215 protein-coding genes, 1 tRNA gene, 1 other RNA gene, 1 pseudogene and 1 other annotated feature (2 of these 219 cut by a window edge) are annotated in these 230686 nt (G+C 56.3%); of the genes and pseudogenes, 92 read left to right on the top strand and 126 right to left on the bottom strand.

The genetic code is table 11. The annotated features are described in order from the left end of the window. Together BWI76_RS07130 and BWI76_RS07125 are read right to left on the bottom strand one after the other, a co-directional pair. A protein-coding gene (locus BWI76_RS07130) for an MFS transporter (protein ID WP_004137853.1) crosses the window boundary here: on the bottom strand, positions 1-288 show its 5' portion. The gene continues 948 nt to the left of window position 1, outside the view; 288 of the gene's 1236 nt are visible here — the first part of the coding sequence; it begins with the start codon at positions 286-288; its stop codon lies beyond the left edge, outside the window. A 12-nt stretch (positions 289-300) separates the two neighbouring features. After that, entirely contained in the window at positions 301-1125 is an 825-nt protein-coding gene (locus tag BWI76_RS07125; RefSeq protein ID WP_004137854.1) for an MBL fold metallo-hydrolase, read from the bottom strand. A gap of 333 nt (positions 1126-1458) precedes the next feature. Here BWI76_RS07125 and BWI76_RS07120 point away from each other — a divergent pair, with 333 nt between their 5' ends. Then, complete coding sequence (locus BWI76_RS07120; protein ID WP_064371468.1) at positions 1459-3633, top strand: extracellular solute-binding protein; 2175 nt, start codon at positions 1459-1461, stop codon at positions 3631-3633. 115 nt (positions 3634-3748) lie between these two features. On the opposite strand, the gene BWI76_RS07115 is transcribed toward BWI76_RS07120, so the two are convergent. Both BWI76_RS07115 and BWI76_RS07105 read right to left on the bottom strand, forming a co-directional pair. After that, positions 3749-4045 carry a hypothetical protein gene (locus BWI76_RS07115; RefSeq protein WP_074168709.1) on the bottom strand — a complete coding sequence of 99 codons (297 nt, stop codon included), beginning with the start codon at positions 4043-4045 and terminating at the stop codon, positions 3749-3751. A gap of 1042 nt (positions 4046-5087) precedes the next feature. Next, a tRNA-Arg gene (locus tag BWI76_RS07105) sits at positions 5088-5164 on the bottom strand. 340 nt (positions 5165-5504) lie between these two features. Here BWI76_RS07105 and folD point away from each other — a divergent pair. Then, the gene (gene folD / locus BWI76_RS07100; protein WP_004137856.1) at positions 5505-6371 is read left to right on the top strand and encodes a bifunctional methylenetetrahydrofolate dehydrogenase/methenyltetrahydrofolate cyclohydrolase FolD; all 867 of its coding nucleotides are present in this window, start codon (positions 5505-5507) and stop codon (positions 6369-6371) included. Beyond that, positions 6371-6583, top strand: coding sequence for a ribosome-associated protein YbcJ (gene ybcJ, locus BWI76_RS07095; protein WP_004099787.1), 213 nt, complete (start codon positions 6371-6373; stop codon positions 6581-6583). The genes folD and ybcJ overlap by 1 nt, the downstream gene beginning before the upstream one ends. A gap of 137 nt (positions 6584-6720) precedes the next feature. On the opposite strand, the gene cysS is transcribed toward ybcJ, so the two are convergent. Beyond that, positions 6721-8106, bottom strand: coding sequence for a cysteine--tRNA ligase (gene cysS / locus BWI76_RS07090; RefSeq protein ID WP_004137857.1), 1386 nt, complete (start codon positions 8104-8106; stop codon positions 6721-6723). 175 nt (positions 8107-8281) lie between these two features. On the opposite strand from cysS, the gene ppiB reads away from it, so the two are divergent. The 5 genes from ppiB to purK all read left to right on the top strand — a co-directional run bounded on the left by ppiB (position 8282) and on the right by purK (position 11608). Beyond that, positions 8282-8776 (top strand): peptidylprolyl isomerase B, encoded by a 495-nt coding sequence (ppiB, locus tag BWI76_RS07085; RefSeq protein ID WP_004130079.1) that lies wholly within the window; start codon positions 8282-8284, stop codon positions 8774-8776. A 3-nt stretch (positions 8777-8779) separates the two neighbouring features. Then, positions 8780-9502 carry a UDP-2,3-diacylglucosamine diphosphatase gene (lpxH, locus tag BWI76_RS07080; RefSeq protein ID WP_064371469.1) on the top strand — a complete coding sequence of 241 codons (723 nt, stop codon included), beginning with the start codon at positions 8780-8782 and terminating at the stop codon, positions 9500-9502. 106 nt (positions 9503-9608) lie between these two features. After that, the gene (locus tag BWI76_RS07075) at positions 9609-9938 is read left to right on the top strand and encodes a hypothetical protein (protein ID WP_004137860.1); all 330 of its coding nucleotides are present in this window, start codon (positions 9609-9611) and stop codon (positions 9936-9938) included. Positions 9939-10034: 96 nt separating this feature from the next. After that, positions 10035-10544, top strand: a complete 510-nt coding sequence (purE, locus tag BWI76_RS07070; RefSeq protein WP_004137862.1) for a 5-(carboxyamino)imidazole ribonucleotide mutase — start codon at positions 10035-10037, stop codon at positions 10542-10544. Then, positions 10541-11608 carry a 5-(carboxyamino)imidazole ribonucleotide synthase gene (purK, locus tag BWI76_RS07065; protein ID WP_004137864.1) on the top strand — a complete coding sequence of 356 codons (1068 nt, stop codon included), beginning with the start codon at positions 10541-10543 and terminating at the stop codon, positions 11606-11608. Before purE ends, purK begins: the two co-directional genes overlap by 4 nt. Before the next feature lie 220 nt (positions 11609-11828). On the opposite strand, the gene BWI76_RS07060 is transcribed toward purK, so the two are convergent. The 4 genes from BWI76_RS07060 to BWI76_RS07045 are packed head-to-tail and all read right to left on the bottom strand — an operon-like array spanning position 11829 to position 16482. Then, a complete protein-coding gene (locus tag BWI76_RS07060; protein WP_004137866.1) occupies positions 11829-12722 on the bottom strand; it encodes a carbamate kinase in 894 nt (297 codons plus the stop codon). A gap of 9 nt (positions 12723-12731) precedes the next feature. Next, entirely contained in the window at positions 12732-13535 is an 804-nt protein-coding gene (locus BWI76_RS07055) for a DUF2877 domain-containing protein (RefSeq protein WP_004137868.1), read from the bottom strand. A gap of 10 nt (positions 13536-13545) precedes the next feature. Further along, positions 13546-14805 carry a DUF1116 domain-containing protein gene (locus BWI76_RS07050; RefSeq protein WP_004137870.1) on the bottom strand — a complete coding sequence of 420 codons (1260 nt, stop codon included), beginning with the start codon at positions 14803-14805 and terminating at the stop codon, positions 13546-13548. Between the two features lie 9 nt (positions 14806-14814). Beyond that, entirely contained in the window at positions 14815-16482 is a 1668-nt protein-coding gene (locus BWI76_RS07045; RefSeq protein ID WP_004137872.1) for an acyl-CoA synthetase FdrA, read from the bottom strand. Between the two features lie 315 nt (positions 16483-16797). Between BWI76_RS07045 and allD the strand changes: the two genes are divergently transcribed. Genes allD through allE form a run of 3 tightly spaced genes read left to right on the top strand, consistent with a single transcriptional unit; the run spans position 16798 to position 19897 of the window. Then, positions 16798-17847, top strand: a complete 1050-nt coding sequence (gene allD / locus BWI76_RS07040; RefSeq protein WP_004137875.1) for an ureidoglycolate dehydrogenase — start codon at positions 16798-16800, stop codon at positions 17845-17847. A gap of 21 nt (positions 17848-17868) precedes the next feature. Next, the gene (gene allC, locus BWI76_RS07035) at positions 17869-19104 is read left to right on the top strand and encodes an allantoate deiminase (RefSeq protein WP_004137877.1); all 1236 of its coding nucleotides are present in this window, start codon (positions 17869-17871) and stop codon (positions 19102-19104) included. A gap of 10 nt (positions 19105-19114) precedes the next feature. Beyond that, the gene (gene allE / locus BWI76_RS07030) at positions 19115-19897 is read left to right on the top strand and encodes a (S)-ureidoglycine aminohydrolase (RefSeq protein ID WP_004137879.1); all 783 of its coding nucleotides are present in this window, start codon (positions 19115-19117) and stop codon (positions 19895-19897) included. 75 nt (positions 19898-19972) lie between these two features. Here the strand turns inward: allE and glxK are convergent, their stop codons facing one another. The 10 genes from glxK to allA form a co-directional block, all read right to left on the bottom strand. Next, positions 19973-21118: a glycerate 3-kinase gene (gene glxK / locus BWI76_RS07025; protein ID WP_004137881.1), complete on the bottom strand. Its 1146-nt coding sequence runs from the start codon at positions 21116-21118 to the stop codon at positions 19973-19975. An 18-nt stretch (positions 21119-21136) separates the two neighbouring features. Continuing rightward, positions 21137-22447, bottom strand: a complete 1311-nt coding sequence (locus BWI76_RS07020; protein ID WP_004137883.1) for a uracil/xanthine transporter — start codon at positions 22445-22447, stop codon at positions 21137-21139. Positions 22448-22622: 175 nt separating this feature from the next. Then, positions 22623-23984, bottom strand: a complete 1362-nt coding sequence (gene allB, locus BWI76_RS07015) for an allantoinase AllB (RefSeq protein WP_004137886.1) — start codon at positions 23982-23984, stop codon at positions 22623-22625. Between the two features lie 107 nt (positions 23985-24091). After that, positions 24092-25546, bottom strand: a complete 1455-nt coding sequence (locus BWI76_RS07010; protein WP_004137887.1) for an allantoin transporter — start codon at positions 25544-25546, stop codon at positions 24092-24094. A gap of 81 nt (positions 25547-25627) precedes the next feature. Continuing rightward, a complete protein-coding gene (locus tag BWI76_RS07005; protein WP_004137889.1) occupies positions 25628-26881 on the bottom strand; it encodes an MFS transporter in 1254 nt (417 codons plus the stop codon). A gap of 53 nt (positions 26882-26934) precedes the next feature. Further along, positions 26935-27846 (bottom strand): 2-hydroxy-3-oxopropionate reductase, encoded by a 912-nt coding sequence (gene glxR / locus BWI76_RS07000; RefSeq protein WP_374754957.1) that lies wholly within the window; start codon positions 27844-27846, stop codon positions 26935-26937. Positions 27847-27910: 64 nt separating this feature from the next. Continuing rightward, on the bottom strand, positions 27911-28687 hold the full coding sequence (gene hyi / locus BWI76_RS06995) for a hydroxypyruvate isomerase (protein ID WP_004137893.1): 777 nt from the start codon (positions 28685-28687) through the stop codon (positions 27911-27913). Between the two features lie 13 nt (positions 28688-28700). Further along, positions 28701-30482, bottom strand: coding sequence for a glyoxylate carboligase (gene gcl, locus BWI76_RS06990; protein WP_049085207.1), 1782 nt, complete (start codon positions 30480-30482; stop codon positions 28701-28703). 88 nt (positions 30483-30570) lie between these two features. Then, positions 30571-31389: an HTH-type transcriptional repressor AllR gene (gene allR, locus BWI76_RS06985; RefSeq protein WP_064371470.1), complete on the bottom strand. Its 819-nt coding sequence runs from the start codon at positions 31387-31389 to the stop codon at positions 30571-30573. 91 nt (positions 31390-31480) lie between these two features. Further along, complete coding sequence (gene allA, locus BWI76_RS06980; RefSeq protein ID WP_004137898.1) at positions 31481-31963, bottom strand: ureidoglycolate lyase; 483 nt, start codon at positions 31961-31963, stop codon at positions 31481-31483. Between the two features lie 210 nt (positions 31964-32173). Here allA and allS point away from each other — a divergent pair, with 210 nt between their 5' ends. Together allS and mnmH are read left to right on the top strand one after the other, a co-directional pair. Beyond that, positions 32174-33097 carry an HTH-type transcriptional activator AllS gene (gene allS / locus BWI76_RS06975; protein ID WP_004137900.1) on the top strand — a complete coding sequence of 308 codons (924 nt, stop codon included), beginning with the start codon at positions 32174-32176 and terminating at the stop codon, positions 33095-33097. A gap of 87 nt (positions 33098-33184) precedes the next feature. After that, on the top strand, positions 33185-34270 hold the full coding sequence (gene mnmH / locus BWI76_RS06970; RefSeq protein WP_049085243.1) for a tRNA 2-selenouridine(34) synthase MnmH: 1086 nt from the start codon (positions 33185-33187) through the stop codon (positions 34268-34270). Between the two features lie 106 nt (positions 34271-34376). Here the strand turns inward: mnmH and BWI76_RS06965 are convergent, their stop codons facing one another. Beyond that, the gene (locus BWI76_RS06965; protein WP_004130005.1) at positions 34377-35522 is read right to left on the bottom strand and encodes a porin; all 1146 of its coding nucleotides are present in this window, start codon (positions 35520-35522) and stop codon (positions 34377-34379) included. A 209-nt stretch (positions 35523-35731) separates the two neighbouring features. Here BWI76_RS06965 and BWI76_RS06960 point away from each other — a divergent pair, with 209 nt between their 5' ends. Beyond that, complete coding sequence (locus tag BWI76_RS06960; RefSeq protein WP_004137904.1) at positions 35732-36037, top strand: monooxygenase; 306 nt, start codon at positions 35732-35734, stop codon at positions 36035-36037. A 70-nt stretch (positions 36038-36107) separates the two neighbouring features. Here the strand turns inward: BWI76_RS06960 and ybbP are convergent, their stop codons facing one another. Continuing rightward, complete coding sequence (gene ybbP, locus BWI76_RS06955) at positions 36108-38525, bottom strand: putative ABC transporter permease subunit YbbP (protein ID WP_024359005.1); 2418 nt, start codon at positions 38523-38525, stop codon at positions 36108-36110. After that, positions 38522-39208 carry a putative ABC transporter ATP-binding protein YbbA gene (gene ybbA, locus BWI76_RS06950; RefSeq protein ID WP_024359143.1) on the bottom strand — a complete coding sequence of 229 codons (687 nt, stop codon included), beginning with the start codon at positions 39206-39208 and terminating at the stop codon, positions 38522-38524. Before ybbA ends, ybbP begins: the two co-directional genes overlap by 4 nt. On the opposite strand from ybbA, the gene tesA reads away from it, so the two are divergent. From tesA to BWI76_RS06935, 3 genes are all read left to right on the top strand, one after another. After that, entirely contained in the window at positions 39176-39802 is a 627-nt protein-coding gene (tesA, locus tag BWI76_RS06945) for a multifunctional acyl-CoA thioesterase I/protease I/lysophospholipase L1 (RefSeq protein ID WP_098066568.1), read from the top strand. The genes ybbA and tesA overlap by 33 nt on opposite strands. After that, positions 39792-40601 (top strand): SDR family oxidoreductase, encoded by an 810-nt coding sequence (locus tag BWI76_RS06940; RefSeq protein WP_162685301.1) that lies wholly within the window; start codon positions 39792-39794, stop codon positions 40599-40601. The genes tesA and BWI76_RS06940 overlap by 11 nt, the downstream gene beginning before the upstream one ends. Positions 40602-40662: 61 nt before the next feature. Beyond that, complete coding sequence (locus BWI76_RS06935; RefSeq protein WP_004137910.1) at positions 40663-41517, top strand: co-chaperone YbbN; 855 nt, start codon at positions 40663-40665, stop codon at positions 41515-41517. Between the two features lie 96 nt (positions 41518-41613). Here BWI76_RS06935 and fetB read toward each other — a convergent pair whose 3' ends face one another. Together fetB and fetA are read right to left on the bottom strand one after the other, a co-directional pair. Beyond that, positions 41614-42396 (bottom strand): iron efflux ABC transporter permease subunit FetB, encoded by a 783-nt coding sequence (fetB, locus tag BWI76_RS06930; RefSeq protein WP_004129987.1) that lies wholly within the window; start codon positions 42394-42396, stop codon positions 41614-41616. Continuing rightward, entirely contained in the window at positions 42383-43063 is a 681-nt protein-coding gene (gene fetA, locus BWI76_RS06925) for an iron efflux ABC transporter ATP-binding subunit FetA (RefSeq protein WP_064371471.1), read from the bottom strand. Before fetA ends, fetB begins: the two co-directional genes overlap by 14 nt. A 136-nt stretch (positions 43064-43199) precedes the next feature. Between fetA and BWI76_RS06920 the strand changes: the two genes are divergently transcribed. Next, positions 43200-44117, top strand: coding sequence for an SPFH domain-containing protein (locus BWI76_RS06920; RefSeq protein ID WP_024359008.1), 918 nt, complete (start codon positions 43200-43202; stop codon positions 44115-44117). Next, the gene (locus BWI76_RS06915; RefSeq protein WP_049085213.1) at positions 44114-44578 is read left to right on the top strand and encodes an NfeD family protein; all 465 of its coding nucleotides are present in this window, start codon (positions 44114-44116) and stop codon (positions 44576-44578) included. The genes BWI76_RS06920 and BWI76_RS06915 overlap by 4 nt, the downstream gene beginning before the upstream one ends. On the opposite strand, the gene cueR is transcribed toward BWI76_RS06915, so the two are convergent. Then, entirely contained in the window at positions 44575-44985 is a 411-nt protein-coding gene (gene cueR / locus BWI76_RS06910) for a Cu(I)-responsive transcriptional regulator (RefSeq protein ID WP_004129970.1), read from the bottom strand. The genes BWI76_RS06915 and cueR overlap by 4 nt on opposite strands. A 105-nt stretch (positions 44986-45090) precedes the next feature. Here cueR and copA point away from each other — a divergent pair, with 105 nt between their 5' ends. Continuing rightward, complete coding sequence (gene copA, locus BWI76_RS06905; protein WP_064371472.1) at positions 45091-47592, top strand: copper-exporting P-type ATPase CopA; 2502 nt, start codon at positions 45091-45093, stop codon at positions 47590-47592. A 74-nt stretch (positions 47593-47666) separates the two neighbouring features. Here copA and BWI76_RS06900 read toward each other — a convergent pair whose 3' ends face one another. Genes BWI76_RS06900 through BWI76_RS06880 form a run of 5 tightly spaced genes read right to left on the bottom strand, consistent with a single transcriptional unit; the run spans position 47667 to position 53004 of the window. Next, positions 47667-48917, bottom strand: a complete 1251-nt coding sequence (locus tag BWI76_RS06900; RefSeq protein ID WP_004137928.1) for a phospholipase D-like domain-containing protein — start codon at positions 48915-48917, stop codon at positions 47667-47669. Further along, positions 48910-49557: a MotA/TolQ/ExbB proton channel family protein gene (locus tag BWI76_RS06895; RefSeq protein WP_004137930.1), complete on the bottom strand. Its 648-nt coding sequence runs from the start codon at positions 49555-49557 to the stop codon at positions 48910-48912. Before BWI76_RS06895 ends, BWI76_RS06900 begins: the two co-directional genes overlap by 8 nt. Positions 49558-49576: 19 nt before the next feature. Further along, complete coding sequence (locus BWI76_RS06890; RefSeq protein WP_004137932.1) at positions 49577-51817, bottom strand: TonB-dependent receptor family protein; 2241 nt, start codon at positions 51815-51817, stop codon at positions 49577-49579. Between the two features lie 34 nt (positions 51818-51851). Continuing rightward, complete coding sequence (locus tag BWI76_RS06885) at positions 51852-52595, bottom strand: energy transducer TonB (RefSeq protein WP_004137935.1); 744 nt, start codon at positions 52593-52595, stop codon at positions 51852-51854. Position 52596: 1 nt separating this feature from the next. Beyond that, positions 52597-53004: an ExbD/TolR family protein gene (locus tag BWI76_RS06880; RefSeq protein ID WP_004137937.1), complete on the bottom strand. Its 408-nt coding sequence runs from the start codon at positions 53002-53004 to the stop codon at positions 52597-52599. Positions 53005-53326: 322 nt separating this feature from the next. On the opposite strand from BWI76_RS06880, the gene BWI76_RS06875 reads away from it, so the two are divergent. Together BWI76_RS06875 and ybaK are read left to right on the top strand one after the other, a co-directional pair. Continuing rightward, the gene (locus BWI76_RS06875; RefSeq protein ID WP_024359013.1) at positions 53327-54121 is read left to right on the top strand and encodes a TraB/GumN family protein; all 795 of its coding nucleotides are present in this window, start codon (positions 53327-53329) and stop codon (positions 54119-54121) included. A 201-nt stretch (positions 54122-54322) separates the two neighbouring features. After that, positions 54323-54802, top strand: coding sequence for a Cys-tRNA(Pro)/Cys-tRNA(Cys) deacylase YbaK (gene ybaK / locus BWI76_RS06870; RefSeq protein ID WP_049085218.1), 480 nt, complete (start codon positions 54323-54325; stop codon positions 54800-54802). A gap of 115 nt (positions 54803-54917) precedes the next feature. Here ybaK and ushA read toward each other — a convergent pair whose 3' ends face one another. Next, positions 54918-56570, bottom strand: a complete 1653-nt coding sequence (ushA, locus tag BWI76_RS06865) for a bifunctional UDP-sugar hydrolase/5'-nucleotidase UshA (RefSeq protein WP_004137941.1) — start codon at positions 56568-56570, stop codon at positions 54918-54920. A gap of 163 nt (positions 56571-56733) precedes the next feature. Here ushA and BWI76_RS06860 point away from each other — a divergent pair, with 163 nt between their 5' ends. Continuing rightward, entirely contained in the window at positions 56734-57954 is a 1221-nt protein-coding gene (locus BWI76_RS06860) for an MFS transporter (protein WP_024359016.1), read from the top strand. Between the two features lie 233 nt (positions 57955-58187). Continuing rightward, entirely contained in the window at positions 58188-59864 is a 1677-nt protein-coding gene (gene ybaL / locus BWI76_RS06855) for a YbaL family putative K(+) efflux transporter (protein WP_049085221.1), read from the top strand. A 42-nt stretch (positions 59865-59906) separates the two neighbouring features. Here the strand turns inward: ybaL and BWI76_RS06850 are convergent, their stop codons facing one another. The 9 genes from BWI76_RS06850 to BWI76_RS06810 form a co-directional block, all read right to left on the bottom strand. Next, entirely contained in the window at positions 59907-61211 is a 1305-nt protein-coding gene (locus tag BWI76_RS06850) for an inosine/guanosine kinase (RefSeq protein WP_004137947.1), read from the bottom strand. 63 nt (positions 61212-61274) lie between these two features. Further along, the gene (hemH, locus tag BWI76_RS06845) at positions 61275-62237 is read right to left on the bottom strand and encodes a ferrochelatase (protein WP_004137949.1); all 963 of its coding nucleotides are present in this window, start codon (positions 62235-62237) and stop codon (positions 61275-61277) included. Between the two features lie 127 nt (positions 62238-62364). After that, positions 62365-63009 (bottom strand): adenylate kinase, encoded by a 645-nt coding sequence (adk, locus tag BWI76_RS06840; protein WP_004137951.1) that lies wholly within the window; start codon positions 63007-63009, stop codon positions 62365-62367. Between the two features lie 176 nt (positions 63010-63185). Further along, positions 63186-65060: a molecular chaperone HtpG gene (htpG, locus tag BWI76_RS06835; protein ID WP_049088812.1), complete on the bottom strand. Its 1875-nt coding sequence runs from the start codon at positions 65058-65060 to the stop codon at positions 63186-63188. A gap of 111 nt (positions 65061-65171) precedes the next feature. Then, a complete protein-coding gene (recR, locus tag BWI76_RS06830; RefSeq protein ID WP_004129946.1) occupies positions 65172-65777 on the bottom strand; it encodes a recombination mediator RecR in 606 nt (201 codons plus the stop codon). After that, positions 65777-66109 carry a YbaB/EbfC family nucleoid-associated protein gene (locus BWI76_RS06825; protein WP_004129943.1) on the bottom strand — a complete coding sequence of 111 codons (333 nt, stop codon included), beginning with the start codon at positions 66107-66109 and terminating at the stop codon, positions 65777-65779. The genes recR and BWI76_RS06825 overlap by 1 nt, the downstream gene beginning before the upstream one ends. Positions 66110-66166: 57 nt before the next feature. Beyond that, positions 66167-68068, bottom strand: a complete 1902-nt coding sequence (dnaX, locus tag BWI76_RS06820) for a DNA polymerase III subunit gamma/tau (RefSeq protein ID WP_049085227.1) — start codon at positions 68066-68068, stop codon at positions 66167-66169. Further along, positions 66770-66834 (bottom strand) — a sequence feature (DnaX frameshifting element). (Overlaps the previous gene by 65 nt.) Before the next feature lie 91 nt (positions 68069-68159). Next, on the bottom strand, positions 68160-68711 hold the full coding sequence (apt, locus tag BWI76_RS06815; RefSeq protein WP_004136064.1) for an adenine phosphoribosyltransferase: 552 nt from the start codon (positions 68709-68711) through the stop codon (positions 68160-68162). A gap of 150 nt (positions 68712-68861) precedes the next feature. Then, positions 68862-69239, bottom strand: coding sequence for a DUF454 family protein (locus BWI76_RS06810; RefSeq protein ID WP_049088810.1), 378 nt, complete (start codon positions 69237-69239; stop codon positions 68862-68864). A gap of 69 nt (positions 69240-69308) precedes the next feature. Between BWI76_RS06810 and priC the strand changes: the two genes are divergently transcribed. From priC to BWI76_RS06795, 3 genes are all read left to right on the top strand, one after another. After that, the gene (gene priC, locus BWI76_RS06805) at positions 69309-69836 is read left to right on the top strand and encodes a primosomal replication protein N'' (protein WP_004136061.1); all 528 of its coding nucleotides are present in this window, start codon (positions 69309-69311) and stop codon (positions 69834-69836) included. 14 nt (positions 69837-69850) lie between these two features. Next, positions 69851-70024, top strand: coding sequence for a pleiotropic regulatory protein RsmS (rsmS, locus tag BWI76_RS06800; RefSeq protein WP_004136059.1), 174 nt, complete (start codon positions 69851-69853; stop codon positions 70022-70024). A gap of 66 nt (positions 70025-70090) precedes the next feature. Next, positions 70091-70651, top strand: a complete 561-nt coding sequence (locus tag BWI76_RS06795) for an Rpn family recombination-promoting nuclease/putative transposase (RefSeq protein ID WP_064371474.1) — start codon at positions 70091-70093, stop codon at positions 70649-70651. A 36-nt stretch (positions 70652-70687) separates the two neighbouring features. On the opposite strand, the gene mscK is transcribed toward BWI76_RS06795, so the two are convergent. Both mscK and acrR read right to left on the bottom strand, forming a co-directional pair. Beyond that, on the bottom strand, positions 70688-74029 hold the full coding sequence (mscK, locus tag BWI76_RS06790) for a mechanosensitive channel MscK (protein WP_004136058.1): 3342 nt from the start codon (positions 74027-74029) through the stop codon (positions 70688-70690). A 130-nt stretch (positions 74030-74159) separates the two neighbouring features. Continuing rightward, entirely contained in the window at positions 74160-74810 is a 651-nt protein-coding gene (gene acrR, locus BWI76_RS06785; RefSeq protein WP_004136056.1) for a multidrug efflux transporter transcriptional repressor AcrR, read from the bottom strand. Positions 74811-74952: 142 nt separating this feature from the next. Here acrR and acrA point away from each other — a divergent pair, with 142 nt between their 5' ends. The 5 genes from acrA (at position 74953) to maa (ending at position 81131) form a co-directional block, all read left to right on the top strand. Continuing rightward, the gene (gene acrA / locus BWI76_RS06780; protein WP_004136054.1) at positions 74953-76146 is read left to right on the top strand and encodes a multidrug efflux RND transporter periplasmic adaptor subunit AcrA; all 1194 of its coding nucleotides are present in this window, start codon (positions 74953-74955) and stop codon (positions 76144-76146) included. Positions 76147-76168: 22 nt separating this feature from the next. Then, positions 76169-79315 carry a multidrug efflux RND transporter permease subunit AcrB gene (gene acrB, locus BWI76_RS06775; RefSeq protein ID WP_004848339.1) on the top strand — a complete coding sequence of 1049 codons (3147 nt, stop codon included), beginning with the start codon at positions 76169-76171 and terminating at the stop codon, positions 79313-79315. A 468-nt stretch (positions 79316-79783) separates the two neighbouring features. Further along, positions 79784-80158: an Hha toxicity modulator TomB gene (gene tomB / locus BWI76_RS06770; RefSeq protein WP_004129911.1), complete on the top strand. Its 375-nt coding sequence runs from the start codon at positions 79784-79786 to the stop codon at positions 80156-80158. A 26-nt stretch (positions 80159-80184) separates the two neighbouring features. Continuing rightward, the gene (locus BWI76_RS06765) at positions 80185-80403 is read left to right on the top strand and encodes an HHA domain-containing protein (RefSeq protein WP_004099646.1); all 219 of its coding nucleotides are present in this window, start codon (positions 80185-80187) and stop codon (positions 80401-80403) included. A 161-nt stretch (positions 80404-80564) separates the two neighbouring features. Then, the gene (maa, locus tag BWI76_RS06760) at positions 80565-81131 is read left to right on the top strand and encodes a maltose O-acetyltransferase (RefSeq protein WP_004136050.1); all 567 of its coding nucleotides are present in this window, start codon (positions 80565-80567) and stop codon (positions 81129-81131) included. Here the strand turns inward: maa and BWI76_RS28415 are convergent. Continuing rightward, positions 81103-81237 carry a hypothetical protein gene (locus BWI76_RS28415; RefSeq protein WP_223226911.1) on the bottom strand — a complete coding sequence of 45 codons (135 nt, stop codon included), beginning with the start codon at positions 81235-81237 and terminating at the stop codon, positions 81103-81105. The two genes, maa and BWI76_RS28415, sit on opposite strands and share 29 nt — an antisense overlap. Before the next feature lie 20 nt (positions 81238-81257). On the opposite strand from BWI76_RS28415, the gene BWI76_RS06755 reads away from it, so the two are divergent. After that, positions 81258-81728: a YlaC family protein gene (locus tag BWI76_RS06755; RefSeq protein WP_004136048.1), complete on the top strand. Its 471-nt coding sequence runs from the start codon at positions 81258-81260 to the stop codon at positions 81726-81728. Here the strand turns inward: BWI76_RS06755 and BWI76_RS06750 are convergent. Further along, positions 81703-83157, bottom strand: a complete 1455-nt coding sequence (locus tag BWI76_RS06750; RefSeq protein WP_004136046.1) for a PLP-dependent aminotransferase family protein — start codon at positions 83155-83157, stop codon at positions 81703-81705. The genes BWI76_RS06755 and BWI76_RS06750 overlap by 26 nt on opposite strands. Positions 83158-83257: 100 nt before the next feature. Here BWI76_RS06750 and BWI76_RS06745 point away from each other — a divergent pair, with 100 nt between their 5' ends. After that, positions 83258-83956, top strand: coding sequence for a GNAT family N-acetyltransferase (locus BWI76_RS06745; RefSeq protein WP_004136044.1), 699 nt, complete (start codon positions 83258-83260; stop codon positions 83954-83956). On the opposite strand, the gene ykgO is transcribed toward BWI76_RS06745, so the two are convergent. The 3 genes from ykgO to BWI76_RS06730 form a co-directional block, all read right to left on the bottom strand. Then, positions 83953-84093, bottom strand: a complete 141-nt coding sequence (ykgO, locus tag BWI76_RS06740) for a type B 50S ribosomal protein L36 (protein ID WP_003859006.1) — start codon at positions 84091-84093, stop codon at positions 83953-83955. The two genes, BWI76_RS06745 and ykgO, sit on opposite strands and share 4 nt — an antisense overlap. Continuing rightward, positions 84093-84356 (bottom strand): type B 50S ribosomal protein L31, encoded by a 264-nt coding sequence (locus BWI76_RS06735; RefSeq protein ID WP_004129897.1) that lies wholly within the window; start codon positions 84354-84356, stop codon positions 84093-84095. The genes ykgO and BWI76_RS06735 overlap by 1 nt, the downstream gene beginning before the upstream one ends. Before the next feature lie 111 nt (positions 84357-84467). After that, positions 84468-85541: a LacI family DNA-binding transcriptional regulator gene (locus tag BWI76_RS06730; RefSeq protein ID WP_024359025.1), complete on the bottom strand. Its 1074-nt coding sequence runs from the start codon at positions 85539-85541 to the stop codon at positions 84468-84470. A 269-nt stretch (positions 85542-85810) separates the two neighbouring features. Between BWI76_RS06730 and BWI76_RS06725 the strand changes: the two genes are divergently transcribed. Beyond that, positions 85811-87082: a maltoporin gene (locus tag BWI76_RS06725; RefSeq protein ID WP_014228201.1), complete on the top strand. Its 1272-nt coding sequence runs from the start codon at positions 85811-85813 to the stop codon at positions 87080-87082. Between the two features lie 123 nt (positions 87083-87205). On the opposite strand, the gene BWI76_RS06720 is transcribed toward BWI76_RS06725, so the two are convergent. The 6 genes from BWI76_RS06720 to BWI76_RS06695 all read right to left on the bottom strand — a co-directional run bounded on the left by BWI76_RS06720 (position 87206) and on the right by BWI76_RS06695 (position 94340). Further along, on the bottom strand, positions 87206-87520 hold the full coding sequence (locus BWI76_RS06720) for a glucose PTS transporter subunit EIIB (RefSeq protein ID WP_004136039.1): 315 nt from the start codon (positions 87518-87520) through the stop codon (positions 87206-87208). A 65-nt stretch (positions 87521-87585) separates the two neighbouring features. After that, the gene (locus tag BWI76_RS06715; RefSeq protein ID WP_004136037.1) at positions 87586-89643 is read right to left on the bottom strand and encodes a beta-galactosidase; all 2058 of its coding nucleotides are present in this window, start codon (positions 89641-89643) and stop codon (positions 87586-87588) included. A 31-nt stretch (positions 89644-89674) separates the two neighbouring features. After that, the gene (locus tag BWI76_RS06710) at positions 89675-90877 is read right to left on the bottom strand and encodes an arabinogalactan endo-beta-1,4-galactanase (RefSeq protein ID WP_004136035.1); all 1203 of its coding nucleotides are present in this window, start codon (positions 90875-90877) and stop codon (positions 89675-89677) included. Between the two features lie 4 nt (positions 90878-90881). Next, the gene (locus BWI76_RS06705; RefSeq protein WP_004136033.1) at positions 90882-91733 is read right to left on the bottom strand and encodes a sugar ABC transporter permease; all 852 of its coding nucleotides are present in this window, start codon (positions 91731-91733) and stop codon (positions 90882-90884) included. Between the two features lie 10 nt (positions 91734-91743). After that, positions 91744-93051, bottom strand: a complete 1308-nt coding sequence (locus BWI76_RS06700) for a carbohydrate ABC transporter permease (RefSeq protein ID WP_004136032.1) — start codon at positions 93049-93051, stop codon at positions 91744-91746. A gap of 56 nt (positions 93052-93107) precedes the next feature. Next, complete coding sequence (locus BWI76_RS06695; protein ID WP_004136030.1) at positions 93108-94340, bottom strand: maltodextrin ABC transporter substrate-binding protein; 1233 nt, start codon at positions 94338-94340, stop codon at positions 93108-93110. Between the two features lie 353 nt (positions 94341-94693). On the opposite strand from BWI76_RS06695, the gene BWI76_RS06690 reads away from it, so the two are divergent. After that, on the top strand, positions 94694-95803 hold the full coding sequence (locus BWI76_RS06690) for an ABC transporter ATP-binding protein (protein WP_004099610.1): 1110 nt from the start codon (positions 94694-94696) through the stop codon (positions 95801-95803). 243 nt (positions 95804-96046) lie between these two features. After that, positions 96047-97633, top strand: coding sequence for an EAL domain-containing protein (locus BWI76_RS06685; RefSeq protein ID WP_004136026.1), 1587 nt, complete (start codon positions 96047-96049; stop codon positions 97631-97633). A gap of 2 nt (positions 97634-97635) precedes the next feature. Here BWI76_RS06685 and BWI76_RS06680 read toward each other — a convergent pair whose 3' ends face one another. After that, complete coding sequence (locus BWI76_RS06680; RefSeq protein WP_004129869.1) at positions 97636-97908, bottom strand: metal-sensing transcriptional repressor; 273 nt, start codon at positions 97906-97908, stop codon at positions 97636-97638. Between the two features lie 166 nt (positions 97909-98074). Between BWI76_RS06680 and BWI76_RS06675 the strand changes: the two genes are divergently transcribed. Further along, the gene (locus BWI76_RS06675; RefSeq protein ID WP_004136024.1) at positions 98075-98908 is read left to right on the top strand and encodes a nickel/cobalt efflux protein RcnA; all 834 of its coding nucleotides are present in this window, start codon (positions 98075-98077) and stop codon (positions 98906-98908) included. Positions 98909-98954: 46 nt separating this feature from the next. On the opposite strand, the gene BWI76_RS06670 is transcribed toward BWI76_RS06675, so the two are convergent. Next, positions 98955-99308, bottom strand: coding sequence for a DUF1428 domain-containing protein (locus tag BWI76_RS06670; RefSeq protein WP_004136022.1), 354 nt, complete (start codon positions 99306-99308; stop codon positions 98955-98957). 92 nt (positions 99309-99400) lie between these two features. Then, positions 99401-100015, bottom strand: a complete 615-nt coding sequence (locus BWI76_RS06665) for a YczE/YyaS/YitT family protein (RefSeq protein ID WP_004136021.1) — start codon at positions 100013-100015, stop codon at positions 99401-99403. An 87-nt stretch (positions 100016-100102) separates the two neighbouring features. Between BWI76_RS06665 and BWI76_RS06660 the strand changes: the two genes are divergently transcribed. Next, positions 100103-101530 carry a PLP-dependent aminotransferase family protein gene (locus tag BWI76_RS06660; protein ID WP_004136019.1) on the top strand — a complete coding sequence of 476 codons (1428 nt, stop codon included), beginning with the start codon at positions 100103-100105 and terminating at the stop codon, positions 101528-101530. Positions 101531-101663: 133 nt separating this feature from the next. On the opposite strand, the gene BWI76_RS06655 is transcribed toward BWI76_RS06660, so the two are convergent. From BWI76_RS06655 to ffs, 3 genes are all read right to left on the bottom strand, one after another. Further along, the gene (locus BWI76_RS06655; RefSeq protein WP_004129860.1) at positions 101664-101879 is read right to left on the bottom strand and encodes a hypothetical protein; all 216 of its coding nucleotides are present in this window, start codon (positions 101877-101879) and stop codon (positions 101664-101666) included. After that, positions 101876-102133, bottom strand: coding sequence for a hypothetical protein (locus BWI76_RS06650; RefSeq protein WP_004129858.1), 258 nt, complete (start codon positions 102131-102133; stop codon positions 101876-101878). Before BWI76_RS06650 ends, BWI76_RS06655 begins: the two co-directional genes overlap by 4 nt. A 315-nt stretch (positions 102134-102448) precedes the next feature. Further along, positions 102449-102545: signal recognition particle sRNA small type (ffs, locus tag BWI76_RS06645), an RNA gene on the bottom strand. Between the two features lie 249 nt (positions 102546-102794). Between ffs and BWI76_RS06640 the strand changes: the two genes are divergently transcribed. Next, on the top strand, positions 102795-103202 hold the full coding sequence (locus tag BWI76_RS06640) for a hypothetical protein (protein WP_004136017.1): 408 nt from the start codon (positions 102795-102797) through the stop codon (positions 103200-103202). 65 nt (positions 103203-103267) lie between these two features. After that, positions 103268-103579, top strand: a complete 312-nt coding sequence (locus BWI76_RS06635) for an MGMT family protein (RefSeq protein WP_004136015.1) — start codon at positions 103268-103270, stop codon at positions 103577-103579. A gap of 37 nt (positions 103580-103616) precedes the next feature. Here BWI76_RS06635 and BWI76_RS06630 read toward each other — a convergent pair whose 3' ends face one another. After that, on the bottom strand, positions 103617-104126 hold the full coding sequence (locus BWI76_RS06630; protein WP_004129852.1) for a YbaY family lipoprotein: 510 nt from the start codon (positions 104124-104126) through the stop codon (positions 103617-103619). A 220-nt stretch (positions 104127-104346) separates the two neighbouring features. On the opposite strand from BWI76_RS06630, the gene tesB reads away from it, so the two are divergent. Continuing rightward, on the top strand, positions 104347-105222 hold the full coding sequence (gene tesB, locus BWI76_RS06625; RefSeq protein WP_004136012.1) for an acyl-CoA thioesterase II: 876 nt from the start codon (positions 104347-104349) through the stop codon (positions 105220-105222). 14 nt (positions 105223-105236) lie between these two features. Here the strand turns inward: tesB and BWI76_RS06620 are convergent, their stop codons facing one another. After that, positions 105237-106178 carry a LysR substrate-binding domain-containing protein gene (locus tag BWI76_RS06620; RefSeq protein ID WP_004136010.1) on the bottom strand — a complete coding sequence of 314 codons (942 nt, stop codon included), beginning with the start codon at positions 106176-106178 and terminating at the stop codon, positions 105237-105239. Between the two features lie 170 nt (positions 106179-106348). Between BWI76_RS06620 and BWI76_RS06615 the strand changes: the two genes are divergently transcribed. Both BWI76_RS06615 and BWI76_RS06610 read left to right on the top strand, forming a co-directional pair. Continuing rightward, positions 106349-107833, top strand: a complete 1485-nt coding sequence (locus BWI76_RS06615) for a UbiD family decarboxylase (protein ID WP_049099533.1) — start codon at positions 106349-106351, stop codon at positions 107831-107833. Positions 107834-107941: 108 nt separating this feature from the next. Continuing rightward, a complete protein-coding gene (locus BWI76_RS06610) occupies positions 107942-108682 on the top strand; it encodes a DUF554 domain-containing protein (protein WP_004136002.1) in 741 nt (246 codons plus the stop codon). 54 nt (positions 108683-108736) lie between these two features. Here BWI76_RS06610 and amtB read toward each other — a convergent pair whose 3' ends face one another. The 5 genes from amtB to BWI76_RS06580 form a co-directional block, all read right to left on the bottom strand. Then, positions 108737-110023 carry an ammonium transporter AmtB gene (gene amtB / locus BWI76_RS06605; RefSeq protein ID WP_004129846.1) on the bottom strand — a complete coding sequence of 429 codons (1287 nt, stop codon included), beginning with the start codon at positions 110021-110023 and terminating at the stop codon, positions 108737-108739. Between the two features lie 33 nt (positions 110024-110056). Continuing rightward, positions 110057-110395: a P-II family nitrogen regulator gene (gene glnK / locus BWI76_RS06600; RefSeq protein ID WP_004099573.1), complete on the bottom strand. Its 339-nt coding sequence runs from the start codon at positions 110393-110395 to the stop codon at positions 110057-110059. A gap of 243 nt (positions 110396-110638) precedes the next feature. Beyond that, entirely contained in the window at positions 110639-112417 is a 1779-nt protein-coding gene (locus tag BWI76_RS06590; protein WP_004135998.1) for a SmdB family multidrug efflux ABC transporter permease/ATP-binding protein, read from the bottom strand. After that, positions 112410-114182 (bottom strand): SmdA family multidrug ABC transporter permease/ATP-binding protein, encoded by a 1773-nt coding sequence (locus BWI76_RS06585; RefSeq protein ID WP_024359038.1) that lies wholly within the window; start codon positions 114180-114182, stop codon positions 112410-112412. The genes BWI76_RS06590 and BWI76_RS06585 overlap by 8 nt, the downstream gene beginning before the upstream one ends. 42 nt (positions 114183-114224) lie before the next feature. Next, positions 114225-114683 (bottom strand): Lrp/AsnC family transcriptional regulator, encoded by a 459-nt coding sequence (locus tag BWI76_RS06580; protein WP_004135994.1) that lies wholly within the window; start codon positions 114681-114683, stop codon positions 114225-114227. Positions 114684-114798: 115 nt separating this feature from the next. Between BWI76_RS06580 and BWI76_RS06575 the strand changes: the two genes are divergently transcribed. Further along, positions 114799-115851, top strand: coding sequence for a PLP-dependent cysteine synthase family protein (locus BWI76_RS06575; protein WP_049088800.1), 1053 nt, complete (start codon positions 114799-114801; stop codon positions 115849-115851). Positions 115852-115898: 47 nt separating this feature from the next. On the opposite strand, the gene cof is transcribed toward BWI76_RS06575, so the two are convergent. Then, positions 115899-116717, bottom strand: coding sequence for an HMP-PP phosphatase (gene cof, locus BWI76_RS06570; protein WP_004135989.1), 819 nt, complete (start codon positions 116715-116717; stop codon positions 115899-115901). A 126-nt stretch (positions 116718-116843) separates the two neighbouring features. On the opposite strand from cof, the gene BWI76_RS06565 reads away from it, so the two are divergent. Continuing rightward, the gene (locus BWI76_RS06565; protein ID WP_004135987.1) at positions 116844-118544 is read left to right on the top strand and encodes an SgrR family transcriptional regulator; all 1701 of its coding nucleotides are present in this window, start codon (positions 116844-116846) and stop codon (positions 118542-118544) included. Positions 118545-118610: 66 nt separating this feature from the next. After that, positions 118611-119306, top strand: coding sequence for a 7-cyano-7-deazaguanine synthase QueC (gene queC, locus BWI76_RS06560; RefSeq protein WP_004135985.1), 696 nt, complete (start codon positions 118611-118613; stop codon positions 119304-119306). 201 nt (positions 119307-119507) lie between these two features. On the opposite strand, the gene BWI76_RS06555 is transcribed toward queC, so the two are convergent. The 9 genes from BWI76_RS06555 to bolA all read right to left on the bottom strand — a co-directional run bounded on the left by BWI76_RS06555 (position 119508) and on the right by bolA (position 129951). Then, complete coding sequence (locus BWI76_RS06555; RefSeq protein WP_004135982.1) at positions 119508-119909, bottom strand: YbgC/FadM family acyl-CoA thioesterase; 402 nt, start codon at positions 119907-119909, stop codon at positions 119508-119510. Between the two features lie 110 nt (positions 119910-120019). After that, positions 120020-120385 carry a helix-hairpin-helix domain-containing protein gene (locus BWI76_RS06550; protein WP_024359043.1) on the bottom strand — a complete coding sequence of 122 codons (366 nt, stop codon included), beginning with the start codon at positions 120383-120385 and terminating at the stop codon, positions 120020-120022. Positions 120386-120533: 148 nt separating this feature from the next. Then, complete coding sequence (gene ppiD / locus BWI76_RS06545) at positions 120534-122408, bottom strand: peptidylprolyl isomerase (RefSeq protein WP_004135977.1); 1875 nt, start codon at positions 122406-122408, stop codon at positions 120534-120536. A 213-nt stretch (positions 122409-122621) separates the two neighbouring features. Further along, a complete protein-coding gene (gene hupB, locus BWI76_RS06540; protein ID WP_002444653.1) occupies positions 122622-122894 on the bottom strand; it encodes a nucleoid-associated protein HU-beta in 273 nt (90 codons plus the stop codon). Positions 122895-123102: 208 nt separating this feature from the next. Next, positions 123103-125457, bottom strand: a complete 2355-nt coding sequence (gene lon / locus BWI76_RS06535; RefSeq protein WP_004099539.1) for an endopeptidase La — start codon at positions 125455-125457, stop codon at positions 123103-123105. Between the two features lie 183 nt (positions 125458-125640). Next, complete coding sequence (clpX, locus tag BWI76_RS06530; protein WP_004099538.1) at positions 125641-126915, bottom strand: ATP-dependent protease ATP-binding subunit ClpX; 1275 nt, start codon at positions 126913-126915, stop codon at positions 125641-125643. A gap of 132 nt (positions 126916-127047) precedes the next feature. Continuing rightward, complete coding sequence (gene clpP / locus BWI76_RS06525) at positions 127048-127671, bottom strand: ATP-dependent Clp endopeptidase proteolytic subunit ClpP (RefSeq protein ID WP_003021624.1); 624 nt, start codon at positions 127669-127671, stop codon at positions 127048-127050. A gap of 316 nt (positions 127672-127987) precedes the next feature. Continuing rightward, the gene (tig, locus tag BWI76_RS06520; protein ID WP_004129807.1) at positions 127988-129286 is read right to left on the bottom strand and encodes a trigger factor; all 1299 of its coding nucleotides are present in this window, start codon (positions 129284-129286) and stop codon (positions 127988-127990) included. Between the two features lie 347 nt (positions 129287-129633). Beyond that, complete coding sequence (gene bolA, locus BWI76_RS06510; RefSeq protein WP_004133447.1) at positions 129634-129951, bottom strand: transcriptional regulator BolA; 318 nt, start codon at positions 129949-129951, stop codon at positions 129634-129636. Between the two features lie 303 nt (positions 129952-130254). Here bolA and BWI76_RS06505 point away from each other — a divergent pair, with 303 nt between their 5' ends. From BWI76_RS06505 to BWI76_RS06470, 8 genes are all read left to right on the top strand, one after another. Further along, complete coding sequence (locus tag BWI76_RS06505; protein ID WP_004129805.1) at positions 130255-130833, top strand: lipoprotein; 579 nt, start codon at positions 130255-130257, stop codon at positions 130831-130833. A 45-nt stretch (positions 130834-130878) separates the two neighbouring features. Further along, entirely contained in the window at positions 130879-132354 is a 1476-nt protein-coding gene (gene ampG / locus BWI76_RS06500) for a muropeptide MFS transporter AmpG (RefSeq protein ID WP_049088796.1), read from the top strand. Positions 132355-132833: 479 nt separating this feature from the next. After that, a complete protein-coding gene (gene cyoA / locus BWI76_RS06495; protein WP_004129799.1) occupies positions 132834-133781 on the top strand; it encodes a cytochrome o ubiquinol oxidase subunit II in 948 nt (315 codons plus the stop codon). 19 nt (positions 133782-133800) lie between these two features. After that, positions 133801-135792, top strand: a complete 1992-nt coding sequence (gene cyoB, locus BWI76_RS06490; protein ID WP_004133450.1) for a cytochrome o ubiquinol oxidase subunit I — start codon at positions 133801-133803, stop codon at positions 135790-135792. Further along, complete coding sequence (locus BWI76_RS06485) at positions 135782-136393, top strand: cytochrome o ubiquinol oxidase subunit III (RefSeq protein WP_004129790.1); 612 nt, start codon at positions 135782-135784, stop codon at positions 136391-136393. The genes cyoB and BWI76_RS06485 overlap by 11 nt, the downstream gene beginning before the upstream one ends. Next, complete coding sequence (locus BWI76_RS06480; RefSeq protein WP_004099523.1) at positions 136393-136722, top strand: cytochrome o ubiquinol oxidase subunit IV; 330 nt, start codon at positions 136393-136395, stop codon at positions 136720-136722. Before BWI76_RS06485 ends, BWI76_RS06480 begins: the two co-directional genes overlap by 1 nt. An 11-nt stretch (positions 136723-136733) precedes the next feature. Next, a complete protein-coding gene (cyoE, locus tag BWI76_RS06475) occupies positions 136734-137621 on the top strand; it encodes a heme o synthase (RefSeq protein ID WP_004133451.1) in 888 nt (295 codons plus the stop codon). A gap of 295 nt (positions 137622-137916) precedes the next feature. After that, positions 137917-138249: a hypothetical protein gene (locus tag BWI76_RS06470; protein ID WP_004133452.1), complete on the top strand. Its 333-nt coding sequence runs from the start codon at positions 137917-137919 to the stop codon at positions 138247-138249. 45 nt (positions 138250-138294) lie between these two features. On the opposite strand, the gene BWI76_RS06465 is transcribed toward BWI76_RS06470, so the two are convergent. Then, entirely contained in the window at positions 138295-139053 is a 759-nt protein-coding gene (locus BWI76_RS06465) for an IclR family transcriptional regulator C-terminal domain-containing protein (protein WP_004133453.1), read from the bottom strand. A 153-nt stretch (positions 139054-139206) separates the two neighbouring features. Here BWI76_RS06465 and BWI76_RS06460 point away from each other — a divergent pair, with 153 nt between their 5' ends. From BWI76_RS06460 to BWI76_RS06415, 9 genes are all read left to right on the top strand, one after another. Next, complete coding sequence (locus BWI76_RS06460) at positions 139207-140028, top strand: shikimate dehydrogenase family protein (protein ID WP_024359047.1); 822 nt, start codon at positions 139207-139209, stop codon at positions 140026-140028. Next, entirely contained in the window at positions 140025-141701 is a 1677-nt protein-coding gene (locus BWI76_RS06455) for an FAD-dependent oxidoreductase (RefSeq protein WP_049087386.1), read from the top strand. Before BWI76_RS06460 ends, BWI76_RS06455 begins: the two co-directional genes overlap by 4 nt. Before the next feature lie 13 nt (positions 141702-141714). Then, positions 141715-142035, top strand: coding sequence for an NIPSNAP family protein (locus BWI76_RS06450; RefSeq protein ID WP_004133454.1), 321 nt, complete (start codon positions 141715-141717; stop codon positions 142033-142035). Between the two features lie 10 nt (positions 142036-142045). Beyond that, positions 142046-143749 (top strand): FAD-dependent oxidoreductase, encoded by a 1704-nt coding sequence (locus BWI76_RS06445; protein ID WP_004133455.1) that lies wholly within the window; start codon positions 142046-142048, stop codon positions 143747-143749. A 65-nt stretch (positions 143750-143814) separates the two neighbouring features. After that, positions 143815-144633 (top strand): sugar phosphate isomerase/epimerase family protein, encoded by an 819-nt coding sequence (locus BWI76_RS06440; RefSeq protein ID WP_049087384.1) that lies wholly within the window; start codon positions 143815-143817, stop codon positions 144631-144633. Positions 144634-144643: 10 nt separating this feature from the next. Then, positions 144644-146008: an MFS transporter gene (locus tag BWI76_RS06435; RefSeq protein WP_024359051.1), complete on the top strand. Its 1365-nt coding sequence runs from the start codon at positions 144644-144646 to the stop codon at positions 146006-146008. Positions 146009-146415: 407 nt separating this feature from the next. After that, entirely contained in the window at positions 146416-147816 is a 1401-nt protein-coding gene (locus BWI76_RS06425; protein ID WP_004133459.1) for an MFS transporter, read from the top strand. Between the two features lie 92 nt (positions 147817-147908). Next, the gene (locus BWI76_RS06420) at positions 147909-149087 is read left to right on the top strand and encodes a Gfo/Idh/MocA family protein (protein WP_004133460.1); all 1179 of its coding nucleotides are present in this window, start codon (positions 147909-147911) and stop codon (positions 149085-149087) included. A gap of 155 nt (positions 149088-149242) precedes the next feature. After that, the gene (locus BWI76_RS06415; RefSeq protein WP_049087382.1) at positions 149243-150607 is read left to right on the top strand and encodes an MFS transporter; all 1365 of its coding nucleotides are present in this window, start codon (positions 149243-149245) and stop codon (positions 150605-150607) included. Between the two features lie 114 nt (positions 150608-150721). Here BWI76_RS06415 and BWI76_RS06410 read toward each other — a convergent pair whose 3' ends face one another. After that, positions 150722-151213 carry a YajQ family cyclic di-GMP-binding protein gene (locus tag BWI76_RS06410; RefSeq protein WP_004129715.1) on the bottom strand — a complete coding sequence of 164 codons (492 nt, stop codon included), beginning with the start codon at positions 151211-151213 and terminating at the stop codon, positions 150722-150724. A gap of 142 nt (positions 151214-151355) precedes the next feature. On the opposite strand from BWI76_RS06410, the gene panE reads away from it, so the two are divergent. Continuing rightward, a complete protein-coding gene (gene panE, locus BWI76_RS06405; protein ID WP_004133462.1) occupies positions 151356-152267 on the top strand; it encodes a 2-dehydropantoate 2-reductase in 912 nt (303 codons plus the stop codon). After that, positions 152230-152820, top strand: a complete 591-nt coding sequence (yajL, locus tag BWI76_RS06400; protein WP_064371476.1) for a protein deglycase YajL — start codon at positions 152230-152232, stop codon at positions 152818-152820. The genes panE and yajL overlap by 38 nt, the downstream gene beginning before the upstream one ends. A 58-nt stretch (positions 152821-152878) precedes the next feature. Here yajL and thiI read toward each other — a convergent pair whose 3' ends face one another. Beyond that, positions 152879-154327, bottom strand: coding sequence for a tRNA uracil 4-sulfurtransferase ThiI (gene thiI / locus BWI76_RS06395; RefSeq protein WP_004139920.1), 1449 nt, complete (start codon positions 154325-154327; stop codon positions 152879-152881). Positions 154328-154525: 198 nt separating this feature from the next. On the opposite strand from thiI, the gene xseB reads away from it, so the two are divergent. From xseB to BWI76_RS06375, 4 genes are read left to right on the top strand one after another with little or no spacing between them, the layout of a single operon-like run. Then, positions 154526-154768: an exodeoxyribonuclease VII small subunit gene (gene xseB / locus BWI76_RS06390; protein WP_004129702.1), complete on the top strand. Its 243-nt coding sequence runs from the start codon at positions 154526-154528 to the stop codon at positions 154766-154768. Continuing rightward, positions 154769-155668: a (2E,6E)-farnesyl diphosphate synthase gene (gene ispA, locus BWI76_RS06385; protein ID WP_004139922.1), complete on the top strand. Its 900-nt coding sequence runs from the start codon at positions 154769-154771 to the stop codon at positions 155666-155668. A gap of 18 nt (positions 155669-155686) precedes the next feature. Then, entirely contained in the window at positions 155687-157549 is a 1863-nt protein-coding gene (gene dxs / locus BWI76_RS06380; protein WP_024359055.1) for a 1-deoxy-D-xylulose-5-phosphate synthase, read from the top strand. A gap of 60 nt (positions 157550-157609) precedes the next feature. Beyond that, entirely contained in the window at positions 157610-158584 is a 975-nt protein-coding gene (locus BWI76_RS06375; RefSeq protein ID WP_024359056.1) for an aldo/keto reductase, read from the top strand. A gap of 289 nt (positions 158585-158873) precedes the next feature. Here BWI76_RS06375 and pgpA read toward each other — a convergent pair whose 3' ends face one another. The 6 genes from pgpA to nrdR all read right to left on the bottom strand — a co-directional run bounded on the left by pgpA (position 158874) and on the right by nrdR (position 162980). Beyond that, positions 158874-159380, bottom strand: a complete 507-nt coding sequence (gene pgpA / locus BWI76_RS06370) for a phosphatidylglycerophosphatase A (RefSeq protein ID WP_004133926.1) — start codon at positions 159378-159380, stop codon at positions 158874-158876. Beyond that, on the bottom strand, positions 159367-160344 hold the full coding sequence (thiL, locus tag BWI76_RS06365; protein WP_004133927.1) for a thiamine-phosphate kinase: 978 nt from the start codon (positions 160342-160344) through the stop codon (positions 159367-159369). The genes pgpA and thiL overlap by 14 nt, the downstream gene beginning before the upstream one ends. 75 nt (positions 160345-160419) lie before the next feature. Further along, entirely contained in the window at positions 160420-160839 is a 420-nt protein-coding gene (gene nusB / locus BWI76_RS06360; RefSeq protein WP_004099457.1) for a transcription antitermination factor NusB, read from the bottom strand. A gap of 19 nt (positions 160840-160858) precedes the next feature. Then, positions 160859-161329, bottom strand: coding sequence for a 6,7-dimethyl-8-ribityllumazine synthase (gene ribE / locus BWI76_RS06355; protein ID WP_004129690.1), 471 nt, complete (start codon positions 161327-161329; stop codon positions 160859-160861). Positions 161330-161422: 93 nt separating this feature from the next. Next, positions 161423-162526, bottom strand: coding sequence for a bifunctional diaminohydroxyphosphoribosylaminopyrimidine deaminase/5-amino-6-(5-phosphoribosylamino)uracil reductase RibD (gene ribD / locus BWI76_RS06350; protein WP_004133931.1), 1104 nt, complete (start codon positions 162524-162526; stop codon positions 161423-161425). Between the two features lie 4 nt (positions 162527-162530). Next, on the bottom strand, positions 162531-162980 hold the full coding sequence (gene nrdR, locus BWI76_RS06345) for a transcriptional regulator NrdR (protein ID WP_004099449.1): 450 nt from the start codon (positions 162978-162980) through the stop codon (positions 162531-162533). 147 nt (positions 162981-163127) lie between these two features. On the opposite strand from nrdR, the gene BWI76_RS06340 reads away from it, so the two are divergent. After that, entirely contained in the window at positions 163128-163670 is a 543-nt protein-coding gene (locus tag BWI76_RS06340) for a DUF3251 domain-containing protein (protein ID WP_024359060.1), read from the top strand. A gap of 295 nt (positions 163671-163965) precedes the next feature. Further along, positions 163966-164850 carry a nucleoside-specific channel-forming protein Tsx gene (locus tag BWI76_RS06335; protein WP_004133935.1) on the top strand — a complete coding sequence of 295 codons (885 nt, stop codon included), beginning with the start codon at positions 163966-163968 and terminating at the stop codon, positions 164848-164850. Between the two features lie 45 nt (positions 164851-164895). Here BWI76_RS06335 and BWI76_RS06330 read toward each other — a convergent pair whose 3' ends face one another. The 8 genes from BWI76_RS06330 to queA form a co-directional block, all read right to left on the bottom strand. Continuing rightward, entirely contained in the window at positions 164896-165585 is a 690-nt protein-coding gene (locus BWI76_RS06330; protein WP_004129678.1) for a helix-turn-helix transcriptional regulator, read from the bottom strand. 148 nt (positions 165586-165733) lie between these two features. After that, entirely contained in the window at positions 165734-166111 is a 378-nt protein-coding gene (locus BWI76_RS06325; protein ID WP_004133949.1) for a VOC family protein, read from the bottom strand. Positions 166112-166175: 64 nt separating this feature from the next. Continuing rightward, positions 166176-167567 (bottom strand): M24 family metallopeptidase, encoded by a 1392-nt coding sequence (locus tag BWI76_RS06320; protein ID WP_024359061.1) that lies wholly within the window; start codon positions 167565-167567, stop codon positions 166176-166178. 115 nt (positions 167568-167682) lie between these two features. After that, on the bottom strand, positions 167683-168654 hold the full coding sequence (gene secF / locus BWI76_RS06315) for a protein translocase subunit SecF (protein WP_004133953.1): 972 nt from the start codon (positions 168652-168654) through the stop codon (positions 167683-167685). 10 nt (positions 168655-168664) lie between these two features. Then, a complete protein-coding gene (gene secD / locus BWI76_RS06310) occupies positions 168665-170512 on the bottom strand; it encodes a protein translocase subunit SecD (protein ID WP_004133955.1) in 1848 nt (615 codons plus the stop codon). Between the two features lie 27 nt (positions 170513-170539). Further along, positions 170540-170872: a preprotein translocase subunit YajC gene (yajC, locus tag BWI76_RS06305; RefSeq protein WP_004133958.1), complete on the bottom strand. Its 333-nt coding sequence runs from the start codon at positions 170870-170872 to the stop codon at positions 170540-170542. A gap of 22 nt (positions 170873-170894) precedes the next feature. Then, positions 170895-172022, bottom strand: coding sequence for a tRNA guanosine(34) transglycosylase Tgt (gene tgt / locus BWI76_RS06300; RefSeq protein ID WP_004129667.1), 1128 nt, complete (start codon positions 172020-172022; stop codon positions 170895-170897). A gap of 53 nt (positions 172023-172075) precedes the next feature. Beyond that, positions 172076-173146 carry a tRNA preQ1(34) S-adenosylmethionine ribosyltransferase-isomerase QueA gene (queA, locus tag BWI76_RS06295; RefSeq protein WP_024359064.1) on the bottom strand — a complete coding sequence of 357 codons (1071 nt, stop codon included), beginning with the start codon at positions 173144-173146 and terminating at the stop codon, positions 172076-172078. A gap of 91 nt (positions 173147-173237) precedes the next feature. Here queA and acpH point away from each other — a divergent pair, with 91 nt between their 5' ends. Next, positions 173238-173819 (top strand): ACP phosphodiesterase, encoded by a 582-nt coding sequence (gene acpH, locus BWI76_RS06290; protein WP_049088787.1) that lies wholly within the window; start codon positions 173238-173240, stop codon positions 173817-173819. Positions 173820-173989: 170 nt separating this feature from the next. Next, positions 173990-174592, top strand: a complete 603-nt coding sequence (locus BWI76_RS06285) for a peroxiredoxin (RefSeq protein WP_004099418.1) — start codon at positions 173990-173992, stop codon at positions 174590-174592. 47 nt (positions 174593-174639) lie between these two features. Here the strand turns inward: BWI76_RS06285 and BWI76_RS06280 are convergent, their stop codons facing one another. The 5 genes from BWI76_RS06280 to BWI76_RS06260 all read right to left on the bottom strand — a co-directional run bounded on the left by BWI76_RS06280 (position 174640) and on the right by BWI76_RS06260 (position 182022). Next, positions 174640-176034: a DUF3999 domain-containing protein gene (locus tag BWI76_RS06280; RefSeq protein WP_004133962.1), complete on the bottom strand. Its 1395-nt coding sequence runs from the start codon at positions 176032-176034 to the stop codon at positions 174640-174642. Then, positions 176031-178682: a DUF2339 domain-containing protein gene (locus BWI76_RS06275; protein WP_082237543.1), complete on the bottom strand. Its 2652-nt coding sequence runs from the start codon at positions 178680-178682 to the stop codon at positions 176031-176033. The genes BWI76_RS06280 and BWI76_RS06275 overlap by 4 nt, the downstream gene beginning before the upstream one ends. A gap of 123 nt (positions 178683-178805) precedes the next feature. Next, complete coding sequence (locus BWI76_RS06270; protein ID WP_004133963.1) at positions 178806-180674, bottom strand: amidohydrolase; 1869 nt, start codon at positions 180672-180674, stop codon at positions 178806-178808. Positions 180675-180698: 24 nt separating this feature from the next. Continuing rightward, positions 180699-181244 (bottom strand): antibiotic biosynthesis monooxygenase, encoded by a 546-nt coding sequence (locus tag BWI76_RS06265; RefSeq protein ID WP_004133964.1) that lies wholly within the window; start codon positions 181242-181244, stop codon positions 180699-180701. Positions 181245-181380: 136 nt separating this feature from the next. Beyond that, positions 181381-182022: a hydrolase gene (locus BWI76_RS06260; protein ID WP_004133965.1), complete on the bottom strand. Its 642-nt coding sequence runs from the start codon at positions 182020-182022 to the stop codon at positions 181381-181383. A gap of 291 nt (positions 182023-182313) precedes the next feature. On the opposite strand from BWI76_RS06260, the gene BWI76_RS06255 reads away from it, so the two are divergent. Further along, on the top strand, positions 182314-183216 hold the full coding sequence (locus tag BWI76_RS06255; RefSeq protein WP_004133971.1) for a LysR family transcriptional regulator: 903 nt from the start codon (positions 182314-182316) through the stop codon (positions 183214-183216). On the opposite strand, the gene malZ is transcribed toward BWI76_RS06255, so the two are convergent. From malZ to phoB, 5 genes are all read right to left on the bottom strand, one after another. Continuing rightward, the gene (gene malZ, locus BWI76_RS06250; protein ID WP_004133972.1) at positions 183213-185030 is read right to left on the bottom strand and encodes a maltodextrin glucosidase; all 1818 of its coding nucleotides are present in this window, start codon (positions 185028-185030) and stop codon (positions 183213-183215) included. The two genes, BWI76_RS06255 and malZ, sit on opposite strands and share 4 nt — an antisense overlap. A 152-nt stretch (positions 185031-185182) precedes the next feature. After that, complete coding sequence (gene proY, locus BWI76_RS06245) at positions 185183-186553, bottom strand: proline-specific permease ProY (protein WP_004133973.1); 1371 nt, start codon at positions 186551-186553, stop codon at positions 185183-185185. Between the two features lie 123 nt (positions 186554-186676). Continuing rightward, positions 186677-187996 (bottom strand): branched-chain amino acid transporter carrier protein BrnQ, encoded by a 1320-nt coding sequence (brnQ, locus tag BWI76_RS06240; RefSeq protein ID WP_004133974.1) that lies wholly within the window; start codon positions 187994-187996, stop codon positions 186677-186679. 418 nt (positions 187997-188414) lie between these two features. Then, positions 188415-189704 (bottom strand): phosphate regulon sensor histidine kinase PhoR, encoded by a 1290-nt coding sequence (gene phoR, locus BWI76_RS06235; protein ID WP_049087372.1) that lies wholly within the window; start codon positions 189702-189704, stop codon positions 188415-188417. Positions 189705-189725: 21 nt separating this feature from the next. After that, a complete protein-coding gene (gene phoB, locus BWI76_RS06230; RefSeq protein ID WP_004099401.1) occupies positions 189726-190415 on the bottom strand; it encodes a phosphate response regulator transcription factor PhoB in 690 nt (229 codons plus the stop codon). 294 nt (positions 190416-190709) lie between these two features. Between phoB and sbcD the strand changes: the two genes are divergently transcribed. The 3 genes from sbcD to BWI76_RS06215 all read left to right on the top strand — a co-directional run bounded on the left by sbcD (position 190710) and on the right by BWI76_RS06215 (position 195694). Then, on the top strand, positions 190710-191912 hold the full coding sequence (gene sbcD, locus BWI76_RS06225; protein ID WP_049087371.1) for an exonuclease subunit SbcD: 1203 nt from the start codon (positions 190710-190712) through the stop codon (positions 191910-191912). Then, positions 191909-195043: an exonuclease subunit SbcC gene (sbcC, locus tag BWI76_RS06220; RefSeq protein WP_064371478.1), complete on the top strand. Its 3135-nt coding sequence runs from the start codon at positions 191909-191911 to the stop codon at positions 195041-195043. The genes sbcD and sbcC overlap by 4 nt, the downstream gene beginning before the upstream one ends. Before the next feature lie 288 nt (positions 195044-195331). Continuing rightward, complete coding sequence (locus BWI76_RS06215) at positions 195332-195694, top strand: NUDIX hydrolase (RefSeq protein WP_049087369.1); 363 nt, start codon at positions 195332-195334, stop codon at positions 195692-195694. 37 nt (positions 195695-195731) lie between these two features. Here BWI76_RS06215 and mak read toward each other — a convergent pair whose 3' ends face one another. Continuing rightward, positions 195732-196637, bottom strand: coding sequence for a fructokinase (mak, locus tag BWI76_RS06210; RefSeq protein WP_004132468.1), 906 nt, complete (start codon positions 196635-196637; stop codon positions 195732-195734). Positions 196638-196727: 90 nt separating this feature from the next. On the opposite strand from mak, the gene rdgC reads away from it, so the two are divergent. Beyond that, positions 196728-197639, top strand: coding sequence for a recombination-associated protein RdgC (rdgC, locus tag BWI76_RS06205; protein WP_004129627.1), 912 nt, complete (start codon positions 196728-196730; stop codon positions 197637-197639). A gap of 45 nt (positions 197640-197684) precedes the next feature. Here rdgC and ppnP read toward each other — a convergent pair whose 3' ends face one another. The 4 genes from ppnP to aroL form a co-directional block, all read right to left on the bottom strand. Further along, entirely contained in the window at positions 197685-197969 is a 285-nt protein-coding gene (gene ppnP, locus BWI76_RS06200) for a pyrimidine/purine nucleoside phosphorylase (RefSeq protein WP_002890284.1), read from the bottom strand. 87 nt (positions 197970-198056) lie between these two features. Then, a complete protein-coding gene (locus BWI76_RS06195; protein ID WP_165774989.1) occupies positions 198057-198737 on the bottom strand; it encodes an AroM family protein in 681 nt (226 codons plus the stop codon). A 253-nt stretch (positions 198738-198990) separates the two neighbouring features. Further along, on the bottom strand, positions 198991-199182 hold the full coding sequence (locus tag BWI76_RS06190) for a YaiA family protein (RefSeq protein WP_004129622.1): 192 nt from the start codon (positions 199180-199182) through the stop codon (positions 198991-198993). A gap of 71 nt (positions 199183-199253) precedes the next feature. Then, positions 199254-199781 (bottom strand): shikimate kinase AroL, encoded by a 528-nt coding sequence (gene aroL, locus BWI76_RS06185; protein WP_004132474.1) that lies wholly within the window; start codon positions 199779-199781, stop codon positions 199254-199256. Between the two features lie 334 nt (positions 199782-200115). Here aroL and BWI76_RS06180 point away from each other — a divergent pair, with 334 nt between their 5' ends. Continuing rightward, positions 200116-200814: a DUF2076 domain-containing protein gene (locus BWI76_RS06180; protein ID WP_004132475.1), complete on the top strand. Its 699-nt coding sequence runs from the start codon at positions 200116-200118 to the stop codon at positions 200812-200814. Here BWI76_RS06180 and BWI76_RS06175 read toward each other — a convergent pair. Next, complete coding sequence (locus BWI76_RS06175) at positions 200811-201269, bottom strand: YaiI/YqxD family protein (protein ID WP_004132476.1); 459 nt, start codon at positions 201267-201269, stop codon at positions 200811-200813. The two genes, BWI76_RS06180 and BWI76_RS06175, sit on opposite strands and share 4 nt — an antisense overlap. Before the next feature lie 116 nt (positions 201270-201385). Between BWI76_RS06175 and proC the strand changes: the two genes are divergently transcribed. Next, on the top strand, positions 201386-202195 hold the full coding sequence (gene proC / locus BWI76_RS06170; protein ID WP_004132477.1) for a pyrroline-5-carboxylate reductase: 810 nt from the start codon (positions 201386-201388) through the stop codon (positions 202193-202195). Positions 202196-202241: 46 nt separating this feature from the next. On the opposite strand, the gene psiF is transcribed toward proC, so the two are convergent. From psiF to BWI76_RS06130, 8 genes are all read right to left on the bottom strand, one after another. Further along, on the bottom strand, positions 202242-202562 hold the full coding sequence (psiF, locus tag BWI76_RS06165) for a phosphate starvation-inducible protein PsiF (protein ID WP_004132478.1): 321 nt from the start codon (positions 202560-202562) through the stop codon (positions 202242-202244). 90 nt (positions 202563-202652) lie between these two features. Further along, positions 202653-204083, bottom strand: a complete 1431-nt coding sequence (gene phoA / locus BWI76_RS06160) for an alkaline phosphatase (RefSeq protein ID WP_024359074.1) — start codon at positions 204081-204083, stop codon at positions 202653-202655. 88 nt (positions 204084-204171) lie between these two features. Next, positions 204172-204432, bottom strand: coding sequence for an anti-adapter protein IraP (gene iraP, locus BWI76_RS06155; protein WP_004129608.1), 261 nt, complete (start codon positions 204430-204432; stop codon positions 204172-204174). 226 nt (positions 204433-204658) lie between these two features. Continuing rightward, the gene (idnR, locus tag BWI76_RS06150) at positions 204659-205651 is read right to left on the bottom strand and encodes a DNA-binding transcriptional regulator IdnR (protein WP_024359075.1); all 993 of its coding nucleotides are present in this window, start codon (positions 205649-205651) and stop codon (positions 204659-204661) included. 66 nt (positions 205652-205717) lie between these two features. Then, positions 205718-207004 carry an MFS transporter gene (locus BWI76_RS06145; protein ID WP_049087362.1) on the bottom strand — a complete coding sequence of 429 codons (1287 nt, stop codon included), beginning with the start codon at positions 207002-207004 and terminating at the stop codon, positions 205718-205720. A 94-nt stretch (positions 207005-207098) separates the two neighbouring features. Beyond that, positions 207099-207863, bottom strand: coding sequence for a gluconate 5-dehydrogenase (gene idnO, locus BWI76_RS06140; RefSeq protein WP_004132483.1), 765 nt, complete (start codon positions 207861-207863; stop codon positions 207099-207101). Positions 207864-208041: 178 nt separating this feature from the next. Continuing rightward, the gene (locus BWI76_RS06135) at positions 208042-209241 is read right to left on the bottom strand and encodes a multidrug efflux MFS transporter (protein WP_004129587.1); all 1200 of its coding nucleotides are present in this window, start codon (positions 209239-209241) and stop codon (positions 208042-208044) included. 169 nt (positions 209242-209410) lie between these two features. After that, entirely contained in the window at positions 209411-210094 is a 684-nt protein-coding gene (locus BWI76_RS06130) for an extensin family protein (RefSeq protein WP_004132485.1), read from the bottom strand. A gap of 101 nt (positions 210095-210195) precedes the next feature. Here BWI76_RS06130 and ddlA point away from each other — a divergent pair, with 101 nt between their 5' ends. After that, entirely contained in the window at positions 210196-211293 is a 1098-nt protein-coding gene (ddlA, locus tag BWI76_RS06125; RefSeq protein WP_004132487.1) for a D-alanine--D-alanine ligase, read from the top strand. A gap of 151 nt (positions 211294-211444) precedes the next feature. Here the strand turns inward: ddlA and BWI76_RS06120 are convergent, their stop codons facing one another. Further along, a complete protein-coding gene (locus BWI76_RS06120) occupies positions 211445-211648 on the bottom strand; it encodes a DUF2754 family protein (RefSeq protein WP_004132489.1) in 204 nt (67 codons plus the stop codon). A gap of 255 nt (positions 211649-211903) precedes the next feature. Between BWI76_RS06120 and BWI76_RS06115 the strand changes: the two genes are divergently transcribed. After that, positions 211904-212206: a DUF2755 family protein gene (locus BWI76_RS06115; RefSeq protein WP_004129576.1), complete on the top strand. Its 303-nt coding sequence runs from the start codon at positions 211904-211906 to the stop codon at positions 212204-212206. Here the strand turns inward: BWI76_RS06115 and BWI76_RS06110 are convergent. The 3 genes from BWI76_RS06110 to BWI76_RS06100 form a co-directional block, all read right to left on the bottom strand. Continuing rightward, entirely contained in the window at positions 212203-213309 is a 1107-nt protein-coding gene (locus BWI76_RS06110; protein WP_024359080.1) for a DUF1615 domain-containing protein, read from the bottom strand. The two genes, BWI76_RS06115 and BWI76_RS06110, sit on opposite strands and share 4 nt — an antisense overlap. Before the next feature lie 18 nt (positions 213310-213327). Next, complete coding sequence (gene sbmA, locus BWI76_RS06105) at positions 213328-214548, bottom strand: peptide antibiotic transporter SbmA (protein ID WP_004132492.1); 1221 nt, start codon at positions 214546-214548, stop codon at positions 213328-213330. 117 nt (positions 214549-214665) lie between these two features. Beyond that, entirely contained in the window at positions 214666-215178 is a 513-nt protein-coding gene (locus BWI76_RS06100) for an isochorismatase family protein (protein WP_177947701.1), read from the bottom strand. 221 nt (positions 215179-215399) lie between these two features. Here BWI76_RS06100 and ampH point away from each other — a divergent pair, with 221 nt between their 5' ends. Both ampH and hemB read left to right on the top strand, forming a co-directional pair. Next, positions 215400-216560, top strand: coding sequence for a D-alanyl-D-alanine-carboxypeptidase/endopeptidase AmpH (gene ampH, locus BWI76_RS06095; RefSeq protein WP_004132496.1), 1161 nt, complete (start codon positions 215400-215402; stop codon positions 216558-216560). A 106-nt stretch (positions 216561-216666) separates the two neighbouring features. After that, positions 216667-217641: a porphobilinogen synthase gene (gene hemB, locus BWI76_RS06090; RefSeq protein WP_004132498.1), complete on the top strand. Its 975-nt coding sequence runs from the start codon at positions 216667-216669 to the stop codon at positions 217639-217641. 85 nt (positions 217642-217726) lie between these two features. On the opposite strand, the pseudogene BWI76_RS28020 reads toward hemB, so the two are convergent. Further along, positions 217727-217860: pseudogene (locus tag BWI76_RS28020) on the bottom strand (transposase); the annotation flags it as partial. Between the two features lie 185 nt (positions 217861-218045). On the opposite strand from BWI76_RS28020, the gene BWI76_RS06085 reads away from it, so the two are divergent. Then, the gene (locus BWI76_RS06085) at positions 218046-219764 is read left to right on the top strand and encodes a lysophospholipid acyltransferase family protein (RefSeq protein WP_004133711.1); all 1719 of its coding nucleotides are present in this window, start codon (positions 218046-218048) and stop codon (positions 219762-219764) included. Positions 219765-219846: 82 nt separating this feature from the next. On the opposite strand, the gene tauD is transcribed toward BWI76_RS06085, so the two are convergent. Genes tauD through tauA form a run of 4 tightly spaced genes read right to left on the bottom strand, consistent with a single transcriptional unit; the run spans position 219847 to position 223260 of the window. After that, the gene (gene tauD / locus BWI76_RS06080; RefSeq protein WP_004133713.1) at positions 219847-220698 is read right to left on the bottom strand and encodes a taurine dioxygenase; all 852 of its coding nucleotides are present in this window, start codon (positions 220696-220698) and stop codon (positions 219847-219849) included. Beyond that, on the bottom strand, positions 220695-221522 hold the full coding sequence (gene tauC / locus BWI76_RS06075) for a taurine ABC transporter permease TauC (protein WP_004133715.1): 828 nt from the start codon (positions 221520-221522) through the stop codon (positions 220695-220697). Before tauC ends, tauD begins: the two co-directional genes overlap by 4 nt. Next, positions 221519-222286, bottom strand: coding sequence for a taurine ABC transporter ATP-binding subunit (tauB, locus tag BWI76_RS06070; protein ID WP_004133718.1), 768 nt, complete (start codon positions 222284-222286; stop codon positions 221519-221521). The genes tauC and tauB overlap by 4 nt, the downstream gene beginning before the upstream one ends. Positions 222287-222297: 11 nt before the next feature. After that, positions 222298-223260 (bottom strand): taurine ABC transporter substrate-binding protein, encoded by a 963-nt coding sequence (gene tauA, locus BWI76_RS06065; RefSeq protein ID WP_004129543.1) that lies wholly within the window; start codon positions 223258-223260, stop codon positions 222298-222300. Between the two features lie 252 nt (positions 223261-223512). Here tauA and BWI76_RS06060 point away from each other — a divergent pair, with 252 nt between their 5' ends. From BWI76_RS06060 to fbpC, 6 genes are all read left to right on the top strand, one after another. Then, on the top strand, positions 223513-224142 hold the full coding sequence (locus tag BWI76_RS06060) for a response regulator transcription factor (protein WP_004133720.1): 630 nt from the start codon (positions 223513-223515) through the stop codon (positions 224140-224142). Beyond that, complete coding sequence (locus BWI76_RS06055) at positions 224142-225683, top strand: MASE1 domain-containing protein (RefSeq protein WP_064371480.1); 1542 nt, start codon at positions 224142-224144, stop codon at positions 225681-225683. Before BWI76_RS06060 ends, BWI76_RS06055 begins: the two co-directional genes overlap by 1 nt. Before the next feature lie 60 nt (positions 225684-225743). Next, positions 225744-227069, top strand: coding sequence for an MFS transporter family glucose-6-phosphate receptor UhpC (gene uhpC, locus BWI76_RS06050; RefSeq protein ID WP_224232486.1), 1326 nt, complete (start codon positions 225744-225746; stop codon positions 227067-227069). Next, positions 227069-228100 carry an ABC transporter substrate-binding protein gene (locus BWI76_RS06045; RefSeq protein ID WP_004133724.1) on the top strand — a complete coding sequence of 344 codons (1032 nt, stop codon included), beginning with the start codon at positions 227069-227071 and terminating at the stop codon, positions 228098-228100. Before uhpC ends, BWI76_RS06045 begins: the two co-directional genes overlap by 1 nt. A gap of 69 nt (positions 228101-228169) precedes the next feature. Next, positions 228170-230248 (top strand): ABC transporter permease, encoded by a 2079-nt coding sequence (locus BWI76_RS06040; RefSeq protein WP_004133727.1) that lies wholly within the window; start codon positions 228170-228172, stop codon positions 230246-230248. 11 nt (positions 230249-230259) lie between these two features. Then, a protein-coding gene (gene fbpC, locus BWI76_RS06035) for a ferric ABC transporter ATP-binding protein (protein WP_004133729.1) crosses the window boundary here: on the top strand, positions 230260-230686 show its beginning. The gene runs 620 nt beyond the window's last position; only the first 427 of its 1047 coding nucleotides appear in the window; it begins with the start codon at positions 230260-230262; the stop codon falls past the right edge of the window.

Here is a 230686-nt window from a genome sequence, read left to right as displayed (position 1 = left end):
GCCGGTATTTTGTGCTTCAATAAATTGCGGAACAAACAGCAGAACGCCAGCATTGACTAAGTGCAGGATCGCCATGACCTTTTGTGATGCAAAGAAGCGATCGGCCACCATACCAATAAATAACGGTGAAATAATTGTCGCTAATCCGAGCAAGGCATAGGATGAGCCGATTATGGTCGCCATTCCATAGGTACTTAATACCAGCCCCATGGTCATATTCCAGGCGCCCTGCATAAAGTACTGTATGAACATCATAATTAACAGGCGTGGTGTTTTATTAAGGTCCATATTGCATATCCTTTATTGGTTAATGCTCAGGTTAAGCCCGTCCCAGGCGACAAGAATGTTCTCTTTATCACATGCTGCTACTAGCTCATCGTGCAGGAGACCGCCGCTGTGTGAAATATGCGAGACGACAAGTTGACTTGTTTTCTTCAGGCAGCCCAGTTCCGCCAGTCTGTCTCTGGCAGCGAACACCGTTTCCAGACTCATATGGTTATTGGTACGGTTTTCTCCATTAAAGCCGTAGGTACACTCCAGAACGGCCAGATCGATTTTTTTACCTTCCAGCCACTGCCAGGTGAGCTCAGGAAACCAGCCAGAGTCATGACCGTAAAAAATTGACTGGCCCTCTTTTTCGATAAACCAGGTATAACAAAGCTCCCATTTAGCATGGTTAGCCAGCAGCGGAGTTATCCGATAACCACGGGTTTCTACGGTGACAAAGGGCACCAGGCAATGAAAGGCAAAGCGCTCTGCGCTATAGCCCGGCAAAACCTCTGCCGCACCGTTAATCGCACGATCGTTACCAAAGATATTCAGCGGATGGTTAATCTCAAATCCGTAACCCTCCATTCGGCTGAAAAGATCGCCGACGTTGAAATGATCGGGATGAGTATGGGTAAACAGAAGCGACCTGATTTCAGTTGCGTCCATGCCGTCGCGCAGCAGCTGCTGGCTAAATTCCGGCGCGACGTCAATCAACAGTTGATCATCAATAATCGCGGAAGAGTGTGTACGAATGTCTTTTCCCTTACGTATACGGGCTTGCTGACAGTGCTCGCAGCGGCAAAACGGGTTAGGTATCCCTTCAGACGCTGCCGTTCCCAGAAAATGGATCTTCATGATTTCCTCTTATCACTAACAGATTGCTGTTTTTATCATCATAAATGTAATCAAACGTAATTGGAACGTGTCAATTATGGTTCTGCCGTTTAACCGGAACAACAATCTTTTACCCCAGAAGTGATCCCCTTCAAAAACTTACTTAATTTATCTTAAATTTCAATAAATTATCATTTTTACCATATGGTTAATCATCTCAAGCCGGAAAAGATTAATATTCCTAATGTCTATAAATCACACAAATTTATTTTGTAACGTTCAAATAATACCGGCAACGATAGTTTTCAGATGTATGCCGTGCTAGCATCAACATATGAGGGTAAGGATTAAAATATGCCGACAATCAAAGACATAGCAAAGCTAGCCGGTGTATCACACGGCACTGTCTCGAACGTACTTAATGGCAGAGGAAATGTCAGCGTTGAGAAGATTGAAGCGGTTCAACGAGCGGCTAAGGAAGTGGGCTATCAGTTAAATGCGCAGGCGCAATCGTTAAGAGCCAGTAAAAGCCAAGGGGTGGCGCTACTGCTGCCAGACATTAATGCGGAGCAGTATTACCAGCTTTACCGGGGCTTACATCAGGTCTGTCAGCCATCATTAAGCGAACCGCTGGATCTTTACCTGACCAACGATCTGCCCAACCTGGAACTGGAGATTCTGCAAACGCTGGCGGCAAAATCTTACCAGACCATTGTTACCGTCAGCTGCCTGAGCGATAGCCAACCTTATTATGAAATGCTCAAGCTGCCCGCGGAACAGATCCTTTTTGCATACCGGCAACCTACCGGAGCTGACAACTATTTCAGCCTCGATTACGTCACTGCGGGTGAACACCTTGCGAGAAGAGCGCTCGCGCAGCGGCCGGGCCATATCGGTATCTTCTGCGAACCCCTTGAATATGCTCATAGCGCATGTTTTATTCAGGCGATACAGGAGACCTGCCGGACAGTCAGTCCGCAGGCTAAGCTCACCGTGTTATCCTCCCAGGCGGGCGAGTCTAACACCGTAGCGTTTGATTTTTTCCGCGGGGTTCCCCCCGATATTTTCATCACTCAGGATAGTGATAAAACGCGAGCCGTGACGCAGGCAGCCTGGTTTGGTAGCGTGCAGCCCTGTCCGCCGATACTGCAGTTGAGTGATAATCTTCCGGCAGCCTTCGACGGCGTCACAAACTACCAGATGGACTATGGTCGCCTGGGTACCGCCATCGCTTCCCATATTCGCCAGCCTAAAAAACAGGTAACGCATCGAATTCTGACAAATAGCGGATTTTCATTAGATGGCCAATCCGTCCAGCCGCCTGAGACCGAGGCGACGCTGAATATGTTAATTTTGCCCAGCCCCTCAACCGATGCACTGAAAAAGCTGTTACCTCACTTTTATCGTCAGACCTGTATCAAGGTAAATCTTGCGGTTTATCCTTATGATGAAGTGTTTGAAATTCTTTCCCATCTTCATCTGCATCCTTATTACGATCTCCTGCGCATCGATATGGCCTGTTTTCCCTGGTTTGCAGAAAAAGCCTTATTGCCGCTGGAGTCGATTTCCCCTGCGCTGCCGCAGCTGCTGACTCATTTTTCTGACCAGATTCGACAGCACTTCAGCATAGTGAATGGCACCGCGTGGGCCATCCCCTTTGATGCCAGTATGCAGCTTCTGTTTTACCGACGCGATCTCTTTGAAGATGCGACGTTAAAACGGATGTTCTACGAAACGACGGGCAAAGAGTTGACGCTACCCAAAAACTTTGCGCAATTTGATGAGTTAGCGGCTTTCTTCAGTCGCCTGCATCAGCCGGATAACAGGCTGCGCCCGATGGGCACGGCGGTGACCTTAGGCAGCTCAGGGCTTATCGCCACGGAATATCTACTGCGTTACTACGCGCTCGGCGGACGTCTGGTTTGCGAAGGCGAACCGGTTCAACTGGAGACTTCGCTTGCCGCTACGGCGCTTGAACAATACCTGCAACAGCTCTCCGTCGCCGTGAATCTCTCAGGAGAATGGTGGAGTGACGCCGTTAAGCAGTTTGAGCGCGGCAACCTCGCCATGTTGATCATGTATCTCAATTTGTTCAACGACGTCGCGCATAGCCCTATCGCCCCCACTATCGGCTATGCTTCAGTCCCGGGACAGCTTCCACAGTTGGGAGGGGGATCCATTGGGATGTCCCGCTACAGCAAAAAGAAAAAACAGGTTGAGCAGTTCTTCAGCTGGCTTTATTCCGATGAAATTGCGCGTCATCTGGTTCTGCTCGGAGGAAACTGCGCCTGGTCAGGAATTTGTCACGATCAGAACGTCCTGAACCTCTATCCATGGTTTAATTTATTGAATGAAAAGGGCATGGTCGGGATAAGAGAGTCGCAGGGAACGCAGGGTAAGCCCTTCAACCTGCGCCAGGCAGAAATTATTATCGGCCAGGGTGTGACTAACGCGATTAATGGGATTATGGATGTCTCTCAGGCCGTGGAATACATTAACAGGCGAATAAAAAATGAAACCGGCGCCTGAGGCCGGGAAAACGAGCGAGCCTCTGCCCTTTTCTCAGAGTGTCTGCGTGTTGCCAGACTCTCCGAAACCAGGTCCAAGAGCAAAGTAACGTTGCGTTCCCAGCGGGGATAAATATCTATATTTGTTGGGATTGACGCCAGCGTTTAATCATCTCTTGAGTGACTTCTTTCTTATAACAAACTGGCGCATAACCTCCTGCTTTACTCCAGACGCTGCGCCTGCCACAGGAACTGCCGTTTCTCGCCCGATTAAACGGACAAGCGCAAACGCCAGGATAAGAAGCAATAGAAGCCTCAATAATTTGCTGCTTAACTTGATCATCATTTAATTGCGGTGCTTTAGCGGCAGCAGCGCTGGCTATAAAAGCACACAGTAATACTAACACGGCGGTACCGAGTCGTTTAACGGCCATAAAGATTGCTCTCGTGAGAAAGGACAACTCAAATTACCCGGCAGAAGGAAAAAACATATTGATCTTTCTCAATAGTGCCGAATATCTCTGAAAGTATTTTTTTGTAGTGTCACAAGAAATCGTTATGCCTGCCTGCAGGTTGCTCGCAGATCCTTTACACAAAAATGCCATAAGGCCATAAAGGCTCGAATCTTATTCCGTGCTTATTCATTACTTTTAGCTTAAATATATTCGCTGAACGTCATTTTTCGAATCGCGAATCCGAGCTGAAATTTTACGGAAGCTATCTTTCCATTCAGCAGGTAATTTTTCACCTGAGCTATCTTACAAGCCATACTATAAGGAATACGCCCAAGCTTTTCGGCCAGCCAGAAGAGATGATCGCCTATTTTCTCCGTTGGAATAGGGTCTAATACTTCCCGTAGGATGGACTCATCATTGTCATTCCAGGCTATGCCAGCGTTTGGAAAACGTGGCTCGATAACCTTTTCTTTCTTTTCTTCACTCTTTTTAACCGACGAGGATTTTTGTGGAGAAAGTATAGCAACACGTCTTTTATCGCCCCGATGGCGGCAATAGCCCGGACCAAATCAAGGCGTTCTGTGCGTGTTAAAAAATTTTCATCACAAATTAAATTATTCAGCAAATCGATTATATCACTCAGCTCACCTTCAATTATATGATCCGACCCGACATATTGTGTGATTCAATAATGAATATATTAACGCAAATATTTTAAAGTATATCTGCTTATTTTACCAGGTATCTCTCAATCATCGTAAGGCCTACTGCTGTAGCTAATTGATACAATCCGCCGCCATTAATGAGTATGTATTATCTCTCTTTTGGCTCTGCCGTTTCTTTCTTTGGTAGATTGAGGGCTATGAGTCCCTCATCCTCCCAGGAACGAAATGAGCCCTTTAAAGGCTTATGTGCAGCTCTGATTCGGTTAGACCTACGTCAACTTCGATAGGGATAGTAAAAGAAAAACACTAATTCCAGGAAGTAAAAAGGTAAGGAAAGAGGATTCTTAACGAGAAAATGGTACGCCCTACAGGGTTCGAACCTGTGACCTACGGCTTAGAAGGCCGTTGCTCTATCCAGCTGAGCTAAGGGCGCATTGAGAAGCGAGCTTCATGATGTGCAATCGCCGGAATTATACGGTCCACGCCTGATGAGTCAATGTATTTTGCCGCGAAACTGCGCTTGCCCGTGCAGGCTGGCGGCTTATGCCGCAAAAGCAGTATAAAGTTTATCCAACCTTATGTTTCTGCACGTTAACTTTTCTTTGGCTCCCGGGCTCCTTTTTGCGCTATTCGCGGCGCGGTCAGGCCCATTTTTAGGCCACCGCAGCGTCAAAGCAAGATAAAATCTTAAACGAAGACTGACAGCGGGGCTGGCTTCTGACAAAATATCGCCATCCCCCTTTCGTAAAGATACAGATGGAATCCTCTCTCTGATGGCAGCAAAAATTATTGACGGTAAAACGATTGCGCAGCAGGTACGCTCTGAGGTTGCGGAAAAAGTGAAGGCCCGCGTTGCGGCCGGATTTCGTGCTCCAGGGTTAGCCGTCGTGCTGGTCGGCAGCAACCCGGCATCGCAGATTTATGTCGGCAGCAAGCGCAAAGCGTGTGAAGAGGTAGGCTTCGTCTCCCGCTCGTACGATCTCCCGGAAACCACCAGCGAAGCGGAGCTGCTGGAACTTATCGACACGCTGAATGCCGATGAGGCTATTGATGGCATCCTGGTTCAGCTGCCGCTGCCCGCCGGCATTGATAATGTCAAAGTCCTCGAGCGCATTTCGCCGGACAAAGACGTTGACGGCTTCCACCCGTATAACGTGGGTCGTCTGTGCCAGCGCGCACCGCGCCTGCGTCCGTGCACCCCGCGCGGGATTGTCACGCTGCTTGAGCGTTACAATATCGATACCTACGGCCTGAACGCGGTAGTCATTGGCGCTTCTAACATCGTTGGGCGCCCGATGAGCATGGAGCTGCTGCTGGCTGGCTGCACCACCACCGTCACTCACCGTTTTACCAAAAACCTGCGTCATCACGTCGAAAACGCCGACCTGCTGATCGTGGCTGTCGGTAAACCGGGCTTTATTCCGGGCGAATGGATTAAAGAAGGCGCGATCGTGATCGATGTTGGGATTAACCGCCTGGAAAACGGCAAAGTGGTTGGCGATGTGGTCTATGAAGATGCCGCCGCGCGCGCGTCGTACATCACCCCGGTTCCCGGCGGCGTCGGCCCGATGACCGTAGCCACCCTTATTCAGAACACGCTACAGGCGTGCGAAGAGTATCACGATATTCAGGAGGCCTGATGGCGAATTTTTCTTTAGGCAAACACCCGCACGTTGAGCTTTGCGACCTGCTGAAGCTGGAAGGCTGGAGCGAAAGCGGCGCACAGGCGAAAATCGCCATTGCCGACGGTCTGGTCAAAGTCGACGGCGCGGTCGAAACCCGCAAGCGTTGCAAAATCGTCGCCGGTCAAACGGTCAGCTTTGAAGGGCAGAGCGTTACCGTTACCGAGTAAAAAGTTAAGGCGCCGCAACCGGCGCCTTAAATTTATCCCCATCCGGGAATTAGACCCTATGGTCAGCGCCTGATGCACTGGCCTGAGTATGGGCAAAAAAATGCCGGGGATAGCCCCGGCAAAAAGAGAGAATGAGACTATTTCCGGCGCCAGGTGGTACCCTGCGGGCCATCTTCCAGCACAATGCCCATCTCGTTGAGACGGTCACGCGCGGCATCCGCCGCCGCCCAGTCTTTCGCTTTACGCGCGTCCAGACGCTGCTGGATCAAAGACTCGATTTCCGCCACTTCGCCGTCGTCCGCCTGCGCGCCGCTCTGCAGGAAGGCGTCTGGCTCCTGCTCCAGCAGACCCAGCACCGAAGAGAGCTTACGCATATGCGCCGCCATCGCGTTGGCCGCGGCGGCATCTTCGGTTTTCAGGCGGTTAACCTCACGGGCCATATCGAACAGCACCGAATAAGCTTCCGGGGTGTTGAAATCGTCATCCATCGCTTCGATAAAGCGCGCTTCAAACGCCTCGCCGCCGGACGGCTCTGCGGTTTTATCGGTTCCGCGCAGCGCCGTATACAGACGCTCCAGCGCGGAGCGCGCCTGCTTTAAGTTCTCTTCGCTGTAGTTCAGCTGGCTGCGATAGTGGCCGGACATCAGGAAGTAGCGGATGGTCTCCGCGTCATAGAACTTCAGCACGTCGCGCACGGTGAAGAAGTTGCCCAGCGATTTTGACATTTTCTCGCGGTCAACCATTACCATCCCGGAGTGCATCCAGTAATTCACGTACTTGCCGTCATGGGCGCAGGTGGACTGAGCGATTTCGTTTTCATGGTGCGGGAACATCAGATCCGACCCGCCGCCGTGAATATCAAAATGGTTGCCCAGCTGCTTGCAGTTCATCGCGGAGCACTCAATGTGCCAGCCCGGACGGCCCGCGCCCCACGGCGACGGCCAGCTCGGCTCGCCCTCTTTCGACATTTTCCACAGCACAAAGTCCATCGGGTTATGCTTGACGTCGACAACATCAACGCGCGCGCCGGCCTGCAGCTGGTCGAGATCCTGACGCGACAGCTGACCGTAGTTCGGATCGGTCGGTACGTCGAACATCACATCGCCGTTATCGGCGACATATGCGTGGCCTTTGGCGATCAGCTGCTCGGTAATCTCAATGATTTCCGCAATATGGTGGGTAGCGCGCGGCTCCATATCCGGGCGCTGAATATTTAAGGCGTCGAAATCTTTGTGCATCTCGACGATCATACGATCGACCAGCGCCACAAAGCTCTCGCCGTTCTCATTAGCGCGCTTGATGATTTTATCGTCGATGTCGGTAATGTTACTCACGTATTTCAGTTTGTACCCCAGGAAACGCAGGTAGCGCGAAACCACATCGAAGGCAACAAAGGTACGAGCATGGCCAATGTGACAGAGATCGTAAACCGTAATACCACACACGTACATGCCGACTTCCCCGGCATGGATAGGTTTAAATTCCTCTTTCTGGCGCGTCATTGTATTAAAGATTTTTAACATCGAAGATTCCATGTAAACACGTGTGTGGTTGAAAACCGGGTATTCTACCCGTAATTCAAACCCGAATCAGCACACAATGCAAGGTGATCGCATCCTGCGGTTATGCTATAACAGCCCCCTATATCTCACCCGACTCCGGGTGCAGGCACCACAATCATCGGAACAGGATGCAAAAATGGTTACTTTCCACACCAATCATGGCGATATCGTAATCAAGACGTTTGACGACAAAGCGCCGGAAACAGTTAAAAACTTCCTGGACTACTGTCGTGAAGGTTTTTACGACAACACTATTTTCCACCGCGTTATCAACGGCTTCATGATTCAGGGCGGCGGTTTTGAGCCGGGCATGAATCAGAAAACCACCAAATCCCCCATTCAGAACGAAGCGAACAACGGTCTGAAAAACACCCGCGGTACGCTGGCGATGGCCCGTACTCAGGCACCTCACTCCGCGACCGCGCAGTTCTTCATCAACGTCGCCGATAACGACTTCCTGAACTTCTCCGGCGAAAGCCTGCAGGGTTGGGGCTACTGCGTATTCGCAGAAGTGGTTGAAGGTATGGACGTAGTCGACAAGATCAAAGCGGTATCCACCGGCCGCAGCGGCATGCACCAGGATGTGCCGAAAGAAGATGTTGTGATCAAAAGCGTTACCGTCAGCGAATAATTCGTGGCGACGCTTTTTATTGCGGATTTGCATCTGCAAACGGAAGAACCGGCGATTACCGCCGGTTTTCTGCGTTTTTTACACGGGGAAGCCCGCCAGGCGGACGCCCTGTATATCCTCGGCGACCTGTTTGAAGCCTGGATCGGCGATGACGATCCGAACCCGCTGCATCGGCAAATTGCCGCTGCGCTCAACGCGTTAGCCGAGTCTGGCGTCCCCTGCTACTTCCTCCACGGCAACCGCGATTTTCTCGTCGGTCAGCGCTTTGCCCGCGAAAGCGCCATGATCCTGCTGCCGGAAGAAAAGCTTCTCGACCTCTACGGGCGCAAAGTGCTGATTATGCACGGCGATACCCTCTGCACCGACGACGCGGGCTATCTGGCGTTTCGCGCGAAAGTCCACAATCCCTGTATCCAGCGCCTGTTTCTGGCCCTGCCGCTGTTTATTCGCCGCCGTATCGCCGCCAGAATGCGCGCCGACAGCAAAGCGGCCAACAGCAGCAAGTCGATGGAGATTATGGATGTCAATCCGCAGGCGGTGGTTGACGTCATGGAGAAACATCACGTCCAGTGGCTGATTCACGGGCATACGCACCGCCCTGCCGTCCATTCCCTGGAAGCCAACGGCAAAACCGCGTATCGCGTAGTGCTCGGCGCCTGGCACAGCGAAGGTTCCATGGTCAAAGTCACGCCAGAAGACGTCGAGCTGATTCATTTCCCTTTCTGATAGCCTGCAGGCACTATTCCGAAAAATCCCCTCAGGCAACTGAATTGCTGTCTTTCCTTGCTCCCGCCAGGTTAATTTTCCAGCAAACCTCTCTCAAGGAACGAGCATGCAAAAATGGAGTCAGCCCCTGATTTGGGGAATGGTCATCGCCGTCATCGGCCCGATTATGGCCAGCTTTTTTGGTCTGGCGTTTACCTATCTTGGAACGCTGAGCGTAGTCTGGTTCGCCATTTTATTATGGATTCTCTATTTTTACGCGATTTATCTGCTCTGCACACGGCCGCACGATGAGCGCTTTGTGCAGGTATACATGCTGATTATGAGTATTCTTATGCTGCCCTGGGGGCTGGTGCTGATTTTTACCTTTTTCGCCAGCGCGACCGCCGCCCATAACCGCCGCGTTTCATCGAATACCGACGAGACAAAAGTCGGCTAGCCATGCGTACGCAACCGTTTTCCTTGCCGTCAGTTCATGCTATTCTCTGTGGCCTCTAAAGCAGTGTGAAACACACCCACAGGAGTTTTAAGACGCATGTCTTCCCGCAATAATTCGGCGCGTATCGCCATCGTGATGGGGTCCAAAAGCGACTGGGCTACCATGCAGTTTACCGCAGAAATCCTTGATGCCCTGAACGTTCCGTACCATGTCGAAGTGGTCTCCGCCCACCGCACGCCCGATAAACTGTTCAGCTTCGCCGAAGGCGCGCAAGAGAACGGTTATCAGGTGATTATCGCCGGTGCGGGCGGCGCGGCGCATCTGCCGGGTATGATTGCGGCGAAAACCCTGGTGCCGGTGTTAGGCGTGCCGGTTCAGAGCGCAGCGTTAAGCGGCGTTGACAGTCTCTACTCCATCGTCCAGATGCCGCGCGGTATCCCGGTTGGCACGCTGGCGATCGGTAAAGCCGGCGCCGCCAACGCCGCCCTGCTGGCGGCGCAGATCCTCGCCCAGCACGATGCTGAACTCCTCCAGCGCCTCAGCGCCTGGCGTCAGGCGCAGACCGATGAAGTGCTGGATAACCCGGACCCGCGGGGTGCGGCATGAAGCAGGTGTGCGTTCTCGGCAACGGCCAGCTAGGCCGAATGCTGCGTCAGGCCGGTGAGCCGCTGGGTATTGCGGTCTGGCCGGTTGGTCTGGAAGCCGACCCGGAAGCGGTGCCGGTACAGCAAAGCGTGATTACCGCAGAGATTGAACGCTGGCCGGAAACCGCGCTGACCCGCGAGCTGGCGCGTCATTCCGCGTTCGTTAACCGCGACGTCTTCCCGATTATCGCCGACCGTCTGACGCAAAAGCAGCTGTTCGATAAGCTGGCGCTCGCTACCGCGCCGTGGCAGCTTCTGGCGGATAAAAGCGAGTGGCCCGCGGTGTTCGCCCGTCTCGGCGAGCTGGCTATCGTTAAGCGCCGCGTCGGCGGCTACGATGGCCGCGGCCAGTGGCGTTTGCGGGAAAACGAAACCGCGCAGCTACCGGATGATAACTACGGCGAGTGTATCGTCGAGCAGGGGATTAACTTCTCCGATGAAGTGTCGCTGGTCGGCGCTCGCGCCCGGGACGGCAGCACGGTCTTCTATCCGCTGACCCGCAACCTGCATCAGGACGGTATTTTGCGTACCAGCGTCGCTTTCCCACAGGCAAATACGAAGCAGCAGGCGCAGGCAGAGCAAATGCTGACGGCGATCATGAATGAGCTGGGCTACGTTGGCGTAATGGCGATGGAGTGTTTCGTCACCGCCGATGGCCTGCTGATTAACGAACTGGCGCCGCGAGTCCATAATAGCGGCCACTGGACGCAGAACGGCGCGTCGATTAGCCAGTTCGAACTGCATCTGCGGGCGATCACCGATCTCCCCCTGCCGCAGCCGGTGGTAAACAGCCCGTCGGTAATGATCAACCTGATCGGTACCGATCTGAACTATGACTGGCTGAAGCTGCCGCTGGTGCATCTGCACTGGTATGACAAAGAGGTGCGTCCGGGTCGTAAAGTCGGACACCTGAACCTGACCGACAGCGATACCGACCGCCTGAGCGCGACGCTGGAAGCGTTGAAGCCGCTGCTGCCGCCGGAATACGCCAGCGGCATCGTCTGGGCGCAGGCGCAGCTGGCGTAATCCAGCCCCCCATTATCCCGGCTCGCGGCGCGCTGCGCCTTAGCCGGGCTACAAAAACCGCCAGATGCCCGTCTCCTTCTGGAACTTTCTCGGAGGCGGCGCTGCGCACCTGTCCGGGCTACCAGAGAGCACTCCCCCGTAGCCCGCACAAGGCGCCGCCCCCGGGGGAAAAGCGCACGCTATTTTACAGTCTGCGCCGCTGGTAAGTTTCGCCAACGCATCAGGGCTTGATACACGTTCCCGCCAATCCAGCCAGAGTGTCATCAATGCGCGACAGCGCGCCAATCCACGCCCGCTTGCCCCGGCGGCGAACGTAACCGCTGACCGCCGCGATTTTCGGCCCCATCGCGCCATCGTTGCGGGCAAAAGGCGCCAGCGCTTCCGGCGTCGCTTCGCGAATAGGCCGCTGCATCGGGGTGCCCCAGTGCTCATACACCGCATCGGCGTCGGTGAGGATCACCAGGCCATCGGCGTTAATCTGCTCCGCCAATAGCGCAGCCGCGAGGTCTTTATCGATCACCGCTTCCGCGCCGCGCCCGCACTCCAGCACCGGGATCCCCCCGCCGCCGCAGCAGATCACCGCATGACCTTCGCCCAGCAGGCGCTCAATCGACTCGCTCTCCTCAATCCTCACCGGAGTCGGCGAGGGAACCACCCGGCGCAGATATTTGCCGTCACGCTTCATCGTCCAGCCGTATTCGGCTTCAAGCTGCGCCTGTAGCTCAGGTTCGTAAACCGGACCAATAAACTTCTCCGGGGCTGAAAATGCCGGATCGTTCGAGGCTACCGCGATGCGCGTCATCACCGTCGAGACCGGCGGCATCAATGCTTCCTGCGCCAGGCGCTGGGCCAGCATATAGCCAATCATCCCCTGACTCTCCGCCACCAGCACGTCCAGCGGGTAAGGTTCGACATCGCCATAAGCGAGGTTTTGCAGCGACAGCAGGCCCACCTGCGGCCCGTTGCCGTGGACAATCGCCAGCCGGTACTTCTGCGCCAGGCGCGCCAGCGCCGGAACCGCGCTATCAATATTGCGGTACTGATTTTCCACGGTCAGCGCTTCCCCGCGCTGCAATAAAGCGTTGCCGCCGAGGGCAACCACCAGCGTTTTCATGATTTTTCCTTAGATAATGTGTTGCGCCAGCCAGAATCCCAGCAGGGTATCCGCGCCGGAGGTGTGGCCCATCGCCAGCAGGGCTTCGACGGCGGGTTCAATACGTCGTCCGCGCTGAAGCGCGTGAGAAAAATGCAGCAGCGGCGAGGCGAAGCGCCCCGCGCTGGCATAGCGTAAATAATTGACGCTCACCTGGGTCGTCGCCGCGTGCAGATCCCCGGATGTGCGAAAGAAAGCCTGCCCGCCGTGGCGCGACATCCGCCCCGCGCGCCAGGCCGCCAGCATCATGCCGATCAGCATATCGTCCAGGCTCGGCGTCAGGCCCGGCCCCTTGCCCAGCCACAGCCGCCAGTCAACGGCGTTCCCGCGCAGCGCTGAGGCAAAACAGTGGCGTAATTGCCGCAATTCAGGATGCAGTGGTGGATGAACCGCCTGCGACAGCGGCCCGAACAGCCCGGTCTCTTCCGGGCGATCCACCAGCGCTTTCGGTAAGCGAGCGCCAGCGGGCTGATAGCAAGGCCGCAGGGAGCAGCGTCTGCGCGGCGGCGACAGCAAAAGGTCATCAACCTGAATGCCATTTTCGCCCGCCGCAGGCAGAGCGCCCGCCCGCAGCGCCCCATGCAGGCGGATAAAATCGCGATGACGTAATACCCATCCGCCGGGACTGATGCCCTGCCCATGACGATGCAGCGTCAGCAATGCGCCGCCTTCAACATAGAGGTTGATAGTGCGCTGCCAGAGGCCGCCGGTTCGCCACGGCTGGCGATGGTCCGGCGCATCAACGCTGCCTGTCAGCGGACGGATAATCTGCATCGCGCGCTCCTTAGCTTACGCCCAGCTCGTCCGCCAGCGCTTCCAGCGCCAGCTCAAAGCAGGCCAGCGGCGCTCTGACGGTCCCGGCGCCAATCTGGCCGATCCCCGCCTCTTTGTGAGCGATGCCGGTGTTGATCAGCGGCGTAATCCCGGTTTCCACCACCCGGCGAATATCCAGCCCCAGACAGGCGCCCTGGAAATCCCAGCCCGGAATTTGCAGCTGCATATTGCGTTCCAGGAAGATTTCCGCCATCTCCTCGGAAACGGATTTCGCCGCCTCCATCCCGCCCGCGCCGACAAAGCGCGTGACGCCGGGAGCGGCGATCATCGCTGCACCGCCGATGCCGAAGGTTTCGGTAATGGCGCTGTCGCCCATATCCGGGTTGGCCTGATCCTGGGTGAAGCCGGTAAAGAACAGTCCCTGCGGGGTGTTGACCGGCGCGGTAAACCAGCGCTCGCCCAGCCCGCTGACGCGAATACCGAACATATTGCCGTTGCGGGTCATCGCGGTGACGATGCTGCCCGCGCGAATTTGCGCCCCGGAATCCATCGCCGCTTTACAGTAGGCCATCGCCAGGTTGAGGAAGAACTGATCGGTAATGGCGAGGAAATCCATCACCTCGGCAATCTGCTGCTTATCGTGATTAAGTCGCGCCAGATAAGGGGCCAGCGTGCGCATTAGCAGCGCGGAGGTGGCGATATTGCGCTGGTGGAACTCATCGCCCATGGTGATGCCCTGGGCCATCATCGCGGTCAGGTCGATGCCGCGTTCCATCTGTTTCAGCGCCGCGCTGAGGACCGGCATCAGCACATCGCGCATCCAGCGCAGGCGCTGCTGCACGTCTTCACCGTAGGCGCCGAAACGCATCACCTTGCCAATCCCTTCATTCAGGTTGCAATAGGCGCGGTTGCCTTCGGCGATGTTCTCCACCACCAGCATCGGCATATTCGGCGAGGTTATCCCGCCCATCGGGCCAACGGCGTTAACGTGGTGGCAGGGAATAAAGGTAATCTCGCCGCCTTCCAGCATCGCGTGGGCGGTTTTTTCATCCTGCGCCCAGCCTTCGAATAAGCATGCGCCGATACAGGCTCCTTTCATCGGGCCGGTCATCTCCTGCCAGCGCATCGGCGGCCCGGCGTGGAGCAGGGTTTTGTTCTGATTCAGCGCCCCGATTAAAGAACCCGCTGGCTGCACATCCAGCCAGTGCGGACGTGCATTACGAATTCGTTCTATTACTGCGTCATTGGCCTGCGCCACTGATGTAAACATAGAGACCTCTTATTGCAAACGTTCTAATAAACGAGCCAGTTTCTTATTCCCCCCGGCGATCGGCGCCCACTGATAGTGGACAACCGGCGTTCCGGCGGACTGTAAATCGAGCGCGAAGCTGCGCAGACCAGCGTTAATCACCGCCACGCCGTCCAGCAGGCTGGCGCGCGGGGCCAGTTCCGCCATCCGCTGCGGGCTAATCAGCGCGCTGGCGAGCAGCGTGGCTTCAGGAAGGCTATCGACCACCACGATCCCCGCATCTTCGAGGGAAGCAATCTGCCGGGAACGGCACTGCGGGTCGCTTTCGGTGCCGGTCACCGTGGCGATGATATGCAGCGGATGGCGCTCATCTCTCACCGCCCACGCCCGCAGGCAGGCTTCCACCAGCGATTCGGCGGGATCGGCGGTCGCGCCGTAGCCAATCACCACGTCCAGCAGCAGCACGCCGACCTGATTTTCCTCGCCCAGTTCGGCAATCAGTTGGTTGCGCAGGGAGGGGTCGATCATCGGATGCGGGCGGCCAACGGTGTAAAAATCATCGCCGAGATCGACAACCTGATGGCCCTGCGCATTGAGCATCATGCCCTGCGGATGATGAGCGTCAGGGGTGATGTTCAGCCGTTCGGCGAGCAACCCGGCGGATTCCGCGGCCAGCGTGCCGCCGGTGTATAAACCGCGAATTTGCTTGCCCGCGACTGCGCTCAGGGTTTGCTGGTAACGCGCGACGCGCGCCAGCAGGCAGGCCAGGCGCCCGGCCTCATCCAGGGTGCGGGCGAACCAGACGTTTTCATCGCGGGCGGCGGGCGGCGCATAGCCGAGAAACAGCGCCACCACCGGCTTAGCGCTGCGCTTCATGGCGCTAATCACCTTCTGGCGCACCGCCTCGGCGGGCGGCTTCGAGACAAAGGCCAGCACCTGGCTCTGCCCGTCCTGGGTCAGCATTTCCAGCGCCGTTTGCGCGCTGATGCCGCCCACCTCGGCGCTCAGGTCGCGCCCGCCGAGGCCAATCGCATGGCTGATCCCTTCCCCGCCAAGGACGATTTGCGAGACCAGTTCCTGAATACCGGTGCCGGATGCGCCAATCACGCCAATGTTGCCGTCCGGCGTGACGTTGGCGAAAGCCAGCGGGGTTCCGGCAATCATAGCGGTGCCGCAGTCCGGCCCCATCACCAGCAGCCCTTTGTCGCGGGCGCGGGTTTTCAGGGCGATTTCATCTTCCAGCGTGACGTTATCGGAGAAGATCATCACGTTTTTCTCGCTGCTGAGCGCCTGCTGGGCCAGCTCCGCGGCGTACTCTCCGGCAACCGAAATTAAGGCCATATTGGCCTGCGGCAGCTTTTGCGTCGCGCTCTGCCAGCGGCGAACCACGCTAAGGCTCTGACTCTGCCCGCTCCCCTGCGCCAGGGCGGCGAGGGCCTCATCAAGACGGGCGTTAATCATTTCCGCCACCGACGCATCCGCGCCATCGGCGCGAATCGCCACGCAAATATCATTCGGCGTCGCGGTGGTAAAATCGTCGTGCCAGAAGCCGGTGGTTTCCAGCAGCGATTTATTTGCCGGTGTGCCCATCATCACCGAAACATCGTCGACATTTTCTGACTCGCTCAGCTTACGCGAAATAATCATTAAGCTGACTGAATCCTGAAAACAGCCCTTTTTTATAAAGGCATGGATCATAATAACTCCCCAATAATTGCACCCATTGCAATTGAATGAGCATGAATAATCTGCAATCAGGCTAACGAGATAAAATTATCGGCGGCGTGAGCCATATCACATGGAAATTATTACAAGACGCTTTCAAATAAAGCCGAAGGCATTAGCCCGGAATTTTCAATGAATAGATTAACCGGGTCCCTTCTGATAAACCCGCGGTGATTATTAAATAAAATCTAACTAACTATTTTTACCAATGCAGATCACAATTTAAGTTTATTTTCCCCGTATTTTAATCGTCAGTCAGGCTCTACACCGTCGTTAAAAGGAAGACAGATGAAAGTCAGTCGGGAAACACTTCATCAGCTTATTGCCAATAAGCTGAACATAGCAGGGCTTACTCATAATCACGCGGATATTATTGCCGATGTGCTGGTTTATGCCGATGCAAGAGGCATTCATTCGCACGGCGCGGTCCGCGTTGAATATTATGCGGAACGTATTGCAAAAGGCGGAACTAACCGTCAACCCAACTTTACCTTTGAAAAAACAGGTCCCTGCAGCGGCATTTTGCATGCCGATAATGCCGCTGGTCAGGTCGCTGCCAAAATGGGCATGGAGCACGCGATAGAGATTGCCCGGGAAAACGGCGTCGCCGTGGTCGGCATCCGCCGCATGGGGCATAGCGGGGCGATCTCTTATTTCGTTCAGCAGGCGGCCCGCGCCGGATTTATCGGGCTTTCGCTGTGTCAGTCGGATCCGATGGTCGTGCCTTTCGGCGGCGCGGAAATCTATTACGGCACTAACCCGCTGGCCTTCGCCGCGCCCGGCGAGGGCGACGATATCATTACCTTCGATATGGCGACTACCGTGCAGGCCTGGGGGAAAATTCTCGACGCCCGCTCGCGCCATGAAACCATCCCCGATAGCTGGGCGGTGGATAAAAACGGCGCGCCGACCAGCGACCCCTTTGCCGTCCACGCCCTGCTTCCGGCAGCCGGTCCGAAAGGCTACGGCCTGATGATGATGATCGACGTGCTCTCCGGCATTTTGCTCAACCTGCCCTTTGGCCGCCAGGTCAGCTCGATGTACGACAACCTCAGCCAGGGACGCGAGCTGGGTCAGCTGCATATCGTTATCAACCCGGCGTTTTTCTCCTCCAGCGCGTTATTCCGTCAGCATATCAGCGACACCATGCGCGAATTAAACGCCATTGCCCCAGCCCCCGGATTTAACCAGGTTTATTACCCGGGGCAGAACCTGGATATCAATGAGAAAAACAGCGCGGTGGATGGTATCGAAATCGTTGATGAAATTTATGACTATCTGGTTTCGGACGCTTTATATAACCGCTCTTATGAAACCCATTCCCCTTTTGCTCAATAAATTAAAATACAGGAGTTGCGTATGGCTCATTATTTTCGACAGGCAATAGAAGAGACCTTGCCCTGGCTTTCCTCTTTCGGCGCCGACCCGACCGGGGGAATTACCCGCCTGCTCTATTCGCCGGAATGGTTACAGGCGCAGCAGGCGTTTAAACAACGGATGAGCGAAAGCGGGCTGGAAACGCGCTTTGATGAAGTCGGCAACCTTTATGGCCGCCTGCCCGGTACGCGCTTTCCCGACGAAGTTATCCTCAGCGGTTCGCATATTGATAGCGTGGTCAACGGCGGTAATCTTGACGGTCAGTTCGGCGCGCTGGCGGCCTGGCTGGCGGTACGCTGGCTAAAAGAGACCTACGGCGCACCGCTGCGTACCGTCGAAGTGCTGGCGCTGGCCGAGGAAGAAGGCAGCCGCTTCCCTTATGTCTTCTGGGGTAGCAAAAATATCGTCGGCATCGCCAACCCGGCGGACGTGCGCGAGATTAATGACGCCAAAGGCGTGGCGTTTGTCGATGCCATGAAGCAGTGCGGATTCACGCTGCCCGCCGCCCCGCTGGCGCCGCGCCGGGATATTAAAGCCTTCGTCGAGCTGCATATCGAACAGGGCCGGGTGCTGGAAACCAATAAGCAATCCATCGGCGTGGTCAACGCCATCGTCGGACAGCGCCGCTACACCGTCACCCTCACCGGCGAGTCCAATCATGCCGGTACCACACCAATGGGCTACCGCCGCGATACCGTTCATGCGTTTAGCCGCATCTGCTGCGAGTCTATCGCCAAAGCGAAGGCCCACGGCGACCCGCTGGTGCTCACCTTCGGCAAGGTCGATCCGCAGCCGAATACCGTTAACGTGGTGCCGGGTAAAACGGTTTTCACCATGGACTGCCGCCATACCGATGCCCGTGAGTTAACGGCCTTTACGGAAGTGATTGAAGCCGATATGCGGCGGATCTGCCGGGAAATGGAGATTGGCATTGAAATCGACTTGTGGATGGATGAAGCCCCGGTTCTGATGGATAAAACGCTGGTGGCCCGGCTCACCGCGCTTTGTGAGAAAGAGAGGGTGAATTTCCGCGTGATGCACAGCGGCGCGGGCCACGACGCACAAATTTTCGCCCCCTGCTTCCCGACCTGCATGATCTTTATGCCGAGCATTAAGGGCATCAGCCATAACCCGGCGGAAAGCACGCATATCGACGATCTGGCGGAAGGCGTAAAAACGCTGGCCTTAATGTTGCATCAACTGGCCTGGACTGAATAAGGAAAAGATAATGGGTTATTTAAATAATGTGGTTGGCTATCGCGACGATTTACTGGCCAGCCGTTCCATCGTGCGCCACGGCAATTATGCGCTGCTGACGCCGGACGGTCTGGTCAAAAATATTATTCCGGGTTTTACTAATTGCGATGTGACCATTCTGTCAACGCCGAAATTAGGCGCGACCTTTGTGGATTATCTGGTGACGCTGCATGAAAATGGCGGTAATCCGGGCGGTTTCGGCGGCGAAGGGATTGAGACCTTCCTGTATGTGATTGAGGGGGAAATCACCGCCGGGGCGCAAGGCAAAAGCTTCCCGCTAACCAAAGGCGGCTATATTTACTGCCCGCCGGGCGAGAAACTTACCTTCATCAATAACCGCTCAGGCAACAGCCAGCTGTTCCTCTACAAGCGCCGCTATATTGCGGTTGAGAATCACGCCCCTTATCTGGTTACCGGCAACGTCAGCCAGCTGGAGCGAATTCATTATGAAGGAATGGAAGACGTTATCCTGATCGATTTCCTGCCGAAAGAGCTGGGCTTCGATATGAACATGCATATTCTCTCCTTCGAGCCGGGAGCCAGCCACGGTTATATCGAAACCCACGTCCAGGAACACGGTGCCTATATTCTCTCCGGCCAGGGCGTTTATAACCTCGACAACAACTGGGTGCCGGTGAAAAAAGGCGACTATATCTTTATGGGCGCTTATTCACTACAGGCCGGATACGGCGTCGGGCGCGAGGCGTTTAGCTATATTTACTCGAAAGATTGCCATCGCGACGTTGAGATCTGATTGTCACTGATTAAGTTCACTTTTTTGTTTAGCTATGTTGGATTTTGCCACGGTGAAAACCGTGGCATTTTTTATTCAGACGGGGATTTGCTGACCTAATTTTATTGCGCAGGCAATATTACGCGCGCAGGCATAGAGATTCTGCTCGCCGCGATCCAGCACCTCGGCCAGCGGCGCCAGCGCGGGTAAAATACTGAATACCGCATCAATACCGTGCTGATGCACCGCTTCAACGCCGTCGCCCAGCACGCCCGCGATACCGATAACCGGGATGTCGTACTTTTTGGCGATCCGCGCCACGCCGACAGGCGCTTTGCCGCCAACGGTTTGCGAATCCATTCGTCCTTCGCCGGTGATCACCAGGTCCGCATCGCGCAGCGCCTCCTCCAGATGAACCGCTTCCAGCACAATATCGATACCTGATTTCAGCGTAGCGTTAAGGAAAACCCGGGCCGCCGCGCCCATTCCGCCGGCAGCGCCGCCGCCGACCATCGCCGCGACATCCTGACCGGTAGCCGCCAGCATAACCCGAGCGTAGTTTTGTAACCCGCGCTCCAGAACGGCAACCATTTCTATGCAAGCCCCTTTTTGCGGACCAAAAACCGCCGCCGCGCCGCGTTCGCCGAGCAGCGGGTTATCGACGTCGCAGGCCACCTCAATCCGGCAATCGTGAAGGCGCGGATCGAGGTCGCTTAGGTCTATTTTTACCAACCGCTGTAACGCCCCGCCGCCAAGGCCGACGCTCTCGCCGCGCTCATCCAGAAAGCGCGCCCCCAGCGCCTGGGCCATACCCATCCCGCCGTCTACCGTGGCGCTACCGCCAATACCGAGAATAATATGGCGAACCCCGGCGTCCAGCGCATGGCGAATCAGCTCGCCGGTGCCGTAGCTGGTAGCCCGCAGGGGGTTACGCTCCCCGGCGGGAACCAGCATCAGCCCGCTGGCCGCCGCCATCTCAATAAATGCGGTTTGCCCGTCGCCGCTCAGGCCGTAGAAGGCGCCGACAAAATCGCCCATCGGCCCCATGACCGGCAGCATCACCATTTTGCCGTCAGTGGCCTCGACCATCGCCTCAACCGTTCCTTCGCCGCCGTCGGCAATCGGCAGGCAGACGCACTCCGCCTGCGGGAAAATTGAGACAAAGCCCGCTTTTATCGCCTGGGCGCAGCGGCTGGCGCTGACGCTCTCTTTGAAAGAGTCCGGTACAATAATAATTTTCATTGTTGATCCTTTTTGCTGTCATGACTTAATACGATCCCAGGGAATGAGATTTTCCATCACTACCGCCAGCAGCACGCCGATTAATAAGCCGTTGCCTAATAGCGGTCGAATTATCAGGGGTAGCGTCTGGAGATAAACTGGCGGCAGACCCATTAAAAAAATACCGATAAAGAGCGGCAGCGCCAGCCGGTAGATATTTCGCGCGGTGAAGGTAATTTGTTTACTGAACGATAAGCTGGAATATAACAACGGCAGATAAGAGACCAGCATGACCGCGCTGCTAATCGGCAGCGGCAGCGTGGTAAAAAAGTGGGTCAGCGGCGTAAACAGGCCAACTAAAAGACAACACAGGCAGCCGATAATAAACGGCTGGCGCGAGGTTTCTCCGGTTTGGGTTAATAAGCCTATCGACGAAACAAACGGTGAAAACGGCACCACGCTAAGAGGAACCGTTATTAAGGTCATCAGGCCGGAGATAATAAAGCTGCGTCGGTAGCGGCTATTACTGGCGCCCTGTTGGGGATAAAAAACGTCGGTGCCGCGAATGGCGCCGTAGGTATTGGTGATATTCACCAGCCCGGCCAGCAGCGCCGTCAGGATAATGCCTGGGCGTAGTTCTTCGCCGTAGCCGAGCGGAAACCATTGCCAGTGAATCGGCCCGGATGCCGCCGTGGCGGGCGGCGTGCGAAACAGCAGGTACCAGCTCGCCCATCCCGCCAGGGTTCCTGTCAGCAGAGCGTAGCGGGCGATGCCGTCCGGGAGAAAAATAATCATCCCCAGCACCAGGATCATCACCGCCAGCGCGAGGCCAAAGGGCGCCAGTTGAATGGCGGCATTGGCCTGGGTCGAACTAAAGGGCAGCCCGAGCATGCCTTTAAAAAATATGGTCGTCAGCTGCGCACCGAGCAGCAGCATAAAAAAGACCATCACCGTCGGGCTGAAGAGCTTCGCCAGGCGATGACCGATGCCGCTGACGCCAATAATGATGGTCAGAACGGCTGAGAGAAAGATACCCACCGCCAGGCTGGCCGCAATGCTGTCGAACGCGGTGCCGCGCGCGGCTTCGCCGACGGCGACGGTGAGGATGGTGCTCCACCATAGCCCCGTCGGCCCCTCCATAATCGCGCGACGGTGGCCCAGCAGCGCCTGCGCCAGACACGCCAGCCCGGTGGTAATAAAACCGTATTGGGTAAGCGTAATCAGCGCGCTGGCGGGAAGCTGAAAAGCAGATTGTAATGTCGGCGGCACCACCACGGTGTTGCAGAAGATAAAAAAGAACCATTGAAATCCCGCCAGGGTGTTTCGTTGATTTAGCAGCAATACCACCATGATAAAATCCTGACAAAGCGCCTGACGTTGAACTGGCGCTAAACATTGAACGGTGTGGGTTATGCCCCGGATCGCGGCTTGCGCCTTACCCGGGCTACAAAACCCGCGCACGACGTCAGGTTCGTAGCCCGGATAAGGGGTTTACGCCGCAATCCGGGAATGCAACGGTTACCCGTTACTGCTGATGCTTAAGGATAAATTTCCCCTTCGGCGCCTGCGGGAAACCCTGCTCGATGTCATAAATCACCTCGCCGCGCAGGATGGTTTTAGTGATACGCGCGCCAATCTTCCGGCCAACGTACGGGCTGACTTTATGGCGATATTCGAGGTCTTTCGCCTGCAAAACGTAGCTGCTGTTCGGCTGAATAAACACCAGGTCGGCGTCTTTGCCCGGCGCGATGCGCCCCTTGTGCTTGAGGCCGAAAATATCGGCGGCGTTGGTCGCCATCAGGCGGGCGAACTGCGGCAGAGACATACCGCGCTTCTGCACCGCTTCGTCGAACATCACGTCCATGCAGCTTTGCAGACCGGCAATCCCGCCCCAGGCCTGCATGATATTGCCCGCCTTCATTTCCGGCGGACACGGAGAGTGGTCGGAGACCAGGCAGTCTATTTCGCCGTTGAACAGCTTCTCCCACATTCCCTTCTGGTTCTCCGCGTCGCGGATCGGCGGAGAGCACTTCGCCAGGGTGCCAATCGCTTCGAACTGCTCGGTATCCAGCACAAAGTAGTGCGGACAGGATTCGCAGGTGACGTCTTGACCCTCCTGACGCGCGCGGGTCACTTCGGCGACCCCTTCCGGGCTGCTGACGTGGCATACGTGCAGGCGGCAACCGGCGACTTTCGCCAGATAGAGAACGCGGCGGATCGCCTCGACTTCGGTGAAGACCGGACGCGACGCGACATAATCATGCGCCGTCACGCGGCCCTCTCTTTTTGCTTCTTCGCCGAGCTCATCGCAGATCAGCGCATTTTCACAGTGCACCAACACGGTCTGCTTCATTTCGGCCAGCTTTTGCGCGCCTTTGAAAAACTGCCAGTCGTTAACGTCGCGGAAGTCGTTGTCGATCCCGCGATCGCCGCAGGTGGCGACAAAGCATTTGAAGCCCACCACGCCCACTTCATCCAGCTCATGCAGGCGGTCCAGATTATAGGAAACCAGGCCGCCAAGCTGCGCGGCGTCGATGGTTAGCTTGCCCTTCGCGGCATCGAATTTCAGCTCGATGGTTTCGCGGTCGGTGGTCGCCGGGAGCTGGTTCAGCGGCATTTCGATCATCGTGGTGATGCCGCCTTTTGCCGCTGCGCGAGTGCCGGTTTCGTATCCTTCCCAGTGGGTACGCCCCGGCTCAGAGATATGGGTATGCGCATCGACCATCCCCGGCGACACGATCAGGCCCGAAGCATCCATCACCTGCTTCGCTTCGCCCAGGTTTTCACCGATCGCGGCGATTTTGCCGTTAGCAACCGCGATATCCACCTCCCGCGATTCGTTTTCCAGAATAACGGTGCCGTTTTTAATAATTAAATCAAAAGACATATAAAACTCCTTGTATGTGTACAGACGATTAACCCGCCATACTTCTGCTTGTGGCTTTGGGTATTGATGCTTCATCCCTGAAATAAATCTTCCTCTTGATAAGAAAATCAGCTAACAACATCCGGGTGCGAAATATTATTCGGCAGCGCCCGTTTTTTTAGTAAAGCGTATGCGGCAAAAGCGACGATGACGCCGACAAACCACGACACCCGGGAGAATGGTTCGAGCAGCGGAATAAATTTTCCGCCGAGCGATAAAATCACCGCCACGATGGTGACCAGGAATGCGGTAACGTTAAAACCATTATCAAAATACTTATAATCACCCGGCGCGGTATACAGCTCATCAAGATTAATTTGCCCGCGCATGACGACAAAGTAGTGCGCCATCATTACCCCAATAACCGGGCCCAGCATGCCGCCGATAATATCGAGAAAAAGATAAATACTGTCCTGATTCTCCATTAATTTCCATGGGCAGATCAGCAGGCTAATAATACTGGCGATCAGTACGCCGTTTTTATAGGTCAATTTAGTCGGCGCAATTGCCGCGATTTGATAGCCTGCCGGAATAATATTACCGGTGGCGTTGGTGGAGATCGTGGTCATTAATATCACCAGCACCGCAAAGAAAGAAGCAAACAGGCTGTCCCATTTCTGCACGATATCCAGCACGTTCCAGGTATCCATGTCGTAATGGATACTGGCCCCGGCGATAATGCACACCCCGGCCACCGCGAAAAGAATATAAGCCACGACTAAACCAAGGGTTTGCCCAAGCGCCTGATCGCGAAACGAGCGCGCGTTCTGGGTAAAGTCCGAGGCGCTGACAGCCGGCGCCGCCCACACGGCGACCACCGCGTTAATCACCACCAGGAACAGGAAACCGCTATGTTCCGCTTTCTCCACTCCGGTCGGTAGGTAGTCGAGGATCGGGCCAATCCCCACCAGCGAGATAGCCCAGATGGCCATGCCGCCGAACACAACATAGATACAGGGGTTGAGGATCGCGGTGAATTTATTGAGAACTTTTCCGCCGCCGAAACCAATCCCCACATTAATCAGCCAGAAAACCAGAAAGGCGATCAGCCCCGGCAACGACAGTCCCAGCAGCTTAAAATCGCCGCCAAGGGTCAAAAACGCTGGCCACAGTTTGCCTAATAAGATCAGGAATGCCAGCGAACCGGCATAGCATTGCAAACCAAACCACATAATCGCCGCAATACCGCCTCTGAGCAGGCCAGGTAATAATGCCCCACGCACCCCATACGAGGCTCTTAAAATCATAGCGAAGGGTACGCCGTATTTACTTCCGGCAGCGCCATTAAACACCATAACCGCGGCAATAATAAAAGCACTCAATATTATTGCCATCATTATACTGAACGTTGATAGTCCAAGAATAAAAAAACCACCAACCATGACATAATTAGGTACGTTGTGTACGGATCCCATCCATAAGGTAAAATAGTTAAATGTCTTCCAGTTACGCTGCGATTCTATTTTTGGTAATAGATCGTCGCTATAACCTCTGGATTTGTACAGGTCTTGAGCTTGTTCCATAATTCCCTCTTAATACGCATCGGATTACGTTTACAGGTTTAGCTATGTGGAACAACAAATTATTATAATTATTTATATTTATTATACGGGGATTGTCTTTGACTGTATTTTGTTCTTACGCAAGGTAATCAATGCAAACAGTATCGTTCCGGTAATAACTAGCCCGGCAGACATCACAAAACTAATTTCTTTTGACCCAGTCAGATCGGAAATAAAACCGGTGAGCGTCGGGGCAACGACCGCTGAACTCATACCAAAGAAATTAAATAAGCTGAAAGCGCGGCCTAATGTTTTCGCTGATGCCTGCTCGGAGACAAACGAAATAAGAATCGGGTCAACGGCCATTTTGCCCAGCAGTCCGTACAGCACGAGGCTAATCATCAGCATGGTGGTATTCGGCGACAGGACGGTAAACATCAGCATGGCCGCGGCGACAATCTCCAGCCCGAGAATAACTTTGACTTTACTGTCGCGGAATTTATCCGACAGATGGCTAAAGAACAGCGCCCCCGGCACCCCGACAACCGCCACCAGCGCCGAAGCAAAACCAATGGCCCCGCCGTCAAAGCCGCGTTCGGTCTGGAGATAGGAAGGCAGCCAGGTGACGATCAGGTAGTAGCCGTAGCAGGTGCAGAAATAGAGGAAGTAAACGCTGCACAGCAGCGGCGAAAACAGCGGCGCTGACTTCTCTTCGACCGGTGCTGACGCCGTGGCGCTATTTTTATTGACCGCTGCGGCTGGCTCTTTAAGCTTGCGACGAATCACCAGGGTAAACACGCAGAGCATCACCACCAGGATCGCGGCGACAATAAACAACACGTTTTGCCAGGCCATATGCATGCTTTTGACCAGAATGCTTGAGCCAATCAGGCCAATCCCCATCCCGATAGCCGAGCCGCTGTTAATAATGGCGTTCGCCAGCGCCCGACGCTCCTGCGGCACGTTGGCCGAGGAGAGCGAATAGGCGGAGCTGAAGAAGGACGCGCAGCCGGCGCCGGCCAGCAGCGAGCCGATATAAATCAGCGTCAGGTTTCCCGCATTAGCGATGCTTAGCGTGCCGATAATAAACAGCGAGAAACCACACATCAGCATAATTTTCTGCCCCAGTTTATCAACCAGAATACCGCAGGGGATCTGCATTCCGCAGTAGGCAAGAAAATAGAAGCTGGCTATCGCGCCAATTTCAGCGTTACTGACGTTGCCTAAGGACGCCTGAATTTCCGGGTAAATCGGCGTTAATACGGTACGATAAATCCATATTGCCACCCAGCCCAGACTCATTACCACGACTATTTTCTTCCAATAGTCGATACCCGTTTTATTGATAGTATCCATAAATTCACCCGTGAGGTTTAAAAAATACTGCCGGAATCGACAGCATTTTCTCATTACGATATTTTATGATTCGCCATTAATTCCAGCGCCTGAACTAAAGACGAGTGATCTAATTCGCTACCGCCGTTGGCGACGCAGGTATTAAATAGCTCCTGACAGGTTGCCGTATTCGGTAAATTAAGCGCCAGAGCTTTCGCGCTCTGCAATGCCAGATTAAGATCCTTCTGGTGCAGGGAAATTTTAAAGCCGGGATTAAAAGTCCGGTTCAACATTCTTTCGCCATGTACTTCCAGAATACGCGAGGAGGCGAAGCCGCCCATCAGCGCCTGACGAACGCGAGCGGGATCGGCTCCGGCTTTAGACGCGAAAACCAGCGCTTCGGAGACCGCTTCAATATTCAGCGCGACGATAATCTGATTGGCGACTTTACAGGTCTGACCGTCGCCGTTACCGCCGACGAGGGTGATGTTTTTACCCAGGATATCAAACAGCGGCTTCACGCGAGCAAACACGTTTTCGTCACCGCCGACCATAATCGAGAGCGTGCCTTCACGCGCGCCAATTTCGCCGCCGGATACCGGCGCATCGAGATAATCCGCGCCCAAATCCCGCACCTGCTGTGCAAAACGCTTGGTTTCAATCGGCGATATAGAACTCATATCAACGATGGTTTTGCCCTTCAGGGCCGCTTTGGCGCAGCCGTGTTCGCCAAACAACACGTCGGCAACCTGCGGGGTATCCGGGACCATGATAAAAATAATCTCGGACTGCTCCGCGACCTGCTCGGCGGTAGCCAGATGCTGCGCGCCCTGCTTGAGCAGTTCTTCAGCAACCGGACCGATGGTGGTCACGTGCAGCGCGTGGCCCGCTTTGGCAAGTCGGAGCGCCATCGGGGTGCCCATAATACCTAAACCAATAAATCCCAGTTTCATACGTTTCCTCTCAAAATTTCTGTTTCGATTTATTTGGGCAATAGTTATCCCTTCCCCGAAATGGAATAATAAATAGTGCCCAACGATAAATTAAAAATTAGCGGTAGCGATTAAACCATGTCAGGCCCGCTTCGGTGGTAGTCAGCGGTTTATATTCGCAGCCGACCCAGCCGTCATAATTTGACTTGTCGATAAATTTAAAAAGATAATCGTAATTAATTTCTCCGGTTCCCGGCTCTCCGCGCTCCGGGTTGTCGGCAATCTGTAAATGACCAATTCGGTTGGCATAAGTTTGCATCGTATGGGTTAATTCACCCTCCATGCGCTGCATATGATAAATATCGTACTGGATTTTCAGATTATCGCTGCCGACCTCATCAATGAGCGCTAGCGCCTGATGCGTGGTATTCAGATAGAACCCCGGCATATCGAAATAATTAATCGGCTCAATCAGCAGCAGAATCCCCTCCTGGGCCAGCGCGGCGGCGGCAAAACGTAAATTCGCCACCAGCGTGGCGCGAATATGATCTTCGCGATAGCCCACCGGGGTTTTACCGACCAGGCAGTTGATTTTACGATTGCCCAGCGCTTTGGCGTAGCGGACTGCGGCGTCAACGCCCTCGCGGAACTCCGCTTCGCGACCGGGAATACAGGCGATGCCGCGCTCCCCTGCCGCCCAGTCGCCAGCGGGTAAATTATGTAAGGTATGCTCCAGCCGGTTGTCGCTCAGCTTTTGCTTTAATACCTCGGGCGCATAGTCATACGGGAACATAAATTCAACGGCGCGAAAACCGCAGGCCGCCGCTTTATCAAAGCGCTCGAGAAAATCATATTCCTGAAATAACATCGAAAGATTGGCAGAAAAGCGCAACATAGGTTCACCTCATTTATTCATATTTCATAAAGCAGGTTTCGGTTGGCGCATCGATGGCGCTGTCGGCAACGTCTTCGAACTCCATGACGTTATCCAGCTCGCTGCCCATCGAGATATTGGTCACGCGCTCAAGGATCACTTCCACCACCACCGGCACGCGATACTCTTTCATCCACGCTTTCGCCTGTTCAAATGCGGGCGCGATATCTTCAGGTTTAAAGACGCGAATCGCTTTACAGCCGAGACCTTCGGCGACCTTCACGTGATCGACGCCGTAGCCGTTCACTTCGCTGGAGTTGATATTTTCAAACGCCAGCTGGACGCAGTAATCCATATCGAACGCGCGCTGCGACTGACGAATTAAACCCAGATAGGCGTTGTTCACCAGTACGTGGACGTAAGGAATATTGAACTGCGCGCCTACCGCCAGCTCTTCAATCAGGAACTGGAAGTCGAAGTCGCCGGAGATCGCCACCACGTTACGCTCGGGGTCGGCGGCGCAAACGCCCAGCGCGGCGGGCAGCGTCCAGCCCAGCGGCCCCGCCTGGCCGCAGTTGATCCAGTGGCGGTCTTTAAATACGTGCAGCATCTGCGCGGCGGCGATTTGCGACAGACCGATGGTGGTGACGTAGCACACGTCGCGGCCAAAGGCTTTGTTCATCTCTTCATAAACGCGCTGCGGTTTGACCGGCACGTTATCGAAGTGGGTTTTACGCAGCAGCGTGCGTTTGCGCTCCTGACACTCGGCAACCCAGCGCTCGCGGCGAGGCAGGCGGCCCTCTTTTTGCATCTGCTGCGCGATATCCACCAGTTGGGTCAACGCCGCTTTCGCATCGGAGACAATCCCTAAATCCGGGCACAGCACGCGGCCAATCTGCGTCGGTTCGATATCGATATGGATGATTTTGCGGCCTGCGGTGTACTTCTCGACCGAACCGGTATGACGGTTGGCAAAGCGGTTGCCAATACCGAACACAAGGTCGGAGGCCAGCAGCGTGGCGTTGCCGTAGCGGTGCGCGGTTTGTAAGCCGACCATACCGGCCATCAGCTCGTGGTCGTCCGGGATACAGCCCCAGCCCATCAGCGTCGGGATCACCGGCACATGGGTGATTTCGGCAAATTGCTGCAACAGCGCCGCGGCATCGGCGTTAATTACCCCGCCGCCGGCGACTATCACCGGGCGTTCGGCCATCAGCAACATCGCCAGCGCGCGTTCAATCTGCGGGCGCGTGGCAACAGGTTTATACGCCGGGAGCGGCGCATACAGCTCAGGATCAAATTCGATTTCCGCGACCTGGACATCATAAGGCAGGTCGATTAGAACCGGTCCCGGTCTGCCGGAGCGCATCAGATGGAAAGCCTGTTGCAGCACGCCCGGCACCAGCGCCGCTTCGCGCACGGTCACCGCCATCTTAGTGACGGGCTTAGCAATGGACTCTATATCGACCGCCTGGAAATCTTCTTTATGCAGACGCGCGCGCGGCGCCTGGCCGGTGATGCACAAAATAGGAACGGAGTCAGCGGAGGCGGAGTACAGCGCGGTGATCATATCCGTTCCCGCCGGGCCCGATGTTCCCAGGCATACGCCGATATTGCCGGCCGTGGCCCGCGTATAACCTTCCGCCATATGCGACGCGCCTTCCACGTGACGCGCCAGAATATGACGGATCCCGCCGTGCTTGCGCATCGCCGAATAGAACGGGTTAATCGCCGCGCCGGGCACGCCAAATGCGGTGGTAATCCCTTCTTTTTCCAGTACATACATTGCCGCGTCGACGGCTCTCATTTTTGCCATTTTTTACTACCTCGCTATATTGGAAAAATTTTCCAAATTTGAAAAAAGCCAAAAAAGTCCCGCTCCGCAGAGCGGGTCGGTTCGGCTATCAATCAGCCTGGGGTTTGAGTCCCAGCGCGGTGCTGATATTCCTTGCCGTCTCCCTTACCAGCTCTCCCTGGCTGATAAAACGATCCGGGGTTAAGCGGGACGCCGGCCCGGAAATCGAAATCGCCGCGACCACGGACCCCACATCATCGTAAACCGCTGAAGCAATACAGTTTAATCCTGTCACGTGCTCCTCCTGGTCAATGCTGTAGCCGCAGGCTCGCGCTTCATCCAGATTCCGCTGCAGGACCGGCAAATCGACGATCGTCGCCGGCGTAAACCGCTGTAGTCCGGTCTTCACAATGACATCCACCAGCTCTTCCGCCGACAGCGGATACAGCAGCGCTTTCCCGGCGCCTGAAGCATGCAGTGGTAGTCGGCTGCCGAGCGGCGCGCACATCCTCACCATCGACTTGCACTCCTGCTGGCCAATCAGCACCGCTTCGTTGCCGTTGCGAATCGCCACGTTGACGGTCTCGCCCGACATCAGCATCAGCCGGCGCATAAAGGGTCCGCCGACGGATAAAACATCCCGGTTGTGGATGTACGCCGAACCGATATTGAATGCGCCAAGTCCGATGTGCCACCAGCCTAACTGCGCGTCCTGATACACAAAATCCGCGCCTTCCAGCACCTTGAGCAGACGAAAGGTGGTCGACAACGGTAAGTCCAGATTCAGGGAAATATCGCTGATCGACGAGCTGCCGCCGCTCTTTTCAAGGTATTGCAGTATCGCGATCCCTCTCTCCAGCGCCTGGGCGCCTTTTTGCGCGGAAGGCTCCTGCTGGCCCGGCCTTCCCCGCCTTCTCACTTCTGTCATACCTCGATTATCTCCGGCTCAAAACCTGAGCATAAATAGTGTGTAAGCGCCCACATGTTATGCAAGATAATCGATAGCGTCACGTGCAACCTCACGCAAAGCTCAACTCCACGGTCGGGATCTCTACCACATCGCAGTTATCTTTTCCGCCGCGATCGACGGTTAAAAAATCGGTTTCACTCTGCCAGGCAAACAGCGGGTGATGCCAGACGTTACGATGGTAATTGACCCCCTGACGGCCATTGGAGATAAACGCGCGCAGCGTGGTCATGTCCGGTTGATCGCCTCCTGCCGCGACCACCACGACAAAGGCTTCACCGTTCATCGGCACAAACGCCTGGGTGCCCAGCGGATGACGTTCCAGCTCGGTGACCACAATCGGTAGCGCCGCCGGCTGGGCGCGGTTAATGCTGATCAGCGTGCGCTCCTGCTGCAGGGTTTCCACCATCGCCAGATCGTGAAAACGCTGGACTTTGCCATCGTTGATGTGGAAAAAATCCTGTCCTTCCGTTTCGATAACGTCCCCATAGGGGCGGAAGGCTTCGCGCGTCAGCGGCAATACTTCTAGCTTCATTGCATATTCCTTAGTCATTAAAAACCGTTCCCCTCCTCATACCTTGAGGGTAAGAGATGTACCGGTCAATTCATGGCCATCTCAAAGTGGTATCAACTATAAGTTGGAATAATTTTCCAAAACCTGATTTAAGCCACATAATTGAAATGGTTATTATGAAAAAATACTTAAAAATCATGGGGGAATTATTAAATTACGAGGAATGAGGCGATGCTAGACCCCGAAACACTACGTACCTTTGTCAGCGTAGCGGAGAGCGGCAGCTTCTCCAGAGCGGCGGAAAAACTCTATAAAACAACCGCCACTATTAGCTATCGCATCAAATTACTGGAAGATAACACCGGCGTCGCGCTCTTTTCCCGCACCACGCGCAGCGTACTGCTGACCCCGGCCGGGATGCACCTGCTGGCGCAGGCCAGAGAATGGCTTGGCTGGATTGACAGTATGCCCGGAGAGCTACAGCAGATAAACGACGGCGTGGAGCGCCAGGTCAATATTGTAGTAAATAACCTGATGTATGACCCGCAGGCCATCGCCCGGCTGCTGGCCTGGCTCAGCCAACGTTACCCCTTTACGCAGTTTCATTTTTCGCGACAAATTTATATGGGCGTCTGGGATACGCTTCTGCACGATGACTTTTCGCTGGCGATCGGCGTTACCGGCACCGAACCGTTAGGCGAAAATATTGCGGTCACCCCGCTGGGCGAAGTGTCCTGGCTGTTCGTGATGTCGCCGCATCACCCGCTCGGCCAGCAAAGCGATCCGCTATCGGAGGCCCAGCTACGTCGCTATCCTGCGGTCAATATTGAGGACAGCGCCCGGAGATTGACCAAGCGCGTCGCCTGGCGTCTGCCGGGGCAAAAAGAGATTGTGGTTCCCGATATCGAAACTAAAATCGCGGCGCATATCGCCGGCGTCGGTATCGGCTTTTTACCCGAGCCGCTGTGCCAGCCGCTTATCGCTCGCGGTGAGCTGATCGCCCGACAGATCCCGGCGATGCGTCCCCCCTCTCCTCTGAGCCTCGCCTGGCGCAAAGATCATCATGGTAAAGCGGTGCAGGATATCGCCTCGCTGTTCGTCCATTCGGCCCCGGAAATCCAGGGATTCCTGACACTATTCAGCGATACACCGTGAAAAATCAATTCAGCCTACCGCTCACCGCGTACAATAGGAGGATTATCGCGTCGAGCGACGCGTCTGGATGGCTTAACGGTTTAAATGATGCAATTAGTCCCACAGAATATTCGGCAGATCCTCGCCAGCGATACGCCGCTGATTGACGTACGCGCCCCGATTGAATTCAGGCAAAGCGCCATGCCCGCGGCGGTCAACCTGCCGCTGATGAACGACGACGAACGCGCCGCCGTCGGCACCTGCTATAAACGTCAGGGGCCGGAAGCCGCTCTCGCGCTGGGTCATCAGTTGGTCAGCGGCGAGATTCGCGCCAGCCGCCTCGCCGCCTGGAAAGAAGCCTGCGCGCGTTATCCCGAGGGCTACCTGTGCTGCGCCCGCGGCGGCCAGCGTTCGCATATCGTGCAGCAGTGGCTGAATGACGCAGGCGTGGATTACCCGCTGATTACCGGCGGCTATAAAGCGCTGCGCCAGGCGGCTATTCAGCTGACCGAAGAGCTGGTGCAGCGCCCTATCGTGCTGATTGGCGGCTGTACCGGTAACGGTAAAACCCAGCTGGTCTGCGCCCAGCCCGACGGCATCGATCTCGAGGGCCTCGCCCACCATCGCGGCTCTTCATTTGGCCGTACCCTGCAGGAGCAGTATCAGCAGGCAACCTTTGAAAATCATCTTGCCGTGGCGATGCTCAAAAAGTCAGAGCGGCAGACGCGCTGGGTGCTGGAAGATGAGGGGCATATGATCGGCGCCAATCACCTGCCGGAATGTATGCGTATTCGCATGGCGCAGTCGCCGCTGGCGGTAGTGGAAGATCCGTTTGAGATCCGTCTTGAACGGCTGCGCGAGGAGTATTTTACCCGGATGCATCGCGATTTCCTGGCGGCCTACGGCGAAGAGCAAGGCTGGCGGGCATATAGCGAATATCTGCACCACGGCCTGTTCGCTATCCGCCGCCGCCTCGGGTTACAGCGTTTTGCCCAGCTCACTGCCAGGCTTGATGAAGCCCTGCTGGAGCAGCAGCGCAGCGCCAGCACCGAAGCCCACTTCAGCTGGCTGGTTCCCCTGCTGAACGAGTATTACGACCCAATGTACCGCTACCAGCTCGGCAAAAAAGCGGAGAAGATTATTTTTCGCGGCAGCTGGCAGGACGTCGCCGCCTGGCTGGCGCAGGCGCAGTAGTCACATCCTCCCTTGTCCCGGCTTGCGGCGTAAACGCCTTAGCCGGGCTACGGGTCCGCAAACGGCGAGCCCCGGAAGCGCAGCGCCGCCGGGGAAGTGTTTCAGCTTAGAAGTCGTAGCGCAGACGCACCAGGTTCATATCGCCCAGGTTGTCGGTGCTTGACGTGAAGACGTGTTCGTAGTCAACGCGGAAACCGTAATCCAGTTGGAAGCTCACGCCGACGCCGTTATCAATCCGCTGATAGTTGCGGCCGTTCACGTACTGCAGGCGGTCGCCCATAAAGTACGGCTGAATAGATTTCACCGCATACTGACCAATCGGGAATTTATAACCGGCAAAGTACTCAATACCCCAGGCATCGCCCGCGAAGTAGTTATGAACATCGGTTTTTTTGGTGGTCAGGAAGTTCTGATACCAGCCGCCGCCGAAGGAGAAGGTCCAGTTATCCGGCGTCCAGCTTAGGGCGGTACCGACGATATTCTGGTCGTATGATTTGCTGTCTGAACTCGAGGGGTTACGCATATCGGCGCGGGTATAGTTCCACGCGGCACCCCAGGTCAAATCCTTCATAATGTGGTAATCGGCGCCGATGGAGCCACCGCCTTTACGCTTGTAGCGCAGGCCGTTGCCCGGCAGATATTCGCTGTCTTCGAATAAGTAAGAAGCGTAGAGATCGACATCGCCAACGGTTTTCTTGTATTTCAGCATATTGCGTGAGCGATAGGAACCATCGTAGTCACCGTTGATGCCGTTACCCGGCGCCTGGCCTATCATGTCGTAATCCCAGATATCGGTTTTTACCCCGACCACGTCGTAATAAACGCTGTTCTGCTGACCGTAGGTTAACGTCCCCCAGGTATCGCTTTTCAGGCCGGTATAGAGCATACGGCGGCTGGTGTTATTCGCGCCTTCGGCATAGTGGTTATCCCAGTCGAAAAGCGCCGGAATATTGACGCCCAGCTCGTAGTAGCTGATCCAGCTAATATCATCGAACAGATAGTAGTCGGCGGCGAAGCGGAAACGGGTGCCGCCATCGAAACCGTTACGTTTATAAGAGCCTTTGTCTCCGTCGCCGGACATCATATTGAACTGGGGACGGATGCTCCCGCCGACGGTGAAGTTAAGCCGGCTTAACGGATCGCCCGCCTGCGGATCTTGTTTTAAAAGCGTAATTTCCGCCTGGGATGCAAAAGAGGTTAACGCCAGGGCTGCGCCGATCGTTATCGCCAGCGCTTTTATTTTATGTGCCATACTTTTTCCTTGATTAATAAGCAACCTTATATTTGCCAGTTGAATATTAACTGCGATTGAGTATGACGTGTTGTTGAGTTTTTAATGTTTCGTGCGGTTAAAAATCAGTGACTTACCATTTTGTGCCGTTAAAAAAACAGTGGTTATCTTTTCATCGCCATGTCATTAAAATGGTCTATTACCGCGCAAACTTCATCCATGGAGGAACTATGTCGAAAAAACTACTGCAGCTGCACTTTGCCTTTAATGGCCCCTTCGGCAGCGAGATGTCCCGTCAGCTCGTGGAACTGGCCGAGTCTATCAATCAGGAACCGGGGTTTATCTGGAAGATCTGGACGGAAAGCGAAAAGGATCAGGAAGCGGGCGGGATCTATCTTTTTGAGAATGAAGAAACCGCGCTCGCTTATCTCAACAAGCATACCGCACGCCTGAAATCTCTCGGCGTGGATGACGTTATCTGCAAAATCTTCGACGTCAACGAGCCGCTCACCGTCTTGAACCACGGTCATCTGTAATAGCCACTCTCATCCGTACCGGCCCCCCCCGGGTTGCGGCTGACGCCTTACCCGGGCTACATCACTCACGCTATCCCTGACTAAACTGGCGGAACAGCGCCTTCCCTTTCAGCAAACGCAGCCCCAGCCAGCCGCCGCACAGCGACAGCAGTATCGCCCCGCACAGCGGCAGCATCACCCATAGCCGCCAGTCCGGAGACCACGGGAAGTCAAAGATTTTGCTTTGCAGCAGCGCCAGCGCTACCTCTGCGCCAATCGCCGCCACCACGCCTGACACCACGCCCAGCAGGGCGAACTCCGCCCACAGCGTGGTGCGCAGCAGAGACTTACCGGCCCCCAGCGTGCGCCAGACCACCAGTTCCTGATAACGCTGGCGCATCCCGACCTGCACCTGCGCCAACAGCAGCAACACGCCGCAGGCGGTGACCAGAATCACCATCACCTCAAGGGCGCGGCTTACCTGTGTCAGCACCTGGCCAATCTGCTGCAAAATCGCGCCGATATCCAGCAGGCTGACGGTGGGGAATTCGCGGTTGAGCTGCGTTAGCATCCCGTTGCCGTTATCCCAGCGGAAGCTGGTGAGCCAGCTTTGCGGCTGCCCGTCGAGCGCCCCCTGCGGGAAGATAAAGAAGAAGTTTGGCCGCAGGCTCTCCCAGTCAACTTTGCGCACGCTGGACACTTTCGCGCTAAAGTCCTGGGTATCCCCGGTAAACGTCACGCTATCGCCGAGCTTGACGCCCAGCCGCTGCGCCAGCCCCTCTTCAATCGAGACCTCGCCCGCTTTCGGCGGCCAGGTTCCGGCCACCAGCGGATTATGATCAGGCCGCTCGCGGCTCCAGGTGAGGTTAAGCTCGCGGTTCAGGGCTTCATCTTTATTGCCTTCCGTCGCCTGGCCGTTGATTTGCGTCAGGCGGGCGCGCACGATGGGATAGAACTCGGTGGCGCGGGTCTGATGTTCGGCAAGGAAGGTTTTCACCGGCACCACCTGCTCCGGGGCGATGTTGATCAGAAAGTAGTTAGGACTTTCCGGCGGCAGCTGCTGCTGCCAGCGATCGAGCAGATCGCCGCGCAGCACCAGCAGCAGGGCCAGCAGCATAAACGACAGCGAAAAGGCCGCCAGCTGGCTCAGGGTCGACCACGGCTGACGCAGCAGACGATTCACCGCCAGGCGCAGCGGCAGCGCTTTTAACGTCAAACGCTTCAGCAGCCACAGAACGCCCCATCCCGCCAGGCCGCACACCAGCGCCAGCACCACGGCGCCCGCCAGCACCGCCCATAGCAGAGGGCTGCCGCCCATCAGCAGCGCCAGCAGCGCCACCACGACCAAGCACACCACGGGAATATAGAACTTAAGCGGCCAGACATTAGCAACAACATCCTGGCGCAGCACTCGCAGCGGCAGGGTCGCCAGCAGCAGTCGATAGGGTCGCAGCCCGACCAGCAGGGAAATCACCACCATCGCGCCGATCGCCCACAGCCACGGCCAGCCGCTCGCCGCCGGCAACGCCGCCGGGAGCACCGGTTTAAGCATCACCAGCAGAATATTTTCTAGCCCAACGCCCATCGCCCCGCCGGCAACCACCGCCATCGCCAGCAGCATCAGCCACTGGCCGACAATCAGCTTGCGCAGCTGCGCCCGCCCGGCGCCGAGGGTTTTGAGGATCGCCACCAGATCGTAACGGCTGCGGCAGTAATGGCTCATCGCCACCGCCACCGCGGCGACCGCCAGCAGCAGCGTTAACAACGCCGACAGCAGTAAAAACTGCTGCGAGCGTTCCAGCGATTTGCCCAGCGCGCTGTCGTCCTGCTCCAGGCCGATCCAGCGATGTTCCGGCCCCAGCTTCGGCAGCAGCCATTTTTCATAATCCGCCAGCTGCTGCGGGGTTCCGGCGAACTTATAGCGCCAGGAAACGCGGCTGCCTGGCTGTACCGCGCCGGTTTTCGCCACGTCGGCGGTGTTCATCATCAGCCGCGGCGCCATCTGGAAGGGGTTAAAGCCGGCATCCGGCTCCTGAATCACCTCGCCGGCAATGCGCAGCGTAGCGTCGCCGACATCAATAGTGTCGCCGGTTTTCAGATTCAGCAGCGCCATTAATCGCGGCGCCAGCAGCACGGTCCCGGCGTGCGGCTTCAGCCCCGGCGGCTGGGTCTGCAGCTGACCATACAGCGGATAACGCTCGTCAACCGCTTTGACGTCCGCCAGCTGCGGCGTATCGCCGGAAAAGGTCATGGTGGCGAAGCCCAGCTGTTCGCCGACGGTTAAGCCAAGGCGACGCGCTTCGTCAATCCATGCGCCAGGGACTTCGCGTGAGCTGCGCAGCGTGCGGTCGCCAGCCATAAATTCCCGGCTCTGCTGGCTGAGTCCTTTCTCCATGCGGTCGCTTATCGAGCCCAGCGCCAGCACGCAGGCCACCGCCAGGCTTAGCGCCAGCCAGACAATCAGCAGCGACGGCGAGCGCCATTCGCGCCAGAACCAGCGGGCAATCATGCTTCCTCCCGCAGCTGGCCATCTACCAGCCGCAGCCGCCGGTCGCAGCGCGCCGCCAGCAGCGGATCGTGGGTGACGAGGATCAGCGTGGTGCCGTGCTCGCGGTTAAGCGAAAACAGCAGATCGGCAATTTTATCTCCGGTATGACGGTCGAGGTTGCCGGTGGGTTCATCGGCAAACAGCAGCTCCGGGCGGCCGTTAAACGCGCGCGCCAGCGCGACCCGCTGCTGCTCGCCGCCGGAAAGCTGCACCGGCAGGTGATGCAGGCGTTTACCCAGCCCCAGCTGCTCCAGCAGGGCCCGGGCGCTGCCGCGGCTCTGGCTGTCGCTTTCGCCGCGCAGCAGCGCCGGAAGCTCGACGTTTTCCAGCGCATTGAGGGTGGGTATCAGCATAAAGGATTGAAACACAAAGCCGACATGCTTTGCGCGCAGCTTCGCCCGCGCCTCTTCGTCCATCTGATGCAGCGGCTTGCCAAGCAGCGAGACTTCTCCACTGCTGCCGTCGTCCAGCCCGGCCAGGATCGCCAGCAGCGTCGATTTACCGGACCCCGACTCGCCAATCAGGGCGATGGTTTGCCCTTGTTTGACAACCAGCTCAACTCCGGTAAGGATGGACAGCTGATGCTCACCCTGACCGACGGATTTCTTAAGATGATGAACTTCAAGTATGTTTTCCGCTGGCATTTGCCTTTCCTGTTTCTGGTCCTGTTTACCTGCCGCGCGATGGCGGCCGACACGCTGTTGGTTCTCGGCGACAGTCTGAGCGCCGGTTATCGTATGGCGGGCAATACCGCCTGGCCTGCGCTGCTTAACGATAAGTGGCAGACCAAAACGCCGGTGGTGAACGCCAGCATCAGCGGCGATACCTCGCAGCAGGGGCTGGCAAGGCTTCCGGCGCTGCTTAAGCAGCACCAGCCGCGCTGGGTGCTGGTGGAGCTCGGCGGTAACGATGGACTGCGCGGTTTCCCCCCGCAGCAGACGGAGCAGACGCTGCGTACCATTCTTGAGCATATCAAAGCGGCGAATGCCCAGCCGCTGCTGATGCAAATTCGCCTGCCCGCCAACTATGGCCGCCGTTATAATGAAGCCTTTAGCGCAATCTATCCGGCACTGGCCAAAGAGTTTGATATTCCTCTGCTGCCCTTTTTTATGGAAGAGGTTTATCTGAAACCGCAGTGGATGCAGGACGATGGAATTCACCCCAATCGAGACGCCCAGCCGTTTATCGCCGACTGGATGGCGACGCGTTTGGCTCCCTTAGTTAATCATGACTCCTGATAACAGCGAGTCATTCGCAGGTAAAGTTATGCAAAAATCGGTTTTAGTTACAGGATGTTCCAGCGGAATTGGTCTTGAAAGCGCCCTGGATTTAAAGCGCCAGGGCTTTAACGTGCTGGCCGCCTGCCGCAAAGCAGAAGATGTCGCGCGGATGCACGAACTGGGGCTGAGCGGTGTTCTGTTGGATCTTGACGATCCGCAGAGCGTTGAACGCGCCGCCGCCGAGGTGATTGCCCTGACCGATAACCGCCTGTATGGCCTGTTTAACAACGCGGGCTACGGCGTCTACGGCCCGCTGCCGACCATCAGCCGCCAGCAGATGGAGCAGCAGTTTTCCGCCAACTTTTTCGGCGCCCATCAGCTAACGATGCTGCTGCTTCCGGCCATGGAGCCGCACGGTGAGGGGCGTATCGTGATGACCTCATCGGTGATGGGGATCATCTCCAGCCCCGGCCGTGGCGCCTATGCCGCGAGTAAATACGCGCTGGAGGCCTGGTCCGACGCGCTGCGCATGGAGCTGCGCCACAGCGGTATTAAGGTCAGCCTGATTGAGCCGGGCCCCATCCGCACCCGTTTCACCAACAACGTTAACCAGACCCAGGCCGATAAGCCGGTGGAAAACCCCGGCATTGCCGCCCGCTTTACTCTCGGACCGGAAGCCGTGGTGGAAAAAGTGCGCCATGCTTTTGTCAGCGATAAACCGAAGCTGCGCTACCCGGTAACCCTGGTGACGCACGCGGTCGCCCTGCTGAAACGCCTGCTGCCGACCCGCGCGATGGACAAAATTATCCAGGGCTAAGTTGAAGCGCCTGCCGTCGCCCCCATATATCTATACAAGTATCGACTAAAGAGACTCGCTCATGTCCGCACAGAATATTGTCAATATTACCGAAGCTAACCTACACCAGACGCTGCAGCAGTCCGCAGCGACGCCGGTGCTGTTCTATTTCTGGTCCGCGCGCAGCCAACATTGCGAGCAGCTGACGCCGGTGCTGGAGAGCCTGGCCGCCCAGTACAACGGTCTGTTTACCCTTGCTAAGGTTGACTGCGATGCCGAACAAATGCTGGCTTCGCAGTTTGGCTTGCGCGCTATCCCTACGGTTTACCTGTTCCAGAACGGTCAGCCGGTCGACGGCTTCGAAGGCCCGCAGCCGGAAGAAGCGGTGCGCGCGCTGCTGGATAAGTTCCTGCCGCGCGAAGAGGAACTCAAGGCGCAGCAGGCGCTGGCGCTGATGGAGGAAGAGAACTACGCCGAAGCCCTGCCGCTGCTGAAAGACGCCTGGCAGCTGTCGAACCAGGAGAGCCAGATTGGCCTGCTGCTGGCGGAAACGCTGATTGCCCTGCACCGTTCCGATGAAGCGGAAACCGTGCTGAAAGCCGTGCCGCTGCAGGATCAGGATACCCGCTATCAGGGGCTGGTGGCGCAGATCGAGCTGCTGAAAAAAGCCGCCGACACGCCGGAAATTCAGCAGCTGCAGCAGCAGGTAGAGCAGAACCCGCAAGACGCGGCGCTGGCCTCCCAGCTGGCATTACAGCTGCATCAGGTAGGGCGTAACGAAGAGGCGCTGGCGCTGCTGTTCAGCCATCTACAAAAAGATTTAGGCGCCGGAAACGGCGAAGTGCGCAAGATGCTCCAGGAGATCCTCTCCGCGTTGGGCACCGGCGACGCGCTGGCCGCGAAGTACCGCCGCCAGCTCTACTCTCTGCTTTATTAATCGCAAAAAACCCGGCTCGCGCTGCGCGTAGCCGGACTACAGACTGGATGATCTTGTAGCCCGGGTAAGGCGTTTACGCCGCAACCCGGGAAACGCTTACGCCCGTTTTTTCAGCTGCGTCACCACCAGCTGATGGCGAGCGTTAAAGAACTTCAGGTAGGTCAGATACCCGGCGATAATCGTTGACAGACTGGCGGTAGAGAGCAGCATGAACGTCACCATAATCTGATACTTAATCGCTTTTACCGGATCAATCCCGGCGAAAATCAGCCCCGACATCATCCCCGGCAGGCTCACCAACCCTACCGTTTTCGCCGAATCCACCGTCGGGATCAGCGCGGCGCGAATGCTATCGCGGATCAGCCTCGCGGAAGCCATCTTCGGCGTTGCGCCCAGGCTCAGCTTCTCCTGAATCTGCTGCTGCTCGCTGCTAAACCGCTGCCCCATATTGTTGTAGCACAGCCCGACCGCCACCATCGCGTTGCCGGCCACCATCCCGGCGATTGGAATGACCTGCATCGGCACAAAAGCAATCGACCCGGAAAAAACCAGCACCGCCAGGGTTAACCCGGCGCCGGTGGTTATCGCGATAAATGAAGAAACAAAGGCTTTATCGATATATTTGCTGCGTTTTTTCGCATTCCACGCCGCGTTAAAGCAGATAAACAGCACCATCAGCAGCGTCAGCACGGCGTGATTAACGTTAAAGATATATTTCAGCACGTAGCCGACGATGATCAGCTGCACAATCGCCCGGCAGATACTCCAGATAATATCTTTTTCCAGCGCCAGCTTTTCCCGGTAGCTGACCACAATCGCCACCAGCACCAGAACCATGGATAACGCCAGCGACTCGTTGGTAATATTATGCCCGTTCATTTTTTTGCTCCTCCTGCGCTTTGCCGCCGGCAGGCTGGAGCGTAATCACTTCATCCGCATGGGCAATTTCATTGCTATCGTGAGTGACCCACAGAACGGCGATATTTTTTTCGCTCGCATAGCGGTGAATAATCTCATTCACATTTTTTTTATTGCTCTCGTCCAGCGCGCTGGTTATTTCATCGAGCAGCAGCACCTGCGGTAAAAACTGCAGATTGCGAATCAATGAAACGCGCTGCTTTTCCCCGCCAGACAGCTCGTTAATGGATTTTTCCAGCGTATTTTTCGCCAGACCGAAGCGGGCAAGATCGGCCACCAGCGCCTTAGGATCCGGCTGTTTTTGACGGATCTTCCACGGGAAGATCAGGTTGTCATACACCGAATCGCCGAACAGCGCCGGGGTTTGCGCGCAGTAGGAAACCTGCTGGCGATAGGTTTCCGGCGTTAAGTCATTAATATCTTTACCGGCGAAGAAAATGCTCCCCGAGGTGGGGCTTTGCAGCGAAGCGATTATTTTTAATAACGTGCTTTTTCCGCAGCCGGAAGGGCCGGTAATCAGCTTAAATTCCCCTGCTCTGAGCTGAAAATTAATCTCATTAAGGATGGTCACCCCATCGGCCTGAAAACCCACGTTCTCCAGGCGCAAAATAGCGTTACTTTCGGTCATTATTATTCCCAGTTTTTCGACAACGCCTCTAGTTTACTCCACTTTTCTTTCACCCGGATGCGCGGAAAGATATACTCTGGTTAAACGCGCGCCGCTCTTCCGGCGCATCAACAGGCAACAAGACAGGAGGTTTTTGATGCTGATTTTTATCCCCATTCTTATTTTCGTCGCGCTGGTTATCGTCGGAGCGGCGGTAAAAATTGTTCCTCAGGGCTACCAGTGGACGGTAGAGCGCTTTGGCCGCTATACGCAAACGCTGCAGCCGGGTATGAGCCTGGTGGTGCCCTTTATGGATCGTATCGGGCGCAAAATTAATATGATGGAGCAGGTGCTCGATATCCCTTCGCAGGAGGTGATTTCGCGCGATAACGCCAACGTCACCATTGATGCGGTGTGCTTTATTCAGGTCATCGACGCGCCGAAGGCCGCCTATGAAGTCAGCAACCTCGAGCTGGCGATCATCAACCTGACCATGACTAATATTCGTACCGTGCTGGGCTCCATGGAGCTGGACGAAATGCTCTCCCAGCGCGACAGCATCAACACCCGCCTGCTGCATATCGTCGATGAAGCGACCAACCCGTGGGGGATCAAAATTACCCGCGTTGAGATCCGCGATGTGCGTCCGCCAGCGGAGCTTATCGCCTCAATGAACGCCCAGATGAAAGCCGAGCGAACCAAGCGCGCCTATATTCTTGAGGCCGAAGGGATACGTCAGGCGGAAATTTTAAAAGCCGAGGGCGAGAAGCAGTCGCAGATCCTCAAAGCCGAAGGCGAGCGTCAGTCGGCGTTTTTACAGGCAGAGGCGCGCGAACGTTCCGCGGAAGCGGAAGCGCGCGCCACGCAGATGGTCTCATCCGCTATCGCCTCCGGCGACATTCAGGCCATCAACTACTTTGTCGCGCAGAAATATACCGATGCGCTGCAGCAAATTGGCGCGGCCAGCAACAGTAAAGTGGTGCTGATGCCGCTCGACGCCAGCAGCCTGATGGGCTCCATCGCCGGGATCGGCGAGCTGCTTAAAGAAGGCGCCGGCGCGCAGAAAAAATCATGATCGCGCTGATTCTCGCCCACCCGCATATTTTCTGGCTCAGCCTCGGCGGGCTGCTGCTGGCGGCGGAAATGCTCGGCGGCAACGGTTATCTGCTGTGGAGCGGCATTGCCGGCGTCGTAACCGGGCTGCTGGTCTGGATGCTGCCGCTGAGCTGGGAGTGGCAGGGTACGCTGTTTGCCGTCCTGACTCTGCTGGCGGCCTGGCTATGGTCGCGCTGGCTGCGTAACCGCGTTAAGCGCCAGAAGCCGGCGGACGCTCAGCTTAATCAGCGCGGGCAGCAGCTGCTTGGCCGCCGCTTTACGCTGGAAACGGCGCTGGTTAACGGTCGCGGACACGTCCGCGTGGGCGATAGTTCATGGCCGGTCATTGCCGATGAAGACCTCGCGGCGGGCAGCAAGATTGAAGTGGTCGCCGTTGAGGGGATTACCCTGCGGGTCAGGGAGCTCCCCGCCGGGCGTTAAGCCTGCGCTTTGCGGTGACAGCAGCCCGAAAGATTATCGATGATCGGGCAATCCGCGCTGTCATCGCCGGGGCAGGAGTCCGCCAGCGCCAGCAGATGCGCGCGCATCCCCTGCAGCTCGCTGATATGGCGCTCAATGTCCGCCACTTTCTCCAGCGTCCGGCGTTTCACGTCAGCACTGTGCCGCGACGGATCGTTAAACAGAAATATCAGCTCACGGCACTCTTCCAGATTAAACCCCACCTGGCGCGCCTGGCGCAGCAGGGTCAGTTCATCCAGATGCTGCTGGCTGTAGCTGCGGTAGCCATTTTCGCTACGCAGCGGCGGCGTCACCAGCCCCTTCTCTTCGTAAAAACGGATCGCTTTACTGGTTAAACCGGTTTTTTTCGCCACATCGCTAATATTCATCTTTCCCCCTTGACCTTCCCCTTGCTGGAAGGTTTAACCTTGCTAATACTCGATGAAAGAGTGTGTTCGGTCAATCATTAACCGGAAATTATTCAGGAGTTATTTATGTCTAACACTATCGACCTTGCGCTTGATGGCCTCTCCTGCGGCCACTGCGTTAAACGGGTAAAAGAGAGCCTGGAACAGCGTCCCGACGTTGAGCAGGCGGAAGTGACCGTTACCGAAGCTCACGTGACGGGCAGCGCCAGCGCGGAAGCGCTGATTGAGACCATTAAACAGGCCGGATACGGCGCGGAGCTCAGCCACCCAAAGGCTAAACCGCTGGCAGAATCATCAATCCCGCCGGAAGCGCTGACAGCGGCCACCACTGAGCTTCCGGCAGCCCGTGACGAAGATGACAGCCAGCAGCTGTTGATCAACGGCATGAGCTGCGCCAGCTGTGTTTCTCGGGTACAAAACGCGCTTGCGGCGGTACCGGGGGTCTCACAGGCGCGGGTTAACCTGGCGGAACGCACTGCGCTGGTGATGGGCAGCGCGTCCGCCGCAGAATTAGTCCAGGCCGTAGAGAAAGCGGGCTACGGCGCGGAAGCCATCGAAGACGACCTCGAACGCCGCGAGCGTCAGCAGGAAACCGCTGTCGCCACCATGAAGCGCTTCCGCTGGCAGGCGATCGTCGCCCTGCTGGTCGGTATCCCGGTCATGGGCTGGGGGATGATCGGCGACAACATGATGGTCAGCGATGATAACCGCTCCCTGTGGCTGGCTATCGGTGTTGTCACGCTGGCGGTGATGGTGTTTGCCGGTGGCCATTTCTACCGCAGCGCGTGGAAAAGCCTGAAGAACGGCACCGCGACAATGGATACGCTGGTGGCGCTGGGTACCGGCGTCGCCTGGCTCTACTCGATGAGCGTCAATCTGTGGCCGCAGTGGTTTCCGATGGAAGCACGCCACCTCTATTATGAAGCCAGCGCGATGATTATCGGTCTGATTAACCTCGGCCATATGCTGGAAGCCCGCGCGCGCCAGCGCTCTTCGAAAGCGCTGGAAAAACTACTCGATTTAACCCCGCCGTCAGCGCGGGTGGTCACCGACGAAGGCGAAAAAGATCTGCCGCTGGCGGAGGTTCAGGCGGGAATGACCCTGCGTCTGACCACCGGCGATCGCGTACCGGTCGACGGGGTCATTAGCCAGGGCGAAGCCTGGTTCGATGAAGCGATGCTCACCGGCGAACCGGTGCCGCAGCAAAAAGGCGACGGCGACGCCGTTCATGCCGGGACCGTGGTGCAGGACGGCAGCGTGCTGTTTACCGCCAGCGCCGTCGGCAGCCAAACCACGCTGGCGCGCATTATCCGTATGGTGCGCCAGGCGCAGAGCAGTAAACCTGAAATCGGCCAGCTGGCGGACAAAATCTCCGCCGTGTTCGTCCCGGCGGTCGTGGCGATAGCCCTGTTCAGCGCCGCAATCTGGTACTTTTTTGGCCCGGCGCCGCAAATTGTCTACACCCTGGTGATCGCCACCACGGTGCTGATTATCGCCTGTCCGTGCGCCCTGGGGCTGGCGACGCCGATGTCGATTATCTCAGGCGTGGGCCGCGCAGCGGAGTTCGGGGTACTGGTGCGCGACGCCGATGCGCTGCAGCGCGCCAGCACCCTCGATACGCTGGTCTTTGATAAAACCGGTACCCTCACCGAGGGTAAACCGCAGGTGGTGGCGATAAAAACCTTTACCGCTATGGATGAATCCGCCGCTCTGCGCCTGGCGGCGTCTCTGGAGCAAGGCTCCAGTCACCCGCTGGCGCGCGCCATCCTCGACAAAGCCGCAGACCAACGCCTGCCTGCGGTAGATAATTTCCGCACGCTGCGCGGGCTGGGCGTCAGCGGCGAAGCCGAAGGCCACCGTCTGCTGCTCGGTAACCAGGCGCTGCTGAATGAGCACAAGATTGCAACGGCTGAAATAGAAGACGAAATGACCGCCCAGGCGTCACAGGGCGAGACGCCGGTACTGCTGGCGGTGGATGGTCAGGCGGCGGCGCTGTTCGCCATCCGCGATCCGCTGCGCGAAGATAGCGTGGCGGCATTAGCCAGGCTGCACCGCCAGGGCTATCGGCTGGTGATGCTGACCGGAGATAACCCCACCACCGCCAACGCTATCGCCAAAGAGGCGGGCATTGATGAGGTGATTGCCGGAGTGCTGCCGGACGGTAAAGCCGATGTGATTAAACGCCTGCAAAGCCAGGGGCACCAGGTGGCGATGATCGGCGACGGTATCAACGATGCGCCCGCGCTGGCGCAGGCCGATGTGGGCATCGCCATGGGCGGCGGCAGCGATGTCGCCATTGAAACGGCGGCTATCACCCTGATGCGCCATAGCCTGAACGGCGTCGCCGATGCGCTGGAAATCGCTAAGGCCACGCTGCGTAATATGAAGCAGAACCTGCTGGGGGCGTTTGTTTATAACTCGCTGGGCATTCCGATTGCCGCCGGGATCCTGTGGCCGCTGACCGGAACGCTGCTCAACCCGGTGGTAGCAGGCGCGGCCATGGCGCTCTCTTCGATTACCGTCGTGAGCAACGCCAACCGTCTGCTGCGCTTTAAGCCCAAAGCATAAGGCAGCCTCTGACGAGGGCGAAAACAGGTTTCCCCTCTCCCCCTTCGGGAGAGGGGAAGCCTCAGCCGATTTATCTATTCGAACTCACGGCCAGGATGCGGAACCGGATAATCAAAATCGACCTTGATCGGTGCCGCATAGCGGCTATTCCACAGCTGGCTGTAAAGCGCGTCCACGCGCGCGGCCATCGACGCATTATTCAGCACCAGCTCAAGGTTACGTGAGTTATCGAAATAGCCTCCGCTCCAGTTGCTGGTTCCGACCCACGCCGTCGTACCGTCGATGGTCATCAGCTTACTGTGTACCACCCTGGCAAAGGGGATAAACCCTCGGCTGGCGGGAGGTATGGTCACCACTTTTAGCTGAACGTTTGGCACCAGAGAGAGACTCTTCAGCCAGAATACCTCCGGCTTTTTCAGGTTCCAGTTCGCCACCATCAGCTCCACCTGTACGCCGCGGGCCGCCGCGCTGCGCAGGGCGTTATCAATGGGCGCATAAAAGGGCCGGCTCCCCTTTTCTCCCCACGCCAGCGGCGCATAGTCCATCACCTGCACCCGGATCCGCGATTTGGCGCTCGCCAGCAGCTGCGGCAGCGCCACCTGCGAATCAATCACCCCGCTCGGGTTATAATCGCGCGGGCTGGCAACCAGATAATTGCCCTGCGGGGCCGACGCTACCGCCTGCCGCGCCGGCTTCGGTACCGGCTTACTCTCCGCCAGCAGAGCTTGCGCCTGCCAGTCCTGATCGAAAATAGCCTGAATCTGCTGCACCGTTTGCGGATCGCTGATGCGCAGACCGGTCTCCTGGATCTGTTCCAGCGCGCGCCAGTCAAAATTCTGGCTACCGACAAAAGCCTCTTTGCCATCCACCAGCAGATACTTGGCGTGAACAATACCGCCGGTCAGCCGATGGAACGGAATCACCCGCAATTCCAGGTTCGGGATCGCTTTCAGGGCCGTCAGCGTTTCCGGCGTTGAAAGGCCCACGCCCTTCTCCTCCATCAGAAAACGAATTTTTACTCCACGCTCCCCGGCGGCCCGCAGACGTGCCAGAACCCCATCCAGCAGAGAGCCTTTTTCATTCGCCACATAAAACTGCGCCAGATCGATATGGCTGCGCGCCGCATCGAACATCTGCTGCCAGAGTTCGGCGGCATGACGTAAATCATTATCCTGTAAGGTGGTTTCCTGCGGCGCGTTATACACCAGCTCGTAGCCGGGTATAGAGAACGCCGCCCATACCGGCTGGCTTAACAGCATCCAGCTCCCCGCCAGCGCGCTCATCAGGCAGCCTGCCGGCCACCCGCATTGACCATGTTCAGGCATAGCGCTGCGCCTCGTGGCCTTCCCAGCGTTTGCCGCCCTGCTCCGGACGGCTGACCGGGCTGCCGGCGCGGATCAGCAGCACCTTCAGCAGTTCGTTGATTCGCTCCATGCGGCTTTGCAAATAGTTATTGCCCACCAGGCACAGCAGCGCAATCGCAATGCCCAGGCCGGTGGCATACAGGGCGGTCCCCATACCCGCAGAAACCATGCTGGCATCGGAGACGCCGGAGGCGGAAAGGGCCTTAAAGGTATCCATAATACCGAGGATCGTCCCCAGCAGGCCCAGCAGCGGCGCGGCGGTGACAACGGTTTCAAGCATCCACAGCCCACGCGACATCTGCGGTTTGCTGAGCAGATACTGAGCGTCGATCAGATCGCTCATCGCCTCACGGTCTTCCGCCGTCTGCTTTTTCTCCAGCACCGGCAGAATGAGGGTCAGCGGGAGGCTACTGCGGCCGGTCAGCGATTCTGGCAGATCCGACGCGCGACGAACGTCCGGCGTCAGCGCCTTTTCAAAGCGCAAAGCCTGACGCTGGGCCCACGAAAAATAGAGGCCGCGTTCAACCAGTATCACCACGGCGATCGCCAGCGCGGCGTACATAACGTAGAAAATAATATCGTGAATCAGATTGGCATCCATCAGAGTGCCCTCCGGTTAATTAAAAGGTTGCTTCCAGCGAGACGCTAAAGGTGCGCTCTTCGCCAACGTTGTAGTACGGGGTACTGGCCTTCACGCCGTCGTAAGCCGCCGCGTTAAAAGTCGTCGAGCGGACGGAGGTCAGGTACTGTTTATCGAACAGGTTATCGATGCCAAAGCGCAGGGTGGCGCTTTTGACAATCTTTTTATCCACCGGCAGATGCACGCCCGCGGCGACATCAAAGACCGTGCGCCCGCCGATTTTTTCGTCGTTGGTCAAATCGCCGTAGAACGAACTGACGTATTTGCCGCCGAAGCTGCCGTAGTAGAGACCATCGTCATAGCCCAGCGACGCGTTAAGCATGTTTTTCGGTACGTTTGGCACCGTTTTGCCCGCTGTTGGCAGCGGATGTCCGCCGTTGCTCACAATGTCGTCTTTTTGTTCGGAATGGGTGTAGGTATAAGAGGTGTAGTAGTTGAAGTTGTACGGCAGCTTACCGCTCCACTCCAGCTCCAGACCTTTACTCTCCACGCTGCCGATGTTCATCATTTCGTAGTCACCATCCGCATTGGTGGTCGAAATCTGCCGGTCGGTATAGCGCATATAGAAGAGCGTCGCGCTCAGCAGCATATCTTCGCGCTGAAAACGCCAGCCCAGCTCGTGGTTCCAGCTCAGCTCAGGTTTGGTGCTGATCGAATCGCCGACGTTGTAGAGCACGTAGTTGGGTGGCGTACGCATGTTGCGCGTCAGGTTATAGAACAGCTGATTTTCGCTATCCGGCTTATAGCTGATGCTAAAGTTCGGCAGGAATTCATGGTAGGTCGCCTGGCGTTTTTCCGCAGCGCTATACAGGCTGCCTTTATTATCGCCTTTACGTTCTACATACTGATAAGCCAGCCCGCCCACCAGCGTCCAGTCTGGCGTCACGAACCAGCTGTCCTGAAGCCATACTTTGTGCGCAGGAGTCACCGTGTACTGGTTACGCCCCTGTACCGTATTGCCGTTCGCATCTTTAACCTGATCGGAACCACCCGGTTTGCCGGAAACGTTCGCCGGGTTGCCATCGTCCTGAATGCTAATAAACGGCTGGGTCTGCGACTGACGCGCGCGCTCGTACCAGTAGCCAATATCCAGGCTGTGTTCGTCGTTAATATCCCACTTCAATTTCGTGGTAACGCCCGGCCGCCAGGTCTGGGTCCACGAAGGCCGGTAGTAGGTATTGGAAGTCAGGTTGCTGAGATCGTACTGTCCGGCGGTATCAGACGTATTGGACAGCACCGAGGCCGTTTGTCCGGTAAAGCTGCCGCCGTTACCCCAGTAGTAATAGGGCTGAACGGTCAACGCGAGGTTATCGCGCAGCTGTAAGCGCTGGGTAAAAGAGAGGGTGAAGGTTTCAAACGGATTACGGTTCAGCTTGTAATATTTGCTCAGTTGACCTTTGCTGTTGTAGACCGGGGTGGTCGAGTAGTCCTGACGCGGGTCTTCTTCGAACTGCGCTTTACTCAGGGTGTTATAGTTGCTGTTATCCTGACGGTTATACTTCATGATCAGGTTGCTGCTGTTGCCGTTGCCATCCTCGTACAGCGAGTTCATTTCGAACTTATCGGAATAATTACGCCCCTCCCCGCGCCATTTTTTGGCTTCAGTATGCGAGTACGAGAGCCAGTTGCTAAAACCGTTGTACTCCCCGGTCTCCAGACGAGCGAAAGTTTTGCTGAGGTTATGGCTGCCGAGCGTTTGTTTGACGAAGCCGCCAAACTCCTTTGAGGGACGCTTTGTCACAAGGCCAATATTACCGCCGCTGGAACCAATATGCGGGCCGTCAGCCTCGGAAGAGCCTTGGGTGACAAAGATCTGCTCAAGGTTTTCCGCGTCGCCCAGCAGGTTGGGGTAGACAGCATAGTTGCCCGAGTCGTTAATCGGGATGCCGTCCATCGACAGGCCGATCTGATCCGAGTTCATCCCGCGCATGGTGTAGTCGATACCGCTCAGGCCGCTGGCGTCATTGCTGTTGACGTTCATTCCCGGCGTATATTTCAGCATGTCGATAGCGTTGCTGGCGCCGGGGGCTTTTTCCATCGCCTCTTTGGTCAGGGTGGAACGCGCTTTGCCGCTGTCTTCCTGCACCATCAGACCGCCGCCGAGCGATTGCCCCTTAACGTTAATCTCCCCCACGTCGCTGCTTTCCGCCGCCAGCGAGGCCCCCGATAACAGGGCCGACACCACGGCTAACGCAATCCCAGAATAATTAAAGTTTTTCATTTCTTTTCCTGTAAAAACAAATGATTAATTAGGCTTATGGCGCCTGATAATTAAACGTCGCGGTAAATTTTTTGCTGCTTTGTCCGGCAAAAGCCTCTTCAGGGAAGGGCTTCAGCTGGCTGATGCTTTGCAGGGAACTAAGCGCAGCGCGATTGAGCAGCATGTTCGGCGCCCTGCTGGCAATACCGGAAGCCAGCACTCTGCCGCTGCGGTCAACCTCCAGCCAGACCTCCACGTTGCCCTGCGGGCGCTCCAGCGAAGCCTGACGGCCGCTCGGGTAGCGCTTGCGCTGCTCCAGCTCCCGGCGCAGCGCCTGCAGATAGCCGTTTTCCACCGCCTGCGCGTTCGCCTTCGGCGCCGGGGGAGAAGGCGGCGGGGCCGGTTTACTCGCCGGGCGACGAACGGCGGCGGGCTGCGGAGCCGCGATCGCCTGCGGTTTCGGCGCTTTTTCCTTCACAACCGGTTTGGGCCTGGGTTTGGCTTTCGGTTTAACAACCGGTTTGGCCTGGATAATGGGTTCTGGCGCAGAAACGACGGGTTCAGCGACCGCCTCCGGTTCCGGCTCAGGTTGAATTTGCGGCGGTATTTCCGGCTGCGGTTCCGGGACAGGCTCCGGCTGCGGCGGTTCGGGTTCAGCCAGCGACAGTTCCATGACCGTATCGTCGTAATGCGGTTTGACCTGCAGCACTGCCTGCTGGCTGACAAACAGTAAACATCCGGCGACGACAAGGGCGGGTAGCCAGCTAACAACGTGACGTGAGCGATAAAGCAGGTACATATCACTGCTTCCGTGTGGCAATGGAAATGGAGAAGAAACCACCCTGACGCAGGGTATCCATCACGGCGATCAGGCGTTCCACCGCAACCTCTTTATCGCTGTTCACGATAATGGTGGTGGTTTGGTTTTCCTGCTGCTGCTGCTTCAGGGTATTGACCAGCGCATTCAGGGGCAGCGGCTGGCCATCAAGCTGCAGCTGGTCGTCGGCGCCGAGGGTGATAATGGCTTTTTTTTGCGGTTTAAGCTGTTGGGCGCTGCCAGCCGACGGCAGCTGCGTTTTCAAGCCCAGAGCCGGGATCACATTCAGGCTAATCAGGACAAAGAAAACCAGTAGAAACATCATCACATCGATCATCGGGATCAGCTCGATATGGGCTTTATTCTTTTTAGGCTCACTCCAGTTACGCATGTCACTCCCCCCAAAAATTGAAGGGGCCAATATAGAAGCGTTTTGTTTATTTTTTGTTACAGATTTTTTATTTTATTATCACAATCGAGGAATATTTGAGAAAAAAACACCATATCAATTCACGTTATAAATAGTCATACCATTGTTTTTTAAGTGATAATTAATTTCAAAACGCCATTACAGAAATGACAAAAAAGAGAACATCAAATTTTTTTGTTATTTTCGTGACATTGCAAAACGCCTCTTCCGTCGCGCACGTTGAGTCCCCTTGCGCCCCAGCCCCCCGCGCGCTAGCATGGCTTCCTCACACTACGGAGCACGTATGGGCCTGTTAAACCGAATAAAAATGCTGTGGCAAGCCGCCGTCGGCTCGTCTTATTCCTGGCCCGCGCTGGACATCACCCTGCCCGGCGAGCGCTATCTACATCTGGTCGGCAGTATTCATATGGGCACCCGCGACATGTCGCCGCCGCCCGCCAGGTTATTAAAAAAGATCCGCCAGGCCGATGCGCTGATTGTGGAAGCGGATATTAGCGGCAGCGAAACGCCGTTCAGCAACCTCCCCTCCTGTCCGCCGCTAGCGGAACGCCTGAGCCCATCCCAGCTTGCAGAACTGCAAGATCGTGCGGGAGAAATGGGTCTGTCTATCGCGTTGTTCGACAACCAGCCGCTGTGGCAGGTGGCGATGGTATTGCAGGCGACTCAGGCGCAAAAATTAGGGCTAAGAGCAGACTACGGCATTGATTATCAGCTGCTGATGGCAGCGCGCGAGAGCCATATCCGCGTGATGGAGCTGGAGGGCGCCGATAGTCAGATTGCGCTGCTGCGGGATCTGCCCGACGGCGGGCTGGCGCTGCTGGAAGATACCCTCACCCACTGGCGCACGAATGCGCGTCTGCTGCAGGTGATGATCGGCTGGTGGCTGGAACAGCCGCCGTCACAAGGAACAACCTCGCTACCGACCACCTTTAGCCAGTCGCTGTATGACGTGCTGATGCACCAGCGCAACCTCGCCTGGCGCGAAACGCTGCTGGCGCTGCCGCCGGGGCGCTACGTGGTTGCCGTCGGGGCGCTACATTTATACGGGGAAGGGAATCTGCCGGATATGCTGACGTAAAAAAATGGCCAATATTTCTATTGGCCCGTCAAAGAGGAATTTCATCATTATTATTATTCCGGGGTTCGCGCCCCGGATCGTCTGATTGTCGCTCAAAGTGACCATCACTGCCAACACTATTGCGCAAGATGATACTATTTTTTAGACAGCCGTCGGGCGTATGCTTATGTCACATTTAATCGGTTGGTAAGAAGGATAACGATGACTCCCGCCGTAAAATTACTCGAAAAAAACAAAATTAGTTTTCAAATCCACAGCTACGATCACGATCCGCACGAAACCAATTTTGGCGATGAGGTGGTGCGCAAGCTGGGGCTCAACGCCGACCAGGTCTATAAAACGCTGCTGGTCGCCGTTAACGGCGACATGAAGCATCTGGCCGTCGCGGTGACGCCGGTAGCGGGTCAGCTGGATTTGAAAAAGGTGGCGAAAGCCTTAGGCGCGAAGAAAGTGGATATGGCAGACCCGATGGTCGCGCAGCGGGTCACCGGTTATCTGGTGGGCGGTATCAGCCCGCTCGGGCAGAAAAAACGTCTGCCGACGGTGATAGACGCGCCGGCCCAGGAGTTCGCCACCATCTATATTTCCGGCGGCAAACGCGGCCTGGATATTGAGCTGGCGGCCAGCGATCTGGCGAAGATCCTTGCGGCGAAATTCGCCGATATCGCGCGGCGCGATTAATTTACGGATTTTCGTCAGAGGACAATCCCGGAGGCGGCGCTGACGCGCCTTGTCCGGCTATAAAATCCACAACCGCTCAGACCTGTAGCCCCCGCCACCGGGGGCTACTCTGACGTTACTGCCAGCTCACCTCGCCTTTCGGCTCATAGGCTGCCGCGTCGAGCGGTGAGTTTTTCTGGATATACTCTTTCAACACTTCGGCGTCGATAAAGCCGGTATTCACATAGCCGGGCTTAGTATCGATATGCGGGTAGCCGTCGCCGCCGGTGGCGTTAAAGCTCAGGGTCGCCATACGGTAGGTCTTCGCCGGATCGACCGGTTCACCTTTGATGGTCAAATTGTTAAGCTTGCCGTCTTTGGCCACAAAACCGACGTTGGCAAACTGCGGATAGGCGCCGGAGTCGGGTTTCATCTGCGCCACCGCGGTCAGATACTCCGTCACTTCCTTACCGCTCATATCGACATACACCAGCACGTTGCCGAAGGGTTGTACCTTCATCACGTCTTTATAGGTGATATCGCCCGCTTCAATCGAGTCACGTACTCCGCCGCCGCTCATCACCGCGAAATCGGCATTGCTACGCGCCATCTGCGCCGCCAGCAGCAGACGTCCCACATTGGTTTGCACAAAACGCACTTTGCTGCGATCGCCCTCCAGATGCGCGTTCACGCTACCAATTTTCACCTGCAGCTGCGCTTTGCCTTTATTCTGGTACGGCGTCAGCAGAGAGAGCATCTGCGGGCTTTCAGGGATTTGCGGCGTATAGAGCACGCGCTCGCTCTCGCCGTTGTCGTAAGTGACCTTTTTCTTCAGGTTGACCGGGATCAGCTGATAGTGCACCAGCTTCATTTCGCCGTTGCGGAATTCGAAGTCGGCGCGGCCCACGTATTTGCCCCACTCGTGGGCCTGCACGATCCAGATACCGTTCTGCTTGTCCGGCGCGCACGGGCTGCCCGGGACATAATCCACCTGCTTTTTATTCTCCGATGCCATGCATACCGGGTCCTGCGAGTGGCCGCCGACGATCATCGCCAGCGATCCCGCAGGCAGGCTGCGCGCCATCTCAACGTCGCCAGGCGCATTAGAGCCGTGGGCGCCGTTGTCATAATGACCCATATGGGTGGTGGCCAGAATCACATCCGGTTTTTCGTTCTGCTGCAGTTCCTGGATAACCAGTTTGGCCTCTTCCGCCGGCTTTCGGAACTCGATATCGGTAAAGAACTCGGGATTGCCGATTTTAGCCGTATCGTCGGTCGTCAGGCCGATAACCGCAATATTCAGTCCGCCGCGCTTGAACAGCGCCCACGGCTTAAACAGACGCTCGCCGGTGCTTTTCTGGTAAATATTGGCGGAGAGGAAGGGGAACTTCGCCCATTTTTCCTGCTGACGCAGTACGCTAAGGGGATTATCAAACTCGTGATTGCCTACCGCCATCGCATCGTAGCCAATCAGGTTCATCCCGCGAAAATCGGGTTCCGCATCCTGTAAGTCGGATTCCGGCACGCCGGTATTGATATCGCCGCCGGATAACAACAGCACGCTGCCGCCCTCGTCCGCCACCTCTTTGCGGATACCGTCCACCAGCGTTTTTTGTGCCGACAGCCCGTATTCGCCGTAGTCGCTGCGCCAGAAGTGACCATGATGATCGTTCGTATGCAGGATGGTAATTTTATAGGTTTTATCCTGCTCATAAGCCTGCGCTGACAGGCTCCCCAGCGATAACGCGGTAAATAGCGCCAGCGCGACGCCTCGTTTAATAAGGTGCATATTTCTCTCCCTGACAAAGTAACAAGTGCCGAAAGTATAGCGAGATAGCGAATTAGACAAATATGTTTTCAGAATTGCGACTTCCTTCAAACCTTAGCGGCAGGTATGTTAGGCAGATAATAATTCCACCTGCATCCTCTATAAAAAACACTTAAGCGAACCTATGGCAATGAATCAGACCGCACAACCCTTATCCGGCCCTGCTGCTGCGCCGCAAAAAGCACGCACTTCGTTTCGCATTCTCGGGGCCATCAGCCTCTCGCATTTGCTGAACGATATGATCCAATCGCTTATTCTGGCTATCTACCCGCTGCTTCAGGCCGAGTTCTCGCTGACCTTTGTGCAGATTGGGATGATCACCCTCACCTTCCAGCTGGCCTCATCGCTACTGCAGCCGGTTGTCGGCTACCTGACCGACAAACACCCGATGCCGTGGTCGCTGCCAATTGGCATGTGCTTTACCCTGAGCGGTCTGGTGCTGCTGGCGATATCCGGCAGCTTCGGGATGGTTCTGCTCGCTGCCGCGCTGGTCGGGACCGGATCGTCGGTCTTTCATCCGGAGTCTTCTCGCGTGGCGCGCATGGCCTCCGGCGGACGTCATGGCCTGGCGCAGTCGATATTCCAGGTCGGCGGCAACTTCGGCAGCTCGTTAGGTCCGCTGCTTGCGGCCCTGATTATCGCGCCTTACGGCAAAGGGAACGTCGGCTGGTTTGTCCTGGCGGCGCTGCTGGCGATCGTCGTGCTGGCGCAGATCAGCCGCTGGTATGCCGCTCAGCACCGTCTGAACAAAGGTAAACCGAAAGCGGTGGTGGTTAATCCGCTGCCGAAAAATAAAGTCATTCTGGCGGTTAGCATCCTGTTAATGCTCATTTTCTCGAAATATTTCTATATGGCGAGCATCAGTAGCTATTACACCTTTTATCTGATGCAAAAGTTCGGATTGTCGGTACAAAATGCCCAGTTCCACCTATTTGCCTTTCTTTTTGCCGTCGCGGCAGGAACGGTGATTGGCGGGCCTGTTGGTGACAAGATTGGGCGTAAATATGTAATTTGGGGCTCTATCCTTGGCGTAGCGCCGTTTACCCTCGTTTTACCCTATGCATCGCTGGAGTGGACCGGTATTTTGACGGTGATTATTGGTTTTATTCTCGCTTCGGCCTTTTCCGCTATTCTGGTCTATGCCCAGGAGCTGCTCCCGGGGCGGATCGGCATGGTTTCTGGTTTGTTTTTCGGTTTCGCCTTTGGCATGGGCGGCCTTGGAGCCGCGGTGCTGGGGCTTTTAGCTGACCATACCAGTATCGAACTGGTCTATAAAATCTGTGCTTTCCTGCCGCTTCTCGGCATTCTGACGATATTTCTTCCTGATAACCGCCAAAAGTCGTGATTATCCGGCAGCCAAAGTGCAACTTTGGCTGCCGCAATCCCTTACTCCATCGGCATTACCCCGCATAACCTGCTGCCATTTGGCTGTCCGTGCCTTTTTAGGCGTCAATTCCATTTTTCTGCAAAATTCAATAATTATTCATAAACAAAACCACTGAAATTGTCATAAACTATTATTCGGTTTTTTGGTTTTTGTGCCGAAAATGGATCAGCTCACCACTGCAAGGAGACGGAATGCACCACGCAACACCGCTAATCACCACCATTGTCGGCGGCCTTGTGCTCGCCTTTATTCTCGGCATGATTGCCAATAAGCTACGTATTTCTCCTCTGGTGGGATATTTATTAGCGGGCGTGCTGGCCGGACCTTTTACCCCGGGTTTTGTTGCTGATACCAAGCTGGCGCCGGAGCTGGCCGAGCTTGGCGTGATCCTGCTGATGTTCGGCGTGGGTCTGCATTTCTCCTTAAAAGATTTGATGGCGGTCAAGGCCATCGCCATCCCGGGCGCTATCGCCCAGATAGCCGTGGCGACGCTGTTGGGCATGGCGCTCTCTGCCATGCTGGGCTGGTCGTTAATGACCGGCATCGTCTTTGGTTTGTGTCTTTCTACCGCCAGTACCGTGGTGCTGCTGCGCGCGCTGGAAGAACGACAGCTTATTGATAGCCAGCGGGGGCAAATCGCCATCGGCTGGCTGATTGTTGAAGATCTGGTGATGGTGCTGACGCTGGTGCTGCTGCCAGCGGTCGCAGGCATGACGGAGAAAGGCGACGTGGGTCTGGCTTCCCTGGCCCTCGATATGGGCATTACCATTGGTAAAGTCGTCGCCTTTATCGCGATTATGATGCTGGTGGGCCGCCGCCTGGTGCCGTGGATTTTGTCACGCAGCGCGGCAACCGGTTCGCGCGAGCTGTTTACCCTGTCGGTACTGGCGTTAGCGCTCGGCATCGCCTTCGGCGCCGTTGAGCTGTTTGACGTCTCCTTCGCCCTCGGCGCCTTCTTCGCCGGAATGGTGCTCAATGAATCCGAACTCAGCCATCGCGCCGCCCACGATACGCTGCCGCTGCGCGACGCGTTCGCCGTGCTGTTCTTTGTCTCCGTGGGAATGCTGTTTGATCCGATGATCCTGCTTGAGCAGCCGCTGGCGGTGCTCGCGACGCTGGCCATCATTATTTTCGGTAAATCGGCCGCCGCTTTCTTCCTGGTGCGGATGTTTGGCCACTCGCCGCGCACTGCCCTGACCATTGCCGCCAGTCTGGCGCAAATCGGTGAATTCGCCTTTATTCTTGCCGGTCTGGGAATGGCGCTGGATCTGCTGCCGCAGGCCGGGCAGAACCTGGTGCTTGCCGGCGCCATTATCTCCATCATGCTCAACCCGGTCCTGTTTACCCTGCTGGAAAAATACCTCGATAAAACGGAGACGCTGGACGAACAGACGCTGGAAGAAGTGCTGGAAGATGAGAAACAGATCCCCGTTGATATCTGTAACCATGCGCTGCTGGTCGGTTTTGGTCGCGTCGGGAGCCTGCTTGGTGAAAAACTGATGGCTCAGGGGATACCGCTGGTGGTTATCGAAACGTCGCGCACCCGCGTTGACGAACTGCGCGCGCGGGGTATTCGCGCGGTATTAGGCAACGCCGCCAATGAAGAGATTATGAATCTGGCGCATCTGGACTGCGCCCGCTGGCTGCTGCTGACCATTCCTAACGGCTACGAGGCCGGGGAAATCGTCGCTTCCGCGCGAGAAAAATGCCCGAATATCGAGATCATCGCGCGCGCGCATTACGACGATGAGGTGGAATATATTGTTGAACGCGGCGCCAACCAGGTGGTGATGGGTGAACGAGAAATCGCCCGCGCCATGCTTAAGCTGCTTGAAACGCCGCCAGCCGGCGAGCTTATTACCGGTTAATGCTTCGGCCCCGGATGACCGGGGCCAGCTTTATCCGGCCGCTTAACGATCCCAGTAAGCTTCTTCCAGGCTGTCTTCACGCTCCGGCAGGCCGCGGGTCAGACGCGGTGAATGCTGGTTCAGCACCTGATAGCTCACGCGGTTAGCGTATTTACACACCTGCGCCAGCGAGGAATAGGTCAGCCATTTGCATTTGTGCTTGCTGGAGTTCGGCACGTTATTGCGATGATAATTATTAGCGGTGATGTCGTGCAGCAGCGCCGCCAGCGCGCCGTCGCCCGCGCCGTTGGTATTCATGATCTTCTCCGGCCCGCCCATATAGGGTGCGATATGCGAATAAATACGCAGCGGATTTTCGCAATCCTGATGACGCATCGCGCGGCTGAATTCATACTGGTTAAACTCGGCAATCGCGCCCGGCAGCAGCGGATGCTGCGTTTTGCGCTTAGCCTCATCCTCGGTAAAGCTGGCCATATACAGCCCGGCAGGCCCGGCGGTGCACAGCACCAGGTCAACCCATTCCAGCGCCTTGTCGGAAGCCAGCAGCGGATCGGACAGCCCGGTCAGCGCTTCCGCCTCCTCTTCATTCATCGCCAGAATGGAAACGTGCTCTTTGAGGAACGCCTGCCACCACGCCGGATTATCGGCGATGACGTATTTGGTGCCCAGGGTCAGGACCACCGGTACATCGTGCTTTTTCGCATATGCGATGGCCTGCATCGTCGCGTCCGGCATCGGCTCGCCCGGCTTGCAGCGTACGAGATAGGAGGTCAGCACCAGCGCGGAAGCACCGGCGATTACGCTTTCCGGAATGCTTTCCGGGCGGAGCTTATTCATATGGCCGGGGCTGATCGCAAAGGTGCGCTCGCCGGAGTCGCTAATAAGGGTAAAGCAGCGACCAATCGCGCCATCCACCCCTTGCAGATAGTTCAGATCGGTACGGCTGGAGGTGTTGCACAGGTAGCGATAGGCGTAGCCGCCGATTTCAATATTGCTGCACATCACGCCAAGCAGAACCGAGCGGTCATCCGCCAGCACCGAGTAGTTGTGCATGGTGTTTCCGATGGTACCGCCGGCAAACTGATGGGTAATCAGGTCGTTGCGGACCAGTTCCTGGTACAGCGCCTCGGCGACGTCATCTTCAATCACCAGCGAATGCCCGGCGCTCAGGCCGTAGCGTACGATAAACGCCTCATCCACTTTCGCTTCGATATCAACGAGGGTTTGATCGATGCCGACGACCCAGGCGACGTTAGATTCATTATCCGGCTGAATTTGCTGCAGCAGCGGATCGCGAGCATTGACGGGAAAGTAGTGTTTGGATTTGCGTTTACCGGGAAATTTCATAGTGGCGATTTATTGGCAGTGAACAAGCGGGGAATAGTAGCATACTCCCCGCCGCACGCGCGATCAGCGATATTTCGCCGTCAGGTTGACCATCATTTCAATATGCGCGGTGTCCGCATTAAGCGCCGGAATGTACTCATATTGCTGGCCGCCAGCCTCGAGGAAGATTTCCCGATTTTGCACGGCAATCTCCTCCAGCGTCTCCAGGCAATCGGCGGCAAAGCCGGGACAGATAACCTGGATATGCTTCACCCCTTTCTCACCGAGCATTTTCAGCGTTTCGTCGGTATAGGGCGTCAGCCAGGGCTCACGACCAAAGCGCGACTGGAACGTCATCATCACCCGGTCATGCGGCAGACCCAGGGCGGAAACCAGCTCACGGGTGGTATCGCGACAGCGCTGAGGATAGGTATCCCCCTGCTGCGCGTAACGCTGCGGGATCCCATGATAGGAGAGCAGCAGTAAATCCGGCTCGCCGTGCACCGCAAAGGACGCGCGCACGCTGGCGGCCAGCGCGTGAATATAGTCCACGTCATCGGCGTAGTCGCGAATAAAAGAGATTCCGGGGATCGCGCGCTTTTTGGCAAGAATACGCCCCAGCTCATCCCACACCGCCGCCACGGTGGAGCAGGAGTATTGCGGATAGAGCGGTAGCACCACGATGTGATCCACGCCCTGCGCCAGCAGTTCATCGACCGCGCTCTCCAGCGACGGCGAACCATAGCTCATCCCCAGCGCCACCGGCGTATCCGCAAGCCGCGCGGCCAGCGCCTGCCGCTGCTGCTGGCTGTAGACCATCAGCGGCGAGCCTTCTTCCATCCAGATGGACTGATAGAGCTTAGCGACCCTGGGGGCGCGCAGGGGCAGTATCACGCCGCGCAGCAGCGGCCACCACAGTAGACGGGAGGTATCCACCACGCGCTTGTCGCTGAGAAACTGTCGCAGATAGCGCTTTACCGCGTCGGGCGTGGGCGCATCGGGAGTGCCTAAATTGGCTAATAAGATACCTGTTTTCGTCTGATGCATTACCGCCTCTTAACCATTTGAATCGCTGACAATTGTAGCTGAAATGGCGCTAAACGGAACCAATCATAGAAAAAGGTAAAATGAGAGGAGTTCTCACCCCGCCGCTGCGGGATGAGAACTAACGGAATTAACCGAGGATTTTTTCCAGTTCAGCGCGAACGTCGGCCACCGCTTTGGTGCCATCGACTTTCGCGTATTGGGTGTTGCCCGCTTCCGCTTCTTTCTGATAGTAGCCGATCAGCGGAGCCGTCATCTGATGGTATTCAACCAGACGCTTACGCACGGTCTCTTCCTGATCGTCTTTACGGGTGGTCAGCTCTTCGCCGGTCACGTCGTCTTTGCCTTCAACTTTCGGCGGATTAAATTTAATGTGGTAAACGCGTCCGGAAGCTGCGTGAACGCGACGGCCGATAATGCGGTCAACGATCAGTTCGTCAGGAACGTCGAATTCCAGCACGTAATCCACGGCGATGCCCGCTTCTTTCATGGCGTCAGCCTGCGGAATGGTGCGCGGGAAGCCGTCCAGCAGGAAACCGTTGCGGCAATCTTCCTGAGTAATACGCTCTTTAACCAGGGCGATAACCAGTTCGTCGGTGACCAGCTTACCGGCGTCCATAATATCTTTCGCCTGTTTGCCCAGCTCGGAGCCTGACTTCACCGCGGCACGCAGCATGTCGCCGGTGGAGATTTGCGGAATACCGTATTTCTCCATGATGAACTGAGCCTGAGTTCCTTTACCCGCGCCCGGAGCGCCAAGCAGAATAATACGCATTACGAAAATCCCCTCAAAAGTTGATTCAATTTTTCAAAAAACGCTAAACCATACCACCAGAACGCGGATGGCTCAAGGAAGGCGGGGCGGCTGAAACGGTTAATGGTGAGATATTTTACGTATCGTGCGGTTTGATACCCTCTCCCAGCGGGAGAGGGTTAGGGTGAGGGTAAAGATTACGACGCCAGCAGCTGGTTCATACGGCGGATAAACTGGTTTGGATCTTCCAGCGTACCGCGCTCGGCCAGCAGCGCCTGATCGAGCAGCAGCTCAACCCACTCGCCGAACTGCGCATCATCCTGGGTATCCGCCGCGCGTTTTACCAGCGGATGCAGCGGGTTCAGCTCAAAGATGTATTTCACTTCCGGCGCGGCCTGGCCCGCAGCGGCAAACAGTTTCGCCATCTGGGTGCTCATCTCGTCCGCGTCGGTGGTGACGATGGCCGGCGTATCGGTCAGACGATGGGTCAGACGAACCTCTTTCACCCGGTCGCCGAGCAGGGTTTTGGCACGCTCAACGAACGGCTCCAGCGCCTTCTCGGCTTCTTTGGTGGTTTCATCCACTTCGTCCGTCAGCTTATCCAGCGACTCATCGGCTTTCGCCACCGACTGGAACGGCTTGCCGTCGAACTCGGTCAGATAGCTCATCATCCACTCGTCGATGCGATCGGAAAGCAGCAGCACTTCGATGCCTTTCTTACGCAGCAGTTCCAGATGCGGGCTGCTCTTCGCGGCGGCGTAGCTGTCGGCGGTAATATAGTAAATCTTCTCCTGCCCTTCTTTCATGCGGGAGACGTACTCTTCCAGCGACACGGTCTGCGCGGCGGAGTCGGTATGGGTACTGGCGAAGCGCAGCAGTTTGGCGATGGCCTGCTGGTTGGCCTGATCTTCCGCCGGGCCTTCTTTCAGCACGAGGCCAAACTGCTGCCAGAAGGTCTGATATTTTTCCGCGTCGTCTTTCGCCAGTTTCTCCAGCATCTGCAGGGCGCGCTTGCTCAGCGCGGTACGCAGATTGCGGGTGACGCTGCTGTCCTGGAGAATTTCACGCGACACGTTCAGCGGCAGATCGTTGGAGTCGACCAGCCCGCGGACGAAGCGCAGATAGTTGGGCATAAACTGCTCGGCGTCATCCATGATGAAGACGCGCTGCACGTACAGCTTCAGGCCGTGTTTATGATCGCGATTCCACATATCCCACGGCGCCTGCGACGGGATATACAGCAGGCTGGTGTACTCCTGCTTACCTTCAACGCGGTTGTGGCTCCAGGTCAGCGGATCGCTGTAATCGTGGGCAATATGCTTGTAGAACTCGTTGTACTCGTCGTCTTTGATTTCCGACTTATTGCGCGTCCACAGCGCCTGGGCTTTGTTGATTTTCTCCCAGGAGATCACGGTTTCGCCGTCCACTTCTTCGCGTTTTTCAATTTCCACCGGCAGCGCGATGTGATCGGAGTATTTGCTGATGATCGAACGCACGCGCCAGTCGTTGAGGAAATCATCCTCGCCTTCGCGCAGGTGCAGCGTGATCTCGGTACCGCGATCGGCTTTGTTAATGTCGGCAACGGTATATTCGCCTTCGCCAGCGGATTCCCAGAATACGCCGTTTTCGGCGCTGTCGCCCGCCGCGCGGGTACGGACGGTGACTTTATCGGCAACAATAAACGCCGAGTAGAAACCTACGCCGAACTGGCCAATCAGCTGGCTGTCTTTCGCCTGGTCAGAGCCCATGGATTCAAGGAACGCCTTGGTGCCGGACTTGGCGATGGTGCCGAGATGGTCGATGACTTCATCGCGGTTCATACCGATGCCGTTATCGGCGATGGTCAGGGTGCGGTTGTCTTTATCAAATGAAACACGCACGCGCAGTTCGCCGTCGCCTTCGTACAGATCCGGCTGGGACAGCGCGCGGAAGCGCAGCTTGTCGGCCGCATCGGAGGCGTTGGAAATCAGCTCACGCAGGAAAATTTCTTTATTGGAGTAAAGAGAATGGATCATCAGGTGCAGAAGCTGTTTGACCTCTGACTGAAAACCACGAGTTTCTTGTCCTTTCATCTAAATCAACCTCAACAATGCCATTGTTAATGGTAAAAAAACCGTTGAGGGTGAGATGGGGACAGAGGGAGAGGTTTTCAAGCGGAGGCCCCGAAAAGCGCCTCCGTTTGATTAAAAACGAATCTTATGCCGCCCGGCGAGAGAGTGGGACAGCGTTGTGCCGTCAACCATTTCCAGCTCGCCGCCAACCGGAACGCCATGGGCGATACGGCTCGCGTCTACGCCATACTGCGCGCAGAGCTCGGCGATATAATTCGCCGTCGCCTCTCCTTCCACCGTTGGGTTGGTCGCAAGGATCACTTCCTGCATTGATTCGTCACGCAGACGCTGCTCCAGACGATCGAGCCCGATGTCATCCGGCCCAATCCCGTCAAGCGGCGACAGGTGGCCCATCAGCACAAAATAGCGACCGGAAAACTGCCCGGTCTGCTCGATAGCGTAGATATCCGCTGGGCTCTCTACCACGCAAATCTGGCCGTTTTCCTTGCGCCGAGGGTTGCTGCAAATATTGCATACCTCCTGCTCGGTGAAGGTGCGGCAATCGGCGCAGTGGCCGATTTCCGACATCGCGCGCGTGAGCGCCTGCGCCAGGCGCATCCCGCCGCTGCGGTCACGCTGCAGCAGGGTAAACGCCATGCGCTGCGCCGACTTCGGGCCAACGCCCGGCAGGCAGCGCAGTGCTTCCATAAGCTGCGTTAACAGCGGACTGGTCTGCATCAGAACGGCATCTTAAAGCCTGGCGGCAGCTGCATACCGGCGGACACGGACGCCATTTTTTCTTTCTGCGTTTCTTCGATGCGGCGGGCGGCGTCGTTAAACGCGGCGGCCACCAGATCTTCCAGCATGTCTTTGTCGTCTTCCAGCAGGCTCGGGTCGATCTCAACGCGACGGCAGTTGTGCGCGCCGTTGATGGTGACTTTTACCAGCCCAGCGCCGGACTCACCGGTCACTTCCAGACGGGCCACTTCTTCCTGCATCTGCTGCATTTTTTCTTGCATCTGCTGGGCCTGCTTCATCAGGTTACCCAGACCGCCTTTTCCACCAAACATAGGCTTCTCTCTCAGTAAGTCATCGTTAAGGATGCTGACCGCAAGTCAGACTTGCAATCAAATGGGGCGAATACTCTCTTCATCCAGGTCCGCATCGAAGAATCGACGCAGGGTCTGAATGTTATTATCCGCAATAATCGCTTCACGCGCCTGCGCGAGCTTTTCTTCATAAATTGCCTGCCGCCACTCAAGCGGCGTGCGCATCGCGGGATTATCATCTTCCACGATGGTCAATTCAACCGACGTACCGTACAAAATGCCGAGCGCTTCCGCCAGCTTTTGCTGCGCGCCCGCCGAATTCAGGTGACGCTGGCTCGGACGCAGATGCAGACAGACGCGATTGCCCTCCTGCTCTTTCCAGGCGTTAAGGGCCACCTGCTCCACCAGTTTTGGCACCGCGAGCTGGCTGACTTCCGCCGCCCAACTATCGCGTTCGACCGCTTCGACTGCCAGTTTCGCCGCCAGTTCCGGCGTTTTTTCATGCTCCAGCGCTTTTTTCAGCGCCTTCGGCGTCGCCACTTCTTCTTTTACGGTTTCAACAACCGTCGTCGATTTCCAGCGATAGGCTTCTTTTTTCGCCGGGGCTTTTTCCAGCGCAGCCGCAGCCGGACGCGCCTGTACGCGCTCGGTAATCGAACTCAGTCGTTCCAGCGCAGCGTTATTCACCGGCCGCGCGCGGGAAGCGGCTGCCGGTTCACTCTTTTTTGGGGTGGGCGCTCCCTGGCTACGCTGCAGCTGGCTGCGCGCCGCCAGCACCTGGCTGGTGGTCTGCGGCAAATTCGGCGGCGGCGGTGCGGATTCCGGAACGGCCTGCTGGACAGGTGCGGCCTGAATGGCCGGCATCGGCGGCGCCTCCGGTTCCGGTAATGGCATACGCGGATGGAAAGCCAGCGCACGCAGAAGCGTCATTTCGACCCCCATTCGTCTGTCCGGGGCGTACGGGAGCTCTTTACGGCCAATCAGTAGCGTTTGATAGTACAGCTGAACATCGGTTGGCGGCACCGTCCGCGCCAGCTCGCGCATACGCAGCTCAATCGCGGCCATATCCGCGCCCAGCGCCGACGGCGAGAGCTGAACCATCGCAATACGGTGCAGCAGGCTCTGCATCTCCACCAGCAAGGCCTCCCACTCCACGCCGCGGGCGGCAGCCTCATTCACGCCTGCCATGACCCGCTCGCCATCGGCAACCACCAGCGCTTCAATCAGCGATAGCGCCTGATCGTCGTCAAGGGTGCCGAGCATGGCGCTAACGGACTCTGCCGTCAGACGACCGTCGCCGCTGGCAATGGCCTGATCGGTCAGACTTAACGCATCGCGCAGGCTACCGTCCGCCGCGCGCGACAGCAGCTGCAGCGCGCGCGGTTCAAAAGCAATCTGCTCGGCGCCGAGAATATGCTCCAGCTGATGGCGAATCTGTTCGACGTCCAGCGCCTTGAGATGGAACTGCAGGCAGCGGGAAAGAATCGTTACCGGCAGCTTCTGCGGATCGGTCGTCGCCAGCAGAAATTTAACGTGCGCCGGCGGCTCCTCCAGCGTTTTTAACAACGCGTTGAAGCTGTGGCGCGAGAGCATATGAACTTCATCGATCAAATAGACCTTGAAGCGGCCGCGGGCCGGCGCGTACTGGACGTTATCCAGCAGATCGCGGGTATCTTCGACTTTGGTACGCGAGGCGGCATCGATCTCTATCAGATCGACAAAGCGCCCCTGTTCTATTTCACGGCAGTTATCGCAGACGCCGCAAGGCGTGGCGGTGATGCCGGTTTCGCAGTTTAATCCTTTTGCCAACAGGCGCGCGATAGAGGTTTTACCCACGCCGCGGGTGCCGGAAAAAAGATATGCGTGATGAATGCGCCCTAACGACAAGCCGTTCGCCAGTGCGGTCAGCACATGTTCCTGGCCGACGACGTCAGCAAAGGTTTGTGGGCGCCATTTACGGGCTAAGACCTGATAACTCATGGGCTGGCTCTGAAACGCTGGAAGGTGAAATCACGAGGGGTCATGCTATCACAGCCCCGCTCAATCAGCGAGGCTATGTGGCGGGATTTGCTTAGTGGCCCGGGAAAGGGACCAGGCTGTAGCAGTTGATTCCCCGTTTTTCCAGGCGCTGCTCGCCGCCCAGATCGAACAGAGTGATAATAAAGGCCGCGTCATGCACTTCACCGCCCAGACGACGGATGAGCTTCACGGTGGCGTCGATGGTGCCGCCGGTCGCCAGCAGATCGTCAACCACCAGCACCTTATCGCCTGCTTTAATGGCATCAACATGGATTTCCAGCTGATCGGTGCCGTACTCCAGCTCGTAGCTTTCCGCGATGGTTTCACGCGGCAACTTACGCGGCTTACGTACCGGAACAAAGCCTACACCCAGCGCCAGCGCAACCGGTGCGCCAAACAAAAAGCCGCGCGCCTCGGTGCCCACCACTTTGGTAATACCCGCGTCTTTATAACGCTCGGCCAGCAGCTCAATGCTGAGCGCATAGGCCTTCGGGTCTTCCAGCAAGCTGGTGACATCACGGAAAAGGATGCCAGGTTTCGGATAGTCCTGGATGCTTTGGATGCTGTTCTTCAGATATTCAAGCTGCTGTGCTGTTGCGGTCATAAGTTTATGCCTGATTAAAACGGTGTTACTCGCGGACATGCAAAATGGGCCAAGGAAACTTTTGTTTAACCTTTGACCAGGCTTACCCGCGCTCGAAAACGCCAGAATTTACTGGCTGTCAGCGACAATTGCAACCATCATTATTGCGCATCAGTGCTTTTGTTGCTTTGCATCAACCACCGGAATGCGCCACATAAATATCAGCAGACAGGCCAGAACGATCAGCAGCAAGATGCGCACCCAAGTAAGATTAACCAGCCACAGGGAAATAGCAAAGGTCAGTAAAATCATCACCACCGCCCGCGGCTTAGCGCCCGGTGGCATAGCACGGTATTGCTGCCAGTGGCGCAGGTAGCCGCCAAACCATGAGCGGTACAATAGCCACTGGTGAAAGCGCGGCGACGAGCGGGCGAAACACCAGGCGGCAAGCAGGATAAACGGCGTCGTCGGCAGTAGCGGTAAAAAAACGCCCAGCGTTCCCAGCGCCACCGACAGCCAGCCAATGATGATCAAAATAATACGTGGCATAATGCGAATCGTTATCAAGAAGATAACGCTAATGTAGCACAGTTGCTTATCAGGGGATGGAGGAGTTATTTGAAAACCACCCGGCTTTTACATTCGCTGGAAAATCAGCTTGCGGAACTGGCCGCTCAGGTAGCGCCGATGGCGAATCACGCGACCCTCAGCCCGCGTTTCGATCGCCAGCTGTTCCGAACCCGCAGCACGCAGATGCAGGCTTATCTTGATGAAGCCAGAGATCGCTTTACGGAATTAAAACAGGCGGTCGAGCGCCAGCAGCTGGCGCAGGTTGCCTGGCTGGCGGAACGTCTTGTGGCTCAAATCGCCGCGATTAGCCGGGAAACGGCGACCTGGTCATTACGCGCCTGGGATAGCGCGTCGCCGACGCTTACCCGCTGGCAGCGGCGTCGGATACAGCATCAGGAGTATGAACGGCGCCTGCTGGCCATGCGCAACGATCGCCAGAGACAGCTGGCGCAAGCCATCAGCCTTGATGACCAGCAGCGGCTGGCAAAGGAAGTTGAGGCGTATGCCGGACGCCTCGCCCGCTGTCGCGATGCGCTGGAAAAAATTGAAAACAGGCTGGCCCGCTTAACACGCTAACTGGAGGGAGAAGTATGTCGCTGGAAAATGCGCCTGACGAGATCAAGCTGGCGGTCGATTTAATTATGCTGCTTGAGGAAAATAAAGTCCCTGCGCAAACCGTGCTAGCCGCGCTGGAAATTATCCGTCGTGACTATGAAAACAAAGTAAAAAGTGCGGAAGGGGCCTCGCAAAACGCGCCAGAGTAGTCTGTTGCCGAATCGGTGGGGGTGGCAGAGTCATCGCCTGCCCCTTACCACCACGGATAGATGCTCATGGAAAGATTCTCACGTACGCCGCACGATGCCATTTTTCGTCAAATGCTGACCCAGAAAGAGGTCGCTCGCGATTTTTTACAGCTTTACCTTCCCGCGCCGTTTTTAAGTATCTGCGATCTCAATACGCTGCAGCTGGCGTCCGGCAGCTTTATCGAAGAGGACCTGCGATCCAGCGACTCCGACATTCTCTACTCCCTGCAAACGCGGCACGGCGCTGGGTATATCTACGCGCTGATTGAACATCAAAGCTCGCCGGATAAGCTGATGGCTTTTCGCCTGATGCGCTATATGCTGCAGGCGGGATCCACGGAAAAACCCGGGCCACTCATTCGCGAACTGGCGAAGCAGTCGCCCAGGCACAAGGAGCTAATGATGACGATTGCCGAATGGCTGGAAGAGAAAGGTCGTAAAAAAGGTAGAAAAGAAGGAAGGCTGGAGGGGCGTAAAGAAAACTCGCGCAGCATTGCCCTGAAAATGCTCGCCAGCGGGCTGGATCCAAAGATGGTGATGGAGCTGACCGGCCTGAGCCAGGAAGAACTCTCCTCGCTCAGCCCTTAAAACCTGCGGGGCGGCATACCCACCGCCCCATAATGCTTAGCCCATCGTCGGCGAGGCATCGCCGCCTTTATCCCGCTTCACCTCTGTGACTTCATCGCCTTTCTCATTGCGCAGATGAACCTCAAGCTGGTTAAAGGCGATATCAATATTGTTCTCGCGACACAAGCGATCGATAGCGCGGTTAAGCTCATCCACCGCGTAGCTGCGATCGCGAAGTTCACGCACGTACAGGCGCAGTTCATGATCGAGCGTACTGGCGCCGAAGGTGGTAAAGAAGACCGCTGGCGCGGGCTCTTGCATGACTTTCGGATGCTCATGCGCGGCCTGGAGCAGCACTTCTTTAACCTTATCCAGGTCAGAACCATAGGCCACGCCAAGGCGGATGACCACACGGGTGACGGTGTCGGAAAGCGACCAGTTAATTAAGCGTTCCGTCACGAAGGCCTTATTCGGAATAATGACCTCTTTACGGTCAAAATCCGTAATGGTCGTGGCGCGAATGCGGATTTTGCTGACGGTACCGGAGAAGGTACCAATGGTCACCGTATCGCCAATGCGCACCGGGCGCTCAAAGAGAATAATCAGACCGGAAACAAAGTTACCGAAGATCTCCTGTAAGCCAAAACCTAAACCAACCGACAGGGCGGCCGCCAGCCACTGAAGTTTGTCCCACGAAACGCCCAACGAGCCAAATACCGTCATCGCGCCAATAACAATAATGGCGTAATTAAGAATGGTCGTAATCGCATACGACGCCCCCTGGCGCATATTGAGCCTCGATAGCACCAGCACTTCCAGCAGGCCCGGCAGGTTGCGAATCAACGCCCAGGCGACCATCGACGCGACAATCGCGAACAGCAGGCTGCCCATGGTGACGCTTTTCACGGCGCTGACGCCGGCTTCCGTACCGTTGTAATGCCACAGCGTAATACTGTCGAGATAGGCGAAGACGGTGATCAGATCGGACCAAATCGCCCAGAACAGCACGGCAAATAGCGCGATCATCACCAGCATCGTAATACGTAGCGTTTGTTGGTTAACCTGCTCCAGGGCAATGGTCGGTTCTTCCTGGGGTTCGGCTCCTTCTGCCCCCTCTTTAACCAGATGCTGACGACGCGCCAGCGCCCGGCGCCAGGCAATACGCCGGGCGGCCACGCTCAGGCCGCGCAGAACGGTCTGGTAAAGCAGGTTCCACAGCATCACCAGATAAACGGTTTCAATCCAGCGGCCTGCCAGACGCAGCGTGGTGTAGAAGTAGCCGGTTGCCGTCAGCACCATCAGGGCGATGGGCACTATCGATAGCACGGTGACGGTGATAAGGCGCAGGCTGTGGGATTCTTTATCGCGCCAGCTTTCGCGGCACATCGGCAGGACAAGCACCGCGATCAGCAGCAGGTTGAGGAAAATCACGAACTGCCCGAGCACGTCATCCATCAGATGCAGCGGCGACAGTTCCGACATCACGGACCAGAAGTTCAGCGGCAACAGGGCAAGGCTTACGCGGACAATCTGCCGCCGCCAGTGGCTGGTCAACTGCGACGGCATATTAAAGTGGCTCACCGCCACACCGTCTTTTTCCAGCACCTTCCAGCACAGGCCAAACACCAGCCAGAACAGCGCCAGCTTCTTGCTATAGGCCCACAGCAAATCGCTGATATTCAGCTGCATCGTCAGCAGAATCAGACCAATGGCCAGAATCACCAGTACCACAGGCAGCGCGCGGATCAGATCGATCAGAATCGCTTTCGGCGTGTGGAGCTGAGTATCATTGCGCAGCTGCCCCACCTGTGAAGCCAGCTTCGCCTGATACGCTTTCAGCCAGTTAAGGCGCCAGCGAATCAGACCGGCAATCAGCAGCAACGGCAGGCCGGCAAGGAAAGCGATAAATACCGCAGGCCAGGCTTTTTCCCAGTTTACGGTGATTTTCATCGCCTTAAACTGCCCTTTCAGCGCTTCCGGGAAGGATTTAACCCACTCCCAGTCCATAGGACGGTTGCTGTTTACCCAAAAAATCTGCTGCGTCAGAATGGCTTTCAGGTTGGTCGACACGCTCATTAACTGCTGCTGATTGATCTGCAGGTTAATGGCCATCATCAGCTGGTTACCCAGCTGTTTGTTAAACTGATCGAGCAGCTCACGGCGCATATCAACGATTTCGAGAAGCGCGTCATGCACCTCGGGATTCACCTCGCTGCTATGCCCCTCCTCCAGCTTCGCGACGTACGCATCGCTCTGGAACAACGCATCGCGCTGCTGGTTAACCTCAAACTGCTCGAGGCGCAGGTCAGCGATGCGGTTTGTCATGTCGCTCAGCTCCTCCGCAGAGGGCAGCGTTTGCTGCTGCTGATAAAGGATACGCGACAGCAGAAGGCTACCTTTCAGCACGGAGATCTGCTCTTTTATATCACGCTCGGATTGCAAAGCGCGATCGAGCCAGGTCTTCACTTTGATATTGCGCTGAACCAGCTGATTACCATTTTCCGTCGCTGAAATAAGCCTTTCGCTAAGCTGGTGGTTAATATCCAGCTCCTGCTTCACCAGCGGATTGGCTTGAATACGCGCCGTTTCGTCCGGGGACACGGCTTCCTGAGCCGTCTTTTCCGTCAGCGTCAGGCGCTTGCTATTCACCGCTTCCTGCAATAACTGCAGCTGGTGTTCCAGGCGATTGCTGTAGGCGGTGACGTAATCACGCTGCTTTTGCAGGGTATCCTGCAGCACCGTGTTGCCTTCCAGGCTTTTGCGCTGTTGGTCTATCTGCGCATTCAGCAGAGCCTGCTGCGCCAGCAGCAAATTCTGCTGGGTAGGACGCAGCGTCTCCTCGCCCGTCGAGGTGCCGTTCAGACGATTACGGATCTGCTGCAGCTGCTGCGAAGCGGAATACATCGCATTCTGCACGCGTTCCGGCTGCGTCTGTAGAGAAACGAGCTGGCTGTTGTAGGTTGCCAGGTCGTTCTGCGCGTTTTGCAAATCGTCCAGGGTCTGGGAGACACGCGATTCCAGTTGACGTAGCGATAACGTGCTCAGCGTTTTACGCGTCGCCTCATCATCGGGAACATCGCTTAGCGCGTTCAGGCTATCGATAGCCTGATTCATTTTCGCTGGCGCCTGAGTCACCTGCTGACGCAGCTGCGTCGTTTCCGACTTAATGCGTTCAATTTTATCGAGGGTTTCCAGGGTCTGGGTCAGGTCCTGCTGAACCAGCTTGTCCTGCGGGGTCAGATCCTTTTGCTTATTCAGCGTCGCGAGCTGGCTTTGGACCTCAGAACGTTCAGGTAAATCAGCCGCCAGCGCCGGGTTAACGCTAATACAGCCGATAAAAAACATCAGGGTAAGAACAACAGCGGATATGGCGTTTCGCCAACGGATAGTATGCAGCATAGTGTTAACATGAGTGATTGCAAAAGCCGGAGAATACCGGGGATCGTCGCAGCGCGAAGAATAGCACTTCTGTTATCGCGCGAATAGCGGCGGACAGCAGGAAAAATGTCCCTGATGTCCGCAAGGAGACTTAAGCTTCCCGTTCTTCAGAACCGCGTAAGGAGGGGCAAAATTGATACATTTCAAGCAGCGTTTCGACATAAGCCCGCGCCTCTTTGCGCAGATCGAAGGCGTTCGGCGCCAGCAGCCAATTTTCCATTAGGCCAGAAAGGTAGCTGCGCATTAAAATCGCCGCCCGGCGGGTCAATAAATTCGCGGGCAGCATCTTCGCCGCAATGCACTCTTTTAATGTTTGTTCAATACGATCGTAGCTATCAAGGCATAAACTTCGCTGCGCTTCCTGCAGCGTGACCATCTCACCGACGAATTCACATTTATGGAAGATGATTTCCATCATCAGGCGTCGGCGTTCCTCTGTCACCGTTGCTTCAAGGATATACACTAAGATCTCTCTGATAACTGACAGTGGATCGTTGGGGAATTTTGCCCGATACTCAACTTCGAGATCGTTGATGTTGGCTTCAGAAAGTACCCATATTTCATTAAATAAATCTGATTTATTTTTGAAATGCCAATAGATAGCGCCCCTCGTCACACCGGCCTCTTTTGCAATTGCGGCCAGCGAGGTGGATGATACCCCTTGCTGCGAAAACAAACGCAGAGCAACATCCAAAATATGTTGCCGGGTCTCAAGCGCCTGTTGTTTGGTTTTTCGTGCCATAGGTCGATGAGTTTACAGAGGTTACGTTTACATACATTTATGAATGTATGTACCATAGCATGACCATAATAGAAACACAGCAGTGGGTTTGTGGTCGATTGAGCCACTGAACAATTTGAAATTGGACACTCGAGGTTTACATATGAACAAAAACAGAGGGTTAACGCCTCTGGCGGTCGTTCTGATGCTCTCAGGCAGCTTAGCGCTAACAGGATGTGACGACAAACCGGCTCAGCAAGGGGCCCAGCAAATGCCGGAAGTCGGTATTGTGACGCTCAAATCCGCTCCTCTACAAATTACTACCGAACTGCCAGGCCGTACCAGCGCCTATCGCGTTGCGGAAGTTCGTCCTCAGGTCAGTGGCATTATTCTTAAACGTAACTTCACCGAAGGGAGCGATATCCAGGCGGGCGTGTCTCTTTATCAAATCGATCCGGCGACCTATCAGGCCACGTATGAAAGCGCGAAAGGCGATTTAGCCAAAGCGCAGGCAGCGGCAAATATGGATCAGTTAACGGTTAAACGTTATCAGAAACTGTTGGGCACTAAGTACATTAGCCAACAGGATTACGATACTGCCGTGGCGACGGCTCAGCAGAGCAACGCTGCCGTAGTCGCCGCCAAAGCTGCGGTTGAAACTGCGCGCATTAATCTGGCCTACACCAAAGTCACCTCGCCAATCTCCGGCCGCATTGGTAAATCCGCCGTCACGGAAGGCGCTCTGGTGCAAAACGGGCAAACCACCGCGCTGGCGACCGTGCAACAACTGGATCCTATCTACGTTGACGTGACGCAATCGAGTAACGATTTCCTGCGTCTGAAACAAGAGCTGGCCAACGGCAAGCTGCAGCAGGAAAACGGTAAAGCGAAGGTTGAACTGGTCACTAACGACGGTCTGAAATACCCGCAGAACGGTACGCTGGAGTTCTCTGACGTCACCGTTGACCAGACCACCGGTTCTATCACGCTGCGCGCTATTTTCCCGAACCCGGATCACACTCTGCTGCCCGGCATGTTCGTCCGCGCACGTCTGGAAGAAGGGGTAAACCCTGATGCGTTGCTGGTTCCTCAGCAGGGCGTAACCCGCACTCCGCGTGGCGATGCCAGCGCTATGGTTGTCGGCGAAGGTGATAAAGTCGAAGTTCGCCAGATTACCGCCACTCAGGCTATCGGTGATAAATGGCTGGTCACCGAAGGGCTGAAAACGGGCGATCGCGTCATCATAACCGGTCTGCAAAAAGTCAGACCTGGTGTGCAGGTTAAAGCGCAGGAAGTCGTTTCTGACGATAAACAGCAAGCCGCAGGCAACGCTCAGTCAGAACAACCCAAGTCTTAACTTAAACAGGAGCCGTTAAGACATGCCTAATTTCTTTATCGATCGCCCCATATTTGCGTGGGTGATCGCCATTATCATCATGCTGGCTGGGGGGTTGTCGATCCTCAAGTTGCCGATAGCGCAATATCCGACGATTGCGCCGCCGGCAATTTCCATTACAGCCATGTACCCCGGTGCCGATGCTGAAACCGTGCAGAACACCGTGACCCAGGTTATCGAACAGAACATGAACGGTATCGATCACCTGATGTACATGTCTTCTAATGGCGACTCCACCGGTACAGCAACCATTACGCTAACCTTTGAATCCGGTACCGATCCGGATATTGCCCAGGTACAGGTGCAGAACAAGCTGGCGCTGGCGACACCGCTGCTGCCGCAAGAAGTTCAGCAGCAGGGTATCAGCGTTGAAAAGGCATCCAGCAGCTTCCTGATGGTTGTCGGCGTTATCAATACCAACGGCACCATGAATCAGGATGACATTTCTGACTATGTCGCCGCCAACATGAAGGATGCGATTAGCCGTACCAGCGGCGTCGGTGACGTGCAGCTGTTTGGTTCCCAGTACGCCATGCGCATCTGGATGGATCCGAACAAGCTGAATAACTTCCAGCTGACGCCGGTTGACGTTATCAGCGCCCTGAAAGCGCAGAACGCCCAGGTTGCAGCAGGACAGTTAGGCGGTACGCCGCCGGTGAAAGGCCAGCAGCTGAACGCCTCCATCGTGGCGCAGACTCGTTTGACCAATACTGAAGAGTTCGGCAACATTCTGCTGAAGGTTAACCAGGACGGTTCCCAGGTGCGTCTGCGCGATGTCGCGAAGATTGAGCTGGGTGGTGAAAACTATGACGTTATCGCGAAGTTTAACGGTCAGCCCGCCTCTGGTCTGGGTATTAAATTAGCGACCGGCGCGAACGCGCTGGATACCGCCAACGCCATTCGTGCCGAACTGAAGAAAATGGAGCCTTTCTTCCCTTCAGGCCTGAAGATTGTTTATCCGTATGACACCACGCCATTCGTGCAGATCTCCATTCACGAAGTGGTGAAAACGCTGGTTGAAGCAATCATTCTGGTGTTCCTGGTCATGTATCTGTTCCTGCAGAACTTCCGCGCAACGCTGATTCCGACTATCGCCGTGCCGGTCGTATTGCTGGGGACGTTCGCTATCCTCGCGCTGTTCGGCTTCTCGATAAACACGCTCACCATGTTTGGTATGGTGCTCGCCATAGGCCTGCTGGTGGATGACGCCATCGTGGTGGTGGAAAACGTCGAGCGTGTGATGGCCGAAGAAGGGCTACCGCCGAAGGAAGCCACGCGGAAATCAATGGGCCAGATTCAGGGCGCGCTGGTGGGTATCGCGATGGTGCTTTCCGCGGTGTTTATCCCGATGGCCTTCTTCGGCGGTTCTACCGGTGCGATTTACCGTCAGTTCTCGATCACTATCGTTTCCGCGATGGCGCTGTCGGTACTGGTGGCACTCATTCTGACCCCGGCGCTCTGCGCCACGATGCTGAAGCCCATCCAAAAAGGCAGCCATGGCGCAACCACCGGCTTCTTCGGTTGGTTTAACCGCATGTTTGATAAGAGCACGCATCACTACACCGATAGCGTAGGCAACATCCTGCGCAGTACCGGTCGTTATCTGGTGCTGTATCTGATCATCGTTGTCGGCATGGCCTGGCTGTTCGTTCGTCTGCCGAGTTCGTTCCTGCCGGACGAAGACCAGGGCGTATTCCTGAGCATGGCGCAGCTGCCAGCGGGCGCAACTCAGGAGCGTACCCAGAAAGTTCTGGATGAGATGACTGATTACTATCTCACCAAAGAGAAAAACAACGTTGAATCGGTATTCGCCGTTAACGGCTTTGGTTTCGCGGGTCGTGGGCAGAACACCGGCATCGCGTTCGTCTCTCTGAAGGACTGGAGCCAGCGTCCAGGCGAAGAGAACAAAGTTGAAGCGATTACCGGGCGCGCAATGGGCTATTTCTCGCAGATTAAAGACGCAATGGTCTTCGCCTTTAACCTGCCGGCAATTGTTGAACTGGGTACCGCAACGGGCTTCGACTTCCAGCTGATCGACCAGGCAGGATTGGGCCACGAAAAACTGACTCAGGCCCGTAACCAGCTCTTTGGTATGGTCGCGCAGCATCCTGACGTCTTAAGCGGCGTTCGTCCAAACGGCCTGGAAGATACTCCGCAGTTCAAAGTGGATATCGATCAGGAAAAAGCGCAGGCTCTCGGCGTGTCTATCAGCGACATTAACACGACGCTTGGCGCAGCATGGGGTGGGAGCTACGTCAACGACTTCATTGACCGCGGTCGCGTGAAGAAAGTGTATATCATGTCTGAAGCGAAATACCGTATGTTGCCGGAAGATATCGGTAACTGGTACGTACGCGGTAGCGATGGACAGATGGTGCCCTTCTCCGCCTTCTCAACTTCACGCTGGGAATACGGCTCACCGCGTCTGGAGCGTTACAACGGTCTGCCATCGATGGAAATCCTCGGCCAGGCGACACCGGGTAAGAGTACCGGTGAAGCGATGAACCTGATGGAAGAGCTGGCGGGTAAACTGCCTGCGGGCATTGGCTATGACTGGACCGGCATGTCTTACCAGGAACGGTTGTCAGGCAACCAGGCACCTGCGCTGTACGCCATCTCGCTGATTGTCGTCTTCCTGTGTCTGGCTGCGCTGTATGAAAGCTGGTCGATCCCATTCTCGGTAATGCTGGTCGTTCCGCTGGGGGTTGTGGGTGCACTGCTGGCTGCCACCTTCCGCGGATTGACCAACGACGTTTACTTCCAGGTTGGCCTGCTGACCACCATCGGCCTGTCGGCGAAGAACGCGATACTTATCGTTGAATTCGCCAAGGATCTGATGGATAAAGAAGGCAAAGGCCTGATTGAAGCAACGCTGGAAGCCGTTCGTATGCGTCTGCGTCCGATTCTGATGACCTCGCTGGCGTTCATCCTTGGGGTAATGCCGCTGGTTATCAGCTCCGGCGCAGGCTCCGGCGCGCAGAACGCCGTCGGTACTGGCGTAATGGGCGGGATGGTGACCGCGACGGTTCTGGCGATTTTCTTCGTGCCGGTGTTCTTCGTGGTCGTGCGTCGCCGCTTTAGTAAGAAAAATGAGGATATTGAGCACAGCCATCCGGTTGAGCATCATTAATCTCTCTTCACAGGGCCGCATACGCGGCCCTTTTCTTTTCTCTGATTTAAAGCGCACGGATTGTTATTGTTTATTTTATAACCTGAGATATAATATTTAATGATGAGTCGTGGTGCTTATCTCCGTTTTTTCTCTGCGACTTTCCTTCTCGTTTGCCCTAACTCAGAATATTCTCAATCACTGACTTTATGTATGGTTGTCTTCGTATAACGGCAAAACGCAGCGGCTAACTTGATGAAATATAAGGTCAGTGTTCGTTTTTACCGATCGGGGTAACGGCACGATATAATAAAGACCGAGGCATTGAAGATAAATGGACGCTGATAATTGTAATTTTTCGTAATAGCACGATGAAATCTTTTTAAGAGTGGATTATAGTTAAACAGCAAGATTACAATGTATGTGTCAGGTCTGTTAGTCGTGTTCATCCCACAACGGTCGTTTAAACCACTCAAAAGGGGATGCGTTATGGACGAATACTCGCCAAAAAGACATGATATTGCGCAGCTTAAATTTCTCTGCGAAACCCTGTATCATGACTGTCTTGCAAACCTGGAAGAGAGCAACCACGGCTGGGTTAATGACCCGACCTCGGCTGTCAATCTTCAACTTAATGAATTGATCGAGCACATTGCCGCGTTCGCGCTTAATTATAAAATTAAGTATGCTGAGGATAATAAGCTGATTACTCAGATTGACGAATATCTGGATGACACTTTCGTCTTGTTCAGCAACTACGGCATTAACAGTGCGGATCTGCAGAAATGGCGCAAATCTGGCAATCGGTTATTCCGCTGCTTTGTCAACGCCAGTCGGGAAAACCCGGCCAGTCTTTCTTGTTAGTATTATTACAATCAAAAGGTGAATTTATGTCTGATAAAACATTAACCAAAATAGACTATTTGATGCGCTTACGACGCTGTCAGACAATTGATACGCTGGAGCGCGTAATTGAAAAAAATAAATATGAACTTTCCGATAATGAACTGGCGGTATTTTACTCAGCGGCCGACCATCGTCTTGCCGAACTGACGATGAATAAACTGTATGACAAGATCCCGCCTTCAGTCTGGAAATTTATCCGCTAGTTTATTTCAAATGAAAGTCATACATCTCGTGTCGAAAACGCCCCGCTTTGGTGATGATAATAAGTGTGATAGTGCTCACAGATGTTGGCTTAATGCACAGATGAAACCGGTTTCTTTTTATACTATGGCGGCCTGACGATAAGGAAATAGGGGAAGCGTCCATGAGTGAAGAGAAACAAAAAATGATTGCCGGCGAACTGTATCTGGCAGGTGACGCCACGTTGAAAGCCGATCGCCTGCGGGCCAGGCAACTGTTGCACCGCTACAATCATTCGGCGCCTGAAGAACATGAATTAAGAAAAGCATTATTGTCTGAACTGCTTGGGCACGCGAGCGATGCGTATATCGAACCCACTTTTCGCTGTGACTACGGCTACAATATCTCCCTCGGCAAAAATTTCTACGCGAACTTTGATTGCGTCATGCTGGACGTCTGTCCGATTCAAATTGGGGATAACTGCATGCTGGCGCCGGGCGTACATATTTATACCGCCACGCATCCCCTTGACCCCGTCGATCGCAATAGTGGTCAGGAGTACGGAAAACCCGTCACCATCGGGCATAATGTGTGGATTGGCGGCCGGGCAGTCATTAATCCTGGCGTGACTATCGGCGATAATGCCGTGGTGGCTTCAGGTTCCGTGGTAGTAAAAAATGTGCCAGCCAACGCCGTCGTCGGCGGAAACCCGGCACGGATTATCAAAATGCTGGAGAGCGAAAAACGGTAACTGTTATGCTTTTCTGCAACCAATCTGTTACTTTCCCCCTGGATTTACGCAACATAAAATACCCCCCAGGCTGAGCCCGGTTTGTCACGCCTGCATACGGGCTCATGGCAGAATTTGGGGAATAAGATGACAGAAATACAGCTGCTGCTAAAAAGCACCATTGATGAACTTAATGTGAAAGAGAAGCGCGACAATCGTCCGCGCTTTAGCATTAGCTTTATTCGCAATCACCCATGGCTTTTTGTCGCCATGTACGCGGCTTTTCTGGCCACGCTTATTGTGATGCTTCGTTCCGAAACGCTGGTGGATTCTGTCTGGCTGTTAATCGTGTTATTTGTTCTGCTAAACGGTTTCTTCTTCTTTGACGTCTATCCGCGCTATCGTTATGAAGATATCGACGTTCTTGATTTTCGCGTTTGCTACAACGGCGAATGGTATAACACCCGGTTTGTCCCTGAACAACTGCTCGAACGCATTCTGCAATCGCCACGCGTCGGTCGCGATCAGAAGGCGCAGCTACAAAAAATGATCGCCACCAAAGGCGAACTCTCATTTTACGATGTGTTTTCCCTTACTCGCGTCGGTTCTGCGCAATAAGACGATTGAGCGTCCGTACCGCAGCAATAAAATGTGAGGCGGACGTATTTCCGTAGCCCAGAACCAACCCGCTTCGCGCCGTTTTTGCATCAAGATAAAAACGGCTTAATGCCCCGGGCGCCAGCTGAAACCGCCGGGCCTGCTGCGCAATCGCCTGGTCATCCACGTTGTCGATAGCGACGGTCAGGTGCAAGCCCCCCTCGCCGCCCAAGAGTTCATAAGGATGGTTAAGTTCTTGAGCCAGGACGTCCCGCAGCTGCTGCTGGCGTTTGCGGTACAAACGGCGCATGGCGGCCAAATGACGTGCGTAGTGCCCCTCTTCAATGAACAACGCCAGCGCCTTCTGTTCAGCCCGGTGCCCGCCGCGTAATAGCGCCCCAATGGCGCCTTGTGCAGCGTCCGCCAGCGCGGGAGGCATCACCATAAAACCGATGCGCAGCGCTGGAAACAGCGTTTTGCTGAACGTCCCCAGATAAACCACCGGCCCGTGCTTCGCCATCCCCAGCATGGCCGGAATGGGCTCGCCGCTATAGCGAAATTCGCTGTCGTAATCATCCTCAATAATCCACGAATCATACCGGCGGGCATATTCCAGTAACGCCAGTCGTCGCCCGGCGCTCATTACGGCTCCGCAGGGGTACTGATGTGAAGGTGAAGTAAAGATCAATCGCGGCGCTTCGCTATCATCAGAGGTATCAAAACGCATTCCTTCACGATCAACCGGTACGCCCTTTATATGAAGCCCTGATTTGAGAAAGATGCTTTTTGCTCCCGGATAACCGGGCTCTTCCACCCATGCCCTATCGCCGGCTACGCTCAGCAGGTGCGTGCATAAATCGACGCCTTCCAGCGCCCCTTCAGTAATCACAATCTGGCTGGCTTCGCAGCGGATCCCCCGGGAGAGCGCGAGGTACCGGGCAATGGCTTTTCGCAGTACGAGCTCTCCCTGCGCATCGCCGTAGCCCAGTAATGCGCTGGCCTCTTCGCGCAGTACCCGATCGAGCAGTCGACGCCAGATGGAAAGTGGAAAGTAATTAACCGCAGGCATTCCCGGCGTAAAGAGCAGCGTGGGCGAATCACGGTGAATTGCTGCCGGCAGTCCCTGTAAATATTCAGGGAGCACAATAACGCGCGCCTCAATGTCCCCTTCTCCCTGAGACCTCAAGGGCGCGACGTACGTCCCCTGGCGACTACGCAATAGATATCCTTCTATCGCCAACTGCTCCAGCGCGCTGTTGATGGTATTGCGCGACAGCCCCAGATGCTGCGCCATGGCGCGCGAACCGGGTAGACGACTATCGCCCGCCAGCGTGCCCTGCAAAATAGCCTCGCGCAGTTGCTGATAGAGGGTACGCTGTAGGGTTTCACTTCCCTTACCGCGCAGGGCCTGCTCGAGTAAAGTAAAAAAAGCATCATCCGGAATATTCATCACCGCTCCTCGTGGCACCATAAAAACATACTCTTATGGCACTTTTTATGGAACCAACAAGTGCTTAATCTCATGGCATTCGCCCACAAAGGAAACCCCCATGAGCCATCTTAATCAATTCGATCAGCCCGTTGGCGCTGCCCTGCCCGACTGGCAGCCCCGTCAGCATCCCGAGAGGTTGAACCTGCAGGGTCGCCTTTGCCGGCTTGAGCCATTGCGCTCCACGCACGCCGGTGCGCTGTTTGACGCCCATCGACTGGCCCCGGATACGCGAAGCTGGACATGGCTGCTGCGTGAGCCGGATAACAGCGTCGAGGAATATCGCGCGTGGATAGAGAGCGTGGCCATGCAGGCCGACCCCATTCACTTTGCGGTGATAGATCAGCAGACAGACCAGCCCATCGGCTCACTGGCGCTGATGAGAATCGATGCCAAAAATGGCGTTGTTGAAGTCGGCCACGTTCACTTCTCGCCTCTGTTGAGCCGGACGGCGATGGCAACCGAGGCCCACTGGCTGCTGATGCACTACGTATTTGCTACGCTCGGCTATCGTCGCTACGAGTGGAAATGCAACAGCCTGAACGAGCCTTCACGCCGGGCGGCACTGCGGCTGGGGTTTCAGTATGAGGGACGCTTTCGTCAGGCGCTGGTGATAAAGGGCCACAACCGCGATACCGACTGGTTTTCGATTATCGATTCCGAGTGGCCACAGATTGACAGAGCAATGCGGCAATGGCTGGCCGCCGACAACTTTAGCGCCGACGGCCAGCAGTTACGAACGCTGGAGAGCTTCCGTTAACGTCTTTTCTTGCGGCCCTGTACGGCCTTAAAGCGGGGATTGCTTTTGCAGATAACGTACAGCCGCCCCTTTCGTTTAACGATCTGGCAATCCGGGTGGCGCTGTTTCGCGCTACGTAGTGAGTTGAGTACCTGCATTATTTGCTCCTCTTCGCATCAATAAAGCCGCCGAAGCGCTGGCGGAAACGTGCGGTGCTGCCTTCGTTGTTGAAGGCCTTCTGTTTACCGGTGTAATACGGATGCGATTTGGAGGAGACGTCGAGCGTCACGTAGGGATACGTCTCGCCATCCAGCTCAATCTCACGCTCGGTGCGGATCGTTGAACCGACTTTAAAGAATTCGTTAGCGCTGGTGTCGTGAAAAACCACCGTACGATAATGCGGATGAATATTGGGTTTCATAGCGACCTCAATCATTATGTTATAACATAACAATATCGTACGCCGTGCGAGTCTAAAGATCAACCCTGAGAATGAGAAGGATTATGGGCGGCACAGGCCGCCCGTTACGGATTAAGGGCTCAGCCGATGCGCCAGGGCCCTGAGCTGTTCGGCAATAGACTGCAGGTCTTTGCCGGGCTCCGTTTTCGGCCCGGTAGAGTGGCGCACGACCAGACGGGCCGGAAGAATAGAAGAAGTATGGGAGGTTTCGTTATCGCCGCTATCGAGAAGGCGCCGAACGGCCTCTTTTCCCTGTAAGTCAAGATCCAGCGAAACGGTGGTTAGCGCCGGGTAAAAGAACGAACTTTCATAGGTATCATCATAACCAATAACCGACTTTTCCCCCGGGATCGGTACCTGATGCTGGTGAAACGCGCTAAGCACGCCCAGCGCCATCTGATCGTTCCCCACCAAAACGGCGGTAAAGTTTGGCGTCTCCCGCAACATTTGCAGCGCGCCGGCATAGCCGCTCTGCGCATCCCAGTTACCGCGAATCACCGTGACCGGCTGTAGGCCATAACCTTCGAGGGTTTCTAGCCAGCTTTTCAAACGCAGTTTGGCCGATACCGAGCTTTCCGGACCGGCCAACAGCGCTATCTCCCGATGCCCCATTTCATAGAGATATTTGACGCTGGCTCGGGTGCCGTCCGCCGGGTTAAACGAAACGTTAAACACAGAGCTATAGGGATCGACATCTAAAAACAGACAAACGATATCATCGTTATCAGCGGCAATTTTCTGAGCCTGATCAGTCTCCAGCGGCACGTTGATGATGACCTTATCCACCAGTTGAGACTTAAGTTCATTAATGGAATCTTGAATGCTTTGATTGACGCTCTCATCAATCATTGAAATGAGCACCTGATAACCTTCCACATTCGCATAGCGTTTTACCGCCGCGGCCACCTGGGAAGGCGCATGCAATGCGAGGGAGATCGTAACCAGGCCCACGGTACGGCTTTGCTTGCCTACCAGCTGTTGCGCCAGGCGGTTTGGGACATAGCGTAGCTCCTCAATGGATTTCTCCACCTTGCTGCGCGTGGCTTTGGATACATTAGCAGATTTGTTGAGTACCCTGGACACGGTCTGATAGGAGACGCCCGCATGGCGAGCAACGTCTTCTAAGGTCGCGCTTTTAGACTTCATGGTCCGGTTCCTTATGTTGTTATCCCTGAATTGTAACAGGGGCAATGTAAAAAAACGCTCATTGCCGCCTCCCCCGAACAACAATCAGCATTAAAAGTATTACGCTCACAATACAACAAATTGTGAATGGACTCACCACTCGTAACAAAACCCGCTAATTTATTTGCAGTTAATCACACTATAGCGATCATTCAATTGCCTGAATTTTGGTTTAGGCATTTTATAACATCGGTTATGTGAACGTAATACAAAACAATAAGAGGATAGACATGAACACTACGCTGCGCACACTCTCCGCTGCGTTGGCCGCTGCGCTGATTTCACCATCCGTGTTTGCTGCTTCCGCCACGCTTCCGGGTATCGATTTTCATGGCTATATGCGCGCCGGGGTTGGGGTCTCCGGCGACGGTAGTCAGGCCGAATGGCAAAAAAACAAAATTGGCCGTCTGGGTAACGAGTCCGATACCTACGGCGAGCTGGAGTTGGGCTCGGAGGTCTACAAGAAAAATGACGTGAGCTTCTATCTCGATAGCATGGTCAGCATGGTTTCAGACGGTTCGAACGATAACGAAACCACGCTCGATGATGATGCGCAGTTCGGCCTGCGCCAGCTCAACCTGCAAATTAAAGGGCTGGTCCCCGGCGATCCGAACGCGGTCATTTGGGGCGGTAAACGCTACTACCAGCGCCACGATCTGCACATCATTGATACCAAATACTGGAACATTTCCGGATCCGGCGCCGGGATCGAAAACTATACCCTCGGCCCTGGCGCCGTCTCATTTGCCTGGATCCGCGGCGACGCGAATGACGTTGACTACCGCGTCGACGGCGACAGCAACGTGAATATTAACTACCTTGACCTGCGCTACGCAGGCTGGAAGCCATGGGCCGGGTCGTGGACCGAATTTGGTATCGACTACGCGATGCCTAACACCACCAAAAAGCAGGACTCCTACGGCGGCCTGTATGATGCAGAAAACGGCGTCATGCTAACCGGTGAAATCAGCCAGGATATGCTGGGCGGTTACAACAAAACGGTGCTGCAGTACGCAAACAAAGGGCTGGCGCAGAACATGGTTTCCCAGGGCGGCGGCTGGTATGACATGTGGAACTACGTCAATGACGCCACCGGCTATCGGGTGATCAATACCGGTTTAATTCCGATCACCGAAAAATTCTCTATTAACCACGTGCTGACCTGGGGCTCCGCGGACAACATCACCGATTACACGGATAAAACGCGCATGCTGTCGCTGGTAGCTCGCGGACAGTATCAGTTCACCGAATATGTACGCCTGATTGGCGAAGTAGGCGGTTTTTACCAAAAAGATAGCTACAAGAACAATACGGACTATAAGCAGGCCGGTGAGAAATACACCATCGCGCTGGGCCTGGCCGATGGCCCTGACTTTATGTCTCGCCCGGAACTGCGTATTTTCGCTTCTTATCTGAATGACTCAGAAAATGGTAAACCGTTCGAAGATCAAACTGCCAATAATACGTGGAACTTTGGTGTCCAGGTCGAAGCCTGGTGGTAAGAGTAGCTAAACTGTTTTATCTCCAACTGTAAGGTCGTTAATTACCCTCAGGTAATGATTATTGCCATTGAATGCTTTGTTTTATTTTCGGGATAACCCATTATTGCGTTATCCCGTTTTATTTTATTTACGGCTGGCAAAGTGTTCGTCAAGTAATTGTCGCAAAGCATCCGACTGCTTACCGAAAATAGCATGCACCTGCTGCCCAAGAATAATCACGCCAAGCGCGCCCTGCTGCTGTAGTCCCTGAGAGTCAACAATCGACAGATTGTTCACCGTGACGCGCAAGCGGGTAATACAGGCGTCAACGTTGATGATATTTTCCTCACCGCCGAAAGCCTGAATTAACCGTTCAATCTGTTGTTGTTCCGCAGGGCTTAACGTTACCGCCGGACGAGACTGGGAGAAGTAATTCAGAAAGGATTTTAAACTCACCATAATAGACTCCTGATAAGCAGATAAAAAAACGCCTGCTCGCAGGAGCAGGCGCGGATAGAGAGAAATTACGCGTGACGACTGAGGATGCGGCAATCCCATGCTTTTAAGATCAACGGCGCGTTCAGGGCCGTGCCGGTGAGGGTATCCTGATAGCCCTGCGGTAAGGTCACCTGCTGCTGCTGCGCGCTGTAGTTTTGCAGGAACACGTAAGTAGTCTCACCGTCCGTGCGCGCGGTCGCCACCACGCCCGGCGGGAAATCGGCCTCCACCGCGCGCGGCAGCGCCAGCTCTTTACTTATGGCGCTGAAGAAGTCCCGCTGGAAAGCCAGATCGTTGCGCGAAGCGACGTGCCAGGCCTTGCCTTTACCTACGTGATTGACGGTGACCGCCGGTCTTCCCGCGTAAAAATCATCGCGGTAGGTCGCCAGCGGCTGCGCCGTTTCGGCGTGGATCAGTTCACACAGATGGCGTACCTGATACGGCCCCTGCAGCCCCCCTTCATTGCCCGCCAGCCCCTGTACCAGATTACGTTCGCCATCGTTCAGGCAGTCAATCTCTTCCGCCCAGATGCCCAGCAGCTTGCGCAGCGGACCCGGGAAGCCGCCGAGATAGCACAGGTCCGATTCGTTAACAATTCCCGTCCAGTATGTTGTAACTAAGTGGCCGCCGTTGGCCACAAACGCTTCCGCGCGTTCGGCAAAGCCGTCGCGAACCATATACAGCATCGGGGCAATGACCAGCCGATAAGCGCTCAGGTCAACGTCGGCATCAATAATATCTACCGCAATCCCCTGTTCCCAGAACGGACGATAGTGCTCGTTGACGGTATTTTCATACTCCATCCCGAGATTACGCGGCCCCTGAGCATCATCCAGCGCCCAGCGGTTTTGCTGGTCAAAGATAATCGCCACTTGCGCATCCGTCCGGCAGCCCACCACGCCCGGCAGCTGGCTTAACATCTCGCCAAGCTTAGTCACTTCACGGCCCACGCGCGTATCCAGGTGACCGACGTGATCGATAATTGCGCCATGGAATTTCTCTACCGAACCGCGACTCTTACGCCACTGGAAATACTGTACCGAGTCAGCCCCGTGCGCTACCGCCTGCAGAGAAGAGAGAATATGCATTCCCGGTTTTTTCAGCTTGCTGGTCGGCTGCCAGTTAGTCGCGCTCGGCGTGGACTCCATCAGGACAAACGGTTTTCCGCCCTTCAGGCTGCGCATCATATCGTGATACATGGCGGTGTAGCAGGCCAGCGTGGTTTCATCTTTATCGCGATGCCACATGGGGTAGCTGTCCCACGAGATGAAGTCCAGCGCCGGCGCCAGCTGCCAGTAGTCGTAATCGTAGAAATACTCCATAAAGTTGGTTGTCACTGGCAGCTCAGCATTCGCCGCTTTCAGCGGCGCAATTTCGTGGCGGCAGAAATCCGTCACCTGAGCGGTATTGAAGCGATGCCAGTCAAGGTTCAGACCATGAATGGAGACTTCCCCCTGCGGAGCCGGGGATTCGATCTGCGACCAGTCGCTATAGGTGTGGCTCCAGAAGGTGCTCCACCAGGCGTGATTAAGATTATCCAGCGTTTCATAGCGCGCTTTCAGCCAGTCGCGGAAACGCTCCTGGCACAGGCTACAGTGGCACTCGCCGCCATACTCATTGGAGATATGCCAGCCCAGCACCGCCGGATGCTGCGCGTAGCGCTCCGCCAGCAGGGTGTTAATTTTCAGGGTTTTCTCACGATAGACCGGCGACGACATACAGTGGTTGTGACGCCCACCGTGCAGCGCAGGCACGCGATCGCGACCGACGCGCAGGACCTGAGGGTACTTTTGCGACATCCACGCCGGGCGCGCGCCGCTTGGGGTCGCGAGAAAGACATGAATTCCGGCGGCATACAGTTTATCCAGGATACTGTCCAACCAGCCAAACTCAAATACGCCTTCCTGAGGTTCAAGTTTCGCCCAGCTAAATATTCCTACCGACATGACATTACATTTTGCCTGCTGCATCATGGCAATATCTTTATCGATAATATCGGGATAGTTCTCCCACTGCTCCGGGTTATAGTCGGCGCCATGCAATAGCGCATTGACCTTCGGACTCAAAGGCGCAAATTTTTTCATAATAAACATCCTGAAGTTTAAAGCTGAATAATTAATTAAATACCTTCATCGACGGCAACGCTTTCCCCTGGCAATCAAACAGCGCCTGATTTTCCCGGGCATTCCCCTCTTTCCACTCATCGTGGATATATTTCATTCCGGCAGGCGTCGCCCAGGTATTTCCCGGCACGGCAATCCACGTCGGCTCCCAATAAAAAATACCTTTACCGCGGTGGCCCGGTACGTCCGCAACGGCCTGCATTAAGTCGTGAATATAATTATATTGCCCCTGTATGGTGGCAGGATAACCGCCATCCTTTTCCTCTTTTGCCTGGAAACTATTTTCGGCGTTGTCGCAGTTTTCCAGGGTATAGGCATAAGCGGCCTCTACCACAATCACGTCTTTGTTATAGCGCTTGCTGATATCATCCATATTAGCCTTCAGCGCGCTAATCGGGCCATTCCAGTAGGTGTACATCGACAGACCAATAATGTCGTAAGGCACGTTGCGCTTGCTGATTTCATCAAACCACCAGCGGAAGGTGTCGTTTTTCGTGCCTTCGGCCAGGTGAAGCATAATTTTAACCTGCTCACCGGCGGTGAGGTTTTCCTTCAGGCCATCGATGGCGGCATTAAGCAGCCCCGCCAGGCGATCGAACTCGCCGCCGCCCTGCCCCCAGCTTTTGCCTTCCGGCCACAGCATACCGCCGTTGATCTCGTTGCCGATCTGCACCATATCCGGCAGTACGCCCTCCTGCTTAAAGCGGGCAATCGTATCGCGGGTGTAGTCATGAATGGTGGTTTTCAGCTGCGGATAATCCATTTTCTCCCAGGCCTTCGGCTTGAACTGCTTGCCGGGATCGGTCCAGAAATCGCTGTAGTGAAAATCAAGCAGCAGCTTCATCCCCTGTGCTTTTGCCCGCTTCGCCAGCGCCAGCGTCGCCGCCAGGTCGTTATCGCCGCCGCCGTAGCGCTGACCCTGGGCGTCTTTTGGATCGACCCACAGGCGCAGGCGAACATAGTTCACGCCGTCGGCCTTCAGAATCGCGATCGGATCCTGCTGCTGATTATTGTGGTTAAAAAACTTTGCGCCATGCTTTTCCGCGTCCAGCAGCGTGGAGATATCCGCGCCTTTAATGAAATCAGCGGGCATGTTGCTAAACGCTTTGGTTTGTAGCGCGTCCGCTGCCAGCGTACTGGAGGAGAAACAGCATGCCAGAGAAACAGCAAGCCACGCGGGTGTTAATCTTTTCATGGGGTTATCCTTTTGTACTGCCAGAGGTCAGGCCGGAAACAAAGTATTTTTGTAGCGCCAGATAGAGAATCGCTACCGGCACGGCAATCAGCACCGCGCCCGCCGCGTAGGTGGTGTAGCTGGCGCCCATTTTCTGCGCCACCAGGTTATACAGGCCGATCGGCAGCGTGTACTTATCCGGGGTACGCAGAATGGTGCTGGAAAGGATGAAATCCCCCAGCGGGCCAGTAAACGAGAACAGCGCCACCACCGCCAGAATCGGCTTCGACAGCGGCATAATGATTTCGAAAAAGATGCGGAAGCTGCTGGCGCCATCCATCCGCGCGGACTCATCGAGATCTTTAGGGATTGCGTCCAGGTAGCCTTTCATGAGCCAGGTATTCATCGGGATCATGCCGCCCACGTAGATCAGCACCAGCGCCAGATGGCTGTTGATCAGCCCCAGCAGCTGAGAGAGAACAAAGATCGCAATCAGCGCCGAGAACTGCGGGATCATCTGCAACAGCAGAAATAACATCAGCCCGTTCTGCCGCCCTTTGAAACGAAAGCGCGAAAACGCGTAGGCGGTGAAGCTCACGCTGATTAAGGTCAATACCATGGTCATGAAGCTGATTTTCATCGAGTTCCAGTACCAGGTGAGATAATTCACATTGCCGTTAAACAGATCCGCGTAATGCTGGAACGACAGGTTTTCAGGAATAATCGACGTACTCAGCAGACTGTTCCCGGCGTTCAGCGACGCCCCTACCGTCCAGACCAGCGGGTAAATAATCATCGTCGACACAAAGATGACCACTAACCAGGTGAGTGACAAGCGAATCCACTTTTCGCGTTTAATACTCGGTGATTTAGCCATGTTGCTTCCCTTACGCCATGTCGTCGTTTTTGAAGGATTTCGTGGCGCGGAACTGCCACAACGCCAGGCCGACGACAAAAATCGACAGCAGGATCGTGATGGTCGCCGCGATAGCGTATTGCGAAGACGACATGGTCAATTTGTAGATCCACGACACCAGAATATCCGTACCGCCGGCATTCGACCCCGCTACCGCCGGCCCGCCGTTGTTGAACAGGTAGATGATGTTGAAGTTGTTAAAGTTGAAGGTGTACTGAGTGATGATGATCGGCGCAATAGAGTAGAGCACCAGCGGCAGAGTAATGGTCCGCAGGCGGGTAAACGCGCTGGCGCCATCCATGGTGGCCGCTTCATACAGATCGTCCGGGATCGCCTGCAGGACGCCGGTGGTCATGGCGAAAACAAACGGGAAACCCAGCCAGGTCTGCATCATGATCAGCGCCGTCTTGGTCCAGAACGGGTCGGTCAGCCACGCCTTAGGACTGATGCCAAAGAAGGACAAAATGGCGTTGTTAATCACCCCGAATGAATCATTGAACATGCCGGCAAAAACCAGAATCGTCACGAATCCCGGTACCGCCCACGGCAGAATGAAAATCGTACGGATCATCGGCTTAAAGCGCAGATCTTTCTGGTTGACCAGAATCGCCAGCAGCACGCCGACGGTACATTGCAGGGTCGTCGCCAGCAGCGTCCACACCACCGTCCACTGCAGCACATCAAAGAAGGTCGAACGCCAGATGGATAATGTGAAGATGTTGATGAAGTTTTTGAATCCCACCCAATCCACCAGCTTCGCCGGCGGCGTGTGGTAAAGATTGTAGTTAGTAAAGGCGATAGCAAAACCAAACAGGATCGGGAAGATGACCACAAACACCAGCAGTATGAAGCCGGGCGTGATCATCAGATACGGGAAACCCTCGCTGAGCAGCATCTGATACTGCTTGCGTACGCTATTCAGCGCCACGCCTTCATCGCGCTTTTTGCCGTTAACCCAGGCGTCGCGCAGCGAGAGGAAATAGACCAACACACCGAATGCGATAATCAGTACGCTGATTATCCCTTCCGCCAGCAGGAAAATAGAGTTATCCCGCGGGACTTCCTCGCCTAAGGTATATAACCCCCACAGGCCTTCGCTGAGAAAGTCATAGAAAATACTCATAAAACTGCTCAGCAGCACCAGGAAGACGATCCCCTTCAGCCACTGGCGGTGATAAAACTGCCCAAAACCCGGCACGATAGCCAGCAACAGGCCGCACCACGCATGGCGTCCTGCGCCGCGCGCTTCGGCAATATTTTCGCTGGGATTGATAATCACACACGACTCCTTCTGAAAACGGGAGGATGCCCCTCCCGTTCTGTTACATCACCGGATTATTGATTGCTGGCCTGCATGGCTTCGATCTGCATCTTGATCTGCTTCTCTGCGTTATCGAGCGCCGCCTTCGGTTCCTGTTTACCGGTCAGGCTAAGCTCCAGCGCGGCGTTCGCCGGGCCCCATACTTCGCCCATCTCCGGGATCCCCGGCATCGCCGTCGCCCGCGCTGACTGCACCGCCACCGCGCTGGCCTTTTCGTCATTCTTAATCAGCGGATCGTCAATCATGGCCTTCAGCGGCGGGATTTCCCCGGTGGCGACATAGCGCGCTTTTACGTACTGCGGCTGGTTGATGAACTCGATAAACTGCTGCGCCAGCGCTTTATCTTTACTCCACGTCGAGACCACATAGCCTTTCACACCGAGGAAGGAGCTCATCGGTTTGCCGTCCGGCAGCGTCGGCAGAGGCGCGACGCCATAATGAATGCCTGCCGCTTCATACGGCTGGAAAGCCCACGGGCCGTTAATCACCGCTGCCGCTTTCTTCTCGGTGAACAGCGAGTCGATGGCGTTCAGCCCGTTATCGCCGAGGATCCCCGCCGGGAAGACCTTGTCGGTGTAGAATTTTTTCAGGAAAGTCACCGCTTCGACCGCGCCTGGCTTATTCAGGCCAACATCCTGCGGGTTGAAGCCGCCCTTATCATTTTTGCCAAAGATATAGCCGCCCATCGGACCGATGGCGCCCCAGCTGTAATAAATTTGGTCAAACTTCGCCAGCAGGCCGTACTTACCCTCTTCGCGCTGCTTCTTCGAATAGTCGAACCACGCCTGCAGGCTATCCAGCGGCTTGTCGATCAGGTCTTTGTTGTAAATCAGCACCAGGGTTTCCACCGCTTTCGGTACGCCGTAAAGCACGTTATCCATATGGAAAGCGTTGATTGATGCCGGCGTAAAGGCCTCCTGCTTCGCCTGGTCCAGCGTCAGGGGAGACAGCAGCCCCTGGACGACCGCACCGCCTAGCTGGTCATTAGGGATCACCAGCACGTCCGGGCCAATGCCCGCCGGGCCATCAAGGCGCAGCTTTTCCAACTGCTGGGCATACGGCATTTCCTGCACGTTCACCTTAACGTTGAACTGCTTTTCAAAATCATTTACCGCGGCCTTAATGCCGTCGGATTTTTTGATGTCTTCCCAGACGTTGAGCTGTCCGGCCGCGTGCGCCTGCAGGCTCACCAACTGCCCGGCAGCCAGAGTAGTAAGGATCAGTGCAGCAAGAGTGTTCTTTTTCATTATCAACCTCATGTGAAGGTATAACAATTTAATGGTTTTTATTGGGCGATGTGACTTCCGAAAATCTTTCAGTTAACTGATAAACGGTGATTCATAAACAAATATGCCGTTATTCCTGATTTGTTATACGGTACGCTTTGAATGCTGACAAAACTACTGAAAGCTGCCAGTTGTGTGATCATGATTGCAGAAATGAAACATCGATATAGGGTGCTAAAACTCTGGAAGTTATAGTCACTACATGATTTTAGTGTCGTTGAGCATCGCTCGGCTGATTTGTTACACGTTATACAAATAGCGCGTCATAGCCCAAATCCCAACGGCAAAAACGGCTACTAACCCGGGGAATGTTGATGTCCAATATACGACTGAGGAATGTCACCAAACGGTTCGGCAGTACAGTGACGCTGCATCAGGTAAACCTTGATATTGAAGATGGCGAATTTGCGGTTTTCGTCGGTCCGTCAGGCTGCGGCAAATCAACGCTGCTGCGAATGATTGCCGGTCTCGAAGAGGTGAGCGAAGGTGAAGTACTGATAGGCGATGAGGTCATGAACGACGTCGTTCCCGCCCATCGCGGCGTCGCCATGGTATTCCAGTCCTATGCGCTCTATCCGCATATGACGGTAGCGGAAAATATGGGCTATGGCCTGAAGGTGAATAAAGTGCCAAAAGATGAAATTCGCCGCCAGGTTGAAATGGTGGCAAAAACGCTGCAGCTCTCTCATCTGCTGGATCGCAAACCTAAGCAGCTCTCCGGCGGCCAGCGCCAGCGCGTGGCGATCGGTCGCGCCATCGTGCGTAATCCACGGGTGTTTATGTTTGATGAACCCCTCTCCAACCTTGATGCCGAGCTGCGCGTTGAGATGCGCCTGCATATTGCTAAACTGCATCATGAACTCAAAACCACCATGGTTTATGTTACCCACGATCAGGTTGAAGCGATGACGCTGGCCGATAAAATCGTGGTGATGAACTACGGCAAAGTTGAGCAGATGGGTTCGCCGATGTCGCTGTATTACAACCCGGTCAATAAGTTCGTTGCGGGATTTATCGGTTCGCCGAAAATGAACTTCCTGCCCGCGACGGTCACCGCATGGCAGCCGGGCCAGCTTAGCGTCAAGATGGCGCAAGATCACAATCTGACGCTCAATATCACCACATCGCCGCTGCAGCCCGGCGCTGCCGTTACCCTCGGTATTCGTCCTGAACATCTCTCAACCGATGTGAATATCGGTACCGTGGTTGAGTTTCAATGTGAAGTCGTCGAGAGACTGGGTAACAACACCTATCTGTTCGGCCAGTGCTACGGCCACGATAACGTCAAAATTCTGCTGCCCGGCGACGTTCATTTCCGTCCCTGGCAGAAAATCAGCGTCGCGTTCGACGATCGCTACTGCATGGTCTTCGACGAAAATGACCTGCGGATTAGCGCCGACATCGCCGCGCCGGACGCTCATTAAACGCAACATCTGATTGTCATGATTGCGCTTTAGAATATGAATCTGTGCTGACAACGCTTATTGCCAGCATACCTGCCCTCGTTTTTCTCCGCGACGCTTCATGCCTTGAGCGTCGTGGTTCATCCACTGTTAGCCCGAATTCGTTGCTATCTTGCGGTTCGGGCCTTTTTCTACCCCGTGGTGAATCCTCTTTTATCTTTCGCGTATACTCATCGAACCCCTCCATAAAATAAGGAAATACTCATGACGACCCGGCATCAGGTGAGTCTGGTTACAGGGGTATTGATACTCGCCATTATCTTGCCGGTCATACTGAGCATCTGGCTGGCGACGCAGCAGGCCAAAGAGCAGTTTTATAGTGAGCTGGACAACTTTTCCGTCCGCGTGCTGGCGCGCGTTCAGCAGGTTGCCGATCAGGCAAGAGAGGCGCTGAAAGAAGCAGATGCGCATACGGCCACGACCTGCAGCCCGGAGCATCTGCTCACTATGCGACGGATCGCCTATACCCACCGCTACATTCAGGAAGTGCTGTGGCTACGCGAGGGTATTCCGCAGTGCTCCTCTCTTGAAGAGCACCAGGTGTCGGTCACCTTTCCCGCTCCCGACCATCTCACTGCCGATGGCTACCGTACCTGGCTCACGTCGGTTAGCGACCTGGGACTGAAACATAAAATGACGGCCATGGGCAGCGAACATCACGTGGTGATGATCGATCCGGTGTCGTTTATCGATGTCATTCCGTTAGGTCATGAAGAAATTCACACGCTTTTATTTGGCACGAAGCGCGATCAAATCATTATCAGCAGTAAACCGCTCAGCGCTGCCGTCTGGGAGAAAATTAAGCATCTGGATGCCGAAACCTTAACCCTCGATAGTACCGTTTATCGTCTCCATCGTATCCCGGAACTGGGGTTGGCTATCGCCACCTGGTCCTCGACGGTGCCGCTGCAGAATAAGCTACATCAGCAGCTGATGCTGTGGCTGCCGATTGGTTTGTTCACCAGCCTTCTGGCCTCATTTCTGCTGCTTCGCCTGCTGCGCAGGCTGCGCTCGCCGCGTAATGGGATGCTGGATGCGCTGAATTCCCATGCCATCCAGGTCTATTACCAGCCTATTATTTCGTTGCAGAGTGGAAAGATCGTCGGTGCGGAGGCGCTTGCTCGCTGGAGGCAGCCCGATGGGAGTTTCTTATCGCCGGATATTTTTATTCCGCTTGCCGAACAAACCGGGCTGATTACCCGCTTAACCGAAGATATTGTACGGAAAATTTTTGCCGATCTCGGTACCTGGCTGCGCCGGCGTCCGGAGATACACATCTCGATAAACCTATCGGTCGATGATTTGCGCTCGCCAAAGCTGCCGCTCCTGTTGCAAGAGCAGCTTCAGCTTTGGGGCATCAGCGCTCAGCAGATCATTCTGGAAATCACCGAGCGCGGTTTTGTCGACCCGCAAACCACTTTGCCGGTGCTCGCCGGCTATCGTCAGGCCGGACACCGTATTTCCATCGATGACTTCGGCACCGGCTACTCCAGCCTGAGCTATTTACAAAAACTGGACGTAGACACCCTGAAAATCGATAAATCGTTTGTCGATACGCTGGAGTATGAACTGCTGACGCCGCACATTATTGAAATGGCGAAAGCGCTCAATCTGACGACCGTCGCAGAAGGCGTCGAAACCGAAAGCCAGCGCGACTGGCTACGTATGCATGGCGTGCAGTATGCCCAGGGCTGGCTTTATAGTAAGGCGCTGCCAAAAGAGAAATTTATCCTGTGGGCGGAGAATAACCTGAAGGCGGATTCGGCGCCCTCCGTGGTCGCTCACCTTTGAGCCTATTTCAGATAGGATTTTATTACCTGCATTACTACATCAAGGTCAGCTTCGCGCTGGCCCTCCTCCGGCTCTTTAACGACGTGATCCGTTAAATGCCCCTGGATAACCTGCATCATCATGCCGTTTACCGCACCGCGAATCGCAGCCAGCTGCTGTAAAACCTCGGCGCATTCATGTTCGCGGTTTAGCATTTTTTCCAGCGCGGCGCTTTGTCCCTGAATTTTCTTCAATCGGGTCAATAACATCTTCTTGTGACGAACGGTATGTGACATTACGCGATCCACTATTTGATTAATCGATCGTTTTGACTAACGACCACGATACACAATGAGAACAGCATAACATGCTCTACTCCCCCGGAGTATTTTTCTACTGGGGGGTAGTATTTATGTACTGGGGGGGAGTAGCATATCAACACTTTAGGTTAGAGATCACGTTATGACCGATTTCGCTTCACTCCTGCAGCAGGGCAATGCCTGGCTATTTATTCCCAGCGCTATTCTGCTGGGCGCCCTGCACGGCCTTGAGCCCGGGCATTCAAAAACCATGATGGCGGCGTTTATCGTAGCTGTCCGCGGAACCCTGAAGCAGGCGGTGCTGCTGGGGCTGGCGGCGACGGTGTCGCATACGGCGGTGGTCTGGCTGGTGGCCATGGCAGGCCTGTGGTTTGGCCGCGGCTGGAATGCGCAAACGTCGGAACCCTGGTTTCAACTGTTCTCAGGGATCCTTATCGTACTGATTGCCTGCTGGATGCTGTGGCGTACCTGGCACGAATCTCGTTCACATCACCATGAGCATGAGCATGAGCATGAGCATGAGCATAATCATGAACACCACCACCACCCGCATGAACATCATCCCCACGTTCATCAACCTCCGCTGGTTGCCGCCGATGACTGGCAGGACGCCCATCAGCGCGCGCATGCGCAAGAGATCAATCGCCGCTTTAACGGGCAACGGGTCACGACCGGGCAGATCGTCTTGTTTGGACTGACGGGGGGGCTCATTCCCTGTCCGGCGTCAATAACCGTGCTGCTTATTTGCCTGCAGTTGAAAAAGTTCTCGCTGGGCGCAACCCTGGTGCTGGGGTTTAGCGTTGGGCTGGCACTCACTCTGGTGGCTTCCGGCGCAATTGCCGCGCTGAGCCTGAAGCACGTAGCCAACCGTTGGCCTGGGCTGAATGATCTCTCGCGCAAAGCGCCGTGGATTTCCGGCACCCTGATTATGGTGGTGGGCTTGTATATGCTGCTGCATGGCTGGAGTCATCTGTAACGCGTCTATCGCCATCCCCACAAACAATGGGGATGGCAAAGATGAATTACTCATCCAGGAGCGGAGCAAAGCCGCCGTATATCATTCGTTTTCCATCAAAGGGCATATTATCGCCAAACTCTTTCATTCGCGGGTCGGCCATCATTTTGGCATTGGCGGCATCGCGAGCCTCTTTAGAGGGATACTCAATCCAGCTGAATACCACCTCTTCACCCTCCTCAGCTTTCACCGCCATGCGAAAATCGGTCAGCTTGCCATCCGGGACATCATCCGCCCAGCACTCGACCACGCGTAATGCGCCAAACTCTTTAAATAATGGCGCGGCCTTTGCTGCCATCTCGCGGTATGCCTCCTTATTTTCCGCCGGTACGGCAACGACAAAACCATCAACATACTTCATGAGTCTGCTCTCCGAAGTGAACAGTACGACCGGAGAATCCGGCCGTATCTGAATTGATAAGTTTAGTCGCCAGGCCTGATGGCAGCGTAAAATCAGGAAATAGCCTCACCGGGTTTCGCCAGAGCCTTACGCGCGGCCGGCTGATGGAACCACGGCAGGCACAGCTGGATCAGCGGGCCGATAGTTAACGCGTAGAGTACGGTTCCCACGCCAAACTTGCTGCCCATCATCCAGCCAATCAGCAGAACCGAAACTTCAATCGCGGTGCGAATACCGCGCAGCGACCATCCCGTACGGGCATGCAGGCCGGTCATCAACCCATCGCGCGGCCCGGGACCGAAACCCGCGCCAATATACATCCCCGTCGCCAGCGCATTCAGTACGATAGCCCCACCCAAAAGCAGGCTACGCGCCACCAGCGAATCTAACGGCGGCAGCACGGCCAGAGTCGCGTTTGCCGCCAGCCCCAGCACAATGACGTTGCTTACCGTCCCCAGCCCCGGCATTTGCCGTAGCGGGATCCACAGCAGCAGTACTGCCGCTCCCGTCAGGATCATGACCGTACCGAAATCCAGATTAAACTGTTTGCCGATCCCTAAATGAAAAACATCCCACGGGTCTGCCCCCAGATTGGCGTGAACAAATAACGCGGTCGACACGCCGTACAGGACCAGACCAATGTAAAGTTGCAGCAAGCGACGTACCATTTTTCACCTCAGGACAATTGCGATTTCCCTCATCATCAGCAAAAATGGATTGATAATTAATGGCCAGTTTTTAAAAAGTGGATTGCTATGTCATCTCGTCGCTTTGGTTCACAATCGCTGGTACGGCTGCTCGGCAACTGGCAGGAGTCCACCTCTCGTACGCCTATCTGGCGTCAGCTGGCGGAAGCGCTGCGCCTGCTTATCCTCGATGGCCGCCTCGCGCTGGAAACTCGCCTGCCGGGCGAGCGTGAACTGGCGGCAGCCCTGAATATCAGCCGCACCACGGTTGCCAGCGCGCTCGGGCAGCTGCGGGAGGAGGGCTATCTCTATAGCCGCCAGGGAAGCGGTTCGCGGATCGCCCTGCCGGAGCGTCCGGTGGAAGCGTCAGCCCAAAAACCGGACCCGCTCTCGGTGAATTTGGCCGTTGCCGCCCTGAGCGCCGGACCTGAGATCCATCAGGCCTACAGCCAGGCTCTGAAGATCATGCCTGAGCATTTATCCAATACCGGTTACGATCAACAAGGGCTAGCGCTGCTGCGCGAAGCTATCGCCCGCCGCTATAGCGAACGCGGGCTGCCAACCCGCAGCGATGAGGTGATGATCGTCAACGGGGCGCTTAGCGGCTTTGCGCTGGTTCTGCGTTTATTCACCGGGCCCGGCGATCGGGTGGTGGTGGATGCGCCAACTTACCCCATGGCGCTTAGCGCGATTCAGGGCGCATCATGCCGTCCGGTTAGCGTTGCGTTACCGCAGCAGGGATGGGATTGCGACGGTTTGGCGGCAACGATCGCCCAAACGGCGCCGCGCCTGGCGTGGCTGATGCCGGATTTTCATAATCCTACCGGCCGCTGTATGGATAGCGCCACGCGCCAGCGGGTAGCAGATATCGCCGCGCAAACCCGCACCACGCTGGTGGTAGACGAAACGATGGTGGATTTATGGTACGACGCCCCGCCGCCGCCGCCTTTAGCGGCGTTTAATCCCGATGCCCCGGTAATAACCATCGGCTCGGCAGGAAAAAGCTTTTGGGGAGGCCTGCGCATAGGCTGGATCCGCGCCTCTTCACGAACCATTGCCTCGCTGGTTCAGGCGCGCGACTCTCTCGATCTCGGTTCCCCGCTGCTGGAACAGCTGGCCTGCTGCTGGTTGCTTGAGAATGAGAAAGGGCTGCTGCCGTCACGCCGCGCCATGCTGGCGACCCGCCGGGATATGTGCGGGGCGCTGATGGCGGAATATTTTCCCCACTGGCGCTTCACTCCGCCGGAAGGGGGGCTCTCTTTTTGGGTTGAATTACCCGGCATGCTGGCGACGCTCTTTTCCGTTCGCGCTGAAAGCCGCGGAATTCACATCGGGACGGGCACACGCTTTGGTCTGGCCGGCGCGTTTGATCGCTATTTGCGTTTGCCCTTTACCCTTTCGGATGAGGAACTACGCAGCGCGTTTACTACATTGCAGCCGCTATGGCATAGTCTTACGGAGCAGAAGGAGAGCTTTCGTCTAAGGAAAATCATCTAATAAAATATCGACGGGCTGGAGCCAGCCCGTCAAAAACCATCATCCGTGATGCATATGAGATGTTTTTATAAAATTGCCGTTCAATTTTGTCTTTCTGACGTGTCAGCCCGATGACAAAATTAAAATAGTTTCATTAATGCTGACGCGGGATCGGAAACCCTTTCAGCGAAATAATAAAGCCGTCTTCATCTTTTTTAATTTTTGCACCGGTGTCACACCAATCGGAGGCAATGCGAAAAAACTCATCGCTACCGATATTCCAGTTCAGGCGTACGTGCTTGACGTAGCCGGAACGCAGCATGTCGCAGGCTTCGCTATAGTTGCTGGCTGTAGAGAGTTGTTGTTTCATTTTCTCTTCTTCAGAATTTTACGTAATGCTTTGATTTCTTTAGGGGTTAATGGAGACGCTTCCTCTTCGGTATGCTGGCTATCGATATCTTCTTCCGAAACCCCCGCCTCGTCTGCTGATTCCACTGCCTGAAAGGCCAGGAGTAGCAGTTTCTCCGTAGCTGTTCCTAAATTTTCGTTATTTTCTTCCGCATACTGACGCAGCTTTTCTTTTAACTCGCCATCAATTTTTACGTTCAGAACTACCGTGGTCATAGTCACGCTTCCCGTGAAATAAAATCATCATATAATTAATACACGAAGTTAACATGCTGATCCAGAGATATATTTTTAGCTTATATCTAACAACATTTTCCCATGAATAATCTGCACGTTATATATGACATAAAGATGACATTAATATTTCAGTTAAATTTCAATTTTATGACGTAGCGAATTTTTGGCATAAAAAAGATATGTTTTAGAAACGGAAAAAATACACACTCTATTTGTGGATATTAAAAATGAGGGGATGAGCGAAGCCGCTTATTAGATGCACAGAGCACTGGGGCACGCTGAAATGGGTGGGGGCCCTGCCAGCTACATCCCGGCACACACGTCGTCTGCTCTGGCTGCTTCCTTCCGGACCTGACCTGGTAAACAGAGTAGCGTTGCGGGAGAACCAACAGAGCCCCCATTGAGAGCGCTAGTTACCTAACGCGCTGGCGCATTATCCCTGCTGAACCCCTGAATTGCAAGCCGCCGCCGATTGGGTGCTGGTTTATTGCGCAAAGTCGCGTAATCAGAGCGATATCGCGGCTTTGTAGCGTAAAATTTCCGTCCCTGGCAGGAGATTGCGAGCGCACTCTCAACACAAACGCCCCTCAACATCCATAATGTTCACTATGAATTGTATGTTTTTTATCATGGTATCTGAATGAGTGAATCACCGCGTTTAATCACTACCCTGGCGATGCCGCCAATCGATGAAGTCACCGTTCCCTTCCGCGGTTTAAACTTTCTGCGCCCGGAGCTGCTTCTTGATTTTGTGACCATTAGCCAAAATCCGCTACTCGCCGTCACCCCGGTCGCGCTGCTCTACTCTAGCGTCGGCGTCCTTCAGCACATTGAATTACGTAAACTCCCTATCGAAGTCAGCGGTCGCGTGGTCTATCCAATATCAACGCTTAAGCTTCCGGCCATGCGCGCAAAACTGGTGATTAACGCTCAGTCAAAACGCCTGAAGTTTCTTGAAACCCTGCTGACCAATATACCGAATGAGAATGTCCATGGCATGCAGGTGCTTGGCCTGGCGCTGGAATTTACCGTTGTTAAAACGGCTTAAGCCGCTATCTGTACAGCCCGTCGTACAACGATTATCCTGAGCCTTTCCCGGCAGCAGGACGTACCATGGATTCTCACGATACTTTTCCGCAGCGAGTCTGGCAGATAGTCGCCTCGATCCCAGAGGGGTACGTTGCTACCTACGGCGACGTTGCTCAGTTGGCCGGTTCACCGCGTGCGGCGCGTCAGGTCGGCGGGGTTTTAAAGCGTCTGCCTGAAGGGTCCCAGCTTCCCTGGCATCGGGTCGTCAACCGCCACGGCGATATCTCGCTTACCGGGCCAGATCTACAGCGCCAACGCCAGGCGCTCCTGGCGGAGGGAGTTCAGGTCTCAGGCAGCGGTCATATTGACCTGCAGCATTACCGCTGGATTTATTAAAGGCAAAAAAATGCCCCTGAAAGGGGCATTGTCGGGGTTATTGCGCGGCGGGAACGTTCGTATTAGCCACCGGCACCGCCGTTTGCTGGACCGGTACCAGCAGCAGATCGGCGCGATTGCCGCCCTGATTAATCACCGTCTGCACGGTATCGGTAATAAACATCAGCTGACCGTTAACGGTAATCGCCGAACTTAACAGGATGCGTGCATTAGGCTTAATGTCCGCCTGGTTGTAGGGCAGAACAAAGTTAAACGGCGCCTGCTTCCCTTCGGTCCTTACCGCTTTTTGCGACAGCACGTGCGCTGGCGCATCGGCCAGGGACGCATCCGACAGAGTTACGGTTAATACCGCATCCGGCGGTAACGCCACGCGCTGTCGAATATTGATGGTCCCGGAAACGTTAGGCTGCTGCTGCGAGGAGCTTAGTGAGGCAATGCCGTAAGGATCGGGCGCAGCCTGGTTCGCTGCATTACTGCTGTGGTTGTTCGCACAGGCAGACAACGTAGCCGCGACGGCTAAGGCACTTAACATATAGGCAAATTTCATTCTTTTCTCCTTTTCATCCCTTCTTTAACAGGAGTACATCCAGCCACAATCGGGGACAGGACATTAGTATCGTAAATAAGTGTGGCACAGATCTCAGTTCTCTTCCTGGAAAAGAGCCCATATTCAGATTATTGCACCCATCGGACCACTTCCGATTCCAGGTTATACTTTGCCTCAATAACGCGCTGCGCAAAGCAGTCATCATTGATTGAGGGTTACTATGAGTCAGGCATTAACCAATCTGCTGGCATTGTTAAATCTGGAAAAAATTGAAGAGGGATTGTTCCGCGGTCAGAGCGAGGATCTGGGCTTGCGTCAGGTTTTTGGTGGTCAAGTGGTTGGCCAGGCGCTATACGCAGCAAAAGAGACGGTCCCCGCAGAACGCCTGATTCACTCGTTTCACAGCTACTTCCTGCGTCCCGGCGACAGCCAGAAACCCATCATCTATGACGTTGAAGTCCTGCGCGACGGCAATAGCTTCAGCGCCCGCAGGGTGGCGGCGGTTCAAAACGGGAAGCCGATTTTCTATATGACCGCCTCTTTCCAGGCGCCAGAACCCGGCTATGAACATCAAAAAACCATGCCCGCGGCGCCCGCCCCGGACGCCCTCCCCTCCGAAACGGATATCGCCCGCAAGCTGGCCCATCTGCTGCCGCCGCAGGTTAAAGAAAAATTTCTCTGCGATAAACCGCTGGAGATTCGCCCGGTCGAATTTCATAACCCCCTGAAAGGCCACGTTGCAGAACCGACGCGTCAGGTGTGGATCCGCGCCAACGGCGCCGTTCCGGAAGATCTCCGCATCCATCAGTATCTGTTAGGCTACGCTTCGGATTTTAACTTCCTGCCCGTCGCCCTGCAGCCGCACGGCGTCGGTTTTCTGGAGCCCGGAATGCAGGTCGCCACCATCGATCACTCAATGTGGTTCCACCGTCCGTTCAACATCAACGACTGGCTGCTGTACAGCGTTGAGAGCACCTCCGCCTCCAGCGCGCGCGGTTTTGTGCGCGGCGAGTTCTATACTCAGGACGGCACGCTGGTAGCTTCCACGGTGCAGGAAGGCGTCATGCGCAACCGGAACCTCTTCCCGGGCAAATAGACGCTTCCGTTCGTTCAAAGATCGTCAGACCGTTGGGCTGCCACGCTTTGAGTCGCCCTGTGGTGCTGACGGTCGGTGAGCTCCCGGGTGTAGTTTATAAAATCGCGCAGGATGTTATTTTTAGTATGCCGCCGCCAGCACAGAGTGAGCGTGGTAGTGGCAAATGTTTCCTCCAGCAGGCAGTAGCTTACATCGGACATCAGCATCGAACTCTGCGTTTCTGGCACCAGAGCAACACCCATTCCCATTGAAACCAGGCCAATAGCCACCGATACATCACGCGTATACTGAATTTTCTGCGGGGTAAACCCGGCCTGCTGGCAGGCGTTAATTGCCGACCAGCCGAGGCCCACGCCGTAAGGGTCCTTTTGCATAAAAAATTGTTCTTTCGCCAGTAACGCCAGGGAGATTTTCCGCCGGTTACCCAGTTCATGGTTACGCGGCAGGACGGCAATAAGCGAACGCGTGGCAATATTCATATATTCCAGCTGTTCATATTGCGGTATTGGCGAACGAACAAAAGCCAGATCGATCCGTTTATCCAGTAACAATGTTAATAAATTATGAGCGTTATGTTCTTCTATTATCAAATCGGTCTCTGATTTCTTATGCCGATAGTTTTTTATTAACAATGTCAATGCCGGATCGAGAATAGATGACCCAACATAGCCGACTTTTAACTGTCCTTTATACCCCAGACGCAGGCTGTTTACATTTTCGAGGAACTTATCGCAGTGACCAAGAATAACTCGCGCCTCGTCAATCAAAAATAGCCCCTCTGTGGTCAATGAAACATTGCGCCGATCGCGAACAAACAGCATCAGGCCCAACGTATTCTCAAGGTTTTTAATCTGCTGCGTGAGCGCAGGCTGGGTAACGTTAAGCCTCTGCGCCGCCCGTCCGAAATGCAGCTCTTGCGCCAGTACCACAAAAGCATGTAATTGCCGATAATCCATAACGACCTCCAGGAAGACGCTAATAATAAATCCTTATTAAAATCCGGGGCAATGTTATTGGACTCTTATTTGTATTTATCGAAAATTAACCCCATCGCGATGATTAAAAATCAGGGTCGGCGCTATATGCCCATCGGGTCATCGTTTAATGAAATAAAAAGGAGAGTTCAATGCCCATGGAACAACCAAAAGTGACGGATCTGCGCTCCGCATTGGCTGTATTAAGCCATTACGATGATGAATTGATCTATACCGATGAACCTGTTGATCCTATTGCCGAATTATCTGGCGTATACCGCTACGTCGGGGCGCACGGCACCGTCCAGCGCCCTACTCGCGTGGGCCCAGCCATGATTTTTAACAAAATCAAAGGGTACGACGACGTAAAGGTGCTCATCGGTCTACTTTGCTCACGCAAGCGCGTCGCCCACCTGTTTGGCACCACGCCTGAAAACCTGGCGTTTATGCTAAAAGACTCCGTTGCCAACCCTATTGCGCCGATAGTCATCCCACGCGACAAGGCCGCGTGTCAGGAAGTCGTTCACCTGGCGACCGATCCTGATTTCGATATCCTGAAAATATTGCCTGCGCCCACCAATACTCCGGAAGATGCCGGCCCCTACTTTACTCTCGGTATGTGCTACGCCGCCGACCCGCAAACCGGTGAACGTGACGTCACCATTCATCGTTTATGCGTCCAGAGTAAAGATGAAATATCAATGTATTTTGTTCCAGGCCGCCACCTTGATACTTTCCGCCAGAAAGCCGAAGCCGCCGGAAAAGCGCTGCCTATCTCTATCAGTATTGGCGTCGATCCGGCAATTGAGATCGGCGCCTGCTTCGAGCCCCCGACAACGCCTTTAGGTTTTGACGAACTGTCAATTGCCGGTAGTTTGCGCAACCAGCCTGTAGAGCTTACCGAGTGCGTGAGCGTTAATGCGCTTGCTATCGCTAACGCTGAAGTCGTTATCGAAGGCGAACTCTTACCGAACGTGAGAGTGCGTGAAGATCAGAACACCGATACCGGTAAGGCTATGCCGGAGTTTCCAGGCTACACCGGCAGCGCTCAGGCTCAGGTTCCGGTAATCAAAGTTAAAGCTATTACTCACCGCCGCCATCCAATCCTGCAAACCTGTATTGGAGCAAGCGATGAGCACACCAATCTGGCCGGGATCCCAACAGAAGCCAGTATCTTGCAAATGGTTGAAAAGGCATTGCCTGGTTTCGTTCAGAACGTGCATTGCCCATCGCCGGGCACAGGCAAATATCTGGCCGTGCTACAGGTTAAAAAACGCACGCCAGCGGATGAGGGCAGGCAGCGCCAGGCCGCGCTTCTCGCGTTTTCGGCTTTCTCAGAATTGAAACATGTCATGTTGATTGATGAGGATGTTGATGTTTTTGATATTAACGATGTGATGTGGGCGATGACAACGCGCTACCAGGGGGATGTCAGTACTATCTTTATACCGGGTGTACGCTGCCATCCGCTCGATCCGTCATCCGATCCCGCATTCAGCCCATCAATACTCGGCCACGGGATTGCCTGTAAAACGATTTTTGACTGCACCGTTCCATGGAACCTGAAAGCGAATTTTCAGCGCAGCAAATTCCTTGAGGTGGATGTTAATCGTTTCATTCCGGGCTTCAAAAAATAGCCGTTCACTATCGGCAGGCTCATTATCCGCAGAGCCCGCCGAATAGCGGGTCCGTTCGTGGACTCATAACAAAAATAGATACTTTGAAAATATCAATAAGGTAAAACAATGATTGGGCCAATCATTAACTCCACTTCAACGCTTATCGGCGGGATCGTCGGCGGCTTAATTGGCGATCGCTTAAGTGAAAAATTCCGTACTGCGCTACCTCTGACTTTTGGTGCGGCCTCCATGGGAATGGGAATAACGGTCATCATTAAATTACACGCGCTGCCCGTAGTCGTCGCGTCATTACTCTTCGGCGCTATTATCGGTGAAATATTTTCTATCGAGAAAAATATTGGCCGCGGCGCATCTAAATTACGTTTTATTATCGATAAAATTGCCCCGCAAAAAAGCGGCAGCACATTATCACAAGAGGAGTATCTCGATAAATTCGTGGGGATTCTGGTGCTGTTCGTGGCCTCGGGAACGGGCATATTTGGCGCCATGCAGGAAGGGATAACCGGAGACATATCCATCCTGTTAACCAAATCATTCCTCGATATCCTGACCGCCGGTATTTTTGCCACCCTGCTTGGCCTTTCGGTCGCGACTATCGCGATCCCGCAATTTATCGTCCAGATGATTCTGCTATTCATCGGGCAATCAATCATGCCAATGCTAACGCCAGAAATGGTTGCTGATTTCTCCGGGCTTGGCGGTTTTATTATGTTTGTGACGGGATTGCGGATCTGCGGTATTAAATCCTTCCCGGTAGCGAATCTACTTCCGGGACTGATCATCGTCATGCCTCTCTCATGGCTGTGGGTCTCAACGCTATTGCCGTGGATCCAGTCGATTAGCTAACCATAGAAAAGCGGAGCCAGGCTCCGCTTTTTGTCGATTAAAGATAACGATTAATCAGGCGTTGTAGGCGTTTTCGCCGTGGCTGTTTACGTCCAGCCCTTCACGCTCTTGATCTTCCGGTACGCGCAGGCCAACGGTCATATCGGCAACTTTGTAACCAATGAAGGCGACGACGCCGGACCAGACGATGGTGATACCGATGCTTTCCAGCTGTACCAGAACCTGATGGCCCATGGTGACGCCTTCCGCGTAACCGACGCCGCCCAGAGACGTCGCGGCGAAGATACCGGTCAGGATGCAGCCTACGATACCGCAGACGCCGTGGACGCCAAACACATCGCATGGGTCATCAACGCGCAGCCAGCGTTTCAGTACGGTGACGCCCCACAGTCCCGCCAGGCCCGCAGCGATACCGACAATCAGAGAGCCGCCGACGCCGATGTAGCCGCACGCCGGAGTGATGCCGACCAGCCCGGCAATCGCACCTGAACAGGCGCCCAGCAGAGATGGTTTACCGCGGGTTGCCCACTCGCCGAAGGTCCACGCCAGAATAGCTGCCGCCGTTGCCACCACGGTATTAACGAACGCCAGACCGGCAATTTCGTTCGCCGCGCTGGCTGAACCGGCGTTAAAGCCGAACCAGCCAACGTAGAGGATCGCGGTGCCGGTGAATACCATCGGCAGGTTATGCGGTTTGAACGCTTCTTTACCAAAGCCAACGCGTTTGCCCATCATATAGGCACCCACCAGCCCCGCTACCGCGGCGTTGATGTGAACCACCGTACCGCCGGCGAAATCAAGCGCGCCGTGCGTGGCCAACAGACCGCCGCCCCATACCATGTGCGCAATCGGCACATAAGAGAGCGTCATCCATACCACGACGAAAATCAGTACCGCCGAGAAGCGAATGCGTTCCGCCAGCGCACCGACGATCAGACCAACGGTAATACAGGCGAAGGAGCCCTGGAAGGCAACGTGGATGTACTGATAGAAGCTTCCCATCAGGGCTTTCAGTTCAATGTTTTTCAGCAGTACCCAGTCGAAGTTACCGAAGAAGCTGCCGCCAGCGCCGAAGGCCAGCGTGTAGCCATAAACCACCCACAGCACGCAGACCAGCGCAAAAGTCACGATCACCTGAGTCAGCATGGAGAGAACGTTTTTACCGCGGATCAGCCCGCCGTAGAACAGCGCGATGCCAGGAATCGACATAAACAGCACCAGCGCGGTGCAAATCATCATAAAAGCGTTGTCGGCTTTATCCGCTACCGCCGGTGCGGCCATCGCCAGTCCCGGAAGAAGAGCCAACGCTCCCAGACCTGTTTTCATTGTTGCTATCTTCATTGTTTCGTTCCCCATCACTGTGTGGTCTGAAAGTTACAGTGCCGCTTCGTCAGATTCGCCGGTACGGATGCGAATCACGCGCTGCAGCTCGGCGACAAAGATTTTGCCGTCGCCAATCTTTCCGGTGTACGCCGCTTTACTGATGACATCGACGACTTCGTCCAGCTGATCGTCGGCAATCGCGACATCAATCTTCACTTTCGGTAGAAAATTGACGCTGTATTCGGCGCCGCGATAGAGCTCCGCGTGGCCTTTCTGACGGCCGAACCCTTTAACTTCAGTGACCGTCAGGCCCTGAATACCCATTGAAGATAATGCTTCACGCACATCTTCCAGTTTGAATGGTTTGATTACCACGGTAACCAGCTTCATAAGTCCCCTCCAGTCAGAATTCGGTAATGGCCGCAGCTAACACGTATCTACTAAAGCAAGGGCTATGCCAGAAATGAAAAAGGACCGCCAGGCGGCCCTTTTTGAGGGAGAAGGTGAAGAATTCGCCGGAAACGAAGCGGCAAACTGGCTCTTTCGGCTAAAACCGCACCATTTCAGTGCGCGATATGTGACTTTTTTGCACCACCTCAGGCCGCGGGATCGCGACTGCCTGATTATGGTGCATCAGGCGATCAGCGACTCTTCCTGCGTGCTGGCCGCCAGCTCTTCGCCAACCAGCTGCAGCTGATACATCTGCCAGTAGCGGCCTTTGGCCGCCAGCAGCTGCTGATGGTTTCCGCGCTCTACGGCCTGACCGCGGTGCAGCACCAGGATCGTATCGGCCTCGACGATGGTCGATAGGCGATGCGCAATCACCACCAGCGTCGTGTGCTCGCGCACCCGGGCCAGAGCCTGCTGAATCGCCTGCTCGGTACCGGAATCAATATTGGCCGTCGCCTCATCAAGAATCAGCACCTGCGGCGTATCGACCAGTACCCGCGCCAGCGCCAGCAGCTGTTTCTGGCCAACGGAGAGGTTATTCCCCTGCTCGCCCAGCTGCGTATAAATCCCGTTTTCCATTTCACGGGCCAGATCTGCCAGCTGGACCGCTTCCAGCGCCTCCCAGACCTGCTCTTCGCTGATGTCGCGACCGAGAGTAACGTTGGCATAGAAGGTATCAGCCAGCACCACCGGATCCTGCTGCACCATCGCAATCCCCTGACGCAGCGCGCTGTGGCTTAAGGAAGAAAGCGGACGACCATCGATGCGAATCTCTCCCTGAGTTAACGGGTAGTAGCCCATCATCAGGCTGGCCAGGGTGCTTTTACCGCTCCCGGTATGGCCAACCAGCGCCACAAAGCTGCGGGACGGGATATCGAGATTAATATCCTGCAACACCAGGCTATCGTCGCGGTAGGCAAAAGAGAGATGATCGATGCTAATTGCTCCGCTGCGCAGCGGCTCGCTATCTTCACCCCACGCCTGACGCGGTTTATCCATCAGCTCGAAGACGCGCTCGCCCGCGACGACCGCCTGCTGCAGCATTGACTGCTGGGTGGTCAGCTCGATCAGCGGCTCGTTCAGTCGCCCAAGGTAGCTAATAAAGGCGTAGAGCACCCCGACTTCGATCGTTCCGCTGCTGCTGAAACCAAACAGCATCAGCAGGCCGCAGAGAATTAATGAAGAGAACAGGCTCAGCAGCGGACGCAGCAGGAAGCCATCAAGACGCAGAGTTTGCATACGCGCCAGATAGTGGGCGTAGCTGGCCTCGCGCATCCGCTCGCCGAACCGCGCCTGCTGGCGGAACTGCTGGATAACGCCCATGCCGTTAATCACTTCATTAAAACCATCGTTGATATCCGCCAGCCAGGCGCGGACCCGCCTGACGATGGGCGTGCTGTAGCGCTGATAAATCATCATCACGATCAGCACCGCCGGGAAAATAGCGATAGCCACCAGCGCCATCCGCCAGTCAAGGCTGAACATCGCCACCAGCATCGCGCCAATCAAAGCGGCGCTACGCAGTACGGTGGCCACCACGGTCACGTACAGGTCACGAATGACTTCGGTATCGTTGGTCACCCGTGAGATGAGCTGCCCGACCGGCTGCGTATCAAACTCGCTGAGCGGCTGGCGCAGCGCGGCATCCATTACATCGCTGCGCAGCTGCTGCACCACGCCGACCGCCGCGCGATTAAACAGCAGCGCCTGGCAGTAATGCAGGCCAGCGGCAAGGAGTTGCAGGCCGATATAGGCCACGGCGAGGCCGCAGACCAGTTTCAACGGCAGCGAGTTCTTCGCCACCATATTGTCGATGAAATAGCTGATCAGCAGCGGGCCGCTGACTTCAGCCACCGCCGCAACCCACATGATGGCAACGGCAATCATCAGCGGTTTACGCCACGGGGAGCCGTAGGCCAGCAGGCGCTTTAACGTCGGCCAGAGTTCAGTGAAACTACGCACCGGCGACCTCCTCATCTTCCTGCGGGACATCATCCAGCGCCGCTTCCAACTGCTGATAACGGTACATGTCCCGATACCATCCCGGCTGCGCCGCCAGAGCCTCATGGCGACCGCGCTGGGCAATGTGCCCGTGCTGCATCACCAGAATTTCGCTGGCCTCGGTCAACGCCGACAGGCGATGGGCGCTAATGATCACCGTCCGCCCTTCTCCCCACTGCCGCAGGTTATGCAAAATCTGGTGCTCCGTTCTGCCATCTACCGCCGACAGGGCATCATCGAGGATCAGAATCTCCGCCTCCAGCAGCAGCGCGCGGGCGATGGAAATTCGCTGCTTTTGCCCGCCGGAAAGCATCACGCCGCGCTCGCCGACTTCGGTGTTATATCCCTGCGGCAGGCGCAGGATATCCTCATGAACGCTGGCAAGCCGCGCAACGTGTTCGATTTGCTCCTGCGTAGCATCCGGTTTACCAAGGGCGATGTTGCTGGCGACGGTATCGGAGAACAGGAACGGTGTCTGATTAACCACCGCCAGACGGGCGCGCCAGCTATCGAGCTGTAGCCGGGTCAGGGGAACGTCATGGAAGCGGATATCGCCTTCAGTCACGTCAAAGTGGCGCTGAATCAGCGCCAGAATGGTGCTCTTGCCGGAGCCGGTCGGCCCGCAAATCCCCAGCATCTGCCCGGGCTGTAGCGTAAAATTGACCTTTTCCAGCGAAGCCTTATTCGCCTGCGGATAGATAAACTCGCGCACGGCGACGCTGAGCGTACCGCGGCCTTCCGGCGTCGGCTCGCTGCCGTCGTTCACCACCGGCGCCTCTTCCAGCATGGTGCGAATGCGCGCATAGGCCGCGCTACCGCGCTCAACGATGTTAAACATCCACGCCAGCGCCAGCATCGGCCAAATCATCAGGCCGAGGTACATCACAAAGCTGGTGAGCTGCCCCAGGGTCAGGCTGCCCTGGATCACCATCCAGCTGCCGCCGCCGATGGCCAGCAGGTTAGCAGTACCGATGGCGATATAAATCGTCGGGTCGAAGCGCGCGTCGATGCGCGCCACGCGCATATTTTTTGCGCCGGTATCCGCGGCATCGGCGGCAAAAAGCGCCGACTGTCGATCTTCGAGACCAAAGGCTTTGATCATGCGGATGCTGGTGAGGCTCTCCTGGGTGCGGTCGTTGAGGCTGGAGAACGCCGCCTGAGCGACGCGAAAACGCTCATGTAATGCATCGCCGTTACGCTTGATCGCCAGCGCCATCAGCGGCATCGGCAGCAGCGCCAGCAGGGTTAACTGCCAGCTGATTTGCGTCGACATAACAATCAGCACCGCGCAGCCCATCACCAGGGAGTCCACCAGCGTTAATACCCCTTCGCCAGCGGCGAACACCACCCGATCCACGTCGTTGGTCGCCCGCGCGATCAGATCGCCGGTACGGTGGCGCAGGTAAAAGGCCGGATGCTGGCGGCTGAGCTGGCGATAGAAATCCTCACGCAGTTCGACGGCTAGCTGATAAGAGGCGCCGAAAAGCAGCACGCGCCAGACATAGCGCAGCAGATAGACCATCACCGCAATAACGACCAGCAGGCCAATCCACATCCACACCTTTTCCGCGGTGTAATGTTGTTTTGTGACGCCATCAACCACGATGCCCACCACCTTTGGCGGCACCAGTTGCAGGATGGCAATGACAATCAGCAGAGCAATAGCGCCGAGGTAACGGCGCCACTCCCGGCGGAAATACCAGCTAAGTTGAGCAAATAATCGCAAGCAGTTAAATCCTGAGTGTGTAATTCGTAGCGGCTGATGCCGTTAATCAATCGGCAAGGCTGTCGTGTATTTTATCTGTTCCATGGCAAAACTCGAAGTGACATCCGAGAGCCCCGGTACGCTGTTTACCAGGCGTTTATAAAAATCATCGTAGTTTTTCATATCCGCAACCTGGACCCGCAGCAGGTAGTCATACTCCCCCGCCATACGCCAGAAACCGAGAACCTCCGCCATCTGGGTGACCTCGCTGACGAAGCGGCAATACCAGTCGCTACTGTGGTGCTGAGTCTTAATCAGCACAAACGCCGTCAGCCCAAGTCCGACCTTTTCCGCATCCAGCAGAGCGACTCGCCCGCGCAGGATACCTTCGTCTTCCAGACGCTTCAGGCGCTTCCAGCAGGGCGTGGTGGTCAGATTAACGGCATCAGCCAGCGCCTGCAAAGAGAGGGTACAGTCGGTTTGCAGTAAAGAAAGCAGCTTACGGTCAATTTTATCTAACATTACTCACCTCAGGAGAAAAATTTACTCCATTCATTGTAATTGAAAGGCTAAATGGCAACAATTTTTCCTTCGAATTCCGCTAAGCTGGGCACAAAATGACAAACAGGAAACAGAGATGAACAGCGCCTGGATAAAACACGCGATTAGTGAAATTAATGCCGATTATCAGCGTTCCGCCGATACGCACCTGATTCGTCTGGCGCTCCCGGAGTTCCCTGGGATCCAGCTCTATCTGAAAGATGAAAGCACCCATCCAACCGGTAGCCTGAAGCATCGCCTGGCCCGCTCGCTGTTCCTCTATGGTCTGTGCAACGGCTGGATTAAAGAAGGGACGACGATTATTGAATCTTCTTCGGGTTCAACCGCCGTCTCTGAAGCCTACTTCGCCCGTCTGTTAGGCCTGCCGTTTATCGCCGTGATGCCTTCCTGTACGGCAAAACGTAAAATTGAACAAATTGAGTTCTACGGCGGCCGCTGTCATTTTGTCGATAGCGCCTGCGAAATCTATGCCGCCTCCGAAACCCTGGCGCGCGAGCTGAACGGGCATTATATGGATCAGTTTACCTTTGCCGAACGGGCGACCGACTGGCGGGGAAACAATAATATCGCCGACAGTATATTCCGCCAGATGAGCCATGAGCCGCACCCGCAGCCGTCGCATATCGTGATGAGCGCGGGCACCGGCGGTACCTCAGCAACCATCGGCCGCTATATTCGCAGTCAGGGTTACGATACGCAGCTGCTGGTGGTTGACCCACAAAACTCAGTATTTTTGGACTACTGGCAAAGCCGCGACGCCAGCCTGCGCAGCCCGGTCGGTAGCAAAATTGAGGGCATTGGCCGCCCGCGCGTCGAACCTTCATTTATTCCCGATGTGGTCGATGAGATGCTGCGGGTACCGGATGCCGCCAGCGTCGCCACCGCCCTATGGCTGGAAACGCTGCTCGGGCGTAAGGTCGGCGCATCAACCGGCACCAATATGTGGGGCGTACTGCAGCTGGCCGTGCGGATGCGCGAAGAGGGGCGCTCCGGCTCTATTGTCACGCTGCTGTGCGACAGCGGTGAACGTTATCTGGAGACCTACTACAACCCGCGGTGGGTTGCGGCCAATATCGGCGATATTTCCCCGTGGCAGGCGCAGATCGCCGAAATGCTGCGCGCAAAATAAAAAAAGCCAGAATATCACGGGATATCTGGCTTGCTGGCAGGGTCTCTTTATTCGGGGGAATAAGGAAGATCAGGATTATCCAGCCAATGAGTCAAAAAGTGGGAAACGGCCTGATGACGGCAGTCGCCAATAACCGGTAGATGCGGAAGTTCAATTTTCAGCTGAGGCATCGCATTGCCCATAATCACCCCACGGCCAACGCTGCCGAGCATTTCCCGGTCGTTCATGGCGTCACCGAACGCCATACAATCCTGTAACGTCAGGCCAAGATGCTGGCTTAGTACCGCCAGCGCCGCGCCTTTGTTACAGCCACCGGGCAAAACTTCGAGACAATCCATCGCTGAAAAACAGAGATCCGCCCGGCCGCCGAGCGCTTCATTCAGCTGGATCCGCAGCCGCCGCAGATCGTCATGATCGCCGCAGAAGCAGATTTTCGTAACCTGATGCGCCGGCATCCGCTTAGGATCGTACAACTGGTAGCGAAAACCGCTAAAAACGTGCGCTTTCAATATTTCGGGAATCTCCTGCCCTGTGTACCAGCCGCCGTCGTTGAAAAAATGCATACTGGCTGAGGTTTCCCAGGCGCTGTGCAGCACCTCTTCCGCCACATCGGGGGCCAGATCGCGGCGATACAGCTCTTCGCCTTCCAGAGAGTGAATGCGCGTCCCGTTGCCGGTAATTAAAAACGCGTCCAGAGAAAACTCGCCAATAACGTGGCGCATCTCCAGAGCATGGCGACCGGTGGCGAAAGTCAGGGTGATATCGCGAGCGCGCAGACGTTTTAGCGTCGACAGCGTTTTTTCTCCCAGACGATGGTCCGGCATCAGTAGCGTACCGTCCATATCAAATGCAGCCAGTCTTGCCATCTCCTGCTCCCCAGTGGTGGTGGATTTTGCTTGTGTTGCAGTATTGCCTGAGATATACGGAAGTAATAGTGAATAGATGAATTTTATTGTTCCGGGTTTACGGATATAGCGCAGGATTAAACAGATATGAGGCTATTAAACCGTCTCCATCAGTACCAGCGGCTCTGGGAACCCTCCTCGGGCGAGCCGCAGCAGGTTACCGTCGGCGAGCTGGCGGAGCGCTGCTTTTGCAGCGAACGCCATATCCGTACCCTGCTGCGCCAGGCGCAAGAATCCGGCTGGCTACGCTGGCAGGCCAGCTCCGGTCGCGGAAAGCGCGGGCTACTCCAGTTTTACAAAGCACCGGAAACGCTGCGCAATGAAATGATGGAGCAGGCGCTAAGTAAAGGACAGCAGCAGAACGCCCTCGAACTGGCGCAGCTGGCGCCTGTAGAGCTTAAAGCGCTGCTTTCCCCCTTTCTCGGCGGCCAATGGCAGAACGATACGCCTACCCTGCGTATTCCTTACTACCGTCCGCTGGAGCCGCTGCGCCCGGGTTTTATGCCGGGACGCGCGGAGCAGCACCTGGCCGGGGAGATATTTTCCGGCCTGACCCGATTCGATGCGCACAGTACCTGTCCGATAGGCGATTTAGCCCATCACTGGGAAGTATCGCCGGACGGTCTGCGCTGGCATTTTTATATTCGTTCAACCCTGTTCTGGCATAACGGCGATCCAATTAAGACCTCACAGCTGCAGCAGCGGCTTTTGATGCTGCTGCAGCTACCCGCGCTGCGTACGCTGTTCGCCAGTATTAGCGAGATTAACGTCACCCACTCGCAATGTCTGACCATCACCCTGCACCGCGCGGATTACTGGCTACCGTTCCGCCTTGCCAGCTACTGCAGCGTGCTGGCGCATCCGGACGATCCGGCGATCGGTAGCGGACCCTTTCGGCTAAAGTTATTTACCCCGGAACTGGTGCGGCTGGAAAACCATCAGCGCTATCATCTCACTCACCCGCTGCTGCAGGCCGTGGAATACTGGATAACGCCGCAGCTGTTCGAGCAGGATCTGGGCACCAGCTGTCGTCATCCGGTACAGATAACCATTGGCGATCCTGACGAGCTGACCAGGCTACGTCAGGTCAGCAACAGTATTAGCCTCGGTTTTTGCTATCTGACGCTGCGCCAGAGCCCTCGTCTTAACAAAGCGCAGGCGCAAAGGCTGGTCTCGCTGATTCATCGCTCCACCCTGTTAGAAACCCTGCCGCTGGATGAGGATCCGATCGCGCCAAGCAATGAAATATTGCCGGGCTGGTCTATTCCGCAGGGGCCTGAAAATTATGATACCCCTCTGCCTGAACGGCTTACCCTGCTCTATCACCTTCCCGTAGAGCTACACGCCATGGCGGAGCAGCTTCGGCAACGACTGGCAGAGCTGGGCTGCGAGCTGACGATTATTTTTCATGATGCAAAAAACTGGGATGGCTGCGGGCACTTTGCGAAGGCAGACCTGATGATGGGTGACCGCCTGATCGGCGAAGCGCCGGTCTATGCTCTGGAGCAGTGGCTACGCTGCGACGCACTGTGGCCTAATTTGTTGACCGGGGCGCAATATGCGCATCTTCAGGCGACGCTGGATGCCGTTCAGGCCCTACCGGACGAACGCAGCCGCAGCGAAGCTTTGCGCAACGTCTTTAACAGACTGATGGATGATGCCATCATGACGCCGCTGTTCAATTATAATTATCGCATCAGCGCGCCGCCGGGGGTTAACGGGCTACGCCTCAACGCTCGAGGCTGGTTTGACTTCGCCAGCGCCTGGCTACCGGCCTCAGCGCCGTGACAGAGCTGGTGGTCGCGCCCATCAGGCGCTACCATATGCGCTTCACTTCGATTGTCAGGAATTATCATGAAACGCGCCGTAGTTGTCTTCAGCGGAGGACAAGATTCGACGACCTGCCTGGTGCAGGCTCTGCAACAGTATGATGAAGTGCATTGCGTCACTTTTGATTATGGCCAACGCCACCGCGCGGAGATTGACGTTGCTCGCGAACTGGCGCTGAAGCTGGGGGCCGTCGCCCATAAGATCCTTGATGTCACGCTGCTTAACGAACTGGCGGTCAGCAGCCTGACCCGCGATAGCATTCCGGTTCCGGATTACGAGCCGGACGCCAGCGGTATCCCCAATACTTTTGTCCCCGGCCGCAACATTCTGTTTTTAACCCTGACGGCGATTTACGCGTATCAGGTTAAGGCGGAAGCGATTATCACCGGCGTTTGCGAGACCGATTTTTCGGGCTACCCGGACTGCCGCGACGAGTTCGTGCAAGCGCTGCACCATGCCGTCAGCCTCGGAATGGCGAAAGATATTCGCTTCGAGACGCCGCTGATGTGGCTTAACAAAGCCGAGACCTGGGCCTTAGCCGATTACTGGGGCCAGTTAGCGCTGGTGCGCCATGAAACCCTGACCTGCTATAACGGCATTAAAGGCGACGGCTGCGGGCAGTGCGCCGCCTGTAATCTACGCGCCAACGGCCTGCACCACTATCTTGGCGATAAGGTTGGCGTGATGACGGTGATGAAGCAGAAAACCGGGCTCCAGTAAGCGGTTATTTCCCGGCATCGCGGGCGGCAGAAGGCGCTTAGCCCGGTCAGATACGCAGCAGCGCCTTCGGGGAAATTGTGCAACTTTCTGCGCCCTCGCCCCAGGGGGGCGCGATGCGCCTGCCCGGGCTACCGGAGCGCAGGCTACTGGGGACGTGTAGCCCGGACAGGTGCGCAGCACCGCCTCCGGGACATCCGCCGGTTAACGAGGCTCAAGCTGCTCCAGCTTCTCCCGCAGTTCGCCCTCCAGCGGCAGCGCTTTCTGCGTTTTTAGATCGATACAGACAAACGTGATAAGCGCATCGGCGACCACTTCGCCGTTAGGATTGAGGGTGACCACCTGGCTTAACGTCCCGCTTTTTCCATTGAGCTTTTCGAGCTTGCTGGTGACGGTTAACACATCGCCCAGAACCGCCGGTCGGCGATAGTTGATATTGATATTCACCACCACAAAGGCGATGTTGCGCGCGGTCATCCACTGGAAAGCCGGGCTGCTTTCCAGACCATCCCAGCGCGCCTCTTCGAGAAACTCCAGATAACGCGCATTGTTGACGTGCTGATATACATCCAGATGATAGCCGCGAACTTTGATTTGAGTCTGCATAGCGCGAATGCCTTATCTTTAATTGTTGTTTTGAGGTCAGAGGTCACACCACTTGTGTGACCTCTTCATTCTGGCAAATAATAACGACTGTGCAAACTTCCGCTGAAAATTTACAGCTTCAGATGTGACAGGTTTCTCTCTACCAGCGAGTTGCCCATACCGGGGACCTGCTTAAGGTCGTCAACGGTTTTAAACGGCCCGTACTCTTCGCGATAGCTCACGATAGCCTGCGCTTTCTTCAGACCGACGCCATTCAACGCCTTAGCCAACTCCTCCGCGCTGGCGTGATTAATACTCACCCTGGTGCCTTCACTATCGGCCGCGTTTAACCCATCCGGCGCTTTTGCCTGCGGCGACTGCACGCTCTCCTTTACCGTCGCCGACGCTTTACCCGCAGAGGGCGCCGCCTGCGCTATCTGACTCCCCGCCGCGCAAACCAGTACCGCGGCAATAAGCGATTTCATTCCTCGTTTCATGCTGTTATCTCCTTGTTTGTTGACAGCAAGAGCACGATAACGACGAGGGAAAAAGAGTACAAAAGGCAAAATGCAGAAATGGAAAAGGCCGCGAAAGCGGCCTTTGAGGATTACATTACGTTACTTGCTTTTGCGAAGCAGCGCGAAATTATTGTTGCTGGTCGATGATGTCGCCGACCTTAATTTTGGCCGCTTTACGCAGGTTGCTCATCAGCGCTTCGAAAGCGATCTGGGCGTTATTCTGGGTGATCCCCTGAATCATCGCTTTTTTCTGCTCTTCCGGCATCGTACCCGCTTTCACTTCCTCCAGCGCCAGCAGCACCACGTTGCCCTGCAGATCGGAGCCCACGCCGTAGCTTGGCTTACCCGACTGCGGCAGCGGTAGCGCAAAGACTGACTGGCTCAGCGCTTCCTGACCGGTGCGTGACAGCGTCTGCGGCGCGCCAAAGCTCAGGCCCGCGGCTTTCATCGCTTCATCGCCTTTACCCTCTTTCAGGGCCGTCAGCAGCTTATCGGCGTCCAGCTTCGCCTGCTGTTCCGCTTTGTTGCGCTTAACGATATCGCTCACCTGCGCTTTCACATCCGCCAGTGGCTTAACCGCCTCCGCTTTATGCTCGCTGATGCGCAGAACAAACGCGCGATCGCCGTCAACGGTGATGATATCGGAGTTGCTGCCCGGCGTGCCGTTGTCGCCAACCAGACCGCCGTTGAAGATGGCTTCAGAGACCGGCTTGAAGTTCAGCTCTTGCGGCAGGCTGTCGCGGCCAAACCAGCCGGTTTCAACCACTTTCAGACCGGCAACCTGGGCGGCGCCCGCCAGCGACTCATTATCGTTGCTCGCCGCGTCGCTCACTTTCTGCTGCAGCGCGTAGTACGCATCCAGCGCTTTTTCCTGCTTCACTTTCGCCGCGATATCATCGCGAACCTCAGCCAGCGGTTTAACCTGCGCGGCCTGAACGTCATCCAGACGCGCAACCAGGAAACCGACGGAAGATTTAATTACGCCTGATAGCTGGCCTTTTTCTTTCAGACCGGCCTCTTTCAGCTCCGGCACGGTAGCCGCATCTTCCAGCCAGCCCATATCACCACCGTTGCGGGCAGAGATGATATCGGTTGATTTTTCTTTGGCCAGCGCGGCGAAATCAGCGCCTTTTTTCAGCTCATCAAGCACCGCCTGAGCATCCGCTTCGGTTTTGGTCTGGATGATGCTGTAGCGGTTACGCTGCGGCTGAGTGAACTGATCCTGATGCTGGTCGTACCATGACTGAATTTCTTCGTCAGAGGCGTTTTCCTGCATGCTCGCAGCGTCCATCTTGATATAGCTTACGCGGAACTGCTCCGGGGCCATAAAACGCGCCTGATTCTGCTGGTAGAAGGCGTTGATTTCATCGTCGGTAGCGGTTTGCTTCGCCGCCAGCGCGTTCACGTCGATAGTCGCTTCACGGACGACGCGCTGTTGAGAAACCAGCGCCGCCAGCTGGTCGGATTCGCCCGGCAGCATAAAGTCGGTACCGGCTACGGCGTTGATCAACTGCTGAGTCGTCAGCTGATTACGAAGCGCCTGCGCGTACTGATCCGTCGTCATCCCCATCTGATTAACGATACGGCTGAAGCGCTCGTTATCAAATTTGCCATCCGCCTGGAAAGCCTGGGTCTGGAAGATCGCCTGCTTGACCTGGTCATCGCTGATATTGAGACCGAGCTCACGGGCGTACTGATCGAGCAGCGCTTCGTCAATCAGACGGTTCAGCACCTGCTGACGCATGGTCTTAATGTAATTTTCATTAGCCGCCAGCTCTGAGAACTGGTCGCCAAGCTGCTGCTGCATGCGATTACGCTCGCTGGCAACGGCATTCTCAAACTGTGTGCGACCAATCTCCTGGTCATTAACTTTTGCGGCATAGTTGTTGCCACCGCCAATCAGGTAACCACTCACCCCGGTCAAAATGAACGAGACGATAATGATACCGAAAATAATCTTGAGCACGACGCTGTTGGCGGCCGTGCGTAGGTTGTCCATCATGGTGTAACAACGCTCCGCTGTAGATGACTTTAGCTCGCGCAGCATAGCATGTGATGGCCGCCGCGCGTGAGGACGTATTTTGACAAGAAAACGGGGTGATTGTCAGCCCACAAGTGCGTATAAACTCACATTAAGTCGCATTCTGGCAAATAAAAAAGGCACATCTTGCGATGCGCCCTTGTACTTCGTCACAGACCCCAGTGGGGAAGTCGATCAGTTTACCGCGTCTTTCAGCGCTTTACCTGCGCGGAAACCCGGAACTTTAGCAGCAGCAATGGTGATTTCTTTGCCTGTTTGCGGATTGCGACCAGTACGGGCAGCGCGCTCTTTAACAGCAAAAGTACCAAACCCTACCAGCGCAACGTCATCTCCAGCCTGCAGAGATTCAGTAACAGAAGCGATTAAAGCATCTAACGCACGTCCAGCTGCGGCTTTAGAAATGTCCGCACCGGCAGCAATTTTGTCAATCAGTTGAGATTTATTCACTGTTCTCTTCCTCTCTTTATAATTTATATCGCACCAGAATCCTTCGTGGCGCGACCGCGCAGCAGTTATATCAGGACTGTCATGCCCTTACAACAGAGTTGTAATTGACCCCCCTGCCAGCGATCTAAGTTAGCTACACAAAAAAAGGCTGGCAAGTACGAATTTACTTACCAGCCCTATTTTTCTTAGCGCTATTTGCGCGAAATCACTATTTTGCCGTGACGACTTCCATTCCAAACGGTTCGTTCTGCAGCGCAAGTGCCAGAACTTCCTCGATTCGTTTCACCGGATGGATATCTAAATCGGCGATAACGTTATCCGGAATTTCTTCAAGGTCGCGTTTATTTTCATCAGGAATCAGAACAGTCTTAATGCCGCCGCGATGCGCGGCCAACAGTTTTTCCTTCAGACCACCAATCGGCAATACCTGGCCACGGAGGGTAATCTCACCGGTCATCGCCACGTCGGCGCGTACCGGATTACCCGTCAGGCAGGAAACCAGCGCGGTGCACATCGCGATACCGGCGCTTGGACCATCCTTCGGCGTAGCGCCTTCCGGCACGTGAACGTGAATATCACGTTTTTCGTAAAAGTCTGAGTTAATACCCAGCTTATCCGCACGTGAACGAACCACCGTCAGCGCCGCCTGGATGGATTCCTGCATGACTTCACCCAGTGAACCGGTGTAGGTCAGTTTGCCTTTACCCGGAACGCAGGCGGTTTCAATGGTCAGCAGATCGCCGCCCACTTCCGTCCACGCCAGTCCGGTCACCTGACCTACGCGGTTTTCGCTATCCGCACGACCATAGTCGTAGCGCTGCACGCCAAGGAAATCGTGCAGGTTGTCACCGTTAATCTCGATGTGTTTCAGCGACTTATCCAGCAGAAGCTGTTTCACCGCTTTGCGACACAGTTTCGAGATTTCACGCTCCAGACCACGCACGCCCGCTTCACGGGTGTAGTAGCGAATGATGCCGATAATCGCGCTGTCATCCACCGTCAGCTCGCCTTTCTTGAGCGCGTTACGCTCAATCTGTTTTGACAGCAGATGGCGTTTGGCGATGTTTAGCTTCTCATCTTCGGTATAGCCGGAGAGGCGGATCACTTCCATACGATCCAGCAGCGGCGCCGGGATGTTCATGGAGTTAGAGGTCGCAACGAACATCACGTCGCTGAGATCGTAATCCACTTCCAGATAGTGGTCGTTAAAGGCCACGTTCTGTTCCGGATCCAACACCTCCAGCAGCGCCGAGGCCGGATCGCCGCGCATGTCAGAAGACATCTTGTCGATCTCATCCAGCAAGAACAGCGGGTTTTTAACGCCCACTTTAGCCATTTTCTGGATCAGTTTGCCCGGCATTGAGCCAATATAGGTACGGCGGTGACCGCGGATTTCCGCTTCATCACGCACGCCGCCCAGCGCCATACGCACATATTTGCGTCCAGTTGCTTTGGCGATGGATTGGCCGAGAGAGGTTTTACCTACCCCCGGAGGCCCAACCAGGCACAGGATCGGCCCTTTGAGCTTGTTAACACGGCTCTGCACCGCGAGGTACTCAAGAATGCGATCCTTCACGCGCTCAAGGCCGTAGTGATCGGTATCGAGGATCTCCTGAGCCTGACGCAGGTCTTTTTTAACCTTGCTGCGAGCGTTCCACGGTACCTGCACCATCCAGTCGATGTAGCCGCGAACGACGGTCGCTTCCGCCGACATCGGGGACATCATTTTCAGTTTTTGCAGTTCCGCTTCGGTTTTCTCTTTTGCCTCTTTCGGCATTTTCGCCGCGTCGATCTTACGCTTCAGCGCTTCGTTCTCGTCCGGGGCGTCGTCCATCTCGCCGAGCTCTTTTTGAATGGCTTTCATTTGCTCATTCAGATAGTACTCGCGCTGAGATTTCTCCATCTGCTTTTTCACGCGGTTGCGAATACGCTTCTCCACCTGCAGCAGATCGATTTCCGACTCCATCATCGCCATCAGATATTCCAGACGCTCGTTCACGTCGGACATCTCCAGCACGGACTGTTTGTCCGCCAGCTTCAGCGGCATATGCGCAGCGATGGTATCCGCCAGACGCGCCGGATCGTCGATGCTATTGAGCGACGTCAGCACTTCCGGTGGGATTTTCTTGTTCAGCTTGATGTAGCCTTCAAACTGGCTGATGGCGGTACGAACTAGCACTTCCTGCTCGCGTTCATCAATTGCCGGCGATTCAAGATATTCCGCTTTCGCCGAAAAATGCTCGCCGTTATCAGACAGCGCAGAGATGCGCGCGCGCTGCAAACCTTCGACCAGCACTTTAACAGTACCGTCCGGTAGCTTCAGCATTTGCAAAATAGACGCCACGGTCCCGACGGTGAAAAGATCGTTTACACCCGGCTCATCCGTCGAGGCTTCTTTCTGCGCAACCAGCATGATTTTTTTATCATGGTCCATGGCTGCTTCGAGACAACGGATAGATTTTTCCCGCCCTACAAACAGGGGTATGACCATGTGCGGATAAACCACCACATCGCGCAACGGCAATACGGGGATTTCAATGCGTTCAGAACGCTCAGGATTCATAGAGCTCTCTCTTAGTTTAAAGTCCGCCAGGTAGCCGACGACGCAACTCAACGACGCGTCGCCGTTAATATGTAAACCAGTATATGGGGATGTATTCCATACATTCAACGGCGGGAATGCAGGAAAAATAAAAGGGGAGATAAAATCCCCCCTTTTTGTTAACTGCTTGAGCAAACTGGTTAATTATTCACCAGACGCCTGCTGCGCTTCCGGTTTGCCGTAAATCAGCAGCGGCTTGCTCTGACCATCGATAACCGAAGCGTCGATAACCACTTTTTCCACGTCTTCCATTGACGGAAGATCGTACATGGTATCGAGCAGCGCGGCTTCAACGATAGAACGCAGGCCACGAGCGCCGGTTTTACGCGCCATCGCTTTCTTCGCGATAGCGTCCAGCGCTTCGTCGCGGAACTCCAGCTCGGCGCCTTCAAGGCTGAACAACGCCTGATACTGCTTAGTCAGGGCGTTTTTCGGCTCTTTGAGGATCTGAATCAGTGCTTCTTCGCTCAGCTCGCTCAGGGTCGCCACGACCGGCAGACGGCCAATGAACTCAGGAATCAGACCAAACTTGATCAGATCTTCCGGTTCAACCTGAGACAGCAGTTCACCTTCGCTGGCTTTATCGGACTTCGCCTTCACCGTCGCGCCGAAACCAATGCCGGAGCCGGTTTCTACACGGTGGGAAATGACCTTATCCAGACCGGCAAACGCGCCGCCGCAGATAAACAGGATTTTAGAGGTATCAACCTGCAGGAACTCCTGCTGCGGATGCTTACGCCCGCCCTGCGGCGGAACCGCGGCCACGGTACCTTCAATAAGCTTCAGCAGCGCCTGCTGCACGCCTTCGCCGGAAACATCGCGGGTGATCGACGGGTTATCCGATTTACGGGAAATTTTGTCAATCTCATCAATGTAGACGATACCGCGCTGGGCTTTCTGTACGTCGTAGTCGCACTTCTGCAGCAGTTTCTGGATGATGTTCTCCACGTCCTCACCCACGTAACCGGCTTCGGTCAGGGTGGTGGCATCCGCCATGGTGAAAGGCACATCCAGCAGACGCGCCAGGGTTTCCGCCAGCAGCGTTTTACCGGAGCCGGTCGGCCCGATCAGCAGAATGTTGCTTTTACCCAGTTCAACGCCGTTGCTGGTGTCGCCATTGCGCAGACGTTTGTAGTGATTGTATACCGCCACCGCCAGCACTTTTTTCGCCGGCTCCTGGCCGATAACGTAATCGTCCAGATGGTGGCGAATTTCGTGGGGAGTCGGCAATGCACTGCGCTCGCGATGCGGCGCGACTTCTTTAATTTCTTCGCGAATGATGTCGTTACATAAATCAACGCATTCGTCGCAGATATACACGGACGGCCCGGCGATTAGCTTACGCACTTCATGCTGGCTTTTGCCGCAAAAAGAGCAGTACAACAGTTTGCCCGAACCATCTTTGCGTTTATCTGTCATGAGTCCAAACCTCTTATTAAGTTCTTTGTGCCGCACACGACGACGCAAATGCCATTCTCAGGCGCAAACCGCTGGTAAGCGTTGTGCCGCCCTCTTACAAACAAGTATAGCGGCCCCCTTGCGCCCGGGGCATCAATTACGATGAGTCAAAATGGAGTCGACGAGGCCGTATTCCACTGCTTCTGAGGCAGACAGGAAACGATCGCGCTCGGTATCACGCTCGATCTGCTCAAGGGATTGACCCGTATGATGTGCCATCAGTTCATTCATGCGGCCTTTCACTTTCAGGATTTCGCGGGCGTGGATTTCGATATCCGTCGCCTGGCCCTGATAGCCGCCCAGCGGCTGGTGAATCATCACGCGGGAGTTCGGCAGGCAGAAACGCTTACCTTTAGCCCCTGCGGTCAGCAGGAAGGCGCCCATCGAAGCCGCCTGCCCCATACAAATGGTGCTGACGTCCGGTTTGATGAACTGCATCGTGTCGTAAATCGACATCCCGGCGGTAATCACGCCGCCCGGAGAGTTAATGTACAGATAGATATCTTTTTCCGGGTTTTCCGCTTCCAGAAACAGCATCTGCGCCACGATCAGGTTAGCCATGTGATCTTCTACCTGGCCGGTCAGAAAAATGACGCGCTCCTTGAGCAGACGGGAGTAAATATCAAATGAACGTTCGCCGCGTGAGGTCTGTTCAATGACCATCGGCACCAGGGCCATATGGGGTGCAAAGTTGTCTCGTTCGCCACTGTATGACATTTCCGTCTCCTGGATTAATTTGAAAAAAACCGCTGCACTGATTGTAACCTTACGGACGGATTATCAGCCAGAATTTCTGCCGTTGGGCAGAAGTGCATAGATGCACGCTTCATTACGGCGCATGGTTATGCCACTGCAGTTACGTCTCCCGGTTATGGGGATGACGTTGCCTTAATTCAAGCATAACAATCTTTTGTCGTAACGCTATCACTGAAATCGCCTTTTCGCACGTATCCTAAGGCTATCATTGCAATAAAAAAAACCCGCGGCCTTTCGGCAACGGGTTTTTACTCAAACCTTAAACCTTGGGGCGAAATTACGCCTGCTGGTTCATCAGTTCGCTGAAGGAAGTGGCTTTTTCAGACACTTTCGCTTTCGCCAGCACGGCTTCAACAGCCTGCTCTTCCAGCGCGACGTTGCGCATGTTGTCCATCAGCTCTTTGTTTTTGCTGTAGAACTCAACCACTTCTTTCGGATCTTCGTAAGCAGAAGCCATCTCTTCGATCAGGCCTTTCACGCGATCTTCGTCAGCTTTCAGCTCGTTGGTGCGAATCACTTCGCCCAGCAGCAGGCCAACAACAACGCGGCGTTTAGCCTGCTCTTCGAACAGCTCACGCGGCAGTTCCAGAGCCTGTTGTTCGTTACCGCCGAAACGCTGAGCAGCCTGGCGGCGCAGAACGTCGATTTCGCTGTCAATCAGCGCGGCTGGAACGTCGATATCGTTCGCTTTAACCAGACCTTCGATAGCCTGAGATTTCACGCGGTTACGCACGGCGCCTTTCAGCTCGCGCTCCATGTTTTTACGCACTTCAGCGCGCAGACCGGCGACGGAACCATCTTCAACGCCGAAACGCTTGATGAATTCTTCAGTCAGCTCCGGCAGTTCACGTTCTTCAACTTTCTTCAGGTTGATAACGAACTTAGCCGCTTTACCTTTCAGGTTTTCAGCGTGGTACTCTTCCGGGAAGGTTACGTCGATGGTGAACTCTTCGCCAGCTTTGTGACCTTTGATACCGTCTTCAAAGCCCGGGATCATACGACCCTGGCCCATCGCCAGTACGAAGTCAGAAGCTTTGCCGCCTTCGAACTCTTCGCCGTCAACGGAACCGGTGAAATCAACGGTAACGCGATCTTCGGCATCAACAGCGCCGTCTTTGTCTTTCCAGTTAGCCTGCTGCTTGCGCAGAGTATCCAGCATGGTGTCAACGTCAGCGTCGGTCACTTCAACAACCGGTTTTTCAACTTCGATCGCTTCCAGACCCTGCAGTTCAACTTCCGGATAAACTTCGAACTCGACCGCGTAGGTGAAATCTTCACCCAGCTTGTATTCGCCCGGAACATAGTTCGGCGCGCCGGCCGGATTAATTTTTTCTTTGATGATCGCGTCAACGAAGTTACGGCTCATCAGGTCACCCAGCACGTCCTGGCGAACAGATGCGCCATAACGCTGAGCAACAACATTCATCGGCACTTTGCCTTTACGGAAGCCGTCAATGCGAACTTTTTTCGCTACGTTGACCAGCTCGCTTTTGACAGCATTCTCGATGCTGTCAGCGGCGATAGTAATCGTTACACGGCGCCCAAGGCCCTGAGTGGTTTCAACTGAAACTTGCATCTTGTTACCTCAAAAAAATCACAGTGCTCGGTCAACTCTGGAAGCGCGAACAGGTTGCTTCGCAGAACCGGGATGCCCTCTTCAAATCAGAAACACATTCCCTGTCGTCAGAATCATCCCGAAGACATTCATAATAAAAGACGCGGCATTATAGCGGCATCACTTTTGTGAGTCGAGAACGGTTGTCGCCCACTGCTGCGGCTTTTTTCACATTTCCCGAGCAAATTTGCCTGTAAAAAGGCGCAAACTGCACATTTTCCAGGCAAAACAAAACGGCCCGCAGGCCGTTTTCTCATAAATCTTCACGCAACATACTGGAAAAGCTCCAGCGGTTGCAAATGCGATTTCTACGCGATACTTCCAGCCCCGCGACAAGGAGGAGAAGCAAAGACGGTATCCTGTAGCCCTTCCCACTCTTTGATTGTGTAGGTATGCAACGCCAGAGCGTGCACGGTGCTTGATAGTTCCTCAGTCAACGTTCCGTAAATCATACGGTGACGATTAAGAAAACGCTCGCCAAGGAAGCGATCGCTCACCAACACCACTTTAAAATGACTTTCAGAGCCCGCAGGAACGTTGTGGCGATAGCTTTCATCCACGACTTCAAGATACACCGGGTCGAACGCTGCCCTAAGTTTTGCTTCGATCTGTTCACGTATCATCATGAATTTTCTCCTCCGACAACGCTGTATTGCCGCCATTCCCTTTAAATGTTAGCCGCTTTTACCGCTTCCATTGGGCGAAAACAACAAAAAATTGGCATTCCTCTGATATTTTCACGCAAAAGTATCGGCTTTACTGGTTCGGTATCCTGAAAGCCCCGCCTGAGTTGCGATATGCGATGCCGCAAGGACAGAAAACGCACAAGACGATGAATTTACATGCGTTGCCACTTCCCCTTGCCGTTGGCGATGTTATGATGGCGGGAATTGTCCTCATTACTACTCCCATGCGTTGAGACCCTGAACATGTTTAAGAAAATTCTTTTGCCTTTGGTCGCGCTGTTTATGCTGGCCGGATGCGCCACTCCGCCGACCACTATTGATGTATCACCGAAAATCACCCTGCCGCAGCAGGATCCCAGCCTGATGGGCGTGACCGTCAGCATTAACGGCGCCGATCAGCGCCCGGATCAGGCGCTGGCGAAAGTCACTCGCGATAACCAACAGGTTACGCTGACCGCTTCCCGCGACCTGCGTTTCTTACTGCAGGAAGTCCTTGAAAAACAGATGACCTCGCGTGGCTATATGATTGGTCCGAACGGCGCCGTTGACCTGCAAATCATCGTCAATAAACTGTACGCCGACGTTTCTCAGGGTAACGTGCGTTACAACATCGCCACCAAAGCCGATATCGCCATTATCGCCACCGCCGCCAACGGCAACAAGATGACCAAAAACTATCGTGCCAGCTACTCTGTTGAAGGCGCATTTCAGGCCTCGAACAAGAATATCGCCGATGCGGTTAATAGCGTGATGACCGATACCATTAGCGATATGGCGCAGGACACCAGCATTCACGATTTCATCAAGCAAAACGCTCGTTAATTTAAGCGGCAGACCCGGCCCCGCGTCGGGTCTGCACGACAAGACATGTCCAATCATTACTTACGCATTTTTACGCAGCCAAAATCAGCGATCCTGCTGATTCTTGGTTTTGCGTCTGGATTACCGCTCGCCCTGACCTCAGGCACGCTGCAGGCGTGGATGACCGTTGAAAATATCGATCTGAAAACCATCGGTTTTTTCTCTCTCGTCGGCCAGGCCTACGTCTTTAAGTTCCTCTGGTCGCCGCTGATGGACCGCTACACGCCGCCGTTTCTTGGCCGTCGTCGCGGCTGGCTGCTGGCTACCCAATTTCTGTTACTGATTGCCATTGCGGCGATGGGATTCCTTGAACCCTCCACGCAGCTGCGCTGGATGGCGGCGCTGGCGGTCGTCATCGCCTTTTGCTCCGCGTCTCAGGATATCGTGTTTGACGCGTGGAAAACTGACGTGCTGGCCGCGGAAGAGCGAGGCACCGGCGCGGCAATCAGCGTGCTGGGCTATCGTCTGGGGATGCTGGTCTCCGGCGGACTGGCGCTATGGCTGGCCGACCGCTGGCTAGGATGGCAGGGAATGTACTGGCTGATGGCCGCGCTGCTGATCCCCTGCATTATCGCCACGCTGCTGGCCCCGGATCCCAGCGACGTCATTCCTGTGCCGAAAACGCTGGAACAGGCGGTTGCCGCACCGCTTCGCGACTTCTTCGGTCGCAATAACGCCTGGCTAATCCTGCTGCTTATCGTCCTTTATAAGCTTGGCGATGCGTTTGCCATGAGCCTGACCACCACATTCCTGATTCGCGGCGTCGGTTTCGATGCTGGCGAAGTGGGGATGGTCAATAAAACGCTCGGCCTGTTCGCCACGATTGTCGGCGCCCTGTACGGCGGCGTGCTTATGCAGCGCCTGACCTTATTCCGCGCGCTACTGATTTTCGGCGTGCTGCAAGGAGTATCCAACGCCGGATATTGGCTGCTATCTATTACCGATAAACACCTTTTCTCCATGGCGACGGCGGTATTTTTCGAAAACCTGTGCGGCGGGATGGGCACCGCGGCGTTCGTCGCGCTGCTGATGACGCTGTGCAACAAATCCTTTTCAGCCACCCAGTTTGCCCTGCTCTCGGCGCTTTCCGCCGTCGGGCGCGTTTACGTCGGCCCTATCGCCGGCTGGTTCGTCGAGGCTCACGGCTGGCCTGCCTTCTATCTTTTTTCCGTCGTTGCCGCTGTGCCGGGTATTTTGCTGCTGTTAATTTGTCGGCGTACCCTGGAACACACCCAGCGGTCAGAGAGTTTTATGCCGCGTACGTTCTTTCCTCAGATCTACGGGCTGGCTTTAATGATTCTGGCGGTTGGCTGCCTGATGCTGGCGGTATGGCTGGTGCTGCTGGTGTTCAACGCGCTGGATTACACCAATTTCTCCTTCCTCGCGGGCCTGCTGGAGATCGCCGTACTCACCGCCGTTGCGGGTATTTTACTCGGCGCTTTCCTTGACTACCTGGCATTACGCAAAACCGAGCTGATTTAATCGTTACAGAAACGTTAGTGGACGTTGTAATTACCAAGCGTAATTATAACGTCTTATTAACGATTTTATATTCATGGCGCTGAGTTTGTTGTTTTGTGCGTTTTAGATTTCTGGAAATTATTGACAATTTTTATGCGAATCTTTAAATAATTTAAACGATTCAGCTTTACTGTTTTTATTTTCCGCTTTTATGATGTCTTTTATTTGATAATTAATTGTTAATTATTTGTGTTGTTTTGCAGGTGGTTATGCTCATTCTCTTATAAACCCCTTGGTTCTTATCCCTTTCGTTATCAATCCCGCGTAAATCAAGGTTTGCAAGGGATAATGTCACACTCCGTAACATATGTGACAAGGCAAGCAGAAGCCACTAACATAGAACAGACACAGCTCCAACTATGTTTACAGTAATGCAACCTTCCCGTAAAATGCCCGTACACTTTAAGCGCCACCAGATTCCGTGGAATTGAGGTCGTTCAATGAGACTTAGGAAATACAATAAAAGTTTGGGATGGATGTCATTAATCGCAGGCACTGTATTACTCAGTGGTTGTGATTCTGCACTCCTCGACCCAAAAGGACAGATTGGACTGGAGCAACGCTCTCTGATTCTGACGGCCTTCGGCCTGATGATGATCGTCGTTATTCCAGCCGTCTTGATGGCAGTAGGATTTGCCTGGAAGTATCGTGCGAGCAATAAAGATGCGAAGTATAGCCCGAACTGGTCACACTCCAACAAAGTTGAAGCTGTGGTCTGGACGGTTCCTATCCTGATCATCCTGTTCCTGGCCGTTCTGACCTGGAAAACAACTCACGCATTAGAGCCGAGCAAACCGCTTGCTCACGATGAAAAACCTATCACTATCGAAGTCGTTTCGATGGACTGGAAATGGTTCTTCATCTATCCGGAACAAGGTATTGCTACCGTCAACGAAATCGCCTTCCCGGCGAACGTACCGGTACACTTCAAAGTGACCTCCAATTCCGTGATGAACTCGTTCTTTATCCCACGTTTAGGTAGCCAGATTTACGCAATGGCCGGGATGCAGACTCAGCTGCACCTCATCGCGAATGAAGCTGGTACTTACGACGGTATCTCCGCCAGCTATAGCGGCCCGGGCTTCTCTGGAATGAAGTTCAAAGCTATCGCCACGCCGGATCGTGCAACCTTCGATCAGTGGGTAGCGAAAGCCAAACAGTCTGCGAATACCATGGATTCCATGGAAACATTCGACAAACTGGCTGCGCCTAGCGAATACAACAAAGTGGAATACTTCTCTAACGTGAAACCGGATTTGTTTAAAGATGTTGTTAACAAATTTATGTCTCACGGTAAGAGCATGGATATGACCCAACCCGAGGGCGAGCACGCAGCGCACGAAGGAATGGAAGGCATGGACATGAGCCACGCGGAAACCGCTCACTAAGGGGCCGAGGAAGAAAACGATGTTCGGAAAACTTACACTGGATGCAGTGCCCTACCATGAACCCATTATTGTGGTTACGGTGGCTGCAATTATCATTGGGGGACTGGCGCTTCTGGCAGCCATCACTTACTTCGGTAAGTGGTCCTACCTTTGGAACGAGTGGCTGACTTCGGTTGACCACAAACGTCTCGGTATCATGTACGTTATCGTAGCAATCGTTATGTTGCTGCGTGGCTTTGCTGACGCCGTTATGATGCGTAGCCAGCAGGTGCTGGCCTCGGCCGGGGAAGCAGGTTTCCTGCCGCCTCACCACTACGATCAGATCTTTACCGCCCACGGCGTTATCATGATCTTCTTCGTAGCGATGCCGTTTGTTATCGGTCTGATGAACCTGGTGGTTCCGCTGCAGATCGGCGCACGCGACGTTGCTTTCCCCTTCCTTAACAACCTGAGCTTCTGGTTCACCGTTGTGGGCGTGATTCTGGTTAACCTCTCTCTGGGCGTCGGTGAATTCGCGCAGACCGGTTGGCTGGCCTATCCGCCGCTGTCGGGAATCGAGTACAGTCCGGGCGTCGGGGTCGATTACTGGATCTGGGCTCTCCAGCTATCCGGTATTGGTACAACGCTTACCGGTATTAACTTCTTCGTAACGATTATCAAGATGCGTGCCCCTGGCATGACCATGTTCAAGATGCCGGTGTTTAGCTGGGCATCTCTGTGCGCCAACATCCTGATTATCGCCTCCTTCCCAATTCTGACCGTCACCGTCGCGCTGCTGACCCTGGACCGCTACCTGGGCACCCATTTCTTTACCAACGATATGGGTGGCAACATGATGATGTACATCAACCTGATTTGGGCCTGGGGTCACCCGGAAGTGTACATTCTGGTTCTGCCGGTATTCGGCGTCTTCTCCGAAATCGCCGCGACCTTCTCGCGTAAGCGTCTGTTTGGCTACACCTCGCTGGTATGGGCAACAGTGTGTATTACCGTTCTGTCGTTCATCGTTTGGCTGCACCACTTCTTTACTATGGGTGCGGGCGCGAACGTAAACGCCTTCTTCGGTATTACGACCATGATCATCGCTATCCCGACCGGGGTTAAGATCTTCAACTGGCTGTTTACCATGTACCAGGGCCGCATCGTCTTCAACTCAGCGATGCTGTGGACGATTGGCTTTATCGTGACCTTCTCCGTAGGCGGTATGACCGGCGTTCTGCTGGCGGTACCGGGCGCAGACTTCGTGCTGCACAACAGCCTGTTCCTGATCGCGCACTTCCATAACGTCATCATCGGCGGCGTGGTGTTCGGTTGCTTCGCAGGTCTGACCTACTGGTGGCCGAAAGCCTTTGGCTTCACCCTGAACGAAACCTGGGGCAAACGCGCTTTCTGGTTCTGGATCATCGGCTTCTTCGTCGCGTTTATGCCGCTGTACGTGCTGGGCTTCATGGGTATGACCCGTCGCCTGAGCCAGCAGATTGACCCGCAGTTCCACCCGATGCTGGTTGTTGCAGCCTGCGGCGCGGCGCTGATCGCCTGCGGTATCCTCTGCCAGCTGATTCAGTTCTACGTGTCTATCCGCGATCGCGAGCAGAACCGTGACCTGACCGGCGACCCGTGGGGCGGCCGTACGCTGGAGTGGGCAACCTCTTCTCCTCCGCCGTTCTACAACTTCGCTATCGTTCCTGTGGTTCACGAGCGCGACGCGTTCTGGGAAATGAAAGAGAAAGGCGACGCGTACAAGAAACCGGCTGGCTATGAAGAGATTCATATGCCGAAAAACAGCGGCGCGGGCATCGTTATTGCTGCTTTCGCAACGGTGTTTGGTTTCGCAATGATCTGGCACATCTGGTGGCTGGCAATTGCAAGCTTCGTCGGTATCCTGGCGACCTGGATTATTAAGAGCTTTGACGAGGACGTGGATTACTACGTGCCGGTTGCAGTAGTCGAAAAACTGGAAAATCAGCATTTCGATGAGATTAACAAAGCAGGGCTGAAAAATGGCAACTGATACTCTTGCGCATAACGCCCACGCGCACGAACACGGGCACCATGATACAGGACCGATGAAGGTATTCGGTTTCTGGATCTACCTGATGAGCGACTGCATTATCTTCGCCACTCTGTTCGCGACCTATGCCGTTCTGGTGAACGGCACGGCGGGCGGACCGACCGGTAAAGATATTTTCGAACTGCCGTTCGTTCTGGTTGAAACCGCGCTGCTGCTGTTCAGCTCCATCACCTACGGCATGGCGGCTATCGCCATGTACAAAAACAACAAGAGCCAGGTGGTTTCCTGGCTTGCGCTGACCTTCCTCTTCGGGGCAGGGTTCATCGCGATGGAACTCTATGAATTCCATCACCTGATTGTTGAAGGTATGGGTCCGGATCGCAGCGGCTTCCTGTCAGCGTTCTTCGCGCTGGTCGGTACCCACGGTCTGCACGTGACCTCTGGTCTGATCTGGATGGCGGTGCTGATGGTACAGGTTTCTCGTCGCGGCCTGACCAACACTAACCGCACCCGTATCATGTGCCTGAGTCTGTTCTGGCACTTCCTGGACGTCGTGTGGATCTGCGTGTTCTCTGTTGTTTATCTGATGGGGGCGATGTAATGAGTCATTCTACCGATCATAGCGGCGCTTCTCACGGCAGCGTGAAGAGCTACATGACAGGTTTCATCCTGTCGATCATTCTGACGGTTATCCCGTTTGCAATGGTGATGAGTGGCTCCGCATCGCATGCGGCTATTCTGGGAACCATCCTGGTCACTGCAGTTGTGCAGATTGTCGTACACCTCGTGTACTTCCTGCACATGAACAGTAAATCGGACGAAGGTTGGAACCTGACCGCATTTATCTTCACCGTAATCATCATTGCTATCGTAGTTGTCGGTTCCATCTGGATTATGTGGAACCTGAACTACAACATGATGATGCACTAAGAGCGGCGAGTATGTTTAAGCAATACCTGCAAGTAACGAAACCAGGCATTATTTTTGGCAACCTGATCTCCGTGATTGGCGGTTTCCTGCTGGCCTCAAAGGGCCACATAGACTATCCGCTTTTCATCTGGACGCTCCTCGGAGTATCCCTGGTGGTCGCCTCGGGTTGTGTTTTCAACAACTATATCGACCGTGATATCGATCGTAAGATGGAACGGACGAAAAACCGGGTGCTGGTCAAAGGGCTGATCTCGCCAGAAGCTTCGCTGGTATACGCCACCCTGCTGGGTATTGCTGGCTTCATGCTGCTGTGGTTTGGCGCTAATCCCCTCGCCTGCTGGCTGGGGGTGATGGGGTTTGTGGTTTATGTCGGCGTTTACAGCCTGTACATGAAGCGCCACTCCGTCTACGGCACGCTGATTGGTTCTCTCTCCGGCGCTGCGCCGCCGGTGATTGGCTACTGTGCGGTGACCGGTGATTTTGACAGCGGCGCCGCTATTCTGCTGGCTATTTTTAGCCTGTGGCAGATGCCTCACTCTTACGCTATCGCGATTTTCCGCTTCAAGGATTATCAGGCGGCGAACATTCCGGTACTGCCGGTAGTGAAAGGTATTTCAGTGGCTAAAAACCATATTACCGTCTACATCATCGCCTTTACCGTTGCGACGCTGATGCTCTCTCTGGGCGGCTACGCCGGATATAAATATCTGGTTGTCGCTGCGGCAGTGAGCGTCTGGTGGCTGGGGATGGCGCTGCGCGGATACAAAGTGGCGGATGATAAAGTTTGGGCGCGTAAGCTGTTCGTCTTTTCCATCGTCGCCATTACCGCGCTGTCGGTGATGATGTCCGTCGACTTTATGGTGCCGGATTCACATAACCTGCTGACGATGGTCAGATAAGACCACCTTCTGCAAACGCTCAGCAGCCTCCGCTCGCAAGACCGGGGGCTGTTTTTTTATCACGCAACCTATTGTCTCTCCCCTCCCCCAGGTTCTCTTCAGATAAAAATCATCTTTATCGGTTCATCTCCAGTCCAGCGTTATCAATCATTCAATGATGATGTTCATATAAAAATGATAAAGAAATCAGCATCCGGGGGAGGTTGCCATCTGGTTTACCTCTATTTAGCGGTGTTAGCCTTTCGCGGTGAGTACGGTGCTCACTGATGACAATCCGTTGAATAAAGGAATAAAAATGAAAGAGTTAACTTTTAATGAAATGGAATATATTTCCGGTGGTTTTAATCTGCTGAATGCGGCTACTGGCTTTACCAGCTTTGTCGTCAACTCCGGGCTTGGCTTCGGATCTTTTGTCGCCACCTCAGGAGCCTCTTTCGCGAATTTTGTGATTGATAGCGCCGTAGAATTTGGCAAGTTCGTTATCGGTCAGTCGAACTGGAACACCTTTGTGTCTGCGGGGTTGGATAACTGGAATGGCTTTGTGAACACTGCCGCCAATAGCTGGTCAACCTTCGTGAACAACGCTGGAGCGGACTGGAATAGCTTTATCGACGGCGCGAAAGCCTGATATATCGGGCAGGTTCCGTTCAGAACCTGCCTGCCTCTTCCGCGGCTATCCAACCAACATCGCCTGGGCGCTATAGAGCAAATCCAGATGCTCGCGGCACAGGGCTTCAATCGAGGTTCTTGACTGATGGCTGGTTAAGCTCAGCGCTCCCCAGTAGATCCCTTCCCGGTCTGACAGCGGTACGGCCAGTACCAGCATGCCAATTTCAAACTCTTGCTCAATTGCGGCATATCCCTGGCGGCGCACCTGGGCGATCTTCTCCATCAGGGCCGTAACGTCGGTTACCGTATAGGGCGTGCGCTGTTCGCGTTTGATCCGTTGCAAAACGGTTTCGCACTCGGCTTCCGCTAATGACGCCAGCCAGAGCCGCCCGCCGGCGGTACAGTAAATCGGCACCCTCTCACCCAGACGCACTGAGGTCGAATTAAACGGCGTGTGCTTACTGCGCGCGATATACACCAGCTCATCATCATCTATCACCCCCACCGAAGCGTGCTCTTCCGTCCGGCTGGCGATGTACTCAACGATCGGCCGTACCATGCGCGGGAACTGCGCCGAGTCAACATACGCCTGCCCCAGCCTTAACGCTTTGGGCGTCAGCCAGTAGTAGCGTCCGTCGGTTTGCAGGTAGCGCTCGTGCAGCAGAGTAAGGAAAAACCGCCGCGCGGCGCTTTGCGTCAGGCCGCTCATTTTCGCCGCCTGCGGCACGGTGAGTCGCGGGTGCTCTTTTGAAAATAGCTGGATCAGCGCCAGCCCCTTTTGCAGGCCGACGATCAGATCGCGGGGATGAATCTGGTTTTGCATACTTGTTCACACTTTCGCAACAATAAGATCGGTTTAGCGCGATTATCGCAGTGGTGGTGCGATTAACAACCAGTATGGCCGAATTCTGCGTTGTCGCTCTCAGCTTCCGCTGAAATACTTTCACAACATTCATTTAACAAAATGAGGTTTGAAATGGTCAGTGGATTCACTCAGGTCGTCGCCGTCATCGGTCACCCGATTACCCAGGTTAAATCGCCGGAGAATTTCAACCGCTACTTTGCCGACCAGCAGATGGACAGCGTCATGATCCCGGTGGATATCGCCCCGCAAGCCGTTGCTGACTATCTGCAGGCGCTACGCGGCTGGCATAACATGAGCGGCGTGCTGGTCACCGTTCCGCACAAACAGCGCGCCGCCGCCCTGGTCGATGAGTTAACCCCGCGAGCGCAGCATCTCAATGCCGTCAACGTCATCCGTAAGCTGGCCGATGGCCGTTTACAGGGCGACATGCTCGACGGCGTCGGCTTCCAGCTTGCCGCAGAGGCGCACGGCTTTAACGCCGCAGGTAAAAAAGCGCTGCTCTCAGGCTGCGGCGGCGTCGGCAGCGCCATCGCGTGGGGGCTTTGCGAAGCGGGCCTCCGTCAACTGGCGCTTTATGACCCGAATCCTGCCACGCTTCAGCTGCTGCATAACCGGCTGGCCACCCATTTTCCGCACGTTCACCTAACCGATCTGCCCGCGACGCTCAACGGTCTGGATGTGCTGGTGAACGGTTCTCCGGCGGGAATGGCCGGTTTCGATCCATTACCGCTGCCGCAAACGCTGCTGGAAACGCTGCCGGTATCAGCGCATGTCGCGGACGTGGTAACCGCCCCGGTTATCACCCCGCTTCTGGCCTTCGCCCGGGATCGCGGCTGCGCGATTCAGACCGGGCCGGAAATGGCGCTGGCGCAGATGAAATTAATGGGGCAGTTCATTGGCGCCATTGCGCAGGAACAGGGAGCGGCGGCATGAAAAGCTGGGACGTCATCGTTATCGGCAGCGGCGCCGCAGGCTTTGCCGCGGCGGTGACCGCCTGCTGTAAGGGGCTGTCGGTGCTGATGCTGGAAAAAGCCCCGCAGTTCGGCGGCACCTCCGCCATTTCCGGCGGCGCGGTGTGGATCCACGATAGCGATCAGGCGCGGAAAATGGCCGCAGGCGGCAGCCCGCAGGAAATCGAAACCTATCTGCGGACCATCATCGGTGAGCCCAACTATCGTCAGGATCTGATCGAAGCCTTTATCGCTTCGGGACGCGAGGCGCTGGCGTTTCTGGAAAAAGAGGAGGCGGTGAAATATAGCCTGCGTCCGCTTTCTCCGGATTATTACCCGGATGAACCCGGTGCCGTCGACGTCGGGCGGGCGCTGGAGGTGGTGGAGTTTGACGGGCGAGAACTGGGTGAGCATTTTCGCGACCTCCGCTCTCCTCCACCGGGGATGCTGCTGTTTGGCGGGATGATGGTCAATCGCATCGATATCCAACACTTTCTTGATATGCGCCGCTCCCTTAGCTCGTTCGCGCACTGCGGCAGACTGCTGCTGCGCTATGGTCGCGATCGTCTCCGGCACCATCGGGGCACTCGCCTGGCGATGGGCAACGCGCTGATCGCCCGCATGGCGACGCTCGCTTTCCGCAAAGGCATGCAGCTCAGACTCAACGTCAACGTGCTTTCACTGAGCGAACGCAATGGCGAGGTGACCGGCGTAGAAATTGAGCACGAGGGTCAAAAGCAGGCTCTTGAAGCCCGCTGCGGCGTGGTGCTGGCAGCCGGAGGTTTTGCCGCAGGCAAGCTGGCTGAACGCTATCGCCCCCAGACCCGCGAGCACTATACCATGTCCCCCGCTGCCAACGACGGCGCCGCGCTGCGCCTTGCCGCCGCGCTCAATGCCCGCGAAGGCGCTGACCTGCCGTCTAACTTTTTCTGGGCGCCGGTCTCCGTTTTACACCATGCCGATGGCACGCAGGAGCGCTTCCCTCACCTGGTCACCGATCGCGCCAAACCCGGCGTGATTGCCGTCAACCAGCGCGCGGTGCGCTTCGTGAATGAATCCAACTCTTATCACCACTTCGCCAGCGCCATGCAAAGCCGGGCAGAAAACGCCCCCTGCTTTCTGATTTGCGACGCCCTTGCCATGAAGCGTTACGGCCTCGGCCTGGCGCGCCCTGCCCCGGTAAATAATGACGCGCTGGTAAAAGCGGGCTATCTGCACAAGGCCGATACGCTGTCAGAGCTGGCGCAGCGCCTCGGACTCGATCCGCAAACCCTCGGGGAAACGGTGGCGCGCTATAACCGCGACGCCGCTCAGGGCCAGGATGCGGAATTCGCTAAAGGCGGCAACAGCTATAACCGCGCGATGGGCGACCCCGGCCACCGGCCAAACGCCTGTAACGCCCCGCTGACCCGCGCGCCGTTTTATGCCGTCACCCTCTATACCGGCGATCTCGGTACCTCGCGCGGTCTGGTGACTACCGCCGATGCTCAGGTGATTAACCAGCAGGGTGAACCGATTAAAGGCCTCTACGCCGTGGGTAACGATATGAATTCGATGATGGCCGGAACCTATCCCGGCCCCGGCATTACGCTCGGCCCGGCGCTGACCTTCGGCTATCTCTCAGCCAGCCATATGGCGCAACAACACGCACTGTAAACAGGAGAAAATCATGATCTATGAAAAACGCACCTACACCATCAATCCGCTGAAAATGGCCGACTGGCTGGCGCTGTACAAAAGCGATGCTTACGCCGTGCAAACCGAGCATCTCGGTAAGCTCATCGGCTTCTTCTTTACCGAAATTGGCGTGGTCAATCAGGTGGTGCACATCTGGGCCTACGAGAGCCTCGACGATCGCCTGGCGCGTCGGGCGCGTATGGCGCAGGACGAACGCTGGCTGACGTTCTCGCGCAAAAACCGCGAGCTGGCTGCCGTCGAGCGCCTGGAGTCGGTTCTTCTGCGCCCCACTGATTTTTCACCTCTGCAATAAGGAGTCGGTCATGGGCGGGCAGATAAACGTGGATGTTCTGGTGGTCGGCTCCGGCGCGGCGGGGCTCTCTGCCGCCGTCACCGCCGCGCTCGGCGGCGCCAGCGTGCTGGTTGCGGAGAAGGAGTCGGTTATTGGCGGCACCAGCGCCTGGTCCGGCGGCTGGCTATGGATCCCGCGTAATCCGCTGGCGCGAGAGGAGGGTATTGAAGAAGAACCCGGCTCACCGCTCACTTATTTACGCCATGAAATGGACGGCGAGCCTGCCGATGCGCGTCTGCTCGCCTACTTACAGTACGGACCGGAGATGATCGACTTTTTCCGCCGCCGCACCGCCGTGCAGTTTCTTTCCGGCAGCAAAATGCCCGATTTTCACGCTTCACCGGGCGCTGCGCTGGGCGGCCGCTCGGTCACGGCGCAGCCTTTTGACGGACGGCTGTTGGGCGACTGGCTGCATCGCCTGCGGCCTCCGCTGGAGACCATCAGCCTCGCGGGGATGGGCATTGCCGGCGGCACGGATATGGCGCACTTTTTTAACGCCACCCGCTCACCGCGCTCGGCGCTGTACGCCACCTGTCGCCTGCTTCGCCACGGCTGGCAGCGGCTGCGCGCCGGTCGCGGACAGCATCTGGTTAACGGCAACGCGCTGGTCGCCCGCCTCCTGCGTTCGGCGCTGGATGCGGGGGTGAATTTTCAGCTTAACGCGCCGGTAGAACGTCTGCTCGCCGACAACAACGGCGTGACGGGCGCGATATTACGTAGCGACAGCGGCGCGCTGGAGGTTCGCGCCGGCGCGGTGATCCTCGCCTGCGGAGGCTTTCCCCACGACAGACAGCGTCTGGCCGAACAGGTTCCGCACGCCGCCAGCGGCTACGGCCACTTTTCCGCCGCGCCTCCGGGGAACCAGGGTGATGGCATTCGGCTCGGCGAAACGGTCGGCGGTCAGTTTGATCATTCGCTCAGACACCCGATGGCCTGGGCGCCGGTGTCGCGCGTTACTCTCGCCAGCGGAGTGCAGCTCCCCTTTCCGCATCTGGTTGAACGCGCGAAGCCTGGCTTTATTGCCGTTTTGCCCAACGGCAAACGCTTCACCAATGAGGCCGACTCTTATCATGATTTTATTGCCGCGCTGCTGGACTCGACGCCGCCGGGCGAAACGCCGCAGGCGTGGCTGATTGCCGACAGCCGGGCGCTCCGGCGCTACGGATTGGGCCATGCTCGCCCCTTCCCGTTTACCCCAGAGGCCTGGCGCAGGACCGGATATCTGCAGACGGGCGAAACGCCGGAAGCGCTGGCAAAAGCCTGCGCCATTAATCCGCAGCAGCTAACGGAAACAATCGCCCGGTTTAACGACTTTGTAGACCAGGGCGAGGATAAGGATTTTCAGCGCGGCGCGTCGGCATACAACCGCGCGCAGGGCGATGCCAGCCGCTCTCCGCACCCAACGCTTGGGAAACTCAGCCATGCGCCTTTTTATGCGGTACACATTTTGCCCGGCTCGCTGGGCTCCTTCAGCGGATTAATCACCGATGAAAATGCGCGGGTTCTCAACGCGCAGCAGCAGCCGATTCAGGGGCTTTTCGCCATCGGCAACGACATGTCGAGCGTGATGCGGGGATTCTATCCCAGCGGCGGTATCACGCTGGGTCCGGCGATGACCTTTGGTTATCTGGTCGGAAAAAACCTGGCAGCAAATATAAATAAAACAACGCAGTAAAAGCATTTCACCAGGGACGGCAATACGCATAACAACAACAACCTGCAACTGTACTGGAGTCCTTTATGAACATGCGAACCCTGTCACTCGCCGCGCTTACCCTACTTGATGTCCCACCACCGGAACAGGTACGCATTGCGGCCCAGGCCGGCTTCACTCACGTAGGCCTGCGCCTGCTTCCCGCAACCCCGTCGGATCCGGATTACGCTATGCTCGGCGATACCCCCGCCGTTCGCGATACCCTGGCGGCGCTGATGGCAACCGGCGTTCGCGTCTCGGACGTTGAGATTGTCCGCCTGACGCCGGATTTTGCACTGAACGCCCGATTGCGGCTGTTCCTTGATACCGCCGCGCGCCTTGGCGCGAAGCAGGTTTTAGTCGCCGGCAACGATGATAACCGGGCCCGCAGCGCGGAAAATCTCGCTCGGCTGGCCGAAGCCGGCCAGGAGTATGGTTTAACCATGAACCTGGAGCCTATGCCATGGACCCACCTGCGCACCATCGCCGAAGCCCAGGCGCTGATCGCCGCCAGCGGCCGCAGCGATATCGGTATTTTAATTGATGCCATTCACTTCTGGCGGGCAGGCGAATCCCTTTCGACCCTCGCCACGCTCCCGCAAAATTACCTCAACTATATGCAGCTTTGCGACGCTTCGCCGCAAGCCCCCGCTGACGAGCAGGAGCTGATTTACCAGGCCCGCGCCGCGCGCCAGGTGCCCGGCGAAGGCGGACTCGACCTGCACGGCCTGATGGCGGCGCTTCCGGCCACGCTGCCGGTCTCTGTCGAGGTTCCGCTCAGCGGCGCCCGGGGCGCTCTGCCTGCGCTCGCTCGCGCTCAGCTGCTGTTTAACGCCGCGCAGTCCTACCTGCGCCCTTGCGCATAAGGAGAGCCCCATGACTCAGACTCAACGCCTGGACGTCAGGGAGTTAATCAACGCCAATCCGCTCAGCCGCTTTCAGAAGCTGGTGGTATTATTGGGCTTCTGCGTTATCGCGCTCGACGGTTTTGATATCGCCATCATGGGATTTATCGCCCCAACGCTGAAGCAGGAATGGGGAGTAAGCAACCACGAGCTCGGTTTCGTCATTAGCGCCGCGCTGATAGGCCTGGCGCTGGGCGCTATTTTCTCCGGCCCCCTCGCCGACTGGCTGGGACGGAAGAAAATTATTATCAATAGCGTCTTCTTCTTCGGCTTCTGGACCATCGCCACCGCCCTGTCACAAAACATTGAGCAGATGATGGTCTTTCGTTTTCTGACCGGACTGGGGTTAGGCGCCGCGATGCCGAATATCGGCACCCTGGTGTCCGAGTACGCGCCGGAGCGCCAGCGCTCGTTTCTGATTACGATTATTTTTTGCGGCTTCACCTTTGGCGCGGCAGCGGGCGGTTTCTCCGCCTCCTGGCTGATCCCGCAGTTTGGCTGGCATTCGCTGATGCTGCTTGGCGGGATCCTCCCGCTGCTGTTCGCGCCGGTCCTGATCTGGCTGTTACCGGAATCAGTGCGTTTTCTGGTGGTTAAGCGCGCGCCAGCCGAACGTATTCGGCGAATTTTGCAGCGCCTTTATCCGGGACAAATCCCCGATGAGGCCGAGTTCAGCCTGCCGACGCAGCCCGTCCAGGCAAATGCCATGCGCATCGTCCTCTCCCGCCAGTATCGCTTCGGCTCAATGATGCTCTGGCTGGTCTACTTTATGGGGCTTTTTTTGGTCTACCTCCTCGGCAGCTGGCTACCGACGCTGGTAAAAGAGGTGGGCTTAACGGTCAGCCAGGCGGCGGTGATGACCGCCATGTACCAGGCGGGAGGAACCCTCGGCTCGCTGTTTGCGGGCTGGCTAATGGACCGGATCAACCCCCATCGGGCGCTCGGGCTGATATACGCGGTTGGCGGCCTGTTTACGATGGCGATGGGCTATGCCGCGGCAAGCTTTGCGCTCATCTGCCTGCTGGCGTTTATCAGCGGAGCCTGCTTAAACGGCGCCAATACCGGCATGAACGCGCTCTCCGCCCGCTACTATCCTACCGAGGCGCGGGCCACCGGCTCCAGCTGGATGCACGGCGTTGGCCGCCTGGGCGCCATCCTCAGCGCCTTCGCCGGGGCGGAAATGCTGGCGCTGAATATCAGCTTCGAAAGCGTATTCCTGATCCTTGGCATTCCGGCGGCGATTACCGTCGCCGGGCTGGCGGCCAAAGGTGTTTTTGCGGCTGACCCGGAGCCAAAACCCACCGCTTCAACCGCGCCCGTCAGAAGTACATTTTAAAACGTTGACGTTAAGGCGGGCGTGCTTCAAAAAAACGCCCGCCCAAAAAAGAAAAATTAATTTCATTTAAATGAATAATGAAAAATAAAAAATGCCGTGAAGTATCGATTCACCTCAAAAGTCACAGCGAAAAATCATCAAATTCATACAAAAAACAAATGAAATATCGTTCATAAAAACAATTAATAACCTTATCAATCAGAATGTCTTGATAGCTGTAGCCAGGAAATTACGGCTCAATTTTTACGATTTTTCGATCCACCTCGCATATACAGAAATTAAATTCCAAACAACCATTGAAACGAAATAAACATTTCCTTATGTTCTGGCTGATATTCAGGATAAGGTCGTGCCGGTGGAACTGGCGCAGAGGTCCTGACTTGTCCTCCCAGACAAAGGAATTGACCATGAGTGAACAGCAGATTCTTCTCTCTCCGGCTGCGGCACGCGGCGATAAGCTAAGCTGGGCCACCCGAATCGCTTACGGCGGCGGCGATACCGCCTGTAACGTCGTTTTCGGCATGATCGGCACGGTTTTAACCCTGTTTTATACCGACTATGTCGGCATCAGCATCGCCACCGTTGGCCTGGTAATGCTGATCTCCCGTCTGTTTGACGGCGTTTCCGATGTCATCATGGGCCTGATGGTGGAACGCACGAACTCTCGCTGGGGGAAATCACGCCCCTGGCTGCTATGGATGAGCGTGCCCTACGCCGTATCGGCGATTTTACTGTTCACCGTCCCGCAGACCACCGGCACGCTGCAGTTTCTCTATCTGCTGGTGGCCTATAACTTCTGCACCACCGTGTGCTATACCGCCATCAACCTCCCCTACGGCAGCCTTTCTGCGATGATGACCCGCGCCTCCTGGGAAAGGGATATGCTCAGCATCACCCGCATGTCGATGTCGCCTTTTGGTCGTATCCTCGCCGTTGCCTGCACGCTGCCGCTGGTGAAGTACTTTGGCGACGATCAGGCGGCGTGGATTAAAACCATGTCGATTTGGGCTTTTCTGGCGCTGCTGTTGCTGCTGTTTTGCTTTTATAAATGCGAAGAGAAGGTCGTCATCAAAGCGCGAGAGAAACAGGGAAACGTACCGGTAAAGACCCAGCTTTCCGCGCTTTTTCGTAACCAGTACTTCTGGGCCAGCGCAATCCTGTGGGCCGCGCAAAGCGTGTACTACACCGTGGTGGGGATCGCGCTGCCTTACTACTGCCGCTACGTGCTCGGCGACGATACCTTCTATAGCTCCATTTTCGTTGCCGAAACCGCCTGCATTATTATTTTCACCTTCCTGAGCTCGGTGCCCATTCGAAAATACGGTAAACGCAACGTTGCCCTCTGCGGCATCGTGCTGGCGACCATCGGCCAGGTGCTGTTTATGTTTAACTCTGATGATTATCACTGGGCGCTGGCAAACGCGATTATTCGCGGTATTGGCTTCGCCCCGCTGAACGCCGTGCTGTTTGGCTTCTGCGGTGATGCCGTCGAATTCGGCCAGTGGAAAACGCGCGTCAGGCAGGAAGGGATGATCTTCTCCGCCGGTTCCGTTGGGACGAAACTCGGCGCAGGTATTGCCGCCGCAGTTATCTCCGGCCTGCTGAGCATGGCGGGTTACGTCAGCTCCAGCAGCGGATCCGGCGTTCAGCCGCAAAGCGCTATCGACATGATTAACCACGTTTATCTCTACGGCTCTTTCTTCCTGTGGATCGTTGTCATTATCACCCTGCTGTTTTACCGGCTGGATAAGCAATACCCGCAGATTATGCATGAACTGAAAGAACGCGAAGCGCGTGGAGAGATGTAAAACCCGGCTGCCACATCCGCGCTCGGCGAGCGCGGGTATACAGAACAACATCTGAAATCCGTAGTATCTCTATCATTGAGGAGAGCACCATCATGTTAAACGGCATGAAACCCTTATCCCGCTCCCTGCGCTGGGGCATGGTCGGCGGCGGCGGTACCAGCCAGATTGGCTACAGCCACCGTTGCGCGGCGCTGCGTGATAACGTCTTTACTTTGCTGGCCGGCGCGCTTGATATCGATGCCGAGCGCGGCCGTCAATTCGGCGAGCAGCTCGGCATCGCTCCTGAGCGCTGCTACGCCGATTATAAAACGCTGTTCGCGGAGGAGGCCAAACGCCCCGACGGGATTGAAGCCGTATCGGTGACGACGCCGAATAATACTCACTTCGCTATCACTAAAGCGGCGCTGGAAGCCGGGCTGCACGTTATCTGCGAAAAACCGCTGTGCTTTACCGCCGACGAAGCGCGCGAACTGCTCGCGCTGAGTAAAAAGCAGAATAAAATTATCGGCGTCACCTACGGTTATGCCGGGCACCAGATGATCCAGCAGGCACGGCAGATGATAGCCGAGGGGATGCTCGGCGAGATCCGCATTATCAATATGCAGTTTGCCCACGGTTTTCATAATGAAGCCGTTGAGCTGCAAGCGGAATCCACCCGCTGGCGGGTCACACCCAAATATGCTGGCCCTAGCTATGTGCTGGGGGATCTGGCGACCCACCCGCTATTTATTGCCGAGACGATGGTGCCGAATCTGAACATCACCCGCCTGATGTGCGCACGTCAAAGCTTCGTCAAATCCCGCGCGCCGCTGGAAGATAACGCCTTTGTGCTGATGGAATATAACAACGGCGCCGTCGGTTCACTGTGGACCAGCGCGGTCAACAGCGGCGCGATGCATTCACAAAAAGTCCGCGTCATTGGCGAAAAAGCCAGCATCGAATGGTGGGATGAACGCCCAAATCAGCTGAGCTACGAGGTGCAGGGCGAACCGGCGCGCGTACTGGAGCGCGGGATGCCCTATCTCAGCCAGCAGGCGCTGGCGGATGACCGCATTGGCGGCGGTCACCCTGAAGGGCTGTTCGAAGCGTGGGCCAACCTCTATCGCCGCTACGCCATCGCCATCGACGCCATGGATCGCGGTGACCGGGCATTTCTCGAGACCTTCTGGTATCCGGACGTGGAAGCCGGGCTGCACGGCGTTTACTGGGTTGAGCAGTGCGTTAAATCCGCCGACGCGGGCGGCCAGTGGGTTGACTTTAACTGCCATTAATCTCTGCACTCCAGTGGAGGCTCCTCCACTGGTTTTTTTTGCCTACCGTACTCACCTCATCATGCAACACAGTCGTAATATCTGTTAAACAAACATTTATTTACGCTTCTGTTTCCCCCCACTACACTAGGCGCAGTTTTTATATTGAGGTGGTAATGAACGATAATAAAATGACGCCAGGCGAACTGCGCGCGACCTGGGGTTTGGGGACCGTATTCTCTTTGCGCATGCTCGGCATGTTTATGGTCCTGCCGGTTCTGACCACTTACGGCATGGTGTTACAGGGCGCAAGCGAGGCCCTTATCGGCCTGGCAATCGGCATTTACGGGCTGGCCCAGGCGATATTCCAGATTCCTTTCGGACTGCTTTCCGACCGCATTGGGCGTAAACCGCTGATCGTCGGCGGCCTGTTAATCTTCGTCGTTGGCAGCGTTATCGCGGCGCTTTCCGACTCGATCTGGGGGATTATTCTTGGCCGCGCGCTGCAGGGTTCCGGGGCGATTGCCGCTGCGGTGATGGCACTGCTTTCCGATTTAACCCGCGAGCAGAACCGCACTAAAGCCATGGCGTTTATCGGCGTAAGCTTTGGCGTCACCTTTGCTATTGCAATGGTTCTCGGGCCTATCGTTACCCATCAGTTAGGCCTGCACGCCCTGTTCTGGATGATCGCCTTCCTGGCGACGCTCGGGATTCTGCTGACGCTGTGGGTAGTGCCAAACAGCCAGAATCACGTGCTGAACCGTGAGTCCGGTATGGTGAAGGGCTGCTTCAGCAAAGTCCTTGCTGAGCCAAAACTACTGAAGCTCAATTTCGGTATTATGTGCCTGCATATCATGCTGATGTCGACTTTTGTCGCCCTGCCGGGCCAGCTGGAAGCCGCCGGTTTCCCCGCCGCCGAGCACTGGAAAATCTATCTGGTCACCATGCTGGTCTCATTTGTTGCGGTGGTACCATTTATTATCTACGCCGAAGTGAAGCGCAAAATGAAACGCGTCTTCCTGCTGTGCGTCGCCATCCTGCTGATCGCTGAGATCGTACTTTGGGGCGCCGGGGGCTATTTCTGGGAACTGGTTGCCGGCGTTCAGCTATTTTTCCTCGCGTTTAACCTGCTGGAAGCTCTACTTCCGTCGTTAATCAGCAAAGAATCACCGGCCGGCTATAAAGGCACCGCGATGGGAATTTATTCCACCAGCCAGTTCCTCGGCGTGGCCATCGGCGGAGCGCTCGGCGGCTGGGTGGACGGCTTTTTTGACTCGCAAACCGTCTTCCTGCTCGGCGCCCTGCTGGCGATGCTGTGGCTACTGGTGGCCAGCACCATGAGCGAACCGCCGTACGTCAGCAGCCTGCGGGTCGAGATCCCGGAGGATATCGCGGCGGATAAAATGCTAGAGGAACGTTTACAGGCTAAAGAGGGCGTAAAAGAAGCTCTGGTGATCGCCGAAGAGCGTTCGGTGTATATCAAAATCGACAGCAAGATCACCAACCGCTTCGAGATTGAGCAGGCGATCAAAGGAATCTAAACGCGAAATAACCTGCTTTACGCAGGCCAAAAAACGTTTTAAGCGATGAGTTTGTCTTCTGCCGGGCGGCGGTTAACGCCTTACCCGGCAGACAAAAACAGCGATAGCGCTATTTTAATCGCGGAAGTTTTTGAACTGGAACGGCTGACCTAAATCACCGCCGCGCACCAGCGCCATAACCGCCTGCAGGTCGTCGCGAGACTTACCGGTGACGCGAATCTCTTCGCCCTGAATCTGCGCCTGTACCTTCAGCTTGCTGTCCTTAATAAGCTTGACGATTTTTTTCTGCGTCGCGCTCTCAATGCCCTGCTTCAGCTTCGCATCGACGAACCAGGTCTTACCACTGTGCACGAACTCATCCGGCACCTCGATAGAACTGCCTTCGATTCCGCGTTTCAGCAGCTTCGCGCGCAGAATATCCAGCAACTGGTTAATCTGGAAATCAGACTCGCTGAGGACCTTGATGGTCTCGTTTTTTTCGTTCAGCTCAAAGCTCGCTTCGACGTTACGAAAATCAAAACGCGATTCAACTTCACGGGTCGCGTTCTCTACGGCGTTTCGAACTTCCTGAAGATCGACTTCAGAGACAATATCGAAAGATGGCATCTTTTCCTCTCCTTCCGTTTCTTTTGCGTTGCATAATACCCGCAACGCGACATAACTCAACTTGTTATCCCGAAAGGATAACTGATAACGCTATACTTTAGCCATGAGCACCTGATGCAGCACTCACAGGTGAGGAGGAATAATGAAAGTAACCGTACTCGGATGCGGTGCGCTGGGACAGTTATGGCTAACTGCGCTGTACAAACAGGGACATGAAGTCCAGGGCTGGTTACGCGTCCCCCAGCCGTTCTGTAGCGTCAATGTCATTGATACCGACGGCAGCGTGTTTAATGAATCATTTACCGCTAACGATCCTGACTTTCTTGCCAGCAGCGACCTGCTGCTGGTCACCCTAAAAGCCTGGCAAGTCTCGAACGCGGTGAAAAACCTGAGCGACATCCTGCCCTCGTCAGGACCTGTTCTGCTCATGCACAACGGCATGGGTACCATTGACGAGCTGAAGACCCTCAAACAGCCGCTGCTGCTGGCTTCGACAACGCAGGCGGCCCGCCGCGACGGCAACGTTATCGTCCACGTCGCCAACGGCACCAGTCATATTGGCCCGGCGAAGGATTACCCTCAGGATTATAGCTATCTTGCCGATGTGCTGCAGGGCGTGCTGCCCGACGTCGCCTGGCATAACAATATCTACCCCGCGATCTGGAGCAAGCTGGCGGTCAACTGTGTGATTAACCCGCTGACGGCGCTGAAAAACTGTCAGAACGGCGACTTGCGCGAATACCCGCAGGAGGTTGCCGCTATTTGTTATGAAGTTGCGGCGGTGATGGATCGCGAGGGGATGCATACTTCGCCGGAAAACCTGTTATTCTATGTGCATCAGGTTATTGAAAGTACGGCAGAAAATACCTCCTCAATGCTGCAGGACATTCTCGCCCAGCGCCATACGGAAATCGACTATATCACCGGTTTTCTGTTAAAACGCGCCCGAGCCCACGGTATCGCCGTACCCGAGAATACCCGCCTGTTTGAACTGGTAAAGCGTAAGGAGAATGAATATGAGCGCGTCGGCACTGATTTGCCTCGCCCCTGGTAGCGAAGAGACCGAAGCGGTCACCACCATTGATTTACTCGTTCGCGGCGGCATAAAGGTCACCACCGCCAGCGTCGCTGGCGGTGGCAGCCTGACCATCGTCTGCTCGCGCGGCGTTAAGCTGCTGGCCGATGCGCCGCTGGTGGAAGTGGCCGACGGCGATTTCGATATCCTTGTTCTGCCCGGCGGCATTAAAGGCGCGGAGTACTTTCGCGACAGCCCGCTGCTGGTTGAAACGGTACGCCAGTTTCATCTTTCCGGGCGCATCGTTGCGGCGATTTGCGCCGCGGCGGCGACCGTGCTGGTACCGCACAACCTTTTCCCCATCGGCAATATGACCGGATTTCCGGCGCTGAAAGAGCAGATCCCCGCCGAGCAGTGGCAGGATAAGCGCGTCGTCTGGGATGCTCGCGTCAAGCTGCTCACCAGTCAGGGGCCGGGAACCTCTATTGATTTCGCCTTGAAGATGATCGATCTGCTGGTTGGACGCGAAAAAGCGCACGAAGTCGCTTCCCAACTGGTGATGGCGGCAGGAATTTATAACTACTACGAATAAACGCAAAACGGCAACCCAGGGTTGCCGTTTTTAATGATTGCGCCTTGCTCCTGAGGAACTAGGGGCGATAAACCTTCACGTTTTCAAAGCCCTGCTCGCGCAGATACAGCGCCTGCAGGCGGCTCATCACCCCGCGTTCACACCACAGCAGCCAGGTTTTATTCTGGTCGAGATCGCCAAATTTGGTGCTCAGCTTATAGAAAGGTAGCGAAACCACGTCCACGCCCTCCACCTTCAGCGGCTTATCGTCCTGCTCGTCGATAGAGCGGATATCGAGGATAACGTCGTTAGGGCCAAAACCGCTGACGGTTTCCACTTCCACCACGTCCTGCTCGGTCTGCTGAGCGATATCGCGGATATCAATATTGCTCGCTTCCGCTACCACTTTCTCAAGGATGCTAAAATCGAAGTGCTCTTCTTCCGCCTCGATCTTCGCCTTCACCGCTTTCACGGTCGGGCTCTTCGAGATAACGCCGCAGTATTCCGGCATGGTGCGGGCAAAATCTTCGGTGCCGATTTCACGCGCGAGGTCAATAATGTGCTCTTTATCGTGCGAAATCAGCGGACGCAGAATCAGGGTATCAGAGACGTTGTCAATCAGGCGCAGGTTGGTCAGCGTCTGGCTGGACACCTGGCCTAACGCTTCGCCGGTGACCAGCGCCTGAACGCCGTAGCGCTCGGCGACTTTTGACGCCGCGCGCACCATCATGCGCTTGAGCACCACGCCCATCTGGCCGTCGTCGACTTTCTCAAGAATCTCGCCCACCACCGGCTCGAAGTTGATCGCCACGAAGCGCACGCGGTGCGAGCTGCCGAAGCGGTTCCACAGATAGTGCGCAACCTGACGCACGCCGATTTCATGGGCCGCGCCGCCAAGGTTAAAGAAGCAGTAATGCACGCGGCAGCCGCGGCGCATCAGCATATAGCTGGAGACGCCGGAGTCGAACCCGCCGGAAATCAGCGACAGCACGTCTTCCTGGGTACCGATCGGGAAACCACCGATACCTTCGTAGCGCCCTTTCACCAGCAGCAGACGATCGTTTTCAATCTCGAGGTTAACCGTCACATCGGGGTCGGTCAGCTTTACGCGCGCCGTTTCAATATGCTGGTTCAAGCCGCCGCCGACGTAGCGCTCCACTTCGATTGAGGTAAACTCATGCTTACCGCGACGCTTAACGCGCACGCAGAAGGTTTTACCTTCCAGCGCTTCACGCCACAGCGGCAGCGTCTGCTCGAAAATATCGTGCAGGGAGGTATAAGGAACGTCTTCGACTTCCAGAATATGGTGGATACCCGGGATACGGGTCAGGGCGTCACGAATGGCCGGGCGCTGATTTTCATCCTTCGCCCGGACCTCGATATGATCCCAGTGACGAACGACGGCAAGCGTCTCATCATAGTTTTTGAGAACGTTACGAATGTTCCCGGTTAAAATTTTAATGAAGCGCAATCGCACAGATTGGCTTTTGATGGTGATTTCCGGGAACAATTTAATGATAAACTTCATGGCGACACTATTCGTTGGCAAGCCCGACGGGGCTTTAAGCATAAAAAGTTGTACAGGCGCAACCGGCGTCTGCATCCAGGGCGCGGAGTATACCACTATTGGGCGCTTTTCACCTGGCATTGCGCGTTATTTGATTAACCGCGCGACTTCGTTACCATATTGATAGCCATCGAGACATTAAAAGAGTCTATATTCACTATGCCAAAGAAAAATGAGGCCCCGGCCAGCTTCGAAACCGCCCTGGGCGAGCTGGAGCAAATTGTTAATCGTCTGGAAAGCGGCGCGCTGCCGTTAGAAGAAGCGCTCGGCGAATTTGAGCGTGGGATCCAGCTGGCGCGCCAGGGGCAGGCAAAGCTGCAGCAGGCCGAGCAGCGCGTACAAATTCTGCTGGCGGATAGCGAAGACGCGCCGCTTACGCCTTTCACGCCGGACGCTGAATAAATGGACTTCCCGCAACAGCTACAGGCGTGCGTTGAGCAGGCTAACGCAGCGCTGCGCCGTTTTATCGCCCCGCAGCCTTTTCAGAACACTCCGCTGGTTGAAGCCATGCAGTATGGCGCATTATTAGGCGGCAAACGCCTGCGCCCGTTCCTGGTTTACGCCACCGGCGACATGTTTGGCGTCAGCCGCGCTACGCTGGACGCCCCTGCCGCCGCCGTTGAATGCATTCATGCTTATTCGCTGATGCACGACGACCTCCCGGCGATGGACGATGACGATTTACGCCGCGGCCAGCCGACCTGCCATATAAAATTCGGCGAAGCGAACGCAATTCTTGCCGGAGACGCTCTACAAACGCTGGCGTTTTCTATACTAAGCGATGCGCCCATGGCTGAAGTGCCGGATCGCGATCGCCTGGCGATGATTTCCGAACTGGCGCAAGCCAGCGGCATCGCTGGCATGTGCGGCGGTCAGGCGCTGGATCTGGAAGCGGAAGGCCATCAGGTTGACCTGGCGTCGCTGGAGCGTATTCATCGCCATAAAACCGGCGCGTTGATTCGCGCCGCGGTACGGATGGGCGCGCTGAGCGCAGGTGACGCCGGGCGCAGGGCGCTACCCGCTCTCGATCGATACGCTGAGAATATCGGTCTCGCCTTCCAGGTCCAGGATGACATTCTCGACGTGGTAGGGGATACTGCCACCCTTGGCAAACGTCAGGGAGCCGACCAGCAGCTGGGCAAAAGTACCTACCCCGCCCTTCTGGGACTTGAGCAAGCCCGGAAAAAGGCCCATGACCTGATTACCGACGCCCGCCGGTCGTTAACTGAGCTGGCCGCGCAATCTCTGGATACCACGGCACTGGAAGCGCTCGCGAATTACATAATTCAGCGTGATAAATAAACAATAAATGAGTCTCTGATGAGTTTTGATATTGCCAAATACCCGACCCTGGCACTGGTGGATTCCACCCAGGAGTTGCGTTTGTTGCCGAAAGATAGCCTGCCGAAACTGTGCGACGAACTGCGGCGTTACCTGCTGGACAGCGTCAGCCGTTCCAGCGGGCACTTTGCCTCCGGCCTCGGCACGGTAGAACTGACCGTGGCGCTGCACTACGTCTATAACACGCCTTTCGATCGCCTAATCTGGGACGTCGGCCACCAGGCTTACCCACATAAAATTCTGACCGGACGCCGCGATCGGATCGGCACTATCCGCCAGAAAGGTGGTCTGCACCCCTTCCCGTGGCGCGGAGAAAGCGAGTATGACGTCCTGAGCGTCGGCCACTCGTCTACCTCCATCTCCGCCGGCATCGGGATAGCCATCGCCGCTGCCAAAGAAGATAAGCAGCGCCGCGCGGTCTGCGTGATCGGCGACGGGGCGATAACCGCGGGAATGGCGTTTGAAGCGATGAACCACGCTGGCGATATCAAACCCGATCTGCTGGTAGTGCTCAACGACAACGAAATGTCGATCTCCGAGAACGTCGGCGCGCTAAACAATCACCTGGCACAGCTGCTTTCCGGAAAACTCTACTCCACGCTGCGCGAAGGCGGCAAAAAGGTCTTCTCCGGCGTGCCGCCGATTAAAGAGCTGCTCAAACGCACCGAGGAACATATCAAAGGGATGGTGGTTCCGGGGACGCTGTTTGAAGAGCTGGGCTTTAACTACATTGGGCCGGTGGACGGCCACGACGTTATCGGTCTGGTTAATACGCTGAAGAACATGCGCGACCTCAAAGGGCCGCAGTTCCTGCATATTATGACTAAAAAAGGCCGCGGCTATGAGCCCGCCGAAAAAGACCCGATCACCTTCCACGCAGTGCCGAAATTCGATCATACCAGCGGCGTGCTGCCGAAAAGCAGCGGTGGCCTGCCCTCTTACTCGAAAATCTTCGGCGACTGGCTGTGCGAAACCGCCGCGAAAGATGACAAGCTGATGGCCGTTACGCCAGCGATGCGCGAAGGCTCGGGGATGGTCGAGTTCTCAAAAAAATATCCCGACCAGTATTTCGACGTGGCCATTGCCGAGCAGCACGCGGTAACCTTTGCCGCCGGGCTGGCGATTGGCGGCTATAAGCCGGTGGTGGCGATTTACTCCACCTTCCTGCAGCGCGCCTATGACCAGGTGATTCACGATGTCGCCATCCAGAAGCTGCCGGTGCTGTTCGCTATCGACCGCGCGGGTATCGTCGGCGCCGATGGGCAAACTCACCAGGGCGCGTTTGATATCTCCTTCCTGCGCTGCATCCCGGATATGGTTATCATGACCCCGAGCGACGAGAACGAATGCCGCCAGATGCTGTATACCGGTTATCACTATAACGACGGCCCGTGCGCGGTGCGCTATCCGCGCGGCTCCGGTACCGGCGCGCCGTTTGAACCGCTGGCTTCGCTGCCTATCGGTAAAGGCGTGGTGAAGCGCGAAGGTGAAAAAATCGCGATTCTGAATTTCGGTACGCTGCTGCCGCAGGCCGCAAAAGTCGCGGAAAAGCTTAACGCCACCCTGGTGGATATGCGCTTTGCCAAACCGCTGGATGAGGCGCTGGTACTACAGCTGGCCGCAGAACACGAGGTGCTGGTCACCCTGGAAGAGAACGCCATCATGGGCGGTGCCGGCAGCGGCGTAAACGAGCTGCTGATGTCGCGCCGCCGCGCGGTTCCGGTACTGAATCTCGGCCTGCCTGATTTCTTCATCCCGCAGGGAACCCAGGAAGAAGCGCATGCCGACCTCGGCCTGGACGCCGCCGGCATCGAAGCCAAAATCCACGCCTGGCTGGCATAATTGCCGCCACCGCTCCTGCTATGCTTAAAGGATACCCTTTATTCGTAGCAGGAGCGCACTATGCACTACATCCCTCTTGGCGATACCGATCTCCGCGTTTCCCGTCTCTGTCTGGGCTGCATGACCTTTGGCGAACCGGACCGCGGTAACCATGCCTGGACCTTACCGGAAGAGAGCAGCCGCCCGCTGATAAAATACGCTCTCGAAGGCGGCATTAACTTCTTCGACACCTCGAATAACTACTCTGACGGCAGCAGCGAAGAGATCCTCGGGCGCGCGCTGCGCGAGTACGCCCGCCGCGATTCCGTGATCGTCGCCACCAAGGTTTACCATCAGGTGGGCGATCTGCCGCAGGGGCTGTCGCGCGCGCAGATCCTGCGTTCCATCGACGACAGCCTGCGTCGCCTCGGCATGGAGTATGTCGATCTGCTGCAGATCCATCGTTGGGATTACGCCACGCCCATTGAAGAAACCCTCGAAGCGTTAAACGACGTCGTCAAGGCGGGTAAAGCCCGCTATATCGGCGCATCGTCGATGCACGCCCGCCAGTTTGCCCAGGCGTTAGCGCTGCAGACGCAGAATAACTGGGCCCGCTTCGTCACCATGCAGGATCATTACAATCTGATTTATCGCGAAGAAGAAAATGAGATGCTGCCGCTGTGCAGCCGGGAAGGCGTCGCGGTGATGCCGTGGAGCCCGCTGGCGCGTGGCCGCCTGACTCGCCCGTGGGGGGAAACTACCGCCCGTCTGGTATCAGATGAAGTCGGTAAATCGCTCTACAACGCCATGGATGAGAATGATGAACAGATTGCGACAAACCTGGCCGAAGTCGCGGAAGAGCTTGATGCCAACCGCGCCCAGGTGGCGCTGGCCTGGCTATTGAGCAAACCCGGCGTGGCCGCGCCAATTATCGGCGCCTCACGGCAGGAGCAGCTGGATGAGCTGCTGCATGCGGTCGATTTAACGCTGACGCCGGAGCAGATTGAAAAGCTGGAGACGCCGTATAAACCGCACCCGATCGTCGGGTTCAAGTAACGCGCGGTTCCCTACCAGATTCCCGGCTCGCGCTGCGCTTAGCCGGGCTACAGGTACACCAACCTCTGCGGACGACGGGTTCACCCACGCCTGCGGGCCGGTAGCCCGGAAAGGTGCGCCAGCGCCGTCTCCGGGAATGGTGCCACTCTGCTCCCGGGGGCGACGCAAAGCGTCTGCCCGGGCTACTGACTCACCCACGCCTGCGGGCCGGTAGCCCGGACAGGTGCGCCAGCACCGCCTCCGGGAAACGCCTGCCTGCTCGATTTCCCAGGGGCGGGCCGGATTTTATTTAGAAAAGTCCAATCGGCCAGTGGTGGCCAATCACATACAGCACCCCAGCGGAAATCACCCCGGCGACAATATCGTCGACCATGATCCCCATCCCGCCGTGAATATTGCGGTCGAACCAGCGGATAGGCCACGGCTTCCACATATCAAAGAGACGGAAAATCACAAAGCCGGCGGCGACCCACTGCCAGTCCATCGTCGGTAAAGCCATCAGGGTAATCCACATCCCCACGAACTCATCCCAGACGATGCTGCCGTGATCGTGGGTGCCCATATCTTTCGCCGTACGGTGGCAAATATAGACGCCAATGCAGATGCTCATCATCACCGCCAGCGAATAGAGCTGCCAGGGGAGTAAGGTGAGCAGATACCAGAAGGGGATCGACGCCAGCGATCCCATGGTGCCGGGAACCACCGGGCTAAGACCGCTGCCGAATCCCGTTGCCAGCAGATGCCAGGGGTTGCTCATCTTCAGGCGGCTTTTCGCCACATCTCTACTCCGCGCCAAAATGATCGTATCCCTTAAAATCGAACGTAACGGGCTTACCTTCGCGCATGAACTGCAGACCTTCCGATTGCGGAAGTATCTGTCCAATACAGGTAAAGCGCGCGCCGAGATTGGCAAGGGCCACGTCCAGCGCCCCGCGATTGAGTTCAGGCACGGTAAAGCACAGCTCATAATCCTCACCGCCGGAGAGCGCCCAGCGCAGCGCCTGTTCCGTCTCAACCTGGCGCAGCATCGCATCCGAGAACGGCATCGCATCGAGATCGACGCGCGCGCCGCAGCCGCTGGCGTTAAGAATATGCCCGAGGTCGGAAATCAGGCCGTCGGAGAGATCGATGGCGGAGTTCGCCAAATCGCGCAGCGCCTGCCCCTGTAGAACCCGCGGCAGCGGACGCAGATGGCGCGCCAGGAGATAATCCGCGTCGGCGTTATCTTGAACGTGCAGCCGATCCTGCAAAATCGCCAGACCCGCGGCGCTGTCTCCGGGCGTGCCGGTGACGTAAATCCAGTCTCCCGGCTTCGCCCCGGAACGCTTCAGACCGCGTCCCGTCGGCACAAAGCCATGGATACCCAGCGTCATCGACAGCGGTCCGCGCGTGGTATCGCCGCCAATGAGTTGCATATCATAATAGTTGAGCTGCACGAACAGGCTGTCGCTAAAGGCTTCAAGCCAGGCTTCGTCTGCTTCCGGCAGGGTCAGGGCCAGGGTTAACCACGCCGGTTCAGCGCCCATTGCCGCCAGGTCGCTCAGGTTGACCGCCAGCGCTTTATAGGCGAGGTCTGCAGGGTCGATATCGGGTAAAAAATGGTTTCCCGCCACCAGGGTGTCGGTGCTGATTGCCAGCGTTTTTTTCTCGGGGATGTTCAGGAGCGCGCAGTCGTCGCCAATGCCGGTTTCAACATCAAGACGAGCGCTTTTTACGCGATCAAAATAACGGGCAATCAGGGAAAATTCGCCGCATGCCATACGTTATGCCTCAGAAAAAGAAAAGAATAAGGCCGGTTTGCAAGAGTGAGACTCTACAAAAACCGGCCCTGGAGTTTACTTTTTGTTAGGACGAATTACCGGGGCAGCTTTGTCCAGCACGCCGTTGACAAACTTATGGCTATCTTCAGCGCCAAAGGTTTTCGCCAGTTCGATGGCTTCGTTAATCGCAACTTTGTACGGGACATCGCTACGCTTTGACAGCTCAAACAGTGCGATACGCAGCACCGCTTTTTCCACCTGACCCAGCTCGTCCAGCAGACGAGAAAGATACGGCTTCATCAGGCCGTCGAGATACGCGCTGTTAGTCGCCACTCCGGACAGCAGTTCGCGGAAATACAGAACGTCTACATCTTTCACATCCTGTTCCGCCAGGAACTGGTATTCGACATCAGCGATGTCGTTTTTGGACAACTGCCAGGAGTAAAGCGCCTGGACAGCACACTCACGGGCGCGGCGACGAGCAGCAGGTTTCACGGAATTCCCCTTACAAAAATCAGGCCTTGATGGCTTTCAATACGTTAATCATTTCCAGCGCGGTCAGCGCTGCTTCAGCGCCTTTGTTACCGGCTTTGGTGCCAGCGCGTTCGATGGCTTGCTCAATACTTTCTGTGGTCAGAACACCGAAGGCTACCGGGATTCCGCTGTCCTGAGCGACGTGCGCCAGGCCATTGCTTGCACCGCCAGCCACATATTCAAAGTGCGCAGTGCCGCCACGGATAACGGTACCCAGCGCGATCACCGCGTCATACTTACCGGTTTTCGCCAGTGCGTCAGCCGCCAGCGGCAGCTCATACGCGCCGGGAACCCAAACAACGGTAATGTTTTCATCTTTGACCTGGCCAATACGCTTCAGGGCGTCAATCGCGCCATCCAGCAGGCTGTCGTTGATAAAGTTGTTGAAACGCGCAATGGTGATGGCGACGCGAGCGTCCGGGGTAGCAACGTTAGCTTCAATAATGTTCATACTCTTCCTTCGGGTTCAGTTCATTTGGCCCCGCAAGGGGGGCGGATTCTATCATAATAATCGGCGCACTGCTTTCCCTTTTGTCCGGGGAAATCAAGCGTTCACTAAATGCAGGCAAATATCCGGGCCTACATGACGTATCTCATTGAATTTAAAATGGGGGGCTTGCTCAAGTTTCTCAAGCCCCGGCAGTACACATAATCCGCGCGCATCGCTGCCTAACAGTTTAGGCGCAATATAAACGATAAGCTCGTCCACCAGCCCGGCCTCCAGCAGCGCGCCGGCAAGGGTGGAGCCTGCTTCCACCCAAATCGAATTAATTTGCTGTTTGCCCAGCAGCATCATCAGTACCACCAGATCGAGGCGACCATTATGCTCCGGCACCAGCAGCGTGCGTACGTTCTCCGGCCACTGGCGTTCATCTTCACGGGTACGGGCAAATAGCGTTTCACCCGCCTGCTCCACGATACGATGCTGCGGCGTGACGCGATTCCGACTATCGATAACGATGCGTAAAGGCTGACGCAGGTTTTCCTGCGGGTACAGCGCCTGGGTGTCGGCGTTGAGCCCGTCCCAGCGTACGGTTAACGCCGGGTCATCCGCTAGCACCGTCGCGCTGCTGGTCAGGATGGCGTGGCTTTGCGCGCGCAGGCGCTGCACATCGCGCCGCGCCTGCGGCGAGGTGATCCACTGGCTCTCCCCGCTGGCCATCGCCGTACGCCCATCCAGCGATGCGCCCATTTTTAACTGGATCCAGGGAAAGCCGGTGCGCATCCGCTTAAGAAAGCCTTTATTCAGCGCTTCGGCTTCGTTCATCATCAGCCCATGGCTGACGTCGACCCCTTCCTGCTGCAAACGGTACAAACCGCGCCCCGCGACCTGCGGGTTCGGGTCCTGCATCGCCGCGACCACGCGGCTCACCCCCGCGGCAATCAGCGCTTCGCAGCACGGCGGCGTGCGACCGTGATGGCTACAGGGTTCCAGCGTGACGTACGCCGTCGCGCCTTGCGCTTTTTCGCCCGCCATGCGCAGCGCGTGCACTTCCGCGTGCGGTTCACCGGCGCGATAGTGAAAACCTTCGCCGACGATCTCGCCATCTTTAACGATCACGCAGCCGACATTCGGATTGGGGTGAGTGGTGAAGCGTCCGCGCGCCGCCAGCTTCAGCGCTCGCGCCATGTACAATTCGTCCTGCATGGGCTCAGTCCTGTAAGCGGGCGATCTCTTCGCCAAACTCTTTGATATCTTCGAAGCTGCGGTAAACGGAAGCAAAGCGGATGTAGGCGACTTTATCGAGCTTTTTCAGCTGCTCCATCACCAGGTTGCCGATCATTTTGCTCGGCACTTCGCGCTCGCCGGTCCCACGCAGATGGGTTTTTATGTGGTTAAGCGCCATCTCGACGTCGTCCGAGCTAACCGGACGCTTCTCCAGCGCTTTCAGCATTCCGCTGCGCAGTTTGTCCTCATTAAAAGGCTCGCGCACGTCGTTGCTTTTTACGACCCGCGGCATCACCAGTTCCGCCACTTCAAACGTCGTAAAACGTTCATTACAAACCAGACACTGACGACGACGACGCACGGAAGAGCCCTCGCCCACCAGACGAGAGTCGATAACTTTGGTATCTACGGCGAAACAGAAAGGGCAATGCATAGCGCGTCCTGACATGTAGTTAAACTAACGGGTAGTTTACCGCGAAGTGACCCGACAACAAAGAAAGAGCTTTTGAGACAAAGGATCTATAGTGCGATTATCCGAACGATCTACCATTAAGCATCCTCTGTTAACGGAATCCCAACTATGACAAGACGTTATTTAAAACTGGCCATTGTGGGTAGCATTTTCACCCTCAGCGCCTGCGCGCAGCAAAGCGAAATCCGCCAGATGAACCAGAGCGTGAGCACGCTGAGCAAAGAGATGACCCAGCTCAATCAGCAGACGGTCAAAATCACCCAGCAAAACGTGCTGAATGCAAAATCGAGCAGCGGGGTTTACCTGCTGCCGGCGGCGAAAACGCCGGCCCGCCTGAAAAGCCAGATCGGTACCCTGCGCATGTCTCTGCTCAATATCACTGCGGATGGCGACGGTACCCGCCTGACGCTGCGCATCCAGGGTGAATCAAACGATCCGCTGCCGGCCTTTAGCGCGACGGTGGCCTCGGGGCAAATCAGCGGCACCACCGAGAGCTATCAGGAAGTTAACGTCCAAAATCAGCTAATTAGCGCCCCGGCAAGCGTTCTGGCGCCGAGCGACGTCGATATTCCGCTGCGCCTGAATGGCGTAACGCCCGAGCAGGTTGGCTTTGTCCGCATCCACGATATCCAGCCCGCAAACCTGCCGTAACTCCCCTCAGCCGGGTGTCGCGGACATCCGGCTTCCCCCCTCGCGCCAATCCACTTACAGATTTTCCATTCAGTTCACTAAAAATTGACAGGATTTATGAATTTCGGTGGCATTCCGTCAAGAAATGCATAAAATCGTGAACGCAATCGATTACGTTAATGTTCGTTATGTGAAACAACACATATTTTTGTGAGCAATGATTCCTATAATAGACGCCACAGAAATACGAAATATTTAGAAACGCTTCGGCGCTTCTTTTAACGCCTTCAGGCTTAATTTAAACAGTGGCATCATTATGAAAAAAACATTACTGGCAGCCGGCGCAGCTCTGGCGCTGTCCGCATCTTTCTCTGCCAGCGCGGCAGAAAACGACAAACCGCAATATCTGTCTGATTGGTGGCACCAGAGTGTGAACGTGGTGGGTAGCTACCACACTCGTTTTGGGCCGCAGATCCGTAACGATACTTATCTGGAATATGAAGCGTTCGCCAAGAAAGACTGGTTTGATTTCTATGGCTATATGGATGCGCCGGTCTTCTTCGGCGGTAACACCAACGCGAAAGGTATCTGGAACCACGGTTCGCCGCTGTTTATGGAAATTGAGCCGCGCTTCTCTATCGACAAACTGACCGGTACCGACCTCAGCTTCGGCCCGTTCAAAGAGTGGTATTTCGCCAACAACTACATCTACGACATGGGCCGCAACAAGTCCGGTCGTCAGAGCACCTGGTATATGGGTCTGGGTACCGATATCGATACCGGGCTGCCAATGAGCCTGTCGCTGAACGTCTATGCGAAATACCAGTGGCAAAACTATGGCGCGTCTAACGAGAACGAGTGGGACGGCTACCGCTTCAAAGTAAAATACTTTGTGCCGCTGACCGACCTGTGGGGCGGTTCACTGAGCTATATCGGCTTCACCAACTTTGACTGGGGCTCCGATCTGGGCGATGACAACTCTTATGATTTGAACGGTAAGCATTCACGCACCAGCAACTCCATTGCTTCCAGCCATATCCTGGCGCTGAACTACGATCACTGGCACTACTCCGTCGTGGCGCGTTATTTCCACAACGGCGGCCAGTGGGCTGACGATGCGAAGCTGAACTTCGGCGACGGCGACTTTAACGTTCGCGCGACCGGCTGGGGTGGTTACTTCGTGGTCGGTTACAACTTCTAATCGGCATCGATTTTCCCCGGCGAACAGCCGGGGAAAGTAAAAAAGCTAACGCTCCTCGCATCTCACCTTACGTAAAAAATCACTCAATGAGCGATCGGCTCGTTCGCTAAAATGACGCCCGGTGGCGGATATTTCCAGGCAGCGGTCGAGGCGAAAACAGCGATAATCTTCCCGCAGCTCGCACCAGGTCACCAGCAGCCAGCGCTCGCCCCAGAAAAAAAGCCCCAGCGGCAGCACTTCACGCTGCGACACCTTCCCCGCTTCATCGCGATAGTGCAGCGCCAGCGCCTGCTGGGCGGAGACTGCCCGATGCACTAAATCAAACTGATCTTTGCTATAGCCCTGAGCGCCAAAGTCGGGAGCAAACAGCCGCGACTGCTCCGCCTTGCGCCGGCTCTCGGCAGGCAAAATAGCCAGCACTTTTTCCTGCGCCGATTCCAGCGCCAGGGATAGCGACGCGCCGCCCCAGGTTTGCAGGAGCCGAATAGCGGCCACCAGCGCTTCCGATTCCTGGGTTGTCAGCATCAGCGGCGGTAGGTCATAGCCCGCCAGCAGCCGGTAGCCGCTTCCGGCCTCCCCCTCAACCGGGACGCCGGAGAGCGAAAGGTCGCGAATATCGCGGTAAATCGTGCGCTCCGATACGCCGAGCCGCTCGGCCAGCAGTCCGGCGGTAGTTAATCGCCTTCCGCGCAGGATCTGAACGATTTGAAAAAGGCGGTCGGCGCGTCGGCTCATTTCGGTTATCTCATTTGTCAGGGCCTGTCCCAGTATGCGTCATTGGCGGAGTCAGTCTGGACCCGGATAGCGCACAGCAACCGGAGCGTACACGTAGTACGTGAGGATTGCGAGCGCTGCCCGGGTTCAAATGGCAAGCAAAATAGCATTAATGGGTCAGGTTCTTAGGTTGATGCAGACCAATCCGGTTACCCTCGCTATCGATAAACAGGGCAATCGTGCCGATATCGTCCGTCAGCTCAAGCGGGCCAAAAACGCAGCTTCCGCCCGCCGAGTTCACGCGTTCGAGCGCGGCCGCCAGATTGTCAGTATGCAGATAGATAATACATCCCTGATCGGAAGGCTTAACCCCGTCGAGCTTTGCCAGCGCGCCGCCGGGAGCCGGGTCCTCATACGGGAAAACGGCCATCTCGATGCAATCCATTTTTTCCCGACGCAGCGTCACCTGCATCACCAGCTCGTAAAACGCCACGGCACGATCCATCTCCACAACCGGGATCTCAAACCAGTTAATGACATTGTTCATACATCCTCCTGTCCATTGTTTGGGTTCAGGAGGAGTGTATGACAGGCCTACTGACAGCATTGTGTCAGTAGGGTGCGCACACCAGCGCGCGCTCGGGACTCAGCAGCCACGGGCGCAGATACCCCACGGTACTGGAAAACGGCAGCACCTCTTCAGGAAGCACAATGCCAAGCTGCTCGCCGATGTACAAGCGTCGGGCGACGATACGCTGCCAGAGCTGAGGGTAGCGCTGCGCCAGCGCCTGGCGCAGAGGGCCATCGGCAAGCGCCACGGTATCTTCAATGCTTGCGCCGCCGTAGCCGGAGCGGGAAGGAATGATGTCGATCTGCAGTATCATCCCGCTTTGCAGGCAGGCGGCGGAATGGGGGCCGATGGGCGAGCAGAGCCACTCCTCATCCGCGACCAGATGCCCGGGATTGAGGTGCCAGTGATATTCCGCCTTCGGCAACACCTGTTCTATCAGCGCATACATATCGCCACCGCGCATGCCGATGCGCAGATTTTCCAGCCAGTTAACCACCGCCTTAAAATAGGGCTTCGCCACCACCTCAAGATAATCGGCGACTTCCGGCGCCAGCTCGCGCTCATCGGCCACCACGTAAGCGGCGCGGCTGCTCAGGCCGCCTTTAAAGCTGGTGGTCAGCGAGAATTTATCTCCGCGCTGAATGACCTTATCGCCCGGATAAAGCCCTGCATTGGCAAAGCGATCGCCGGTGGCGGCAATCATCACCACGCTATTAGGCTGCCCTTCCGCCGCCAGCAGCGCGCCGATTTGCTTTTCCGTTTTACCCGGCGCAATGGCGTTAAGCGCGGTCAAAATCGCGGTGGAAGCCAGATTAGCGCCGTACTCATAGTGCGCCAGCTCATTGGCATTATTAGTGATTCGCGCCCCCTCTGCCGGGTCGATAAAAATACCGGTGGCATTGCTTAATTTCGCCTGCGGCCCGGCGGCCTGGCGAAGAGCGTCAACGATAAATGCCGGCAGATCGAACATCTGCGAGCGGTTATCCGCCGCGCCGGTAAAGAGCTTCCAGCCCGCCAGGCCGATACTTTTTTCCGCCGCAACGCCGGCCTCCTGGAGCAGCTGAGCCAGGGTTTTGCGGGTATCCATCGGCTGATTAGGCAGTGAAAACCACGGAGCGTGAATAACCCGATTTTCCAGCCGGGCATAGCCTGCGAGTTTGAGATTCTCGTTGCCCAGCACCAGCGCCGCCTCGCCGTCCCGATGCAGCACCAGCAGCGCCTCTTCGAAGCGGGGAATAAAGCCGGTGAGATACTCAAAATTGCCGCCATGCTCTTTATCGGCATAGACGATAAGCGTGTCTAAGCCGCGCTGAAGCATATTCGCCAGCACTTTGGCCTTGCGCAACCGCAGCGTCTCGTCGTCAAGGGTGACGGAGGGCACATCACGCCAGAGTGGGGGGTGAGGAACGGTGGAAAGCGTTACGACAGCCATCGGCATTTCTCCATGTCATTGAGTGCTAATACCGGAGAGTAACCAAAATCCGAACGGCTGTAATAAAAAAATCCCGGCCTTGCGACCGGGATTCGTTTATCAACACGCCATTGCCTTACGGCAGAATTGACGGCTGATCCGCCCCTTCTTTCTCGACTTTCTGCTGCAGCATGTGCTCGCGCTTCATGCCCAGCTTCAGCGCCAGCGCGGACGCGACGTAGATAGAAGAAGCCGTACCGATGGAGACGCCGATCAGCATAGTCAGCGAGAAGCCAGCCAGAATCGGACCGCCGAAGAGATACAGCATCAGGATAACCATCAAGGTTGTCCCGGAGGTGATCAAGGTACGGTGCAGCGTCTGCGTCAACGACACGTTAAAGATTTCGTACGGCGTACCGCGGCGAATCTTACGGAAGTTTTCACGAATACGGTCAGATACCACGATACTGTCGTTCAGCGAGTAGCCGATAACCGACATCAACGAGGCCACGATGGTCAGGTCAATCTCGATATGCAGTAACGACAGCACGCCCATGGTGATCACCACGTCGTGCGCCAGCGCGATAACCACCCCAGCCGCCAGGCGCCACTCAAAGCGGAAACCGACGTAGATCAGGATACATACCAGCGCGGCGATCAGCGCCAGCGCACCGGTTTGCGCAAGATCGGCGCCGACGCTCGGCCCGACAAACTCAATACGCTTGACCGTGGCGTTCTGGCTGGTCGATTCGTTAATGACGCTAACGACTTTACTGCCCAGCTCCTGGCTGCCGTTGGCGTCATGCACCGGCGGCATACGCACCATGATGTCGCGGCTGCTGCCGAAGTTTTGCAGCTGCGGCTCTTCAAAGCCCGCCTTCTGCAGCGACTGGCGCACCTGGTCCATATCGACAGGTTTTTCGAGGGTAATCTCAATCACCGTACCGCCGGTGAAATCCAGACCCCAGTTAAACCCGCGCACGCCAATAATAATAATGGACAGAATCAGCAAAAAACCTGAAATGCCGAAGGCCCAGTAGTCCCAGCGCATAAAGTCCCAGACTTTACGGCCGTGGTTCAATTGTTCAACAGTATATTCCTGTGCCACAACGCACTCCTCAGATAGACAGCTTTTTAACGCGCTTGCCGCCGTACAGCAGGTTCACGATGGCACGGGTGCCGACGATAGCGGTAAACATTGAGGTCGCAATACCAATACCGGTGGTAATCGCAAACCCTTTAATGGCACCGGTACCGACCGCGTACAGGATAATGACTTTGATAAGCGTCGTAATGTTGGCATCAAAGATGGAGCTGAACGCGCCGCGATAACCTTCGTCAATCGCCTGCTGCACGGAACGCCCGTTGCTCAGCTCTTCTTTAATACGTTCGTTAATCAGAACGTTCGCATCGACCGCCACCGCAAGGGTTAAGACGATCCCCGCAATCCCCGGCATAGTCAGCGTCGCCCCCGGAATCAGGGACATAATGCCGACGATCAGCACCAGGTTCGCCACCAGCGCCGAGGTCGCAATCAGGCCGAACTTCTTGTAGAAGAAGATCATAAACAGAATTGAGACCACCAGTCCGGCCAGACACGCTTCCAGGCCCTGCTTAATGTTCTGCATCCCGAGGGTTGGACCGATAGTCCGTTCTTCAACAATCTGAATCGGCGCAATCAGCGCGCCTGCGCGCAGCAGCAGAGAGAGCTGACGCGCTTCGGTTGCGTTGCTGATACCGGTAATGCGGAAGCTGTTACCCAGACGAGACTGAATATTGGCGATGTTAATCACCTCTTCCTCTTTCGCCAGAATCGCACGACCGTTGGCATCTTTCTTACCGCTGTCTTTGTACTCCACGAACAGGGTCGCCATCGGTTTGCCGATGTTGTCCTTGGTGAAGTTAGACATGATGTTGCCGCCAGCGCTATCAAGGGAGATGTTAACCTGCGCCTGGTTGTACTCATCCATGCTCGACGTCGAGTCGGTGATGTGATCGCCGGTGAGGATAACGCGCTTGTACAGCACAACCGGCTGGCCTTCGCGGGTAAATTTCACTTCAGAGTCGCCCGGTACGCGGCCGGAAGCGGCTGCTGAGCTATCAACGTTGGTGTTAACCAGACGGAACTCCAGCGTCGCGGTCGCGCCGAGAATCTCTTTCGCACGTGCGGTATCCTGAATACCCGGCAGTTCAACCACAATACGGTCGGCGCCCTGGCGCTGAACCAGAGGTTCGGCAACGCCCAGCTGGTTTACACGGTTACGCAGGATAGTAATGTTCTGCTGAACGGCATATTCGCGGGCTTCTTTCAGACGGTCGTCGGTCATCACGGCTTTCAGGCCAGTGCTGCCCTGAGTGGAGATAACCAGATCGCGGTGGCGAGGGCTAAGGTAGGAGATAGCCTGGTCGCGCGCGGCGCTATCGCGGAAGGCGATGCTCAGACCGTAGTTGTCTTCTTTACGCACGGTGGTGTAAGGAATGCCTTTATCACGCAGTTCGCTGCGCAGGCTGTCGATATTTTGTTCCTGCAGTTTGCCCAGCGCGGTGTCCATGTCGACTTCCATCAGGAAGTGCACGCCGCCGCGCAGGTCAAGACCCAGCTTCATCGGCTCGGCGTAAAGGGCCGCCAGCCAGCGCGGGGTTGCCGGAGCAAGGTTAAGCGCCACGACGTATTTGTCACCCAGCACGCCCATCAGCGCTTCGCGCGCGCGCAGCTGGATATCGGTGGTGTCGAAGCGCGCAAGAATTGCGCCCTCTTCCAGTGCCACAGACTTCGCGGTAATTTTTTCTTCTTGTAGTGTTTTCTGGACCTGGATCAGCGTTTGCTCACTGGCGGCGACGCCGCGCGCGCCAGTGATTTGAACGGCCGGATCCTCACCATACAGGTTGGGAAGCGCATACACTAAGCCGACGACAATAACGACGACCAGCATGACGTACTTCCACAAAGGATAACGGTTTAACACGGCAGTTCCCTTAGGGAAAATGGGTAATTACAGCGCCTTCATGGTGCCTTTCGGCAGAACGGCAGCTACGAAGTCACGTTTGATAACCACTTCAGTGGTATCGTTCAGCGCGATAGCGATATATCCGCTTTCCGCAACTTTAGTGACGCGCCCTACCAGGCCGCCGTTGGTCAGAACTTCATCGCCTTTGGCAATGGAGCTCATCAGGTTTTTATGTTCCTTGGTGCGTTTCTGCTGTGGACGCAGGATCATGAAGTAAAAAATCAGACCAAACACCACCAGCATCAGGATCAGAGACATCGGGCTGCCCTGCGCCGCGCCACCGGTTGCTGCTACCGCATCAGAAATAAAAAAGCTCATTGAAATTCCCTCATTATTAAAATTAGTCAACGTTCAAAGGTGGAACGGTTCGACCCTGACGTTGGTAAAAATCGGTCACGAAGCTCTCTAATTTACCCTCTTCGATAGCCTTGCGTAAACCAGCCATTAAGCGCTGATAGTAACGCAGGTTATGAATGGTATTGAGGCGCGCGCCCAATATTTCGTTGCAACGGTCCAGATGATGCAAGTAAGCGCGTGAATAGTTGCGACAGGTGTAGCAATCACATTCTGCATCCAGCGGCGAAGTATCGCTCTTGTGCTTCGCGTTGCGGATTTTCACCACGCCGTCGGTGACGAACAGGTGGCCGTTGCGCGCATTGCGCGTCGGCATGACGCAGTCGAACATATCGATCCCGCGGCGCACCCCTTCGACCAGATCTTCCGGCTTACCGACGCCCATCAGATATCGCGGCTTGTCGGCCGGGATCTGCGGGCAGACGTGCTCCAGAATACGATGCATATCTTCTTTCGGCTCGCCGACAGCCAAACCGCCGACAGCGTAGCCATCAAAGCCAATCTCTACCAGACCTTTAACAGAGATATCACGTAAATCTTCGTAAACGCTGCCCTGAATAATGCCAAACAGCGCATTTTTATTGCCCAGACCGTCAAAACGGTCGCGGCTGCGCTTCGCCCAGCGCAGGGACATTTCCATCGAGCGCTTAGCGTAATCCCAGTCCGCCGGGTATGGCGTGCATTCGTCGAAGATCATCACGATATCGGAACCGAGATCGTACTGAATCTCCATCGATTTTTCCGGATCGAGAAAAATCGGATCGCCGTTGATCGGGTTGCGGAAGTGCACGCCCTGCTCGGTGATCTTGCGAATATCGCCGAGGCTGAAGACCTGGAAGCCGCCGGAGTCGGTGAGGATCGGCCCTTTCCACTGCATAAAGTCGTGCAGGTCGCCGTGCAGCTTCATGATCTCCTGGCCCGGACGCAGCCACAGGTGGAAGGTGTTGCCGAGAATGATTTGCGCGCCGGTCGCTTCAACTTCCTCCGGCGTCATTCCTTTTACGGTACCGTAGGTGCCGACCGGCATAAACGCTGGCGTTTCAACGACGCCGCGCTCAAACACAAGACGGCCGCGACGCGCGCGACCATCGGTGGTATCTAACTCAAATTTCATTATCACTCCTGCGTCAGAAAAACAGTCTGACGTTAAACACGCGCATCGCGGACTTATTCCCCGACACGTTCAAAAATAGCCTGCGGATTGTACGTGATAAACATCGCGTCCCCGTAGCTAAAAAAGCGATATTTTTGTTCTACCGCAGCCTTATAGGCGTTCATGGTGTGCTGATAGCCGGCAAACGCGGAAACCAGCATAATCAGCGTGGATTCAGGCAGATGGAAGTTGGTCACCAGCGCATCAATGACTTTGTACTGATAGCCTGGATAGATAAAAATCTGCGTATCGCCGAAGAAAGGCTCAATCAGGTCATTTTTCGCCGCCTGCGCCGCGCTTTCCAGCGAACGCACCGAGGTCGTACCGACCGCAATCACCCGACTACCGCGCGCTTTTGCCGCCAGCACCGCATCGACCACCTCCTGCGGCACTTCCGCATATTCAGAGTGCATAATGTGGTCTTCAATGCTGTCTACGCGCACCGGCTGGAAGGTCCCCGCTCCGACGTGCAGCGTAACAAACGCCATCTCAACGCCTTTTTCGCGCAGCTTCGCCAGCAGCGGCTCGTCAAAGTGCAGGCCAGCGGTGGGCGCAGCCACGGCGCCCGGTTTTTCGCTATACACGGTCTGGTACAGCTCGCGGTCGGCCTCTTCGTCCGGACGCTCAATGTACGGCGGCAGCGGCATATGGCCGATAGCGTTGAGAATCTCCAGTACGCTGCGCGCGTCGTCGAACGCCACTTCAAACAGCGCGTCGTGGCGTGCCACCATGGTCGCTTTAATGCTTTCATCGTCGCCAAGCAGCAGCTCAGCGCCGGGTTTCGGCGCTTTAGAGGCGCGAATATGTGCCAGAATACGTTTATCATCCAGCATGCGCTCGACCAGCACCTCAATCTTGCCGCCGCTGGCTTTACGGCCAAACAGGCGGGCCGGGATCACGCGGGTATTATTAAAAACCAGCAGATCGCCAGGGTTGAGCTTGTCGAGTAAATCGGTGAAAGTACCGTGCGTCAGCGCGCCCGTCGGCCCGTCTAATGACAGCAAGCGGCAGCTGCTGCGCTCGGGCATGGGATAGTGGGCAATCAGGGATTCGGGTAATTCAAAGGAAAAATCGGCAACGCGCATGACGGTAACTCAGACTTAATAAAGAGGCGGGTAGTCTAGTGCCGGGAGGTTCTCCCTGCAACCGTTACCACCTCAGGACAAAGATTAAACGATGAATTTTCTTGCACACCTGCACCTTGCTCATCTCGCCGACAGTTCGCTGCCCGGTAATTTGCTGGCCGATTTCGTTCGCGGCGACCCCGCCGGCGACTGGCCGGCTGACGTTGTGGAGGGCATCTTTATGCACCGCCGGATCGATGTCCTGACGGATAACTTGCCCGAAGTCGCCGAAGCCAAAGGGTGGTTTCGCCCCGAAACGCGCCGGGTCGCGCCCATTACCCTGGACGTGATGTGGGACCATTTCTTGTCACGCCACTGGGCGCAGCTGTCGCCCGAACTGCCGCTGCCGGAGTTTGTCCGCTATGCCCACACCCAGGTCACATTTATTTTGCCCGCTTCTCCGCCGCGTTTTGTCAATCTCAACGAATACCTGTGGTCAGAGCGCTGGCTCGAACGCTACCGGGACATGGAGTTTATTCAGCGCGTGCTGAACGGGATGGCCAGCCGCCGCCCGCGGCTGGATGCCCTGCGCGACTCCTGGCAGGATCTGGATACCCACTACGATCGGCTACAGGAGCAGTTCTGGCGCTTCTACCCGCAGATGATGGCGCAGGCGAAAAAACGCGAACTGTAAAAGATTGCGCTTTTTTCAGAAAACGCTATTCTGAAAAGCGCTTTTAAATAACGATTGATAGACAAAACCTATCTCATCGATTGTCAGCGTCACGTTGAGTTCCTCCGCGCCGCTCCCTATACTTGCCCGCGTTGCGTTCCAATTAACCTTAGTATTAACAGGAGAATCATATGGTTCTGGTTACTCGTCAGGCTCCGGACTTCACCGCGGCAGCTGTTTTAGGTAACGGCGAAATCGTTGAGAAATTCAACTTCAAACAGCACACCAGCGGTAAAGCCACCGTTCTGTTCTTCTGGCCGATGGACTTCACCTTCGTTTGCCCATCTGAACTGATCGCTTTTGACAAGCGCTACGAAGAATTCCAGAAACGCGGCGTAGAAGTGGTTGGCGTTTCTTTTGACTCCGAGTTCGTCCACAACGCATGGCGTAACACCCCGGTAGACCAGGGCGGCATCGGCCCGGTTAAATACGCGATGGTTGCTGACATCAAACGCGAAATTCAGAAAGCGTACGGTATTGAGCACCCGGACGAAGGCGTTGCCCTGCGCGGTTCCTTCCTGATCGACGCCAACGGCGTTGTTCGCCACCAGGTGGTTAACGATCTGCCGCTGGGCCGTAACATCGACGAAATGCTGCGTATGGTTGACGCGCTGCAGTTCCACGAAGAGCACGGCGAAGTTTGCCCGGCGCAGTGGGAAAAAGGAAAAGAAGGGATGGCCGCTTCTCCGGAAGGCGTGGCTAAATACCTGACCGAGAACGTTTCCAGCCTGTAATCGGCATACGTTCGGCAAAAGGCTCGCAGACGCGAGCCTTTTTTGTTTTATACGCCGCCGCTTTTTTTCACTTCACGCCAGATGCGCCACGCCATCAGCGCCAGCACAACGACGCCAAATATCAGCGCTCCCCATACCAGCAGCGTTTTCCAGCTGCTCTGCTGCTCGGTAGCCGTCGTCGCCGTCAACCGCGCTTCGCCGCCCAGCGTGACGTCTTCTTGCGCGACCGCCAGAGGGAGATCGTTCACCGCCTGCGTCTTACGCAGCGACGGCGGGATCAGCATGTCCAGGGCGACATCCGCCTTTTGCGCCGCCCGGTTTCCCCAGGCCAGCATATAGGGCCCTTTTCCCTGGGTATTAAAGACCAGTTGGTATTTATCGCGCGCCCCGCTTATCGCCGGCAGCGACGCCGATAAGCGGGCATTAATCGTCTTGATGCGAACCGCTTCAACCGGTTGACCTGACAGAGGAATATCGTCCGAACGCTTGCCGTCCAGCTGATACAGCACGGTTTTCGTCAGCGGCTGCCAGGGCTCATTTTCGCCGCTGCGCCAGGCGAGCTCGACCGGTAGAACCCCTTCGCCTGCCAACGATATTCTGAGCGAAGTCAGCGGCTGAGGCCGGGCCCAGCGCCAAACGGCCTCCTCATCTGAAACCCTGTGCGCCTGAGCATTAAGCTCAATGCGCGTAGACTCCGGTTCTCTGCGTTCCGCCAGGGCCGTCACGCTATTTAACGCCGGCGCCTTGCTTTGCGCATCGAGGATCAGCAGCAGGTAACGATTACCTTGCGCCGAGAGGGTCAGGCTGGCGCTAATGGTGTCCATTTTCAAACGATCGTTATCGCGCGCCAGATCCATGAGGGGCGCATCCTCCTGAACCGGATGCCAGTACTTCAAATCGCGGCTGGAATACAGCGACGCTTTCCCCTGCCAGTTAGCCGCCAACGATTCCCAGTTCAGCCGCAGTTGAGCCAGCGCGAAAGCGTCCGTCTTATCCACCGGCAGCGTCAGTAAATAGCTCTGCCCGAGCGCCTTTACATCCTCTGTTTCCAGGCGAATTTCGATCCCCGTGGTTGAGCGCAGAAGCAGCGACTCTACGCCGCGACGACTCTCCTCCCGCGGCGGAACCAGCGACATCTGCAGAGGGAATAGACGTAGCGCCATCGTCTCAGGCATCGCTGGCTGGACCTTCTGCGCCTGAAGAGCGAACGGTACGGTCTCTCCCTGATGGTTGAATACCCGCACATCGCGCAAATCAGGCCAGGCCGTCCCCTGATATATCGTCGGCGGCAGCTCAACGCGGTACCAGGGCGACGCGCCGCTGGTTTCCAGCATCAGGCCCTGCCTGTAGTCCAGAGGCTGTTCTCGCGCCTCATCGCTACTGGCTGCCGTCCCCGCCGCGCCCAACAGCACGCCGCATAACACCGCTTTCATCCATTTCATTTCTTTTCTCCTGCTTTGGGCGGCAACGGGGAAAAATACCCGACGATCAACACCAAAATCGCCACGCCGATAAACGCAACAGCCCGCGCCAGCCCGCCGCCGCCTGCGCTATCCACCAGCATGAGTTTCACAATAACAATGCCTAACAACGCCGCGCCGCATAGCCATTCGCGGCGGGAAAGTCGCCGCGTCGCGCGCAGCATGACCGTCAGCGCCACCAGCGTCCAGACCAGAGCGAAAGTGGTCTGAATTAAACGCGAATGCCACAGCGGCGTGATACTCCAGGCCACCTCGCCGTACCAGGCCAGGGCGCGCAGCAGCAGGCCATTCAGCCACCAGAAGCCGAGCGCCAGCAGAGCAACGATGGGCCAGGGACGGCATACCGATAGCTGCAGCGGAAAATAACGCCGCGAAACGCGATAAAATATCGTCAGCCCAAGCAGCGCGAAAGCGGCGCCCTCTTCCAGCGGGTTAATCAGCGGAAAATAGGTCTGACCGTAGACCGTGCCATCCTGCACATTCGTCAGCATTAACAGGCATCCCAGCGCCACCGCCACCGGTATCATCGCCTGAGAAGCATACAGCGCAGGCCATACCCGGAATGGCCATACTTGCCGATGAACGGCTTCCGAGACGAGGAAAATCAGCATCCCGCCCGCCGCCATCATTAATCCGCTCGCCCAGGCCGACATGCCCCACGGCAAATCCTGGGTAAACCAAAACAGCTCCATTGCCAGCGCCAGCAAAATCATCCACAACAGCGACAGGTGGGCCAGCTTATTCAGGCGTGGCGGCAGTGAATGCCCATCACGCCAGAGCAGGGCCGCCGCCGCGGGTAGCGCCGCGCACCAGGCCAGATTTTGCCAGCCAGCAGCGAAAATCTGCTGCTGGGAGAGCTGGTAAAACAGCACCATCAGCATCATTGGCCACAGCAGCCATTTGCTCGCATCCAGCTCTTGCCAGGCCAAACGCGCGGCGGCCGCGCGCCAGCACCACACCGATGCCGCCAGCGCCGCCAGCACGCCAAAGACAATCTGCGCGTCTTTACTCAACGCCAGCTGCGATGCGCCGACAAGCGCCACCATCCAGAACAACAGGCCGCCGATAAGCAGCCCCCAACTGCCCTGCACCTGAACGGTTCGCCACAGCCATGCGGCCGTCAGCCAGCTCAGGCTGAGTACGGCGAAAATCAGCAGCAAAGAGAGCGGCGTGGCGCCATTCGCCTGCGCCCATAGCGCGCTGCCAACCGCCAGTACCAGTAACGCCGTACCGCTGTAGCTCATGCGTCGCTGCTGCTGTTGCACCCCCAGCCAGAGGATGCCAAGACCTTCCAGCGACCAGGCCATCGCGGTCCAGCGAGCCGACAGCGCCAGCGGGATGGCCAGCGTGGTAAAGGCACCGCCGAGCGCCAGCGCCGCCAGCACTAGCGGCTTCCCTAAAGAGGGGTAGCGACGCAGCGCCAGCCAGGCCAGGGCCAGATAGAAACCGCCGTAGCCCAGCGCGCTGAGCGCCGGCCCGTATGCCATGTGCCGGGTAATGGCGTACTGCATACCAAAGCCGACCAGCGGTGGCGCAAACAGCAGCACGCCGTCAATAATCTGACGACCTTTTTCCTGCGCCCGCAGCGACAGCGCCACGCTCAATACGCCAAAAATAAGCGTATTGGCGATTAAAAACAGCTGGCAGCTCAGGTAAAACGCTGGCCGATACTCATTCAGCCCCCACAGGCCGCCGATGCCAAAGGTAAACAGCAGACCAAGCAGATTAAGCTCGCGCCAGTGCTGGCGGATGCTGATAGCAAGAATGCCGACCGACAGCAGAAGATAGAAGGAGAACAGCGCCACATGGCTGCCGCCGCCGGTAGAGAGCAGCAGCGGCGCAAGATAACCGCCGAGGCTCGCCAGCATGGCCAGGCTGAGCGCTTTTTGCACAATCGCCAGTCCTACGCTCGCCGCGCAGATCGCCACCAGCAGCGCAAACGCCAGGGTCATCGGCAGCATCTGCCACAGGCGAAAGGCGCCAAAAACCGTGAGATAGAGCGCGCCCGTTGCCCCACCCTGCAAGATCAGGGCGTACACCGGTTGCTTATGCCGCAATCGCCATCCGACAGCCAGCAGGACAACCGCGAACAGCGCCGCCGCGACCAGACGTAATTCGAGGGGGAACAGAGCGTGTTCCACGGTATAGCGCAGCAGAAAGGAGAGGCCAAGAAACAGCAGCAGGATCCCGAGCTTCGCCAGCGGGTTGCCCTGCATAAACCAGGCTACCAGTGACGATATTATTCCGCCAAACGCGGAAGGCGGTTCGCTTTCGGGGGCAGATTTTACCGTTGGCTCTGGCTGCGGCGTTGGCTGCGCGCGCCACGGATCGATGGCTTCAGCCTCCGGCTCCGGCCGAGGCTCACTGGGCTCCGCCATCATCGCGTCAGCCGCGATAGCGGCCGCTGGCGTCGTCGGCGCGACGGCGGTGGCCTCTGCCGCAGGCGCCTGTTCGGCGCCGCGTCGCTCAAGCTCCTCAACCCGACGTCGCAAAGCCGCCAGCTCAAAACGGACCGCCGCGCTGCGCCTGAGGGCGACAATCGCGACGATCGGCGCAACCACCAGCCCGCAGAATAAAATAACACCGCCAAAGATCAGCAGATCGTCCATGTTCCCACCTTCACTCGTTGAAGAGGGAGCAGAATGACATAAATTGTCTTATCAGCGCTATCCGCGACAGATGAAAAACACAAATGAGGGCGTCACGCCCTCACCGGGTAAGCGCCTGGCGTTTTAAAACGCAAAGCAGGAGCAGCCAAGCACGCCCCAGAACGCCTGCTCATCGGCAACCGGAATCGACGATTTGCGCGCAATATCATGCTGATGTCCGTGCACGCCGCAGCTGCCGCAGCACTGGTGCATTTGCACGATCGCGCCGATTTTCGCGGCCGTCGGCGGCGCGGAACGGTAATGACCCGGAACCTTCACCACCGGCGACCACTCGGGCAGCACCGGAATGGGCGGCGGCGCCAGCGGCGAGAAGTGTCCGGCGGCGTACACCACTTTGCCGTCAACCACCGTCAGCACCGACTCGATCCCCTTAATTTCCTCTTCCGCGACGCTGAAATAGTCTTTAGAGAGCACCACCAGGTCGGCAAGCTGGCCTTGTTCAATGCGCCCTTTCTTACCCTGCTCGCTGGAAAACCACGCGCTTCCCGCGGTCCACAGCTCCAGCGCCACGTCGCGCGGCAGGCGGTTGCTGTCGTCGTACATCGCCATCCCGCCGACGGTACGCCCGGAAACCAGCCAGTAGAGCGCGGTCCACGGGTTGTAGCTCGCCACGCGGGTGGCATCCGTCCCCAGCCCCACCGGAACCTCCAGCTCGAGCATTTTGGCGACCGGCGGCGTATGTTTGACCGCATCTTTCCCGTAGCGATCGACAAAATATTCGCCCTGGAAAGCCATACGATGCTGCACCGCTATGCCGCCGCCCAGCGCCTTAACGCGTTCGATATTACGCTCGGTGATGGTTTCCGCATGATCGAAGAACCAGTGCAGCCCGTTGAACGGGATATCGCGATTCACCTTCTCGAAGACGTCGAGCATCCGGCTGATGGATTGATCATAGGTCGCGTGCAGGCGGAACGGCCAGCGGTGTTCAACCAGATGGCGCACCACCCGCTCCAGCTCATCTTCCATCCCTTCCGGCAGATCCGGACGCGGCTGGAGGAAGTCTTCGAAATCCGCCGCCGAGAACACCAGCATCTCCCCGGCGCCGTTGGCGCGGTAAAAATCGGTGCCCTGTCCCGGCTTGAGCATATCGGTCCAGCGCTCAAAATCTTCCAGCTCCTGCTTAGGACGCTGGGTGAACAGGTTATAGGCGATACGTACGGTCATCTGCTCTTTGGCGTGCAGCTGTTCAATAATTTCATAATCTTCCGGGTAGTTCTGGAAACCACCCCCGGCATCAATGGCGCTGGTCAGCCCCAGACGATTCAGCTCGCGCATAAACTGCCGCGTTGAGTTGACCTGAAGTTCCAGCGGCAGCTTCGGCCCTTTGGCCAGCGTCGAGTAGAGGATCATGGCGTTGGGTTTGGCGATCAGCATCCCGGTCGGATTACCGTTGCCGTCGCGAACGATCTCGCCGCCCGCCGGATCCGGCGTCTCTTTGGTGTAGCCCACCGCCTTCAGCGCCGCGCGGTTTAGCAATGCGCGATCGTACAGATGCAGGACAAATACCGGCGTATCCGGCGCCGCATCGTTAAGCTCCTCCAGCGTCGGCATCCGCCGTTCGGCGAACTGGAATTCGCTCCAGCCGCCGACCACCCGTACCCACTGCGGCGACGGCGTGCGATCGGCCTGATCTTTTAGCATCCGCAGCGCGTCCGCCAGCGAGGGAACCCCCTCCCAGCGCAGCTCCAGATTGTAGTTCAGACCGCCGCGGATCAGGTGCAGATGGGAGTCGTTCAGGCCCGGGATGACCGTATGGCCTTTAAGATCGATAATTTGCGTCCCGTCCGCGGCAAAGCTCATGATCCGATCGTGGCTACCGGCGGCGAGAATTTTACCGTCAGCGATCGCCACCGCATCGGCCAGGGGATTTTGACGATCGAGAGTATGAACCCGACCGTGGGTCAGGATCAGTGTGGCAGTTTGCGACATAACGCACTCCTTCAGGAGGCTGGCTCAGTTTTTCTTTAACCAGCCAGCAAACAGACGGGTCACGATGGGCATCCAGAACCAGACCACCAGCGCGACCACACAGGCATCATTGATCAGATGCAGCAACAGGCTTCCCTTCAGCGAGGGCAACAGTATTCCGGTTATCGACGGCACCAGGTTGGTGCTGGGGAAAATCACCAGCAGGGTGATTAAAAATTGCTTCCAGCGTCGCGGCTGGCGCACGTTCACCGCCGGCGGCGTAAACCAGAAGGCCGGTTCGGTACGGACTTCGGTTCGGTCGCCTTCGCTCAGCAGCGGCGCGATTTCCGCCACCAGCTGGCGGCGGGTCTCCGACTGGGTCCAGGCGTAAAGATGCTCAATGGTGTCGAAGCGAATAATCACGCTCCATAAATTCTGTCCGGGGGCTGGACGGATGACGTTTGCGCCAAGATGGCCGGGAAACTCTGCCGCAATCGGCATAATTTTGCCCAGCCACGCCTCATAACGTTGGCCATGCTCGGGGTCAAGCACATGGCTGATCACCAGGGTCACCGATTTCTGCTGCGCCATTAACAGTTCCTTGCTTCAGGGAATGGCGGGTTGTCCGCCGCCATTCGCTATACATGACCATACACAAAATCATTCATGCTGCTTCGGGGCGGACAAACCAAGCCAACAAAGAGGCAGCGTGAAGGATGAAGTGTATTTAAGCTTTACGCTCTGGCGCGCCGTGCACCATGGTATAAGCGTAATCCACGCCCATCCCGTAGGCGCCGCTGTGCTCGCGCACCAGATCCATTACCGCGTCATAGGTCTCTTTACGCGACCAGTCGCGCTGGTACTCAAGCAGCACCTGCTGCCAGGTCACCGGCACCGCGCCGGCCTGTACCATGCGGTCAATAGAGCGCTCGTGGGCATCAACCGAGGTGCCGCCGGAGGTATCAGTCACCACGTAAACTTCATAGCCCGCGTCCAGCGCCATCAGCGCCGGGAAGGTCAGACAGACTTCCGTCCACAGCGCGGAAATAATCAATTTTTTACGCCCGGTGGCTTTTACCGCGGCAACAAAAGCCGCATCTTCCCAGGAGTTCATCGAGGTACGTTCAATGGGTTTCACATCAGGATGCACGGCCAGCAGTTCCGGCCAGATATAACCGCTGAAGCTTTTAGTTTCTACGGAGGTATAAATCACCGGAACATTAAAAATCTTGCCCGCTTTGGCTAAAGCCACCGTATTATTTTTGAGGGTCTGACGATCAATATTCGCCACGCCAAAAGACATTTGCGGCTGGTGGTCAATAAAAATAAGCGCCGAGTTAGCGGGATCAATCAGTTCACGAATAGACATAACTTATCCTGTTAATCAATGAGTTAAAAAGACACTATTGTTGCCGTTGTGCTGTCTGGATCCTGACTGATAAAGTATGGTGAGTATAGTCAGTAATTTCTAACGAGTTATTAAAGATTTTTTTATTATTTATTTCCAAAGCGAAAAGTTATGGCTATTCGATTAACCATTACAAGATCAGAGAAATTATGTTTATCAAATTTTTACGGTTAACCGTTCTAAATTATTCACTGGAATTGAACAGGGCGCTCCGGTAAAACGGGAGCACTCTTTTTTATCGGAAGTTGACGCATGCGCCTGAACCTTGAGGTCCTGTTGATTCTCGACGCGCTGGACAAACATGGATCTTTTGCCAGCGCCGCAGAATCGCTATTTAAAACCCCTGCCGCGCTGAGCTACATGATTCAAAAGCTGGAAAACGATCTGAATATCACCCTGCTGGATCGCTCCGGGCACCGGGCAAAATTTACCGATACCGGCAGAATGATGCTGGAGAAGGGCCGGTTGCTGCTGAACGCCGCCAAAGATCTGGAAAAACAGGCGGTACAGCTCAGCGCGGGTTGGGAGCGGGATCTGGCTATCGCCCTGGATGACTCTTTCCCGTTCAGCGCGCTGCTGCCGCTGATCGACGCGTTCTACGCCCAGCACCCGCAAACCCGGCTTAACTTTACCCACCATACCCTTGCGGGCTCGTGGGAAGAACTGACCCACAACGGCGCGGATATTATTCTCGGGGCGATCAATGAACCGCCTACGTCCGCCGAATGGTCGTGGAAAATGCTCGGCGCCATGGACAATATTTTCGTCATCGCGCCGGGGCACCCGCTGGCGGAAACCACCCAACCGCTGACTAACAAGCAGCTCAGCCTGCATCGCGCGGTAGTCATCAGCGACAGCGCCCGCTACTGTCATCCGCTCAACAGCAACCTGCTCGACGAGCAGCCGCAAATTCGCGTGGATGATTTCGCCAGTAAAGTCGAACTCTTGCGCGCCGGGCTGGGCTGTGGCTTTTTACCGCGCCATATTGCCCGGCCGTGGCTGGAAAAGGGCGAGCTGGTCGAAAAACCCGTCATCTCCTGTCGCGTGAAAGATATCACCTACATGGCCTGGCGCAGCGGCAATGACGGGCTGGCCCAGCGCTGGTGGCGCGAGGCCATTCTGCGGAGCGAAAGTCTGAACCAGCTCTATGCTTAGCGGCTAAACCAGACGCTGGCGGAGATTGCCGGTAGCGTCAGCACGCCGTCGTGCAGCGCGCCGGCGCCCTCTTTCAGCTGCCAGCCGTTGACGTCGAGCAGCGGCGAATCCTCTATCACCACCTCGCAGGCTTCGCCGCGGTTGATCGCCACCAGCACGCGCTGCTGCTTATAGACGCGCACGAACACCACCACATTATCTTCGGCATAAATCACCTGGCAGCCGCCGTAGCGCAGCGCCTGATGAGCCTTACGCAGCTTGCTCATCCGCTTGTACAGGTCGAGCAGATCGCCATCCTGCAACGCCGGATCCCATGGGAACGGTTTGCGGCAGAACGGATCGTTATTGCCGTCCACGCCCACTTCGTCGCCGTAGTAAATGCACGGTACGCCCGGCCAGCTAAATAGCCATACCACCGCCAGCGGCAGGCGCGCGACATCTTTACCCAGCAGAGACTTAAAGCGGGCGGTATCGTGGCTATCAAGCTGGTTAAACATCCGCAGCTGCTGCTGGTGCGACAATCCGGCGCGATAGTTGTCCATCCACGCCATGCAGGTCTGCGCATCAATTTTCTGCGGATCGTAGGAGATATCGGTGTTCGCGAGGAACCCCCACAGCGGGAAGGTGAAGCCGCGGTAGTTCATCGCCGAGTCTTCAACGTCGGCCTGTAGCCACTGGCGCGCGTCGCCGAAATGCTCGCCGAACACGAAAGCGTCCGGCCGCTCCAGCTTCGCCGCCTGGGTAATGCCGGCGATATGACGCAGGTTATTGCGCGCTCCGCCCCCTTCGCCCAGCATGTGCACCACGTCCAGGCGCCAGCCGTCCATGCTCCACGGCGCTTTCAGCCAGTGGCGCACCACGCTATCTTCCCCACCGTAGATTTCATCAATCAGCGTCGACGAACGGTAGTCCAGCTTCGGCAGGCTGGCGTATCCCAGCCAGTCGTGGGCAACGCCCTCGGGGGAAAAATTATACCAGTCGCGCCACGGCGAATCGGCGTTATGGCAGGCGCCGCCGCTGCCGCGCTGGTGGCGGTCGAACCAGGCATGCGAATCGCCGCTATGGTTGAACACGCCATCGAGGATCAGACGCATCCCCTCTTTTTGCGTGTTGTGACGCAGTCGCAGCAGCGCGGCATCGCCGCCAAACTGCGGATCAACGCGGCGGTAATCTTCGGTATCGTATTTATGCACGCTGGGGGCGACAAACACCGGGTTCAGGTACAGCGCCGTGACGCCAAGCTGCTTCAGATACGGCAGCTTCTCGCTGATACCATCAAGATCGCCGCCATAAAAGGTTGAGCCGCCCGCCTCGGCGGTTAACGGTTCATCCCACGCTTTACGCACGATGTCGTGACCGGCGGCGTGATGGTAGTAAGTCGCATCCTGTTCCGCTTCGCGGGACTGGCTGCGGGCAAAACGGTCAGGGAAAATTTGATAAAACACCTGATCGGCCACCCACTGCGGTCCGCTGTCCGGCAGATCGACCGCAAACTGCTCCAGCCTCGCCGGCGGAAAGCGGTTGAATCCCTGCGGCGTGAACCACAGCTGGCGATCGGCCCACAGCAGCTTGAAGCTGTAGCGTCGACGCGGCTGTCCGTTGACGAGGTTGATTTCCCCGCGCCACGCTACCACGCCCGGATGCGGCGCCTGCCGCAGGCGGTGCATCGGCAGAGACAGCTCTTCGTTATCCTCTTCCGCGCGTAGGGTCACCCGCGGCGGCAGATCGTCGCCGCTCAACCATAGCGTAATCATCAGTCGTTCCTGCTGTTCCTTGATAAACGGAGCAACCGGGAGGTGCCATGCCTTCAACATTGTTATTCCTCTCTTTGCAGAATGGGCACACCTTGCCACAGCGTACTGGCGTATGACTCATCATCGGCAGAATTATTGGGGGAGGATGGCGGGGGTGGAGGGATCGCTTGCCGGATAGCCTGAGCGTATCCGGCAAAAAGAGAAGCAAATGACTACGCTTTCGCCAGCTTTCGCTCGCGGCGGGTTTTAAACTGCCAGCCAATCAGCAGCAGGATAATCCACGCAAAGCCGACGTACAGCGAGATGCGGGTATCGGGGTGGTAGCCAATCAGCCCGATAATAAAGACCAGGAACAGCAGGCCAATCACCGTGGTCGTTACCCCTCCGGGTACCTTGAATTTAAGCGCCTTCGCCTCTTCCGGCGGCAGACGGCGGCGGAAGGCGATCTGCGACAGCAGGATCATAATCCACACCCAGACGGTGGCGAAAGTGGCCAGCGAGGCGATCACCAGGAAAACGTTCTCCGGCATAATATAGTTAAGGTAGACCGCGAACAGCAGCGCGATGGTCATCACCATCACCGTCACCCACGGCACCCCGCGACGTGAAGTTTTCGCGAACATTTTCGGCGCGCTGCCCTGCTCCGCCATGCCGTGCAGCATACGCCCCACGCCAAAGACGTCGGAGTTAATCGCCGACAGCGAAGCGGTCAGCACCACAAAGTTCAGGATGCTGGCGGCAAAAGTGATGCCGAGATGCTGGAAGGTTAAGACGAACGGGCTGCCGTTGGTCCCGACCTGGTTCCACGGATAGATAGACATAATCACAAACAGCGTACCCACGTAAAACACCAGGATACGCATCGGCACCGAGTTAATGGCGCGCGGAATGGATTTCTCCGGATCTTTCGCTTCGCCGGCGGTGATACCGATAATCTCAATGCCGCCGTAAGCGAACATCACCATCTGCAGCGACATCACCATCCCCAGCCAGCCGTTGCTGAAGAAGCCGCCGTTGCTCCACAGGTTGTGGATGCCGGTCGGCTGCCCGCCGTTGCCAATACCCCAGATAATGATGCCGAAACCGGCGAGGATCATGATGATAATGGTGGCGACTTTGAAGAAGGAGAACCAGAACTCCAGCTCGCCGAAGACCTTCACGCTCATCAGGTTGACGGCGCAGATAATCAGGACCACGCTGAGCACCCAAACCCAGTGCGGTACCGCCGGAAACCAGACGCCCATATAGATGCCGAAGGCCGTGACGTCGGCGATGGCGACAATCAGAATTTCAAAACAGTAGGTCCAGCCGGTGATATAGCCCGCCAGCGGGCCAAGGTAATCCTGCGCGTAGCGCGAGAACGAGCTGGCGGCCGGGTTATGCACCGACATCTCGCCCAGCGCGCGCATAATAATGTAGGCCGCGACGCCGCCGATAATATAAGCCAACAGAACGCTCGGACCCGCCATTTTAATCGCGTCAGCCGAACCATAGAAAAGGCCGGTACCGATTGCCGACCCCAGCGCCATAAAGCGAATATGCCGGGTACTTAGCCCGCGCTTAAGCTTGTTACTACTTTCCATCGTGTTCCATGCCGTTTTTCTCCTCTGGACTTCGCGGGGGCAAAGGACAAAGGAGGGTGACCAAAAAAACAAAAAACCACGGGACCTGAAGTCCCGTGGTTAAACACCTGTGTAAAGCGTCGGTTAGTGCGCGCTGGAAGTCATCTGACGTCCTGCTGCGCGATCCCAGATAACGGCCAGAATCACCATCACGGCGGTTGGCATCAGCCAGGCCAGACCCTGCTCCGCCAGCGGCAGACGCGCGGTCCAGGACGGCATAATATCTGCAAACGCCGACGCTTTAATGCCGTCAATGATACCAAACATCAGACTGATAAACATTGCCGGGGCGATAACGCGGGACGAATTATGCCACCAACCGCGGGTAAAGCTTAATACAACCAGTGCGATACACGGCGGATAGATAGCCGTCAGCACCGGAATCGAAATCTGAATCAGGTGGCTCAGACCGAGGTTGGAAACCGCCATCGAAAACAGGCCGAGGATAAACACCAGCGTACGATAGGAGAACGGCAGGTACTGGGCGAAGAACTCCGCGCAGGCGCAGGTCAGGCCCACCGCCGTCACCAGACAGGCGATAAAGATCAGCGCCGCCAGCATAAAGCTTCCCGCGCCGCCGAAGGTGTGCTGGACGTAAGCATGGAGAATCGCCGCGCCGTTAGCGGATTGCTCAACCAGCGTGCCGCTATCTGAACCTAAACGGAACAGCGCCAGGTACAGCAGCGTCAGGCCCACGCCGGCCATCAGGCCAGCCCACACGGTGTAGCGGGTCAGCAGGCGGGCTTCGGTCACCCCGCGGGAACGCGCGGCGTTGACAATCACGATACCAAAGACCATCGCGCCCAGGGTATCCATAGTCAGATAGCCGTTGACGAAACCGTTCGAGAACGGCGCGGTACGGTAGGCTTCCATCGCGTGGCTCAGCGGACCGGCGGGCCAGACGATGGCCGCAACGGAAAGAATAATCAGGGCGATAATTTTCAGCGGCGCGAGGAAATTCCCCACGGTATCCAGCAGTTTGCCCGGGTAGAGCGAAACGAGGATCACCAGCGCAAAATAGATAACGCTGTAAATCAGCAGCGGCAGCGCGCCGTCACCGGTCAGCGGCGCAATCCCCACTTCAAAAGAGACGGTGGCGGTGCGCGGCGTCGCGAACAGCGGCCCAACGGCAAGATAGCAGACCACCGCCAGCAGGATACCGGCGACTTTTCCAATCGGCGTGCTCAGGCTCTCTACGCCGCCGCCGACCTTCGCCAGCGCCACGACCGTTAGCACCGGCAGACCCACGGCGGTAATCAGAAAGCCAATAGCCGCGGTCCAGACGTGTTCGCCGGCCTGTAAGCCAACCATCGGAGGAAAGATAATATTGCCTGCGCCGACGAACAGCGCGAAGGTCATAAAGCCCAACGCAATGATGTCGCGAGATTTTAACTGATGGGTCATAAATTCATTACAGCCTGTGGATGTGGTGTTGTAAAAACGGATTTATACCGCGCCTTTCCCCTGGGGATGATACAGCGGCCATTGTCAGTAAACTCAGCGGGATATGCTCCCAAAGCGGCGTGGAAAAGAATAGTTTTTTGAATTACCACGCAAAAACAGTCTGTCTGCGACCGTAGGGGGGCAATTTAAACGCTTATAACGTTTTAAAGCAAGGAGGGATCGCAAAAGCAGATGATTATGCTAACTCTATTTTAATGATTAGCATCATTAGCCAGAAGGATAGAAAACATCTGGCTTATCATGCGAACAAAAAAGCAGCTTACGTTCGTTAATTACGCAGCTGTGATGGCGCTGCAAACGAAAATGACCAGCCGAAGCTGGTCATTGGCAAGGAATGCTGACACTCACCCGTCCGGGTTTAATTTTTGGCAATTAAACGTTCCGGTAATAAGAAGCTAAAGCGGGTGCCTTTGCCGACCACGCTCTCGATCTCAAGGCGGCTATCGTGATGGCTGACGGCATGTTTGACAATCGCCAGCCCCAGCCCGCTGCCGCCGGTTTGCCGCGAACGCGCTTTATCCACCCGGTAGAAACGTTCGGTCAGGCGCGGAATATGCTCCGGCGCGATGCCTGGCCCGTTATCCTCGACGCTGAACAACGCGCCGTGCGGCGCCCGCTGCCAGGTTACGGTAATCACCGTTCCCGCCGGCGTATGGTTGACCGCGTTATACACCAGGTTGGAAATCGCGCTGCGCAGCTGTTCCTCATTACCCAGCACTTTTAGCGAGTCATCGACCGAAAAATGCAGCTCGTGCTTCTGCTGGCTTAGCGTTTGCGCCTCGCGCTCGACGACCCGCAGCATCATCGGCACGTCGATTTTATCGTTCATCGCCAGTACCGGCGCGGCTTCAATGCGCGACAGCGTCAGCAGTTGCTTCACCAGGCCTTCCATACGCTGGGTTTGTTCGCGCATGGTGTGTAACGCTTTTTCGCGCGTTCCCCCTTCCAGCACCTGCTCCTGCATCATCTCCAGATACCCCTGCAGCACCGTCAACGGCGTGCGAAGTTCATGGCTGACGTTGGCGAAAAAGTTACGCCGCGCCCCTTCCAACTGGTGCATCTGCGTGACATCGCGCGCCACCATCAGCAGCTGTTTGTCGCTATAGGGCATCATGCGAATTTCCAGATGGCGGCCATTATTCAGCACCAGATTGAGCGGCTTGGAAAAGTCGCGGTATTTCATGTAATTAGCAAATTCAGGATAGCGCAGGAGGTTGAGGATATTCTGCCCGTTATCGTCGGGCCAGCGCAGATTAAGGATCTGCTGGGCCAGGCCGTTACACCAGAACATCGCGCCTTCTTCGGTGGTCAGCACCACCGCGTCCGGCAGGGACTCCGCCCCGCTGCGAAAGCGCTTAATCAGGCTTCCCAGCTCACGGCGGCGCTTTTTATTACGCATCTGCATCTGGTGCAGACCGTACAGCAGGGGTTCCCAGCTGCCGCTACCCGGCGGCGGCGTCATGCTGCGGTCGACCCACAGCCACCACGACAGGCGCATCAGATTCCAGAAATGCCAGATAAGAAGACCGGTCACTGCCGCCAATAAAAACCACGGCAGATGACCTAAAAACGCCCCGAGGATCAGGGCCGGGATACAACATAAGAAAAGCTCAAGCGCCAGCCTTTTCCATGACAGCCGTTCCAGCACGGTTCACACTCCTGTCAGCATTCAGAAACGGGCGGAGAAACGATATCCCGTACCGCGAACCGTTTGTACCATCCGGTCATGGCCGCTATGTTCCAGCGCTTTGCGCAGACGGCGAATATGCACGTCTACCGTTCTGTCTTCTACATATACGTTGGTGCCCCAGACGTGATTCAGCAGCTGTTCGCGGCTATAGACCCGCTCAGGGTGCGTCATGAAGAAGTGTAATAATTTAAATTCCGTCGGCCCCATATCCAGCGGATTTTCGCCGGTCATCACGCGATGCGAAGAAGGGTCGAGGCTCAGCCCCTGCATTTCAATCACCTCTTCCACCGCCATCGGCGAAATGCGCCGCATCACGGCTTTAATCCGCGCCACCAGCTCTTTCGGGGAAAACGGCTTGGTGATGTAATCATCCGCACCGGTCTCCAGGCCGCGGACGCGATCTTCCTCTTCGCCGCGGGCGGTCAGCATCACCACCGGAATGTCACGGGTCATCGCTTCTCGCTTGAGCTGTTTAATAAACTGCAGACCCGACCCCCCCGGCAGCATCCAGTCAAGGAGGATTAAATCAGGCCAGGGTTCATTGAGCTGATTGACCGCGCTGTCAAAATCTTCCGCCTCGACGGGCTGAAAGCCGTTTTGCTCCAGAACAAAGCAAACCATTTCGCGGATTGGAGCTTCATCTTCAACGACCAGAATTCTTCTCGCCATTATTTACCCTGTATTTTTTAGCCATCAGTATAGAAGTGCGCGGCCATTATGCGTCAGATTTATGACAGATTTATGAAAAAAATGACCGCCAGATGAACGCGGATTTCGCATTGTGACACGGACTTAACTCACCGAAGAGCGGCGTTATCCCCTCAATAATTCACGTGGCTTAGCGTCAGCCCCACAAGCACAGGTAACCAGATGGTTGAGGTGAGCGCGCGTAGCCAACACATAAGCAACTTGAAGTATGACGGGTATATAATGCCGCTTACGCTTTTTCGCTATGGAACAACTATGCGCATCCTTCACACCTCTGACTGGCATCTTGGGCAAAATTTTTACAGCAAAAGTCGCGCCGCCGAACATCAGGCGTTTCTCGACTGGCTGCTGGCCAGCGCGCAGGAACATGACGTCGATGCCATTATTGTCGCGGGCGATATTTTTGATACCGGCTCGCCGCCGAGCTACGCGCGCGAGCTGTATAACCGCTTTGTCGTTCAGCTGCAGCAGACCGGCTGTCGGCTGGTAGTGCTGGCGGGAAACCACGATTCGGTCGCCACCCTCAACGAGTCGCGCGACATTCTTGCGTTCCTGAAAACCACGGTGGTGGCCAATGCCGGCCACGCGCCCTTTATTCTGCCGCTGCGCGACGGTACGCCGGGGGCGGTTTTTTGCCCGGTACCGTTCCTGCGTCCGCGCGAACTGGTGACCAGCCAGGCCGGGCACTCCAGCGGCGAGAAGCAGCAGCAGTTGCTCAACGCCATCAGCGACTACTACCAGCAGCAGTACCAGCAGGCCTGCGAACTGCGCGGCGACCGGGCGCTGCCGATTATCGCCAGCGGCCATTTAACCACCGTCGGCGCCAGCAAAAGCGACGCAGTTCGCGAAATTTATATCGGTACCCTCGACGCCTTCCCGGCGAACCGCTTTCCGCCCGCCGACTATATCGCGCTCGGCCATATTCACCGGGCGCAGGTGGTCGGCGGCTGCGAGCATATTCGCTACAGCGGCTCCCCGATTGCGCTGAGCTTTGACGAAACAGGGAAAAGCAAAAGCGTCAATCTGGTGACCTTTAGCGCTGGCCGCCTGACGGACGTCACGCCGCTGATCGTGCCCATCACCCAACCTCTGGCGGTCTTAAAGGGCGATTTCGCCAGCGTTAGCGCCCAGTTGAACCAATGGCAGAATAACGACCAGCAGCCCGCGGCATGGCTAGATATCGAAATCACCAGCGATGAATATATGCATGATATCCAACGGAAAATCCAGGCCCAGACCGAAACGCTGCCGGTAGAAGTGCTGCTGGTGCGCCGCAGCCGCAGCCAGCGCGATCGCATTCTGGCGGGCGTTCAGCGAGTCACCCTCAGCGAACTGCAGGTGGAGGACGTTTTCGCCCGCCGTCTGGCGCTGGAAACCCTGGAAGAGGCGCAGCAGCAGCGCCTGGAACAGCTCTTTAATGAAACGCTGCATAGTCTCAACGGTGAGGATCGCCTGTGAAAATTCTCAGCTTACGCCTGAAAAACCTCAACTCACTCAAAGGCGAATGGAAAATCGATTTCTCCGCTGAGCCCTTTGCCAGCAACGGACTGTTCGCGATTACCGGGCCAACCGGCGCCGGCAAGACCACCCTGCTGGACGCTATCTGCCTCGCGCTTTATCACGAAACGCCGCGCCTGAGCAGCGTGTCGCAATCGCAAAACGATCTGATGACCCGCGACACCGCCGAATGTCTGGCGGAAGTGGAGTTCGAAGTCAAAGGCATCGCCTACCGCGCCTTCTGGAGCCAGAACCGGGCGCGAAACCAGCCGGACGGCAATTTACAGGTTCCGCGCGTCGAACTGGCGCGCTGCGAGGACGGCAAAATCCTCGCCGATAAGGTCAAAGATAAGCTGGAACTGACCGCCTCGCTCACCGGCCTGGACTATGGCCGCTTCACCCGCTCAATGCTGCTGTCGCAGGGGCAGTTCGCCGCCTTCCTCAACGCCAAACCGAAGGAGCGCGCCGAGCTGCTGGAAGAGCTCACCGGGACCGAAATTTACGGCCAGATTTCCGCCCAGGTCTTTGAAAAACATAAGCAGGCCCGCGTCGAGCTGGAAAAAATCCAGGCGCAGGCCTCCGGCGTCCTGCTGCTGAGCGAGGAGCAACAGCAGGCGCTTCAGCAAAGTTTGCAAGCGCTTACTTCCGAAGAAAAACAGCAAGTTAGCGAACAAACCCGGTTGCAAAACGCCCGTCAGTGGCAGATACGCCGTGAAGAGCTGACGGCAGAAGATCTGCGGGCTCAAACCGCGCTACGCGAAGCGCAATCTGCGCTGGAGCAGGCCCAGCCGCAGCTTAGCGCGCTGCTGAATGCGCAGCCCGCGGAGCGCTTGCGCCCGCAGTGGACGCGTCAGCAGGAGCAAACCGCCGCGCTGGCGCAAACCCGCCGCCAGAGAGAAGAAGTAAATACTCGCTTACATGACCGATTGCGGCTGCGGGCGGGTATTCGCCTCGCCGCCCGGCAGCAGTATGAGCAACTTCACAGCCGTCAGCAAACGCTGTCCGTATGGCTTAAAGAGCATGACCGCTTTCAGCTGTGGGGCAACGCGCTGGCCGGCTGGCGTGCCGCTTTCCAGCAGCAGGCTCGCGATACGCAGCAGCAATCCGCGGTACAACTGCGCCTGGCGGAAACCCACCGCAGGCTGGGCGAACTGCCGCCCGCCGGGCTGACGCTGGATGCCGAACAGGTTAGCGCCGGGCTCGCGCAGCACGCTGCGGCCCGCGCTCTGCGTCAGCAGCTCGCTGCGCTGCATGGTCAGCTGCAGCCGCTGGCCCAGCGGCTATTGCAGCTTGATGCCGCCGGGCAGGCCAGTAAGCAGGAGCAGGAGCGGCTGGAAGCCACGCTGGCTCAGCGCCGTCAGGCCTATAAAGAAAAGCATCAGCAGTTCAGCGATGTGAAAGCCCTGTGCGAAATGGAAGCCCGTATTGCCGGTCTTGAGACCGAACGTGCTCGCCTGCAGCCCGGCTCCCCCTGCCCGCTTTGCGGTTCCGCGCAGCATCCGGCCGTCGCCGAATATCAGGCGCTGGTTCCCGGCGTAAACCAGGCGCGGCGCGATGCGCTGGAGCGCGAAGTTAAGCAGCTGGCGGAGGCCGGAGCGCTGGCGCGCGGCGAGCTTGACGCTCTGATCAAGCAGCAGCAAAAAGAGGCCGCCGAGAAAGCATCGCTTCTGCAGCAGGAGCAAGCGCTTACATCACGCTGGCAGGAGACCATCGCCGGATTAAATATTGACCTGACGCCAAAGGATGATATTCCGGGCTGGCTAAACGCGCAGCAGGAGCATGAACAGCGGCTGTATCAGCATCAGCAGCGTCTGGCCTGGCAGGCTCAGCAGCAGGAGTGCCAGCAGCAGCTCCAGCAGCTACAGCGGGAACAAGAGCAGCGCAGCGCTGCGCTGGCGGCGGAGCTGAGCGCATTTGCGCTGGACTTACCGGCTGTCGGGCAGGCCGCCGGCTGGCTGGCGCAGCGGGAAGAAGAGACCCGCGGCTGGCAGGCCAAACAGAATGAACGGCTCGCCCTGCAGGAACAGATCCAACAGCTGGCTCCGCTACTGGAGGCTTTGCCGGAAACGGACTTAGCGGCGGAACCCGCGCCGCTGGACGGCTGGCGCCAGGTGCATGACGACTGCCTCGCGCTCCAGAGCCAGTGGCAAACCCTGGGGCAGCAGGAGAGCCAGCAGCAGGCACAGCTGAAAGAGAGCGAAGCGCAGTTCAGCGCGGCGCTGGCCGCCAGCCCGTTCGCCGATCGGCAGGCGTTTCTCGCCGCGCTGCTTGATGAAGAGACGCGCCAGCGCCTTGAACGCCTGAAGCAGACGCTGGAAAACGCGCTCCAGCAGAATCAGGCGCTGGCGCTGCGGGCCCGCGAGGCGCTGGTGAACCATAGCCAGCAGCCGCCGGCGGACGCGGACATCGGCCAGCCACCTGAAGAGCTACAAGACAAGCTTCAGCAGCTGACCTCGCTGCTGCGGGAAAACAGCGCCCGCCAGGGAGAGATTCGCCAGCAGCTGAAGCAGAATGCCGAAAACCAGCAGCGCCAGCAGTTGTTACGCCTGCAGATGGAACGCGCGGCCCAGGAAGTGGAAGACTGGGGGTGGCTGAACTCGCTTATCGGCTCCCGAGAGGGCGACAAATTCCGTAAGTTTGCGCAAGGCCTGACGCTGGATAACCTGGTATGGCTGGCCAACCACCAGCTTAACCGCCTGCACGGCCGCTATCTGCTGCAACGCAAAGCCAGCGATGCGCTGGAGCTGGAGGTGGTCGATACCTGGCAGGCGGACGCGGTGCGCGATACACGGACCCTTTCCGGCGGCGAGAGCTTCCTCGTCAGCCTGGCCCTGGCGCTGGCGCTCTCCGACCTGGTCAGCCATAAAACGCGGATAGACTCGCTGTTTCTCGACGAGGGTTTCGGCACGCTGGACAGCGAAACCCTGGATACCGCGCTGGACGCGCTGGACGCGCTTAACGCCAGCGGCAAAATTATCGGTGTCATCAGCCACGTCGAAGCGATGAAAGAGCGCATCCCTGTGCAAATTAAAGTTAAAAAAATCAACGGGCTGGGCTATAGCCGCCTCGATAAAGCTTTCGCCGTTGAGTAATTCTCCCCCTCCACTCCTTCCCTGAAGATCTCTCCCCGCGGGGAGAGATCGCCGCACCCTGAGAAATGACGCGCTTCCAACGGCCCGGCGTAGTACTCATTGCCATCCCATTCACGATTGATCTTGATTATGCACGAATATGCATGATATTTTATCTATCAGCTTATCATAGGTCGTTTTCATTTGCTTTCGTGCAAATTCATGCATAAAAATAGTCTATGACGGAACGGACAACGGGAAGGAAGCCTTCAATAGCATTCCCATTCACGCATCAAGAAGGTCATAAATATGCAAAGTTTACTTATTTTGATCGCCGGCCCGGTACGCAGCGGCACCAACAATCGCGCGGAACTTATCGAGGCTAATCTGCACAATATGGCCCAGGTTGCGCTACGCGTTTACCAGAAAGGGCATATTCCCGTGGTCGGCGAATGGCTGGCGTTACCCGTCGCTAAAGCGGCGGGCTCCAAAACAATTGGCGATGCGATTAGCGAAGAGTATCTCTACCCCGTCGCTCACCGTTTAATTAGCCGCTGCGACGCTATTTTGCGTATGCCGGGCGAATCCCGGGGAGCGGACCTGGATATTGAGGAAGGCAAAAAACGAGGGCTGGCGATTTACTCTGCTCTTGAGGAGATCCCGGAGCGGTAACCCGCTGCGCCGTTGAGGCCGCGCAGCGGGTTGATGATTACAGCGGCCATAACCAGGCGGCGCCGCGTACGCCGCTGGAATCGCCATGCGCCGCTTTGCGAATCGGCGTCTCGCATTCGCCGCCAAAGACCCACGGTTTCAGCAGATTCGGCACCGTCTGATACAGTCGGTCAACGTTGCTCATTCCCCCGCCAAGCACAATAACGTCCGGGTCGAGGATGTTAATCACGTGCGCCAACGACTTCGCCAGCCGCGTCTCATAGCGGCTCAGCGCCAGTTCCGCCACAGGATCCCGCTCGCCGACGCGCTGCATAATCTCGCTGCCTTTCAGCGGATGCCCGCTCAACCGACGGTAATCGGTCGCAAAGCCGGTGCCGGAGATAAAGGTTTCAATGCAGCCCTGCTTGCCGCAGTAGCACGGCACTTCAGCGCGATAGCGTAGTTCGTCTTCATCCATCCACGGCAGCGGATTATGCCCCCACTCGCCCGCGGTACCGTTGCCGCCAATATGGGCGCGACCGTTGAGCGCCACCCCTGAACCGCAGCCGGTGCCGATAATCACCGCAAATACCGTTTGCGCCCCGGCCGCCGCGCCGTCTACCGCTTCCGACACCGCGAGGCAGTTGGCATCGTTGGCCAGACGCACTTCCCGTTGCAGACGCTGGCTCAGATCTTTATCAAACGGCTGACCGTTAAGCCAGGTTGAGTTAGCGTTTTTGACCACGCCGGTATAGGGCGAAATCGACCCGGGGATGCCGATGCCGACCGTGCCGCTCTGCCCGGTGGCCTGCTCGGCCATCTCTACCAGCGAGGCAATCGTCTCTATCGTCTGGCGATAATCGCCCCCCGGCGTAGGCAGGCGATGACGAAATAGCTGCTCTCCCTGGTCGCTCAGCGCGATGACTTCCGTTTTGGTTCCGCCTAAATCAATGCCAATGCGCACTGTGAATTCCTCCCCCGATTAACAATGCAAGCATAGCGACAATTCGCTATCATGCCCGCTGGATTTAACGACTAAGCCGTGGAAATTATCATGCTGTGGTTCAAAAATTTAATGGTTTATCGTCTCAGCCGCGACATTTCCCTGCGCGCCGAGGAGATGGAAAAACAGCTGGCCGAGCTGACCTTTACCCCTTGCGGCAGCCAGGATATGGCCAAAACCGGTTGGGTACCGCCGATGGGATCGCACAGCGACGCGTTGACGCATACGTCAAACGGCCAGATCGTTATCTGCGCGCGTAAAGAAGAGAAGATCCTGCCGTCTCCGGTGATCAAACAGGCGCTGGAAGCAAAGATCTTCAAGCTGGAAGCCGAGCAGGGCCGCAAGCTGAAAAAGACCGAAAAAGACTCGCTGAAAGATGAAGTCCTGCACTCTTTGCTGCCGCGTGCCTTCAGCCGCTTCAGCCAGACCATGATGTGGATCGATACCGTCAACGGACTGATCATGGTGGACTGCGCGAGCGCCAAAAAAGCGGAAGATACCCTGGCGCTGCTGCGTAAAACCCTCGGCTCGCTGCCGGTAGTCCCGCTGGCGCTGGAAACCCCGATCGAACTGACGCTCACCGAGTGGGTGCGCTCCGGTACCGTTGCTCAGGGCTTCCAGCTGCTGGACGAAGCTGAGCTAAAAGCGATGCTGGAAGACGGCGGCGTGATCCGCGCGAAAAAACAGGATCTGGTCAGCGACGAGATCGCCGTACACATTGAAGCCGGTAAGGTCGTGACCAAGCTGGCGCTCGACTGGCAGCAGCGCATTCAGTTCCTGATGTGCGATGATGGTTCGATTAAACGCCTGAAGTTCTGCGACGAACTGCGGGACCAGAATGAAGATATCGACCGGGAAGATTTCGCTCAGCGTTTTGACGCGGACTTTATTCTGATGACCGGCGAACTGGCCGCGCTGATACAGAATCTGGTGGAAGGGTTAGGCGGCGAAGCGCAGCGCTAATCGGGTGGTGAATTCCTTCCTGCCAGCGCAGGAAGGAAGCTGACGTTACAGGTAGCGGCAAAGATAAGACGTCGGCTCAGCCACCTGCAAATGAAACTCGCTATTCCCCGGTACGTTGAATACTTCCCCGGCGGCGTAGACTTTCCACTCGGTTTCCCCCGGCAGAAGTACGTTCAGCGCGCCGCTGACTACGGTCATCTCTTCTGGCTGCGCGGTGCCAAAGGTATATTCCCCTTCCGCCATCACGCCCACGCTCGCACGGCCGGTGCTGCTGCTGGTGAAGCCGATAGATTTTACTTTTCCGTCAAAGTATTCATTGCTTTGAAGCATAAACTCGCCCTTATGATCTTGTGTTGAAGGCACAATATAGGGGGCGCTCCTTGCCCCTGTCACGTAAAATTAACGTGTTACATCAGGTTAAACTAATAGTTCTGCCGCCAGTCGCGAAACCAGCACATTTGACAACAGAACCGGGATATCCAGCGCCTTTTGTAATATGTCGCGATGCTGCTGGTGGTAGCAAAGACAATCCAGCATCAGTACATCCGCGCCTTGCTCAATCAGCTCCCTGCCCGCAGACAGTAAATTCTCTTTACTACCGCTAACCGGGTTGGAGATGGCATACAGCGGGGTGTTTTCTAACACCTGCCATTTATCCCGCTGCATCGGCAAAATCTCTTCAACCGGCACAATGACCCCCACCTGATGACCGTCGACAATCGAGGCAACCAGCGGCGGGATAATCCTTTGCGGCTCAAGCAGGATCGCATTATTCGCCGTAAATCCACGAAAGGGATGGGTACTCATGAGTAATATCAGGTCGTAATCTTGTTTATCGAGCATCGCAATGACGCTACGTAAAACACGTTCAACCTTCTGCCGCGAGACCTGCGCGATTTCATTGTCGTTAAGCAAGGTCAATAGCATCTCATCGCCGGGCTCAATGCCGTAGTCCCGCATCACCTCTTCGCGCGCCATTTTGCCTAACAGGCTAATGTGGTCGATCTGTTCTTCCCTGATATGTTCAGTTAAAAGCGGTAACATCTCCGCCACCGGTACTACCCCAATGGTCAAAATTGCCATCGATGCACTACTCATATCATGTACCTTTTCACAACCGCTGTTTCAAAACAGGCTTCTATTGACGACTTCTGCCCCCTGGTGACCAAAAGCAACCGTCGAGAAGCGTAGCAGGTTACGGCTATTGTGGAATGTAAAGATTCCAGAAGCGTCAAAAACGCACCAGAAAATCCGTACCTTAGGTAATCATTAGTACGGTTAATAAATTAAAAATGTGATGCATGTCCGGTAGCGATCTTTTCAGAGCCAATCCCGGACATGAATGGGGGAATTAAGACTTGTCAGGATCTTCGTAGCGCCGTTTGGCGTCCAACGCTTCCTGTTCAGTAGGGTGTTCACTGATGAGGGAGTTTGGCGTCGGATGGTCAGCGCGCAGTTCATACCAGGTGACCGTTTGGCCCTGCGGGCCTTTTTCAACGGCGACAACACGCGCTTCCCTTGGATATGGGGGTCTGGTCGGCATAGCGTTTCCTTTTTTTACCTTAAGAGCTTTAAAGTATAGGCGCTGCCGATCCGTTTTCCCCAGGCAAAGTCTTAACTGGTATAGCTCACACCGCAGACGGTCGTCATAATCTGTTCCACGACCTCATCCGGCGACGCGGTGGCGTTAATAATATGATGCGCGGCCGCGCGATATAGCGCTTCCCTCTGCGCCAGCACCTCACCCACTTCCTCGCGGATGGGCTTGCCGGTCAGCGTCGGGCGCTGTTCAGCCTTCGGATAGGCTTCAAGACGGTCAATCAGCGCGGAAACCGAAGCCTCAAGATAGATCACGACACCATTTTCCCGCATAAACTGACGGTTATATTCGCTGAGTATAATGCCGCCGCCGGTGGCGATGATGGTTGCAGGTTGCGCGACTCTTTCTAACGCCTGCGTTTCCAGAGCACGAAAGCGTTCCCAGCCCTCCTGCTGGACGATCGCCGCTACCGTGCGCTGCTCATGCTCCTGCAGCTCATGGTCCGTGTCGGCGAACTTAAAGCTGCGAACTTTCGCCAGCGCGTGACCGACGGTCGTTTTACCGCAGCCGCGAGGCCCGACAAGAAATATTAGCTGTGTCATTACCGAAGACCCCTTGGTTCCGCGTACCGCGGATAAATGAAAGCGAAAAGAGAAACAATGGTACCGCAAACTTACCTGACGTTAACCGTAAAATAAACGTTACACACCATCTGCAAACCCTTTTACCTTAGTATTAGAAAGGACTTTACATGTAAACTTATCATTGCATTTGGTGTTATGCCAGCTTTACTTTTGTACAAAAGTTATTTTTTGTTCGCAGTCTGGCGTAAACAGTAACACATTTCTGCACAGCTTTACGCTGCAGCATATTTACAAGACGAGTGCTTCGGAGCGAATCTGAGGCTAATCAATCAGTATGACAGAGGTATGTAGTATGCAATCTGAAGAGCAACGCCTTATCGATGGACTGTTTTCCCGGTTAAAAGAGGCCGAGAGCCGCAGCGCATCGCGCGATACCAGCGCTGAGGAGCGGATTGCCGGGCACATCAAAGAGCAGCCGTTCGCCCCTTACTATATGGCGCAGACGATTTTGATTCAGGAAGCGGCAATCAAACAGCTTAACGACCGTATTCAGGCGCTGGAAAGCCAGGTCACTCAGCTTCAGGCCGCGAAGCCGAGCAGCGGCGGATTTCTCTCCGGCCTGTTTGGCGGCGGGCAGTCTCGCGGCTCCGATCCGATTCCTGGCACAGAGCAGTATGGCCGACCACAGGCCGGCGCCCAGCCTCAGTACGCCCCGCAGGCGCAACAGCAGAACTACGCGCCTCAGGTCTCGCGCAGCAGCGGCGGCTTTATGGCCGGCGCGCTGCAAACGGCGGCAGGCGTCGCGGGCGGCGTAGTGTTGGGCAATATGTTGACCAATATGTTTAGCGGCTCGCATCCGCAGGAGATCGTCAATATTATCGAAGATAAACCGCAGCCGGATCTCAGCCAGGCGCAGGACAGCAGCGTCGCTGACGATACCTTCCGCCAGGATGACGGGCAGTTCCTTGCCGACAACAACGACTATGACTCCGACTTTGACGCCGGTTTCGGCAACGATGATTTTGGCAGCGACGACGACAGCTGGGTTTAAGCCTGCGGGCGTTTGACCTCTAACAGCCATTTCTCCAGCGCGGCGGCAAACTGCTGGCGATCGCGCTGGGATAAGCTATCCGGGCCGCCGGTCTGCACGCCGCTGGCCCGCATCGTTTCCATAAAATCGCGCATCGTCAGCCGCTCGCGAATAGTCGCCTCGCTGTAGCGTTCTCCACGCGGATTCAGCGCCGCCCCGCCTTTCTCCAGCACTTCCGCCGCCAGCGGAATATCGGCGGTAATCACCAAATCTCCCGGCTCGCATAAACGAACGATTTCGTTATCCGCCACGTCAAACCCCTGCGCCACGCGCAGCGTGCGGATAAAGCGCGACGGCGGGACGCGCAGCGGCTGGTTAGCGACCAGCGTCAGCGAGATTTGCGTGCGCTCGGCGGCGCGGAACAAAATATCTTTAATGACGTTCGGACACGCGTCCGCATCAACCCAAATAGCCATTGCGGCTCCTGTCGACCAAAAAGAGAGGCCGTATTGTCACCTGCTTTTGCCTTCCGCGAAAGCAACAAGATGATAAGCTATGTAGCTAACGATAAAACAAGCAAAGGGGATTGGTGATGGAGAAGAAAATCGGCTTTATCGGCTGCGGCAATATGGGCAAGGCCATTCTGGGCGGCCTGATCGCCAGCGGACAGGTTCAGCCGGGTCAAATCTGGGTCTACACCCCGTCGCCGGATAAAGTGGCGGCCCTGCACGACCAGTACGGCATTAATGCGGCGCAAAGCGCGCAGGAAGTGGCCCAGGTGGCGGATATCGTTTTTGGCGCCGTGAAGCCGGGCGTGATGGTGAAAGTCCTCAGCGACATCGCCTCCAGCCTGAATAAAGACTCGCTGGTGGTTTCTATCGCCGCAGGCGTGACGCTCGATCAGCTGGCGCGCGCCCTGGGTCACGATCGCAAAATAGTCCGCGCGATGCCCAACACGCCTTCGCTGGTCAACGCGGGGATGACGTCGGTCACGCCGAACGCGCTGGTGAGCGCCGAAGAAACCGCAGAAATCCTGACCATTTTCCGCTGCTTTGGCCAGGCGGAAATCATTGCCGAGCCAATGATTCACCCGGTGGTTGGCGTCAGCGGCTCCGCGCCGGCCTACGTTTTTATGTTTATCGAAGCGATGGCGGACGCCGCCGTGCTTGGCGGAATGCCGCGCGCTCAGGCCTATAAATTCGCGGCCCAGGCGGTGATGGGTTCAGCTAAAATGGTGCTCGAGAGCGGAGAGCATCCGGGCGCGCTGAAGGATATGGTGTGCTCGCCGGGCGGCACCACGATCGAAGCCGTGCGCGTGCTGGAAGAGAAAGGCTTCCGCTCGGCCGTCATCGAAGCGATGGTGAAATGCATGGAAAAATCAGAGAAGCTCAGCCGTTCCTGATTGAAATAGCGAATAGCGGGTGAGGTTTCCCTCACCCGCTTATTTCTTACACCTGTTTTTTCAGGCAGGCGCTCATAAATTTGCTGCGATCGTCTCCTTTCAGAGACTGCTGGGTCGCCTGAGCGTTGCACTCGCGCATCTTCTGCTGCTGAGGCGTTAGCCCCTTACCGTCCTGCGCGGCGCCATCTTTCTTCAGGCAGCTACTCATAAACGTTTTACGCTCATCCCCTTTCAGCGACTTCGACGACGCTTCTTTATTACACACGCTCATCTTTTGCTGCTGGGGGGTTAACTCTTTTTCCGCGGCACTCACCGCTGTCATAAATACCAGGCCAAAAAGTAGGGTCACAAGTAATGTTATTTTCATCGCACCATCCTCTATGAGTGGATCTCTGTAAGTCTGGTCGCTGATGGAGAAAAAACCAGCCGGTAACGAAAATTCGTCACCGGCGTCAGGTTATTTCAGATTAAGTGCGGCCTTCATGGTATAGAACAGGTCGGTCTGATCGGTTAGCCCCACCACGTTGGCCGCGTGCGGGCCGTAGGCGGCAATGCGCAGCTGGGTGCCGGTATGCTCCATCGAGGTTTCTTCAGAGTTGCCATAGCTCATGACCATCACCGCGCCGTCTTTGGTATTCAGCGCCTGCGTCAGGCCTGGGGCTTTGGTATCCGCCGGGATAATCTGGCTGGCGTGAGCGTGGTCAGCGGTGACGATAACCAGGGTATTGCCCTCTTTTTTGGCAAACTCCAGCGCCTTCTGTACCGCTTCATCCAGATCGACGGTTTCGCCAATCTGACCGCACGGATTCGCCGCGTGATCCTGTTTATCGATAGAAGCGCCTTCCACCTGCAGGAAGAAGCCCTTCTCACTGCTGCTCAGCAGATCGATGGCTTTTTCGGTCATCTGCGCCAGCGTCGGCACCGATGCGTCACGTTTCGGGTTCGGCGTACAGGTTACCGCCGGCTTATCGATATTGCCGTGATAAGACGCCTTTGGGCCTTCCCAACGCACCGGCATATTGCCTTCCGCGAAGAGACCGAGCAGCGGTTTGTCCTGATTGGCCTGGCTAATGGCGGCCAGCGAGCTGGCGTCAGTGACGATCTGGTAGCCGCGGGCCACCGCCTGATCGTGCAGCGTTTTGCCCTGCCATTCGCCGGCCGTCGCGGTTTCAGCGAAGGTTTTCGCTCCGCCGCCCAGCGTCACGTCCGGACGCGCGTTCAGCAACTGTTCGGTAATGGAACCCTTACCGCCTTTTTCCAGCGCGTTGCTGGCGCATTTTTCACTGGTTACGCTCGGACCGTAGCATTTACGCGAAGTGACGTGCGCCACCAGCGCAGCCGGCGTGGCGTCCTGCAGTTCCGCCGTCGAGACGTTACCGGTAGCTAAACCCGCCGCTTTCGCCAGCTCAAGGATGGTCTGATGATCTTTTTCATGGATATCCACGCCCAGCGCGCCGTTGTAGCTTTTCACGCCGGTGGTCCAGGCCGTAGCGGAAGCGGCGGAGTCAGTCACATAATCCGGCTTGCCGGTTTTCTTATCCAGCGAATAGTGGGTGTACTGGCCGGTCAGCGGCAGCGCGTCAATCCCTTTAAAGAATCCGCCCGCCCCTTCTGCATAATTTCGCGCGGCGGTAATTTCAGAATCGCCCATTCCGTCGCCAATCAGCAAAATAATATTTTTAGCCGGTTTATTGATTAACGAAGCGCGCAGCGCCTCGGTCTGGTCGCCGCTTAAACGACGCGCTCCGCCCGGCGTGGTGATATCGCCCTGCGCGGCACGATTTTCCAGAACCGGTGCGGTTGTTGTTTCAGCGTGAATAATCGGGGAGCCCAACAGAGGTATCAGGGCAATAAACAAGGCGCTTAATTTCACTTTTATCGTCTCCATGTAAAAAATACTTTAAAAAACAAAACGAGGGAGACTGTATAAAAGCGATGTGACAGTAAAATGACAGCATCCATACCTTGTCACAAAACTAACTACGAGGATGCCGTAACAGCTTCTTTATATATTGCTGCAATAGCTGGGTATCGCGGTCGTCGACCAGCGGGCCGGGGCTGGCCTCGTCGATGGCCTGCTCAATATCGCTGATCAGCGCCTGCTGGGCGCCCTGCTCCATGTGGCGTAGCAGAGCGGTCACCACCACTTCCAGTGCCTCCACCTGCGCCGTCAGTTCCTTCGATTCTTCTTCCTTTTGGGCGAGTTTAACCAGTAGCTCAGCAATGAGATTCTTCACAGCGCTTTATCCTTATGCGAGGTCCGTAGTCTGCTATTTATGTCATAGATTAGCCGTCGGTTTCCACCATTATTTTTTAAAAAGGATCGACACGTCAATGAATAACAAGCGAAACGTTTTGCTCATTGTCAATCCCTCCAGGAGTTTACTCAACGAGGGATTAATAAGCGTCATAACCAAAATTAACAAATAAGAATAAAACGGAATATCGCTATTCTATCGATAACTATAACGTATCGCCATAATATATCTGGTAGGCCAGATTAACGCTGTCCGGCGCGTCTTTACCGGCCAGGCGCGCAATAAGTATTTCGCTCGCGGTTTTACCGATGTCATAACGTGGGGTAATGACGCTGGCTATTTTTTGTAGCCGCGCCCGGCCAATTTCGAGGCCGTGAAAACCGGCAATGGCCATCTCCTGGGGGACGGCTTTCCCCTGCGCCTGGCACTCGAGCAGCACGCCCACCGCCAGGTCGTCGTTGGTACAAAAAATGGCGTCAATATCCGGGCGCGACTGCTGCATCTGCAGGAACATCTGCCGACCCAGCGCAACCGAGGAGATCGTCTTCGGCGCCATGTGATACGCCTTCAGACCGTGCTCCGCCAGCGCCAGTTCAGTGCCGTGAAAACGGCTTAAATCGCGGGGATCGTCCATGGAGCCAAAAAAGGCGATCGCCCGTTTGCCGCTCTCAAGGAAAGCGTGGGTCATGTCCCACGCCGCCTTCTCGTTATCGAAGCCCACCTGGATATCCAGCTGCTGACCGCCAAAGTCCATCAGTTCAGCGACGGGAATACCGCTGGCGCGCACGTACTGCACCATGCGATCGCTGTGCTGCTTGCCGGTCAAAATCAGCCCGTCGATGTTGTAAGAGAGCAGGTTGAGCACTTCGCGCTCTTCGCGCTGCGGGTCATATTCATAGTTGGCAATCAGGGTCTGGTACTGGTGCGCGGAGGTCACCGACTCGATGCCGGCCAGCACATCGGCAAAAATCTGATTGCGGAAGGAGGGAATAAGCACGCCAATCGTTTTGCTGCGGGCGTTAAGCAGGATTTCCGGGGCGCGGTTGGGGATATAGTTGTTCTCTTCCATGACCTTTGAAATCAGCTCGCGGCTGCGCTCAGAAACCTGGCCGGGGTCGCGTAAATAACGGCTGACCGTCATTTTATTCAACCCCGCCAGATTAGCGATATCCTGCAATGTCATCCGGTTGTTTTTCATCAGGTTCTCTACGACAAACGACTTATGTGCTCGCAGAGAACCTTACCACAGCAGCGGCGGTTTATGTTAGCCGACAACCCTTTTTGCCACCGCCGGGGAAGAAGATTGCGGGTTAGCGCGCACGTTGAACATCAGCACGACGGACGATAACAGCGCGACGGCCATAAAGGTATAGGATACCCCCGGCCCGCCGGTTATCCCGTTCAGATACCCCACCAGCCACGCGCCAAGGAAAGCGCCGAGCGCGCCGAAGCTGTTGATTAACCCCATCGATACGCCGGAAACGTTGCGCGGCAGCAGTTCAGGAATAAGCGCGAAGAACGGCCCGTAGGGCGCATACATGCAGGCTGCGGCAATAACCAGCAGCGCATAGGATAACCAGAACGCCTGGTTGCCCACCATCCACGAGCCAAAGAAGGCGATAGCGGCAATCAGCAATAGCGGCCAGATAAACAGCTTACGATTCTGGAACTTATCCGACAGCCAGGAGACCGTCAGCATCAGGATAATCGCCGCCAGGTACGGCACCGCCGCCAGCCAGCCCACCGCCACGATATCCATCTGCGCGGCGTTTTTCAGAATCGACGGCATCCACATCATGAAACCGTAGACGCCGATGCTCCACAGCGCGTGTACGGCGCAGAGCATAATCACATTGCGCGAGCGCAGCGCTTCACCGTAGTTGCGCACCGGCTTGATATGGCTCTGCTCGCTGTCCATCACCTTCTGCAGGGTCTCTTTTTCCTGCTCGTTCAGCCAGGAAACCTCGGACGGTTTATCGCGCACCAGTATCCACCAGCATACCGCCCACAGCACCGCCGGAATGCCTTCAATGATGAACATTTCGCGCCAGCCCCACGCCTGAATCAGATAGCCGGAAACGATTGACATCCACAGCACCGTCACCGGGTTCCCGAGGATCAGAAAAGTATTAGCGCGTGAACGCTCGGTTTTAGTAAACCAGTTGCTGATATAAATCAGCATCGCCGGCATCACCGCCGCTTCCACCACGCCAAGCGTAAAGCGAATCGCCATCAGCATCGGAATATTGCTGACGAATCCGGTGGCCGCCGCGCAGAATCCCCATAAAATAAGGCTGCAGAAAATCATTTTCCGCACGCTGCGTTTTACCGCATATATCGCACCGGGAACCTGGAAAAAGAAATAACCGAGAAAAAATAATGCGCCAATCAGCGACGCCGTTCCTTTGGTAATACCCAAATCGCTTTCAATTCCCGCCGCAGCGGCAAAACCATAATTCGCGCGGTCAAGGTAGGCCAGACTATAGGTAATAAATATAATCGGCATTAAATACCACCAGCGACGCGCGGGTAATTTCGCGAGCATATGCATAAGCCATCCTCAGATATCAATATCTTCACACGAGTTAAATACGCCGTCCTTCTGGCAGCGCGGGCACGCTGCTGCCAGAAGGACGCGAAGTGATTCAGACAGCGGCGAGCATTCCGCCGTCCACAAACAGCAAATGACCGTTAACAAAGTTTGCCGCCGACGAGGCCAGATACACCGCGGCGCCAATCAGCTCTTCCGGTTTTCCCCAACGCGCCGCCGGCGTGCGCTGATACAGCCAGGCGGAAAACGCCTCATCGTTGACCAGGGCGGTCGTCATCTCGGTGGCAAAATATCCCGGCGCGATACCGTTAACCTGAATATTATATTCGGCCAGCTCAACGCACATGCCGCGGGTAAGCATTTTAACCGCCCCTTTTGAGGCCGCATAAGGCGTAATTGTTTTACGTCCCAGCTCGCTCTGCATCGAACAAATATTAATTATTTTTCCCGCGCGGCGGCCCATCATATATTTCGCCACCTGCTGCGATACCAGAAAAACGCCCTTCTGGTTGACCTCAATAACGTTGTCCCACTCCTCCTCCGGAAATTCGGTAAAAGGGAAACGCCGCTGGATCCCGGCGTTATTAATTAAAATATCAATTGCGCCGACCTCCTCTTCGATGCGGGCTATCGTCTGCTCGACCTGCGCCGCCTGGGTGACGTCAAAGGCGTACCCTACCGCGCGAAAGCCCTGCGCCACCAGCGCCTGCGCCGCCTGGTCTGCTCTTTCCTGCGTCCGGTCGTTAATGATTATCTCCGCGCCGTACTCGGCGAGGCCGCCGGCCAGCAGATGGCCTATCCCCTGAGCAGAGCCGGTGATCAGCGCGCGTTTCCCTGACAAATCGAATAAATTTCGCATAAAACCTCTTTTTCAATAACTGTTACGCGTAACTGTATACGCGTAACAGTTACGAATAGAAGAGGGTGAGAAGGGAAAATGATCGTTTTGTGATCGGTGATACATTTGAAGATTAAGGAATACAAAGGCCGGCATTGACGCTGTGACGCAAATACCGGCCAGGCAGAAGAAGAAGGGATTAAGCCGCGGTACGGCGGCTGCGGCGCAGCATGATGGCCAGCTGCCAGATATTGATCAGCACAATAATCGCCGTGGCGATAAACACCCAGCGGAAACCGGCCATGGCCGAGACCGACGCGCCGATCAGCGGCCCGGCCACGTTGCCGAGATACATAAACGACTGGTTATAACCGAAAATACGCCCGGTGACGCTGTCGCTGCAGTACTTCAGCAGAAGCGTTTGCACCGCCGGCAGCATCGCCCCATCGGCAAAACCGAGCAGAAAGCGCAGGACGCCAAGCTGGAATGGGGTCGTAACGAACGACATGGCAAAGAACATCACCACCGCGCAGCACAACGTCGCCAGCAGAATTCGCGAGGTGCCGATTCTGTCACCCAATTTCCCCAGACGGGGCGCCGAAATCAGCGCCGATACGCCCGGCACGGCGGCGATCATCCCCGCGAGAAAGGCGATGTTATTACTATCCGGCGCCATCGACTTGATAAACAGGGCCAGAATCGGGCCGATTGAGCCGTTGCAGAGCTGAATCACCAGGGTGGTGAAAAACAGGCTGATCACCAGCCCCGGATAGGGCAGCGAGGCAAACACCGCCTTACCGCTCAGCCGCTCCGCCTTGCTAACCTGCGGGCGGGCGCCCTCTTTAATCAGAAACAGCGTCACCAGGAAGCTTACGGTGAGCAAAATCGCGGTGATGATAAATACGGCGCGCAAACCGACATGGTCAGCCAGGAAACCGCCGAGCAGCGGCCCGCCAATCACGCCGCTGATCTGCGCCGTCGACAGCGTGCTCAGCGCCCAGCCGCTACGCTCGCGCGGAACCTGAGACGCCACCAGCGCCATGGCGTTAGGAATATAGCCGGAAGTCAGCCCCATCACCGCGCGCAGGATAAACAGCTGCCAGACGTTGGTGGCGAAGGCCTGGAGTAAAATGGCGATGGCCATGCCGAGCGAGGCGCGCAGCAGCATCAGCTTGCGCCCTTTGCGGTCGGCGAGGCTCCCCCACATCGGCGAGACGATCGCCGACACCAGAAAAGTGACGCTAAAGGTCAGCCCCGACCACATGGATAACGCTTCATGCGAGGTCACGCCCAGTTGGGAAACGTACAGCGGCAAAAAGGGGAGAATTTGGCTGATAGCCAGTCCGGTAAAAAAACAGCCAAACCAGACGGAGATAAGATTAACCTTCCAGGATTCCATAACTACGCGTATTCATTAGTTTTTCGACAATTATTATCTAGCTTAGCAATTTCCCTCATCCGACGTTCTACCAGAGGTGCGCTGGCAGAGAGTTTGGTGTTTTATGACATGTGATTCCGTTATGACGAACAATTTCGTGGTGAAAAGCGTACAAGACAGCGAGATATGCTCAGAAACAGAATCCCTGGCCGCGCATGCCGAGGTGAAAATGGTTGGCGTGGGCCGCGTTGTAGTCCGGCCCTAAAGCGTTACCGTAATAGCCGCAGCCGCCGGTCAGTAACGCCTGCAGCCAGGGGTGATACTGCGCATCGGGCCACCCTTTCAGCACGCTGATGCGGCGGCCATCGGCCAAACGAAAGCCGCTGATATCCAGCGCCTCCGCGGTAGCATGTTCGCTGCGCCGCGCGTTCTGGCGATGGTAAATATTGCGGCAGGCATAGCTGCCAAAATGGTCAACCTGGCGGAGCTCCTGCCCCAGCATCCGGCGGGTCAGCGGTTTCGCCTGCTGTTGCAGATACAGCGCGCTGCTCAACGCCAGCGGGCAGCTGGCGAGGAAGCTGCTGCTGAGCTTTACCGCGCCAAAATCGCGTACCCGAACCACGTTTTGCAGGGGGCACTCTCCCCCGCTATCGGCCACCGGCTGGCTGGTGATGAGATTTCGCTGATTCGCTTTTTTCAGCAGGCCGGCGCACTGCGAGGGGGTCAATCGCCGCAGCTTATAGTGAGTGATGAACCCCGGCGGATCCTCCAGGCGCAGCGGCGCCAGCGGGTTATAGTGCGCGGGAAGATAACGATAGCCGTAATATCCGGCCGCCAGCAGCGCCAACAGAACGATAAGCCCTTTTCCTTTCACGCGCTGCCTCCCAATGCTTTACCCGGTGAATATTATGGCAGCCAGGCGGCTGTTTCACATGCTATGTTATGCCCTTTGATGTAATCATGATGGAAGTTGAAATGGCTAAGATGAGGGTTGGGATCGTTTTCGGCGGTAAGTCGGCAGAACATGAAGTGTCGCTACAGTCAGCGAAAAATATCGTGGAAGCGATCGATAAAACGCGCTTCGACGTAGTTTTGCTGGGGATTGATAAGCAGGGGCAATGGCATATCAACGACGCCAGCAACTATCTGCTCAATCCGCAGGACCCCGCCCATATTGCCCTGCGCCCATCCGATATTACGCTGGCGCAAATTCCCGGACGCGAAGCGCAGCAGTTGATTAACGCCGATAGCGGCCAGCCGCTGGCGGCCATTGACGTGATCTTCCCGATTGTTCACGGCACCCTTGGGGAAGATGGTTCTCTGCAGGGCATGCTGCGGATGGCCAACCTGCCCTTCGTCGGTTCCGACGTTCTCGGCTCCGCCGCCTGCATGGACAAAGACGTCACCAAACGTCTGCTGCGCGATGCCGGGCTGTCGATTGCGCCTTTTATTACCCTGACCCGCGCCAACCGGAATCAGATGAGTTTTGCCGAGGTGCAGGCGAAGCTGGGCCTGCCGCTGTTCGTCAAACCGGCGAACCAGGGCTCCTCGGTGGGCGTCAGCAAGGTCAACAGCGAAGAGCAGTATCAGCAGGCGGTCGCCCTTGCCTTCGAATTTGACCATAAAGTGGTGGTTGAACAGGGGATTAAAGGGCGTGAGATCGAGTGTGCGGTGCTGGGCAATGATAATCCGCAGGCCAGCACCTGCGGCGAAATCGTCCTCAACAGCGAATTCTACGCCTACGACACCAAGTACATTGACGATCAGGGGGCGAAGGTGGTGGTTCCGGCGGCCATCGACAGCGACGTCAACGATAAAATTCGCCAGATCGCCGTTCGCGCCTATCAGACCCTCGGCTGCAGCGGCATGGCGCGCGTCGACGTCTTCCTGACCGCCGAGAACGACGTGGTGATTAACGAAATCAACACCCTACCGGGTTTCACCAACATCAGCATGTATCCGAAGCTGTGGCAGGCCAGCGGTCTGGACTACACCAGCCTGATTAGCCGCCTGATTGAGCTGGCGCTAGAGCGTCACGCTGCCGATCGCGCGCTGAAAACATCGATGAATTAATCCCGGTAACGGGTTCACCGCCATCTGCCGGCGGTAGCCCGGGTAAGGCGTTTACGCCGCGACCCGGGGAGTGTGCCGGATTGATGTATCAGCCCGGCCTTTTCCCGGCTCGCGCTGCGCTTAGCCGGGAAAAGGCTTCACCGCCTCCGCTTTACGCTTCCTCTGCCGGGCGGCGGCGAATAATAAACCCGGCGATCCAGAAGCTAATCACCCACGTCACTAGCCCAACCGCGTAAGAACGCCAGCCTTCAGTTTCATAGCCAAGCAGCCCGACCACGCCATTCATAATAAAAATTAACCCCAGCGCAACCGCGTAGTAGTGCCAATCGCGGCGGATTTTTTCAGTGAGCTTCATAATCACTCCGACAACAAAAAAAGCATCTTCGCATAGCCGCCACCGCGGGTCTGTAGCCACGTTGAGAATTGTCGCACATTGCGATATCGGTCTAAATTTCACAAATTTGTAGCAAACTCACAACCCGATGAAATCAGGAATATTCCTGGGCGGAAATTACCAGCAATCCGATACTGAAATCCCCCCTTCGTTGCCAGAATAAACCTCTATGTAGCCGTGGAAAAAACGGCAGGCAGGTGAAGTATGGAGGTCAATATGGCAGAGTTCACCTTTGCAAAGACCGTCAACGGCGGCAAAAAGAGGGGCTCTATCACCAGCAGCAACATCGCTTACGCTCTGTTTGTGCTGTTTTGCTTCTGGGCCGGTGCGCAAATGCTGAGTATGCTGATCCACGCGCCGGGGGTTTTTGAGCATCTGATTCAAATGCAGGACAGCAGCCGCCCGCGGGTCGAGATTAGCCTGACGGTTGGTACTCTCTTCGGGCTGATTCCCTTCCTGGCAGGCTGCGTATTAATTGGTATACCAGGGCTGATTTTCCGCTGGCGCAGCCGCCGCTAACGGCGCGCCATACAGCTGGCCCGCCGGTCATCAACGCGTTTAGCAAACCAGGCGGTCGTCAGATTACGGGTAATTTTCGGGCTCTCTAGCTGAATGCCCGGCAGCACTTCCCGCGGTAGCGTTTTACCGGCTTTTTTATCGGCAATGCGAAACACTTTTTTATAGAGTTCGCTCTCTTCAAACGCCAGGGTATCGCCCTTTTTCAACTGACGATGGATATCGTCATCGCTCATCGCCAGCTGTGAGGATAAACGGCGCACCGCCAGTTCGGTGGTTCCGGCCTCGTCGCTATCGTAACGAATTAAATCGCCATCTAGCGCCAGCTTCACGCCGGTCGCCCTGGAGACCGCATTCTGGAACGCGGCGTTGCGGCTGGCGTACCATCCGGCGTTGAAATCGGCAAAACGGTACAGCGGCACGCTGTAGTTCGCCGGATAGTTCAACAGATGATAAGTGCCAAACCACAGACCGCCGCGCAGGCTGAACACCTCCTGGCGCACGGTACCGTCGATTTTCCACGGATAGCCGTCGGTATGCTGCTCGGCGAAGGCGATGCTGACCTGCATCGGGCCGCCGGTATGCACCGGGTTCAGGGAGCCGAACAGCTTCTGCCCCATCGGCACCATACCGATAAAATCATCGAAAATCGCGCTCAGCTGCTTTTCGGTTTTCACGCTGTCCAGGCGTTCGCTATAGCTTTTGCCGTTGGGCGACTTGATTTTCAGCGCGGTATGCACCAGAAAAACCGGGATATGCATTTTCTCCGCCCGGCGGTCTATCTCCTGCCAGGCGATTTTGTTTAGCCCGGGCACCGCCGGGTCCGACTGATAGTTGGACTCCTGCTGCGCCACCGCCAGCACCGAACAGACATTCTCTTCCGTCGGCGCCAACTTCTGGCTGGCGAAGGTTTTGGCGATGGCCTGTGCCCAGGCCTCGCGATCTTTGACGCTGGCGGGCATTTTCTGCCGCACCACCGCGGCAACATCAATCGGCTTTTCGCCCTCCTTCAGCACCGGCTCCGGCTTGCTGGAACAGGCGCTGAGAACCAACCCGGCCACTAACGTCAGGGTGAGCGAAACAAAACGAGATGATGCTACGGCCATATTTCTTCCTTGCAATGGTTAACTTAATGTTTGGGTCACTTCCAGCAGCTCTTTGCCATCCAGTTCGCGTTCAAAGCTGCGCAGACGTTTGTAGATGGACATCAGCTCAACCAGCGTAGTCCAGGAGCTAATCAGATACTGGAACGAACCGCGAACCTGGCCAAAGACGTTGGTTATCTGAGTCATCAGGCCCAGCGTAATCGTACCGGCAACAATCGACGGAAACAGCAGGAACAAACCGAAAACGTTATCGACCTGAAGATAAAGAATACGGGCGATATTGAAATACATGTAGTGGAAATAGAGGCGGAAATAGTTGCGGCGCACGGCGCCAAAGAGCTCACGCACCGTCGGCGGCGTCGCGCGGCTGGCGTCATCCTCGCCGTACACCAGCTCTTTACGATAGGCGGCCTCGACGCGCTGGTTTTTAAACTCCAGCCCGGGCAGCTTGATTCCCACCACCGCCAGCAGGCCGGTGCCCATTAACGACCAGACGATCGCGGCAATCACCAGGCCGTAAGGCAGATGGCCGACAATCGGTAAATCCGGGACGTGCGCGGAGAGCGTCACCAGCACCGGCAGGAAGGCGATAAGCGTCATCACCGCGTTAAGGAAGCTGACGCCCATGCTCTCCAGGGTGGAAGCAAAGCGCATGGTATCTTCCTGCACACGCTGCGCGGCGCCTTCGATATGGCGCAGATGCTGCCAGTGCGCCATATAGTGTTCGTTCATGGCGGTACGCCAGCGGAAAACGTAGTGGCTGACGAAGAAGTTGTTCATCACCCCGATAATCACCGCGATAAGCGCGATGCCGAGAAAGATGCCAATCTCATGATAAAACTGGTTAATGCTGACCTTATGCGGCGTCGCCAGCGCGGCCTGAATAAGATCGTAGAACGGGGCGTACCAGGCGTTGATCGCCACCCCGACCTCCACCAGAAACCAGGTGACGAAAATAATCAGCGAGGTACCGAGGATCGACCAGTACTGCCAGCGGTGGGGGCTGTAGATAAACCAAAAGAGGGCGAAAACGCCCACGCAGAACACATAAAAGGCGTAGAACACCAGATAGTTAAGCGACCAAAAGCGCGCCGCGCTAATCGCCACATCCTGGGATGCGCCGGTGGCCCGCAGCAGCCAGTCGCCGCCGCCCGCCTGCCAAAAGATCACCGCCAGCAGCGACCAGATAAAGGCAGAAATAAAAAACGGCCCCGGTTTGGGGAAAAAGGATTTAAACATCATGCTCTCCTGCTAACTTCTTTTTCATTTTGCTGTGCTGTGTACCACAAAAACGCCCGCCGCAAAGCCGTCGCAGCGAAGCAAAGTGGGCGGATGATGAGACCGGATATCAGCGGCTTAGTTCGCCGACCATCCGTTCAGAATTGTTTCTGTCGATTTCACCTGTAAAGGATTGCCCGGAACGGTCAGCGTACGCCACACTTCGTTGTAGTGGGCGATCAGCGTGACGGCCTGCGCCGCCGGGCGGTTGGCGGTAGTATGGGCATCTTCAGCGACGGTAATCGCATAGCCCCGGCTGGCGCCGTTTTTGATGGTGGTATCTACGCAGTAGTCGGTGGCGCAGCCGCAAATCACAAACTGCGTGATGTGATGCTCGCGCAGCACCGCTTCCAGACGGGTGCGGTAAAAGGCGTCGCAGGCGGTCTTGGTCACAAACAGCGCGCCAGCGGGTTGGTGCAGTTCGGGCAGCAATGCAAAACCTTCGCTCCCCTCCTCCAGACCGTCCTCTTCGCAGTGCTGGATGAAGACAACGGTATCCGCGGCGTCTATCAGGCGGTTGATTTGCGCCGCGCAGCGCTCGCGCTCAATACGCGGCGTCGTGAAAACGCCGTTTTGCATATCCACTACCATCACTACCCGTTTCGCCGCCATCGTCTCTTGCCACCCATCTTAAGCCAAAACGATCATCATACGCGCCCGCGGGCGAAAGCCGCTATCCGAAAGCTTAAAAAAGGTTTTTTTACGCCAGGTTACGTTTTTCCGCACAGAATGGCGTTAATAGCGCTTTGCTCGGCGGCGCTTCGTAGTATAAATACGCTCTATATTTTTCTTCACCATGATGGATGTCCCCGTTGAAACGTAGTCTGCTCATTTTTGCTGCGCTGTGCGCGGCGTCGTTGACATCGGCGCAGGCCGCGCAGCCGAGCGTCGACCCGGAATTCGCCGCCGATGTTGTCGACCGTTACGCTAACCATATCTACTACGGCAGCGGCGCGACCGGTATGGCGCTGGTGGTTATCGATGGTAACCAGCGCGTATTTCGCAGCTTCGGCGAAACGCGCCCGGGCAATAATGAGCACCCGCAGCTCGATTCGGTGATCCGCATCGCCTCCCTGAGCAAGCTGATGACCAGCGAAATGCTGGTCAAACTTCTCGACCAGGGCGTCGTTAAGCTCAACGATCCGCTGAGCAAATACGCCCCGCCGGGCGCACGGGTGCCGACATATCAGGGAGCGCCCATCACGCTGGTGAATCTGGCGACCCATACCAGCGCCCTGCCGCGCGAACAGCCCGGCGGCGCGGCGCACCGGCCGGTGTTCGTCTGGCCGACGCGCCAGCAGCGCTGGAACTGGCTCACCACGGCGACGTTAAAAACCGCGCCGGGTTCGCAGGCCGCCTATTCCAATCTGGCGTTCGATTTACTGGCCGATGCGCTCTCTACCGCCGCGGGCAAGCCTTATCCGCAGCTGTTTGAAGAGCAGATCACCCGCCCGCTGGGGATGAAAGACACGACCTTTACGCCGTCTCCCGATCAGTGCCGACGCCTGATGATCCCGGAGAAAGGGGCCAGCCCGTGCAACAATACCCTGGCGGCCATCGGCAGCGGCGGCGTTTACTCCACGCCTGGCGATATGATGCGCTGGATGCAGCAGTTCCTCTCTTCCGATTTCTTCACCCGCGGGCAGCAGGCGGACCGGATGCAGACGCTGATCTATCAACGCAGCCAGCTGACGAGGGTGATCGGGATGGACGTGCCGGGCAAAGCCGATGCGCTGGGCCTCGGCTGGGTCTACATGAAGCCGAAGAACGGCCAGCCGGGCATCATTCAGAAAACCGGCGGCGGCGGCGGTTTTATCACCTATATGGCGATGAACCCGCAGGCTAACGTCGGCGCCTTCGTGGTGGTAACCCGCTCGTCATTGACGCGTTTCAATAACATGAGCGACGGGATCAACGAGCTGGTCAGCGAATTAAGCGGCGTCCGCCCGGTGATGGAAACCGCCAGCCAGTAGCCTTGTGGGATGTTTTACCGACGATGGATAAGGATCGTTTTGGCGAAACATCCCGCCGCCAATTGAGGTAAACTCGCTTTTTTCATTTCACAAAATCAGGCAAACCATGACAGATTTAATCACTCGCCCACGCCGCCTGCGCAAGTCCGCTTCGCTACGCGCCATGTTTGAAGAGACAACACTGAGTTTGAACGACCTGGTGTTGCCGATCTTTGTTGAAGAAGAAATCGATGATTACAAAGCCATCGAAGCCATGCCCGGCGTGATGCGTATTCCGGAAAGACACCTGGCGCGCGAAATCGAGCGCATTGCCAACGCCGGTATCCGTTCGGTGATGACCTTCGGGATTTCCCATCATACCGATGCCGTTGGCAGCGATACCTGGAACGAAAACGGCCTGGTGGCGCGCATGTCCCGTATCTGTAAAGAGGCGGTGCCGGAGATGATCGTGATGTCCGACACCTGCTTCTGCGAATACACCTCCCACGGCCACTGCGGCGTGCTGTGCGACCACGGCGTCGATAACGATTTAACCCTTGCCAACCTCGGTAAGCAGGCGGTGGTCGCCGCTGCCGCAGGCGCCGATTTTATCGCTCCTTCCGCGGCGATGGACGGCCAGGTGCAGGCTATTCGCCAGGCGCTGGACGCCGCCGGATTTACCGATACGGCGATTATGTCCTACTCCACCAAGTTCGCTTCATCGTTCTATGGTCCGTTCCGCGAAGCCGCGGGCACCGCGCTGAAAGGCGATCGTAAAACCTATCAGATGAGCCCGATGAACCGCCGCGAAGCGATTCGCGAATCGCTGCTGGACGAAGCCCAGGGCGCCGACTGCCTGATGGTCAAACCGGCCGGTCCGTATCTCGATATCCTGCGCGATCTGCGCGAGCGCACCAACCTGCCGCTGGGCGCGTACCAGGTGAGCGGTGAATACGCGATGATTAAGTTCGCCGCCCAGGCCGGCGCTATCGATGAAGAGAAAGTGGTGCTGGAAAGCCTCGGCGCGATCAAACGCGCCGGCGCGGATCTGATCTTCAGCTACTTCGCTCTCGATCTGGCCGAAAAGAAAATCCTGCGTTAGTTTAGCTCCCCGGGCTACGGGCTTACAGCTATCTGTGGGCTGGTAGCCCGGACAGGCGCAACGCGCCGCCTCCGGGAAAGTCACTTTAACGACGCTCGCCGCGCAATAACTCCTTCACCTCTCCCCCCAATCAATCGGATACAAACTACGGCTTACATCGCGATGAAAGGTTGAATAGGGCCAATCCCGTACCTGACTTACCCACCCGTGCTTAACCGGAGTGCAATCTGGAAACGCGTTCGCAACTTTCCGGCTTCGGCCTTCCCGGAGGCGGCGCTGCGCGCCTGTCCGGACTACCTGCTACCAACCTCCGCGGTTCCCGCCAATCCCAAATCTTCACCCAACTGTAATCTGAGCGACATCTGCGCCTTCTACTGTCTGGGCAGGACGGAGGAGGTGCCGCTATGTTTAGTCTCGACAATGTTATCGATGACCTGTGGCCTCAGGCAAAGCCAGCCCCCTGGCAGAAAAAGGTGCTGAAAAAGCTCCTGCATGAGGAAGAGTTTCAGCAGTTTGCCGCGCGTCATCATCACCTGAAAGGACTGGATACGGTCGAACAGGTGCTCGAACATCTCAATATTCGCTGTGCTATCCCGGCGCACGATCTCGAACAAATCCCTGAATATGGCCCGCTGGTCATTATCGCCAACCACCCTACCGGTACCCTCGATGGCCTGGCCCTGCTCTATGCGGTCTCCCGCGTGCGCCGCGACGTTAAAGTGGTCACCAACCGCATGCTGACCCACCTTGAACCGCTGAGCTCGCTGTTTATTCCGGTCGATAATATCAACGGCCGAACCGCCAAAGCGGCGCTGCAGCAGATGGACCAGCAGCTGCAAAACGGCGGCGTGCTGATTTTCTTCCCGGCAGGCGAAGTTTCACGCCTCACCCGACGCGGCATTCGCGATAAAAAATGGCACTCCGGATTTATTAAGCTGGCGGCGAAATATCGCGCCCCGCTGCTGCCGGCGTGGATCCGCGCGCGCAACAGCGCGCTGTTTTACGCCAGCACGTTGATTTCCGATAGCTTGCCGCTGCTGCTGCTGATGCAGCAAATGTTTCGTCGCCGCAACGGCAGCCTGCCGGTTAATTTCGGCCAACAGATTGCCTGGTCAAGCTGGTTCGATCCCCAGCGCTCTACGCGCGAGCTGACCGAGCGCTGCTATCACCACCTGCAACTGCTTTCAAAGGGGCAGCCCGGCGTATTTAAAAGCGAAAGCGCTATCGCCCGTCCCGAAGACCGCGCCCTGCTCAAGCGCGAACTGGGCCGGGCGGAAACCCTGGGGCGCACGGCGGACGGCAAAGTGATTTATCTCTGGCAGCGCCACGGCCAGGAAGATGCGCCGGTGCTGCGCGAACTGGGCCGCCTGCGGGAAATCGCCTTTCGCGCGGTGGGGGAAGGCAGCGGCAAACGACGCGACGTTGACGGCTATGACGACGACTATCTGCATCTGATTCTGTGGGATGAAGCAGACCTTGAAATCGTCGGCGCCTACCGCTTTATGCCGACCGCGATGCAGCTGGCAAAGCGCGGCCTGAACGGCATCTACAGCTACAGCCTGTTCCATTACGACGCGCGGATGGACGATATTCTGCAACACGGTATCGAGCTGGGGCGCAGCTTTATCCAGCCGCGCTACTGGGGCCGCCGCGGGCTGGACTACCTGTGGTCCGGCATCGGCGCGTATCTGGCGCGCTATCCGCACTATCGCTATCTGTTCGGCCCGGTGTCGATTTCCGGCGGGCTGCCGCCGTCGGCGCGCGATCTGCTGGTCGCGTTCTATCGACTGTGGTTCCCGGCGACGCATCCGCTGGCGGAGTCGCGCCGCCCTTATCCAGCCTCGCTGCCCGATGTGCTGGCGCAGTTTGGCGGAGAAGATTACAACGACGATCTGGCGCGGCTGAAGTCCCTGCTCGGCAACCTCGGCTGCGCGATCCCGCCGCTGTATAAGCAGTATTCAGAAGTCTGCGAGCCGGGCGGCGTGCAGTTTATCGATTTCGGCAGCGATCCGGATTTCAACAACTGCGTGGATGGGCTGGTGCTGGTGGATTTGACCTATCTGAAGGCCAACCGCTATCAGCGCTATATTGGCGCGCATTTGGACGCGCAAAAATCGGCATAAAAGCCTTTTCCCGGAGGCGGCGCGTTTATCGTAGGTTGTATCCCGGCTTGCGGCGCATTGCGCCTTAGCCGGGCTACACCCATTACCCCGCCCGGTAATAGGGTTTATCCCCGAGAATCGTCGCCCGGTGCATAATGCGCCGCTGCGGCAGGTAATCGGCGTTGGCGTAGTGCTGGGTGACGCGGTTATCCCAAATCGCCACGTCGTTCGGCTGCCAGCGCCAGCGTACCTGGAAGTCCGGTTTAGTGACGTGAGCAAACAGGAAGCCGAGCAGCGCCTCGCTCTCTTTCTCCGTCACGTCGACGATGCGGGTAGTAAAGCCCTCATTGACAAACAGCGCCTGCTTCCCGGTCACCGGATGGGTGCGCACCACCGGATGCAGCAGCGGCGGATTTTTCGCCACCGCCTCCAGCCAGCGCTGATGCTCCTCTTCGCTTTTGCGGTATTTGTACTCCTGAAACGATTTGCGGAAATCATGCTCCGCGCGCAGGCCGCTTAACAGCTGGCGCAAAGGCGCGGAGAGCGCCTCATACGCCGCAATGCCGCTGGTCCACAGGGTATCGCCGCCGGTCGAAGGCAGCTCTTTTGCCGCGAGGATCGCCCCGGCGGGCGGCGTGTCAATAAAGGTGACATCGGTGTGCCAGTTATCGTTATCCGGCGGATTATCGTCGTGGGTATCGAGAACGATAATCTCATCCACGCCGGGCGCGTGCGGATAGACCGGATGAATATGCAGGTCGCCAAAGCGCAGGGCGAGATCGCGCTGCTGCTCGGGAGTGATGTTCTGCTCGCGCAGGAACACCACCTGATGGCGCAGCACCGCGTGATACAGCTGCTCAAACTGGTTGTCGCTCAGCGGACGGGTGATGTCGACGCCGGATACCTGCGCGCCAATATACGGCCCCAGCGGGGTAATGCTTAAACGTTCGCTCATTGTACTTCTCCATGCCAGGGCGTCAGGCGACGCTGCAGCGCGCGCAGCCCCAGTTCCAGTAAAAAAGCGATGATGGCAATCACCGCGATACCGGCCAGCACCACATCGGTGGCGAGGAACTCACCGGCGGACTGCACCATAAAACCTAACCCGCGGGTGGCGGCAATCAGCTCCGCGGCCACCAGCGTCGACCAGCCCACGCCAAGCCCAATACGCAGGCCGGTGAGGATCTCCGGCAGCGCGCCGGGCAGGATCACCAGCCACAGCACCTGCGCCCGGCTGGCGCCTAAAGCCTGCGCGGCGCGAATGCGCACCTGCTGGGCGCTCTTAACCCCCGCCAGCGCCGACATCGCCACCGGCGCGAATATCGCCAGGTAGATCAGCAGGATCTTGGAGGTCTCGCCGATGCCGAACCAGATCACCATCAGCGGTAAATAGGCCAGCGGCGGCACCGGGCGATAAAGCTCGATCAGCGGGTCGAGGATCCCGCGCACCGTGGGGCTCAGCCCCATGGCGATCCCCACCGGCACGCCGAGCAGCACCGCCGCCAGCAGCGCGATGACGATACGCGTCAGGCTCGCCGCCAGGTGCTGCCAGAGGGTGGCGTCCATAAAGCCCTGCGGACCGGCAATAGCGATCAGTTTCTGCCATACCTGTCCCGGCGGCGGCAGAAACAGCGGACTAATCAACTGCAGAGCGGCAACGGCCCACCAGATAGCCAGCAGTACCGCCAGGGTCGCCAAGCTCAGGCTGAGCTGACGCGAGAGCGGCCAGCGCCACTTCAGTCCCCGCTGACGCGGTTTGTCATTGATGACCACGCTCATGAGAAAGCCTCCCGTTGTTCAAATACCCGGCTGAGGACGTATTCGCGCTGTTCGATAAACCGCGGGTCCGATTTAATGCTGCGACAGGATTCACCGGCGACGAAGCGGCGGCCAAAATCGAGCGGCAGCCGTTCGAGCACGCGCCCCGGCCCCGGCGAGAGCAGTACCAGTTCGGTGGCCATAAACACCGCCTCTTCGATATCGTGGGTGATCAGCAGTACCTTCTTACCGGTCTCATGCCACAGGCTAAGCAACAGGGTTTGCATCTGCTCGCGGGTAAAGGCATCCAGCGCGCCAAAGGGCTCGTCGAGCAGCAGCAGCTGCGGATTTGCCGCCAGCGCGCGGGCAATGCCGACCCGCTGACGCTGGCCACCGGAGAGCTGCCAGATAAAGCGTTTTTCCGCCCCTTCAAGGCCCACTTTTTTCAGCATCCGCGCGGCGGTTGCCCGGCGCTGCGTTTTGTCGACCCCGGCCAGCTGCAGCCCGAGCGCGACGTTATCCTGCACGTTGCGCCACGGCAGCAGCCCTTCATGCTGAAAGACCACGCCGCGATCGGCTCCCGGTCCTTCAACCCGCTGGCCTTCGAGGGTGATGCTGCCGTGCTGATAAGGCACGAATCCGGCAATCAGGTTTAGCAGCGTGGTTTTACCGCAGCCGGAGGGCCCCAGCACCACCAGCAGTTCGCCGCTGTCCAGCGTCAGGTTGATATCCGCCAGCGCTGGTTTACCGCCGTAGTCGGCGGAAAGATGCGAGATTTGCAGCATCATGACCCCCTTTACTTCACAAAACGGTCGGTAACATACTGGCTGTAGTCGCTGCCGGCGGCGGGTACTTTGCCCTGCTCTTTAAGGAACTTCGCGGTGTCGATGATGGCTTTATTCACCGGCCCGTTCAGCTCCTGCGCCTGCTGGGCGGCGGTCAGGTAGGTATTGCCTTTCACCAGCCCCGGCACGTCGGCTTCCGGTACGCCGCTTAAGCGCGCCAGCTTGCTGATGTTTTCCGGCTGCTTCAGCCATTCGTCCGGGTTGGCGATATAGGGCTGCTGCGCGTCAATGGCGCTTTTGGCGAAGGCTTTGACAATATCAGGATGCTTTTCGGCAAAGTCTTTGCGTACTACCCACACGTCCAGCGTCGGCGCGCCCCACTCGCCCACCTGCGACGAGTCGGTGAGAACCGTGCCCTCTTTTTCCAGCGCGTTAACCGCTGGCGCCCAGACGTAGGCGCCGTCAATGTCGCCGCGCTGCCAGGCGGCGATAATCGCCGGCGGCTGCAGGTTAAGGATCTGCACCTGGCCCGGTTTAATCCCCCAGTGCTTCAGCGCCGACAGCAGGCTGTAGTGGGTGGTGGAGATAAAAGGAACGGCGATGCGTTTGCCGATCAGGTCCTGCGGTTTGGTGATGCTCTTCTTCACCACCAGCGCTTCGGAGTTACCGAGCTTTGAGGCCAGCAGAAACACTTCAATCGGCACCTGCTGGGTGGCGGCGACCGCCAGCGGACTGGAGCCGAGGTTGCCGATCTGCACGTCGCCGGAAGCCAGCGCCCGCACGATGCTCGCGCCGCTGTCAAACTTGCGCCAGTCGACGGTCGCCCCGCTGGCTTTAGCGAAAGTGTTGTCCGCCTGGGCGACTTTCGCCGGCTCGGCGGAGGTCTGGTACGCCACGGTGACGTTGACCGCCTGGGCCTGAAATGCCGCCAGCGCCAGCGCGGCAATGAGTGTGATACGCGATGATAGTGCCATAGTGACTGCTTCCCATAGTTGTTATGGGTGCAGTATTTCCGGCGCGATGCGTTTGATGAAGTAATTAAAAATTCTTGCTAAGAACAAAGCGTTTTTAGAAAAAAAATGGCAATGGTTAGTTAATTTTCACAAAAACCGCGACCTGGCTTTTATTGCGATTCTGTTACTTGGATTGCATAACTACGCCTGATTGATTGCCAGCGCAGCGGCGGCAGGCATCATAGAACCATGATGCGCTAAGAGAGAAGAAACATGATTCGAGTGGTGCTGGTCGATGACCATGTGGTGGTGCGTTCAGGCTTTGCGCAGTTACTCAGCCTCGAAGAAGATCTCGAGGTGGTTGGCCAGTTCAGCAGCTCGGCGCAAGCCTGGCCGGCGCTGCTGCGCGACGATGTCGACGTGGCGGTCATGGATATCGCCATGCCGGATGAGAACGGCCTGAGCCTGCTAAAGCGCCTGCGCGCGCAAAAGCCGCAGTTCCGCGCCATCATTCTCAGTATTTACGACACCCCCACCTTCGTGCAGAGCGCACTTGATGCCGGCGCCAGCGGCTATCTGACCAAACGCTGCGGCCCGGAGGAGCTCGTGCAGGCGGTGCGTTCCGTCGGTATGGGCGGACACTACCTGTGCGCCGATGCGCTGCGGGCGCTGCGCGGCGGAGAGCAACCGGCGCAGGTGCTGGAGGTGCTCACCCCGCGTGAACGCGAAGTCTTTGATTTGCTGGTTAAAGGCGACAGCGTCAAGGAGATCGCCTTCAAGCTCGAGCTCAGCCATAAGACGGTGCACGTCCATCGCGCCAACGTGCTGGGCAAACTGCAGTGTCACAGCACCATTGATCTGGTCCATTTCGCCCTCGACCACCAGCTGCTGGCGGGTCATTAATGTCGCGCAGCCTTCGCCACGGGGTGATTTCGCTGTTCATCGTGCTGGCCTGGGGAAGCGGCTGGCTGATGCTGTGGACGCTCGGGTTTTACCTGACCCATAACGGCCAGCAGGCGGCGCTGTTCCTGCCGCACGGCGTCTATCTGGCGCTGCTGATCCTGCTTTCGCGCCGCTACTGGCCCGCGCTGGCGCTGCCTCCCATGCTGATGCTGCTCTGGCTGCACGGCGAACAGCTGCTGAACGGCTATCTTCTGCTGGCCGCGCCCTTGATCGGCCTGCTCCCCGCCGGCATCGCCCAGCAGTTCTGGCACCGCTTTCCCCTTTACTGGCAGCGGCTGACGCTGCTGCTGGCCACGGTTACCGCCAGCGCATTACTCAACACCGCCCTGCTGTCGCCGTTTGTGAAAAGCCCGGCGATGATGCTCGGCCTGGCCTCGTTTACCGGCGGCGTGCTGCTGACGCCGTTTGTCTATCTGATCTTTGAATTCCTGCGCCAGCAGCACCGCTACCACCTGCTGGGGCTGGATACCAACAATCCGCCGCTGCGCACCTCGCTGATCATCTGGTGCAGCCTGTTCTTTATCATCGGTATCGGCACCCAAATGGTGCTGTCGCCGGAAATCGAGCGCCTGCTGCTGATTGTGGTATTTCTGCCTAACGTGGTGATGGCGTGGAAGTTCGGCTGGCAGGGCGGCGTCCTCTCCGGCCTGCTGGGCAGCATGATGATCACCATCGCCCGCCAGGTTGGCGTTGGATTCAGCAATCTGGTGGAGCTGGAGATTTTTCTGGCCACCCAGGCGCTGCTCGGCATCGGGCTGGGGATTGCCATCAGCCGCCAGCAGCACCTCGCGCAAAACCTGCACCACTATCGCCAGCGGCTGGAAGCGGAGCTGGCGGCGCGGCGGGCGCTGGCCGAAAAGCTGATCCATACCGAAGAGGATACGCGCAAAAGCCTGGCGCGCGAGCTGCACGATGAAATCGGCCAGAATATTACCGCCATTCAGATCCAGTCGCAGCTGGTAAAGCGGGCGCGCGATCCGGCGCAAACTCAGGCCGCCGCCAGCCAGATTAACGATCTCGCTCGACGCATTCACCACTCCACCCGCCAGCTGCTGCGCCAGCTGCGCCCTCCGGCCCTCGATGAGCTGTCGTTTAAAGAGGCGCTGCACCATCTGCTCAATGAGTTTGCCTTTGCCGAGCGCGGTATCCGCTGCCGCTTTGACTACCGGCTCACCGCCACGCCGGAGAGCGAAACGGTGCGCTTCACCCTCTATCGGCTGCTGCAGGAGCTGCTTAATAACGTCTGTAAGCACGCCGACGCCAGCGAAGTCGCCATTGCCCTGTTTCAGCAGGGCGCGCTGCTGCGCCTGGAGGTAAAAGACAACGGCATCGGACTTCGCGCCGACCAAATGGCCGGCTTCGGCATTCAGGGCATGCGTGAACGGGTCAGCGCCCTCGGCGGAGAGCTGACGCTGGAGTCGCAGCGCGGCACACGCGTAATTGTTAACTTGCCCACAAATTTGCAACAAACAGCCGGCTAACCAGGAAAAAGTCTTAGTCACTGCGGACTTTCTCTCATCCCCTTTCGATTTCACTTTCATATAGTCAGCAAAACGGAGACGGCTATGCACGCACGCTCAGCAACCGACATCAATCACCATTACCGGACGCTGCGTCCGCAGTTGCTGATGTACATGGTCATCGGATATGCGGCGTTTTACCTGACGCGCAAAAGCGTCAACTACGTATTGCCGGCGCTGCAAACGGATCTGGGGCTGGATAAAGGCGATATTGGCCTGCTGGGGTCGCTGTTTTATCTGACCTACGGCCTGTCGAAGTTTGCCGCCGGGCTGTGGCACGACAGCCACGGGCAGCGCTGGTTTATGGGCGCGGGCCTGTTCGCCACCGGTCTACTGAACGTGGTGTTCGCCTTCGGCGAGTCGCTGACGCTGCTGCTGGCGGTCTGGACGTTGAACGGATTTTTTCAGGGCTGGGGCTGGCCTCCCTGCGCCCGCCTGCTGACCCACTGGTACTCGCGCAACGAACGCGGCTTCTGGTGGGGCTGCTGGAATATGTCGATCAATATCGGCGGGGCGATTATCCCGCTGATTAGCGCCTTTGCCGCCCACTGGTGGGGCTGGCAGGCGGCGATGCTGGCACCGGGGATGATCAGCATGGCATCAGGCATCTGGTTAACGCTACAGCTGAAAGGAACGCCCCGCGAAGAGGGATTGCCTTCAGTAGGCAGCTGGCGTAACGACCCGCTGGAGCTGCGCCAGGAGCGGCAAAGCCCGCCGATGGGGCTATGGCAGATGCTGCGCACCACGATGCTGAAGAATCCGATGATCTGGCTGCTGGGCGTCTCTTACGTGCTGGTCTACCTGATCCGCATCGCGCTCAACGACTGGGGCAACATCTGGCTGACGGAGAGCCACGGCGTCAATCTGCTCAGCGCCAACGCCACGGTGATGCTGTTTGAAGCGGGCGGCCTGCTCGGGGCGCTGTTCGCCGGATGGGGTTCGGATCTGCTGTTCAGCGGCCAGCGGGCGCCGATGATTTTATTGTTCACGCTGGGGCTGATGGTCTCCGTCGCCGCGCTCTGGCTGGCGCCGGTGCACCACTACGCGCTGCTGGCGGTCTGTTTCTTTACGGTGGGCTTCTTCGTTTTTGGCCCGCAAATGCTGATTGGCCTCGCGGCGGTGGAGTGCGGACACAAAGCGGCGGCGGGTTCCATCAGCGGATTTCTCGGCCTGTTCGCCTATTTGGGGGCAGCGCTGGCGGGCTGGCCTCTGTCGCTGGTCATTGAACGCTACGGCTGGTCGGGGATGTTCAGTTTGCTCTCGGTCGCCGCAGTTCTGATGGGTTTATTGCTGATGCCGCTGCTGATGGCGAGCATTACTACCTCTGCTGCTCAAAGGATAGAATAATGAAAAAAACGCTGGTCACTACCCTGATTGCTTCCGGCATTGCGCTGGCGACGTTAAGCGGCGCGGCGCACGCCAAAGGTCGTCTGGTGGTCTATTGCAGCGCCACCAACGAAATGTGTGAGGCGGAAACCAAAGCCTTCGGCGAAAAATATGACGTGAAAACCTCATTTATTCGCAACGGTTCCGGCAGCACGCTGGCGAAGGTCGATGCCGAGAAGAAAAACCCGCAGGCGGATGTCTGGTACGGCGGCACCCTCGACCCGCAGTCCCAGGCCGGTGAAATGGGCCTGCTGCAGCCCTATAAATCGCCGAATCTTACGCAGGTCATGGAGCAGTTCCGCGATCCGGCGAAGCTGAAAGGCAACTACTCCTCGGCGGTGTACGTTGGCATTCTCGGCTTCGGCGTAAACACCCAGCGCCTGAAAGAGAAAAATCTGCCGGTGCCGAAATGCTGGAAAGATCTGACCAAACCGGAATATAAAGGCGAAATCCAGATTGCCGACCCGCAGAGTTCCGGCACCGCCTACACCGCGCTGGCGACCTTCGCCCAGCTGTGGGGGGACGATCAGGCTTTCGATTATCTTAAACAGCTCAACGCTAACGTCTCCCAGTACACGAAATCCGGTATCGCCCCGGCGCGCAACGCCGCCCGCGGTGAAACGGCCATCGGCATCGGCTTCCTGCACGACTATTCGCTGGAAAAAGAACAGGGCGCGCCGCTGGAGCTGATCTCGCCGTGCGAAGGCACCGGCTATGAAATTGGCGGCGTCAGTATCCTGAAGGGCGCGCGCAACCTCGACAACGCCAAACTGTTCGTCGACTGGGTGCTGTCGAAAGAGGCCCAGGAGCTGGCGTGGAAGAAAGGTAAGTCTTATCAGATCCTGACCAACACCACCGCCGAAACCTCGCCGAACTCGCTGAAGCTCGACGACCTGAAGCTCATCAACTATGACATGGATAAATACGGCTCAACGGACGTGCGTAAAGCGCTCATCAATAAATGGGTTAGCGAAGTGAAGATGGGTAAATAAGCCCGCATTGCGTTCATTTGCCGGGTGGCGGCATCAACGCCCTACCCGGCCTACGACACCGGAAAACTTATGTCACACACACTTGCACTCCATCCCGTGAAAAAGCGGGATGCGATATTCCTTTGGGTTTTATTCGGCTGGCTGGCGTTTGCCCTGCTGCCGAGCTGGAGCCTGGATTACGGTCTGCTGGAGTCCACAAGCGATGAAATTCTCGCGGCCTACGGCTGGTCACAGCTGAATATCAGCTGGCTGTGGTATCTGCTGCCGAGCCTGCTGCTGATTCGTCCATGGCAGGAGGCGAGGCGGGAGCAGCGCAGCCGCCACTATCTTGATGCCGGCTGGGCGTTTTTATGTATGGCGTTTATCGTCGTCAGCGCCACCGTGGAAGGCCGCGGGTTAGGCTACGCCACCATCGTGCTGTTTGTCGCGCTGGGGGCCATCATGACCCTGGCGCTCACCCGCCTGGAATGGCTGGGCGGCGACCGCTTTGTGATCGGTTCGCTGGTCGCCATCGTGGCGTTAATCGGCGTCTTTATCGTCTGGCCGAGCATCGCTATTTTTATCCCGATGTTCACCAACGACGCGGGCGAATTTGCTCCGCTGGCGTTTATGGCCGTGCTGTCGCAGGCGCATATTGTCCAGGTTATTATTAACTCGATCGGCCTGTCAATTGCGGTAGGCGTCGGCTGCACCTTCTTTGGCCTGGTGCTGGCGATTTACACCACCCGCATCGCGAAGCGCAGCGCGATTATCGGCCGCATTTTCTCGATTCTGCCGATCGTCACCCCGCCGTTTGTCGTCGGCCTCGGCGTCACCCTGATGATGGGCCGTTCCGGCTACGTCACCGAACTGATGGTCGACTGGTTCGGCTTAACCAACACCAACTGGCTGTACGGATTTACCGGCATCTGGCTGGCGCAGGTGCTGGCGTTCACCCCGATGGCGTTTATGATCCTCGACGGCGCGATTAAGACCATTCATCCGTCGCTGGAGGAGGCGTCGTACACCCTGCGCGCCAGCCGCTGGCAGACCTTCAACGGCGTCTTCGTCCCGCTGCTGAAACCAGCGCTGGCGAACGCGTTTTTAATCGTCATCGTCCAGTCGCTGGCCGACTTCAGCAACCCGCTGGTGCTCGGCGGCAACTTCGACGTGCTGGCGACGCAAATCTACTTCTATATCACCGGTTCGCAGCTCGATTATCAGGCCGCCAGTACCCTCGGCGCATTCCTGCTGCTGTTCTCGCTGCTGGTGTTCTGCATTCAATATATGTGGATCGGCAAGCGTTCGTACGTCACGGTTTCCGGCAAGTCCTATCGCGGCGACGTGCAGCCGCTGCCGGTGACCCTGGTGTGGAGCGTGATCGCCATTCTGGCGGTGTGGATCGCCTTCAACGCCCTGCTCTACGGCAGCATTTTCTACGGCAGCTTTACCGTTAACTGGGGCGTGGACTACACCCTGACGCTGGATAACTTTATCAAGCTGTTCGGCCAGGGGATGAGTGACGGCGCCTGGCCTTCGCTGCTTGATACCCTGCTGTATGCCGGGATCGCCGCGCCGATCACCGCCGCCTTCGGCCTGCTGATCGCCTGGATCGTGGTGCGACAGCAGTTTAAAGGCAAAAAGACCATCGAGTTCACCACCATGCTGTGCTTCGCGGTGCCGGGCACCGTGGCGGGCGTCTCCTATATTCTCGCCTTTAACAGCGCGCCGGTGTACCTCACCGGAACGGCGGCGATTGTGATTATCTCGATGGTGATGCGTAACGTACCGGTGGGCATTCGGGCGGGCATTGCCGGTTTAGGCCAGATCGACAAATCGCTCGACGAAGCCTCGCTCAGCCTGCGCGCGGGTTCCCTGCGCACCATTACGCACATTCTGCTGCCGCTGCTGCGCCCGGCGATCCTCTCGGCGCTGATCTACAGCTTTGTGCGCGCCATTACCACCGTCAGCGCCATTGTGTTCCTCGTGACGCCGGACACCCGCGTCGCTACCGCCTATATCCTCAACCGGGTGGAAGACGGCGAATACGGCGTGGCGATCGCCTACGGATCGATTCTGATCGTCGTGATGCTGGCGATTATTTTCCTCTTTGACTGGCTGATCGGGGAAGCGCGTATCTCCCGTTCAAAAGCCAAAAACCAGGCGTAATGGAGCGCTCTATGAGTCAGAAAAATTTTGTTGAGCTGCGCAACGTCACCAAGCGATTCGGCAGCAACATGGTTATCGACAATATCAACCTCACCATCCCTCAGGGGCAAATGGTGACGCTGCTCGGCCCTTCCGGCTGCGGCAAGACCACCATCCTGCGCCTGGTGGCCGGGCTGGAAAAACCGAGCGAAGGGCAGATTTACATCGACGGTGAAGACGTCACCCATCGCTCCATTCAGCAGCGCGATATCTGTATGGTGTTTCAGTCGTACGCCCTGTTCCCGCATATGTCGCTGGGGGATAACGTCGGCTACGGCCTGAAAATGCTTGGCGTGCCGCGCGGCGACGTGAAAGCGCGAGTGAAAGAGGCGCTGGCGATGGTCGATCTGGAAGGATTCGAAGACCGCTATGTCGATCAGATCTCCGGCGGCCAGCAGC

The organism is Klebsiella sp. M5al, from assembly GCF_002090195.1.
GTDB lineage: Bacteria > Pseudomonadota > Gammaproteobacteria > Enterobacterales > Enterobacteriaceae > Klebsiella > Klebsiella grimontii.
Note: the sequence above shows the minus strand (reverse complement) of the source record. Positions and strands in the feature narration are given on the sequence as shown.

What these genes read in the sequence shown, in the direction of transcription:
- phoA (WP_024359074.1), bottom strand. Translation starts at nt 204,083, where the DNA reads ATGGAGACGATAAAAGTGAAATTAAGCGCCTTGTTTATTGCCCTGATA.
- hemB (WP_004132498.1), top strand. Translation starts at nt 216,667, where the DNA reads ATGACAGATTTAATCACTCGCCCACGCCGCCTGCGCAAGTCCGCTTCG.
- rsmS (WP_004136059.1), top strand. Translation starts at nt 69,851, where the DNA reads ATGTCGCTGGAAAATGCGCCTGACGAGATCAAGCTGGCGGTCGATTTA.
- cyoE (WP_004133451.1), top strand. Translation starts at nt 136,734, where the DNA reads ATGTTTAAGCAATACCTGCAAGTAACGAAACCAGGCATTATTTTTGGC.
- BWI76_RS06750 (WP_004136046.1), bottom strand. Translation starts at nt 83,157, where the DNA reads ATGAATATTCCGGATGATGCTTTTTTTACTTTACTCGAGCAGGCCCTG.
- BWI76_RS06690 (WP_004099610.1), top strand. Translation starts at nt 94,694, where the DNA reads ATGTCCAATATACGACTGAGGAATGTCACCAAACGGTTCGGCAGTACA.
- queA (WP_024359064.1), bottom strand. Translation starts at nt 173,146, where the DNA reads ATGCGCGTTGCCGATTTTTCCTTTGAATTACCCGAATCCCTGATTGCC.
- BWI76_RS06695 (WP_004136030.1), bottom strand. Translation starts at nt 94,340, where the DNA reads ATGAAAAAGAACACTCTTGCTGCACTGATCCTTACTACTCTGGCTGCC.
- ppiD (WP_004135977.1), bottom strand. Translation starts at nt 122,408, where the DNA reads ATGATGGACAACCTACGCACGGCCGCCAACAGCGTCGTGCTCAAGATT.
- ybbP (WP_024359005.1), bottom strand. Translation starts at nt 38,525, where the DNA reads ATGATTGCCCGCTGGTTCTGGCGCGAATGGCGCTCGCCGTCGCTGCTG.
- acrR (WP_004136056.1), bottom strand. Translation starts at nt 74,810, where the DNA reads ATGGCACGAAAAACCAAACAACAGGCGCTTGAGACCCGGCAACATATT.
- BWI76_RS06850 (WP_004137947.1), bottom strand. Translation starts at nt 61,211, where the DNA reads ATGAAATTTCCCGGTAAACGCAAATCCAAACACTACTTTCCCGTCAAT.
- BWI76_RS06565 (WP_004135987.1), top strand. Translation starts at nt 116,844, where the DNA reads ATGAGGCTATTAAACCGTCTCCATCAGTACCAGCGGCTCTGGGAACCC.
- BWI76_RS06265 (WP_004133964.1), bottom strand. Translation starts at nt 181,244, where the DNA reads ATGGCGCAGCAGAAATCGGTGACCCTGGTGATCAGCCATGTGCTTGAC.
- thiL (WP_004133927.1), bottom strand. Translation starts at nt 160,344, where the DNA reads ATGGCATGCGGCGAATTTTCCCTGATTGCCCGTTATTTTGATCGCGTA.
- hyi (WP_004137893.1), bottom strand. Translation starts at nt 28,687, where the DNA reads ATGTTGCGCTTTTCTGCCAATCTTTCGATGTTATTTCAGGAATATGAT.
- ppnP (WP_002890284.1), bottom strand. Translation starts at nt 197,969, where the DNA reads ATGCTTCAAAGCAATGAATACTTTGACGGAAAAGTAAAATCTATCGGC.
- maa (WP_004136050.1), top strand. Translation starts at nt 80,565, where the DNA reads ATGAGTGAAGAGAAACAAAAAATGATTGCCGGCGAACTGTATCTGGCA.
- BWI76_RS06745 (WP_004136044.1), top strand. Translation starts at nt 83,258, where the DNA reads ATGAGCCATCTTAATCAATTCGATCAGCCCGTTGGCGCTGCCCTGCCC.
- ybcJ (WP_004099787.1), top strand. Translation starts at nt 6,371, where the DNA reads ATGGCGAATTTTTCTTTAGGCAAACACCCGCACGTTGAGCTTTGCGAC.
- tig (WP_004129807.1), bottom strand. Translation starts at nt 129,286, where the DNA reads ATGCAAGTTTCAGTTGAAACCACTCAGGGCCTTGGGCGCCGTGTAACG.
- BWI76_RS06055 (WP_064371480.1), top strand. Translation starts at nt 224,142, where the DNA reads ATGTCGCGCAGCCTTCGCCACGGGGTGATTTCGCTGTTCATCGTGCTG.
- apt (WP_004136064.1), bottom strand. Translation starts at nt 68,711, where the DNA reads ATGACCGCAACAGCACAGCAGCTTGAATATCTGAAGAACAGCATCCAA.
- BWI76_RS06460 (WP_024359047.1), top strand. Translation starts at nt 139,207, where the DNA reads ATGGTCAGTGGATTCACTCAGGTCGTCGCCGTCATCGGTCACCCGATT.
- BWI76_RS06885 (WP_004137935.1), bottom strand. Translation starts at nt 52,595, where the DNA reads ATGTACCTGCTTTATCGCTCACGTCACGTTGTTAGCTGGCTACCCGCC.
- BWI76_RS06660 (WP_004136019.1), top strand. Translation starts at nt 100,103, where the DNA reads ATGTCATCTCGTCGCTTTGGTTCACAATCGCTGGTACGGCTGCTCGGC.
- ddlA (WP_004132487.1), top strand. Translation starts at nt 210,196, where the DNA reads ATGGCTAAGATGAGGGTTGGGATCGTTTTCGGCGGTAAGTCGGCAGAA.
- BWI76_RS06085 (WP_004133711.1), top strand. Translation starts at nt 218,046, where the DNA reads ATGTTTAGTCTCGACAATGTTATCGATGACCTGTGGCCTCAGGCAAAG.
- recR (WP_004129946.1), bottom strand. Translation starts at nt 65,777, where the DNA reads ATGCAGACCAGTCCGCTGTTAACGCAGCTTATGGAAGCACTGCGCTGC.
- BWI76_RS06270 (WP_004133963.1), bottom strand. Translation starts at nt 180,674, where the DNA reads ATGTCGCAAACTGCCACACTGATCCTGACCCACGGTCGGGTTCATACT.
- BWI76_RS06920 (WP_024359008.1), top strand. Translation starts at nt 43,200, where the DNA reads ATGCTGATTTTTATCCCCATTCTTATTTTCGTCGCGCTGGTTATCGTC.
- tomB (WP_004129911.1), top strand. Translation starts at nt 79,784, where the DNA reads ATGGACGAATACTCGCCAAAAAGACATGATATTGCGCAGCTTAAATTT.
- BWI76_RS06195 (WP_165774989.1), bottom strand. Translation starts at nt 198,737, where the DNA reads ATGAGTAGTGCATCGATGGCAATTTTGACCATTGGGGTAGTACCGGTG.
- BWI76_RS06465 (WP_004133453.1), bottom strand. Translation starts at nt 139,053, where the DNA reads ATGCAAAACCAGATTCATCCCCGCGATCTGATCGTCGGCCTGCAAAAG.
- ribD (WP_004133931.1), bottom strand. Translation starts at nt 162,526, where the DNA reads ATGCAGGACGAATTGTACATGGCGCGAGCGCTGAAGCTGGCGGCGCGC.
- thiI (WP_004139920.1), bottom strand. Translation starts at nt 154,327, where the DNA reads ATGAAGTTTATCATTAAATTGTTCCCGGAAATCACCATCAAAAGCCAA.
- BWI76_RS06890 (WP_004137932.1), bottom strand. Translation starts at nt 51,817, where the DNA reads ATGAAAAACTTTAATTATTCTGGGATTGCGTTAGCCGTGGTGTCGGCC.
- ykgO (WP_003859006.1), bottom strand. Translation starts at nt 84,093, where the DNA reads ATGCAGGTACTCAACTCACTACGTAGCGCGAAACAGCGCCACCCGGAT.
- BWI76_RS06610 (WP_004136002.1), top strand. Translation starts at nt 107,942, where the DNA reads ATGATTGGGCCAATCATTAACTCCACTTCAACGCTTATCGGCGGGATC.
- phoB (WP_004099401.1), bottom strand. Translation starts at nt 190,415, where the DNA reads ATGGCGAGAAGAATTCTGGTCGTTGAAGATGAAGCTCCAATCCGCGAA.
- BWI76_RS06060 (WP_004133720.1), top strand. Translation starts at nt 223,513, where the DNA reads ATGATTCGAGTGGTGCTGGTCGATGACCATGTGGTGGTGCGTTCAGGC.
- htpG (WP_049088812.1), bottom strand. Translation starts at nt 65,060, where the DNA reads ATGAAAGGACAAGAAACTCGTGGTTTTCAGTCAGAGGTCAAACAGCTT.
- gcl (WP_049085207.1), bottom strand. Translation starts at nt 30,482, where the DNA reads ATGGCAAAAATGAGAGCCGTCGACGCGGCAATGTATGTACTGGAAAAA.
- BWI76_RS06110 (WP_024359080.1), bottom strand. Translation starts at nt 213,309, where the DNA reads ATGGCCGTAGCATCATCTCGTTTTGTTTCGCTCACCCTGACGTTAGTG.
- yajL (WP_064371476.1), top strand. Translation starts at nt 152,230, where the DNA reads ATGAGCGCGTCGGCACTGATTTGCCTCGCCCCTGGTAGCGAAGAGACC.
- BWI76_RS06480 (WP_004099523.1), top strand. Translation starts at nt 136,393, where the DNA reads ATGAGTCATTCTACCGATCATAGCGGCGCTTCTCACGGCAGCGTGAAG.
- BWI76_RS06580 (WP_004135994.1), bottom strand. Translation starts at nt 114,683, where the DNA reads ATGTTAGATAAAATTGACCGTAAGCTGCTTTCTTTACTGCAAACCGAC.
- BWI76_RS07005 (WP_004137889.1), bottom strand. Translation starts at nt 26,881, where the DNA reads ATGGATACTATCAATAAAACGGGTATCGACTATTGGAAGAAAATAGTC.
- rdgC (WP_004129627.1), top strand. Translation starts at nt 196,728, where the DNA reads ATGCTGTGGTTCAAAAATTTAATGGTTTATCGTCTCAGCCGCGACATT.
- BWI76_RS06330 (WP_004129678.1), bottom strand. Translation starts at nt 165,585, where the DNA reads ATGAGCCGACGCGCCGACCGCCTTTTTCAAATCGTTCAGATCCTGCGC.
- cysS (WP_004137857.1), bottom strand. Translation starts at nt 8,106, where the DNA reads ATGTTAAAAATCTTTAATACAATGACGCGCCAGAAAGAGGAATTTAAA.
- dnaX (WP_049085227.1), bottom strand. Translation starts at nt 68,068, where the DNA reads ATGAGTTATCAGGTCTTAGCCCGTAAATGGCGCCCACAAACCTTTGCT.
- BWI76_RS06715 (WP_004136037.1), bottom strand. Translation starts at nt 89,643, where the DNA reads ATGAAAAAATTTGCGCCTTTGAGTCCGAAGGTCAATGCGCTATTGCAT.
- ushA (WP_004137941.1), bottom strand. Translation starts at nt 56,570, where the DNA reads ATGCACCTTATTAAACGAGGCGTCGCGCTGGCGCTATTTACCGCGTTA.
- BWI76_RS06425 (WP_004133459.1), top strand. Translation starts at nt 146,416, where the DNA reads ATGAGTGAACAGCAGATTCTTCTCTCTCCGGCTGCGGCACGCGGCGAT.
- BWI76_RS06630 (WP_004129852.1), bottom strand. Translation starts at nt 104,126, where the DNA reads ATGAAATTTGCCTATATGTTAAGTGCCTTAGCCGTCGCGGCTACGTTG.
- acrA (WP_004136054.1), top strand. Translation starts at nt 74,953, where the DNA reads ATGAACAAAAACAGAGGGTTAACGCCTCTGGCGGTCGTTCTGATGCTC.
- panE (WP_004133462.1), top strand. Translation starts at nt 151,356, where the DNA reads ATGAAAGTAACCGTACTCGGATGCGGTGCGCTGGGACAGTTATGGCTA.
- BWI76_RS06765 (WP_004099646.1), top strand. Translation starts at nt 80,185, where the DNA reads ATGTCTGATAAAACATTAACCAAAATAGACTATTTGATGCGCTTACGA.
- cyoA (WP_004129799.1), top strand. Translation starts at nt 132,834, where the DNA reads ATGAGACTTAGGAAATACAATAAAAGTTTGGGATGGATGTCATTAATC.
- BWI76_RS07075 (WP_004137860.1), top strand. Translation starts at nt 9,609, where the DNA reads ATGCAAAAATGGAGTCAGCCCCTGATTTGGGGAATGGTCATCGCCGTC.
- BWI76_RS06620 (WP_004136010.1), bottom strand. Translation starts at nt 106,178, where the DNA reads ATGGATTATCGGCAATTACATGCTTTTGTGGTACTGGCGCAAGAGCTG.
- BWI76_RS06720 (WP_004136039.1), bottom strand. Translation starts at nt 87,520, where the DNA reads ATGGTGAGTTTAAAATCCTTTCTGAATTACTTCTCCCAGTCTCGTCCG.
- ampG (WP_049088796.1), top strand. Translation starts at nt 130,879, where the DNA reads ATGTCCAATCATTACTTACGCATTTTTACGCAGCCAAAATCAGCGATC.
- BWI76_RS06320 (WP_024359061.1), bottom strand. Translation starts at nt 167,567, where the DNA reads ATGGCTGTCGTAACGCTTTCCACCGTTCCTCACCCCCCACTCTGGCGT.
- acrB (WP_004848339.1), top strand. Translation starts at nt 76,169, where the DNA reads ATGCCTAATTTCTTTATCGATCGCCCCATATTTGCGTGGGTGATCGCC.
- allA (WP_004137898.1), bottom strand. Translation starts at nt 31,963, where the DNA reads ATGAAGCTAGAAGTATTGCCGCTGACGCGCGAAGCCTTCCGCCCCTAT.
- ispA (WP_004139922.1), top strand. Translation starts at nt 154,769, where the DNA reads ATGGACTTCCCGCAACAGCTACAGGCGTGCGTTGAGCAGGCTAACGCA.
- tgt (WP_004129667.1), bottom strand. Translation starts at nt 172,022, where the DNA reads ATGAAATTTGAGTTAGATACCACCGATGGTCGCGCGCGTCGCGGCCGT.
- BWI76_RS06680 (WP_004129869.1), bottom strand. Translation starts at nt 97,908, where the DNA reads ATGTCACATACCGTTCGTCACAAGAAGATGTTATTGACCCGATTGAAG.
- ppiB (WP_004130079.1), top strand. Translation starts at nt 8,282, where the DNA reads ATGGTTACTTTCCACACCAATCATGGCGATATCGTAATCAAGACGTTT.
- BWI76_RS06705 (WP_004136033.1), bottom strand. Translation starts at nt 91,733, where the DNA reads ATGGCTAAATCACCGAGTATTAAACGCGAAAAGTGGATTCGCTTGTCA.
- BWI76_RS06755 (WP_004136048.1), top strand. Translation starts at nt 81,258, where the DNA reads ATGACAGAAATACAGCTGCTGCTAAAAAGCACCATTGATGAACTTAAT.
- BWI76_RS06960 (WP_004137904.1), top strand. Translation starts at nt 35,732, where the DNA reads ATGTCGAAAAAACTACTGCAGCTGCACTTTGCCTTTAATGGCCCCTTC.
- cyoB (WP_004133450.1), top strand. Translation starts at nt 133,801, where the DNA reads ATGTTCGGAAAACTTACACTGGATGCAGTGCCCTACCATGAACCCATT.
- allD (WP_004137875.1), top strand. Translation starts at nt 16,798, where the DNA reads ATGAAAGTCAGTCGGGAAACACTTCATCAGCTTATTGCCAATAAGCTG.
- mscK (WP_004136058.1), bottom strand. Translation starts at nt 74,029, where the DNA reads ATGCTGCATACTATCCGTTGGCGAAACGCCATATCCGCTGTTGTTCTT.
- BWI76_RS06120 (WP_004132489.1), bottom strand. Translation starts at nt 211,648, where the DNA reads ATGAAGCTCACTGAAAAAATCCGCCGCGATTGGCACTACTACGCGGTT.
- BWI76_RS06280 (WP_004133962.1), bottom strand. Translation starts at nt 176,034, where the DNA reads ATGAAATGGATGAAAGCGGTGTTATGCGGCGTGCTGTTGGGCGCGGCG.
- BWI76_RS07020 (WP_004137883.1), bottom strand. Translation starts at nt 22,447, where the DNA reads ATGGTGGTATTGCTGCTAAATCAACGAAACACCCTGGCGGGATTTCAA.
- cof (WP_004135989.1), bottom strand. Translation starts at nt 116,717, where the DNA reads ATGGCAAGACTGGCTGCATTTGATATGGACGGTACGCTACTGATGCCG.
- brnQ (WP_004133974.1), bottom strand. Translation starts at nt 187,996, where the DNA reads ATGACCCATCAGTTAAAATCTCGCGACATCATTGCGTTGGGCTTTATG.
- BWI76_RS06440 (WP_049087384.1), top strand. Translation starts at nt 143,815, where the DNA reads ATGAACATGCGAACCCTGTCACTCGCCGCGCTTACCCTACTTGATGTC.
- BWI76_RS06260 (WP_004133965.1), bottom strand. Translation starts at nt 182,022, where the DNA reads ATGTCTATTCGTGAACTGATTGATCCCGCTAACTCGGCGCTTATTTTT.
- BWI76_RS06435 (WP_024359051.1), top strand. Translation starts at nt 144,644, where the DNA reads ATGACTCAGACTCAACGCCTGGACGTCAGGGAGTTAATCAACGCCAAT.
- BWI76_RS06935 (WP_004137910.1), top strand. Translation starts at nt 40,663, where the DNA reads ATGTCCGCACAGAATATTGTCAATATTACCGAAGCTAACCTACACCAG.
- queC (WP_004135985.1), top strand. Translation starts at nt 118,611, where the DNA reads ATGAAACGCGCCGTAGTTGTCTTCAGCGGAGGACAAGATTCGACGACC.
- BWI76_RS06410 (WP_004129715.1), bottom strand. Translation starts at nt 151,213, where the DNA reads ATGCCATCTTTCGATATTGTCTCTGAAGTCGATCTTCAGGAAGTTCGA.
- BWI76_RS06940 (WP_162685301.1), top strand. Translation starts at nt 39,792, where the DNA reads ATGACTCCTGATAACAGCGAGTCATTCGCAGGTAAAGTTATGCAAAAA.
- BWI76_RS06640 (WP_004136017.1), top strand. Translation starts at nt 102,795, where the DNA reads ATGAGTGAATCACCGCGTTTAATCACTACCCTGGCGATGCCGCCAATC.
- purE (WP_004137862.1), top strand. Translation starts at nt 10,035, where the DNA reads ATGTCTTCCCGCAATAATTCGGCGCGTATCGCCATCGTGATGGGGTCC.
- clpP (WP_003021624.1), bottom strand. Translation starts at nt 127,671, where the DNA reads ATGTCATACAGTGGCGAACGAGACAACTTTGCACCCCATATGGCCCTG.
- allS (WP_004137900.1), top strand. Translation starts at nt 32,174, where the DNA reads ATGCTAGACCCCGAAACACTACGTACCTTTGTCAGCGTAGCGGAGAGC.
- BWI76_RS06255 (WP_004133971.1), top strand. Translation starts at nt 182,314, where the DNA reads ATGCGCCTGAACCTTGAGGTCCTGTTGATTCTCGACGCGCTGGACAAA.
- allB (WP_004137886.1), bottom strand. Translation starts at nt 23,984, where the DNA reads ATGTCTTTTGATTTAATTATTAAAAACGGCACCGTTATTCTGGAAAAC.
- tesA (WP_098066568.1), top strand. Translation starts at nt 39,176, where the DNA reads ATGATGAACTTCAAGTATGTTTTCCGCTGGCATTTGCCTTTCCTGTTT.
- xseB (WP_004129702.1), top strand. Translation starts at nt 154,526, where the DNA reads ATGCCAAAGAAAAATGAGGCCCCGGCCAGCTTCGAAACCGCCCTGGGC.
- BWI76_RS06860 (WP_024359016.1), top strand. Translation starts at nt 56,734, where the DNA reads ATGGCAATGAATCAGACCGCACAACCCTTATCCGGCCCTGCTGCTGCG.
- tauD (WP_004133713.1), bottom strand. Translation starts at nt 220,698, where the DNA reads ATGAGCGAACGTTTAAGCATTACCCCGCTGGGGCCGTATATTGGCGCG.
- BWI76_RS06675 (WP_004136024.1), top strand. Translation starts at nt 98,075, where the DNA reads ATGACCGATTTCGCTTCACTCCTGCAGCAGGGCAATGCCTGGCTATTT.
- amtB (WP_004129846.1), bottom strand. Translation starts at nt 110,023, where the DNA reads ATGAAGATAGCAACAATGAAAACAGGTCTGGGAGCGTTGGCTCTTCTT.
- BWI76_RS06190 (WP_004129622.1), bottom strand. Translation starts at nt 199,182, where the DNA reads ATGCCGACCAGACCCCCATATCCAAGGGAAGCGCGTGTTGTCGCCGTT.
- BWI76_RS06415 (WP_049087382.1), top strand. Translation starts at nt 149,243, where the DNA reads ATGAACGATAATAAAATGACGCCAGGCGAACTGCGCGCGACCTGGGGT.
- acpH (WP_049088787.1), top strand. Translation starts at nt 173,238, where the DNA reads ATGAATTTTCTTGCACACCTGCACCTTGCTCATCTCGCCGACAGTTCG.
- hemH (WP_004137949.1), bottom strand. Translation starts at nt 62,237, where the DNA reads ATGCATCAGACGAAAACAGGTATCTTATTAGCCAATTTAGGCACTCCC.
- BWI76_RS06115 (WP_004129576.1), top strand. Translation starts at nt 211,904, where the DNA reads ATGGCAGAGTTCACCTTTGCAAAGACCGTCAACGGCGGCAAAAAGAGG.
- proC (WP_004132477.1), top strand. Translation starts at nt 201,386, where the DNA reads ATGGAGAAGAAAATCGGCTTTATCGGCTGCGGCAATATGGGCAAGGCC.
- yajC (WP_004133958.1), bottom strand. Translation starts at nt 170,872, where the DNA reads ATGAGCTTTTTTATTTCTGATGCGGTAGCAGCAACCGGTGGCGCGGCG.
- BWI76_RS06880 (WP_004137937.1), bottom strand. Translation starts at nt 53,004, where the DNA reads ATGCGTAACTGGAGTGAGCCTAAAAAGAATAAAGCCCATATCGAGCTG.
- cueR (WP_004129970.1), bottom strand. Translation starts at nt 44,985, where the DNA reads ATGAATATTAGCGATGTGGCGAAAAAAACCGGTTTAACCAGTAAAGCG.
- bolA (WP_004133447.1), bottom strand. Translation starts at nt 129,951, where the DNA reads ATGATGATACGTGAACAGATCGAAGCAAAACTTAGGGCAGCGTTCGAC.
- tauB (WP_004133718.1), bottom strand. Translation starts at nt 222,286, where the DNA reads ATGCTGCAAATCTCGCATCTTTCCGCCGACTACGGCGGTAAACCAGCG.
- malZ (WP_004133972.1), bottom strand. Translation starts at nt 185,030, where the DNA reads ATGTTGAAGGCATGGCACCTCCCGGTTGCTCCGTTTATCAAGGAACAG.
- BWI76_RS06100 (WP_177947701.1), bottom strand. Translation starts at nt 215,178, where the DNA reads ATGGTAGTGGATATGCAAAACGGCGTTTTCACGACGCCGCGTATTGAG.
- BWI76_RS06135 (WP_004129587.1), bottom strand. Translation starts at nt 209,241, where the DNA reads ATGGAATCCTGGAAGGTTAATCTTATCTCCGTCTGGTTTGGCTGTTTT.
- BWI76_RS06735 (WP_004129897.1), bottom strand. Translation starts at nt 84,356, where the DNA reads ATGAAACCCAATATTCATCCGCATTATCGTACGGTGGTTTTTCACGAC.
- BWI76_RS06725 (WP_014228201.1), top strand. Translation starts at nt 85,811, where the DNA reads ATGAACACTACGCTGCGCACACTCTCCGCTGCGTTGGCCGCTGCGCTG.
- BWI76_RS06420 (WP_004133460.1), top strand. Translation starts at nt 147,909, where the DNA reads ATGTTAAACGGCATGAAACCCTTATCCCGCTCCCTGCGCTGGGGCATG.
- BWI76_RS06730 (WP_024359025.1), bottom strand. Translation starts at nt 85,541, where the DNA reads ATGAAGTCTAAAAGCGCGACCTTAGAAGACGTTGCTCGCCATGCGGGC.
- BWI76_RS07125 (WP_004137854.1), bottom strand. Translation starts at nt 1,125, where the DNA reads ATGAAGATCCATTTTCTGGGAACGGCAGCGTCTGAAGGGATACCTAAC.
- BWI76_RS06180 (WP_004132475.1), top strand. Translation starts at nt 200,116, where the DNA reads ATGCAATCTGAAGAGCAACGCCTTATCGATGGACTGTTTTCCCGGTTA.
- BWI76_RS06710 (WP_004136035.1), bottom strand. Translation starts at nt 90,877, where the DNA reads ATGAAAAGATTAACACCCGCGTGGCTTGCTGTTTCTCTGGCATGCTGT.
- tesB (WP_004136012.1), top strand. Translation starts at nt 104,347, where the DNA reads ATGAGTCAGGCATTAACCAATCTGCTGGCATTGTTAAATCTGGAAAAA.
- BWI76_RS06450 (WP_004133454.1), top strand. Translation starts at nt 141,715, where the DNA reads ATGATCTATGAAAAACGCACCTACACCATCAATCCGCTGAAAATGGCC.
- lon (WP_004099539.1), bottom strand. Translation starts at nt 125,457, where the DNA reads ATGAATCCTGAGCGTTCTGAACGCATTGAAATCCCCGTATTGCCGTTG.
- BWI76_RS07010 (WP_004137887.1), bottom strand. Translation starts at nt 25,546, where the DNA reads ATGGAACAAGCTCAAGACCTGTACAAATCCAGAGGTTATAGCGACGAT.
- copA (WP_064371472.1), top strand. Translation starts at nt 45,091, where the DNA reads ATGTCTAACACTATCGACCTTGCGCTTGATGGCCTCTCCTGCGGCCAC.
- BWI76_RS06915 (WP_049085213.1), top strand. Translation starts at nt 44,114, where the DNA reads ATGATCGCGCTGATTCTCGCCCACCCGCATATTTTCTGGCTCAGCCTC.
- mnmH (WP_049085243.1), top strand. Translation starts at nt 33,185, where the DNA reads ATGCAATTAGTCCCACAGAATATTCGGCAGATCCTCGCCAGCGATACG.
- BWI76_RS06810 (WP_049088810.1), bottom strand. Translation starts at nt 69,239, where the DNA reads ATGCCACGTATTATTTTGATCATCATTGGCTGGCTGTCGGTGGCGCTG.
- BWI76_RS06575 (WP_049088800.1), top strand. Translation starts at nt 114,799, where the DNA reads ATGAACAGCGCCTGGATAAAACACGCGATTAGTGAAATTAATGCCGAT.
- purK (WP_004137864.1), top strand. Translation starts at nt 10,541, where the DNA reads ATGAAGCAGGTGTGCGTTCTCGGCAACGGCCAGCTAGGCCGAATGCTG.
- BWI76_RS06900 (WP_004137928.1), bottom strand. Translation starts at nt 48,917, where the DNA reads ATGCCTGAACATGGTCAATGCGGGTGGCCGGCAGGCTGCCTGATGAGC.
- fetB (WP_004129987.1), bottom strand. Translation starts at nt 42,396, where the DNA reads ATGAACGGGCATAATATTACCAACGAGTCGCTGGCGTTATCCATGGTT.
- proY (WP_004133973.1), bottom strand. Translation starts at nt 186,553, where the DNA reads ATGGAAAGTAGTAACAAGCTTAAGCGCGGGCTAAGTACCCGGCATATT.
- BWI76_RS06375 (WP_024359056.1), top strand. Translation starts at nt 157,610, where the DNA reads ATGCACTACATCCCTCTTGGCGATACCGATCTCCGCGTTTCCCGTCTC.
- BWI76_RS07060 (WP_004137866.1), bottom strand. Translation starts at nt 12,722, where the DNA reads ATGAAAACGCTGGTGGTTGCCCTCGGCGGCAACGCTTTATTGCAGCGC.
- nrdR (WP_004099449.1), bottom strand. Translation starts at nt 162,980, where the DNA reads ATGCATTGCCCTTTCTGTTTCGCCGTAGATACCAAAGTTATCGACTCT.
- BWI76_RS06215 (WP_049087369.1), top strand. Translation starts at nt 195,332, where the DNA reads ATGCAAAGTTTACTTATTTTGATCGCCGGCCCGGTACGCAGCGGCACC.
- BWI76_RS06470 (WP_004133452.1), top strand. Translation starts at nt 137,917, where the DNA reads ATGAAAGAGTTAACTTTTAATGAAATGGAATATATTTCCGGTGGTTTT.
- dxs (WP_024359055.1), top strand. Translation starts at nt 155,687, where the DNA reads ATGAGTTTTGATATTGCCAAATACCCGACCCTGGCACTGGTGGATTCC.
- allC (WP_004137877.1), top strand. Translation starts at nt 17,869, where the DNA reads ATGGCTCATTATTTTCGACAGGCAATAGAAGAGACCTTGCCCTGGCTT.
- adk (WP_004137951.1), bottom strand. Translation starts at nt 63,009, where the DNA reads ATGCGTATTATTCTGCTTGGCGCTCCGGGCGCGGGTAAAGGAACTCAG.
- glxK (WP_004137881.1), bottom strand. Translation starts at nt 21,118, where the DNA reads ATGAAAATTATTATTGTACCGGACTCTTTCAAAGAGAGCGTCAGCGCC.
- BWI76_RS06655 (WP_004129860.1), bottom strand. Translation starts at nt 101,879, where the DNA reads ATGAAACAACAACTCTCTACAGCCAGCAACTATAGCGAAGCCTGCGAC.
- BWI76_RS06275 (WP_082237543.1), bottom strand. Translation starts at nt 178,682, where the DNA reads ATGGACGATCTGCTGATCTTTGGCGGTGTTATTTTATTCTGCGGGCTG.
- BWI76_RS06455 (WP_049087386.1), top strand. Translation starts at nt 140,025, where the DNA reads ATGAAAAGCTGGGACGTCATCGTTATCGGCAGCGGCGCCGCAGGCTTT.
- BWI76_RS06795 (WP_064371474.1), top strand. Translation starts at nt 70,091, where the DNA reads ATGGAAAGATTCTCACGTACGCCGCACGATGCCATTTTTCGTCAAATG.
- allR (WP_064371470.1), bottom strand. Translation starts at nt 31,389, where the DNA reads ATGACAGAAGTGAGAAGGCGGGGAAGGCCGGGCCAGCAGGAGCCTTCC.
- ribE (WP_004129690.1), bottom strand. Translation starts at nt 161,329, where the DNA reads ATGAACATTATTGAAGCTAACGTTGCTACCCCGGACGCTCGCGTCGCC.
- BWI76_RS06875 (WP_024359013.1), top strand. Translation starts at nt 53,327, where the DNA reads ATGGGCCTGTTAAACCGAATAAAAATGCTGTGGCAAGCCGCCGTCGGC.
- tauC (WP_004133715.1), bottom strand. Translation starts at nt 221,522, where the DNA reads ATGAGCGTGGTCATCAATGACAAACCGCGTCAGCGGGGACTGAAGTGG.
- BWI76_RS06445 (WP_004133455.1), top strand. Translation starts at nt 142,046, where the DNA reads ATGGGCGGGCAGATAAACGTGGATGTTCTGGTGGTCGGCTCCGGCGCG.
- clpX (WP_004099538.1), bottom strand. Translation starts at nt 126,915, where the DNA reads ATGACAGATAAACGCAAAGATGGTTCGGGCAAACTGTTGTACTGCTCT.
- BWI76_RS07055 (WP_004137868.1), bottom strand. Translation starts at nt 13,535, where the DNA reads ATGCAGATTATCCGTCCGCTGACAGGCAGCGTTGATGCGCCGGACCAT.
- tauA (WP_004129543.1), bottom strand. Translation starts at nt 223,260, where the DNA reads ATGGCACTATCATCGCGTATCACACTCATTGCCGCGCTGGCGCTGGCG.
- BWI76_RS06550 (WP_024359043.1), bottom strand. Translation starts at nt 120,385, where the DNA reads ATGAAACGAGGAATGAAATCGCTTATTGCCGCGGTACTGGTTTGCGCG.
- BWI76_RS07050 (WP_004137870.1), bottom strand. Translation starts at nt 14,805, where the DNA reads ATGTTTACATCAGTGGCGCAGGCCAATGACGCAGTAATAGAACGAATT.
- ybaK (WP_049085218.1), top strand. Translation starts at nt 54,323, where the DNA reads ATGACTCCCGCCGTAAAATTACTCGAAAAAAACAAAATTAGTTTTCAA.
- idnR (WP_024359075.1), bottom strand. Translation starts at nt 205,651, where the DNA reads ATGAAAAACAACCGGATGACATTGCAGGATATCGCTAATCTGGCGGGG.
- fetA (WP_064371471.1), bottom strand. Translation starts at nt 43,063, where the DNA reads ATGACCGAAAGTAACGCTATTTTGCGCCTGGAGAACGTGGGTTTTCAG.
- BWI76_RS06685 (WP_004136026.1), top strand. Translation starts at nt 96,047, where the DNA reads ATGACGACCCGGCATCAGGTGAGTCTGGTTACAGGGGTATTGATACTC.
- BWI76_RS06670 (WP_004136022.1), bottom strand. Translation starts at nt 99,308, where the DNA reads ATGAAGTATGTTGATGGTTTTGTCGTTGCCGTACCGGCGGAAAATAAG.
- allE (WP_004137879.1), top strand. Translation starts at nt 19,115, where the DNA reads ATGGGTTATTTAAATAATGTGGTTGGCTATCGCGACGATTTACTGGCC.
- BWI76_RS06175 (WP_004132476.1), bottom strand. Translation starts at nt 201,269, where the DNA reads ATGGCTATTTGGGTTGATGCGGACGCGTGTCCGAACGTCATTAAAGAT.
- sbmA (WP_004132492.1), bottom strand. Translation starts at nt 214,548, where the DNA reads ATGTTTAAATCCTTTTTCCCCAAACCGGGGCCGTTTTTTATTTCTGCC.
- BWI76_RS07045 (WP_004137872.1), bottom strand. Translation starts at nt 16,482, where the DNA reads ATGATCCATGCCTTTATAAAAAAGGGCTGTTTTCAGGATTCAGTCAGC.
- BWI76_RS06285 (WP_004099418.1), top strand. Translation starts at nt 173,990, where the DNA reads ATGGTTCTGGTTACTCGTCAGGCTCCGGACTTCACCGCGGCAGCTGTT.
- BWI76_RS06325 (WP_004133949.1), bottom strand. Translation starts at nt 166,111, where the DNA reads ATGAACAATGTCATTAACTGGTTTGAGATCCCGGTTGTGGAGATGGAT.
- BWI76_RS06145 (WP_049087362.1), bottom strand. Translation starts at nt 207,004, where the DNA reads ATGCATATGCTCGCGAAATTACCCGCGCGTCGCTGGTGGTATTTAATG.
- BWI76_RS07115 (WP_074168709.1), bottom strand. Translation starts at nt 4,045, where the DNA reads ATGGCCGTTAAACGACTCGGTACCGCCGTGTTAGTATTACTGTGTGCT.
- BWI76_RS06635 (WP_004136015.1), top strand. Translation starts at nt 103,268, where the DNA reads ATGGATTCTCACGATACTTTTCCGCAGCGAGTCTGGCAGATAGTCGCC.
- glnK (WP_004099573.1), bottom strand. Translation starts at nt 110,395, where the DNA reads ATGAAGCTGGTTACCGTGGTAATCAAACCATTCAAACTGGAAGATGTG.
- BWI76_RS06040 (WP_004133727.1), top strand. Translation starts at nt 228,170, where the DNA reads ATGTCACACACACTTGCACTCCATCCCGTGAAAAAGCGGGATGCGATA.
- BWI76_RS06665 (WP_004136021.1), bottom strand. Translation starts at nt 100,015, where the DNA reads ATGGTACGTCGCTTGCTGCAACTTTACATTGGTCTGGTCCTGTACGGC.
- BWI76_RS06505 (WP_004129805.1), top strand. Translation starts at nt 130,255, where the DNA reads ATGTTTAAGAAAATTCTTTTGCCTTTGGTCGCGCTGTTTATGCTGGCC.
- BWI76_RS06895 (WP_004137930.1), bottom strand. Translation starts at nt 49,557, where the DNA reads ATGGATGCCAATCTGATTCACGATATTATTTTCTACGTTATGTACGCC.
- folD (WP_004137856.1), top strand. Translation starts at nt 5,505, where the DNA reads ATGGCAGCAAAAATTATTGACGGTAAAACGATTGCGCAGCAGGTACGC.
- ybaL (WP_049085221.1), top strand. Translation starts at nt 58,188, where the DNA reads ATGCACCACGCAACACCGCTAATCACCACCATTGTCGGCGGCCTTGTG.
- BWI76_RS06615 (WP_049099533.1), top strand. Translation starts at nt 106,349, where the DNA reads ATGCCCATGGAACAACCAAAAGTGACGGATCTGCGCTCCGCATTGGCT.
- BWI76_RS06650 (WP_004129858.1), bottom strand. Translation starts at nt 102,133, where the DNA reads ATGACCACGGTAGTTCTGAACGTAAAAATTGATGGCGAGTTAAAAGAA.
- BWI76_RS06965 (WP_004130005.1), bottom strand. Translation starts at nt 35,522, where the DNA reads ATGGCACATAAAATAAAAGCGCTGGCGATAACGATCGGCGCAGCCCTG.
- BWI76_RS06555 (WP_004135982.1), bottom strand. Translation starts at nt 119,909, where the DNA reads ATGCAGACTCAAATCAAAGTTCGCGGCTATCATCTGGATGTATATCAG.
- sbcD (WP_049087371.1), top strand. Translation starts at nt 190,710, where the DNA reads ATGCGCATCCTTCACACCTCTGACTGGCATCTTGGGCAAAATTTTTAC.
- BWI76_RS06825 (WP_004129943.1), bottom strand. Translation starts at nt 66,109, where the DNA reads ATGTTTGGTGGAAAAGGCGGTCTGGGTAACCTGATGAAGCAGGCCCAG.
- BWI76_RS28415 (WP_223226911.1), bottom strand. Translation starts at nt 81,237, where the DNA reads ATGAGCCCGTATGCAGGCGTGACAAACCGGGCTCAGCCTGGGGGGTAT.
- idnO (WP_004132483.1), bottom strand. Translation starts at nt 207,863, where the DNA reads ATGCGAAATTTATTCGATTTGTCAGGGAAACGCGCGCTGATCACCGGC.
- BWI76_RS06340 (WP_024359060.1), top strand. Translation starts at nt 163,128, where the DNA reads ATGACAAGACGTTATTTAAAACTGGCCATTGTGGGTAGCATTTTCACC.
- aroL (WP_004132474.1), bottom strand. Translation starts at nt 199,781, where the DNA reads ATGACACAGCTAATATTTCTTGTCGGGCCTCGCGGCTGCGGTAAAACG.
- psiF (WP_004132478.1), bottom strand. Translation starts at nt 202,562, where the DNA reads ATGAAAATAACATTACTTGTGACCCTACTTTTTGGCCTGGTATTTATG.
- BWI76_RS06045 (WP_004133724.1), top strand. Translation starts at nt 227,069, where the DNA reads ATGAAAAAAACGCTGGTCACTACCCTGATTGCTTCCGGCATTGCGCTG.
- ybbA (WP_024359143.1), bottom strand. Translation starts at nt 39,208, where the DNA reads ATGCCAGCGGAAAACATACTTGAAGTTCATCATCTTAAGAAATCCGTC.
- BWI76_RS06335 (WP_004133935.1), top strand. Translation starts at nt 163,966, where the DNA reads ATGAAAAAAACATTACTGGCAGCCGGCGCAGCTCTGGCGCTGTCCGCA.
- BWI76_RS06485 (WP_004129790.1), top strand. Translation starts at nt 135,782, where the DNA reads ATGGCAACTGATACTCTTGCGCATAACGCCCACGCGCACGAACACGGG.
- BWI76_RS07120 (WP_064371468.1), top strand. Translation starts at nt 1,459, where the DNA reads ATGCCGACAATCAAAGACATAGCAAAGCTAGCCGGTGTATCACACGGC.